General features: G+C 74.1%; 216 protein-coding genes, 1 tRNA gene, 1 pseudogene and 1 riboswitch (1 of these 219 only partly in view). Of the genes and pseudogenes, 115 read left to right on the top strand and 103 right to left on the bottom strand.

Translation table 11 applies throughout. The features are described from left to right. The 7 genes in view from ACIA5A_RS10975 to ACIA5A_RS10945 are tightly spaced (at most 28 nt apart) and all read left to right on the top strand, a layout consistent with a single transcriptional unit that may run on beyond the window. Positions 1-3,505: the 3' portion of an amino acid adenylation domain-containing protein gene (locus ACIA5A_RS10975; protein ID WP_396759407.1), read on the top strand. It extends 1,523 nt beyond the left edge of the window; 3,505 of the gene's 5,028 nt are visible here — the last part of the coding sequence; its start codon lies beyond the left edge, outside the window; the stop codon is at positions 3,503-3,505. A gap of 1 nt (position 3,506) precedes the next feature. Further along, positions 3,507-4,610 carry a saccharopine dehydrogenase NADP-binding domain-containing protein gene (locus tag ACIA5A_RS10970; protein WP_396759404.1) on the top strand — a complete coding sequence of 368 codons (1,104 nt, stop codon included), beginning with the start codon at positions 3,507-3,509 and terminating at the stop codon, positions 4,608-4,610. Next, positions 4,607-5,770, top strand: coding sequence for a Gfo/Idh/MocA family oxidoreductase (locus ACIA5A_RS10965; protein WP_396759401.1), 1,164 nt, complete (start codon positions 4,607-4,609; stop codon positions 5,768-5,770). Before ACIA5A_RS10970 ends, ACIA5A_RS10965 begins: the two co-directional genes overlap by 4 nt. After that, positions 5,767-6,540: a thioesterase II family protein gene (locus ACIA5A_RS10960; RefSeq protein WP_396759398.1), complete on the top strand. Its 774-nt coding sequence runs from the start codon at positions 5,767-5,769 to the stop codon at positions 6,538-6,540. Before ACIA5A_RS10965 ends, ACIA5A_RS10960 begins: the two co-directional genes overlap by 4 nt. Beyond that, on the top strand, positions 6,537-7,358 hold the full coding sequence (locus tag ACIA5A_RS10955; protein ID WP_396759396.1) for an FAD binding domain-containing protein: 822 nt from the start codon (positions 6,537-6,539) through the stop codon (positions 7,356-7,358). The genes ACIA5A_RS10960 and ACIA5A_RS10955 overlap by 4 nt, the downstream gene beginning before the upstream one ends. Beyond that, positions 7,355-7,858 carry a (2Fe-2S)-binding protein gene (locus tag ACIA5A_RS10950; RefSeq protein WP_396759393.1) on the top strand — a complete coding sequence of 168 codons (504 nt, stop codon included), beginning with the start codon at positions 7,355-7,357 and terminating at the stop codon, positions 7,856-7,858. The genes ACIA5A_RS10955 and ACIA5A_RS10950 overlap by 4 nt, the downstream gene beginning before the upstream one ends. 28 nt (positions 7,859-7,886) lie before the next feature. After that, on the top strand, positions 7,887-9,575 hold the full coding sequence (locus tag ACIA5A_RS10945; protein ID WP_396759390.1) for a carbamoyltransferase: 1,689 nt from the start codon (positions 7,887-7,889) through the stop codon (positions 9,573-9,575). 34 nt (positions 9,576-9,609) lie between these two features. Here ACIA5A_RS10945 and ACIA5A_RS10940 read toward each other — a convergent pair whose 3' ends face one another. Together ACIA5A_RS10940 and ACIA5A_RS10935 are read right to left on the bottom strand one after the other, a co-directional pair. Next, positions 9,610-10,086: a VOC family protein gene (locus tag ACIA5A_RS10940; RefSeq protein ID WP_396759388.1), complete on the bottom strand. Its 477-nt coding sequence runs from the start codon at positions 10,084-10,086 to the stop codon at positions 9,610-9,612. Between the two features lie 10 nt (positions 10,087-10,096). Further along, entirely contained in the window at positions 10,097-11,167 is a 1,071-nt protein-coding gene (locus tag ACIA5A_RS10935) for a methyltransferase (protein WP_396759385.1), read from the bottom strand. 59 nt (positions 11,168-11,226) lie between these two features. On the opposite strand from ACIA5A_RS10935, the gene ACIA5A_RS10930 reads away from it, so the two are divergent. After that, a complete protein-coding gene (locus ACIA5A_RS10930; protein ID WP_396759382.1) occupies positions 11,227-12,600 on the top strand; it encodes an LLM class flavin-dependent oxidoreductase in 1,374 nt (457 codons plus the stop codon). 5 nt (positions 12,601-12,605) lie between these two features. Here the strand turns inward: ACIA5A_RS10930 and ACIA5A_RS10925 are convergent, their stop codons facing one another. Further along, entirely contained in the window at positions 12,606-13,757 is a 1,152-nt protein-coding gene (locus ACIA5A_RS10925; RefSeq protein ID WP_396759379.1) for an acyl-CoA dehydrogenase family protein, read from the bottom strand. A 92-nt stretch (positions 13,758-13,849) separates the two neighbouring features. Between ACIA5A_RS10925 and ACIA5A_RS10920 the strand changes: the two genes are divergently transcribed. Genes ACIA5A_RS10920 through ACIA5A_RS10910 form a run of 3 tightly spaced genes read left to right on the top strand, consistent with a single transcriptional unit; the run spans position 13,850 to position 17,031 of the window. After that, the gene (locus ACIA5A_RS10920; RefSeq protein WP_396759376.1) at positions 13,850-15,571 is read left to right on the top strand and encodes an AMP-binding protein; all 1,722 of its coding nucleotides are present in this window, start codon (positions 13,850-13,852) and stop codon (positions 15,569-15,571) included. 24 nt (positions 15,572-15,595) lie between these two features. Continuing rightward, positions 15,596-15,901: an acyl carrier protein gene (locus ACIA5A_RS10915; RefSeq protein WP_396759373.1), complete on the top strand. Its 306-nt coding sequence runs from the start codon at positions 15,596-15,598 to the stop codon at positions 15,899-15,901. Beyond that, a complete protein-coding gene (locus ACIA5A_RS10910) occupies positions 15,898-17,031 on the top strand; it encodes a class I SAM-dependent methyltransferase (RefSeq protein ID WP_396759371.1) in 1,134 nt (377 codons plus the stop codon). Before ACIA5A_RS10915 ends, ACIA5A_RS10910 begins: the two co-directional genes overlap by 4 nt. A gap of 34 nt (positions 17,032-17,065) precedes the next feature. On the opposite strand, the gene ACIA5A_RS10905 is transcribed toward ACIA5A_RS10910, so the two are convergent. After that, a complete protein-coding gene (locus tag ACIA5A_RS10905; protein ID WP_396759368.1) occupies positions 17,066-18,658 on the bottom strand; it encodes a (2,3-dihydroxybenzoyl)adenylate synthase in 1,593 nt (530 codons plus the stop codon). A 92-nt stretch (positions 18,659-18,750) separates the two neighbouring features. On the opposite strand from ACIA5A_RS10905, the gene ACIA5A_RS10900 reads away from it, so the two are divergent. Genes ACIA5A_RS10900 through ACIA5A_RS10890 form a run of 3 tightly spaced genes read left to right on the top strand, consistent with a single transcriptional unit; the run spans position 18,751 to position 21,022 of the window. After that, positions 18,751-19,788: a methyltransferase gene (locus tag ACIA5A_RS10900; RefSeq protein WP_396759366.1), complete on the top strand. Its 1,038-nt coding sequence runs from the start codon at positions 18,751-18,753 to the stop codon at positions 19,786-19,788. A 10-nt stretch (positions 19,789-19,798) separates the two neighbouring features. After that, on the top strand, positions 19,799-20,824 hold the full coding sequence (locus tag ACIA5A_RS10895) for a methyltransferase (protein ID WP_396759364.1): 1,026 nt from the start codon (positions 19,799-19,801) through the stop codon (positions 20,822-20,824). A gap of 3 nt (positions 20,825-20,827) precedes the next feature. Continuing rightward, positions 20,828-21,022 carry a ferredoxin gene (locus tag ACIA5A_RS10890; protein ID WP_278105707.1) on the top strand — a complete coding sequence of 65 codons (195 nt, stop codon included), beginning with the start codon at positions 20,828-20,830 and terminating at the stop codon, positions 21,020-21,022. A 48-nt stretch (positions 21,023-21,070) separates the two neighbouring features. Here ACIA5A_RS10890 and ACIA5A_RS10885 read toward each other — a convergent pair whose 3' ends face one another. The 3 genes from ACIA5A_RS10885 to ACIA5A_RS10875 are packed head-to-tail and all read right to left on the bottom strand — an operon-like array spanning position 21,071 to position 25,755. Then, positions 21,071-23,314, bottom strand: a complete 2,244-nt coding sequence (locus ACIA5A_RS10885; protein ID WP_396759362.1) for a xanthine dehydrogenase family protein molybdopterin-binding subunit — start codon at positions 23,312-23,314, stop codon at positions 21,071-21,073. A 24-nt stretch (positions 23,315-23,338) separates the two neighbouring features. Next, complete coding sequence (locus tag ACIA5A_RS10880; protein ID WP_396759360.1) at positions 23,339-24,547, bottom strand: cytochrome P450; 1,209 nt, start codon at positions 24,545-24,547, stop codon at positions 23,339-23,341. After that, the gene (locus ACIA5A_RS10875) at positions 24,544-25,755 is read right to left on the bottom strand and encodes a cytochrome P450 (protein ID WP_396759357.1); all 1,212 of its coding nucleotides are present in this window, start codon (positions 25,753-25,755) and stop codon (positions 24,544-24,546) included. Before ACIA5A_RS10875 ends, ACIA5A_RS10880 begins: the two co-directional genes overlap by 4 nt. A gap of 78 nt (positions 25,756-25,833) precedes the next feature. On the opposite strand from ACIA5A_RS10875, the gene ACIA5A_RS10870 reads away from it, so the two are divergent. The 18 genes from ACIA5A_RS10870 to ACIA5A_RS10785 are packed head-to-tail and all read left to right on the top strand — an operon-like array spanning position 25,834 to position 43,533. Next, a complete protein-coding gene (locus tag ACIA5A_RS10870) occupies positions 25,834-27,108 on the top strand; it encodes a cytochrome P450 (RefSeq protein ID WP_396759354.1) in 1,275 nt (424 codons plus the stop codon). Between the two features lie 45 nt (positions 27,109-27,153). Next, entirely contained in the window at positions 27,154-28,293 is a 1,140-nt protein-coding gene (locus ACIA5A_RS10865; protein ID WP_396759351.1) for a steroid 3-ketoacyl-CoA thiolase, read from the top strand. 6 nt (positions 28,294-28,299) lie between these two features. Continuing rightward, positions 28,300-29,547 (top strand): CaiB/BaiF CoA transferase family protein, encoded by a 1,248-nt coding sequence (locus ACIA5A_RS10860; protein WP_396759348.1) that lies wholly within the window; start codon positions 28,300-28,302, stop codon positions 29,545-29,547. 11 nt (positions 29,548-29,558) lie between these two features. Beyond that, complete coding sequence (fabG, locus tag ACIA5A_RS10855; protein WP_396759345.1) at positions 29,559-30,311, top strand: 3-oxoacyl-[acyl-carrier-protein] reductase; 753 nt, start codon at positions 29,559-29,561, stop codon at positions 30,309-30,311. Next, on the top strand, positions 30,308-30,781 hold the full coding sequence (locus tag ACIA5A_RS10850; RefSeq protein ID WP_396759342.1) for a hypothetical protein: 474 nt from the start codon (positions 30,308-30,310) through the stop codon (positions 30,779-30,781). Before fabG ends, ACIA5A_RS10850 begins: the two co-directional genes overlap by 4 nt. Continuing rightward, complete coding sequence (locus tag ACIA5A_RS10845) at positions 30,778-31,251, top strand: 3-hydroxyacyl-ACP dehydratase FabZ family protein (RefSeq protein ID WP_396759339.1); 474 nt, start codon at positions 30,778-30,780, stop codon at positions 31,249-31,251. Before ACIA5A_RS10850 ends, ACIA5A_RS10845 begins: the two co-directional genes overlap by 4 nt. A gap of 15 nt (positions 31,252-31,266) precedes the next feature. Beyond that, the gene (locus ACIA5A_RS10840) at positions 31,267-31,521 is read left to right on the top strand and encodes an acyl carrier protein (RefSeq protein ID WP_091057089.1); all 255 of its coding nucleotides are present in this window, start codon (positions 31,267-31,269) and stop codon (positions 31,519-31,521) included. Between the two features lie 3 nt (positions 31,522-31,524). Beyond that, positions 31,525-32,730 (top strand): beta-ketoacyl-[acyl-carrier-protein] synthase family protein, encoded by a 1,206-nt coding sequence (locus ACIA5A_RS10835; RefSeq protein WP_396759335.1) that lies wholly within the window; start codon positions 31,525-31,527, stop codon positions 32,728-32,730. Then, positions 32,727-33,764, top strand: a complete 1,038-nt coding sequence (locus ACIA5A_RS10830; protein WP_396759332.1) for a beta-ketoacyl synthase N-terminal-like domain-containing protein — start codon at positions 32,727-32,729, stop codon at positions 33,762-33,764. The genes ACIA5A_RS10835 and ACIA5A_RS10830 overlap by 4 nt, the downstream gene beginning before the upstream one ends. After that, a complete protein-coding gene (locus ACIA5A_RS10825; RefSeq protein ID WP_396759329.1) occupies positions 33,742-34,854 on the top strand; it encodes a beta-ketoacyl synthase N-terminal-like domain-containing protein in 1,113 nt (370 codons plus the stop codon). Before ACIA5A_RS10830 ends, ACIA5A_RS10825 begins: the two co-directional genes overlap by 23 nt. Then, complete coding sequence (locus ACIA5A_RS10820) at positions 34,851-35,888, top strand: beta-ketoacyl synthase N-terminal-like domain-containing protein (RefSeq protein WP_396759326.1); 1,038 nt, start codon at positions 34,851-34,853, stop codon at positions 35,886-35,888. Before ACIA5A_RS10825 ends, ACIA5A_RS10820 begins: the two co-directional genes overlap by 4 nt. Beyond that, positions 35,885-36,694, top strand: coding sequence for an alpha/beta fold hydrolase (locus ACIA5A_RS10815; RefSeq protein WP_396759323.1), 810 nt, complete (start codon positions 35,885-35,887; stop codon positions 36,692-36,694). The genes ACIA5A_RS10820 and ACIA5A_RS10815 overlap by 4 nt, the downstream gene beginning before the upstream one ends. Continuing rightward, positions 36,691-37,611 carry a thioesterase family protein gene (locus ACIA5A_RS10810; protein WP_396759320.1) on the top strand — a complete coding sequence of 307 codons (921 nt, stop codon included), beginning with the start codon at positions 36,691-36,693 and terminating at the stop codon, positions 37,609-37,611. Before ACIA5A_RS10815 ends, ACIA5A_RS10810 begins: the two co-directional genes overlap by 4 nt. Next, positions 37,611-38,306 carry a 2-hydroxychromene-2-carboxylate isomerase gene (locus ACIA5A_RS10805; protein WP_396759317.1) on the top strand — a complete coding sequence of 232 codons (696 nt, stop codon included), beginning with the start codon at positions 37,611-37,613 and terminating at the stop codon, positions 38,304-38,306. Before ACIA5A_RS10810 ends, ACIA5A_RS10805 begins: the two co-directional genes overlap by 1 nt. Further along, positions 38,299-39,036 carry a class II aldolase/adducin family protein gene (locus tag ACIA5A_RS10800; RefSeq protein ID WP_396759315.1) on the top strand — a complete coding sequence of 246 codons (738 nt, stop codon included), beginning with the start codon at positions 38,299-38,301 and terminating at the stop codon, positions 39,034-39,036. The genes ACIA5A_RS10805 and ACIA5A_RS10800 overlap by 8 nt, the downstream gene beginning before the upstream one ends. 24 nt (positions 39,037-39,060) lie before the next feature. Then, the gene (locus ACIA5A_RS10795; RefSeq protein WP_396759312.1) at positions 39,061-41,841 is read left to right on the top strand and encodes a cytochrome P450; all 2,781 of its coding nucleotides are present in this window, start codon (positions 39,061-39,063) and stop codon (positions 41,839-41,841) included. 4 nt (positions 41,842-41,845) lie between these two features. Further along, complete coding sequence (locus ACIA5A_RS10790; RefSeq protein WP_396759310.1) at positions 41,846-42,973, top strand: LLM class flavin-dependent oxidoreductase; 1,128 nt, start codon at positions 41,846-41,848, stop codon at positions 42,971-42,973. Further along, entirely contained in the window at positions 42,973-43,533 is a 561-nt protein-coding gene (locus tag ACIA5A_RS10785; RefSeq protein WP_396759308.1) for an NADPH-dependent FMN reductase, read from the top strand. The genes ACIA5A_RS10790 and ACIA5A_RS10785 overlap by 1 nt, the downstream gene beginning before the upstream one ends. 8 nt (positions 43,534-43,541) lie before the next feature. On the opposite strand, the gene ACIA5A_RS10780 is transcribed toward ACIA5A_RS10785, so the two are convergent. Continuing rightward, positions 43,542-44,087 (bottom strand): hypothetical protein, encoded by a 546-nt coding sequence (locus ACIA5A_RS10780; RefSeq protein ID WP_396759305.1) that lies wholly within the window; start codon positions 44,085-44,087, stop codon positions 43,542-43,544. A gap of 180 nt (positions 44,088-44,267) precedes the next feature. After that, positions 44,268-47,024 (bottom strand): LuxR C-terminal-related transcriptional regulator, encoded by a 2,757-nt coding sequence (locus tag ACIA5A_RS10775; RefSeq protein ID WP_396759302.1) that lies wholly within the window; start codon positions 47,022-47,024, stop codon positions 44,268-44,270. 389 nt (positions 47,025-47,413) lie between these two features. On the opposite strand from ACIA5A_RS10775, the gene ACIA5A_RS10770 reads away from it, so the two are divergent. Next, positions 47,414-48,211 (top strand): hypothetical protein, encoded by a 798-nt coding sequence (locus ACIA5A_RS10770; RefSeq protein ID WP_396759299.1) that lies wholly within the window; start codon positions 47,414-47,416, stop codon positions 48,209-48,211. A 9-nt stretch (positions 48,212-48,220) separates the two neighbouring features. On the opposite strand, the gene ACIA5A_RS10765 is transcribed toward ACIA5A_RS10770, so the two are convergent. Continuing rightward, positions 48,221-49,039: a TIGR04222 domain-containing membrane protein gene (locus ACIA5A_RS10765; RefSeq protein WP_396759296.1), complete on the bottom strand. Its 819-nt coding sequence runs from the start codon at positions 49,037-49,039 to the stop codon at positions 48,221-48,223. Between the two features lie 35 nt (positions 49,040-49,074). After that, positions 49,075-50,616: a glycosyltransferase family 39 protein gene (locus ACIA5A_RS10760; RefSeq protein ID WP_396759293.1), complete on the bottom strand. Its 1,542-nt coding sequence runs from the start codon at positions 50,614-50,616 to the stop codon at positions 49,075-49,077. Between the two features lie 85 nt (positions 50,617-50,701). Between ACIA5A_RS10760 and ACIA5A_RS10755 the strand changes: the two genes are divergently transcribed. From ACIA5A_RS10755 to ACIA5A_RS10730, 6 genes are all read left to right on the top strand, one after another. After that, a complete protein-coding gene (locus ACIA5A_RS10755) occupies positions 50,702-51,190 on the top strand; it encodes a GNAT family N-acetyltransferase (RefSeq protein ID WP_396759290.1) in 489 nt (162 codons plus the stop codon). A gap of 27 nt (positions 51,191-51,217) precedes the next feature. Then, positions 51,218-51,613 (top strand): cupin domain-containing protein, encoded by a 396-nt coding sequence (locus ACIA5A_RS10750; RefSeq protein WP_396759287.1) that lies wholly within the window; start codon positions 51,218-51,220, stop codon positions 51,611-51,613. Between the two features lie 67 nt (positions 51,614-51,680). Further along, positions 51,681-52,247, top strand: a complete 567-nt coding sequence (locus tag ACIA5A_RS10745) for an isochorismatase family protein (RefSeq protein ID WP_396759284.1) — start codon at positions 51,681-51,683, stop codon at positions 52,245-52,247. A gap of 68 nt (positions 52,248-52,315) precedes the next feature. Beyond that, the gene (locus ACIA5A_RS10740) at positions 52,316-52,843 is read left to right on the top strand and encodes a DUF2087 domain-containing protein (RefSeq protein ID WP_396759281.1); all 528 of its coding nucleotides are present in this window, start codon (positions 52,316-52,318) and stop codon (positions 52,841-52,843) included. Beyond that, entirely contained in the window at positions 52,840-53,349 is a 510-nt protein-coding gene (locus ACIA5A_RS10735; RefSeq protein ID WP_396759278.1) for a GNAT family N-acetyltransferase, read from the top strand. Before ACIA5A_RS10740 ends, ACIA5A_RS10735 begins: the two co-directional genes overlap by 4 nt. 75 nt (positions 53,350-53,424) lie before the next feature. After that, entirely contained in the window at positions 53,425-53,856 is a 432-nt protein-coding gene (locus tag ACIA5A_RS10730) for an Hsp20/alpha crystallin family protein (RefSeq protein WP_396759275.1), read from the top strand. Positions 53,857-53,863: 7 nt separating this feature from the next. On the opposite strand, the gene ACIA5A_RS10725 is transcribed toward ACIA5A_RS10730, so the two are convergent. Next, the gene (locus ACIA5A_RS10725; protein ID WP_396759272.1) at positions 53,864-54,886 is read right to left on the bottom strand and encodes a helix-turn-helix transcriptional regulator; all 1,023 of its coding nucleotides are present in this window, start codon (positions 54,884-54,886) and stop codon (positions 53,864-53,866) included. A gap of 82 nt (positions 54,887-54,968) precedes the next feature. On the opposite strand from ACIA5A_RS10725, the gene ACIA5A_RS10720 reads away from it, so the two are divergent. Together ACIA5A_RS10720 and ACIA5A_RS10715 are read left to right on the top strand one after the other, a co-directional pair. Then, on the top strand, positions 54,969-55,955 hold the full coding sequence (locus tag ACIA5A_RS10720; protein WP_396759269.1) for a tyrosine-type recombinase/integrase: 987 nt from the start codon (positions 54,969-54,971) through the stop codon (positions 55,953-55,955). A 30-nt stretch (positions 55,956-55,985) separates the two neighbouring features. After that, a complete protein-coding gene (locus tag ACIA5A_RS10715; protein WP_396759267.1) occupies positions 55,986-56,831 on the top strand; it encodes an LLM class flavin-dependent oxidoreductase in 846 nt (281 codons plus the stop codon). A gap of 1 nt (position 56,832) precedes the next feature. On the opposite strand, the gene ACIA5A_RS10710 is transcribed toward ACIA5A_RS10715, so the two are convergent. Both ACIA5A_RS10710 and ACIA5A_RS10705 read right to left on the bottom strand, forming a co-directional pair. Continuing rightward, on the bottom strand, positions 56,833-57,204 hold the full coding sequence (locus tag ACIA5A_RS10710; RefSeq protein ID WP_396759264.1) for a VOC family protein: 372 nt from the start codon (positions 57,202-57,204) through the stop codon (positions 56,833-56,835). 36 nt (positions 57,205-57,240) lie between these two features. After that, positions 57,241-58,368: a PQQ-binding-like beta-propeller repeat protein gene (locus ACIA5A_RS10705; RefSeq protein ID WP_396759261.1), complete on the bottom strand. Its 1,128-nt coding sequence runs from the start codon at positions 58,366-58,368 to the stop codon at positions 57,241-57,243. 108 nt (positions 58,369-58,476) lie between these two features. On the opposite strand from ACIA5A_RS10705, the gene ACIA5A_RS10700 reads away from it, so the two are divergent. Continuing rightward, positions 58,477-58,935 (top strand): hypothetical protein, encoded by a 459-nt coding sequence (locus ACIA5A_RS10700; protein WP_396759258.1) that lies wholly within the window; start codon positions 58,477-58,479, stop codon positions 58,933-58,935. A 3-nt stretch (positions 58,936-58,938) separates the two neighbouring features. Here the strand turns inward: ACIA5A_RS10700 and ACIA5A_RS10695 are convergent, their stop codons facing one another. From ACIA5A_RS10695 to ACIA5A_RS10685, 3 genes are all read right to left on the bottom strand, one after another. After that, entirely contained in the window at positions 58,939-59,658 is a 720-nt protein-coding gene (locus ACIA5A_RS10695; RefSeq protein ID WP_396759256.1) for a thymidine kinase, read from the bottom strand. 62 nt (positions 59,659-59,720) lie between these two features. Beyond that, positions 59,721-61,112: an MFS transporter gene (locus tag ACIA5A_RS10690; protein ID WP_396759254.1), complete on the bottom strand. Its 1,392-nt coding sequence runs from the start codon at positions 61,110-61,112 to the stop codon at positions 59,721-59,723. Positions 61,113-61,131: 19 nt separating this feature from the next. Beyond that, on the bottom strand, positions 61,132-61,899 hold the full coding sequence (locus ACIA5A_RS10685; protein ID WP_396759251.1) for a glycerophosphodiester phosphodiesterase: 768 nt from the start codon (positions 61,897-61,899) through the stop codon (positions 61,132-61,134). Between the two features lie 88 nt (positions 61,900-61,987). Between ACIA5A_RS10685 and ACIA5A_RS10680 the strand changes: the two genes are divergently transcribed. Both ACIA5A_RS10680 and ACIA5A_RS10675 read left to right on the top strand, forming a co-directional pair. Further along, positions 61,988-62,434: a helix-turn-helix domain-containing protein gene (locus ACIA5A_RS10680; protein ID WP_396759248.1), complete on the top strand. Its 447-nt coding sequence runs from the start codon at positions 61,988-61,990 to the stop codon at positions 62,432-62,434. Further along, entirely contained in the window at positions 62,427-62,795 is a 369-nt protein-coding gene (locus ACIA5A_RS10675; RefSeq protein ID WP_396759245.1) for a DUF4180 domain-containing protein, read from the top strand. Before ACIA5A_RS10680 ends, ACIA5A_RS10675 begins: the two co-directional genes overlap by 8 nt. A gap of 90 nt (positions 62,796-62,885) precedes the next feature. On the opposite strand, the gene ACIA5A_RS10670 is transcribed toward ACIA5A_RS10675, so the two are convergent. Together ACIA5A_RS10670 and ACIA5A_RS10665 are read right to left on the bottom strand one after the other, a co-directional pair. After that, positions 62,886-63,728: an SDR family NAD(P)-dependent oxidoreductase gene (locus tag ACIA5A_RS10670; protein ID WP_396759243.1), complete on the bottom strand. Its 843-nt coding sequence runs from the start codon at positions 63,726-63,728 to the stop codon at positions 62,886-62,888. 41 nt (positions 63,729-63,769) lie between these two features. Next, positions 63,770-64,540, bottom strand: a complete 771-nt coding sequence (locus tag ACIA5A_RS10665) for a lysophospholipid acyltransferase family protein (protein WP_396759240.1) — start codon at positions 64,538-64,540, stop codon at positions 63,770-63,772. A gap of 174 nt (positions 64,541-64,714) precedes the next feature. Between ACIA5A_RS10665 and ACIA5A_RS10660 the strand changes: the two genes are divergently transcribed. Continuing rightward, on the top strand, positions 64,715-66,127 hold the full coding sequence (locus tag ACIA5A_RS10660) for a cytochrome ubiquinol oxidase subunit I (protein ID WP_396759237.1): 1,413 nt from the start codon (positions 64,715-64,717) through the stop codon (positions 66,125-66,127). 13 nt (positions 66,128-66,140) lie between these two features. Beyond that, a complete protein-coding gene (gene cydB, locus ACIA5A_RS10655; protein WP_396759234.1) occupies positions 66,141-67,139 on the top strand; it encodes a cytochrome d ubiquinol oxidase subunit II in 999 nt (332 codons plus the stop codon). A gap of 76 nt (positions 67,140-67,215) precedes the next feature. On the opposite strand, the gene ACIA5A_RS10650 is transcribed toward cydB, so the two are convergent. From ACIA5A_RS10650 to ACIA5A_RS10640, 3 genes are all read right to left on the bottom strand, one after another. Beyond that, a complete protein-coding gene (locus tag ACIA5A_RS10650; RefSeq protein WP_396759231.1) occupies positions 67,216-67,908 on the bottom strand; it encodes a hypothetical protein in 693 nt (230 codons plus the stop codon). A 72-nt stretch (positions 67,909-67,980) separates the two neighbouring features. Then, positions 67,981-68,439 (bottom strand): peroxiredoxin, encoded by a 459-nt coding sequence (locus tag ACIA5A_RS10645; protein WP_396759228.1) that lies wholly within the window; start codon positions 68,437-68,439, stop codon positions 67,981-67,983. 45 nt (positions 68,440-68,484) lie between these two features. After that, entirely contained in the window at positions 68,485-69,318 is an 834-nt protein-coding gene (locus ACIA5A_RS10640; protein ID WP_396759226.1) for a patatin-like phospholipase family protein, read from the bottom strand. 75 nt (positions 69,319-69,393) lie between these two features. On the opposite strand from ACIA5A_RS10640, the gene ACIA5A_RS10635 reads away from it, so the two are divergent. Beyond that, positions 69,394-70,122 (top strand): SDR family oxidoreductase, encoded by a 729-nt coding sequence (locus tag ACIA5A_RS10635; protein WP_396759223.1) that lies wholly within the window; start codon positions 69,394-69,396, stop codon positions 70,120-70,122. 50 nt (positions 70,123-70,172) lie between these two features. Here the strand turns inward: ACIA5A_RS10635 and ACIA5A_RS10630 are convergent, their stop codons facing one another. Beyond that, positions 70,173-70,298, bottom strand: coding sequence for a hypothetical protein (locus ACIA5A_RS10630; protein WP_396759220.1), 126 nt, complete (start codon positions 70,296-70,298; stop codon positions 70,173-70,175). Further along, on the bottom strand, positions 70,295-71,713 hold the full coding sequence (locus ACIA5A_RS10625; protein WP_396759217.1) for an OFA family MFS transporter: 1,419 nt from the start codon (positions 71,711-71,713) through the stop codon (positions 70,295-70,297). Before ACIA5A_RS10625 ends, ACIA5A_RS10630 begins: the two co-directional genes overlap by 4 nt. 178 nt (positions 71,714-71,891) lie before the next feature. Here ACIA5A_RS10625 and pdxY point away from each other — a divergent pair, with 178 nt between their 5' ends. The 4 genes from pdxY (at position 71,892) to ACIA5A_RS10605 (ending at position 76,158) form a co-directional block, all read left to right on the top strand. After that, a complete protein-coding gene (gene pdxY, locus ACIA5A_RS10620; RefSeq protein ID WP_396759214.1) occupies positions 71,892-72,743 on the top strand; it encodes a pyridoxal kinase PdxY in 852 nt (283 codons plus the stop codon). A gap of 99 nt (positions 72,744-72,842) precedes the next feature. Further along, the gene (locus tag ACIA5A_RS10615; RefSeq protein ID WP_396759211.1) at positions 72,843-73,295 is read left to right on the top strand and encodes a helix-turn-helix transcriptional regulator; all 453 of its coding nucleotides are present in this window, start codon (positions 72,843-72,845) and stop codon (positions 73,293-73,295) included. A 5-nt stretch (positions 73,296-73,300) separates the two neighbouring features. Next, complete coding sequence (locus ACIA5A_RS10610; RefSeq protein ID WP_396759208.1) at positions 73,301-73,714, top strand: VOC family protein; 414 nt, start codon at positions 73,301-73,303, stop codon at positions 73,712-73,714. 83 nt (positions 73,715-73,797) lie between these two features. Next, positions 73,798-76,158 (top strand): excinuclease ABC subunit UvrA, encoded by a 2,361-nt coding sequence (locus ACIA5A_RS10605; protein WP_396759205.1) that lies wholly within the window; start codon positions 73,798-73,800, stop codon positions 76,156-76,158. Between the two features lie 97 nt (positions 76,159-76,255). On the opposite strand, the gene ACIA5A_RS10600 is transcribed toward ACIA5A_RS10605, so the two are convergent. Then, complete coding sequence (locus ACIA5A_RS10600) at positions 76,256-76,519, bottom strand: phosphotransferase (protein WP_396759202.1); 264 nt, start codon at positions 76,517-76,519, stop codon at positions 76,256-76,258. After that, complete coding sequence (locus ACIA5A_RS10595; RefSeq protein ID WP_396759200.1) at positions 76,492-77,118, bottom strand: phosphotransferase; 627 nt, start codon at positions 77,116-77,118, stop codon at positions 76,492-76,494. Before ACIA5A_RS10595 ends, ACIA5A_RS10600 begins: the two co-directional genes overlap by 28 nt. Positions 77,119-77,216: 98 nt before the next feature. Between ACIA5A_RS10595 and ACIA5A_RS10590 the strand changes: the two genes are divergently transcribed. After that, on the top strand, positions 77,217-78,209 hold the full coding sequence (locus ACIA5A_RS10590) for a tyrosine-type recombinase/integrase (RefSeq protein WP_396759197.1): 993 nt from the start codon (positions 77,217-77,219) through the stop codon (positions 78,207-78,209). On the opposite strand, the gene ACIA5A_RS10585 is transcribed toward ACIA5A_RS10590, so the two are convergent. Together ACIA5A_RS10585 and ACIA5A_RS10580 are read right to left on the bottom strand one after the other, a co-directional pair. Next, positions 78,206-79,006, bottom strand: coding sequence for an SDR family NAD(P)-dependent oxidoreductase (locus tag ACIA5A_RS10585; protein ID WP_396759194.1), 801 nt, complete (start codon positions 79,004-79,006; stop codon positions 78,206-78,208). The genes ACIA5A_RS10590 and ACIA5A_RS10585 overlap by 4 nt on opposite strands. Positions 79,007-79,067: 61 nt before the next feature. Next, positions 79,068-79,436, bottom strand: coding sequence for a nuclear transport factor 2 family protein (locus tag ACIA5A_RS10580; protein ID WP_396759192.1), 369 nt, complete (start codon positions 79,434-79,436; stop codon positions 79,068-79,070). A gap of 79 nt (positions 79,437-79,515) precedes the next feature. On the opposite strand from ACIA5A_RS10580, the gene ACIA5A_RS10575 reads away from it, so the two are divergent. From ACIA5A_RS10575 to ACIA5A_RS10560, 4 genes are all read left to right on the top strand, one after another. Further along, complete coding sequence (locus ACIA5A_RS10575) at positions 79,516-80,328, top strand: MerR family transcriptional regulator (protein WP_396759189.1); 813 nt, start codon at positions 79,516-79,518, stop codon at positions 80,326-80,328. A 29-nt stretch (positions 80,329-80,357) separates the two neighbouring features. Further along, on the top strand, positions 80,358-80,606 hold the full coding sequence (locus ACIA5A_RS10570) for a hypothetical protein (protein WP_396759186.1): 249 nt from the start codon (positions 80,358-80,360) through the stop codon (positions 80,604-80,606). Further along, entirely contained in the window at positions 80,599-81,384 is a 786-nt protein-coding gene (locus tag ACIA5A_RS10565; RefSeq protein ID WP_396759183.1) for a hypothetical protein, read from the top strand. The genes ACIA5A_RS10570 and ACIA5A_RS10565 overlap by 8 nt, the downstream gene beginning before the upstream one ends. Positions 81,385-81,476: 92 nt before the next feature. Continuing rightward, positions 81,477-82,373 (top strand): bifunctional 5,10-methylenetetrahydrofolate dehydrogenase/5,10-methenyltetrahydrofolate cyclohydrolase, encoded by an 897-nt coding sequence (locus tag ACIA5A_RS10560; protein ID WP_396759514.1) that lies wholly within the window; start codon positions 81,477-81,479, stop codon positions 82,371-82,373. A 6-nt stretch (positions 82,374-82,379) separates the two neighbouring features. Here ACIA5A_RS10560 and ACIA5A_RS10555 read toward each other — a convergent pair whose 3' ends face one another. Continuing rightward, positions 82,380-83,159, bottom strand: coding sequence for an endonuclease/exonuclease/phosphatase family protein (locus tag ACIA5A_RS10555; protein ID WP_396759180.1), 780 nt, complete (start codon positions 83,157-83,159; stop codon positions 82,380-82,382). 166 nt (positions 83,160-83,325) lie between these two features. Here ACIA5A_RS10555 and ACIA5A_RS10550 point away from each other — a divergent pair, with 166 nt between their 5' ends. Further along, the gene (locus ACIA5A_RS10550; RefSeq protein WP_396759178.1) at positions 83,326-84,108 is read left to right on the top strand and encodes a sulfite exporter TauE/SafE family protein; all 783 of its coding nucleotides are present in this window, start codon (positions 83,326-83,328) and stop codon (positions 84,106-84,108) included. 1 nt (position 84,109) lies between these two features. Further along, a complete protein-coding gene (locus ACIA5A_RS10545; protein WP_396759175.1) occupies positions 84,110-84,904 on the top strand; it encodes a GNAT family N-acetyltransferase in 795 nt (264 codons plus the stop codon). Here ACIA5A_RS10545 and def read toward each other — a convergent pair. Together def and ACIA5A_RS10535 are read right to left on the bottom strand one after the other, a co-directional pair. Further along, entirely contained in the window at positions 84,884-85,393 is a 510-nt protein-coding gene (def, locus tag ACIA5A_RS10540; RefSeq protein ID WP_396759172.1) for a peptide deformylase, read from the bottom strand. The two genes, ACIA5A_RS10545 and def, sit on opposite strands and share 21 nt — an antisense overlap. A 21-nt stretch (positions 85,394-85,414) precedes the next feature. Then, positions 85,415-85,900: a MarR family winged helix-turn-helix transcriptional regulator gene (locus ACIA5A_RS10535; RefSeq protein WP_396759169.1), complete on the bottom strand. Its 486-nt coding sequence runs from the start codon at positions 85,898-85,900 to the stop codon at positions 85,415-85,417. Positions 85,901-85,950: 50 nt separating this feature from the next. Here ACIA5A_RS10535 and pip point away from each other — a divergent pair, with 50 nt between their 5' ends. Further along, positions 85,951-86,901 (top strand): prolyl aminopeptidase, encoded by a 951-nt coding sequence (gene pip / locus ACIA5A_RS10530; RefSeq protein WP_396759167.1) that lies wholly within the window; start codon positions 85,951-85,953, stop codon positions 86,899-86,901. Between the two features lie 35 nt (positions 86,902-86,936). Here the strand turns inward: pip and ACIA5A_RS10525 are convergent, their stop codons facing one another. Next, positions 86,937-88,127: a chorismate-binding protein gene (locus tag ACIA5A_RS10525; protein WP_396759164.1), complete on the bottom strand. Its 1,191-nt coding sequence runs from the start codon at positions 88,125-88,127 to the stop codon at positions 86,937-86,939. Positions 88,128-88,250: 123 nt separating this feature from the next. Between ACIA5A_RS10525 and ACIA5A_RS10520 the strand changes: the two genes are divergently transcribed. Continuing rightward, complete coding sequence (locus tag ACIA5A_RS10520) at positions 88,251-88,451, top strand: DUF5999 family protein (RefSeq protein ID WP_013286363.1); 201 nt, start codon at positions 88,251-88,253, stop codon at positions 88,449-88,451. Between the two features lie 94 nt (positions 88,452-88,545). Here ACIA5A_RS10520 and gcvP read toward each other — a convergent pair whose 3' ends face one another. Continuing rightward, complete coding sequence (gene gcvP / locus ACIA5A_RS10515) at positions 88,546-91,368, bottom strand: aminomethyl-transferring glycine dehydrogenase (RefSeq protein ID WP_396759160.1); 2,823 nt, start codon at positions 91,366-91,368, stop codon at positions 88,546-88,548. A gap of 73 nt (positions 91,369-91,441) precedes the next feature. After that, a riboswitch (glycine riboswitch) is annotated at positions 91,442-91,532 on the bottom strand. A gap of 57 nt (positions 91,533-91,589) precedes the next feature. Next, positions 91,590-92,432: an NAD-dependent protein deacetylase gene (locus ACIA5A_RS10510; RefSeq protein ID WP_396759157.1), complete on the bottom strand. Its 843-nt coding sequence runs from the start codon at positions 92,430-92,432 to the stop codon at positions 91,590-91,592. Between the two features lie 98 nt (positions 92,433-92,530). Between ACIA5A_RS10510 and ACIA5A_RS10505 the strand changes: the two genes are divergently transcribed. Continuing rightward, positions 92,531-93,181 (top strand): SDR family oxidoreductase, encoded by a 651-nt coding sequence (locus ACIA5A_RS10505; protein WP_396759154.1) that lies wholly within the window; start codon positions 92,531-92,533, stop codon positions 93,179-93,181. 52 nt (positions 93,182-93,233) lie between these two features. On the opposite strand, the gene ACIA5A_RS10500 is transcribed toward ACIA5A_RS10505, so the two are convergent. From ACIA5A_RS10500 to ACIA5A_RS10430, 15 genes are all read right to left on the bottom strand, one after another. Further along, entirely contained in the window at positions 93,234-93,911 is a 678-nt protein-coding gene (locus tag ACIA5A_RS10500; RefSeq protein ID WP_396759151.1) for a DivIVA domain-containing protein, read from the bottom strand. Next, positions 93,911-95,068: a globin domain-containing protein gene (locus ACIA5A_RS10495; RefSeq protein WP_396759148.1), complete on the bottom strand. Its 1,158-nt coding sequence runs from the start codon at positions 95,066-95,068 to the stop codon at positions 93,911-93,913. Before ACIA5A_RS10495 ends, ACIA5A_RS10500 begins: the two co-directional genes overlap by 1 nt. A gap of 2 nt (positions 95,069-95,070) precedes the next feature. Continuing rightward, complete coding sequence (locus tag ACIA5A_RS10490; RefSeq protein ID WP_396759146.1) at positions 95,071-95,460, bottom strand: group 1 truncated hemoglobin; 390 nt, start codon at positions 95,458-95,460, stop codon at positions 95,071-95,073. Between the two features lie 425 nt (positions 95,461-95,885). Next, positions 95,886-96,452 (bottom strand): MerR family transcriptional regulator, encoded by a 567-nt coding sequence (locus ACIA5A_RS10485; RefSeq protein ID WP_396759143.1) that lies wholly within the window; start codon positions 96,450-96,452, stop codon positions 95,886-95,888. Between the two features lie 204 nt (positions 96,453-96,656). Continuing rightward, entirely contained in the window at positions 96,657-97,121 is a 465-nt protein-coding gene (locus ACIA5A_RS10480) for a bifunctional nuclease family protein (protein WP_091056860.1), read from the bottom strand. Between the two features lie 211 nt (positions 97,122-97,332). Beyond that, positions 97,333-98,034 carry a MerR family transcriptional regulator gene (locus ACIA5A_RS10475; RefSeq protein WP_396759140.1) on the bottom strand — a complete coding sequence of 234 codons (702 nt, stop codon included), beginning with the start codon at positions 98,032-98,034 and terminating at the stop codon, positions 97,333-97,335. Positions 98,035-98,084: 50 nt separating this feature from the next. After that, a complete protein-coding gene (locus ACIA5A_RS10470; RefSeq protein ID WP_007071101.1) occupies positions 98,085-98,537 on the bottom strand; it encodes an FHA domain-containing protein in 453 nt (150 codons plus the stop codon). Between the two features lie 217 nt (positions 98,538-98,754). Next, positions 98,755-99,135 carry a glycine cleavage system protein GcvH gene (gene gcvH, locus ACIA5A_RS10465; protein WP_181572820.1) on the bottom strand — a complete coding sequence of 127 codons (381 nt, stop codon included), beginning with the start codon at positions 99,133-99,135 and terminating at the stop codon, positions 98,755-98,757. 55 nt (positions 99,136-99,190) lie between these two features. Then, complete coding sequence (locus tag ACIA5A_RS10460) at positions 99,191-100,129, bottom strand: DUF881 domain-containing protein (RefSeq protein ID WP_396759137.1); 939 nt, start codon at positions 100,127-100,129, stop codon at positions 99,191-99,193. A gap of 10 nt (positions 100,130-100,139) precedes the next feature. Beyond that, complete coding sequence (locus ACIA5A_RS10455) at positions 100,140-100,472, bottom strand: small basic family protein (protein WP_007071104.1); 333 nt, start codon at positions 100,470-100,472, stop codon at positions 100,140-100,142. Then, positions 100,469-101,437, bottom strand: coding sequence for a DUF881 domain-containing protein (locus tag ACIA5A_RS10450; RefSeq protein WP_396759132.1), 969 nt, complete (start codon positions 101,435-101,437; stop codon positions 100,469-100,471). Before ACIA5A_RS10450 ends, ACIA5A_RS10455 begins: the two co-directional genes overlap by 4 nt. After that, positions 101,434-102,069: a CDP-alcohol phosphatidyltransferase family protein gene (locus ACIA5A_RS10445; protein ID WP_396759130.1), complete on the bottom strand. Its 636-nt coding sequence runs from the start codon at positions 102,067-102,069 to the stop codon at positions 101,434-101,436. Before ACIA5A_RS10445 ends, ACIA5A_RS10450 begins: the two co-directional genes overlap by 4 nt. Positions 102,070-102,373: 304 nt before the next feature. Beyond that, entirely contained in the window at positions 102,374-102,844 is a 471-nt protein-coding gene (locus tag ACIA5A_RS10440; RefSeq protein ID WP_396759127.1) for a MarR family transcriptional regulator, read from the bottom strand. A 48-nt stretch (positions 102,845-102,892) separates the two neighbouring features. Further along, positions 102,893-104,077: a PP2C family protein-serine/threonine phosphatase gene (locus tag ACIA5A_RS10435; RefSeq protein WP_396759124.1), complete on the bottom strand. Its 1,185-nt coding sequence runs from the start codon at positions 104,075-104,077 to the stop codon at positions 102,893-102,895. Positions 104,078-104,158: 81 nt separating this feature from the next. Next, positions 104,159-104,905, bottom strand: a complete 747-nt coding sequence (locus ACIA5A_RS10430; protein WP_396759120.1) for an SAM-dependent methyltransferase — start codon at positions 104,903-104,905, stop codon at positions 104,159-104,161. A 128-nt stretch (positions 104,906-105,033) separates the two neighbouring features. Here ACIA5A_RS10430 and ACIA5A_RS10425 point away from each other — a divergent pair, with 128 nt between their 5' ends. From ACIA5A_RS10425 to ACIA5A_RS10415, 3 genes are all read left to right on the top strand, one after another. Then, entirely contained in the window at positions 105,034-105,915 is an 882-nt protein-coding gene (locus ACIA5A_RS10425) for a universal stress protein (protein ID WP_396759117.1), read from the top strand. 64 nt (positions 105,916-105,979) lie between these two features. Beyond that, complete coding sequence (locus ACIA5A_RS10420) at positions 105,980-106,189, top strand: phosphatidylethanolamine-binding protein (protein ID WP_107157833.1); 210 nt, start codon at positions 105,980-105,982, stop codon at positions 106,187-106,189. After that, positions 106,186-106,650, top strand: coding sequence for a hypothetical protein (locus ACIA5A_RS10415; protein ID WP_396759114.1), 465 nt, complete (start codon positions 106,186-106,188; stop codon positions 106,648-106,650). Before ACIA5A_RS10420 ends, ACIA5A_RS10415 begins: the two co-directional genes overlap by 4 nt. 5 nt (positions 106,651-106,655) lie before the next feature. On the opposite strand, the gene ACIA5A_RS10410 is transcribed toward ACIA5A_RS10415, so the two are convergent. Continuing rightward, the gene (locus ACIA5A_RS10410) at positions 106,656-106,862 is read right to left on the bottom strand and encodes a hypothetical protein (RefSeq protein ID WP_396759111.1); all 207 of its coding nucleotides are present in this window, start codon (positions 106,860-106,862) and stop codon (positions 106,656-106,658) included. Positions 106,863-106,989: 127 nt separating this feature from the next. Between ACIA5A_RS10410 and ACIA5A_RS10405 the strand changes: the two genes are divergently transcribed. After that, positions 106,990-107,646, top strand: coding sequence for a hypothetical protein (locus ACIA5A_RS10405; protein ID WP_396759108.1), 657 nt, complete (start codon positions 106,990-106,992; stop codon positions 107,644-107,646). Between the two features lie 10 nt (positions 107,647-107,656). Here the strand turns inward: ACIA5A_RS10405 and ACIA5A_RS10400 are convergent, their stop codons facing one another. The 9 genes from ACIA5A_RS10400 to fdh form a co-directional block, all read right to left on the bottom strand. Then, complete coding sequence (locus ACIA5A_RS10400) at positions 107,657-107,842, bottom strand: hypothetical protein (protein WP_396759105.1); 186 nt, start codon at positions 107,840-107,842, stop codon at positions 107,657-107,659. 67 nt (positions 107,843-107,909) lie between these two features. Next, a complete protein-coding gene (locus ACIA5A_RS10395; RefSeq protein ID WP_091574389.1) occupies positions 107,910-108,107 on the bottom strand; it encodes a hypothetical protein in 198 nt (65 codons plus the stop codon). Between the two features lie 45 nt (positions 108,108-108,152). Further along, a complete protein-coding gene (locus ACIA5A_RS10390; protein ID WP_396759102.1) occupies positions 108,153-108,956 on the bottom strand; it encodes a hypothetical protein in 804 nt (267 codons plus the stop codon). Between the two features lie 30 nt (positions 108,957-108,986). Next, complete coding sequence (gene selB / locus ACIA5A_RS10385; protein WP_396759099.1) at positions 108,987-110,750, bottom strand: selenocysteine-specific translation elongation factor; 1,764 nt, start codon at positions 110,748-110,750, stop codon at positions 108,987-108,989. A 5-nt stretch (positions 110,751-110,755) separates the two neighbouring features. Continuing rightward, entirely contained in the window at positions 110,756-112,048 is a 1,293-nt protein-coding gene (gene selA, locus ACIA5A_RS10380) for an L-seryl-tRNA(Sec) selenium transferase (RefSeq protein WP_396759096.1), read from the bottom strand. A 20-nt stretch (positions 112,049-112,068) separates the two neighbouring features. Continuing rightward, positions 112,069-112,164, bottom strand: a tRNA-Sec gene (locus ACIA5A_RS10375). A gap of 45 nt (positions 112,165-112,209) precedes the next feature. Continuing rightward, positions 112,210-113,361: an NrfD/PsrC family molybdoenzyme membrane anchor subunit gene (nrfD, locus tag ACIA5A_RS10370; protein WP_396759093.1), complete on the bottom strand. Its 1,152-nt coding sequence runs from the start codon at positions 113,359-113,361 to the stop codon at positions 112,210-112,212. After that, entirely contained in the window at positions 113,358-114,404 is a 1,047-nt protein-coding gene (locus ACIA5A_RS10365; RefSeq protein ID WP_396759090.1) for a 4Fe-4S dicluster domain-containing protein, read from the bottom strand. The genes nrfD and ACIA5A_RS10365 overlap by 4 nt, the downstream gene beginning before the upstream one ends. Continuing rightward, positions 114,397-117,723, bottom strand: a complete 3,327-nt coding sequence (gene fdh / locus ACIA5A_RS10360) for a formate dehydrogenase (RefSeq protein ID WP_396759088.1) — start codon at positions 117,721-117,723, stop codon at positions 114,397-114,399. Before fdh ends, ACIA5A_RS10365 begins: the two co-directional genes overlap by 8 nt. Before the next feature lie 331 nt (positions 117,724-118,054). Between fdh and ACIA5A_RS10355 the strand changes: the two genes are divergently transcribed. From ACIA5A_RS10355 to ACIA5A_RS10345, 3 genes are all read left to right on the top strand, one after another. Then, positions 118,055-118,381 (top strand): hypothetical protein, encoded by a 327-nt coding sequence (locus ACIA5A_RS10355; protein ID WP_181568485.1) that lies wholly within the window; start codon positions 118,055-118,057, stop codon positions 118,379-118,381. Beyond that, on the top strand, positions 118,378-119,028 hold the full coding sequence (locus tag ACIA5A_RS10350; protein ID WP_396759085.1) for a nucleotidyl transferase AbiEii/AbiGii toxin family protein: 651 nt from the start codon (positions 118,378-118,380) through the stop codon (positions 119,026-119,028). Before ACIA5A_RS10355 ends, ACIA5A_RS10350 begins: the two co-directional genes overlap by 4 nt. A 189-nt stretch (positions 119,029-119,217) precedes the next feature. Then, a complete protein-coding gene (locus tag ACIA5A_RS10345) occupies positions 119,218-121,008 on the top strand; it encodes a bifunctional metallophosphatase/5'-nucleotidase (protein WP_396759082.1) in 1,791 nt (596 codons plus the stop codon). A gap of 48 nt (positions 121,009-121,056) precedes the next feature. Here the strand turns inward: ACIA5A_RS10345 and ACIA5A_RS10340 are convergent, their stop codons facing one another. After that, a complete protein-coding gene (locus ACIA5A_RS10340) occupies positions 121,057-121,242 on the bottom strand; it encodes a hypothetical protein (RefSeq protein ID WP_396759080.1) in 186 nt (61 codons plus the stop codon). A gap of 97 nt (positions 121,243-121,339) precedes the next feature. On the opposite strand from ACIA5A_RS10340, the gene ACIA5A_RS10335 reads away from it, so the two are divergent. Next, a complete protein-coding gene (locus ACIA5A_RS10335) occupies positions 121,340-122,374 on the top strand; it encodes an NAD(P)-dependent alcohol dehydrogenase (protein ID WP_396759077.1) in 1,035 nt (344 codons plus the stop codon). On the opposite strand, the gene ACIA5A_RS10330 is transcribed toward ACIA5A_RS10335, so the two are convergent. Beyond that, positions 122,361-123,497, bottom strand: coding sequence for a geranylgeranyl reductase family protein (locus ACIA5A_RS10330; protein WP_396759074.1), 1,137 nt, complete (start codon positions 123,495-123,497; stop codon positions 122,361-122,363). The genes ACIA5A_RS10335 and ACIA5A_RS10330 overlap by 14 nt on opposite strands. 134 nt (positions 123,498-123,631) lie before the next feature. On the opposite strand from ACIA5A_RS10330, the gene ACIA5A_RS10325 reads away from it, so the two are divergent. Together ACIA5A_RS10325 and ACIA5A_RS10320 are read left to right on the top strand one after the other, a co-directional pair. Next, the gene (locus tag ACIA5A_RS10325) at positions 123,632-123,868 is read left to right on the top strand and encodes a hypothetical protein (protein ID WP_396759071.1); all 237 of its coding nucleotides are present in this window, start codon (positions 123,632-123,634) and stop codon (positions 123,866-123,868) included. Between the two features lie 71 nt (positions 123,869-123,939). Continuing rightward, the gene (locus ACIA5A_RS10320; protein WP_396759068.1) at positions 123,940-125,424 is read left to right on the top strand and encodes an MFS transporter; all 1,485 of its coding nucleotides are present in this window, start codon (positions 123,940-123,942) and stop codon (positions 125,422-125,424) included. Positions 125,425-125,478: 54 nt separating this feature from the next. Here ACIA5A_RS10320 and ACIA5A_RS10315 read toward each other — a convergent pair whose 3' ends face one another. Further along, the gene (locus tag ACIA5A_RS10315; protein ID WP_396759065.1) at positions 125,479-126,075 is read right to left on the bottom strand and encodes a hypothetical protein; all 597 of its coding nucleotides are present in this window, start codon (positions 126,073-126,075) and stop codon (positions 125,479-125,481) included. Between the two features lie 881 nt (positions 126,076-126,956). Here ACIA5A_RS10315 and ACIA5A_RS10310 point away from each other — a divergent pair. Next, entirely contained in the window at positions 126,957-127,919 is a 963-nt protein-coding gene (locus ACIA5A_RS10310; RefSeq protein WP_396759062.1) for an alpha/beta fold hydrolase, read from the top strand. On the opposite strand, the gene ACIA5A_RS10305 is transcribed toward ACIA5A_RS10310, so the two are convergent. The 4 genes from ACIA5A_RS10305 to ACIA5A_RS10290 all read right to left on the bottom strand — a co-directional run bounded on the left by ACIA5A_RS10305 (position 127,916) and on the right by ACIA5A_RS10290 (position 132,913). After that, entirely contained in the window at positions 127,916-129,589 is a 1,674-nt protein-coding gene (locus ACIA5A_RS10305) for a CDP-glycerol glycerophosphotransferase family protein (protein WP_396759059.1), read from the bottom strand. The two genes, ACIA5A_RS10310 and ACIA5A_RS10305, sit on opposite strands and share 4 nt — an antisense overlap. Positions 129,590-129,606: 17 nt before the next feature. Then, complete coding sequence (locus tag ACIA5A_RS10300) at positions 129,607-131,115, bottom strand: D-ribitol-5-phosphate cytidylyltransferase (RefSeq protein WP_396759056.1); 1,509 nt, start codon at positions 131,113-131,115, stop codon at positions 129,607-129,609. 102 nt (positions 131,116-131,217) lie between these two features. Next, positions 131,218-132,018, bottom strand: coding sequence for an ABC transporter ATP-binding protein (locus ACIA5A_RS10295; RefSeq protein WP_396759053.1), 801 nt, complete (start codon positions 132,016-132,018; stop codon positions 131,218-131,220). Further along, the gene (locus tag ACIA5A_RS10290) at positions 132,011-132,913 is read right to left on the bottom strand and encodes an ABC transporter permease (RefSeq protein WP_396759050.1); all 903 of its coding nucleotides are present in this window, start codon (positions 132,911-132,913) and stop codon (positions 132,011-132,013) included. The genes ACIA5A_RS10295 and ACIA5A_RS10290 overlap by 8 nt, the downstream gene beginning before the upstream one ends. 154 nt (positions 132,914-133,067) lie before the next feature. Between ACIA5A_RS10290 and ACIA5A_RS10285 the strand changes: the two genes are divergently transcribed. The 3 genes from ACIA5A_RS10285 to ACIA5A_RS10275 all read left to right on the top strand — a co-directional run bounded on the left by ACIA5A_RS10285 (position 133,068) and on the right by ACIA5A_RS10275 (position 136,021). Beyond that, positions 133,068-133,700, top strand: a complete 633-nt coding sequence (locus ACIA5A_RS10285) for a TetR/AcrR family transcriptional regulator (RefSeq protein ID WP_396759047.1) — start codon at positions 133,068-133,070, stop codon at positions 133,698-133,700. A gap of 150 nt (positions 133,701-133,850) precedes the next feature. Then, on the top strand, positions 133,851-134,960 hold the full coding sequence (locus ACIA5A_RS10280) for a DegT/DnrJ/EryC1/StrS family aminotransferase (protein WP_396759044.1): 1,110 nt from the start codon (positions 133,851-133,853) through the stop codon (positions 134,958-134,960). A gap of 47 nt (positions 134,961-135,007) precedes the next feature. Continuing rightward, a complete protein-coding gene (locus ACIA5A_RS10275) occupies positions 135,008-136,021 on the top strand; it encodes a Gfo/Idh/MocA family protein (RefSeq protein WP_396759042.1) in 1,014 nt (337 codons plus the stop codon). A gap of 50 nt (positions 136,022-136,071) precedes the next feature. Here the strand turns inward: ACIA5A_RS10275 and ACIA5A_RS10270 are convergent, their stop codons facing one another. Beyond that, positions 136,072-137,718 carry a glycosyltransferase gene (locus ACIA5A_RS10270; RefSeq protein WP_396759039.1) on the bottom strand — a complete coding sequence of 549 codons (1,647 nt, stop codon included), beginning with the start codon at positions 137,716-137,718 and terminating at the stop codon, positions 136,072-136,074. A 124-nt stretch (positions 137,719-137,842) separates the two neighbouring features. Here ACIA5A_RS10270 and ACIA5A_RS10265 point away from each other — a divergent pair, with 124 nt between their 5' ends. From ACIA5A_RS10265 to ACIA5A_RS10250, 4 genes are read left to right on the top strand one after another with little or no spacing between them, the layout of a single operon-like run. Beyond that, complete coding sequence (locus ACIA5A_RS10265; protein WP_396759036.1) at positions 137,843-139,057, top strand: glycosyltransferase; 1,215 nt, start codon at positions 137,843-137,845, stop codon at positions 139,055-139,057. A gap of 29 nt (positions 139,058-139,086) precedes the next feature. Further along, positions 139,087-139,656, top strand: coding sequence for a hypothetical protein (locus ACIA5A_RS10260; RefSeq protein ID WP_396759033.1), 570 nt, complete (start codon positions 139,087-139,089; stop codon positions 139,654-139,656). Beyond that, positions 139,653-141,035: a glycosyltransferase gene (locus tag ACIA5A_RS10255; protein ID WP_396759030.1), complete on the top strand. Its 1,383-nt coding sequence runs from the start codon at positions 139,653-139,655 to the stop codon at positions 141,033-141,035. The genes ACIA5A_RS10260 and ACIA5A_RS10255 overlap by 4 nt, the downstream gene beginning before the upstream one ends. Further along, complete coding sequence (locus ACIA5A_RS10250; RefSeq protein ID WP_396759517.1) at positions 141,032-141,634, top strand: hypothetical protein; 603 nt, start codon at positions 141,032-141,034, stop codon at positions 141,632-141,634. The genes ACIA5A_RS10255 and ACIA5A_RS10250 overlap by 4 nt, the downstream gene beginning before the upstream one ends. Before the next feature lie 54 nt (positions 141,635-141,688). On the opposite strand, the gene wecB (ACIA5A_RS10245) is transcribed toward ACIA5A_RS10250, so the two are convergent. Beyond that, complete coding sequence (gene wecB / locus ACIA5A_RS10245) at positions 141,689-142,777, bottom strand: non-hydrolyzing UDP-N-acetylglucosamine 2-epimerase (RefSeq protein WP_396759027.1); 1,089 nt, start codon at positions 142,775-142,777, stop codon at positions 141,689-141,691. 177 nt (positions 142,778-142,954) lie between these two features. Between wecB (ACIA5A_RS10245) and ACIA5A_RS10240 the strand changes: the two genes are divergently transcribed. Beyond that, positions 142,955-144,430 carry a hypothetical protein gene (locus ACIA5A_RS10240; protein ID WP_396759024.1) on the top strand — a complete coding sequence of 492 codons (1,476 nt, stop codon included), beginning with the start codon at positions 142,955-142,957 and terminating at the stop codon, positions 144,428-144,430. After that, positions 144,427-146,322, top strand: a complete 1,896-nt coding sequence (locus ACIA5A_RS10235; protein WP_396759021.1) for a hypothetical protein — start codon at positions 144,427-144,429, stop codon at positions 146,320-146,322. The genes ACIA5A_RS10240 and ACIA5A_RS10235 overlap by 4 nt, the downstream gene beginning before the upstream one ends. A 12-nt stretch (positions 146,323-146,334) precedes the next feature. Here the strand turns inward: ACIA5A_RS10235 and ACIA5A_RS10230 are convergent, their stop codons facing one another. Next, a complete protein-coding gene (locus ACIA5A_RS10230) occupies positions 146,335-147,510 on the bottom strand; it encodes a hypothetical protein (protein ID WP_396759018.1) in 1,176 nt (391 codons plus the stop codon). Positions 147,511-147,769: 259 nt separating this feature from the next. On the opposite strand from ACIA5A_RS10230, the gene ACIA5A_RS10225 reads away from it, so the two are divergent. The 3 genes from ACIA5A_RS10225 (at position 147,770) to ACIA5A_RS10215 (ending at position 152,554) form a co-directional block, all read left to right on the top strand. Beyond that, complete coding sequence (locus tag ACIA5A_RS10225; protein WP_396759015.1) at positions 147,770-149,332, top strand: glycosyltransferase; 1,563 nt, start codon at positions 147,770-147,772, stop codon at positions 149,330-149,332. Between the two features lie 4 nt (positions 149,333-149,336). Continuing rightward, positions 149,337-150,620 (top strand): nucleotide sugar dehydrogenase, encoded by a 1,284-nt coding sequence (locus ACIA5A_RS10220; protein ID WP_396759013.1) that lies wholly within the window; start codon positions 149,337-149,339, stop codon positions 150,618-150,620. 185 nt (positions 150,621-150,805) lie between these two features. Further along, entirely contained in the window at positions 150,806-152,554 is a 1,749-nt protein-coding gene (locus tag ACIA5A_RS10215; RefSeq protein WP_396759010.1) for a CDP-glycerol glycerophosphotransferase family protein, read from the top strand. Positions 152,555-152,611: 57 nt separating this feature from the next. On the opposite strand, the gene ACIA5A_RS10210 is transcribed toward ACIA5A_RS10215, so the two are convergent. Continuing rightward, positions 152,612-153,154, bottom strand: coding sequence for an acyltransferase (locus tag ACIA5A_RS10210; protein WP_396759007.1), 543 nt, complete (start codon positions 153,152-153,154; stop codon positions 152,612-152,614). Between the two features lie 68 nt (positions 153,155-153,222). After that, positions 153,223-153,561 (bottom strand): DUF952 domain-containing protein, encoded by a 339-nt coding sequence (locus tag ACIA5A_RS10205; protein WP_396759004.1) that lies wholly within the window; start codon positions 153,559-153,561, stop codon positions 153,223-153,225. An 84-nt stretch (positions 153,562-153,645) separates the two neighbouring features. Between ACIA5A_RS10205 and ACIA5A_RS10200 the strand changes: the two genes are divergently transcribed. Together ACIA5A_RS10200 and ACIA5A_RS10195 are read left to right on the top strand one after the other, a co-directional pair. Continuing rightward, positions 153,646-154,302 carry a response regulator transcription factor gene (locus tag ACIA5A_RS10200; protein WP_181567589.1) on the top strand — a complete coding sequence of 219 codons (657 nt, stop codon included), beginning with the start codon at positions 153,646-153,648 and terminating at the stop codon, positions 154,300-154,302. Between the two features lie 10 nt (positions 154,303-154,312). Next, complete coding sequence (locus ACIA5A_RS10195) at positions 154,313-155,737, top strand: sensor histidine kinase (protein WP_396759000.1); 1,425 nt, start codon at positions 154,313-154,315, stop codon at positions 155,735-155,737. A 6-nt stretch (positions 155,738-155,743) separates the two neighbouring features. On the opposite strand, the gene ACIA5A_RS10190 is transcribed toward ACIA5A_RS10195, so the two are convergent. The 4 genes from ACIA5A_RS10190 to ACIA5A_RS10175 all read right to left on the bottom strand — a co-directional run bounded on the left by ACIA5A_RS10190 (position 155,744) and on the right by ACIA5A_RS10175 (position 159,946). Continuing rightward, complete coding sequence (locus ACIA5A_RS10190) at positions 155,744-156,685, bottom strand: TAXI family TRAP transporter solute-binding subunit (RefSeq protein WP_396758997.1); 942 nt, start codon at positions 156,683-156,685, stop codon at positions 155,744-155,746. A 58-nt stretch (positions 156,686-156,743) separates the two neighbouring features. Beyond that, positions 156,744-157,397 carry a hypothetical protein gene (locus ACIA5A_RS10185; RefSeq protein ID WP_396758994.1) on the bottom strand — a complete coding sequence of 218 codons (654 nt, stop codon included), beginning with the start codon at positions 157,395-157,397 and terminating at the stop codon, positions 156,744-156,746. A 97-nt stretch (positions 157,398-157,494) separates the two neighbouring features. Continuing rightward, positions 157,495-158,298: a peroxide stress protein YaaA gene (yaaA, locus tag ACIA5A_RS10180; RefSeq protein WP_396758991.1), complete on the bottom strand. Its 804-nt coding sequence runs from the start codon at positions 158,296-158,298 to the stop codon at positions 157,495-157,497. Positions 158,299-158,314: 16 nt separating this feature from the next. Then, positions 158,315-159,946, bottom strand: coding sequence for a hypothetical protein (locus tag ACIA5A_RS10175; RefSeq protein WP_396758989.1), 1,632 nt, complete (start codon positions 159,944-159,946; stop codon positions 158,315-158,317). On the opposite strand from ACIA5A_RS10175, the gene ACIA5A_RS10170 reads away from it, so the two are divergent. After that, on the top strand, positions 159,945-161,063 hold the full coding sequence (locus tag ACIA5A_RS10170; protein WP_396758986.1) for an App1 family protein: 1,119 nt from the start codon (positions 159,945-159,947) through the stop codon (positions 161,061-161,063). The genes ACIA5A_RS10175 and ACIA5A_RS10170 overlap by 2 nt on opposite strands. A 122-nt stretch (positions 161,064-161,185) precedes the next feature. Here the strand turns inward: ACIA5A_RS10170 and ACIA5A_RS10165 are convergent, their stop codons facing one another. The 5 genes from ACIA5A_RS10165 to glgA form a co-directional block, all read right to left on the bottom strand. Continuing rightward, entirely contained in the window at positions 161,186-162,340 is a 1,155-nt protein-coding gene (locus ACIA5A_RS10165) for a hypothetical protein (protein WP_396758983.1), read from the bottom strand. A gap of 253 nt (positions 162,341-162,593) precedes the next feature. Further along, positions 162,594-164,696 carry a 1,4-alpha-glucan branching protein GlgB gene (glgB, locus tag ACIA5A_RS10160; RefSeq protein WP_396758980.1) on the bottom strand — a complete coding sequence of 701 codons (2,103 nt, stop codon included), beginning with the start codon at positions 164,694-164,696 and terminating at the stop codon, positions 162,594-162,596. Further along, positions 164,684-166,780 carry a maltotransferase domain-containing protein gene (locus ACIA5A_RS10155; RefSeq protein ID WP_396758977.1) on the bottom strand — a complete coding sequence of 699 codons (2,097 nt, stop codon included), beginning with the start codon at positions 166,778-166,780 and terminating at the stop codon, positions 164,684-164,686. The genes glgB and ACIA5A_RS10155 overlap by 13 nt, the downstream gene beginning before the upstream one ends. Positions 166,781-167,009: 229 nt before the next feature. Beyond that, the gene (locus ACIA5A_RS10150; protein WP_396758974.1) at positions 167,010-167,774 is read right to left on the bottom strand and encodes a class I SAM-dependent methyltransferase; all 765 of its coding nucleotides are present in this window, start codon (positions 167,772-167,774) and stop codon (positions 167,010-167,012) included. Positions 167,775-167,844: 70 nt separating this feature from the next. After that, complete coding sequence (gene glgA / locus ACIA5A_RS10145; protein WP_396758971.1) at positions 167,845-169,050, bottom strand: glycogen synthase; 1,206 nt, start codon at positions 169,048-169,050, stop codon at positions 167,845-167,847. Between the two features lie 93 nt (positions 169,051-169,143). Between glgA and glgC the strand changes: the two genes are divergently transcribed. Next, a complete protein-coding gene (gene glgC / locus ACIA5A_RS10140; RefSeq protein ID WP_181567599.1) occupies positions 169,144-170,376 on the top strand; it encodes a glucose-1-phosphate adenylyltransferase in 1,233 nt (410 codons plus the stop codon). 33 nt (positions 170,377-170,409) lie between these two features. Beyond that, a complete protein-coding gene (pgm, locus tag ACIA5A_RS10135) occupies positions 170,410-172,050 on the top strand; it encodes a phosphoglucomutase (alpha-D-glucose-1,6-bisphosphate-dependent) (RefSeq protein ID WP_396758967.1) in 1,641 nt (546 codons plus the stop codon). A gap of 4 nt (positions 172,051-172,054) precedes the next feature. Here the strand turns inward: pgm and ACIA5A_RS10130 are convergent, their stop codons facing one another. After that, a complete protein-coding gene (locus tag ACIA5A_RS10130) occupies positions 172,055-172,984 on the bottom strand; it encodes an NAD(+)/NADH kinase (RefSeq protein WP_396758964.1) in 930 nt (309 codons plus the stop codon). Between the two features lie 170 nt (positions 172,985-173,154). Between ACIA5A_RS10130 and wecB (ACIA5A_RS10125) the strand changes: the two genes are divergently transcribed. From wecB (ACIA5A_RS10125) to ACIA5A_RS10090, 8 genes are all read left to right on the top strand, one after another. After that, the gene (gene wecB, locus ACIA5A_RS10125; RefSeq protein WP_396758961.1) at positions 173,155-174,291 is read left to right on the top strand and encodes a non-hydrolyzing UDP-N-acetylglucosamine 2-epimerase; all 1,137 of its coding nucleotides are present in this window, start codon (positions 173,155-173,157) and stop codon (positions 174,289-174,291) included. 148 nt (positions 174,292-174,439) lie between these two features. Next, positions 174,440-176,428: an acyltransferase family protein gene (locus ACIA5A_RS10120; protein WP_396758958.1), complete on the top strand. Its 1,989-nt coding sequence runs from the start codon at positions 174,440-174,442 to the stop codon at positions 176,426-176,428. A gap of 106 nt (positions 176,429-176,534) precedes the next feature. After that, positions 176,535-177,953: an O-antigen polymerase gene (locus ACIA5A_RS10115; protein ID WP_396758955.1), complete on the top strand. Its 1,419-nt coding sequence runs from the start codon at positions 176,535-176,537 to the stop codon at positions 177,951-177,953. A gap of 40 nt (positions 177,954-177,993) precedes the next feature. After that, positions 177,994-179,325, top strand: a complete 1,332-nt coding sequence (locus ACIA5A_RS10110) for a lipopolysaccharide biosynthesis protein (protein ID WP_396758952.1) — start codon at positions 177,994-177,996, stop codon at positions 179,323-179,325. Positions 179,326-179,354: 29 nt separating this feature from the next. Next, positions 179,355-180,248, top strand: a complete 894-nt coding sequence (locus tag ACIA5A_RS10105) for a glycosyltransferase family 2 protein (RefSeq protein ID WP_396758949.1) — start codon at positions 179,355-179,357, stop codon at positions 180,246-180,248. Between the two features lie 119 nt (positions 180,249-180,367). Next, positions 180,368-181,405 (top strand): polysaccharide biosynthesis protein, encoded by a 1,038-nt coding sequence (locus tag ACIA5A_RS10100; RefSeq protein WP_396758946.1) that lies wholly within the window; start codon positions 180,368-180,370, stop codon positions 181,403-181,405. After that, positions 181,402-182,526, top strand: a complete 1,125-nt coding sequence (locus ACIA5A_RS10095; RefSeq protein WP_396758943.1) for an NAD-dependent epimerase/dehydratase family protein — start codon at positions 181,402-181,404, stop codon at positions 182,524-182,526. The genes ACIA5A_RS10100 and ACIA5A_RS10095 overlap by 4 nt, the downstream gene beginning before the upstream one ends. Next, complete coding sequence (locus ACIA5A_RS10090; RefSeq protein WP_396758940.1) at positions 182,523-183,752, top strand: glycosyltransferase family 4 protein; 1,230 nt, start codon at positions 182,523-182,525, stop codon at positions 183,750-183,752. Before ACIA5A_RS10095 ends, ACIA5A_RS10090 begins: the two co-directional genes overlap by 4 nt. A 4-nt stretch (positions 183,753-183,756) precedes the next feature. Here ACIA5A_RS10090 and ACIA5A_RS10085 read toward each other — a convergent pair whose 3' ends face one another. Together ACIA5A_RS10085 and ACIA5A_RS10080 are read right to left on the bottom strand one after the other, a co-directional pair. Then, positions 183,757-184,887, bottom strand: a complete 1,131-nt coding sequence (locus ACIA5A_RS10085) for a DegT/DnrJ/EryC1/StrS family aminotransferase (RefSeq protein WP_396758937.1) — start codon at positions 184,885-184,887, stop codon at positions 183,757-183,759. A gap of 43 nt (positions 184,888-184,930) precedes the next feature. Beyond that, complete coding sequence (locus ACIA5A_RS10080; protein WP_396758934.1) at positions 184,931-185,614, bottom strand: sugar transferase; 684 nt, start codon at positions 185,612-185,614, stop codon at positions 184,931-184,933. A gap of 198 nt (positions 185,615-185,812) precedes the next feature. Here ACIA5A_RS10080 and ACIA5A_RS10075 point away from each other — a divergent pair, with 198 nt between their 5' ends. Further along, positions 185,813-186,823 carry a DUF389 domain-containing protein gene (locus ACIA5A_RS10075; protein WP_396758931.1) on the top strand — a complete coding sequence of 337 codons (1,011 nt, stop codon included), beginning with the start codon at positions 185,813-185,815 and terminating at the stop codon, positions 186,821-186,823. Here ACIA5A_RS10075 and ACIA5A_RS10070 read toward each other — a convergent pair. The 3 genes from ACIA5A_RS10070 to ACIA5A_RS10060 form a co-directional block, all read right to left on the bottom strand. Continuing rightward, the gene (locus ACIA5A_RS10070; RefSeq protein ID WP_396758928.1) at positions 186,786-187,220 is read right to left on the bottom strand and encodes a hypothetical protein; all 435 of its coding nucleotides are present in this window, start codon (positions 187,218-187,220) and stop codon (positions 186,786-186,788) included. The genes ACIA5A_RS10075 and ACIA5A_RS10070 overlap by 38 nt on opposite strands. Before the next feature lie 42 nt (positions 187,221-187,262). Next, complete coding sequence (locus tag ACIA5A_RS10065; protein ID WP_396758925.1) at positions 187,263-187,946, bottom strand: acetyltransferase; 684 nt, start codon at positions 187,944-187,946, stop codon at positions 187,263-187,265. Positions 187,947-188,089: 143 nt separating this feature from the next. Further along, complete coding sequence (locus tag ACIA5A_RS10060; protein ID WP_396758922.1) at positions 188,090-190,576, bottom strand: Tex family protein; 2,487 nt, start codon at positions 190,574-190,576, stop codon at positions 188,090-188,092. Between the two features lie 62 nt (positions 190,577-190,638). Between ACIA5A_RS10060 and ACIA5A_RS10055 the strand changes: the two genes are divergently transcribed. Continuing rightward, positions 190,639-192,150, top strand: a complete 1,512-nt coding sequence (locus ACIA5A_RS10055) for a deoxyguanosinetriphosphate triphosphohydrolase family protein (RefSeq protein WP_396758919.1) — start codon at positions 190,639-190,641, stop codon at positions 192,148-192,150. A 24-nt stretch (positions 192,151-192,174) separates the two neighbouring features. Here ACIA5A_RS10055 and ACIA5A_RS10050 read toward each other — a convergent pair whose 3' ends face one another. The 6 genes from ACIA5A_RS10050 to ACIA5A_RS10025 form a co-directional block, all read right to left on the bottom strand. Then, positions 192,175-193,320 carry an MBL fold metallo-hydrolase gene (locus tag ACIA5A_RS10050; protein ID WP_396758916.1) on the bottom strand — a complete coding sequence of 382 codons (1,146 nt, stop codon included), beginning with the start codon at positions 193,318-193,320 and terminating at the stop codon, positions 192,175-192,177. 111 nt (positions 193,321-193,431) lie between these two features. Then, positions 193,432-194,397 (bottom strand): SDR family NAD(P)-dependent oxidoreductase, encoded by a 966-nt coding sequence (locus tag ACIA5A_RS10045; RefSeq protein ID WP_396758913.1) that lies wholly within the window; start codon positions 194,395-194,397, stop codon positions 193,432-193,434. Continuing rightward, positions 194,394-195,578, bottom strand: coding sequence for a zinc-dependent alcohol dehydrogenase (locus tag ACIA5A_RS10040; RefSeq protein WP_396758910.1), 1,185 nt, complete (start codon positions 195,576-195,578; stop codon positions 194,394-194,396). Before ACIA5A_RS10040 ends, ACIA5A_RS10045 begins: the two co-directional genes overlap by 4 nt. Before the next feature lie 622 nt (positions 195,579-196,200). Beyond that, complete coding sequence (locus tag ACIA5A_RS10035; RefSeq protein ID WP_396758907.1) at positions 196,201-196,962, bottom strand: succinate dehydrogenase/fumarate reductase iron-sulfur subunit; 762 nt, start codon at positions 196,960-196,962, stop codon at positions 196,201-196,203. Further along, positions 196,959-198,896: a fumarate reductase/succinate dehydrogenase flavoprotein subunit gene (locus tag ACIA5A_RS10030; RefSeq protein WP_396758904.1), complete on the bottom strand. Its 1,938-nt coding sequence runs from the start codon at positions 198,894-198,896 to the stop codon at positions 196,959-196,961. Before ACIA5A_RS10030 ends, ACIA5A_RS10035 begins: the two co-directional genes overlap by 4 nt. Before the next feature lies 1 nt (position 198,897). Continuing rightward, the gene (locus ACIA5A_RS10025) at positions 198,898-199,629 is read right to left on the bottom strand and encodes a succinate dehydrogenase cytochrome b subunit (RefSeq protein WP_396758901.1); all 732 of its coding nucleotides are present in this window, start codon (positions 199,627-199,629) and stop codon (positions 198,898-198,900) included. Between the two features lie 29 nt (positions 199,630-199,658). Between ACIA5A_RS10025 and ACIA5A_RS10020 the strand changes: the two genes are divergently transcribed. Continuing rightward, the gene (locus ACIA5A_RS10020; protein ID WP_396759510.1) at positions 199,659-200,597 is read left to right on the top strand and encodes a LysR family transcriptional regulator; all 939 of its coding nucleotides are present in this window, start codon (positions 199,659-199,661) and stop codon (positions 200,595-200,597) included. Here ACIA5A_RS10020 and ACIA5A_RS10015 read toward each other — a convergent pair. Next, positions 200,594-201,172, bottom strand: coding sequence for a TetR/AcrR family transcriptional regulator (locus tag ACIA5A_RS10015; protein WP_396758898.1), 579 nt, complete (start codon positions 201,170-201,172; stop codon positions 200,594-200,596). The genes ACIA5A_RS10020 and ACIA5A_RS10015 overlap by 4 nt on opposite strands. A 66-nt stretch (positions 201,173-201,238) precedes the next feature. Here ACIA5A_RS10015 and ACIA5A_RS10010 point away from each other — a divergent pair, with 66 nt between their 5' ends. Next, positions 201,239-201,730 (top strand): FBP domain-containing protein, encoded by a 492-nt coding sequence (locus ACIA5A_RS10010; RefSeq protein WP_396758895.1) that lies wholly within the window; start codon positions 201,239-201,241, stop codon positions 201,728-201,730. Between the two features lie 16 nt (positions 201,731-201,746). On the opposite strand, the gene hrpA is transcribed toward ACIA5A_RS10010, so the two are convergent. Next, positions 201,747-205,742 carry an ATP-dependent RNA helicase HrpA gene (gene hrpA / locus ACIA5A_RS10005; protein ID WP_396758892.1) on the bottom strand — a complete coding sequence of 1,332 codons (3,996 nt, stop codon included), beginning with the start codon at positions 205,740-205,742 and terminating at the stop codon, positions 201,747-201,749. Positions 205,743-205,875: 133 nt separating this feature from the next. Between hrpA and ACIA5A_RS10000 the strand changes: the two genes are divergently transcribed. Both ACIA5A_RS10000 and ACIA5A_RS09995 read left to right on the top strand, forming a co-directional pair. Then, entirely contained in the window at positions 205,876-206,343 is a 468-nt protein-coding gene (locus ACIA5A_RS10000; protein ID WP_396758889.1) for a cytidine deaminase family protein, read from the top strand. 64 nt (positions 206,344-206,407) lie between these two features. Further along, positions 206,408-207,241: a phytanoyl-CoA dioxygenase family protein gene (locus tag ACIA5A_RS09995; RefSeq protein WP_396758886.1), complete on the top strand. Its 834-nt coding sequence runs from the start codon at positions 206,408-206,410 to the stop codon at positions 207,239-207,241. A gap of 9 nt (positions 207,242-207,250) precedes the next feature. Here ACIA5A_RS09995 and ACIA5A_RS09990 read toward each other — a convergent pair whose 3' ends face one another. Together ACIA5A_RS09990 and ACIA5A_RS09985 are read right to left on the bottom strand one after the other, a co-directional pair. Then, the gene (locus tag ACIA5A_RS09990; RefSeq protein WP_396758883.1) at positions 207,251-207,661 is read right to left on the bottom strand and encodes a hypothetical protein; all 411 of its coding nucleotides are present in this window, start codon (positions 207,659-207,661) and stop codon (positions 207,251-207,253) included. Between the two features lie 83 nt (positions 207,662-207,744). Continuing rightward, positions 207,745-208,017: a MerR family DNA-binding transcriptional regulator gene (locus tag ACIA5A_RS09985; protein ID WP_396758880.1), complete on the bottom strand. Its 273-nt coding sequence runs from the start codon at positions 208,015-208,017 to the stop codon at positions 207,745-207,747. A 119-nt stretch (positions 208,018-208,136) separates the two neighbouring features. Here ACIA5A_RS09985 and ACIA5A_RS09980 point away from each other — a divergent pair, with 119 nt between their 5' ends. The 4 genes from ACIA5A_RS09980 (at position 208,137) to ACIA5A_RS09965 (ending at position 212,147) form a co-directional block, all read left to right on the top strand. Beyond that, positions 208,137-209,183 carry a FecCD family ABC transporter permease gene (locus tag ACIA5A_RS09980; protein ID WP_396758877.1) on the top strand — a complete coding sequence of 349 codons (1,047 nt, stop codon included), beginning with the start codon at positions 208,137-208,139 and terminating at the stop codon, positions 209,181-209,183. 86 nt (positions 209,184-209,269) lie between these two features. Then, positions 209,270-210,325 carry a FecCD family ABC transporter permease gene (locus ACIA5A_RS09975; RefSeq protein ID WP_396758874.1) on the top strand — a complete coding sequence of 352 codons (1,056 nt, stop codon included), beginning with the start codon at positions 209,270-209,272 and terminating at the stop codon, positions 210,323-210,325. Continuing rightward, the gene (locus ACIA5A_RS09970) at positions 210,322-211,164 is read left to right on the top strand and encodes an ABC transporter ATP-binding protein (protein ID WP_396758871.1); all 843 of its coding nucleotides are present in this window, start codon (positions 210,322-210,324) and stop codon (positions 211,162-211,164) included. The genes ACIA5A_RS09975 and ACIA5A_RS09970 overlap by 4 nt, the downstream gene beginning before the upstream one ends. A gap of 38 nt (positions 211,165-211,202) precedes the next feature. Next, entirely contained in the window at positions 211,203-212,147 is a 945-nt protein-coding gene (locus ACIA5A_RS09965; RefSeq protein WP_396758869.1) for an ABC transporter substrate-binding protein, read from the top strand. A gap of 58 nt (positions 212,148-212,205) precedes the next feature. On the opposite strand, the gene ACIA5A_RS09960 is transcribed toward ACIA5A_RS09965, so the two are convergent. The 3 genes from ACIA5A_RS09960 to ACIA5A_RS09950 all read right to left on the bottom strand — a co-directional run bounded on the left by ACIA5A_RS09960 (position 212,206) and on the right by ACIA5A_RS09950 (position 214,433). Continuing rightward, complete coding sequence (locus ACIA5A_RS09960; protein ID WP_396758866.1) at positions 212,206-213,459, bottom strand: Nramp family divalent metal transporter; 1,254 nt, start codon at positions 213,457-213,459, stop codon at positions 212,206-212,208. Between the two features lie 22 nt (positions 213,460-213,481). Further along, positions 213,482-213,670 carry a hypothetical protein gene (locus ACIA5A_RS09955; protein ID WP_396758863.1) on the bottom strand — a complete coding sequence of 63 codons (189 nt, stop codon included), beginning with the start codon at positions 213,668-213,670 and terminating at the stop codon, positions 213,482-213,484. Positions 213,671-213,785: 115 nt separating this feature from the next. Then, positions 213,786-214,433 (bottom strand): hypothetical protein, encoded by a 648-nt coding sequence (locus ACIA5A_RS09950; RefSeq protein WP_396758860.1) that lies wholly within the window; start codon positions 214,431-214,433, stop codon positions 213,786-213,788. A 208-nt stretch (positions 214,434-214,641) separates the two neighbouring features. Here ACIA5A_RS09950 and ACIA5A_RS09945 point away from each other — a divergent pair, with 208 nt between their 5' ends. The 4 genes from ACIA5A_RS09945 (at position 214,642) to ACIA5A_RS09930 (ending at position 218,411) form a co-directional block, all read left to right on the top strand. Continuing rightward, complete coding sequence (locus ACIA5A_RS09945) at positions 214,642-214,884, top strand: ABC transporter permease (protein ID WP_396758857.1); 243 nt, start codon at positions 214,642-214,644, stop codon at positions 214,882-214,884. A 7-nt stretch (positions 214,885-214,891) separates the two neighbouring features. Next, positions 214,892-215,500, top strand: a complete 609-nt coding sequence (locus ACIA5A_RS09940) for an FG-GAP repeat domain-containing protein (RefSeq protein ID WP_396758854.1) — start codon at positions 214,892-214,894, stop codon at positions 215,498-215,500. 583 nt (positions 215,501-216,083) lie between these two features. Further along, a complete protein-coding gene (locus ACIA5A_RS09935) occupies positions 216,084-216,653 on the top strand; it encodes a hypothetical protein (RefSeq protein ID WP_396758851.1) in 570 nt (189 codons plus the stop codon). A 123-nt stretch (positions 216,654-216,776) separates the two neighbouring features. Then, the gene (locus ACIA5A_RS09930; protein WP_396758848.1) at positions 216,777-218,411 is read left to right on the top strand and encodes a peptidase; all 1,635 of its coding nucleotides are present in this window, start codon (positions 216,777-216,779) and stop codon (positions 218,409-218,411) included. Positions 218,412-218,478: 67 nt separating this feature from the next. Here the strand turns inward: ACIA5A_RS09930 and ACIA5A_RS09925 are convergent, their stop codons facing one another. Together ACIA5A_RS09925 and trmB are read right to left on the bottom strand one after the other, a co-directional pair. Further along, positions 218,479-220,983: a DEAD/DEAH box helicase gene (locus ACIA5A_RS09925; RefSeq protein ID WP_396758845.1), complete on the bottom strand. Its 2,505-nt coding sequence runs from the start codon at positions 220,981-220,983 to the stop codon at positions 218,479-218,481. Positions 220,984-221,030: 47 nt separating this feature from the next. After that, a complete protein-coding gene (trmB, locus tag ACIA5A_RS09920) occupies positions 221,031-221,717 on the bottom strand; it encodes a tRNA (guanosine(46)-N7)-methyltransferase TrmB (protein ID WP_396758842.1) in 687 nt (228 codons plus the stop codon). A gap of 89 nt (positions 221,718-221,806) precedes the next feature. On the opposite strand from trmB, the gene ACIA5A_RS09915 reads away from it, so the two are divergent. From ACIA5A_RS09915 to ACIA5A_RS09905, 3 genes are all read left to right on the top strand, one after another. Next, a complete protein-coding gene (locus ACIA5A_RS09915) occupies positions 221,807-222,373 on the top strand; it encodes a hypothetical protein (RefSeq protein WP_396758839.1) in 567 nt (188 codons plus the stop codon). Positions 222,374-222,828: 455 nt separating this feature from the next. After that, entirely contained in the window at positions 222,829-223,431 is a 603-nt protein-coding gene (locus tag ACIA5A_RS09910) for a class F sortase (protein WP_396758836.1), read from the top strand. A 407-nt stretch (positions 223,432-223,838) separates the two neighbouring features. After that, entirely contained in the window at positions 223,839-224,093 is a 255-nt protein-coding gene (locus ACIA5A_RS09905) for a hypothetical protein (RefSeq protein ID WP_396758833.1), read from the top strand. Positions 224,094-224,123: 30 nt separating this feature from the next. On the opposite strand, the gene ACIA5A_RS09900 is transcribed toward ACIA5A_RS09905, so the two are convergent. Next, complete coding sequence (locus ACIA5A_RS09900) at positions 224,124-224,699, bottom strand: hypothetical protein (RefSeq protein ID WP_396758831.1); 576 nt, start codon at positions 224,697-224,699, stop codon at positions 224,124-224,126. A gap of 131 nt (positions 224,700-224,830) precedes the next feature. Next, the gene (locus ACIA5A_RS09895; protein ID WP_396759507.1) at positions 224,831-225,163 is read right to left on the bottom strand and encodes a hypothetical protein; all 333 of its coding nucleotides are present in this window, start codon (positions 225,161-225,163) and stop codon (positions 224,831-224,833) included. Positions 225,164-225,568: 405 nt separating this feature from the next. Between ACIA5A_RS09895 and ACIA5A_RS09890 the strand changes: the two are divergent. Beyond that, positions 225,569-225,796 (top strand): annotated as a pseudogene (locus ACIA5A_RS09890) (helix-turn-helix domain-containing protein); the annotation flags it as partial. Positions 225,797-225,888 lie beyond the last annotated feature (92 nt).

Raw genomic sequence — 225,888 nt, 5'->3', positions numbered from 1 at the left:
CGACACCGCCGCGCCGCTGCCCGACGGGCTGCTGCACGAGGGCGTGCTCGCGCAGGCGTTGCGCACCCCGGACCGGGTCGCCGTGGTGGCGCCGGACGCCGTCCTCACCTACCGGCAGCTCACCGGGCGGGCGGGCGCGGTGGCCGCCCGGCTCGCCGAGGCCGGCTGCCGCCCCGGCGACCTGGTCGCGGTGGTCGCCGACAAGGGCTGGCGGCAGGTCGTCGCGGTGTTCGGCGCGCTGCTCGCCGGCGCCGCGTACGTGCCCGTCGACACCAACCAGCCGCCGGCCCGGCGGGACCTGATCCTCACCGGGGCGGGCGTGCGGCACGTGCTCACCGAGGCGAGCCGCGTGGACGGCGACTGGCCGGCGCCGGTCGAGGTGATCGCCGTGGACGACTGCGACGGACCCGCGCCGGCCGCACTGCCGGCGCGCCTGGCCGGCCCCGACGACCTCGCGTACGTCATCCACACGTCCGGGTCCACCGGCACCCCGAAGGGCGTGATGGTCACGCACCGGGCGGCGCTGAACACGGTGGCCGACATCAACACCCGCTTCGACGTGACCGCCGACGACCGGATCCTCGGCCTGGCCGGCCTCGGGTTCGACCTGTCCGTCTACGACCTGTTCGGCCCGCCCGCCGTGGGCGCCGCCCTGGTGCTGCCCGCGCCCGAGCGGCGCGGCGACCCGACCCACTGGGCGGACCTGGTCACCGGCCACGAGGTGACGCTCTGGAACTCGGTGCCGGCGCAGATGCAGATGCTCGCCGACTATCTCTCCGCCGCGCCGACGGTGCGCACGCCGTCGCTGCGGCTGGCGCTGCTCAGCGGCGACTGGATCCCGGTCACCCTGCCGGACGAGATCCGCGCCCTGGTGCCCGGCCTGGCCGTGGTCAGCCTGGGCGGCGCGACCGAGGCGGCGATCTGGTCGATCATCCACCCGGTCGGCGCGGTCGAGGAGTCCTGGCGCAGCATCCCGTACGGCGTGCCGCTGGCCAACCAGAACTGGCACGTGCGCGACGCGGGCCTGCGGGACCGCCCGGACTGGGTGACCGGCGAGCTGTACATCGGCGGCGCCGGGCTGGCGTCGGGCTACCTCGGCGACCCGGAGCGCACCGCCGAACGGTTCGTCACCGACCCGGCCACCGGACAGCGGCTGTACCGCACCGGCGACCTGGGCCGCTACCGGCCCGACGGGGTGATCGAGTTCCTCGGCCGGGAGGACCACCAGGTCAAGGTGCGCGGGCACCGCATCGAACTGGCCGAGGTGGAGGCCGCGCTGCTCGCCCACCCGGCGGTCGGCGCGGCGGTCGCCGTGGTGGACGGGGACCGCCCGTTGGAGCGCAGGCTGGCGGCCGTGGTCCAGCCCGCCGCGGTCGAGCCCGGTCCGGCCACCACAGTCCACCCGGCCGGTCCCACCGCCGCCGGCGCCGCCGTGGTCGCCGGCACCGACCTGGACGGGTACGCGGGCTACCTGCACGACCTGGACCGCCTCGGCCTGGCCGCCATGCTGGACACGCTGCGCGCGGCCGGCCTGTTCCTGGACGACCGCCCGCACCCGCTGACCGAGGTGTACACGGCGACAGGCGTCGCGCCCCGGCACCGCCGGCTGTTGCGGCGCTGGCTGCGGGCGCTCACCGACGCCGGCGTGCTGCGGCGCGACGACGACGCGTACCGGCTGGTGGAGACGCTGTCCCCGGCGGCGCGGGCGTGGGACGCGGCGGCCCGGCGGGCGGCGGAGGTGGGGGAGGCGCCGGAGCTGGTGCGCTACTTCCAGGGCAGCGCGGCGGCGCTGCCGGCGCTGCTGCGCGACGACGAGGACCCGCTGGCGCTGCTGTTCCCTGCCGGTGAGCTGGCCGTGTCGGACAACCTCTACGCCGGCGCCCTGTTCAACAGGTGGGCCAACGCGGTGGCCGCGTCGGCGGTGCGGGCGCTCGCCGAGCGGCTGCCCGGGCCGGTGCGGATCGTGGAGGTCGGCGCCGGTTCGGGCGGCACCACGGCGGCCGTCCTCGACGCGCTCGACGGGCTGGACGTCGACTACCTCTACACCGACCTGTCCGGGTTCTTCGTCGAGGCCGGCCGGCAGCGTTTCGGCGACCGGCCCGGCCTGCGCTTCGCCACGCTGGACCTGGACGTCGACCCGGCCGGGCAGGGCCTCGCCCCGAACAGCGTCGACCTGGTCATCGCCGGGGACGTGCTGCACGCCACCCGGGACGTGCCGGCCACGCTGGACCGGCTGCGCGGCGTCCTCGCCCCGGGCGGGCACCTGGTGCTGCTGGAGATGACCCGGGAGCACTACCAGATCATGACGTCGCTGGAGCTGCTGGTGCGCCTCGACGACGAGCTGGGGGACTTCGCCGACCTGCGGCGCGGCACCGACCGCACGTTCCTCGACGCGGACGAGTGGCGGGGCCTGCTCGCCGGGGCGGGCGCCACGCCCGTGCTCGACCTGCCCGCGCCCGAGGACCCGATGGCCGGGCTCGGGATGCGGATCGTCGCGGCCCGGGTGAAGGCGGACCGGCGGCGGGTGGTGCCCGACGAGGTGCGGGCGCACCTGGCCGACCGGCTGCCCGACTACATGACCCCGAGCGTGTTGCAGGTGGTCGACGAACTGCCCCGCACCGCCAACGGCAAGCTGGACCGCGCCGAGGTGCGCCGGTTGGTGGCGGCCACCACGGCCGGCCCGGAGACCGGCGGCGCCGCGCCGAGCGCCGGGCTGGAGGAGGAGATCGCCGCCGTCTGGGCGGACGTGCTGCGGGTCGAGCGGGTCGGCCGCGACGCCGACTTCTTCGCCCTCGGTGGGGACTCGCTGCTCGCCGCGAAGCTCGCCGGCCAGCTCGCCGAGCGGGTGCCGGCCGCGTCCGGGGTCTTCTTCGACGAGCTGCTGCGCACCATCCTGGAACACCCCACCGTCGGCGCGCTCGCCGAACGGCTCGCCGCCACGGCCGGACCCGCCGTACCGAACGACGAGCCGGACGCCGGCGCGGTGGAGGTGACCCCGCTCGCCGGCGACGGCCCTCCCCGCTACCTGCTGGTGCACGACGGCACCGGCCGACTCGACGAGTACGCCGCCCTGCCGGCCGGGCTGGCCGTTGGCGGCGCGGTGTGGGGGGTGGCCGACGGCGCGCTGCACCGCTACACCGGCCTGGACCCGGCGCCGCTGGTGCAGCGGCTCGCCGCCGACTACGCCGCCGAGCTGGCCGGGCACCTGTCCGAGGCGCCGCTGACGGTGGTGGGCCGGGGCGAGGCCGGGGTGCTGGCGTTGGAGCTGGCCCGGCAGCTCACCGAGTCCGGGGTGGACGTCACCGGGCTGGCGGTCGCCGACCCGATCCCCGGCGACGCGTACGCCAGCTCGCCGTACGCCGGGGACGTGACGCTGCTCTGCCCGGGCGAGCCGGACCCGGACGGCGTGGCTTGGTGGGGCGAGGTGTGCCTCGGCGAGTTGACAGTGACCCGGGTACCCGACGACCCGGCCGGCTGGGCCGACGCGATCGCCGGGCGGGGCTGACGTGCCCGGCACGATCGCGCTGGTGGGCGCGGGCGGCGGGGTGGGCCGGCACGCGCTGGCGCACCTGCTGGCGTGGACCGTGGACACCGTCCGCGCGGGCGGTCGCGACCCGGCGCGGCTGCCGACCGGCGACGCGCGGGTCGAGGCGTACCCGGTGGACCTGACCGACGCCGACGGCCTGGACGCGTTCTGCGCGGGCTGCCACACGGTGGTCAACTGCGCCGGTCCGGCCGTGACGGTCGGCGACACGGTGGCCCGCGCGGCGGCCCGCGCCGGGGCGGCCTACGTGGACGCCGCCGGCGACGACGCGCTGCACCGGGCCGTCGCCGCGCTGCCCGGCGCCACCGACCGGGTCACGGTGATCTCCGCCGGGATGATGCCGGGCCTGTCCGGGCTGCTCCCCGCCTACCTGGCCACGCACCTGCCGGACGCCCGCCGGATGTCCGGCTGGGTGGGCGGGCGCGACGGGTTCACCCCGGGCGCGGCACGGGACTTCCTCGCCGTCGGCGACGGCGGCTACGGCGAGCCGTCGGCCGCCTGGCGCGACGGGACCCGGCGCGCTCGGGCGCTTGCCGCGCGGGCCGGCGCGGTGGTGCCGTTCTTCGACGAACCGGTGCTGCTGCAGCCGTACCTGAGCACCGAGACCGAACGGCTGGCCGCCCGGCTGGGCCTGGCCGACGTGGACTGGTGGTCGGCGTTCACCGGCGGTCGGGTGCCGGCCGCGCTGGCCGACGGCGCGCGTCGCGCGACAGGCGACCCGGCGGAGCTGGCCGAGGCGGCGGACGCGCTGTGCCGGGCGGCCGAGTTGGACGCGTTCGGCCGGCCCCGCTACCAGGTGCTGCTCGTGGAGCTGTCCGGGCCGACCGGCGGTCGGGTGCTGGTCTGCCGGGGCGTCCGCGCGAACGCGCTGACCGGCGCGGCGGTGGCGCTCGGCGCGGTGGCCGCCGCCGCCGGTGACCTGCCGCCCGGCGTGCACCACCTCGCCGAGGTGGTCGACCCGGTGTGGGCGGTGGACCGGCTGCGGACCAGCCCGGCGGTGACCGCGCTGCGCGTCGAGGACGGCCCGCTGACCCGCTACGAGACGATCGAGGAGGGGGTGGCGTGAGACCGAGGGTGCTCGTCGCCGGTACCAAGTTCGGCCAGGTCTACCTGCAGGCGTTCCGGCAGCCCGACTTCCCGTTCGAGCTGGCCGGGATCCTGGCCGGCGGCAGCGCCCGCTCGGTGGCCTGCGCCCGGCACTACGGGGTCCCGCTGTTCACCGACGTGGCGCAGGTGCCCGGCGACGTGACGCTGGCCTGCGTGGTGATCCGCGGCGGCCTGCTCGGCGGGCCCGGCGGCGAGGTCGCCAGCGCGTTGATGGAACGCGGCCTGCACGTGTTGCAGGAGCATCCGCTGCACCACGACGAGCTTGTCGAGTGCCTGCGCACCGCCGGGCGGGCCGGCGTGGTCTACCACCTCAACTCGTTCTACGTGCACACCGCGCCGGTACGCCGGTTCGTCGCCGCGGCGCGCGCCCTGCTGGCCCGCCGGCCGGCCCGCTACGTCGACGCGGCGTGCGGCTTCCAGGTCGCGTACGCGCTGCTGGACATCCTCGGCCAGGCGCTCGGCGGGGTCCGCCCGTGGGGGCTGGCGGCCCCGGCGGAACTGCCCGAGCAGGTGCGCCGGCTGTCCCCGCTGGACGTGCCGTTCCGCAGCGTCGACGGGGTGCTCGCCGGGGTGCCGCTGACGCTGCGCGTGCAGAACCAGATGGACCCGGCCGACCCGGACAACTACGCGCACCTGCTGCACCGGGTCACCATCGGCACCGAGGCCGGCAACCTGACCCTGCTCGGCACGCACGGTCCGACCGTCTGGAGCCCCCGGCCGGACTTCCCGCAGCAGGTGCAGGACCGGGGGGTGGGCCGCCCGCACTTCGCCGGCTCCGGCGGGGACGAGCCGGACCACCTGGACGTGCCGAGCGCGCAGCCGCTGAACGAGCCGACCGCGCCCAGCTACCGCGAGGTGTTCGAGCGGGTCTGGCCGGCCGGCGTGGGACACGCGCTGGGCGAGCTGCACCGCGCGGCCCGGGCCGGCGAGAAGCCGGTCCGCCACGGCCAGTACCACCTGACCCTGTGCCGGCTGTGGCAGGACGTCACCGCCCGGCTCGGCCCACCCGAGCTGCTGCACTCCACACCACCGCGGATGCTGCTGCCCGCCGACGTGGCCGAGCTGGCCGACGCCGCCGCGCGCGCGGTCGCGCCGGAGCCGATCGGGGCGCCGCGGTGACCGCCGCCCGGACCTGGCTGCGCTGCCCCCGGCCGCTGCGCTGGCCGGCGCTGCGGCTGGTCTGCTTTCCGCACGCCGGCGGCAACGCGGCGTTCTACCGGCCCTGGGCGGCGCACCTGCCCGACGACGTCGAGCTGCACGCCGTGCAGTATCCGGGCCGGATGGACCGCACCGGGGAGCCGTTCGCCGCCGACCTGCCGAGCCTGGCCGCCGGCGTCGCGTCCGCGCTGCGCGCGCTACCCGGCGACATCCCGCTGGTCCTGTTCGGGCACAGCCTCGGCGCGTCGGTGGCGTACGAGACGGCCCGCCGGCTGGACGGGCCGGGCGGCGGGTTGCGGGCGCTCGTGGTCTCCGGCCGGCCGGCGCCGGACCGGCTGCGCGACACCCGCGTGCACCTGGCCGACGACGACACGCTCTGGGCCGAGACCGGCCGCCTCGGCGGGACCGGCCGGGAGACGCTGGAGCACGACGGAGTGAAGGCGGTGGCCCTGCCGGTGCTGCGCGCCGACTACCGGATCGCCGAGACGTGGCGGCCGGAGCCGCCGGTGCCGTTGCGCGCGCCGATGCTGGCCTGCATCGGCGCGGACGATCCCGAGGTGACCGCGGACGAGGCGAACGCGTGGGCCGCCCGGACCCGGGGCCGGTTCACGCTGCACACCTTCCCGGGCGGGCACTTCTATCTGCTCGCCCACCGCCACCGGCTCGTCGAGACGATCCTGCGCGCCACGCACCGCAGCCCGGTGCCCACCTGGTCGGCGGCCGGGCCGTGATCCCGGCGCACCTGCGCTACCACCGCGCCGGCGACCTCACCGAGGCGCTGCGGCTGCGGCGCGAGCACGGTGACCTGCTGCGACCGCTTGCCGGCGGGCAGTCCCTGCTGCCGGCGCTGAAGCTGCGCCGCGACGCCGTCGACACGCTGCTGGACCTGGGCCGGCTCACCGAGCTGTCGTACGTGGCGGCGCGCGGCGACCACCTCGCGATCGGCGCGCTGACCCGCTACCACCTGCTGCTCACCGACCCGCTCGTCGAGCGGCACGTGCCGATCCTGGCGGCGGCCGCCGCGTCGGTCGGCGACCCGCAGGTGCGCCACGCCGGCACGGTCGGCGGCGCGCTGGCCCAGGCCGACCCGGCCGCGGACCTGCCGACCGTCCTGGTCGCGCTCGCCGCGACCGCGGTGCTGACAAGCGTGGACGGCGTCCGGCTGGTGCCCGTCGACGCGCTGGCCGTCGCGCCGGGCGTCACCGTGTGCCGGCCCGACGAGCTGCTCACCGAGGTGCGGGTGCCGCTGCCCGGCCCGCGCCGGTGGAGCTACCGCACGTTCGCCCGACCGGCGCTGGAGTGGTCGCTCGTCGCCGTCGCGGTGGCCGACGACCGGGTGGCGCTCGCCGGGATGGGCGACACGATCCGGCGCGCCAGCGCGGTGGAGGCGGCGCTCGCCGAGGGGGCCGCACCGGCCGACGTGGCCGCGTACGCGGACCAGGGGTGCGCGCCGCCCGACGACGTGCGCGGCTCCGCCGACTACCGCCGGCACCTGAGCCGGGTGCTGGTGGCCCGGGCGCTTGCCGACCGCGACCAGGAGCGACGATGACCATCGACACCCGACCCGGCGCCGCGACCGTCACCGTCGCGGTCACCGTCAACGGCCAGGCCCACCGTCGGGAGGTGCCGGCCCGCACCCTCCTGGTGCACCTGATCCGGGAGGAGCTGGCGCTGACCGCGGCCACCGTCGGCTGCGACACCTCGTCCTGCGGCGCCTGCACCGTGCTGCTCGACGGCCGTTCGGTCAAGTCGTGCACGCTGCTCGCCGCGCAGGCCGACGGCGCCGACATCGGCACCGTGGAGGGGCTCGCCGACGGCGACCGGCTGCACCCGGTGCAGGAGTCGTTCCGGGAGCACCACGCGTCGCAGTGCGGCTTCTGCACCCCCGGCATGGTGCTCGCGGCCGTGAGCCTGCTGGCCGAGCACCCCGGACCGCTCACCGAGCGGGAGGTGCGGCACGGGCTGAAGGGCAACCTGTGCCGCTGCACCGGCTACCACAACATCGTCCGTGCCGTGCTCGCCGTCGACGCGGCCCGCCACGCCGGGTGAACGCCAGAAACCGGAAGGGAGGCCGACGATGTCGGCACGCTACGTACTCGGGGTGAACATCGGCTTCCACGACTCCAGCGCGGCGTTGCTGCGCGACGGCGCGCTGTGTGCGCTCGTCGAGCAGGAGCGGGTCAGCAGGCGCAAGCACGCGGTGGGGCAGCCGCCCGCGGAGGCGGTCGCCGCCTGCCTGGCGATGGCCGGCATCGGGCCGGCGGACGTGGACACGGTGGCGATCGGCTGGGACTTCCGGCAGATCCCGCTGGGCCGCAACCGCCGGTTCACCACCGACGGGCTGCGCGCGATGCTCTTCCCCGACCAGGAGGACCTCATCATGCCGGCGGTGCGCTGGGTGCCGCACCACGTCGCGCACGCGGCCAGCGCCGCGTTCAGCTGCGACGCCGACGAGGCCGCGGTGCTGGTGGTCGACGGGGCCGGCGAGACCCAGTCGACGTCGATCGGCCGCTTCGCCGACGGTGAGGTGGAGATCCTGCGGGAGTGGCCGGTGGAGGAGTCGCTGGGCTTCTACTACAACGCCGCCGCCGAGTGGGCCGGGCTGGGCTACTGGGGCACCGGCAAGCTGATGGGCCTCGCCGCGTACGGGCGGCCGGCGCCGGGCGCGCCGGTGCGGGCCGTGCCGGGCGGGTACGAGCTGGTCCGGGCGCCCGCCGCGCAGGTGCCGGCGCGGCGGATCGCGTCGCTCGGCCCGCTGATGGCGTACTACCCGGCGGTGGCCGAGTCGCTGCGGCCGGGCTTCGGCGCGTTCTTCCCGTACGCGCCGCGCGAGGCCGAGGAGCCGATCGCGTACGCGGACTTCGCCGCCACCGTCCAGCAGGGGCTGGAGGAGGCGGTGCTGTCGCTGGCCACCGAGCTGCGCCGGCGGGTGGACACGCCGGTGCTGGCGCTGGCCGGGGGCGTGGCGATGAACTGCACCATGGTCGGGGTGCTGGTGCGCAGCGGGTTGTTCGACCGGGTCTACGTGCCGCCGGTGCCCACCGACGCCGGGGTGTCGTTGGGCGCCGCGCTGGTCTCCGCGCGCGAGTGCGGGCCGTTCACGCCGACCCGCGTCGACCACGCGTACTGGGGTCGGCCGGTGACCACGGAGGCGGGGGAGGCGGCCGCCGCCCGGGCCGGCCTGGCGCACCGCCGCCTCGGCGACGACGCGCTGGCCCGGTTCGTGGCGGGGGAGATCGCCCGGGGCCGGATCGTCGGGTGGGCCCGGGGTCGCGGGGAGATCGGGCAGCGCGCGTTGGGCGCCCGCAGCCTGCTCGCCGACCCGCGCGACCGGCGCAGCCTGGAACGGCTCAACGTGGTCAAGGGGCGGGAGATGTGGCGGCCGGTGGCGCCGAGCATGCTCGCCGAGCACGCGCACGAGCTGATCGAGGGCCGGCTCGACGACCCGTCCCGGTTCATGCTGGCCGCCGCGTCGGTGCGCCCGGACGCGCGGCGGCGGATCCCGGCGGTGACGCACGTGGACGGCTCGGCGCGCCCGCAGACGGTGCACCGCGACACCAACCCCGGATACTGGGCGCTGATCGAGCAGTTCCGGCAGCTCACCGGCGTGCCAGCGGTGGTCAACACGTCGTTCAACCTGGCCGGCGATCCGATCGTGGACTCGGCGACGGACGCGGTGGACACGTTCACCCGGGCCAAGGAGATCGACCTGCTGGTGCTCGGCGACACGGTGGTGACCCGCGGCGAGGACGAGCTGCCGGCGTGACCGGGTGGGGCGGGCCGGGAGACCCGGCCCGCCCTCAGGCCGCGCCGCGCCGCCGTTCTCGCCACACCTGCCGCAGCCGGTCCACGAAGAAGTCGCGGTTGACCCAGTAGAACTCCAGCCAGATGTGGTCCGGGTCGCGCAGCCAGATCTGCGAGCCCGCCTCGTGCTTCGAGGTGGTGACGCCGGAGTGGGTGACGCCGAGCCCGTCGAGGTGGGTGACCCAGTCGTCCAGGTCGGCCCGTTCCGGCACGTGGTAGGCGAGGTGGTGCAGGCCGGGGCGGCGCTCGTCGAAGCGGTCCGGCACGGTCGGGTCGCCGGGCGGTTCGGCCCGGCCGAGGACCACCGAGGCGAACGAGCCGGGGTGCACCAGGGTGCGGAACCGGAACCCGGACTCGGGCGGGGTGACGTCGTTGACCACCACCATCTCGAAGACCGACCGGTAGAACTCGGTGCTGCGGTCGAGGTCCACCACGGTGAGGTTGATGTGGTTGCGGCCGTCCAGGCGGGGCATCGCGGCCTCCTCAGCGTGCCCGGCCGGCCGACGCGGCGGCGGCCGGGGCGTCGTCGGTGGGCGAATCCGCCGGCACCGCCTCCAGCACGGACATCGACGAGGTCGGGGTGATGCGGGAGAGGCGGAACCCGGCGTCGGCGAGCAGCGCGCGGAACTCGTCCTCGGTGCGGGTGTGCCCGCCGAACAGCGCGAGCGCCTTGACGTCCATCACCTTGCCGGTGTCGTCGTGGTTGCCGTACCTGCTGACCGACTCGACGATGACCACCCGGCTGTCCGGGCGGGCGGCGGCGCGTACCGACCGCAGGATCGCCGCGGCCTGCGCGTCGGGCCAGTCGTGGATGATCGTCTTGAGCAGGTAGACGTCGGCGCCGGCGGGCAGCGGGTCGAAGAAGCTGCCGCCGCGGATCTCGCACCGTTCGGCGACGCCGGCGCGGGCCAGCACGGCCGGCGCCTCGGCCACCACGTGCGGCAGGTCGACCAGGACCGCGTGCAACTCCCGGTGCCGGGCGAGCAGGCCGGCGGTGAAGGTGCCGTGCCCGCTGCCCACGTCCACCAGCGTCGCGGCGTCGCCGAGGTCGAGCACGGGCAGCACGGTGCGCAGCACGAACGGGTTGACACTCTCCGCCGAGCGCTCGAACCGGACGCACTCGTACGGGTGGTCGGCCATGTGGTCGTAGTAGCGGGCGCCGTCGTGGACGTGGCCGAACGCGGTCTCGCCGGTGCGAATGCTGTGGGTCAGCCGCGCCCACGAGTAGATGTCCGCCGGCATCAGCGGGAAACACTCGCGTACCGAGAACGGGTGGTCGCTGCGCAGCGGCTCGGCCAGCGGGGTGAGCCCGAAGACCTCGGGTTCGGTCTCGGTGAAGATGCCGCGCCCGGCCAGGGCGCGCAGGCCCCGGGTCAGCGCGCCGGGGTCCGCGCCGACGCGCGCGGCCAGCTCGGCGACCGGCAGCGGGCCGTCGGTGAGCTGGTCGGCGACGGCGAGGTCGCAGACGACCCGGATGGTGAACGGGACGATGTAGTCGGCCAGCTCGGTGAGCCGGGTGACCGAGGCGAGGTCGATGCGGGGCGTCACGGGCATGACGACACGGTATCCGCTCGGCCGTTGCCATACCAGATACGATGCGAGATGCTTGATACGTGCATCTGAATCTGTTCACCCAGTGCTCGCCGTCCCCGCAGTTCAAGGGCTTCTGGCGGCATCCCGCCGACCGCAGCGCCACCGGCTACCGCGACCTCGGCTACTGGGTGGACCTGGGCCGCAGGCTGGAGGCCGCCTGCCTGGACGCGCTCTTCTTCGCCGACGTGCACGGCGTCTACGACGTCTACCAGGGCAGTTGGCGCGCGGCGGTGCGGCACGCGGTGCAGATCCCCTCGATCGACCCGCTGCTGGTGCTGCCGGCCGTCGCGGCCACCACCTCCCACCTCGGTCTCGCGGTCACCTACTCGACCACCTACCACGCCCCGTACGAGTGCGCGCGGGTGTTCAGCTCGCTGGACCACCTCACCGGCGGCCGGGTCGCCTGGAACATCGTCACCTCGTATCTCCGCTCGGCCTCGGCGAACGGGCTGGGCGAGCACCTGGACCACGACGAGCGCTACGACCGCGCCGACGAGTACGTCGAGGTCGCCCGCCGGTTGTGGGAGGAGAGCTGGGACGACGGCGCGGTGGTGCGCGACGCCGAGGCGAACGTGTTCACCGACCCGGACCGGGTGCGCCAGATCGACCACCGGGGACCGTGGTTCGACGTGCGCGGTCCGCACCAGTGCGAGCCGTCGCCGCAGCGTACGCCGGTGCTCTACCAGGCCGGGGCGTCCGGGCGGGGGCTGACGTTCGCGGCCCGGCACGCCGAGGTGGTGTTCCTGACCATGGCCGAGCCGACCGACGGCGCGCCGCAGGTGGCGAGGCTGCGGTCGCTGGTCGCCGCGCACGGGCGCGACCCGCGCTCGGTCAAGGCGTTGCAGGGCAGCATGGTGATGGTCGCGCCGACCCGCGAGGAGGCCCGCCGCCGCGCCGAGGAGTACGTGGCGCTGTGGAGCGGGGAGGGCCAGTTGGCCAAGTGGTGCGGTTGGATGGACGTCGACCTCGGCGCGTACCCGGACGAGACGCCGGTGGGCGAGATCGCCGGGCAGGGCAGTCACAGCTTCCTGGGCTTCCTGCGCCGGCTCGGACCCGACCGCGCCTGGACCGTCGGCGACGTGCGCTACCTGGTGGCGACCGCGCGCCGGCCGCGCACCAACGCGCCGGTCACCCTCTTCGGCACCGTGGAGCAGGTCGCCGACCGGATGGAGCAGTGGATGGAGGTCGCCGACGTGGACGGCTTCAACCTGATCCCGTGCCCGACCACCCAGGGCATCGCCGACATCTGCGACCTGCTGGTGCCGGAGCTGCAACGGCGCGGGCTGTTCCGCACCGCGTACGACCCGGCGGAGCGGACGCTGCGGGAGCGCTACTTCGGCGCCGGCGCCCCGGTGCCGCCCCGGGTGCCCGCGCCGGCGCCCGCGCCGGTCTGAGGCGCTCAGAACATCGTGGTGTCGACAGGCGCGCCGGCCAGCAGCGCGCCGACCGTGCCGTAGCTGTCCCGGCCGTTGACGAAGTGCTGGGTGGCGGTGTTGATGTCGCGCAGCCGCCGTTGCAGCGGCGAGCCGTCGAACACCGTGGACGCGCCGGCAAGCGCGTACGCCGCCTGCACGGCCTGGTGCGCGACGGCGGTGACCTGCGCGGCGGTGGCCCGCAGGCAGGCGCGCTCCAGCGGGCTGAGCACCTCGCCCCGGCGGGCGGTCTCCCAGGCGGTCTCGGCCTCGGCGTGCAGCAGCGCGCGGGCGGCGCGCAGCGCCACGTGCGCCTCGCCGAGGCGGTCGTGGAAGACCGGGGAGTCGGCCAGCGAGCGGGTGCTGAACGTGCGCCGGCGGCCGGCGGCGGCCTGGTCGGCGGCGTCGCGCACCGCGCCCTGGGCGATGCCGAGGTCGACCGCGGCGATGAGCAGCCCGGCCTGGGCGATCCGGAACACCGTGCGGTGTACCTCGTCGCCGCCGCCGACCAGGCTGAAGCCGCGGTGCTCCGGGCAGGTCCGGGCGGCCGCCCGCACGTCCAGGCTGGCGGTGCCGCGCAGGCCGAGCACCTGCCAGGTGTCGATCAGGTCCAGCTCGGCGGCGGGGAAGAGCACCATCCGGGTCAGCGGGGCGCCGTTGGTCAGCGTGCGCGGGGTGCGCCCGTCGAGCACGATGCAGTTCAGGTAGATCCAGCTCGCCTGCGGCGCGCCGGTGACGAACGGCCACCGGCCGTTGACCTGCCACCCGCCCGCGCCGTCGGGCGCGGCCCGGCCCTTGGGCGCGACCGCGCCGGCGCCGAGCACGTCCGGGCCGGCGGCGTAGATCTCCCGCCGGGCGGCCTCGGGGAAGCAGGCGAACAGCAGGTGCGCCAGCCCGACCTGACCGACCAGCCAGCCGGTGGACGAGTCGGCGACGGAGAGCTGCTCGACCACCCGTAGCGCCTCGACCAGCGGCAGGTCGGCGCCGCCGTGCGCGGCGGGCACCAGCATGCGCAGGCAGCCGGCCGCGGCGAGGCCGGCGATGACGTCGTCCGGGATGCGGCCGGTGCGGTCGATCTCCGGCGCCCGTTCCGCCAGGTCGGGGAGCAGGCTGTCGACCCGGGGCAGCGTACTGGTCACGAACCCACTCTATCCGCTCACTCGTATCTTGGTTAGCCTTGTATCTGCTATCAATCTCGGATACATGTACTGGGGGAGGAGGTGACGGGTCGATGAGCGCAGACGCCACGTCGGGTTCGCCGTTGCTGAGCTGGCTGGACCGGCCCCGCGCGGACCGGGGGGTGCACGTCGCCGCCGCCGGCGACGAGTGGGAGTTCCACTCCTACGCCGAACTCGCCGACCGCACCCGGGCCGTCCTCGCCGGCCTGACCGCCTGCGGGGTCGGCCCCGGCGACGTGGTCTCCGTGGTGGAGCCGGCCGGGCCGGACTTCGTGGCCACGCTGTTCGCCGCGATGGCCGCCGGGGCGGCGCCCTCGCCGATCGCCCCGCCGCTGACCTTCCAGGACCGCGACGTCTACCGCGAGCACGTGCTCGGCCTGCTGCGCGCCGCCGCGCCCCGGGTGCTGGTCTGCGCGCCACGGCTCACCGCGACGATCGGGCCGCTGGCCGCGGCCGCCGGCGTGACCCGGGTGCTCAGCGCCGATGACCTGGTCGCCGCCGGCGGCGGCGCGCGGGGCACGGTCGCCGAGCCCGGCCCGCTGGCCCTGCTCCAGTTCACCTCTGGCTCCAGCGGCCGGGCCCGTGGCGTCCGCGTGCCGCACGCCGCGCTCGCCGCCAACGTCGCGTCGATCCGGCGGTGGCTGGCCATGACGCCCGACGACCCCACCGCCTCGTGGCTGCCGGTGCACCACGACATGGGCCTGATCGGCTGCCTGGTGACACCCGTGGTGAACACCAGCGACCTGTGGCTGATGCCGTCCGAGGAGTTCGTCCGCGACCCGGCCCGCTACCTGCGCTGCTTCGGCCGGCGCGGGGCGCGGCTGACCTCGATGCCCAACTTCGGGTTGGAGTACGTCGCCCGGCGGGTGCGCCCGGCCGCGCTGGACGGGATGGACTTCTCCGCCTGGCGGGCGGTGATCGTCGGCGCCGAACGCGTCGACGTCGACGCGCTGCGCCGCTTCTGCGACCTGCTCGAACCGCACGGCTTCGACAGGCGGGCGCTGCTGCCCGCGTACGGGCTGGCCGAGGCGACGCTGGCGGTGACCGGGCTCCCGCTGGAGGAGACGTACGCCGCCGTCGACCTGCGGCCGGACCGGCTGCGCGAGGGCGCGCGGGTGGTGGCCGGACCGGACGAGCCGGCCGACGACGGGCCGACCCAGCCGGTGGTGGGCTGCGGCCGTCCGCTGGCCGGGGTCGAGGTGCGGATCCTGGACGCCGACGGCGCGCCGGTGCCCGACGGCGTGGTCGGCGAGATCGAGGTGCGGGGCCCGTCGGTCGCCCAGGGCTACGTCACCGACGGCGACTCGGCGTCGCAGACCGCGCTGGCCGACGGCGTGCTGCGCACCGCCGACGCCGGCTTCCTGCACGAGGGCCAACTGCACGTGCTCGGCCGCCTCGGCGACAGCATGAAGGTGCGCGGCCGGGCGGTCTTCGCCGAGGACCTCGAATGGGCGGTCTGCCGCCCCGGGGTGCCGGCGCAGCGGATGGCCGCCCTGCTGGGGCACCGGGGCGGCGCGGCGACCGTGGTCGCGGTCTTCGAGCAGGCCCGCCCGGAGTGGCTGGCGCAGGCGTCGCAGGAGCTGCGCCGGCGGGCCGAGGGCGCGCGGGTGGTCATCGTGGACGCACCGCGCGGCACCATCGCCCGCACCTCCAGCGGCAAGCCCCGGCGACGCCAGATGTGGCAGGCGTTCGTCGACGACCGGTTGCCCGGCACCGTGGTCACCCCGACCGCCGGGCAGCGGCAGCAGACCACCGAACACACGACGGCGTCCTGAGGGATGTCCGGACAGGAGGCGGCAATGACCGAGGCGACCAGGTCGACCCCGACCGAGGTACGGACCGAGGAGGACGTGCGCGAGTCGGTGACGGCGATCGTCACCGAGCTGGCGCCCAACCCGGAGCAGATCGAGGGGGCCGGCGACTCACGGCTGGTCGAGGACCTCGGCTTCCACTCGCTGGCGCTGCTGGAGCTGGCGTTCACGCTCGAGGACGAGTTCGAGCTGCCGCCGATCGACGAGACGACCGCGCGCAAGATCGTCACGATCGACGCGGTGGTCGAGCACGTCAGCGGCATCCTGCGCGAGCGCGGCGAGCTGGCCAGTTGACCACCCGCACCGGGCCCGCCCCCGGGCCGGCGGCGCCCGGTGCGCCGGCCGACGCGGCGCAGCGCCGCGCCCGGGCGCTGTCGCTGCGGCTGTTCCTCGCCATGCTGCACACCCAGGAGCTGCTCGCCGGCTACCTGGGCACCAAGCTGGGCCTGTACGAGGCGCTGGACCGGGGCCCGGCCGATCCCGCCGAGCTGGGCGCGCGCGCCGGGATCGCCCCCCGGTACGCGCGGGAGTGGCTGGAACAGCAGGCGGTGGCCGGCTTCCTCGACGTCGACGACGTCACCGCGCCGCCCGAGCGGCGGGTCTACCGGCTGCCGGAGGGGCACGCCGAGGTGCTGCTCGCCTCGGACAGCCCGCTGTCGCTGGTGTCGCTGACCATGCTGCCGCTGGGCGGGGTGGCCGGCGCGCTGCCGGCGCTGCTGGAGGCGTACCGCACCGGGGCGGGGGTGCCGGACGAGCTGTTCGGCGACGACTGGCGCCACGGGCACTCCGGCGCCAACCGGGCGCTGTTCACGCACGCGCTGCCCGGGTGGCTCGCCACCCACCTGCCGGCGGTCCACGACCGGCTCACCGCAGGCCCGAGCCGGATCGCCGACGTCGGCTGCGGGGCCGGTTGGGCGGGCGTCGCGCTGGCCCGCGCGTACCCGCAGACCGAGGTCGACGGCTTCGACCTGGACGCGCCGACGCTTGCCGCGGCCGCGGAGCACGCCGCGGCGGCCGGCGTGGCCGACCGGGTGCGCTTCCACCGGCGCGACGCGGCCGAGGCGGAGGCGGCCGGCGGCTACGACCTGGTCTGCGTCTTCGACGCGCTGCACGAGATGAGCCGGCCGGTGCCGGTGCTGCGGGCCTGCCGCCGGCTGCGCGGGCCCGACGGCGCGGTGCTGGTGCTCGACGCCAAGGTGGCGCACCGGTTCGTCGCGCCCGGCGACGAGGTGGAACGGTTCCAGTACGCCACCAGCGTGCTGCACTGCCTGCCGGCGGGCCTGGCCGGACCGGACTCGTCGGCGACCGGGACCGCGCTGCGCCCGGCCCAGGTGCGGCGCTTCGCCACCGACGCCGGGTTCGCCGACGTGCAGATCGTGCCGGTGGACGACCGCTTCCACCGGCTCTACCAGCTCACCGGCTGACCGCCGTGGGGACCGCCGACCGGCGGTCCCCACGTCAGGCCGTCAGCTCCGCGCCGAGCGCCCGCTTGTCCACCTTGCCCACCCCGGTGTACGGCAGCTCCGCGCGCACCTGGAGCCGGTCCGGCAGCTTGTAGCCGGCCAGTCCCCGTCCGGTGAGGAACTCCCGCAGCTCGCCCAGCGTCGGCGCGGTGCCGTGCGGCACCACCACGGCGCAGGTCTTCTCGCCGAGCACCCGGTCGGGCACCGGGAGCACCGCCACCTCGCGCACGCCCGGGTGGGCGAGCAGGTGCTCCTCCACCTCGCCGGCCGGCACCTTCTCGCCGCCGCGGTTCACCACCTCCTTGATCCGGCCGACCACGACCAGCTCACCGGTCGGGGTCCACCGCACCAGGTCACCGGTGCGCAGCAGGCCGTCCGGGGTGAACGCGCGCGCGTTGTGGTCGGCGGCCCGGTAGTAGCCGCGCAGCGTGGTCGGCCCGCCGACCACCAGCTCGCCCACCTCGCCGTCGGCCACCGGCGCACCGGTGTCGTCCACCACCCGGAACTCGTCGGCGGCCGACAGCGGCCGGCCCTGGGTGTGCGCGGCGCGCTCCGGCGGGTCGTCGGGCCGGGTGCAGGCGATCGGGCCCTCCGCCATTCCGAAGAAGTGCGTCAGCTGGATGCCCAGCTCGTCCACCGCCCGCGCGGCCACCTCGGGGCTCAGGTTGGCGCCGCCCACCTCCACCACCAGGCCGGACAGGTCGGCGCGCAGCAGCGGCGCGAGGTCGGTCCAGAGCGGCAGGAACGCCGGCATCAGCGTGGTCAGCGTGACCTTCTCCCGCGCGACCAGCCGGAACGCCTCGTCCGGGCTGGGGCTGCCGGCGAGCACCGCGGTGCCGCCGGCGCGCAGCGCGCCGAGCACGCCCGGGCAGCCGAGCGCCGCGTTGTGCGCGGCAGGCAGCGCCGCCAGGTAGACGCCGTCCGCGTCGAAGCCCATCGCCGCCGCGGTCGCCCGCAACTGGTACGCGTAGTCGTCGTGGGTGCGCGGGATCAGCTTCGGCACGCCCGTCGACCCGCCGGAGAGCAGGAAGAACGCCACCTCGGCCGGGTCCGGTCGGGGCAGCGCCACCGGGTCGGCGTCCACCTGCGCCAGGGCGGTGAACTCGCCGGGGTCGCCGACGACGAACACCTCCCGCAGCGACGGCGTCTCGGCGCGGACGTCGGCGGCGAGCTTGCGCAGGTCGAAGCCCTGGCTCTGGTCGACGGTCAGGTAGGCGACCGCCTCGGTGTGCGTGCACAGGTGGCCGATCTCGGCGCGCCGGTGCGCGGGCAACGCCAGCACCGGCAGCGCGCCGAGGCGGAACAGCGCCAGGCACACCACCACGAACTCCACCGAGTTCGGCAACTGCACGACGACCCGGTCGTACCTGCCGATGCCGCGCTCGCGCAGCCCGGCGGCGAGCCGGTCGGCGCGGCGGTCCAGCTCGCCGTAGCCGATCCGTTGCTCGCCGGCGACCAGCGCGGTGCGCTGCGGATCGGTGCGGGCCAGCTCCCGGCCCAGGTCGCCGAGCACCTCGCCGCGCCAGTAGCCCTCGGCGCGGTAGCGCGCGGCGAGGTGCTCCGGCCAGCCCACACAACCGTCGAGCATCGAAGCCTCCCGGGACGACGGTGACAGCGATCCCCACACAAGCTAGTGTGCACATACACGAGATACAAGACACGCGATAGGGGAGGCGGTTGATGGTGCTGGCCCGGCCCCGCGCCGATCTCGGGGCCCTCACCCGGCTCACCGAACTGGCCGACTACATCGTGCCGTTCACCGTGCGCGTCGTCGCCGACCTCGGCGTCGCCGACCGGCTCGCCGACGGCCCCCGCCCGCTGACCGAGCTGGCCGAGGCCACCGGCGCGCACGCCCCCGCGCTGCTGCGGGCGCTGCGCGCGCTGGCCGGTCGGGGCATCTTCACCGAGACCGAGCCGGAGGTGTTCGGCCTCACCCCGCTCGCCGAACCGCTGCGCGCCGACCACCCGCTGTCGCTGCGCGACGCCTACCCGCTGCTCGCCGCCGACGTGCGCGCCTGGGCCGGGCTGGACCGCTGCCTGCGCACCGGCGAGGCCGCGTTCCCGCGCGTGCACGGCGCCGACTACTGGTCCTACCTGGAGCGGCACCCCGCCGACAGCCTGGCCGTCGACAGGTGGATGTCCAGCCTGACGAAGCTGCACCTGCGCACCGTGCTGCCGGCTTGGCCGTGGGCGCAGGCACGCGAGGTGGTCGACGTGGGCGGCGGCGACGGCGCGTTCCTCGCCGGCCTGCTGACCCGCTACCGGCACCTGCGCGGCGTCCTGCTCGACCTGCCGCACGTGGTCGCCGCCGCGCCGGCGCTGCTCGACCGCGCGGCGGTGACCGACCGCTGCCGGGTCGTGCACGGCAGCTTCTTCGACCCGCTCCCGCCCGGCGCCGACCTCTACGTGCTCAAGACGATCCTGCCCGGCTGGGACGACGACCGGGCCACCACCATCCTGCGCCGCGTCGCCGAGGCGATGCGACCGGAGAGCCGGCTGCTGCTGCTGGAGGCGATCGTCCCGACCGGCGACGCGTTCGACGTGGCGAAGCTCGTCGACGTGCACACCCTGGTCCTCACCGCCGGCCGGCACCGCACCCACGCGGACCTTCTCGGCCTGCTCTCCGACGCCGGCCTGCGGCTCGACCGCGTCGTCGGCACCCCCACGCTCACCGTGATCGCCGCCGGTCCCGCCGGGGCGCGGCCGACCACCCCCTAGGAGGTTTCCGATGGCCCCGAGCCGACCCCGGATCGACATCGAGTCGGTGTTCCGACTGACCGAACTGGCCGACTACATCGTGCCGTTCACCGTGCGCGCCGTCGCCGACCTCGGCGTCGCCGACCAGCTCGCCGACGGCCCCCGCCCGGTGACCGAGCTGGCCGAGGCCACCGGCGCACACGCGCCGTCGCTGCTACGGGCGCTGCGCGCGCTGGCCGGCAAGGGCATCTTCACCGAGACCGAGCCCGAGGTGTTCGGCCTCACCCCGCTCGCCGAACCGCTGCGCACCGACCACCCGCTGTCGCTGCGCGACGCCTACCCGCTGCTCGCCCCGGACATCGAGGCGTGGGCGCACTTCGACCACAGCATCCGCACCGGCAAGGCCGCCTTCGACCAGGTGCACCCCGAGGGCTACTGGTCCTACATGGCCGCGCACCCGCGCGACAGCGCCCGCTTCGACGCGTCGCAGCAGGCGGCCACCCGACTGGAGCTGCGCGCCGCGCTGCCCGCGTACCCCTGGGGCGACCTGGCCACGATGGTCGACGTCGGCGGCGGCAACGGCGCCTTCCTCGGCGGCATCATGGCCCGCTTCCCGAACCTGCGCGGCACCCTGTTCGACCTGCCGCACGTGGTCGCCGAGGCCGAGCCGGTGCTGCAGAAGCTCGACGTGGCGCAGCGGTGCACGATCACCGGCGGCAGTTTCTTCGAGACGGTCCCGGCCGGCGCGGACGCCTACATGCTCAAGCGCATCCTCTACGGCTGGGACGACGACGGCGCGGTCCGGCTGCTGCGCGCGGTACGCGCGGCGATGCGCCCGGACAGCCGGCTGCTGGTGCTGGAGCCGGTGGTCGAGCCCGGTGACCGGTTCGACGTCGGCCGCCTCTACGACCTGCTGCTGCTGGCCATGGTCGGCGGTGGCGCCCGCTCCCGCGAGCACATCGAACGGCTGCTGGACGTCGCCGACCTGAAGCTGGCCCGCAGCCTGCCCACCATGATGTTCCCCATCCTCGAGATCGTGCCGAAGACGGAGGCCTGAGCGATGCGACTGGTCGTGGACTACTCCCGCTGCGAGAGCAACGCCGTGTGCGTGGGCCAGGCGCCGGAGGTGTTCGACGTCGGCGAGGACGACCTGCTGCACGTCACCGAGCAGCCGCTGGAGGGGGCGCTGGGCCGGCGGGTGCGCGAGGCCGCCCGCCGCTGCCCGAAGCAGGCCCTCTCCGTCGTCGACGACTGAGTTCCCGCGGGCGTGTCCGGGCCGCGGTGGCCCGGGCACGCCCGCCGGTCAGGCGCTCGCCGCCCGGATCGCCGACCAGACCCGCTCCGCGGTCAGCGGCATGTCGACGTGCCGCACACCCAGGTGGCGGACCGCGTCGAGCACCGCGTTCTGCACCGCCGGAGGCAGCCCCACCGCGCCGGACTCGCCGAGGCCCTTGGCGCCCAACGCGTTCACCGGCGTCGGCGTCTGCATCGCCACCGTGTCGAACGACGGCAGCTCCGCGGCGCCGACCATCGCGTAGCGGTGCAGGTCGCCGTGCAGCGGCGTGCCGTCGGCGGCGAAGCGGACCTCCTCCACCAGCGCCTGCCCGGCGCCCTGGGCCAGCCCGCCGTGCACCTGCCCCTCGGCCAGCAGCGGGTTCAGCAGCACACCCGCGTCGTCCACGGCCACCACCCGCAGCAGCGTCACCCGGCCGGTCTCCACGTCCACCTCGACCACCGCCAGGTGCGCCCCGTACGGACAGGTGGCGGCCGACGGCTGGAACGTCGCCTCGGCGTACAGGCCGCCGCCGTCGGCCAGGTCGACCCAGCCGAGGTCGCCCCCGGACGCGGCACGGAACCGGCCGCCGGTGAACTCGACCGCCTCGGCGGGCACGCCCAGCCGGCCGGCGGCCGCCTCCCGGGCCCGCTCGACGAGCGCCAGTGCCGCCTCGCGGACCGCCATCCCGCCGGTCTGCAACGACCGGGACCCGCCGGTGCCGCCGCCGGCCGGTACCGCGCCGGTGTCGGAGAACACCACGTCGACCCGCTCCACCGGCACGCCGAGCACGTCCGCGGCGAGCATCGCCCAGGCGGTGCCGTGGCCCTGCCCGTGCGGGCAGGTGCCGGAGCGGACCTCCACCCGGCCGTCCGGGCCGACCCGCGCCGAGGCGTATTCGCTGCGGGTGTCCGCGCCGGTCAGCTCGACGAACGTGGACAGTCCGACGCCGAGCTGGCACACGTCGCCGCGGGCCCGGCGGGCCGACTGCTCGGCCCGCAACGCCGGGTAGTCGGCCTCGGCGAGCACCCGTTCCAGCGCGGCCGGGTAGTCGCCGTTGTCGTAGCGGGCGCGGGTGACGGTGGTGACCGGGAAGCTCTCCGGCGGCAGCAGGTTGCGCCGGCGCACCTCGGCCGGGTCCAGGCCGATCTCGGCCGCGTACAGGTCGACCATGCGCTCCAGCGCGGCCACCGCCTCGGGCTGCCCGGCGCCCCGGTAGGAGACCACGGGCGTGGTGGTCGTGGTGACGCTGGCCGAGGAGAACCGGGCCCGGTCGATCCGGTACGGGCCGGTCAGCATGGTCCGGGTCCAGAACGGCAGGATCGACCCGATGCGCGGGTACGCGCCGGCGTCCTGCACCACGTCCAGCGCGTAGGACACGATCCGCCCGTCGCGGGTGCCGCCCAGCTCGACGCTCTGCCGCTGCGCCCGCCCGTGCCCGGCGGCGACCATGCTCTCGCTGCGGGTCTCCGCCCAGCGCACCGGCCGGTCCAGCCGCCGGGCCGCCCAGGCCAGCAGCACGTCCTCGCGGCTGGCGAACGCCTTGGAGCCGAACGCGCCGCCGACATCGCCGTTGACCACCCGCACCCGGTCCTCCGGCTCGCCCAGCGCCGCCGCGAGCTGCGCCCGCCACAGGTGCACGGCCTGGCTGCCGGCCCGGTAGCGCAGCCCGTCCGGCCCCCACTCGGCCAACCCGGCGCGCGCCTCCAGCGAGCACGGCGCGACCCGCTGGTTGGTCATCCGCTGCCGGACCACCACCTCGGCGCCCTCGTGCAGCTCGGCCCGCCCGGCCGGGCGGCGGAAACCGAGCTTGAGCACCATGTTCGTGCCGGCGTCGGGGTGCAGCACCAGCGCGTCGGTGAGCGCCTCGTCCGGGTCGACGAGCGGCGGCAACGGATCGACGTCGACCTCGACCAGCGCGGCGGCGTCGACCGCCTCGGCCCGACCGGTGGCCACCACCGCGGCGACCGGCTCGCCGACGAACCGGACCACGCCGTCGGCCAGCACCGGCGTGGTCATCTTCTGGTTGAGCACGCCGGCCTCGGGAGGCAGCGGCGGCAGGTCGACGTCGGCGGCGGTGAACACCGCGACCACCCCGGACGCCCGGCGCGCGGCCGCCACGTCGACGCCGCGCAGCCGGCCGTGCGCCACCGTGGACCGGACGAAGACCAGCTCCAGGGCGCCGGGCACGACGACGTCGTCCACGTACGTCCCGCCGGTGGTGAGCAGGACACGGTCCTCGGTACGCCGGACCGGACGGCCGATCAGGGACATGCGGCGACTCCTCGCGATGCCGGCTCAGGCCGGGGTGACGGCGAGCGGGATCGACGCGTAGGACCGGAACAGGGCACTGGGCTCCCGCTCCGGCGGCGCGGCCAGCTCCACCCCGGCGAGCCGCCGGGCGAGCCGGTCGAAGATCACCGCTCCTTCGATGCGGGCCAGCGCCGCGCCGAGACAACCCCGGACGCCGCCGCCGAACCCGACGTGCGGGTTGGGCCGCCGACCGACGTCGACGCGGCCCGGGTCGGCGAACACCTCCTCGTCGTGGTTGGCGCAGCCGAGCAGCAGGAACACCGAGCGGCCGGGGCGGATCACCCGGTCGCCGACCGGGATCGGCTCCAGCGCCAGCCGCGCGGTGTACTGGATCGGCGCGTCGAACCGGACGAACTCCTCGGCGGCGGTGCCGGCCAGCGACGGGTCGGCGCGCAGCCGCCGCCACTCGTCCGGCTGTCGCGCCAACGCCACCGAGCCGGTGCAGACCATGTTCATGGTGGTCTCGTAGCCGGTGAAGCAGAGGAAGACGATGTTGTCGACGACCTCCTCGACGCCCTCGGCGGGGTCGGCCACGGCGAGCATCCGGTCGAGCAGGTCGCCGTCGGGGTCCGGGCGCCGCTCGGCGAGCACGTCGCGCACGTAGCCGCGCAGCCAGCTCAGCGCGGCGTCGGCGGCGGGCCGGTCGGCGGCGGGCAGGAACGGGGTGAACGCCCGGCCGAGCGCCGCCGCGCGCGGCCACACCTCCGCCCGGGTGCGCGCCACGGGCAGGCCGATCAGCTCGCAGACCACGCTCGCGGCCACCGGGAACGCCAGGTCGGCCACCGCGTCCAGGCGGCCGGTGTCGCACGCGGGCGCGAGCAGCTCGTCCACCATCGTGCCGATGCGCTCCGCGCTGCGCCGCGCGACGCCGGGGCTGAACGCGCGCACCATCTGCTGGTGCAGCCGGCTGTGGTCGTCCGGGTCGCGGGTCGGAATGATCCGCCGGAACACGTCGCGGGACAGGTCCGGCGCCATCCGGAACTGCGGGTCCTCCTCCGGGAAGGTGTTGCTCAGCCGGCGGTCGCGCAGCAGGGCGACCACGTCGCGGTGGCGGGTGACGCCCCAGCTCGCCGGCCCGAAGCGGCACAGCGGGCCGGCGGCGCGCATCCGCGCGTACGTGGGGTAGGGGTCGGCGACGACCTCGGGGGAGAGCGGGTCCATCCGCGCCGGCAGGACCCGGCCGGCGCGGGTCACCGGCCGACCGCCACCGGCACGCTGGCGTACGAGCGCAGCGTCCCGTCGGTCTGCCGGCGCGCCGGCCCGTCGGCGGTGAGCGTCGGGAAGCGGCGCAGCAACGTCTCGAACGCCACCTGCGCCTCGACGCGGGCCAGGTGGCCGCCGAGGCAGTGGTGGATGCCGCCGCCGAAGGACAGGTGCGGGTTCTCCTCGCGGGTGACGTCCAGCCGGTCCGGGTCGGGGAACCGCTCCGGGTCGCGGTTGGCGCTGCCCAGCAGCAGGATCAGCACCCGCCCGGCCCGGATGGTGCGGTCACCGACCACGACGTCCTCGCGGGCCAGCCGGGCGACGCCCTGGATCGGGCCGTCGTAGCGGAGGAACTCCTCCACCGCCCGGGGGACCAGCGCCGGGTCGGCCCGCAGCAGGGCCTGCTGGTCGGGGTGCTCCAGCAGCGCGGCGACGCCGGTGGCGAGCAGGTTGGTGGTGGTCTCGAAGCCGGCGAAGAACGCGAACACGGCGTTGTCCACGATCTCGTCGGCGGCGAGCACCGCGCCGTCGTCGTCGGTGGCCGCGAGCATGCGGGACAGCAGGTCGTCGCCGGGTTCGGCGCGGCGCCGGTCGAGGATCTCGCCGAGGTAGCCGCGCAGCCACTCGACCGCCCGGTCGGCGGCGGGACGGTCGGAGTCGGGCACGATCGCGGCGAACGCCTTGCTCAGGTCGAGCGCGTACGGCCGGATCTTCTCGTGGTCGGCCGGTGGGATGCCCATCAGCGCGCACACCACCATCACAGGCAGCGGAAAGGCGAGATCCGAGACCGCGTCGAACCGGCCGGCGCGTTCCGCCGGGTCGAGCAGCTCGGTGACCATGGCCGCGATCCGGGGCCGCAGCCGGCGCACCAGAGCGGGGGTGAACGCCCGGGCCATGAGCCGGCGCAGCCGGCCGTGCTCCGGCGGGTCGCGGTAGAGGATGATGCTGCCGAAGAACGACCCGGCGGGGCCGTCGCCCGCCGACATCCGGTGGTAGTCGGGCGGGAACTCGCTGCCCAGGCGGGGGTCGCGGACCAGCCGGGCGACGTCGGCGTAGCGGGTGACGCCCCAGCTTCCCGGTCCCATCCGGCACAGCGGTCCGGCCGCGCGCAGCGCGGCGTAGGTGGGGTAGGGGTCGGCGACCACGGCCGGGTCGCGCGCGTCGAATCTCGGCGGCATGCGGGTTCGGGCCGACGTCATGCCCGCCAGTATGCGCAACCAAAGATACGAGAAACAAGTGCTTCCGAGATACGGGAAACGCGATTAGGCTTCGGTGTCATGACCGAGACCGTGGCGAGCGCTGATCCCCGGATCATCGCGATGGAGTTGCTGATGAAGGCCCCGGCCACCGTCAGCAGCCCCTACCCGCACTACCACGCGCTGCGTGCCGCGGCGTCGAAGTACCGGATGGAGCAGCCCGGCCAGGGCATCGGCTGGGTGCTCACCGGATACGACGAGTGCCGCGCCCAACTACGCAACCCGGCGCTGGACAAGTCGGCGCAACGCCCCCGAATGGGCGACTCCCGTGGCCGGGAGGGCGCCCGCACCCTGCTCTTCCTCGACGGGCCGGAACACACCCGGCTGCGCGGGCTGGTCAGCCGGGTGTTCACCCCCCGACGGGTGGAGACGCTGCGCCCCCGCCTCGCCGGCTTCGTCGACGGGCTGCTCGACGACGTCGCCCGCCAGGTCGGCCCGGCCGGCGGCGAGGTCGACATCGTCGGCTCGTTCGGCTTCCCGCTTCCGGTGATGGTGATCGGCGAGCTGGTCGGCGTGCCGCCGGAGGACTGGCCGCTGCTGCGCCGGCTCACCCGCGCCGCCTCCGCCGGCCTGGAGATCTTCGCCCCCGAGGAGGTGCTCAAGGCCTCCGACCAGGCGCTCGGCGAGATGGAGGAATACTTCACCGACCTGGTCCGCAAGCGCCGCGAGAACCCCCGCGACGACCTCGCGTCCGCGCTGGGACAGGTCGAGATCGACGGCGACCGGCTCGGCCTCGACGAGCTGATCCAGGTCATCGTGCTGCTGTTCGGCGCCGGATTCCAGACCATGACCGACCTGATCGGCCTCGGCACCCACGCCCTGTGCCGCAACCCCGACCAGCTCGACCGCCTGCGCGCCGAGCCGGACCTGACCCGCTCGGCGATCGAGGAGCTGCTGCGCTACGACTCCCCGGTGCACGTGCTGGGCCGGGCCGCAGTCGAGGACACCGCGTTCCTCGACGGCACCCCGCTGCGCGCCGGCGAACACGTGATCACGCTGATCGGCGCGGCCAACCGGGACCCGGCCCGCTACGCCGACCCGGACACCCTCGACATCGCCCGCTTCGCCGGCGCCGAACCGCCCGAGACGCCGCTGTCGTTCGCCTGGGGCCCGCACCACTGCCTCGGCGCCCAACTCGCCCGCGCCGAGGGCCAGATCGCGTTCCGCCGCCTGGTGGACCGGTTCGCGGTGGTCGAGCTGGCCGACCCGGACATCGACGAGATCGACCTGGAGTGGCGACACAGCAGCACCTTCCGCGGCCTGGAGGAGCTGCGGGTGCGGCTCGTGCCCGCCTGAGACAGCCACCACCACACGCCGACAGCCGAGAAGGGGGGACGACCGATGCCGGAGGCGGTGATCGTCGAGGCGGTCCGCACCCCGATCGGCAGGCGCGACGGGGCGCTGTCCGGCCTGAAGGCCGTGGAACTGCTGCGGCACGTGCAGGTCGAGGTGCTGCGCCGCGCCGCTGTGGAACCCGGCGACGTCGACCAGATCATCGGCGGCTGCGTCACCCAGGTCGGCGAGCAGAGCCTGAACGTCACCCGCAACGCGTGGCTCAACAGCGGCCTCGACCACGAGGTCGCGGCGAGCACCGTGGACACCTCGTGCGGCTCCGCGCAGCAGGCCAACCACCTGATCGCCGCGCTGGTCACCGCCGGCGCGATCGACGTCGGCATCGCCTGCGGCGTGGAGTCGATGAGCCGGGTCCCGGTCGGCACCAACCTCTACCAGGGGCCCGGCCACTACAAGACGCCCGACTACCCGTACGACGATCCGCCGCGGGCGCAGTTCGGCGGCGCCGAACGCATCGCCGCCCGGCAGGGGCTGACCCGCGCGGACCTGGACGCCTACGGCCTGCGCTCGCAGCGCCTCGCCGCCCGGGCCCGCGACGAGGGCCGCTTCGACCGGGAGACCAGCCCGGTGCCGCTGCCCGACGGCACGCTGGTCACCACCGACGAGGGCATCCGCGACAGCACCGCCGAGGGACTGGCCGCGCTGCGGCCGGTGGTCCCCGACGGCCGGCACACCGCCGCCACCATCTCGCAGATCTCCGACGGCGCATCGGCGATCCTGTGGATGTCGCGGGAGCGGGCCACCGCCCTCGGGCTGCGGCCCCGCGCCCGCCTGGCCCACCAGGTGGTCACCGGCGCGGACCCCTACTACCTGCTCGACGGGCCGGTCGTCGCCACCCGCAAGCTGCTCAAACGCGCCGGGATGAGCCTCGCCGACATCGACCTGGTCGAGGTCAACGAGGCGTTCGCGTCGGTCGTGCTGTCCTGGGCCGCGCACCACGACGCCGACCTGGACCGGGTCAACGTCAACGGCGGCGCCATCTCGCTCGGTCACCCGCTGGGCAGCAGCGGCACCCGGCTGCTGGTCACCGCGCTGCACGAGCTGGAACGCCGCGACCGGCACAGCGCGCTCGTCACCATGTGCTGCGGCGGCTCGCTGGGCACCGCGTCGCTGCTGGTGCGGGAGTAGGCGGCCGTGGACACCGACACGAGCACCCCCACCGACGCCACCGCGTTCTACGCCGACGCGCGCGCCGACCTGCCCGGACCGCTGCACGGCGTCCGGGTGCTCGACGTGACGAAGGTCTGGTCCGGGCCGGTCGCCAGTTGCGTGCTGGCCGACCTCGGCGCCGACGTGCTGCGGGTGGAGATGCCCGGCAACCGGGAAGGGCTGATGCCGCCGCACATCCCCGGCACCGGGCTGTCCTGGTTCCGGCAGAGCGTGCACCGCAACAAGCGCAGCATCGGGCTGGACCTGCGCCGTCCCGGCGCCGCCGAGGTGTTCCTGCGGCTCGTCGCCACCGCCGACGTCGTGGTGGAGAACTACAAGCCCGGCACGCTCGACGCCTGGGGCGTCGGCTACCGGGCCTGCCGCCAGGTGCGCCCCGACGTGGTGCTGGTCTCGATCTCCGGCTACGGCCAGTACGGCCCGGACGCCGCCCGACCCGGCTACGACCCGACCACCCAGGCCGCCGCCGGCTGGATGTCGCTCAACGGCGAACCCGACGGCGCCCCGCTCAAGGCGCCCACGTTCCTCGCCGACGACATCGCCGGCCTGCACGCGGTGATCGGCGCGCTGGCCGCGCTACGCCACCGCGACCGCACCGGCGAGGGCCAGCACGTCGACGTGAGCATGCTGGACGCGTTGCTGTTCTCCAGCAACGGCTACCTCACCCTCGGCGCGACAGGGGTGCCGCTGCGCCGCTGGGGCGACCAGGCCGACTTCGTGGTGCCGGCCGGCTGCTTCCGCTGCGCCGACGGGCATGTCTACGTCGCCGTCGCGCTGGACCGGTCCTGGCGGCGCCTCGCCGAGGTGGTCGGCCGGCCCGAGCTGGCGCGGGCGCCCGGGTACGCCACCAACGAGGAGCGCCGGGACAACCGCGCCGAGGTCAACGCCGTGCTCGCCGGCTGGTGCGCCGAACGGACCTGCGCCGACGTGGTCGCCGCGCTCGACGACGCCGGGATCACCGCCGAGCGGGTCCGCACGTTCGCCGACGCGGCCGCGGACCCGCAGGTGCGGGCCCGGGCGATGGTGCAGCAGACCGTGCTGGCCAACGGCAGCACCGCGCCGCTGACCGGGCCGGCGGTCAAGTTCTCCCGCACGCCGACGGCGGTGCGCGCCGGCGCCCCCGAACCGGGCGCGGACACCGAGCAGATCCTCGACGAGCTGAAGGTGGACGCGGCCACCCGGGCGCGGCTGCGGGCGGAACGGGCGATCGGATGACCGGAGGTGGCATGGACACGGCGGGCGAGACGCCGCGCTGCGCGCTGGTGACCGGCGCGTCGCGGGGCATCGGGCGGGCGGTCGCGCTGCGGCTGGCCGCCGAGGGCTACGCGGTCGCGGGGTGCTTCAGCACCGCCGGCGAGGCCGCCGAGAAGACCCGCGCGGAGGTCGAGGCGTACGGGGTGCCGAGCTGGTTCGCCCCCTGCGACGTCACCGACCGGACGGCGGTCGACGACTTCGTGGCCACCGCCGAGAAACGCCTCGGCCCGCTCACCGCACTGGTCAACAACGCCGGAATCACCCGGGACCGGCCGATGGTGCTGATGGGCCCGGACGACTGGCACGACGTCGTCGACACCAACCTCACCGGCACCTGGAACACCTGCCGCGCGGTCGCGTTCCGCTTCCTCAAGCGCCGCCGGGGCGCCGTGGTCAACCTCTCCTCGGTCGCCGGGGTCACCGGCAACGCCGGGCAGACCAACTACGCGGCCAGCAAGGCCGGCGTCATCGGACTCAGCCGCTCGCTGGCCAAGGAGGTCGCCGGGCACGGCATCCGGGTCAACGTGGTGGCGCCCGGCTTCGTGGAGACCGACATGACCGCCGCGCTGTCGGAGAAGCAGCGCGCGCAGGCGTTGACGCAGATCCCGCTGCGCCGCTTCGGCACCCCGGAGGACGTGGCCGAGCTTGTCGAGTTCCTGCTGTCGGACCGGGCCGCCTACGTCACCGGCCAGGTCGTGCGGGTGGACGGGGGGATCGTGCTGTGACCGCCGTCGTACCCGCCTTCGCCCCGGACCGCACCCCCGCCCAGACGTACGCCGAGGCGGCCGCGCCGCTGCCGGCGGTCACGTCGGTCCAGGTCGCCGCCGGCCCACGCGGCGGGATCACCCTGCGCGCCGAGACGACAGTCGACCCGGACGACCTCTACCTGACCGGGCACTTCCCCGAGCTGACCGTCTATCCGGGGGTGTTCACCCTGGAGACCCTGCGGCAGGCGGTCAGCGCCGCGGTCGGCCACTGCGCCGGCCGTCCACCCGAGCTGCACCGGCTGCGCTCGGCCCGGTTCCTCGCCCCGCTGCTGGCCGGCGACACCCTGACCGTGGAGGCGTCCGTCGGCCCGGTCGAGCACGACCAGTCCTTCGAGGTCACCGCCCGGTGCGTACGCGGCGACGGGGTGCGGACCGCGACCGTGCGCGCCGCGTTCCGGTGGCCCGCCGAGGGGGACGACGGGCGATGAGACTGGACCACGCCGCGCTGCGCGCCCTGCTGCCGCACCGGTACCCGATGCTGCTGCTCGACCGGGTCGAGGCCGTCGCGCCGGGCGAGAGCCTCACCGGCGTCAAGGCGGTGAGCGGCTGCGAGCCCTGCTACCGGGGCATCGCCGAGGACCAGCCCGCCGACCGGTACGCCTACCCGGCGTCGCTGCTGATCGAGTCGTTCGGGCAGGGCGCGGCGGTGCTCTGGCTGCTGTCCCGGCGACCCGGCACGGCGGGGCTGCCGATGTTCACCGCGGCTCGCGACGTGGTGCTGCTGCGCCCGGTGCACCCGGGCGACGTGATCCACCACCGGGTCCGGCTGGACCAGGTCGTCGACGGCGCCGCGTTCGCCTCCGGATCCAGCTGGGTCGGGGAGCGCCGGGTGGCCGAGTTCGACTCCATGATGGCCGTCGTCCGACCGGTCGACGCCGTCGCCGAGGCGCGAGACTGAGAGAGAGGAACCGCGATGAGTGAACGCGACAAGCACCTGGAGCAACTGCGGGAGATCGTCGCCGAGGTGCTCGAGATGGAGCCCGAGGAGGTCGCCGACACGGCCGACTTCGTCGAGGAGTACGAGGCGGACTCACTGCGGGCGATCGAGATCCTGGCCCGGATCGAGAAGACCTACAAGGTGGAGATCCCGCAGGCCGAGCTGAACGAGATGCGCAGCCTCAAGGCCGTGCACGAGGTGGTGGCGCGGTACGCCGGCTGGCAGGACTGAGGCGTGCACCGGGTCGTCGTCACCGGGCTCGGCCCGGTGTCGGGCATCGGCATCGGCGTCGACGAGTTCACCGACGGACTGCGCCGGGGCCGCTCCGCCGCCGCGCCCATCACCAGCTTCGACGCGTCAGGCTTTCCGCACCGGTACGCCGGCGAGGTGCCCGCGTTCCGGCCGGCGGACGTGCTGCGCCGGGTCCGCGTACCGGAGTGGGGCCGTTCGGCGCTGCTCGCCGCGGCCGCCGCCCGGCTGGCCGCGACCGACGCGGACCTGCCGCTGCCGCTGGCCGACCCGGGACGCGCGGGCGCGGTCATCGGCACCACCAGCGGCGAGTCGACGGTGGTGGAGCAGCTCGTCGCGGACCTCGTCGCCGGCGGCTACCCGAGCATGTCGGTGGGCTCGCTGCGCCAGGCGCCCGCCGAGCGGCTGGCCTACGCGGTGAGCGCCGAGCTGGGACTGGCCGGCGAGTCGGTCACCCTTACCACCGCCTGTTCGGCGAGCAACTACGCCATCGGCTACGCCTACGACCTGCTGCACACCGGCGAGGCGGACGTGATGGTGGCCGGCGGCGCGGACTCGGTGTGCCGGTGGGCGCACGCCGGCTTCTTCCGCCTGGGCGCGCTGACCGAGCGGCAGTGCCGCCCGTTCGACCGGGACCGCTCCGGCATCCTCACCGGCGAGGGCGGCGCGGCGCTGGTGCTGGAGACGCTGGAGCACGCCGAGTCGCGGGGCGCGCGGATCTACGCCGAGGTGCTCGGCCACGGCCTCAACTGCGACGCCCACCACATGGTCGCGCCGAACGAGGACAGCGTCGCCGCCTGCATGCGGCTGGCCCTGGACAACGCCGGGATCAAGCCGGTGGACGTCGACTACGTCAGCACCCACGGCACCGGGACTCCGGCGAACGACCTGTGCGAGGCGCGGGCCATCCGGGCGGTCTTCGGCGACCGGGTGCCGCCGGTCAGCTCGATCAAGTCGATGCTCGGGCACACCATGGGCGCGGCCAGCGGCTTCGGCGCGATCGCCACCACCCTCGCCATCCGGCACGGGTTCCTGCCCCCGACGATCAACTGGGCGAATCCGGACCCGGAGCTGCCGTGGATCGACCCGGTGCCCAACGCCGCCCGGCCGGCGACCGTCCGGGTGGCGCAGAACAACGGGTTCGCCTTCGGCGGCAACAACGCCATCACGATCTTCGGGGCGATCCGGTGAGCGGGGTGGTGACCGGCTGCGGGGTGGTCTCCGCCGCCGGGGACTCCGTCGCCGACGTGCTCACCGCGATCCGCGCCGGCACGGCGGTCCGCGCCGACGTGCGGGACCGGTTCGCCGAGCCGCTGCCGGAGACCGAGGCGCCGGCGATCGCCGACTTCGACGTACGCGCCCTGCTCGGGCGCAAGGGCACGAGCTTCCTGGACCGGGCCACCGCGCTGGCGATGGTGGCCTGCGGGCGGGCGCTCGCCGACGGGGGCCTGACCCTCGACGACGACAACCGGCACCGCGTCGGGGTGGTGCTGGGCACCACCACCGGCAGCCTGAAGTCCACCATGGACTTCTCCCGGGAGACGCTGGTGCAGGACAAGCCGTACCTGGTCAACCCGGTGCTGTTCCCCAACACGGTGATGAACTGCGCCGCCGGTCAGGCGGCCATCCGCTACGGCCTGCGTGGCGTCAACGCCACCGTGGCCGGCGGCCCGCTGGCCTTCCTGTACGCGCTGCGCTACGCGCTCAACGCCATCCGTCGCGGCTACGCCGACGCGCTGCTTGTCGGCGGCGTGGAGGAGTACACCCCGAACACGGCGTGGGCGGCGCGGCTGACCGACGCCGGACCGGCCGGCGAGGCGGCGGCCGTCTACCTGCTGCGCCGGCGCGGCGCCGAGGCGGTCGGCGCCCGCGCCGAGGTGCTCTCGGTGGCCACCGGCTTCGCGCCCGACGACGCCGACGCCGGGCTGGCCGGCTGCGCCCGCCGGGCCCTGGCGGTCGCAGACGTCCGGGCGGCCGACGTCTGGGCGCTCGCCGGCGACGACGGCGACTGCCCGCCGGGGGTGGAACGACTGCCGGTGCGTCAGGCGTTGGGCGACTGCCAGGCCGCGGCCGGCGCGCTGGCTTTCGGCGCGCTGCTGGCCCGCTACGCCGAGGAGCCGGCCGCGGCCGGACGCCCGGCGCTGGTCACCGCCCGCTCCCGCGACGGCGGGGTGGCCGCGGCCGTGGTGAGGGGGTGGGCCGGTGGCGGCGACGATCACCGCTAGCGCGGTCCGCACCTGCTTCGGCGACGGGCCGGCCACCTGGGACGCGCTGCTGCGCGGCGACTGCGGCGTCGCGCCGCTGCGACGGGTGGACCCGCGACGCGTCGGGGTGGAGCACGGCTACCCGATCGCCGACGACGGGCCGTTCGGGCCCGGCCGCTGGCTCGCCGACTGCGCCGCCGAGGCGCTGGCCGCCGCCGGCGTCGACCCGCGCGACCGCCGGGTGGTCAGCCTGGTCGGCACCGGGCTGCGCGAGTCGGCCGAGGTGGAACGCGCCGCGCTGGGCGGCACCGTCGACTTCCCCGCCGAACGCCTGCACTTCGGCCCGGCCGTCACCGACGCCGCGCCCGGCGTGGGTCGGGTGGTCACGCTCGCCAACGCGTGCAGCGCCGGCGGGCACGCCCTCGCGCTGGCCCAGGACCTGGTGGAGACCGGCGAGGCGGACGCGGTGCTGGTCGGCGGCACCGACGCCACCACCGCCTCGATGCTGGCCATGATCGGCCGGGTGGCGGCCCGGCCGACCGAGCGGGTGCGGCCGTTCGACGCCTACCGCTCCGGGGTGCTGCTCGGCGACGGCGCGGTGGTGCTGGTCGTCGAGGCGGACCGGCCGGGCGCGGGCCTGGCCCGGCTGCTGGGCACCGGGCTGTCCTGCGACGCCGGGCACGAGACGGCGCCCGACCGCGACGGCATCCTCCGGGCGGTACGCGACGCCCACCGCCGCGCCGGCCGCCGGCCCGAGCAGGTCGACCTGGTGTTGGCGCACGGCACCGGCACCGCGCTCAACGACGCGACCGAGGCCGGGGTGCTCGCCGAGGTCTTCGCCGGCTGCGCGCCCGGACCGCTGGTGACCGCACTCAAGGGCGCGGTGGGCCACACCTCCGGCGGGTCGGCGCTGCTCAGCGTCGCCGTCGCGATCGAGGCGCTGCGCACCGGCCGGGTCCCCCCGGTGGTCGGGCTGGACCGGCTCACGCCCGAGGCGGCCGGGCTGCGGCTCGTACGGGACCGGGCGGTGACGGCGCGACCGCGCGTCGCCCAGGTCGACGCGTTCGGCTTCGGCGGCCTCAACGCGGTCACCCTCCTGGAGGCGTCGTGACGACCGTCCATCCCGTGCCCAACTCGGCGACGACCGACTTCCGGCCGGTGGCCGCGGTGCTGAGCGCCGCGCTCAACGTGCCGGGGCTCGACGTGCCGACCCTGCTGGCCGGCGCCGGCCGGCCCGCACCGGATCTCGGCACGCGGGGCGCGCACCCCGCTCCCGGCGGAGTCGACGCGCCGGACGGCGCCGACGGGCCGGGCTGGCCGCCGGAGCGGGCCGCCGAGCTGCTCGGCCGCAAGGGCCTGCTGGCCAAGGAGCCGGCCACCCGGCTCGCGCTGTGCGCCGTGCACCGGGCGCTGGGCCTGCCGCCCAAGGCGCCCCGCCGGACCGGGCCGGCGGATCCGCGTACCGCCGTGGTGGTCAGCTCCAACCTGGGCAACGTCGCCACGGTGGGCGACATCGCCGGGCGGCTGCGCGACGGCGGACCCCGGGAGGTCGGCCCGCTGGAGGCCCCGAACGCCTCCAGCAACGTCATCGCCGGGGCGATCGCGATCTGGTTCCGGTTCGGCGGCCCCAACCTCACCGTCTGCTCCGGCGCCACCGCCGGGCTGGACGCGATCTGGCTCGCCGGCCTGCTGTTGCGCGCCGGCCGCGCCGACCGCGTCGTGGTGGTCGGCACCGAACCGGACGACCCGCTTGCCCGTGCGCTGCACGCGGCCCGGTGCGGCGCCACGCCCGGACGGCCGCTGCGCGCGGGCGCCGCCTGCCTGCTGCTCGGCCCCGCCGAGCCGGCGGACCGACCGGCCCCGCTCGGCCCGGCCCTTCCGGCGGACCGACCGCCGGTGCCGCCCGGCCCGACCCTTCCGGCGGACCGGCCGCCGGTCCTGCTCGGGCCGGTGCGCGACGGCGCGTCCGGCGGCGAGCCGCTCGTCGACGAGGCCCGGCTGGGCGGCGACCACTACGGCGCCGCCGGGGTCGTGCACACCGCGCTCGCCGTCCGGCTGGTCGCCGCCGCGCCGGCCGTCACCGTGCGCTGCGGCGACCCGGCCGACGGGGTACGCGAACTGACCGTGCGGGCGGTGCCCCGGTGACCCGGACCGCGCCCGCCGCCCCGGTGCACCAGATCGCGGGCCCGGACTCCGGCGCGCCGACCGTCCTGCTGGTGCACGGCATGTCCGACACCTGGCAGAGCTGGCGGCACCTGGTGGCGCGGCTGCCGGCCACCTGGCGGCTGTTCGCGGCCGAACTGCCGTGGAAGGCCGGCACCGACCACCACTGGCGGCGGCGGGGCACCCCCGGCGGCTGGCTCGCCGCGACCGTCGAGGCCATGGACACACCGCCGGACATCGTGGTCGGCCACTCGCTCGGCGCCAACGCGGTGCTGGAGATGCTGGCCGCCGACACGGCGCCGGCGCCGCGCGGCGCGATGCTCATCGCGCCCTTCTACTGCCCGCCCGACCTGCCGATCACCTGGGCCGTGCACGAACGGGCGCAGGCCAACTTCGTCCAGATCATCGACGAGGGACTGCGCAACCGGCTCGGCCCCCGCCTGGCCCGCCTGGACGCCGCCACGCTGGCGTCGATGCGCGACATCATGGTCGACCGGATCGGCCCGGTCGGGTTCACCGCGCTGTTCGACCACTTCACCGCCACGGCCGGGCTGCCGCTGCACGCGGTGACCGTGCCGACGAAGGTGCTGACCGGCGGACGGGACCCCAGCCTGGACGGCCCGTGCGCGGGCGCCCTGCGCGCCCAGTTGCCCGCCGCCGACATCGTCGTCGAGCCGGACTTCCACCACTTCTGCCACCTGGACCGCGCCGCCGAGGTGGCCCGGCACATCACGGTCTTCGTCGAGCAGGTCTGCCCCGATCCCGCGATCCGAGGAGGTACGCCGTGACCACGGCGGTCCAGCACGAACCCGTGACCCTGTCCGCCCGGCCCGGGTTCGAGGGCGCCAACATCCGCACCTGGATCGGGTTCAAGCACTTCGCGTACCTGGTCGAGCGGGGCGTCCTGCAGTGGTTCCGGGAGCGCGGGCACGGCCCGGGCCGGCTCTACTTGGAACACGGCGTGGGTCTGTCGGTGCGGGACTGCTCGCTGCTGCTGCCCGCCGTGCTGGAGGTCGACGACGAGGTGAGCGTGACCGCGAACCCGGGCGCCGGTGGCCGGTTCGCGGTGCGGATCACCCGCCCGGGCGGCCCGGCCCCGGCCGAACCGGTCACCGCCTGCCGGGCCCGGGTCCGGGTCGCGCTGGTGCGCGCGTCGGACGCGCCGGCCGCCGCGCCGCTGCCGGCGGAGCTGGCCGGACTGCTGGAGGAGCCGGGCGTCGGCGAGCCCGGCCCGGCCGCCGGCGCCGACCCGGCCGCCACCCTGCGCGCCGGCGGCGCCGGTTTCGTGTGGGCCTGGCGGGTGCCCTACTTCTACTGCCAGTACTCCGAGCGCATGCAGCACGCCGGCTACGTCCGGCTCCTGGAGGAGGTGGTGGACCGCTACCTCGCCGACCGGGGCGTGTCGGTGGGGCGGATGCTGCGCGAGCGGGGCTGGATCCCGGTGGTGTCCCGGGCCCGCGTCGAGGTGTGCGGCGACGCGCGCGTCGAGGAGCCGATGTGGATCACCTTCACGGTCACCGACGTGCTCAAGGACGTCACCTACGACGCCCGGATGACCTGTCACGTGGTGCGCGACGGCCGGCTGGTGCAGGTCGCGACCGCCACCATCCTGCACGGCTACGCGGCCAGCCGGGGACCGGACGCGGGCAGCCTGGCCACCCTCGACCCGCAGACCGTGGCCGCCCTCACCGGCGGAGGGCGATGATGGCGCCCCGACCGCCCCGGCTGTACTTCTCGTTCCGCAGCCCGTACAGCTGGCTGGCGGTGGAGCGGCTGACCCGGGCGCTGCACCGCCCGCAGGAGGCGCTGGAGTTCATCCCCTACTGGGACCCGGACCCGCGTACCGAGTCGGCGCTCACCGCCGCCGGCGGCGCCTTCCACTACGTGCAGATGAGCAAGCCGAAGCACCTCTACCTGTTGCAGGACGCCAAGCGGCTGGCCCGGCGGCTGGAGGTGCCGATGCGCTGGCCGATCGACGTCGACCCGTGGTGGGAGCTGCCGCACCTGGGTTTCCTCGCGGCCCGGGAGCGGGGTGCGGGCGAGGCGTTCTACCGGGAGGTGATCGCGGCGCGGTGGCACCGCGGCGAGGACGTGTGCACGCCGGAGGTCCTCGCCGGGGTCGCCGAGCGGGCCGGCGTCGACCCGCAGGTGGTCCTCGGCGCGGTCGACGACGACGCGGTCCGCGCGGCCGGGGTGGACTGCCTGATGCGCGCCTACGACGACGACATCTTCGGCATTCCCTACCTGCGGATCGGGCCGCACCGGTTCTGGGGGTTCGACCGGGTCGACGACTTCCTCGCCGCCTACGCCGACCGTGCCGGCGCGCCCGTCCGCGCGGCCGAACCCGTGCCGGCCGGCGCCGGCGGGTACGACACCGACACCGGAGGTGGCTGTGGCTGAGCGACGCACCCCCGAGCAGGAGCGGGCGTACCGGCGGCGGCACCTGGTGCTGACCGTGCGCGCCTTCGCGCTGGCCGGCTTCGACGAGGGCGCCGGCGGTCACGTCACCGCGCGGGACCCGATCGAGCCGGACACCTTCTGGATCAACCCGTTCGGCCGGCACTTCGGCCACGTCCGCGACGACGACCTGCTGCGCGTCGACCACGCGGGCCGGGTGGTCGAGGGCTCCGGCCGGATCAACCCGGCCGGTTACGCCATCCACTCGGCGATCCACAAGGCCCGGCCGGACGTGGTGGGCGCCGCGCACACCCATTCGGTGCACGGCCGGGCGTTCTCCGCGCTGGGCCGGCCGCTCGCGCCGATCACCCAGGACGCCTGCGCCTTCTTCGAGGACCACGAGGTCCACGACGAGTACGGCGGGGTGGTGCTCGACGGGGCGGAGGGCGACCGGATCGCCGCCACGCTGGGCACCGGCAAGGCGGTCGTGCTGCGCAACCACGGACTGCTCACGGTCGGCGGCTCGGTGGCCGAGGCGGCCTGGTGGTTCCTCGCCATGGACCGCTGCTGCCAGGTGCAACTGCTCGCCCAGGCGGCCGGCGAGCTGGTCCTGATCCCCGCCGAGGCGGCCCGGGCGGCGCGCGCGGACATCGGCGCCGCCGGAATCGCCCGGCTCAACTTCCGGCCGGTGGCCGAGCACGTCCTGGCCGTCAGCCCGGACCTGACGGCCTGAACCACGCACAGACAGGAGGGTCGAGTGGCCGAGCTGCTGGAGAACATGGTGCGCGAGCGCGGCGGCGACGTCGCGCTCGTCGACGAGGACGGCTCCCGCACCTGGGTGGAGCTGGACCGCGCGGTCGACAGGTGGATCGGGGCGCTGCGCGGCGCCGGCCTCACCGTCGGCGACCGGGTGGCGTTCGTGCTCGGCAACCGGCACGAGACCTTCGAGGCGCTGCTCGCCTGCGTGCACTCCGGCTTGGTGGCGGTGCCGGTGAACTGGCACCTGACCGCGCCGGAGATCGCCCACATCCTGACCGACTCCGGCGCCCGCGCGGTGCTCACCGAGGCCGCGTACGCGCCCGGCGTACGCGCCGCCGTGGACCGGGTGCCGGACGCCCCCGAGGTGCTGGTAACGGTGGACTCCGGCGACGGCTTCACCGCGTTCGCCGAGCTGCCCGCCGGCCCGCCGCCGCCGGCCGTCTCCGGCGGTGTCCTGCTCTACACCTCGGGCACCAGCGGTCGTCCCAAGGGCGTGGTCAACCCGCTGCTCAGCGTCGGCGCGCCGATCGAGCGGGTGGCCGGGACCACGGCCGCGCTCGGCGGCGGGCTCGGCATCCCGACGAGCGGGCGGGCCCTGCTGGTGGGTCCCTGGTACCACTCGGCGCAGTTGTTCTTCGCCCAGTTCCCGCTGCTGCGCGGCTGTGCCCTGGTGATGCGCCGCCGGTTCGACCCGGCCGAGGTGCTGCGGGTGATCGACGAGGAGAAGATCACCATCAGCCATCTGGTGCCGACGCAGTTCATCCGCCTGCTGCGGGTCGACGACGCCACCCGCGCCGGGTTCTCCGGCGCCGGCCTCGCCCGCATCTGGCACGGCGGCGGCCCGTGCCCACCGGAGACCAAACGCGCCATGATCGACTGGTGGGGTCCGGTGTTCGTGGAGTACTACGCCGCCACCGAGGCGGGCATCGTCACCCTCGCCGACTCGGACACCTGGCTGGCCCGGCCCGGCACGGTGGGCAGGCCGGCGCCGCCGACCGAGGTGCTGGTGGTCGACGACGAGGGCCGCCCGGTGCCGACCGGGCGGGAGGGCCGGGTCGCCGTCCGGCGGCCCCCGGGGCGCGGCTTCCACTACCACAACGCCCCGGAGCAGACCGAGAACGCGCACGTCGCCCCGCACACCTTCACCCTCGGCGACCTCGGCCGTCTCGACGACGACGGCTACCTCTACCTGACCGGACGGTCGGCGGAGCTGATCGTCTCCGGTGGCGTCAACGTCTACCCGGCCGAGGTGGAGGCGGTGCTGCTGACCCACCCCGCGGTGGCCGACGGGGTGGTCGTCGGGGTGCCGGACGCCGAGTTCGGCGAGCAGGTCCGCGCGCTGGTGCAGCTCGACCCGGCGTGGCCTGCCGACGGCGTCGAGGCGGTCCTCGACGCGCACTGCCGGGCCGGGCTCGCCGGGTTCAAGGTGCCGCGCTCCTACGAGCTGGTCGGCCGGATCCCCCGCGAGCCCACCGGCAAGGTGCCGCGCGCGGCGCTGCGTGACCGTCACCGCCACGCGCCGGCCCCGCCGGGGCTGCTCGCCGACCCGCGCACGTACGTCACCGCGGTGCCGCACGCCGAGTTCGCCAGGCGGCGCCGGGAGGCCCCGGTCGCCTGGGTCGACGAGGTCGCGTTGACCCGCACCGACCGCGACGGCGAGACGACGTCGCGGGGCCGGGGTTTCTGGGCGGTCACCCGGTACGCCGCCGTGTCGGCGGTCTCGCGTGACCCCGCGCTGTTCTCCTCGGCCACCGGCGGCGCGTTCCTCGCCGACCCGCGCTCCCCGGCCGACCTGGACCGCAACCGGCAACTTCTGATCAACATGGACGCCCCCGAACACACCTGGGTACGCCGCCTGGTGGCCGGCGCGTTCACCCCGCGCGCGGTGGGACGCCTGCGCGAGCTGGTCACCCGGCACGCCGAGGAGGTGGTCGCCCGGGCGGTGACCGCCGGCGAGATCGACGTGGTGACCGACCTGGCCGCCGAGCTTCCGCTGCTGGTCCTCACCGACCTGCTGGGCATGCCGGCCACCGACCGCAAGCTGCTGTTCGAGTGGAGCAACAACCTGGTCGGCTTCGACGACCCGGAGCACGGCGGCGGCAGCGTGACGCGCTACCGGGACACCTTCGCGGCCGCCTTCGCCTACGTCCGGCAGCTCGCCGCGCAGCGGCGGGCCCGGCCCGGCGAGGACCTGATGAGCCTGCTGGTGCACGCCGAGTCCGACGGGCGGGGGCTGACCGACGCGCAGCTCTGCCAGTTGTGGCTGCTGCTGGTCATCGCCGGTAACGAGACCACCCGGCACCTCATCTCCGGCGGCGTGCGGGCGCTGCTGGAGCACCCGGCGCAACGTGACCGCCTGATCGCCGAGCCAGACCTGACCGGGCCGGCGGTGGAGGAACTGCTGCGCTGGGTCACCCCGATCATGCAGTTCCGGCGGACCGCCACCCGCGACACCATGCTCGACGGCACCCGGATCGCCGCCGGCGACAAGGTGGTCGTCTTCTACAGCTCGGCCAACCGGGACCCGGAGGCGTTCACCGACCCGGACCGGCTGGACCTGGGCCGCGACCCGAACCCGCACCTGGCGTTCGGCATCGGCCCGCACTTCTGTCTCGGCGCCCACCTGGCCCGGCTGGAGATGGCGGCCTTCCTCACCGCGGTCCGCCCGCACCTGGCCGGGCTGCGGCTGACCGGGCCGGTCCGCCGGATGCGGACCAACTTCATGAACGCCGTCACCGCGATGCCCGCGCGCTTCGACACCGCGCCGAGGGGGGACTGACCCGATGCCACTGGAACTGCACTGGTTCCTGCCCTCGCACGGCGACGGCCGGGACCTGGCCGAGCCGTCCCGGGGCGGGACCCGCCCGACGCGCATCACCCGCCGCCCGCCGGACGTCGGCTATCTCGCCCAGGTGGCGCAGGCCGCCGACCGGCTCGGCTTCGCCGGCGTGCTCACCCCGGCGGGGCTGTTCTGCGAGGACCCGTGGATCGTGGCGTCCGCGCTGGCCGCGCAGACCGAACGGCTCAAGTTCATGATCGCGCTGCGTCCGGGGCTGGTCTCGCCCACCCTGGTCGCCCAGATGGCCGCCACCCTGCACCGGGTCACCGGCGGGCGGGTGCTGCTCAACATCGTCGCCGGCAGCGACCCGGACGAGCAGCACCGCTACGGCGACTGGCTCGACCACGACGCCCGCTACGCCCGCGCCGAGGAGTTCCTGGCCATCCTCAACCGGCTCTGGTCCGGCCGCCCGGTGGACCACGACGGCGAGCACTACCGGGTACGCGGCGCGCTGCTCGCCCGGCCGCCGGACACCGCGCCGACGGTGTTCCTCGGCGGCTCGTCGCCCGCCGCCCAGCGGACGGCGGCCCACCACGCCGACGTCTACCTCGCCTGGGGCGAGACCCCCGCCCTCCTCGGTGAGCTGCTGACGCAGGCCCGCGAGCGGGCGGCGGAGGCAGGGCGGACGCTGCGCACCGGCAGCCGGCTGCACGTGATCACCCGGGACACCGCGCGGGAGGCCTGGGCCGAGGCGGAACGGCTGCTCGCGGGCGTCGACCAGACCCGCATCGACGCGGCGCGCAAGCGGTTCTCCCGGACCGAGTCGGAGGGGCAGCGGCGGGCCGCGGCGCTGCACGCCGGCGGGAACGCCCGGATGGAGGTCCACCCGAACGTCTGGGCCGGCTACTCGCTGGTCCGCCCCGGCGCCGGGGCGGCGCTGGTGGGCAGCCACGAGGAGGTCGCCGAACGGATCGCCGAGTACCACGCCGCCGGCGTCGACCACCTGATCCTCTCCGGACAGCCGCACCTGGAGGAGGCGTACTGGGTCGGCGAGGGGGTGCTGCCGCTGCTGCGGCACGAGGGCCTGCTCGCCCCGGACACCGACCGTACGCCCGAGATGGCGGCCCGGTGATGGCGGCGCCCGCGCGGCACCTGCCGCTGACCGTGCTGATCGGCAACCCGAAACCGCACTCCCGGACCCGGACCGTCGCGCTGAGCACGGCGGCGGCGCTGCACCGGCGCCTCGCCGACGGTCCCACCCCGGTCGGGCCGCCCGGCGTGATCGACCTGTCCGAGCTGACCGCGGAGCTGGTCGGTCAGGGCAGCCGCCCGGACGCGCTGGACGAGGTGCTGGAATCGGTCCGCCGCCCGGGGCTGCTGCTGGTGGCCAGCCCCACGTTCAAGGCGGCGTACAGCGGGTTGCTGAAGCTCTTCGTGGACGTGCTGCCCCGGGGCGCGCTGGCCGGTGTGGTGGCGGTGCCGTTGATGACCGCGGCCCGGGGCGGGCACCGCCGCGTCGTCGACACCCACCTGGGCGCGTTGCTGGCCGAGGTGGGCGCCTGCGTGCCGGCGCCCGGGCTGTGCGTGCTGGAGCGCGAGTTCGACACGGCCGAGGTGGGCATCGGTCGGTGGCTCGACGGCGCCGCCCCGGCGGTCGTCGAGGCGCTGACCGGGGTGGCCCCGCCGGCCTGAGCCGGTGCTCAGCCCGCGCTGACCTCGGCGTCGTGCTTGCGCCGCAGCCGGCTGATCCAGCCCTGCGCGGTGTGCACCGGCACGTCGAAGTGCTCGGCCACCCGGCTGATGGTGCCGACCTGCTCGTAGACCGCCTCCAGGTCGGCCGGGTCGGGCGCCCGCCGGTAGGCGCGCCCGCTCTTGAGCCGGCTGAGGCGCTCCGGCTCGGCCGCGCGTCGGGCGGGTCGCGGCGGCGGCGGTCCCGACGCGACCGCGGTGGTGACGGGGACCGCCGCGGGCACCGGCCCGACGCCCGGTCCGGGGCGGTCGCCGGAGCCGGCGTCCCGGCCACGCTCGCGGTCCTGCGGCGGGACGAAGGCACGCAGCAGGGCGTCGAAGTCGACGTACGGCAGCTCGCCGGTCAGGCCGGCGCTCTGCGGGGCACGGACGGTCAGCTCCCGGACGACCGGGTGTCCGTCGCCGGTGTCCAGACGCACGACGGTCTGGGCCACCGGACCGGTGATCTCCTCGCCGTCGTCCTCCACCGGGACGATGGTGATGATGTATTGGCTCACGGCGATGCCTTCCTGCGCATGTCCGGGTGGGCAGCGAGGCCGTCCGATCTGCTGGAACGGGGGGTGCTGATGGTGGGAGACAAGATATCGGATCTCAGTATGACAGGAGCCTAGATGTCCGACACCATCCTGCGGTCGCCTATCCTTCATCTCTCTTCGGCCACCCGAGAGACCGGGCCGTCAGGCGGGCCCCCGATAGTTGACCGCGCCGGTGGCCAGCAGCGCCGCCAACGCGGCCCGCGACGACACCCCGGTCTTGCGGAAGATCCGGGTCAGGTGTGCCTCCACCGTCTTCACCGTCACGTACACCTGCTCCGCGGCCTCGGCGTTGCTCGCCCCCGCCGCGACCAGGCGGGCGATGTCCCACTCCCGCCGGGTCAACGTCAGCTCGCCCCGGGCCGCGCCGTCGGGCCGACGCCCCGCCGCGCCGGCCGCCCGGCTCTGCACGGCGGCCACCGCCCGCCGCAACGGCGGTGAGGCCACCAGATCGGAGATCCGCCGTGCCTCGGCCAGCTCCACCTCGGCCGCCGTCCACTCCCGCACGTCGCACAGCGCCCGCGCCCGCACCAACCGCGCCGACGCCTCGTCCAACCGCCAACCCATGTCGGCGAAGCTGTCGGCGGCGGCGCCGGCCAGGTCCGCCGCGCCGCGCGGATCGGTGTCGAGGGTCAGCCGGGCCCGGCTGATCCGCACCATCGCGCTCTGCCCGCGCAGCCGCGCCCGCTGCGCGTGCCGCCCGGCCACCGCCAGCCAGTGCAGCGCCTCGTCCCGCCGGCCGCCGCGGTGGGTCATCTCGGCCAGCGACGAGGCCCAGCAGGCCCGGCCGGTCACCTCCACCTGGCCCAGGTCGGCGCCGCCGCAGGCCCGCAGCAGGGCCGGCGCCGCGCCGACCCGGTCGCCGGCCAGGAACCGCAGCCGCACGGCCACCCGCTGACTCACCCCGTCGTACCAGTTGGGGCGCCGGGTGGCCGCGTCCAGGACGGCGGTCTCGGCGAGCTGGCGGGCGGCGGCGGGACCGCGACGCCAGGCCACCGCGATGGCGCGGTGCGCCCGGGCCAGCCCGACCATCGGCTCGACACCCATCGCCACCGCCACCTCCTCGGCGTCCTCGCCCTCGCTCAACGCCCGGTCGAGGCTGCCCAGCCGGCACGTCACCGCGCACCGGCCGATCAGCAGCCACGGGGTCAGCGCGACCAGGCCGGCGCGGCAGCAGATCTCCAACGCCCGGTCGAGGTGGTGCAACGCGGAGCGGTCCCGCTCCAACAGGTGCTCGGCCCAGGCCAGCAACGCCAGCAGGTCCGGGTGCCGGGCGAGTTCGTCGTCGGCCAGCGCGTCCACCTCGGACGACGCGCGGCCCAACACCTCCTCGACCGGCAGGCCGCAGTCGACGTGCGCGGCGACGAAACAACCGACCACCGCCGCGATGGTCCGGCAGCCGGGCTCGTCGAGCTGGTCGGCGAGCCGGCCCAGGTCGTCCGCGTGCTGCCCGGCTCCGGCAGCGCCGCAGAGCGCGCCCGAGACGGCGGCCTCCACGGTCAGGTCGAACCGGGGGCGCGGCCCGGCCGGCGCGTCGAGTCGCGGCAGCAGCAGCGCGTACGCGTCGAACGGCCGCCCCAGCAGGCGCTCGACGCGGGCGCGCGCGACGAGCGCCCGTACCCGCTGGTCGTCGTCCGGCAGCGGACGGCGGCTGAGGTCCTGCAACAGCGTCCGGGCCGGACGCAGCCGTCCCGCGCCGACCAGGGCGTCGGCGGTGGCGAAGTCCAGGCGGACCCGGCGCCTGTCGACCGGCCCGGCGTCGGGCACCAGCCGGCGGACACCGGTCAGCCACCGGATGGCGTCCAGCCGTGGGGTCTGCGGGTTTTCCGCCGCCTCGATCAGCGCGTCGGCCGTGGCCGGGTCGGCGCACTGCCCCCCGGCCCACAGGTGCTCGGCGTAGCGCGTCACCGGGTGCCCGAGGTCGCGCAGCAGGCCGGCGGCGAGGGCGTGCAGGTGACGACGCCGGCCGGGGGACAGCGAGCGGTAGACCACGGTCCGGTCGACCTCGTGCCGGAAGCGCAGCGTCGGCGCCAGCGCCGGGTCGGTGCGCAGCAGGTCGGCCGCGACCAGCCCGTCCAGCAGGTCGTTGGTAGTGGCCGGGTCACGGCAGGCCAGCGCGCTCGCGAGGGCCGGCTCGAACCCCTCCGCGCACACCGAGACCGCCTCCAGCATCCGCCGCTGGTCCACCTCGAGGGCGTCCACGTCGAGCTGGACCGCGGCGGTGACCTCGAACGGCAGCTCCGCCGGCAGGCCGCGCAACGCGGCCACCGCGCCGTCCAGCGCCTCGGGCCGGTAGGCGAGCACGTAGCGGGGGACCCCGCCGGAGAGCCGGTGCACGCGCTGCCCGGCCCGGCCGTCGGGCAGCCCGAGCAGCGCGGCCACGCCGGCCGGGTCCAGCGGGGCCAGGGTGAACGTGCGCCGGTTGAGTTGGACCACGCTGCCCAGCGCGGCCGTCGCCCAGCCGGGCATCTGCCGCGGTCGGTACGCGACGACGAGCAACAGCCCGGCCGGGGGCGCCTGCGCGAGCCGCGCCAGCAGCGTCGTCACCGCCGGTGGCGCGAGGTGCAGGTCGTCCAGGAGCAGCACCGACGCGCCCGCGCCCGGCTCGGGCCGGCGCGCCACCGTGGTGGCCGGCTCCACCAGCGCGGCGAGCGAGCGCCGGACCCGGTCGCCGTCGTGGCCGGCCGCGGTGAGCACCGGTACGCCGGTCCGTCCGGCCCGCACGGCCAGCTCGCGCAGCAGTCGGGTCTTGCCGCAGCCCGGGTCGGCGGCGAACTCCAGCATCGACGACTGCCCGACCCGGGCCGCGCACAGCGCCTTGTCGAAGGTGTCGAGCGCGCAGTTGCGGCCGATCAGCGGTTCCAGGGGGCCGCCGGGCGCCACCGGCTCGACGCCGCTCACCGGCGCACCACCGCCCGGTCCGCGCGACCGGGTCGGGCGGCGCCCGGTGACACGCTCAGGTCCCGCATCAGCCGTCCCCCAGTTCCGCCCATTGTGGACCGTGCGGTGTGCCGACCCGGCCGGAACGGTCGCCGGTGTCGGGGCGAGCACCCGGTGTCACTCTACGATCGCGAAACAACTGTGACGATCGCGAGAGTGGTCGGATCTGACCGTCTTGGAAGTGGAATCGACAGTGGTCAACCGAGTGTGCCGGTCCTGTCCGGCCACGCAGCGCGCCGCCGCGCTCGCGTTCAGTTCACCCCACTGTCGGGTTTTCCCTACTGTCGCTTCGGTGGGCTTGGCCTACCGTCGACTGCGGCGGTGCGACGCCTACGTTGGGGGAACGGTTCATGACGATGCATGGTCGATCCTGTCTGGACAGTCCGCCGGAGATCAGCGCCGAGGAGACGGCCGATCGCTGGCACGTGTTCCGGTGCCTGCTGCCACCGCGCGCCGCGGTGGCCGACGCGTTCGTGACGCGGGGGGTCGGCCCGCTCCTGCGCGAGTTGCAGGCCGTGGGGGAGTTGTCCGGGTGGTCGTTCACCCGCCAGTCGCCGCGGATGGTCGACATCCACCTGCTCGGTGGCGCGCCGGGGCTGCTCGCGGCGCGGCTGGCGGGTCTCTGCGCGGCGGTCGGGGCGCACGGCCCGACGCGGCTGCCGCAGCTCGCCGGGCCGCCGACGCCCGACCTCCGGCTGGTCGACGTGGCGGTGGAGCTGATCGGGATGACGCCGGACCGGCCGGCCCGGCTGGGCGCCGCGGTGGACCTGACCATGGTGGCGGCGGTCCGCACCTGTCCGGCGCTGCGGGTCGCCGACGCTCCGGTCGTGACCGGCGCGCGGGACGTCGCGGTGGTGCCGCCGGCGCGGTGGCGGCGGATCGCGGCCGCGCTGGCCACCGAGCAGCACCCGCTGACCTGTTGGTCGCGGCTGCTGGAGCGGCACCGGCACACCCCCGGCGACGACGGCGCGGCGGCGTTCGGCATGGTGCACCTGCTGCACAACCAGCTCGGGCTGACCGCACGCGACGAGCAGCGGGTGCACGCCGGGTTGATCCGGTCACTGTCCCGGCGCTCCGGCGGCCCGCGCCGCTCGCCGCGGTGGCACCAGGGCGTCGTACCCCCCGGGGCGGTCGGCCGGCGCGGCTGAGGGCCGGGCTCAGCGGCGGGCGGGCCGGCGCTCGGGTCGGGGACGGCCGCGTTCCGGGTCGACGCCGACCTGCACCGCGAAGGCCGGGTCGACGGCGAGCAACGGTCGGGGCCCGAACAGCGCCATGGCGGTCAGCAACGCGTCGGTGTCGCGTCCCTGCCAGACCGGGCGGCGTTCGGGGTCCAGGTCGGCGTGTTCGCGGCGCAGCCGACGCAGCAACCGGCGGGCGGCCGCGCCGGTCTCCGGCACCTCGGTCAGCCACCAGCCGCCCAGCGCGGTGGCCAGGCAGCACAGCAGCAGACCGGCGACGGACGCCGGGCCGCCGGCGGGGCGTCCCTCGACCGCGCCGTCCACGAGCCGGGTCACGCCGACGGCGGCGACCGCGAAGAGGGGCAGGGTGCCCAGGGCGACGCGTCGTCGCTGCGCGGGGGTGAGCAGCCAGCCGTCCCGGGCCAGCCGGGCGACGCACCTGCGCAGCGCCCGACCGACGTCCGGGTCGGCGAGGACCGCGGCCCAGGTCTGCGGGCGGCGCAGCGCGGTGTGCAGGGCGCGGACCAACGCCGGCGAGCGGGGCGGCGGCGGCCCCTCGGCCTGCAGGGTGGCGAGTTCGCCGACGGTCACCCCGCCGGCGCGGCGCAGCGCGGCCACGCCGACCTGGCAGGCCAGCAGCGCCCGGTCGGTGAGGTACGCCAGTTCGACCCGGTCCGGGGTCGCGCCGCGGGCGCGGCGCCCGGTCAACTCCCGCACGGCCAGCGCGACCGCGACGGCCACGGCCACCGCGCCCAGGTAGTCGAGGAGGAAGAGCGGTCCGCTGACACCCCAGAGCATGGCGACAAGTATGGCCCGGCCGCCCGGCCCGGTGATCAGGAGGCGTGCCGGACCTCACCGTCCCAGATGTCGGCCCAGGGGCGGCGCAGTCCCCGGCCGACGAAGATCGGCTCGCCGTTCTCCTCGTTGTCGACGTCGACCCGCTGGTCGACCCGGCCGGCCTCGGTGACCTCGGTGAACCAGCGGCGGAGCTGGTCGGGGCGGGACCAGCCGACGGCGATCACCACGTCGGCGCCGGCCGGCGGCCGGCCGAACGCGGCCATGCTGTTGTGCCCGGAGTAGGCCCGGGGCAGGCCGCGTGCCGGACCGTAGCGGGCCAGCGCGCCGGCCTCGCCGTAGTTGCCGGTCAGCACGACCGCCCGGTCGCGTTCGGCCACGGGCAGGCCGCGGTGCACGGCGGCGACCGAGTCGGCGAACGCCGGCCAGCCGATCGTCTCGCCGGCGTCGTAGTTCACCGCGACCACGAAGCCGGGCAGCCGGTCGGCCGGCAGCACGGGCAGCAGCAGCACCGCGCCGCCGGCCACCATCAGCACGGCGGCGACGGCGAGCAGCGCCTGCCGGGCGCGGGCCGCGCCGCGCCGGGCCCACGCGACGGTCGGCGCCGCGCCGGCCGCGGTGAGCACCAGCAGCAGCGGCGCGTCGTAGTAGCCCTTGCCGCCGGCCAGCACCACGATCGCGACCACCACCAGCCATGCCCAGGCGAGCGCCCGGTAGGCCGCCCAGGACGGTCGGCGCAGCAGGGCGACCAGCCCGGCCACCCACACCGGCACCGCGAACGGGCTGACGATCTCCAGTTGCAGCACGACCGCTTCGAGGCGACCGCTGTAGGAGCTGTCGCCGTCGGCGATGGCGGACGCGACGGACAGCTGCGGGAAGCCGTGCGCCGCCTGCCACGTCAGGTAGGGCGCGGCGAGCAGCACGGCCACCGCCGCGCCGGCGAGCACCCACCTGTCGCGCAGCAACCGCCGCGGCCCGGCGATCAGCACGCCGGTGACCAGGCCGACGCCGAGCAGGGCGGGCAGCGGCTTGTTGATCATCCCCACGCCGAGGGCCAGCCCGGCGCCGAGCACCCAACGGGTGTCGCCGGTGCGCAGCGTCCGGGTCACGCAGAGCACCGCGACCAGCCACACCAGCAGGTCGACGGTGGTGGTGCTGAGCAGGTGCCCGCCGGCCAGGACGACGCCGGAGGCCGCGGCGAGCACGGCCGCGACCGCCTGGGCGCCACGGCCGGCGCCCAGCTCGCGGGCGATCGCGGCGACCAGCACCACCGCCGCGCCCCCGATCAGCGCCGACGGGGTCCGCAGCAGCACCAGGTTGCCCGGCGCGATCGTGTCGGCGACGCGGGCCAGGGCGGGCACGAGCGGGCCCTGGTCGACGAAGCCCCAGTCGAGGTGCCGCCCGCAGAGCAGGAAGTAGAGCTCGTCGCGGTGGTAGCCGTAGCGGCCGGCGAGCAGCAGCAGCGCCGCGGTGACGGCCGCGCCGACCAGCCAGGGCGCCGCCGTGCGCGGCCCGACGGCAGGCGGGCCGTCGGGTGTGGCGGCGTCGCGGCGATCGACGTCGGTGACGGATTCGGCCACCTGCCCATCATGGCCCGACGGAGGTGCTCGGCGCTGCCCCGCAATGCGGTGGCGCGGCGTCCCGGTGGCCGCTAGCGTGCCGGCGATGCGTATCCGTGACTGCACCGACGCCGACTGGCGGCAGGTCTGGCCAATCGTCGAGGACGTCCTGACCGCCGGCGACACGTTCGTCTACGACCCGACCTGGCCGGCCGAGGTGGCGCGCGAGGTGTGGCTGGAACGCCCGCCGGGGCGTACCTCGGTGGCGGTGGACGACGACGGCGTGGTGCTCGGCACCGCGAAGATGGGCGCCAACAAGCCCGGGCCGGGGTCGCACGTGGCGACGGCGAGCTTCATGGTCGCCGCCGGCGCCCGCGGCCGGGGCGTCGGTCGGGCGCTGTGCGAGGACGCGCTGGACTGGGCGCGCCGGCAGGGGTTCGCCGCGATGCAGTTCAACGCCGTGGTGGAGACGAACGTCGCGGCGGTGGAGCTGTACCGGCGGCTCGGTTTCACCGTGGTGGGCACCGTGCCGCAGGCGTTCGCGCATCCACGCGAGGGTCGGGTGGGCCTGCACGTCATGCACCGGTTCCTCTGACCGCCGCGGGTGCGCGAGGATGGCCGGATGAGCGCCGAACCGATCGAGCTGGCCGCCGCCCTGGCGCGCTTCGACCAGCTCTGGAGTCCGCGGATCGTCACCACCGTCAACGACTACGACGTGCGGATCGCGAAGGTGGCCGGTGAGCACGTCTGGCACAGCCACGACCACACCGACGAGTTCTTCCTGGTGCTCGACGGGGAGTTGCGCATCGCGCTGCGCGACGGCGTCGACGGCGGGCAGCGCGAGGTCACGCTGCCGCGCGGCGCGGTGTTCGTGGTGCCGCGCGGGGTGGAACACCGGCCGTACGCGCCGGACGGCGCGTCGATCCTGATGTTCGAGCCGTCCGGCACGTCGAGCGTCGGCGACCGGCACGACACGGTGCCCGCGCACGTGGAAGCCACCACCGGGCACCGCCTCTGACCCGGTCGGAAGTGTCGGGGGCCGCGGTTAGGTTCGTCGCGACGACGGCCGCCGAAGGAGTCCCGCCATGAGCACGCTCACCGACCGCCCGCACACCGCCCTGCTCGTCGTCGACGTGCAGAACGGCGTGGTGGCCGAGGCCCACGACCGTGACCGGGTGGTCGCCACCATCGCCGTCCTGGTCGAGCGCGCCCGGGCCGCCGGCGTCCCGGTCGTCTGGGTGCAGCACCGCGCCGACGACCTGCCCGCCGGCAGCGAGCCGTGGCAGATCGTGCCGGAGCTGACGCGCCGCGACGACGAGCCGCTGGTGCACAAGACCTACGGCGACTCGTTCGAGGACACCGACCTGGAGCGGGTGCTCGCGGACGCCCGGGTGGGCCGGCTCGTCGTGACCGGCGCGCAGACCGACGCGTGCATCCGCTCGACGTTGCACGGCGGGTTCACCCGCGGCTACGACGCCGTGCTGGTCGCCGACGCGCACACCACCGAGGACCTGTCCGCCTACGGGGCGCCCCCGCCTGCGCAGGTCATCGCGCACACCAATCTCTACTGGGGGTTCCAGAGCGCGCCGGGCCGCACCGCCGGCACTGTCGACGCCGCCGACGTGGACTTCGCCACCACCGGCACGGCCTGACCGCCCCGCCCCGCGCCGGCCGCGAAAACGCCTGGCCGCTGCCGGTGCGGGCTGGCAGGCTGCCGGCCATGACCGCACAAGCTCTGGCGGGGGCGCTCGCCGACGAGCGTCGCCGTGTCGTGTTCGCCGCGATCGTGCTCGGCGCCCGGGACGTGCCGGCGGTGGTGGCCCGCACCGGCCTGCCCGCCCGCGACGCCGCCACCGCCGTGCGGCGGCTCACCGACGCGGGTGTGCTGGCCGACGACGAGGCCGGTCTGCGGATCGACGGCGAGCGGCTGCGCGAGTTCGCCCGGACCGCGTCGGCGGCCCCGGCGACGCCGTCCGCCGACCCGCGCGAGACGATCCTGCGCACGTTCCTGCGCGACGGCGCGCTGATCCGACTGCCCGCGCAGCGCGGCCGGCGGCGGGTGCTGCTGGAGCACATCACCGAGCGCACCTTCGAGCCCGGCGTGCGCTACCCGGAGCGGGCGGTGGACGACGCGCTGCGCCAGTGGTGCGAGGGCGGCGAGGCCGACCACGTCACGCTGCGCCGCTATCTGATCGACGACCTGCTGCTCACCCGCGAGCACGGCGTCTACTGGCGGACCGGCCCGTGACCGGCTGGACGACCGGTCCCGCCCGTCCGGCCGACCCGGACGCGGCAGTGCTGCTGCGCGAGTACATGGCGGAGATGGTCCGCCGCTGGCTCGGCCGCCCGGAGCGCCCCGGCGAGGTGGACGCCGCGTTGGCCGAGATGCCCGGCGACGACCTGGCCCCGCCGACCGGGCTGCTGGTGCTGGCCCGCCACGGCGGCGAGCTCGCCGGGTGCGCCGGGTTGCGCTGGCGACCGGGCTGGGCGGAGCTGACCCGGGTCTACGTGCGACCGGCGCACCGTCGCGCCGGCGGCGGGGCGGCCCTGCTCGCCGCCGTCGAGGCGTACGCGGGCGACGCCGGCGCGGACCGGATCCGGCTGGACACCCGCTCCGACCTGGTCGAGGCGCGCGCGCTCTACGCCCGGCACGGCTACCGGGAGATCCCCGCGTTCAACGCCGGCCCGTACGCGCAGCACTGGTTCGAGAAGTCACTGCCGGCGCGAGTTGACGACGCCGCCGCGCCGCGCTAAAACAGAAACCGAGAAGTTGAGTCGCCTCGACTCAACAAGAGACCTTGGGCCAGGAGAACCGAGGAGGCAACGGCCATGTTGATGCGTACCGACCCGTTCCGCGAGATCGACCGGATCGCCGAGCAGTTCTTCGGCACCACCGCCCGGCCGGCGGTGATGCACCTGGACGCCTACCGCGACGGCGACCACTTCTACGCCGCGTTCGACCTGCCCGGCGTCGACCCGGACAGCATCGACTGCACGGTCGAGCGCAACGTGCTGACCGTGCGCGCCGAGCGCCGCCGGCCCACCGGCGAGCAGGTCGAACTGGTCGCCGCCGAGCGACCGATGGGCACGTTCACCCGGCAGCTCTTCCTGGGCGACACGCTGGACACCGACCGGCTGGAGGCCGGCTACGACAACGGCGTGCTGACCCTGCGCATCCCGATCGCCGAGCGCGCCAAGCCGCGCCGGATCACCGTCACCGCGACGGAGGGCAACGGCCACCGGCAGCTCACCACCGCCTGAGCGCGCCTCACGCCGACGCGGGGGAGGCCGGTGCGCCGGCCGACCCCGCGTCGCCGTCGTCGGGATAGAGCCGGGTCAGCGCGTGCGCGGTGGCGGTGAACCGGGCGCGCAGTTCCGCGGGCGCCAGCACCTCCACCTCGGCGCCGAGCTTGAGCAGCTCGCCGTGGGCGTGGCGGACCGACTCGATCGGCACGGTGGTCTCCAGCCAGCCGTCCGGGCCGGGTTCGCCTGCCGCCGCCCGGGCCGCGCGGCTCATCTCGGGCGGGAAGACGTACGGCATGAACTCCAGCGCGGCGGCGGTGAGCCGGATCCGCGCCTGGTCCCGGTAGACGTCGCGCTCGTAGCGGGCGGTCCACTCCCGCCAGTAGCCGGCCAGGTCGAACCCGTCGGGCCGGTCGAAGCGCTCGTCGGTGACGGTCGCGTCGAGCACCGCGCCGACCCGGTAGGTGCGCAGCTCGTCGTCGCAGCGGGCGACGAGATACCAGCGGCCGGCCTTGAGCACCACGCCCAGCGGGGCGACCAGCCGGGTGACCTCGCGCGGCGCGCGCCAACGCCGGTAGCGCAGCTCCACCAGCCGGTCCTCCCACACCGCCCCGGCCAGCGTCTCCAGGTGCGGCACCGGTTCCGGGTGGCGGAACCAGCCGGGCGCGTCCAGGTGGAACCGTTGCCGGATGCGCCCGCTGCGGTCGGCCAGTTCGTCGGGAAGCGCGGCGCGCACCTTCAGCTCGGCGGCGGCCACCGCGGACGCCAGGCCCAGCTCGGCGGCCGGGCCGGGCAGGCCGGCGAGGAACAGCGCGTCGGCCTCCGGCCCGGTCAGGCCGGTGAGCCGGGTGCGCCAGCCCGCCAGCAGCCGGTAGCCGCCGGCCGGGCCGCGGTCGGCGTACACCGGGACGCCCGCGGCGCCGAGCGACTCGACGTCGCGGTAGACGGTGCGCACCGACACCTCCAGGGCCTCGGCGAGTTCCCCGGCGGTCATCCGCCCCCGGGTCTGCAGAAGCAGCAGCAGGGAGACCAGTCGGCTGGCGCGCATCCGCCGACGGTAGCCCGCGCCGGAAATCCTTCTCGGGCGCGCCTCGTCGCGAAACGCGCCACCGACTGAGAGCCTTTCTCACATGTTGCGTCCCGAGGTGCTGCCCCGCGCGCGTCCCGCCCTGTCCGGCGGCCCGGCCGACTTCACCGAGGCGTGGCTGCGCAACCGGCGGCTGTCCGAGCACACCCGCGACGCCTACCGGCGCGACGTCACCGGCTGGCTGCGCTGGTGCGCCGAGCGCGGCGTGGAGCCACTGCGGGTCACCTTCCTCGACGTCAACGCGTACGGCCGGGACCTGGAGTCCACCCCGCGCGCACGCGACGGGCGCCCGCTCACCCCGGCCACCGTGGCCCGCCGGCTGTCCGCGCTGTCGAGCTGGTACGACTTCCTGGTCAAGCTCGGCGCGGTGCCGGCCAACCCGGTCGCCGCGGCGGACCGACCCCGGGTCGACCGGGACCACTCGGCCACCGTCGGCCTGAGCCCGGAGGAGGTCGACGCCCTGCTCGCCGCCGCCGAGGCCGACACCGGCCCGACCGCCGCGCGCAACCGGGCCGCGCTGGCGCTCCTGGCCGACCTGGGGCTGCGCGTCGGCGAGCTGGTCTCGCTGGACCTGTCCGACCTGGGGGCGGAGCGCGGTCATCGCAGCGTCCGCTTCGTCGGCAAGGGCGGCAAGGAACGCCGCCGCGCGCTCACCCCGGGCACCGCGTACGCGCTCGACGCCTACCTGGCCGACCGGGCCGCCGCCCGGGGCGTGACGGTGCCGGAGCTGACCGGGCCGCTGCTGGTCACCGCGACCGGCGGGCGGCTGGACCGGCACGCGGTGTTCCGGCTGGTGCGCCGCCTCGCGCAGAGCGCCGGGATCGCCGCCTGGGCGCGGCTGTCGCCGCACTCGCTGCGGCACGCGTTCGCCACCACGGCCCGCTCGGAGGGGGTGCCGCTGGAGGACGTGCAGGACGCGATGGGGCACGCCGATCCGCGCACCACCCGCCGCTACGACCGGGACCGGCACAACCTGGACCGCGACCCGGCGTACACGATCTGGGCCGCCCGCGCCCGCCGGCGCGGCTGAGCGTCGCACCCCGACCGTAGGGTGCCGGGCATGCGACACGGGTTGGAGATCTCCTGCGGGGGCGCGGCGGTGACGGTGGCCGACCTGGTCGCGCTCGGCGAGCTGGCCGAGCGGGCCGGCTGGGACGGGGTGTTCCTGGAGGACTACCTCGTCCACCACGCCGGGGACGACCCGCCGACCTGGGATCCGTGGCTGGTGCTGGCGGCGGTGGCCGGGCGCACCGAGCGGGTGCGGCTGGGCACCACGGTGACCGCGCTGCCCCGGCGTCGCCCGGCGAAGCTGGCCCGGGAGGTGCTCACCCTCGACCATCTCTCCGGCGGCCGGGCGGGCGTCGCGGTCGGCCTCGGCGATCCGGCCGACCGGGGGCTGGCCGCGTTCGGCGAGCCGACCGACGTGAAGACCCGCGCGGCGATGCTCGACGAGGGCCTCGACCTGCTTGTCGCGCTGCTCGGCGGCGAGCGGGTCAACCACCGGGGCGTGCACTACCGCGCCGAGGACGTGGCGCTGCGCCCGCCGCCGGTGCAGTCGCCCCGGGTGCCGGTCTGGGTCGGCGGCAGCACCCAGGCCAAGGCGGTGCTGCGGCGGGCGGCCCGGGCCGACGGCATCGTGCCCTACAAGCTGACCGACACCGACGGCTGGTCCGACTTCACCGCCGAGGAGGTGGCCGCCCTGGTCGCCGCGCTGCCGGCCACCCGCGCCGACGGCGAGCCGTTCGACGTGGCCGTCGGCGGGCGGCGGCGGCGCGCCGACGAGCGGGCCGAGCGGGCCTACCTGGCCGAGCTGGCGGCGGCGGGCGCCACCTGGTGGCTGGAGTACGTGCCGGCCGGCGATCCGGCCGCGATGCGGGCCGCGGTCGCCCGCGGCCCGCTGCGCTGAGTCAGTCCTTGCGGCGGGGGCACAGGCAGAACGGCTGCCCGGCCGGGTCGAGCAGCACCGTCCAACCCTCGCCGCCGGGCTGGAACTCGGGGCGGGTCGCGCCGGCGGCCAGCAGGTCCTTCTCCGCGAGCGCCACATCGTGGACGACCAGGTCGAGGTGGTAGCGCTTGGCGCCGGTCTCGTCCGGCCAGGCCGGCGGCGCGTACCCGGGCACCAGCCCGAAGCCGATCGACGTGCCTCCGGAGACGATCATGGCGTACTCGGCCTGGCTGTGGGTGATCTCCCAGCCGAGGGCGTGGGCGTAGAACGCGGCGTGGGCGGCCGGGTCGGGGCTGTCCAGGTTGACCATCGCGAGGTCGGCGTGTGTCGTCATGCCGGGCAGTCTGCCGGCGGTACCTGCCACCTGCTGTCAGGTACGCCCGGCGGGTCGCACGGTCAGTCTCCCGTCGGCGCTCCGGCAGGCCAGCGCGCCGGCGACCAGGTGACAGTCGCGGGTGCCGGCGGGCAGCGGGCCGCCCGGGCGGGGGCCGGCTGGTCCGACGTCGACGACCAGGGTGCGGCCGTCGCGGCCGGGGCGCAGCAGCACCTGCCGCGCCGCGTCGGGGTCGCCGGGCACCGGCTGCCAGCCGGCCCCGCCCGGCCACCGCCACACCTGCCCGCCGGTGCCCGGGTCGAGCGCGCGCCGGTCGGCCACCCCGCTCAGGCAGAGCAGCCGGGGGCAGCCGGGCGCGGGTGCCTCCCCGACCGGCAGCAGCCGCTGCCAGCGCGGGGTGAGCGACGGCAGGTCGTATCCGCTGAGCGTGGTGCCGCCGGGCGCGGGGTGCCGCAGCACCAGGTGGTCACCGACGACGATCGGGTTGTCCGGCGCGTACCCGGCCGGTGGCAGGCGGGTCTCGGCGACCGGCGCGCCGTAACGGGTGTCGTGCACGCGGGCCAGTCCGGTGTCGTGCACCACCACGATCCGGCCCGGTGACGTCGCGAGCACGGCGGTCGAGGGCACCGGCGTCGACCAGCGGTCCGCGCCGGTGGCCAGGTCGACGCCGCGCACCGCGCCCTGGATCCGCTGGCCCGGGTCGGCGACGCTGCGTACCTCGGTGACGGCGACCGCGGCGGCGCCGGCCGGCTGGACCCGGTCGGGGCGGCGCCAGCGCAGGTGCCCGGTGCCGGCCGCGTACGCCGAGGTGCCGGTCACCTGTCGGGCGGTGTCGCGCGTGGTGACCAGCACCAGGTCCCCGACGGACGCCGCGGACCAGGCGCCGGCGGGCGCCGGCACGCGCCAGGTCATCCGGCCGGTCGGGGTGTAGGCGGTCAGCGCGCCCGGGTCGGCGACCAGCAGCAGCCCGCCGGCGGCCAGCAGGGTGGCCCGGGCCGGCAGCGGCGGCCCGGTGACCGTCGGCGGGGCCGGCGCGGTGGAGGCGCCGAGCAGCAGGCAGGCGGCGAGCGCCGGCGCGAGCCGCCACCGCCGGGGCGACGCCGGCCCGCGCGCCGGCGCGGGGGCCGGCCGGTCCAGTTCGATCACGGGACGGTCGGGTGTCATCCGGGCTCCTCGCGACGGGTGGCCCGACGGTAGACGATGCGCGGTCGCGGGGGCGACTGCGGCACAACCGGCTGCGGGCCGGTCGCCGGTTGCCTACCGTCGGTGGTGATGGGCAGGCAGCAGGGGTGGCACCGACCGGCCCGGCGTCGCCGGCCGATGCGCGCGGGTGTGCTGGTCGCCGTCCTGGGGCTGGGCACCTGCCTGATCGGGGTGGCCGGGTTGGCGGTGTGGAACGCCCAGGTGGTGTTGCAGGCCGGCGGGCCGGTGCGGGAGGCCACCGACGGGTTCTTCCGGGACGTGGCCGCCGGCGACACCGACCGGGCGTACGGGCGGCTGTGCCGCGAGGCGCGCGGGCGGTGGAGCCAGGCCGGGTTCGGCAGTTGGGTGCGCACGCCGCCGCTGGTCAGCGGCTACGAGATCGTCGACGTGTCGGTCAAGACCCGGGCCGGCCGTCCGCGCGCCACGGTGCTGGTGCGGCTGAACCGCGACGGCGGCGGCAGCGAGGAACGCGAGCTGCCGGTGGTGTCGGAGGACGGGAGTTGGCGGGTGTGCGGGGATCCGTTCTGACGCTCAGGCCCGCGGGCCGAGGTCGCCGGAGCGGTAGTGTCGCCGGCACAGCACCTGGTAGCGCACGTCGGCGGTGTCGACGGTGTCGCCGATGACCACCTGCGCGCCCTCGCGGACCACCCGGCCGTCGACCACCCGGGCGTTGAGCAGCCCCTCGCGGCCGCACCAGCACAGCACCTCGACCTGGATGCGGGCCACCTCGTCGGCGAGTTCGAACAGCCGTTGCGCGGCCGGGAAGAGGCAGGAGCGGAAGTCGGTGGCCAGGCCGAAGGCGTAGACGTCGACGTCGAACTTGTCGACCAGCTCGGCCATCTGCTCGACGTGCTCCAGGTCGTAGAAGGACGCCTCGTCGCAGATCAGGTAGTCCACGCGTACCCCCTCGGCCCACGCGGAGCGGACCAGGTCGCGCAGGTCGAGGCCGTCGGTGACCTCGATCGCCTCGTGGGCCAGGCCGATGCGGGTGGTGACCTGCGGGCCCAGCGAGCGGTCGATGCGGGTGGTGACCAGGCCGCGGCGGCCCTGCCGGGCGTGGTTGTAGTTCATCTGCAACGCCATCGTGGACTTGCCGCAGTCCATCGGGCCCCAGAAGAACTTCAGCGCGGCGGCGTGCAGGGGCCGGCCGTCGACGCCGCGGGCGGCGGCGCAGCCACCGGCGCGGTCGTCGCCGGGCCCCGGCAGGGGGCGGGCCAGGCAGGTCGGGGCGGCAGCGGCGTCGTCGGTCACGTCGGGGCAGCCTAGCCGATCGACGCCGCCGCATACCGGCCGCGATGATCGACCGGGTGGGCTCAGAGCACGCGGGGCGGGGTGTTGCCGGCGGCGAGGATGGCCCGGCGCATCGGCACGGCGGCCAGCAGCGCGAAGCCGACCACGAAGAAGATCAGCAGGGAGACCAGGCCGACCCGGTAGGAGGAGGTGAGCTGGAAGACCAGGCCGAAGGCGAGCGGGCCGAGCCAGCTCGTGCCCTTGTCGCTGATCTCGTAGAAGCCGTAGTACTCGCCCTCCTTGCCGGCGGGGATGAGCTGGCTGAACAGCGACCGGCTCAGCGCCTGGCTGCCGCCGAGGACCAGGCCGATGCAGCCGCCGAGGATCATGAACGGCACCGGCGCCTCGGCGGGCAGCCGGAACGCCGCGATGATCACGCCGGTCCAGAGCACCAGCGACAGCAGCACGGTCTTCCAGGCGCCGATGCGCCTGGCGAGCGCGCCCAGGGCGAGCGCGCCGCCGAACGCGAGGAACTGCACCAGCAGGATGGTCACGATCAGCGTGCTCTGCTCCAGCCGCAGCTCCTCGGTGCCGTACTGGCTGGCGAGGGTGATGACGGTCTGGATGCCGTCGTTGAAGACCAGGAAGGCGAGCAGGAAGAACAGCGTCAGCGGGTACGCCTTGACCTCGCGCAGGGTGCGGCCGAGCTGCCGGAAGCCGTCGGTGAGCACGTTGCCGCCGCCGTGCAGCGCGGCGGCGGTGGGGTGTTCGCGCAGCCAGCGCAGCGGCAGCAGGGTGAACGCGGCCCACCACACGCCGGCCGAGACGATCGACCACCGGGCCAGGTCGAGGGTGCGCTGCGCGTTGCCCTCCTCGCTGAGCATCGTGACCGCGACCAGGTTGAGCGCGAGCAGCAGCCCGCCGCCGAGGTAGCCGATGGCCCAGCCGCGGCTGGAGATGCCGTCGCGGTCGTCCGGGCCGCCGAGCTGCGGCAGGAACGAGTTGTAGACCACCACGGCGGCGCCGAAGGCGATGTTCGCGACCAGGAACAGCGCGCCGCCGAGCAGGTAGCGCTCGCCGGTGACGAACGCGAACGCGATGGTCGCCCCGGCGCCGGTGAACGCGGCGGCGGCGAGCAGCCGCTTCTTGTGCGCCGACCGGTCGGCGATCGCGCCGACCACGGGCAGCACGAACACGGTGAGGAAGACCGACAGCGAGATCAGGTACGGATAGTAGGAGCCGGCGGCGACCCGGATGCCCAGCGGGTGCACCACGCCGTCGCAGGTGTCGGCGCCCAGCTCGCAGCCGGCGGCCAGCTCGGTGACGGTGGTCAGGAACGGCCCGAGGAAGACCGTGATGACAGTGGTCTGGAACGCGGAGTTCGCCCAGTCGTAGAAGTACCAGCCGGTGCGCTCGCGGCGGGTGCTGCCCGGTCGGGCGGGCTCGGCGACGGCGGGGGTGACCGTATCGGCCATCGGGCGGTCCTCGGGTGGGTCAGGCGGCCCAGAGGCCGCGGCTGCGGTAGACGTCGCGGAGCACGCCGACGTGATCGGTCATGATGCCATCCACCCCAAGATCAAGTAAGTGGTGCATCTGGGCAGGTTCGTCGATCGTCCAGACGTGCACCTGCAACCCGATCCGGTGGCAGTAGGCGATCAACCGCCGGTCCACCACCGGGATCCGCCCGTAGGAGACCGGCACCTGCGCGGCGACCACCGACGGCGGCAGCCGCAACGACCGCCCGTGCAGCGAGGCCATCCGCAGCCGGGCCACGCCGCGCATACCGAGGCTGGTGGCGACCTTCGGCCCGGCCAGGGCCCGCAGCCGGGTCAGCCGGGCGTCGGAGAAGGAGGCGAGCAGCACCCGGTCGGCGGCGCCGGCGCTCTCGATCGCGGCGACGGTGGGCGCGGCCGCACCGTCGGCCTTGACGTCGACGTTGAACCGGATCTCCGGCCAGGCGGCGAGCACGTCGTCGAGGCGGGGCACCACGGCGGCCCCGCCGACGCGCACCGAGGCGAGGTCGGCCCAGCGCAGGTCGGCGATGCGCCCCGGTTCGCCGGTGACGCGGCGCAGCGTCGGGTCGTGGAAGACCACCGGCACGCCGTCGGCGGTGGCGTGCACGTCGGTCTCCACGTACCGGTAGCCCAGCGCGACGGCACGGGCGAACGCGGCGGCGGTGTTCTCGTCGCCGTCGGCCGCGCCGCCGCGGTGGGCGAAGGCCAGCGGCGCGGGCGCGTCGAGGTAGCCGTGTCGGGGCTGCACGCCGGCAGTATGCCGGGCGGAGGCGACGCTCGGGTGGCCGGCAGCCGAATTTCCTTATCCTTCCCTGTGAGGGCTACCCTAGGGTGCGATGAGTAACGACATGTACTCGGTGGAGCAGGTGGCAGCGCGGCTCGGGCTGCACGTGCGCACGGTCCGCGGCTACATCCGCGCCGGCCGGCTGCCCGCGACGCGGATCGGCAAGCAGTACCGGATCGCCCGCGCCGACCTCGACGCGTTCACCGGCCGGCCCGCGCGACCGGCCGCCCCGGCGGCGGAGGTGTCCGGCATCGTGGCGCTCGACGGCGTCGACCGGGCCGCCGCCGACCGGCTCGCCACGCTGGTGCTGGCCGGCGCCAACACCCACCCCGACCCGGGCCGTCCGCTGCGCGTGCAGACGGTCCACGACGAGGAGCGGCACCATATGAAGATCATCGTCCTCGGCGACCTGGGCGCCACCGCCGAGCTGCTGCGCCTGCTCGACGCGGTGCTCGACGGCGACAACGGCCTGCTCTCCGGGGAGACCCACGGTGGCTGACGAGCTGCACGAGCGGGCCGGCGTCACGGTGCTGGTCTGCGACCCGGCCGGCCCGCCGATCGCCACCGAGGCCGACGCGCTGGACCTGATCGGCGCGGCGTTCGCCGGCGCCACAGTGGTGGCGGTGCCCGCCGAGCGACTCGACCCGAGCTTCTTCGCGTTGGGCACCCGCTTCGCCGGGGAGGTCATGCAGAAGTTCGTCAACTACCGGCTGCGCCTGGTGGTGGTCGGCGACATCTCCGCGCACCTGGCCGCCAGTGGCGCGCTGCGCGCGCTGGTCGCCGAGTCCAACCGCCACGACCAGGTCTGGTTCGTCCCCGACCTGCCCACCCTCGACGCCCGCCTGCGCGCCGCCTCGTAACCCCCGCCGATCTTGCACTTTCGGCCCCCGTTCGGGGACGGTTTGCCCGATACATCCGGGCAGCAAGTGCAAGATCGGCGGGGGAGGGGCTCAGCGCAGCCAGCCGGCGGTCAGGGCGGTCACTCCCAGGCCGTCGGTGTCGGCCAGCTTCACCGCGACGAACTGGCGGGCGGCGGCCGAGGTCTGCACCCGGGGCGCGGGCTCCGGATCGGTGAGCGTCGCCACCACCGCCGCGGCGGCATCGGCGGGGGACTGCGCGGCCGCGAACGCGCCGGCGCTGCGCTCGAGGTACGCGCGCAGCGCCGGCCCGTACGGCCCGGCGGCGGTGACGGCGGTGTCCGGGTCGACGCCGACGTTGGCGACGAACTCGCTGGCCACCGCGCCGGGCTCGACCACGCAGACGCTGACGCCCACGGTGGCCATGACCGGGGCCAGCGACTCCATGAACCCCTCGACGGCGAACTTCGCCGCGCAGTACGCCTCGTTGAACGGCTGCCCGACGACCCCGCCGACGCTGGTCACGGTGATCAGCCGGCCGTTCGCGGCGCGCAGGTGCGGCAGGGCGGCGCGGCTGACGTGCAGGACGCCGAAGAAGTTGACCTCCATGACCGCCCGCACGTCGTCGACGCTCTCGCGTTCGAGCGTGCCGACGTGTCCGGCGCCGGCGTTGTTGACCACCGCGTCGAGCCGGCCGTGGTGGGCCACCACGTCGGCGACGCAGGCGGTGACCGAGGCCTGGTCGACGACGTCGAGCCGGCGTACCTCCAGCAGGTCGCCGACCCCGGCGGCGTCGGCGGCGGCGCGCAGCGGGCCGGCGCGGTCCGGGTCGCGCAGCGTGGCGACGGTGCGCCAGCCGGCGCGGGCGGCGCCCACGGCGGTGGCCAGGCCGATGCCGGTGGAGGTGCCGGTGATCAACACGACGGGTGCGTCCACGCCTGTCACGGTCTCACCCCGGCGGCGCGGGCGCGCCGGGTTCAGCCGGTTCGGTGCCGCCGGTGCGCGCGGCTGAGGTCGACCGGGCGGCCGGGGTCCACGTGGCGCGGCCGGTCCGGCTCGTGCGGGCGCAGCGGGGCCAGGGTGTCGGTGATCGCGTCGATGATCCGGTCGGTGGCGTGCCGGGCCGCGCCGGGCACGCCGGGGCGCAGGTCGCGCAGGGCCACCGGGGCGCCGAAGTGCACCCGGATCACCGGGCGGCGGCGCAGCGCCCGGGCCAGGGCGCGCAGCATCCCCTTGGGGGCGCGGTAGGGCAGCACCTCGTGCGAGCCCCACTGGGCGACCGGGACGACGGCGGCGCCGCTGGCGAAGGCGAGCCGGGCCGCGCCGGTCTTACCCCGCTCCGGCCACATGCCGGGGTCCAGGCCGATGCGGCCCTCGGGGTAGACCAGCACCACCGACCCGCCGGCCACCGCCTCGGCGGCGATCTCCAGCGACCGGTGCACGGCGGTGGTGCCCCGATCGACGCGGATGTGCCCGGCGCGGCGCATCAGCGCGCCGAGCACCGGAGTGCGGAACAGCCCGCCGGTGGCCATGATCCGGGGGGCGACCCGGCGGGCCCGGCAGGCGGCGGCGAGCACCACCGGGTCGAACGGGCTGATGTGGTTGGCCGCCAGGATCAGCGGCCCGCGCCGCAGGTCGGCCGGCACGTCGCCGGTGACCTCGAGCCGGCCGATCAGCGCCACGACGGCGTGGGCGAGGGTCTGCGCGCCGCGCCACAGCAGCGGCGCGCGCCAGGGGGAGGTGTCCATCAGTGGTGGATGGTCGCACGCCCCGGAGTGATCCCGGGGCCCGGGACGGGCCCTGCGACAAGGTGATCAGGGTCATTGGTCCCGGGTCGGTTCGGGACCTGCGACCCTGACGTTTTCACTACGACGCCGAGTAGTATCTACTACGTCTCGTAGTACGAAGGCTGGGGGTTCCAGGTGGACGCGTTGGACGTCGCCCGCTGGCAGTTCGGTGTCACCACCGTCTACCACTTCTTGTTCGTGCCGTTGACCATCGGCCTGTCCGTGCTGGTCGCGATCCTGCAGACGATGTGGCACCGCACCGGCAACGAGCGCTACCTGAAACTCACCAAGTTCTACGGCAAGCTCTTCCTCATCAACTTCGCGATGGGCGTGGTCACCGGCATCGTGCAGGAGTTCCAGTTCGGCATGAACTGGAGCGACTACTCCCGCTTCGTCGGCGACATCTTCGGCGCGCCGCTGGCCATCGAGGCGCTCGTCGCGTTCTTCCTGGAGTCCACGTTCATCGGCCTGTGGATCTTCGGCTGGGACCGGCTGCCCAAGCGGCTGCACCTGGCCGCGATCTGGGCCGCGGCCATCGGCACCAACCTGTCGGCCTACTTCATCCTCGCCGCCAACTCGTTCATGCAGAACCCGGTCGGCTTCCGGATCAACCCGGACAGCGGCCGCGCCGAGCTGACCGACTTCGTCGCCGTGCTCACCAACAAGGTCGCCCTGGTCACCTTCCCGCACACCCTCGCCGGGTCGTTCCTCGTCGCCGGGTCCCTGGTGGTCACCGTCGGACTGTGGCACGTGATGCGCAACCGCGGCAGCGCCGACAACGGCGCCTACCGCTTCGCCACGACGTTCGGCTCCTGGGTGGTGCTGGTCTCCTCGGCGCTGGTGGTGCTCACCGGCGACATCCAAGGCAAGATCATGACCGAGGTGCAGCCGATGAAGATGGCCGCCGCCGAGGGCCTCTACACCACCGAGAGCCCCGCCTCGTTCTCCGTGCTCACCGTCGGCAGCCTCGACGGCAGCCGCGAGGTCTTCGCCCTCAAGATCCCCTACCTGCTGTCGTTCCTCGGCACCGGCGACCCCCACGGCACCGTGCAGGGCATCAACGACCTGCAGGCCCAGTACGCCAGCCAGTACGGCCCCGGCAACTACGCCCCGATCATCCCGGTCACCTACTGGAGCTTCCGCTTCATGATCGGCTTCGGGTTGGCCGCCGCCGCGATCGCCCTGCTGGTGCTCTGGAGCCAGCGCAAGGGCCGCACCCCCACCAGCCGCTGGCTGCTGCGCGCCGGCCTGGTCATGCCGGTGCTGCCACTGCTGGCCAACTCCTTCGGCTGGATCTTCACCGAGATGGGCCGCCAGCCCTGGATCGTCTTCGGCGAGATGCTCACCCGCAACGGCGTGTCCCGCAGCGTCTCGCTGACCGAGGTGCTCACCTCGTTCACCGCCTTCACCCTCATCTACGCCACCCTCGCGGTGATCGAGTTCAAGCTGCTGGTCCGCTACGCCCGCGCCGGCGTACCCGACGTCAGCGACGAACCCGCCGACGACGACACCGACGACGCCGAGCGCCCGCTCGCGTTCGCCTACTGACCCGGAGCCCACCGTGGAACTGACGACCGTCTGGTTTCTCCTCGTCGCCGTGCTCTTCACCGGCTACTTCATCCTCGAAGGCTTCGACTTCGGCGTCGGCATGCTGCTGCCCGTGCTCGGCCGCGACGACAGGCAACGCCGCGTCCTGATCAACACCATCGGCCCGGTGTGGGACGGCAACGAGGTGTGGCTGATCACCGCCGGCGGCGCCATGTTCGCCGCGTTCCCCGAGTGGTACGCCACCCTGTTCTCCGGCTTCTACCTGCCGCTGCTGCTCATCCTGCTCGCCCTGATCGCCCGCGGCGTCGCCTTCGAATACCGGCACAAGCGCCCCGAGGCGTCCTGGAAACGCCGCTGGGACCAGGCGATCTTCTGGGGTTCGGCGGTGCCGGCCGTGCTGTGGGGCGTGGCGTTCGCCAACATCTTCCGGGGCGTGCCGCTGGACGCCGACCACGAGTACGTCGGCGGCCTGCTCGACCTGCTGCACCCGTACGCGCTGCTCGGCGGCCTGACCACACTGGGCCTGTTCCTCACCCACGGCGCGGTGTTCCTCGCGCTCAAGACCACCGGCGACATCCGCGAACGCGCCGGCGCCCTCGCCGTCAAGCTCGGCGCCGGCACCGCCGTGGCCGCGGTGGCGTTCCTCGGCTGGTCGCTGACCATCCGCTCCAGCGCCGCCGCCGTCGTGCTCGCCGCCGGCGCCGCGCTCGCCCTGCTCGGCGGCCTCGCCGCGGCCCGGGTACGCCGCGAGGGCTGGGCGTTCACCGGCACCGCCGTGGCCATCGCGCTGGCCGTGGCCACCCTGTTCGCCGCGCTGTTCCCGAACGTGCTGCCGTCCACCGGCGACCCGGCCGGCACGCTCACCGCCGTCAACGCCGCGTCCACCCCGTACACCCTGAAGATCATGACCTGGGTGGCGGTGGTGTTCACCCCGATCGTGCTCGCCTATCAAGGTTGGACCTACTGGGTGTTCCGCCGCCGAATCGGGGTACAGAACATTCCGCAACACTGATGGACCTGTGGGCGCAGGGGTACGCGGGGCCGGGGCGAGGGGGTCGCACCGGCCCCGCGGGGCGTCCGGACCCCGCTCAGCGCGCCTCGCGCAACTCGGCCAGCCGCGCCTCGATCTCGGCCAGCTCGGCGCGCAGCTTCTCCGCCTGCTGCTCCGCCTCGGCCCGCTCGGCGGCCAGGATCTGCTCCACCGCCTCCTGCACCCCGGGCACGTCCACCAGCGCCACCATCCGCAGCGCCTCCGCCGGCTTCACCACGTACGGCCGAGCGAGGGCCTTCGTGCCCTGCTGCGCGGCGACCGTCCACTCGCCCTCGGCGTAGGCGAGCGTCACGGTCAACCCGGCCGGGCTCTTCGGCTTCGCCGCCTTCACCGCCCGCTTCGCCGGCTTCGCCTCCACCTGCTGCTGCTCCACCTTCGGCTCCTCCCGCCGCGGCGCCGGCACCCGCGGCGTGTCCAGCACGAACTCCGGCTCCGGAACCGCCGGCACGCTCGGCGGCGCCGGCTCCGGCTTCGCCTCGACGGCCGGCTTACGCCCGGCGCCCCGCGGCGCGACCGCCACGTCGGCGGGGGAGAAGGGCAACTCGTCGCGGCCGAAACGCACCACCACGAACTCCTCCGACGCCGCCGGGTCGGTCAACTCCACCACCTGCCCGAGCTGCCCGGCCATCTGCCCGGCCGCCTCGGTGAACACCACCCGCGGCTTCCGGCCCGCCGCCAACGACTCACGGATCTGCTGGACCTCGTCAGTGGACAAACCCTGGACCGCCATCACGCCACGCCCTCTTCCGTACACCTGTCTGATTGCCGCCCTTGATACCAGGCCGGGCCGACAGCGCGGCGATCAGCCCCCGAGCGCGCGCAACGCCGCGTCGGCGTGCTCGTTCATGCTCAGCTCGCTGTGCACCACGGCCAGCACCCGCCGGTCCGCGCCGATCACGAACGTCATCCGCCGGGTGCTCAACGCGCCAAGCGGCAGGCGCCGCCGCACCCCGAACGCGCCGGCCACCGCGCCGTCGACGTCCGACAGCAGCGGATAGTCGAAGTCGTGCCGCCGGGCGAACTCCGCCTGCCGCTGCACCGGGTCGCGGCTGATCCCCACCCGCGTCGCGCCCAGCGCCGCGAACTCCGCCGCCAGGTCCCGGAAGTGGCAGCTCTCCGCCGTGCACCCGCGGGTCATCGCCGCCGGGTAGAAGAACAGCACCACCGGACCGGCGGCCAGGAACTCCGACAGCCGCCGCGGCGCGCCCGTCTGGTCCGGCAGCGTGAAGTCCTCGACCAGGTCACCGACACCGACACCCACCACGAACCTCCCGCGCCCGACGACCGATGCGGTGAGCCTAGGCGATCACCCCCACGCCGCCACCACCTCGTCGGCCACGGCCGCGGCCTGCGCGAACCCGGCACGCGCCGACGCCGCCCGCCGCGTCGGGTCCAGCACGTTGCGCCCGATCGCCGCGCGCGCCGCCCGGTCCGGCGCCACCACCGCCACCCGCGCCCCCGCCGACCGCAACGCCGCCACCTGCACCGACAACCGCGGCATCGGCCCGACCGCGGCGCTCGTCGGCGCCAACACCACCACCCGTTCGGCGCCGGCGGCCAGATCCGCGTTCACCGGCGAACGCACCCCGCCGTCGACGAAGCGCCGCCCACCCACCGTCACCGGCGGCCACACCCCGGGCACCGCGCAACTCGCCCCCACCGCGTCCACCAACGGCACCCCGCTGCCGGCGTCGAACACCACGAACTCACCCGACGCCGCGTCGACCGCGGTGACCAGCAGCCGCCGCGCCGGCCACACCGTCGCCGGCAACCGCGCCGCGATCACCGCCCGCCGCGACTCCTCCGACGGGGTACGCGCCGACAACGCCAACGCGCCCACCCGCGCCCGGGCCCGCGCCGCGTCCCGACCCCGCGCACCGGCCCACGCCCACCGGGCCAGCACGCCCAGCCCCAACCGCGCCGGCACCTCGTCGCGCGGCGGGCGCAACTGCGCCGCGTACAGCTGCGCGAGCGGCGTCCCCGAGCACACCTGCGCCCCCACCACCGACCCGGCGGACGTGCCCACCACCAGGTCCGCCTCGTCGCACGCCACACCCCGCTCGGCCAGCCCGGCCAGCAGCCCCAGCTCCCAGGCCACCCCGGTCACCCCACCACCGCCCAGCACCAACGCCCGCCCCATGTGACAGTCCTCTCCGTCCCCGGTGGTCCCGCACACGGTAACGTCGCCTCCACCAGCGGGGCAGGGGAGAACGCATTGACCTGGATCACCATCGTCACCGGCGGTGGACGCGGCATCGGCGCGGCCACGGCCCGACGGCTCGCCGCCGACGGGCACGACCTGGTCCTCGGCTACCGCGCCGACCACGACGCCGCCGCGGCCGTGGCCGCCGACGTGCGCGCCGCCGGCCGCCGCGCCGTCACCGTCGCCGCCGACACGACCGACCCCGCGCAGGTGGCGCGGCTCTTCGCCGCCGCCGACCGGCTCGGTCCGCTCACCGGCCTGGTCAACAACGCCGGCGTCACCAGCCCCATCGGCGCGTTCACCGACCTGCGCGCCGAGGACCTGCGCGAGGTCGTCGACGTCAACCTCGTCGGCTACGTGCTCTGCGCCCAGCAGGCCGCCCGCCGGATGGGCGCCGGCGGCGCGATCGTCAACGTGTCCTCAGCCGCCGCGACACTCGGCAGCCCCGGCGAGTACATCCACTACGCCGCCGTCAAGGCCGCCACCGACACCCTCACCGTCGGCCTGGCCAAGGAACTCGCGCCGCGCGGCATCCGGGTCAACGCCGTCGCCCCCGGCATCATCCGCACCGACATCCACGCCCGCTCCGGCGTGCCCGACCGCCCCGACCGCGCCGCCGGGCGCATCCCGCTGGGCCGCGCCGGCGAACCCGACGAGGTCGCCGGCGCGATCGCGCACCTGCTCGGCCCGGACGCCTCCTACACCACGGGCGCGGTGCTGCGCGTCGCCGGCGGCCTCTGACGACGGCGGCGGCCCGGGGGAGACACCCCGAGCCGCCGCCCGCCCGCCGATCAGTGCGTGAACAGCTTCGCCGCCGTGATCACCGTCTGCACCACGCCGTAGCCCAGCAGCACGGCCGCCACCAGCCACGACACCACCAGGTGGACCTGCTGCCCGCCACCGCTGCGCTCGTTCACGACCCGCTCCGCTCCGCCGTCACCGGCTGCCCGTCCGTCATCTCGTCCCGGCCCGACGCCGGCTCGTGGAACCGCTGCGGCACCGGCCGGATCAGCAGGTTCGCCACCAACCCCACCGCCAGCACCCCGACCATGGTGAACAGCGCCGGCCGGTACGCCGACGCGGTCAACGACCCCGGCTCGCCCTGCGCGTCGAGGAACGCGTTGACGATCAGCGGCCCGGCCACCCCCGCCGCCGACCACGCGGTCAACAGCCGGCCGTGGATCGCGCCCACCTCGAACGTGCCGAACAGGTCCCGCAGGTAGGCCGGCGCGGTCGCGAACCCACCGCCGTAGAACGACAGGATCACGCACGCCAGCAGCACGAACAGCGCCGTCGCACTCTGCCCCACCAACGCCAGCAGCAGGTACAGCACCAACCCGACACCCAGGTACACCACGTAGATCGGCTTACGGCCGATCACGTCCGACGTCGAGGACCACACGAACCGGCCGGCCATGTTGAACAGCGACAGCAGCCCGACGAACCCGCCGGCCGCCGCCACCGACACCGCCGAGGTGCCGTTGTCCCGGAAGAAGTCCTGGATCATCGGGCTGGCCTGCTCCAGGATGCCGATCCCGGCGGTCACGTTGCAGAACAGCACCACCCACAGCAGCCAGAACGACCGGGTCTTCACCGCGTTCGCCGCCGACACGTTCGCGGTGGTCACCATCGGCTTCGCCGCCACCGTGGCCGGGTCGAACCCGGCCGGGCGCCAGTCCGGCGCCGGCACCCGCACGTTGAACACCCCGAACATCATGATCACGAAGTAGCCGACACCGAGCGTCACGAACAACCACACCAGTGCCGAACCCGACGCCGTCGACCCGCTGTTCGACGGGTCGTACCCGGGGTCGAAGAACGACAGCAACTGCCGCGACAGGGGAGAGGCCACCATCGCCCCGCCACCGAACCCCATGATCGCCAACCCGGTGGCCAGACCCGGCCGGTCCGGGAACCACTTGATCAACGTGGAGACGGGGGAGATGTAGCCGATCCCCAGCCCGATGCCGCCCAGCACCCCGTACCCCAGGTACAGCAGCCACAACTGCGACGTCGCGATGCCCAGCGCGCCCACCAGGAAACCGGCCGCCCAGAAACACGCCGAGACGAACATCGCCTTGCGCGGCCCGTTCGCCTCCACCCACGTGCCGGCCACCGCGGCCGACAACCCCAGCATCACGATGGCGATGCTGAAGATCACGCCGATCGCCGTCTGCCCGGTGTCGAAGTGCGCGATCAGGGAGTTCTTGTACACGCTCGTCGCGTAGACCTGCCCGATGCAGAGATGGATCGCCAGCGCCGCCGGCGGGATCAGCCACCGGCTGTACCCCGGCGGCGCGACGGTGTGCCGACGATCGAGTGCGGAAAGCATCAGTGCTTCCTCCGTCCAGATGGCGAGAACCCCTCGCTTCATGCCCCCACCGCACGCTGCGCCCAAACCCACCCCGCGCCCGACGGTCGAAACCCTGAGCCGAGCGGTCGACGCCACCCCCGCCCGTCGCCCGACGACCACCCAGCGTGACCGCCGGTCGGGATGCGACGATGAGCCGGTGAAGATCCTGTCCATCCAGTCCTCGGTCGCCTACGGCCACGTCGGCAACTCCGCCGCCGTGTTCCCGCTGCAACGCCTCCGGCACGAGGTGTGGCCGGTGCTGACCGTGCACTTCTCCAACCACACCGGCTACGGCGCCTGGCGCGGCCCGCTGCTCGCCCCCACCGACGTCGCCGACGTCATCGCCGGCATCGCCGACCGCGGCGTGCTCGGCACCGCCGACGCCGTGCTCTCCGGCTACCAGGGCGACCCCGCCGTCGGCGCCGTCATCCTCGACACCGTCGCCCAGGTCAAAGCCGCCAACCCCGCCGCGCTCTACTGCTGCGACCCGGTGATGGGCGACGTCGGACGCGGCATGTTCGTCCGCCCCGGCATCCCCGAATACCTCCGCGACACCGTCGTGCCCCGCGCCGACATCGTCACCCCCAACCAGTTCGAGCTGGAGTTCCTCGCCGACCGCCGCACCGACACCCTCGACGACCTGCTCGCCGCCGTCGACACCGTCCGCGCCACCGGCCCCGACCACGTCCTGGTCACCAGCGTCCTGCACGGCGACCTGCCCGCCGACCACCTCGACGTCGTCGCCGTCTCCACCGCCGGCGCCTGGGCCGTCACCACCCCACTGCTACCGATCAGCCCCAACGGCGGCGGCGACGTCACCGCCGCCCTCTACCTGGCGCACCTCGCCACCACCGGCTCACCCGAGACCGCCCTCGAACACACCACCAACTCGATCTTCGCGGTCCTCGAGGCCACCCTCGCCGCCGGCACCCGCGAACTGCAACTCGTCGCCGCCCAGGACGCCATCGCCGACCCGCCCACCCGGTTCACCGCCCGCCGGCTGCGCTGACCCCCGCCGCGCGGGGCAGCCCACCCGGGTCCGCCCCGCGCGGCGAAACACCCACCCAGAAGGTGGCCGACACCCCGACCCGCCAGCGAAGATGCACCCGTGCGACCCGACGACCCCGCGTTCGCCCAACGCCTACGCGACCTCACCCGGCTACGCCGCGTCCGCGACCGCATCGACCGCGAGTACGCCCGCCCCCTCGACGTCGAAGCCCTCGCCCGCGGCGAACACATGTCCGCCGGACACCTCAGCCGCCAGTTCCGCCAGACCTACGGCGAATCCCCGTACGCCTACCTCATGACCCGCCGCATCGAACGCGCCATGGCCCTGCTGCGCCGCGGCGACCTCAGCGTCACCGACGTCTGCTTCGCCGTCGGCTGCCAGTCCCTGGGCACCTTCAGCACCCGCTTCACCGAACTCGTCGGCGAACCACCCAGCGCCTACCGCGCCCGACACGCCCCCGACACCCCCGAACCCCCCACCTGCCTCACCAAACAGGCCGCCCGACCGATCAGGAATCGAGAAGCCCGCACCGAGCCACCCCCGCTAGCGTGACCACCATGACGATCACCATCCACTACGCCTTCCTGCCCCACACCGACGCCGACGCCGCCATCGCCTTCTACCGCGACACCCTCGGCTTCGACCTGCGCAACGACGTCGGCCAGGGCGACACCATGCGCTGGCTCACCGTCGGCCCACCCGAGCAACCCGAGACCGGCATCGTCCTGCACCCACCGGCCGTCGACCCCGGCATCACCGACGACGAACGCCGCACCATCCACGAACTCATCGCCAAGGGCAGCTACGGCGCCCTCACCCTCGCCACCGACGACCTCGACGGCCTGTTCGACCGCCTGACGGCCAGCGGCGCCGACGTCGTCCAGGAACCGACCGACCAGCCCTACGGCGTCCGCGACTGCGCCTTCCGCGACCCCACCGGCAACCTCATCCGCATCAACCAGCGACGCTGACCGGAAGGCGTACCGTACCCTGTACGGTACGCCTTCCGGCCCGCCGCGCCGGCCCCGACACCGCACCAACCGGACGGAGACCCATGCCCAAGGCCCACGCCGACAGCCACGACGTCATCCGCGTCCACGGCGCCCGCGAGAACAACCTGCGCAACGTCGACGTCGAACTGCCCAAACGCCGCCTCACCGTCTTCACCGGCGTCTCCGGCTCCGGCAAGAGCTCCCTGGTCTTCGCCACCATCGCCGCCGAGTCCCAACGCCTCATCAACGAGACCTACAGCGCCTTCCTCCAGGGCTTCATGCCCACCCTGTCCCGACCCGAGGTCGACATCCTCGAAGGCCTCACCACCGCCATCATCGTCGACCAGGAACGCATGGGCGCCGACCCCCGCTCCACCGTCGGCACCGCCACCGACGCCAACGCCATGCTCCGCATCCTCTTCAGCCGCCTCGGCGACCCCCACATCGGCCCACCCAACGCCTACTCCTTCAACGTCCCCTCCGTCCGCGCCGCCGGCGCCATCACCGTCGACCGCGGCCCCGGCAAGACCCAGACCAAGAAGGGCACCTTCACCCGCCTCGGCGGCATGTGCCCCCGCTGCGAGGGCCGCGGCGCCGTCACCGACTTCGACCTCACCGTCCTCTACGACGCCGACCGCACCCTCAACGAGGGCGCCATCACCATCCCCGGCTACAGCATGGACGGCTGGTACGGCCGCATCTTCCGCGCCAGCGGCATGTTCGACCCCGACAAGCCCATCCGCGACTACACCGACCGGGAACTGCACGACCTCCTGCACAAGGAGCCCACCAAGGTCAAGGTCGAGGGCATCAACGTCACCTACACCGGCCTCATCCCGGCCATTCAGAAGTCCATGCTGGCCAAGGACGTCGACGCCATGCAGCCCCACATCCGCGCCTTCGTCGAACGCGCCGTCACATTCACCACCTGCCCCGACTGCGACGGCACCCGCCTGGCCCCCGAAGCCCGCTCCTCGACGATCAACGGCATCAACATCGCCGACGCCTGCGCCATGCAGATCAGCGACCTCGCCACCTGGGTACGCGCCCTGCACGACCCCTCCGTCGCCCCGCTGATCGCCGCGCTGGGGGACACCCTCGACTCCTTCGTCGAGATCGGCCTCGGCTACCTCAGCCTCGACCGCCCCGCCGGCACCCTCTCCGGCGGAGAGGCCCAACGCACCAAGATGATCCGCCACCTCGGCTCGTCGCTCACCGACGTCACCTACGTCTTCGACGAACCCACCATCGGCCTGCACCCGCACGACATCACCCGGATGAACAACCTCCTGCTGCGCCTGCGCGACAAGGGCAACACCGTCCTGGTCGTCGAACACAAACCGGAGACCATCGCCATCGCCGACCACGTCGTCGACCTCGGTCCCGGGGCCGGCACCGACGGCGGCACCATCTGCTACGAGGGCACCGTCACCGGCCTGCGCGCCAGCCACACCGTCACCGGCCGCCACCTCGACGACCGCGCCACCCTCAAGGACACCGTCCGCACCCCGACCGGCACCCTGCCCATCCGCGGCGCCGCCACCCACAACCTGCGCGACGTCGACGTCGACATCCCACTCGGCGTCCTGGTCGTCGTCACCGGCGTCGCCGGCTCCGGCAAGAGCAGCCTCGTGCACGGCTCACTCGGCCGACGCGACGACGTCGTCAGCATCGACCAGACCGCCATCCGCGGCTCCCGCCGCAGCAACCCGGCCACCTACACCGGCCTGCTCGACCCCATCCGCAAGGCCTTCGCCAAGGCCAACGGCGTCAAGCCCGCCCTGTTCAGCGCCAACTCCGAAGGCGCCTGTCCCACCTGCAACGGCGCCGGCGTCATCTACACCGACCTCGGCATGATGGCCGGCGTCGCCAGCACCTGCGAGGACTGCGAGGGCAAGCGCTTCCAGGCCGCCGTCCTCGACTACCACCTCGGCGGCCGCGACATCAGCGAGGTCCTCGCCATGCCGGTCGGCGAGGCCGAGAAGTTCTTCGGCGCCGGCGACGCGCGCATCCCGGCCGCCCACGCCATCCTCGACCGGCTCGCCGACGTCGGTCTCGGCTACCTCACCCTCGGTCAACCCCTGACCACGCTGTCCGGAGGGGAGCGGCAGCGGCTCAAGCTCGCCACCCGGATGGGGGACCGGGGTGGCGTCTACGTCCTCGACGAGCCGACCACCGGCCTGCACCTGGCCGACGTCGCCCAACTGCTCGGCCTGCTCGACCGGTTGGTCGAATCCGGCAAGTCGGTCATCGTCATCGAGCACCACCAGGCGGTCATGGCGCACGCCGACTGGATCGTCGACCTCGGTCCGGGCGCCGGGCACGACGGCGGCCGGATCGTCTTCGAGGGCACCCCGGCCGACCTGGTCGCGGCCCGGTCCACGCTGACCGGCGAACACCTCGCCGCCTACGTCGGCGCCTGACCCCGTCGGGGCGGCGATGCCGGACATCGCCGCCCCGCACGATAGGTTCGATAATCTACATTATGTCAAGTAAGCCGGATCGGGGCCTCCCCGCGCCTCACTCCACCACCGGATCCGCCAGCACCGCGACCAACGCCCGCGCCTGCTCCTCGTCCGGGCCCCGCGCGAGCGTCACGAGCGCCTTCCACAACGCCCAGCCGCGCGCCCGCCGCCACGCGTCGGCCGGCAACCCGACCGCGTCGGCGAACACCGCGCGCTCCGCGCCCACGCACCACGTCCACGCCGGCACCAGATCGCAGGCCGGGTCGCCGACCCCGCACTGCCCGAAGTCGATCACCGCGGCGAGACGCCCGTCCGCCACGAGCAGGTTCCCGGCGGAGACGTCGCCGGGCACCACACCGGCGCCTGCGGCCAGGCCGACGTCACCGCCCGCGCCCACACCGCCCGGCAGGCCGCGGCGTCCACCCGGGCACCGAGCACCGCCAACGCCTGCTCGACCTCGTCGCCGTAGACGCTCGGGTGGCAGCCCCGGAACGCGGAATGCCGCCCGGCGACCGGCCCGCCCGCGGTCGGGACCCGCCGCAGCGCCGCCAGCAGGGCGCCGAGGTCGCGGGCCACGGCGACGCGGTCGAGGTCGTGGGCGGCCGCCAGGGTGTCGCCGGGCAGCCACCGTCGCACCGACCAGGGGTACGGGTAGTCGGCGCCTGGTGCGCCGGTGGCGACCGGTTCGGGCACCGGCAGCGGCAGGTGGCGGGCCAGGATCGGCAGGCACCGGTCCTCCTTGGCGATGCCGGCGGCGTAGCCCTCGGCGCTGGGCAGTCGGACCGCCAGCTCGTCGCCGAGGCGGAAGGTCCGGTTGTCCCACCCCTGCCGGGTCACGGCGGCGACCGGCAGGTGCGCCCATCGCGGGAACTGCGCGGCGACGAGGGTGCGGACGAGGTCGTCGTCGATCTCCACCATGCGGCCCAGTCTGCGGGTCGTGGCAATCGCTTTACCCGCCCCGCTCTCCCCCGGGTGGCGGCCTGGCGCGAACACGAAAATCATGCATAATATCCCTTATGCATGACAAACCGGACGAAGCAGTCGGGGTGTTGATCGAGGAGTTCCTGACCGCCCGGACCACCCGCAAGCCCTCCCCCCACACCCTGGCGGCGTACCGGCGGGACCTGTACGCGGTGGCGGCGCTGGCGACCGGCGACGACGCCACTCCCCTCCCCCCGGGCCGGCTGCCGGTCACCGCCCTCTCCCCCCGGGTGATGCGCGCGGCGTTCGCCCGGTTCGCCGCTCCCCGCGCCGCCGCCTCCGTGCACCGCGCCTGGTCCACCTGGAACAGCTTCTTCACGTTCCTGGTGGCCGAGGGCGTCGTACCCGGGAATCCGATGCCGGCGGTGGGGCGCCCGCGCACGCCGCTCCCCCGGCCCAAGCCGCTGCGCGGCGAGGACACCCCGGAGGAGTTGCTGGCGGCGGTGGCGCGGGCCGAGGGCCGCCAGCGCGACCCGTGGCCGGAACGGGACCTGGCGGTGCTGGCGCTGGCGCTGTGCGCGGGCCTTCGCCTGTCGGAGCTGCTGGCGTTGCGGGTGTCGTCGGTGGTCGGGCGGGACGGCGAGCGGCGCGTCGAGGTGGCGGGCAAGGGTGGCCGGCCCCGGACGGTGCCGATCGAGGCCGGTGTGGACCGGGTGCTGAGCGGCTATCTGGAGAGCCGGCGGGCGCGGTTCGGGGGGCGCAGTGTGCGGCCGGACGGGCCGTTCCTGGTGGACCGGCGGGGTGAGCCGTTGCGTCGGGGTGGCCTGCAGTATCTGGTGGAGTCGTGTTACCGGCGGGCGGGCATCGGTGACCGGGTGCCGCGCGGGGCGCGGTTGCACGCGTTGCGGCACACGTTCGCGACGCGGTTGGCGGAGGACGGGGCGGGCGCGGCGGAGATCATGCGGTTGCTGGGGCACGCGTCGTTGGCGTCGTCGCAGACGTACATCGAGGTGACGGCGGGCCAGCAGCGGGCGGCGGTGGCGGCGAACCGGACGAACCGCGCGTTGTCCGGGTTGTCGGGTCCCTAGCGGGGTGTGGTCGGGTAGTCGGCGTCGCGGGAGAGGCTCTCGTTGGCCCGGATGTCGGCGGCCTTGTCGTCGAGGGCGGCGGTGACCGTGTCGAACGCGGCGCTGCCGAGGACGAGGCGTCGCGGTGGCGGGTCCTGGTCCATCGCGGCGAGGACGGCGCGGGCGCCGCGCCGGGGGTCGCCGGGTTGGGTGCCGTGTTGGTCGATCATCGCGGTGCGGACCTGGTGGAGCATCGGCTGGTAGTCGGGGACGGTCTCGCGGATCGGCTGGTCGGCGAATCCGGCGTAGGCCTGGGTGCGGAAGGCGCCGGGTTCGACGGTGAGCACGCGGATGCCGAGGGGGGCGACCTCGTCGCGCAGCACGTCGGTCAGTCCTTCGATGGCGTGTTTGGCGGCGCTGTAGTAGCCGAACCCGGTGACCGGGCGCAGGCCGGCGGCGGAGGACATGGTGACGATCCAGCCGGTGCCGCGGGCGCGCATGCCGGGCAGGACGGCGCGGGTGACGGTCAGGACGGCGAAGAAGTTCAGTTCGAACAGGTGTCGCACGTCGGGGTCGGGGGTGCCCTCGACGGACCCGTACCAGCCGCGGCCGGCGTTGTTGACCAGCACGTCGATGCCGCCGAATCGGGACTCGGCGGTGGTGACGGCTTTGCGTACCTGGGCGGGGTCGGTCACGTCCAGGGGTAGGACGAGGGTGCGGTCCGGCTGGGTGGCCGCCCAGTCGCGTAGCGGTTCGGTGCGTCGGGCGGTGAGGACCACCCGGTCGCCGGCGTCGAGGGCGGCTTCGGCGTAGGCCATGCCGAAGCCGCCGGGACGCCGCCGGTGATGAACCAGGTTCTCGCGGCCCGGGTCGGGGTGGTCACGGTTCGATCACCAGGCGGGTGATCAGCCCGTCGTGGAGGGTGAAGCGGAAGTGCAGGTCGGCGGTGCCGCCGGGGAAGTCGCCTTCGAGGTGGTGCACGGCGTCGTAGTGCCGGTCGTCGACCTTGGCGGCGGTGGTGAGTTGGGTGGTGTAGGTGTATTCGCCTGTCGAGCGGGACAGCCAGTCGCGGATCTGCTCGGGTCCCTGGTGGTTGCGGCCTTCGTCGGTGACTGACGCGTCGGGGGTGAGGAGCGCGACGGCGGTGTCGAGGTCGCGTGCCTGGTGTGCGGTGAGGTATCGGGTGATCGTCTCGGGCAGTTCGTCGGGTGCGATGACGTCGGCTCGGGTCCAGTCGGTCGTGTCCATGTGCCCACCGTGAGGTCTCTCGTCGGGAGAGGGTCAAGTCGTCGGGTGTCCCGCGTGGGGAGGGTGCAGAGTGGGTGGTGTGCGGAGGGGGCTGACGATCGGTGAGTTCGCGACGGTGACCCAGTTGAGTGTGCGGACGTTGCGTCGCTATCACGAGGCCGGGCTGTTGGAGCCGGAGCGCGTTGATCCGTTCACCGGTTACCGCTACTACGGTACGGAGCAGATTCCGACGGCGCAGGTGATCCACCGACTGCGTGAGTTGGACGTGCCGTTGGCCGAGGTGCGGGCGATCCTGGCGACCGACGACCCGGATCGGCGTGCGGCGGTGGTCGCGGGGCACCTGCGTCGGCTGGAGGAGGCGTTGGAGCGTACCCGTGGGTCGGTGGTGGCGTTGCGGCGGTTGTTGGGTCCGCGGGACGGTGGGTTGTCGGTGGAGGTGCGGTCGGTGCCCGGGTGCGTGGTCGCCGGGGTTCGGGGTCGGGTCGAGTTGGCGGGGGCGGGCGCCTGGTACGACGGGGCGATGGCCGAGTTGGACGCGGTGTGGCCGGTGGGTGAGCGGGTCGGACCGCCGGGTGGGCAGTACGCCAACGAGTTGTTCACCGCTGGGGTGGGTGACGTGGTGGTGTACCGGCCGGTGCGTGATCCGCGCCCGTCGGGGCGGGTGGAGGTGGTCGAGTTGCCGGCGGCGGAGTTCGCGGTGGCGGTGCACGTCGGGCCGCACGACGACATCGACGTGACGTACGGGCGGCTCGGCGGGTGGGTGGTGGGGCACGCGTTGGCGGTGGACGGGCCGGTCCGGGAGACGTATCTGGTGGGGCCGCGCGACACGGGGGTGGCGGCGCAGTGGCGTACGGAGATCGGTTGGCCGGTGTTCCGGCTGTCGTCCGGATGAGTGGACGTGACGGGGCGGGGAGGTCGCCGATGCGGGTGGGTGCGGCGCGGGCGGTGGCGGTGGACTGGGTGCGGGAGCGGATGCTCGTCGATCCGTCGGTGGAGGGGGCGTTGTTCAGCGGGTCGACGGTGGGGTTGCCGGACGACGCGGTGTTGCCGGCGTCGTCGGACGTGGACGTGCTGCTGGTGCGGGACTCCCCCGGCGTGAAGGTGGGCAAGTTCGTGCGTCGGGGGGGTGTTGCTGGAGGTCAGTTCGGTGACGTGGGGGCAGGTGGGTGATCCGGAGGACGTGCTGGGGTCGTGGGTGTTCGCGCCGTTGTTCCGTGTGGACGGGGTGATCGCGGATCCGTCGGGGCGGTTGGCGGCGGTGCGTCGGCGGGTGGCGGCGGGGTTCGCGGATCCGGTGTGGGTGCGGCGGCGGTGCGCGGGGGTGCGGCGGCGGGTGGAGGACGGGTTGCGGGCGTGGGATGCGGGGGCGTCGTTGGCGGATCAGGTGTTGGGGTGGGTGTTCCCGACGTCGTTGGTGGCGGTGTGGCCGGCGGTGGCGGGGTTGGTGGATCCGACGGTGCGGCGGCGGTACGTGCGGGCGGCGGAGGTGTTGGGGGCGCACGGTTTCGGGGGGTGCTATCCGGAGTTGCTGGCGACGTTGGACGGCGGTGGGGTGGGCGCGGGGCGGGTGCGGGAGCATCTGGCCGGGTTGGCGGGGGTGTTCGAGGAGGTGTCGGGTCTGCCGCGGGACGGGTTCGCGTTCGGGGCGGATCTGGGTGCGGCGGGGCGGCCGGTGGTGTTCGACGGCGGCGCGGAGTTGGTGGCGGCGGGCCGGCACCGGGAGGCGATGTTCTGGGTGGTGGTGACGTACGCGCGGTGTCTGGCGGTGTTGGCGGCGGTGGCGCCGGAGCGGGAGCGGGTGTGGCGGCCGGGGTTGGCGGCGGCGTTGGCGGATCTGGGGGTGGGGTCGGTGGTGGATCGGCGGCGGCGGGTGGATGCGGTGTTGGCGTCGTTGCCGGCGTGGCAGTCGGTGGTGGATGCGGTGGCGCGGCGGGCTGTGGCAGGCTGAGGGGGACGCGACTGGCGGCACGGGGATGGGTGAACCATCGGGGAGCTCGTCGTGGGGGTCGACCGCCTGGGCCCCTGCGGGCGAGGTGTCGCATGTCTTCTTCTTCGGTTTCGGTGACGTCCGGTGCGACGGCGCGGTTGTTGCCGGGTGGGCCGGTGGCGGATCAGGTGTTGGCCGGGGTGGCCGCGTCGGTGGCGGAGCTTCGGGCGGCGGGGGTGACGCCGGCGTTGGCGACGGTGCTGGTGGGTGACGACGACGCGAGCGCGGGTTACATCCGGATCAAACAGCGGCAGGCGGCGGAGTTGGGGTTCGCGTCGCCGCACGTGCGTCTGCCGGCGTCGGCGTCACAGGCGGATCTGGGTGCGGTGTTGGCGGATTTCAACGCCGACTCGGGTGTGCACGGGGTGTTGGTGCAGCATCCGGTGCCGGGGCATCTGGACTACGACCGGGCGTTGGCCGGGCTGGATCCGGACAAGGACGTCGACGGGATGCATCCGGTGAACATGGGCCGGTTGGCGTTGGGGTTGCCGGGTCCGTTGCCGTGTACGCCGGCGGGGATCGAGGCGTTGTTGGCGTTTCACCGGGTGCCGGTGTCGGGTCGTGAGGTAGTGATCCTGGGTCGAGGTGCGACGTTGGGTCGGCCGTTGGCGATGTTGTTGGCGCAGAAGCGGCCGACGGCGAACGCGGCGGTGACTGTGGTGCACACGGGGGTGGCGGACTGGCCGCGGTTCACGCGGCGGGCGGAGATCCTGGTGGCGGCGGCGGGGGTGCCGGGGATCGTGCGGCCGGAGCATGTGCGCCCGGGTGCGGTGGTGGTCGGTGGTGGGGTGCGCTACGAGGGGCGGCGGTTGTTGCCGGACGTGGACGAGTCGTGTGCGGAGGTGGCGGGGGCGATCACGCCGCGGGTCGGTGGGGTGGGTCCGACGACGGTGGCGATGTTGTTCCGCAACGCGGTGGAGGCGGCGCGGCGGCTGTCCGGGGTGGGGTGAGTCGGCTCAGCCGAGGTCGACGACGAGGGGCCGGTGGTCGGAGATGGTCGACGGCGGGGTGGTGGCGGCGGTGACGGGTGGGAGCCGGTCGAGGTGGTGGGGGTCGGCGAGGATGTGGTCGAGTTGGACGCGGGGTTGCCCGGCCGGGTAGGTGGCGAGGCGGGCGAGGGGCCGCCAGCGGCTGAGGGTGGCGGCGGCGCCGGCGGGGAGGTTGAGGTCGCCGAGCAGGATCCGGGGGGCGGGTAGCGCGCGCAGGGCGCGGACGACGCGGCGGAGTTGCCAGGCGTTCCAGCCGGGGACGAAGGACAGGTGGGTGGCGGCGACGGTGAGGGGGCCGTGGGGGGTGTCGAGGACGGCGGCGAGCACGACGCGGGGTTCGTCGCGGAGCAGGAGGAGGCCGCCGCCGGGGCCGGGGACGTAGATGGGTGAGCGGACGGGTGCGGCGCGCAGCCGGGTGACGTGCCAGGAGCGGACGGGGTGGCGGCTGATCAGGCCGACGCCGTAGAGGGGTTCGCCGTGTCCGTCGTCGTCGTGGGTGAGGGGGCGGAACTGTTCGCCGGGGGTGCCGACGACGGCGGCGGCGAAGCGGTGGTGCGCGGCGTGCAGGGCGCGGGCGGCGTGGGCGGTGATGTCGAGGTTGCCGCTGCGGGTCTGGTCGCGGTCGACTTCCTGCAGGGCGAGGACGTCGGCGTCGAGGGCGGTGACGGCGGCGGTGAGCCGGTCGGGGTCGACGAGCCCGTCGGTGAGGGAGCGGCCGTGCAGCAGGTTGAAGGTGGCCAGGCGCACCTGCACACCCTACGTCGCCGTGGCAGGCTGGCCGGGTGCTGAAGCTGTTGTGCTGTTCGATGGTGGTGTTCGTGGCGGTGGCGTGCGTGGGGTTGTGGGTGCGGCGGCGTCGGGGCCGGTGAGGCTGGCCACAGGTGTTCTCCCCGGTGGTGGCGGGGTGGGCAGAATGCGCGGCGTGGATGCGTGGGCGTTGACGACGTTGCTGTGTGTGGCCGCCCTGGCGGGGTGGGTGGACGCGGTGGTCGGTGGTGGTGGGTTGGTGTTGTTGCCGGCGTTGTTGGTGGCGGCGCCGGGGGTGCCGGTGGCGACGGCGTTGGGGACGAACAAGTTGGCGGCGATCTTCGGGACGTCGACGGCGGCGGTGACGTATGCGCGGCGGACGAAGCTGGACTGGGCGGTGGCGGGTCCGGCGGCGGGGTTGGCGGTGGTGACCGCGGGGGTGGGTGCGGCGTTGGCGGGTGCGGTGCCGGCGGGGGCGTACCGGCCGGTGGTGTTGGCGGTGTTGGTGGCGGTGGCGGTGTTCGTGGTGACCCGGCCGCGGTTGGGCACGGTGGCGGTGCCGTCGCGGCGGACCCGGTGGCGGGTGGTGGCGGCGGTGGTGGTGGCCGGGTTGGTCGTCGCGTTGTACGACGGGTTGATCGGGCCGGGGACGGGGACGTTTCTGGTGGTGGCGTTCACCGCGTTGGTGGGCGCGGATTTCGTGCACGCGTCGGCGATGGCGAAGGTGGTGAACGCGGGGACGAATCTGGGCGCGTTGGTGGTGTTCGGGGTGGGCGGGCACGTGTGGTGGTGGTTGGGGGCGGCGATGGCGGTGTGCAACGTGGCGGGCGCGGCGGTGGGCGCGCGGATGGCGTTGCGGCGGGGCGCCGGGTTGGTGCGGGTGGTGTTGCTGCTGGTGGTGGTGGCGTTGGTGGCGCGGTTGGCCTACGACCAGTGGATGGTGGGTTGAGGTGGCGGTGCGGGCGGAGCACGACCGGGCGGTGTTGGCTGCCCTGTTGGGTCGGGATCCGGTGTTGCACGCCTACCAGTTGGGTGATCTGGACGATTTCTTCTGGCCGTACACGTCGTGGTTCCGCTCCGGCGACGAGGTGGTGTTGCTGTATCACGGGGTGGAGTTGCCGACGTTGTTGGCGTTCGCGGCGCCGGAGCGGGTGGCGGCGTTGTCGGGGTTGTTGGCGCGGGCGGCGCCGGTGTTGCCGGCCCGGTTGTGGGCGCACCTGTCCCCCGGTCTGGAGGCGACGGTGGCGCGGTGGTTCACGGTGTCGGAGTCGGCGCCGCACGATCGGATGGCGTTGACGGATCCGGGGCGGTTGGCGGCGGTGGCGCCGCGGGGTGAGCCGCTGGGTGTGGCGGATCTGGCGGAGTTGCGGGAGTTGTACGCGGTGGCGTATCCGGGGAACTGGTTCGATCCGCGGATGGTGGAGACGGGTCAGTACGTGGGGGTGCGGGAGCGGGGTCGCCTGGTGGCGGTGGCGGGGGTGCACGTGTTCTCGCCGCGGTGGCGGGTGGCGGCGGTGGGCAACGTGACGACGCGGCCGGACGCGCGGGGGCGCGGGTTGGCGGCGGGGGCGGTGGCGGCGTTGTGCGCCCGGCTGTCGGCGTCGGTGGATCACATCACGTTGAACGTGCGGTCGGACAATGTGGCGGCGGTGCGGTTGTACGGGCGGTTGGGGTTCACCCGGGTGGCCGGGTTCACCGAGTGCGCGTTGACGCGGCGGGTGCCGTCAGCGGCTGCGGCTGGGTGAGTCGAAGCGCCCGGCGCGGATCTCGCGCAGCGCGCGGCGGCGGGTGTCGCCGCGCAGGGTGTCGACGTAGAGCCGTCCGCGCAGGTGGTCGGTCTCGTGTTGCAGGGCGCGGGCGAGGAAGCCGCTGCCGGTGATGGTGAGCGGTTCGCCGTGCTGGTCGTAGCCGTGGGCGGTGGCGTGCAGGGCGCGGGGGGTCGGGAAGTAGAGCCCGGGGATGGACAGGCAGCCCTCCTCGTCGTCCTGGAGCTCGTCGGACAGTTCCAGGGTGGGGTTGACGAGGTGACCGCGGTGCCCGTCGGCGTGGTAGACGAACACCTGGGTGTTGACGCCGATCTGGGGTGCGGCGACGCCGGCGCGTCCGGGCGCGCCGAGCAGGGTGTCCATCAGGTCCTGCACGAGGGCGCGGAGTTCGGCGTCGAAGGTGGTGACCGGTTCGCTGGGGGTGCGCAGGACGGGGTCGCCGATGATCCGGATCGGGCGCATAGTCATGCCCGGAAGGTTATCCGTTGCTTACGCGCCCGGGGGCGGGAGCAGGCCGGTGTCGGCGATGCGCTCGCGCAGGGGGCGGCGGCGCAGCGCGTCGAGGACGGCGTACAGCTCGTCGGCCAGGGGCACGGGCAGTTCGGTGTCGAGGCGGCGTACTGCGGCGGTGGTGGCGGCCCATTCGGCTTCGACGGCGGGCAGCAGGGCGCGGGCGCGGTCGGTGAGGGTGACGATGCGGTGGCGGGCGTCGGCGCCGGGGGCGAGGGTGACCAGGCCGGCGTGGCGCATGCCGGCGACGGTCTGGCTGGCGGCGGAGTGGGTGACGCCGACGCGGGCGGCGAGGTCGCGGATGGGTAGCGGCCCGTCGGCGACGAGGACGCGCAGCACGGGTGAGTAGCGGGGCCGGTAGTCGGTGAGGCCGAGGCGGTGGTGCACGGCGGCGACGTCGGCGTCGAGGGTGTCCAGGACGTGGCGGAGCAGGGTGCCGAGGGCGTCGCGGTGGGGGGCGGTCACGTCCGCTAATGTAACAGCGCTGTTGCATCTTGCCGGGGAGGGCCGCGCGCATGTATCCACCGATCGAGCCGTACGCGTCGGGGCGCCTGGACGTCGGCGACGGCCAACTCGTGCACTGGGAGACCTGCGGCAACCCGGACGGGCGGCCGGCGCTCGTGGTGCACGGCGGCCCCGGCTCCGGCGCGGGCGCGTCGTGGCGGCGGCTGTTCGACCCGGCCGCCTACCGGGTCGTGCTGTTCGACCAGCGCGGCTGCGGGCGCAGCACCCCGTCGGCCGCCGACCCGCACACCGACCTGTCGGTCAACACCACCGGGCACCTGGTGGCCGACATGGAGGCGCTGCGCGCGCACCTGGGCGTGGAGCGGTGGCTGCTGTGCGGCGCGTCGTGGGGTTCGGCGTTGTCGCTGGCGTACGCGCAGGCCCACCCGGGGCGGGTGAGCGCGCTGGTGTTGTTCAGCGTGGTGGCCAACACCCGCCGGGAGATCGAGTGGGTGACCCGGGACATGGGCCGGGTGTTCCCGCGGGAGTGGGCGCGTTTCCGCGACGGGGTGCCCGCCGCCGAGCGCGGCGGCGACCTGGCCGCCGCGTACGCCCGGCTGCTTAACGACCCGGACCCGGCGGTGCGCGAGCACGCGGCGCGCGACTGGTGCGACTGGGAGGACGTGCACGTCTCGCTCGCCGGCGGGTACGCGCCCAGCGCCCGCTACGCCGACCCGGTGTTCCGCTACGGCTTCGCCCGGCTGGTCACCCACCACTTCGCGAACCTGGGTTTCCTGCCCGACGGTCAACTGCTGCGCGACGCCGGGCGCCTCGCCGGCATCCCCGGGGTGCTGGTGCAGGGCCGCCTGGACGTCAGCGGCCCGCCAGACGTCGCGTGGCGGCTGACCCGGGACTGGCCGGACGCCCGGATGGAGATCGTCGAGTCCGGCGGGCACGGCAGCGGGCACGGCGTCGGCGAGCGGGTGGTCGCCGCCCTGGACGCGTTCGCCGCGGCCTCCTGAGCGGCAGGCGGTCCCGCCGGGCGGCGGGCGGGGGCTCAGCCGGCGGCGAGCAGCGCCCGCACCGGGGCGGCCTTGGCGGCGGCCTCGGCGACCTCGGCGGCCGGGTCGCTGCCCCAGGTGATGCCCCCGCCGGCCCACAGGTGCAGCCGGTCGGCGTCGGCCACCGCGGTGCGGATGGTCAGCCCCAGGTCGAGCCGGTCGGCCCCGACCCAGCCGAGGGCGCCCATCCCGGCGCCCCGGCCGACCGGCTCGCGCGCGGCGACCTCGGCCAGCGCGGCGTGCTTGGGCGCGCCGGTGACCGACCCGCCGGGGCACACCGCGCGCAGCAGGTCGGCCAGGCCGAGGCCGTCGGCGGGCGCCGCCGACACCGTCGACTCGGCCTGCCACAGGTCGCACCAGCGGCGCACGGCGAACAGCTCGTCGACGCGCACCGAGCCGGTGCGGGCCACCCGGGCCAGGTCGTTGCGTTCCAGGTCGACGATCATCACGTGTTCGGCGCGTTCCTTGGCCGAGGCGAGCAGCTCGCGGCGACCGGCGGCGGTGGCCGGGCGGGTGCCCTTGATCGGGCGGGTGACCAGCCGGCCGCCCTGCACGGCGATCAGCGTCTCCGGTGACGCGCAGCCCAGCGTCCAGCCGGGCCCGGACAGGGTGCCGCCGTAGCGGGCACCGGGCAGCGCGGCGAGGCGGGCCAGCGCGGCCCGCGGGTCGCCGGCGTACCCGGCGGCGGCGTGCCCGACGAGGTTGACCTGGTAGACGTCGCCGCGGGCGATGGCGGCGCGGACCGCCTCGACGGCGTCGGCGTGCGCGGCGGGGGTCCAGCTGTCGTGCCAGGCGCCCAGCCACCAGCCGCCCGCAGCGGGCGGGTGCGGTGGCGGGGTGTCGGCGTGTCGGTAGACGACCACGACCAGGTCGGGCAGCGCCGGGGCGGGGGTGGGCGCGCCGGTCGGCGCGCCGATGGCGTCCGCGCCGGCGGCGGCGGACAGGAACAGCGCCGCCCCGCACACCCCGTGCCGGTCGTGCCGGCCGGGCCGGGTCAGGTCGTCGACGGGTACGCCGTGTGCGGCGAGGAAGCGCTGCGCCAGGTCGGTGGGGTCGCCGTCGTCGCCGACGCGCCACTGCAGCCGGGCGGTCTCGACCAGCCGGGCCCGGCAGGACGGCGGCGCGCCGGGCACGTCGACAGGCACGTATGGGAGCGCTTCCACGACGTCTGGACGGTTCCGGCTCATCCGTTCAGCCGATTCTGGGTGAACAAGCCGCAACCTTGCTCGATGCCGCGCAGTTTCGCTTGGTACTGTGCGTCACTGGTCATGTGAACCATGACACAGTGCCCCCACAGTCCGGAGAACCCGATGTGTCAGCACCAGCCCACCTGCCCCTCCGCCGACGCGACCGACCGCGAAGCCGCCCGCGTTCTCGCCTGCTTCCCTGAGCAGGGCTGGAGCCTGCTCTGCAACGGCGTCATCGTCTTCGAGGACACCGGTGAGCTGCTCCCCGACGGGCGGACCATCGCCCCGCACCGGGGACCGGCCCGCCACGCCCTCGTCGCCTGAGCGTTCACGCAGCGTCAGTGAGCGTACGCGCCGACGGTGACCGTCGGCGCGCCGGCCGGGGCGGCGAGCGCCCACCGCCCCGGCGTGCACACCCTCACTCCTCGAACGCCTCCGGCGCGGGGCACGAGCAGACCAGGTTCCGGTCGCCGTACGCGCCGTCGACCCGCCGCACCGGCGGCCAGTACTTCCCCGCCCGGTCCACCCCACCCGGGTAGGCGCCCACCGACCGCGGGTACGGGTGCGGCCACTCGTCACCGGACACCATCGCCGCCGTGTGCGGCGCGTTGGACAGCGGGTTGTCCCCGGCCGGCCACTCTCCCGAGCCGACCTTGTCGATCTCCGCGCGGATGGCGATCATCGCGTCGCAGAACCGGTCCAGCTCGGCCAGGTCCTCGCTCTCGGTCGGCTCCACCATCAGCGTGCCGGCCACCGGGAACGACATCGTCGGGGCGTGGAAGCCGTAGTCGATCAGCCGCTTCGCCACGTCGTCGACGCTGACGCCGGTGGCCTTCGTCAACGGCCGCAGGTCCAGGATGCACTCGTGCGCCACCAGGCCCTTGTTGCCGGCGTACAGGACCGGGAAGTGCTGGCGCAGCCGCACCGCCACGTAGTTCGCCGCGAGGACCGCCACGCCGGTGGCCCGGGCCAGCCCGGCCGCGCCCATCATCCGCAGGTACGCCCACGGGATCGGCAGGATCCCCGCCGACCCGTAGCGGGCCGCCGAGATCGCCGGCCGCCCGTCGACGTGCCCGCCGACCGGGTCGCCGGGCAGGAACGGCGCCAGGTGCGCGCGCACCGCCACCGGCCCGACACCCGGGCCGCCGCCGCCGTGCGGAATGCAGAACGTCTTGTGCAGGTTCAGGTGCGACACGTCCGCCCCGAACCTGCCCGGCTTGGCGAACCCGACAAGCGCGTTGAGGTTCGCCCCGTCGACGTACACCTGGCCGCCGGCGTCGTGGACCTTCGCGCACAACTGCGCGATGCCCGTCTCGTACACCCCGTGCGTCGACGGGTAGGTCACCATGATCGCCGCCAGGGCGTCCCGATGCTTGTCGATCTTCGCGTCGAGGTCGACCAGGTCGATGTTGCCGTCGGCGTCGCAGCCGACCACCACCACCCGCATCCCGGCCATCACCGCCGACGCGGCGTTGGTGCCGTGCGCCGACGACGGGATCAGGCACACGTCGCGGTGCCCCTGACCCCGGTCGCGGTGGTAGGCGCGGATCGCCAGCAGGCCGGCCAGCTCGCCCTGCGACCCGGCGTTGGGCTGCACGCTCACCGCGTCGTAGCCGGTCACCTCCGCCAGCCAGCCCTCCAACTGGGCGATCAGCCGCCGGTAACCGGCGGTCTGCGCGTCGGGCGCGAACGGGTGCAGGTGCGCGAACTCCGGCCACGTCACCGGTTCCATCTCGGTGGTGGCGTTGAGCTTCATCGTGCACGACCCCAGCGGGATCATGCCCCGGTCCAGCGCGTAGTCGAAGTCGGCCAGCCGGCGCAGGTAGCGCAGCATCGCCGTCTCCGAGTGGTGGGCGCCGAACACCGGGTGGGTGAGGAAGTCCGAGGTGCGGGCCAGCCCGGCCGGCAACGCCGCGTCCACGTCGCCGTCGACGCCGTCGACGCCGAACGCCGCCCACACCGCCGCGACGTGCGCGGCCGTGGTCGTCTCGTCGCAGGACACGCCGACCCGGTCGGCGTCGACCAGCCGCAGGTTCACGGTGCGCGCGGCCGCGGCGGCCACCACCTCGCCGGCGCGTCCGGGCACCGTCGCGGTGACCGTGTCGAAGAACGGCCCGTCGGCCACCTCGACACCGCCGGCGCGCAGCCCGGCCGCCAGCCGCGCCGCCGCCGCGTGGGTGCGCCGGGCGATCGCCCGCAACCCGTCCGGGCCGTGGTAGACCGCGTACATGCCGGCCATCACCGCCAGCAGCACCTGCGCGGTGCAGATGTTGCTCGTCGCCTTCTCCCGCCGGATGTGCTGCTCGCGGGTCTGCAACGCCAGCCGGTACGCCGGGTTGCCGTCGGCGTCACGCGACACCCCGACCAGACGGCCGGGCAGCATCCGCTCCAGGCCGGCGCGCACCGCCAGGTAGCCGGCGTGCGGGCCACCGAAACCCATGGGTACGCCGAACCGCTGGGTGGTGCCCGCGGCGATGTCCACGCCGATCTCCCCCGGCGGGCGCAGCAGCGTCAACGCCAACAGGTCCGCCGCGACGGTCACCAGCGCGCCGGCGGCGTGCGCGGCGTCGACGAGCGGGGCGTGGTCGCGCACCGCGCCGGACGCCCCCGGGTACTGCAGGTGCAGGCCGAAGAACTCCGCCGGCAGCTCCTCGACGTCCAGGTCGAGCACCCGCACCTCGATGCCCAGCGGTTCGGCGCGCCCGGCGATCACCGCGATGGTCTGCGGCAGCGCGTCGGCGTCCACCACGTACACCGGGCTCTTGACCTTGCTCGCGCGGCGGGCGAGGGTCATCGCCTCGGCCGCGGCGGTGCCCTCGTCGAGCATCGACGCGTTCGCCGTCGCCAGGCCGGTCAGGTCGGTGACCATGGTCTGGAAGTTCAGCAACGCCTCCAACCGGCCCTGGCTGATCTCCGGCTGGTACGGCGTGTACGCGGTGTACCAGGCCGGGTTCTCCAGCACGTTGCGGCGGATCACCGCCGGGGTGTGCGTGCCGTGGTAACCCAGCCCGATCATCGACACGGCGACGGTGTTGTCAGCGGCCAGGGCGCGCAGCTCGGCGATCGCCTCCCGCTCGCCGGCCGGCGCCGGCAGGTCCAGGGCGCCGTGCCAGCGGATCACCTCGGGGATCGCCGCGTCCATCAGCTCGTCGACGGAGCTGTGGCCGACGGCCTCCAGCATCCGGCGCTCGTCGTCCGGCCCGGGGCCGATGTGCCGGTCGGCGAACTGCTCTGCGGTCATGCGCTGCGCTCCTTGTGGGGGCGAGGTCGACGGGTCGGCCTCCCCCTGAGTCGCGCTGACGCGCTCCACAGCGCCTGCCCACGTGGTCCTTTTGCCTGAGAGGTTCCGGGGAGAATCTGCCCCTTCGGCGCCGCCTGATCGACGGTCTCTCCCACGTGGGTGGTACCGGCGACCCCCACGCTACCAGCGGCCGTGTCACCGGCTCATGTCCCGGGGGTTGATCACACCGGGGCGGGCGCCGCCGCCAGCCGGGCCGCCACCGCGCTCAGGGTGGCGCCCAGCGGCGCGTCCACGCGCAGCGTCGCGTAGCCGTCGCCGCGCGTCGCCCCCTGGTTGACGATGCCCACCGGGATGCCGTGCTTCGCCGCGCGCAACACGAACCGTCGACCCGACATGACCGTCAACGACGAACCCAGCACCAGCAGCGCCCGGGCCCCCTCGACCAGGGCGAAACAGTCCGCGACCCGGGCCGCGGGCACCGTCTCGCCGAAGAACACCACGTCCGGTTTCAGCATGCCCGTGCCGCACACCGCGCAGTCGACGGTGCGGAACCCGGCCGCCGCCTCGTCCGGCAGGTCCACGTCGCCGTCGGGGTTGACGTGCGCCACCGCCGCGTCGAAGCCGGGATTGGCCTCGCTCAACCGCCTGTGCAGCTCGTCGCGGCCGGTGGCGTTGCCGCAGTCCAGGCACGTCACCTCGTCGAGGCGCCCGTGCAACTCGATCACCTCGGTGGCGCCGGCGGCGGTGTGCAGCCCGTCGACGTTCTGGGTGATGATCCCGCCGAACAGCCCGGCCTGCTGCAACCGGGCCACCGCCCGGTGCCCGTCGTTGGGCGCCGCCCGGGCGATCGTGCGCCACCCCAGGTGGCTGCGCGCCCAGTAGCGCCGCCGCGCGTCCGGCTCCCGGGTGAACGCCTGGAAGGTCATCGGGGTGTGCCGCCGCGCCGCGCCGCTGGGCCCCCGATAGTCCGGGATGCCCGACTCGGTGGACAGCCCGGCGCCGCTGAGCACCACCACACCCCCGCCGGCCACCAGCGACGTCAACGCCTCCACCGCATCACTCACCCGTCCATGCTGCCTCGCCCACCCCGCGCCCCGCCAACCCCGTGATCGAACCCGTCGGACGCCCGGCGCGACGGACCGCGCCGCGCTACGTTGACCGCATGCGCGTCGTCATCGCCGGAGGCCACGGAAAGATCGCCAAACTGCTGGAGCGGGACCTCGCCGGGCGCGGCGACACCGCCGTCGGGCTGATCCGCAACCCCGCGCACGCCGCCGCGCTGCGCGCCGCCGGCGCCGAACCGGTCGTCTGCGACCTGGAACACACCGACGTCGACACGCTCGCCGCGCACCTCACCGGCGCCGACGCGGTGATCTTCGCCGCCGGCGCCGGCCCCGGCAGCGGCGCCGACCGCAAGGACACCGTCGACCGGGGCGCCGCCGTGCTGCTCGCCGACGCCGCCACCCGCGCCGGCGTCCGCCGCTACCTGCTGGTCTCCTCGATGGGCGTGGACCAGCCGCCCACCCCCGGCACCGACGACGTGTGGGCGGCCTACCTGCGGGCCAAGAAAGCCGCCGAGGACAACGTCACCGGCCGCGACCTCGACGTCACCGTGCTGCGCCCCGGCCGGCTCACCGACGACGAACCCGCCGGCCGGATCACCCTCGCCCGACCCGTCCCACCCGGCGCGATCAGCCGCGCCGACGTCGCCCGGGTGCTCCTGGCCCTGCTCGACACCCCCGCCACCGCCGGGCACACCGTCGAACTCGTCGCCGGCGACGCCCCCATCGCCGACGCCGTCGCCCGCATGTAAGGAAGGGCCCCCTCTTAACGCCTGGCGTCGAGAAGGGGCCCCCTCTCACACCTCAGCGCTGGTGACGCGGCAACGCCGGCTGCGGAGCGCCGCCGGCCGCCGGCGGCACCTCCCGGGCGATGCGCTCCATCGTGCGCGCCAACTGCTCACTGCCGTCGTCGAGATGCCGCGCCGCCGCCCGCATGTGCGACATCATCATCTCCCCGAAGATCCGCAACGCCTCCCGGGTGGCCACCGCGTCGTCGACGTTCTGACCCGCCGAGGCGCGATATTCCACCACCGCCCGCTCCGCCTCCGACCGCGCCTCCTCCGCCGCAGCCCGCAGATAACTCTCGTACTGCGTGCGGGCGTACTCGGCGACCCGCCGGGCGTAGTCGTGGGCCTGCGCGATGATCTGCTCGGCCTCCCGCTGCGCCGCCGACAGCAGGTTGACCTCCTTCGCCGCCGGCATCGCCGGCTTGTCCGCGCTCGGGATCACCCCGTGCCGGTGCAACTCCAGATGGTCGTTGAGCCGCTCGTTCTCCGCCCGCAGATTCGCCACCTGCGCGGCCAGGAGATCCAACTCGTCGGCCACCTGCATCCGGAACCGGTCCACGTCGGCCTGCTCGTAGCCACGGCGGGTGAACGCCGCCGACCCGAACTCCCACCGCCGCACCCGGTCCGAGGTCAACCGCACCTGCACCGGCCCGGACACCTGCTGCGCGTCGTAACCGCTGATCGGAGCCGACATCAGATACCTCCGTCAGGGGTGGTCGCGGTACGCCACGTCGGCCCGTACCAGTGCTTGCCGAAACCCTCGTGGTGCAGCTGACCCGGCTGGTAACCGGCCCCCGTCAACGCCGCCACCGACTGACCCACCATCTCGTCCGAACCACACACGTACACGTGCCGCGACCGCCAGTCCCCGTCGGCGAGCACCCGGTCCACGACCCGCGCCACCTCACCCGGGCGTTGCGGATCCGACCCCGCCACGTACGACACCCGCAGCCACGGATGCGACGCGGCCACCTTGTCGATCGCCTCGCTGTCGTAGAACTCGGTACGCGAACGGGCCCCCACGTACAGGTCCACCCGCCGCCCCGAACCCTCCGCCGCGACCTGCTCCACCAACGCCTTCACCGGCGCCCAGCCGGTGCCGGCGGCCAGCAGCAGCAGATCCGACGACCCGGCCGGCCACAACGTCAACCGGTCCCCCACCGGCGCCGCCAGGTGCACCTGATCCCCCGCCGCGCACCCGTACACCAGCCGCGACGACACCGCGCCGCCCGGCGCGGCCCGCACGTGCAACTCCACCGTGCCGTCCGGACGCGGCGCGTTCGCCGGCGAGTAGTACCGCCACGACCGCACCGCCGGATGCGACACCCCGATCGACTGACCCGGGGTGAACGGCAACAGATACTGCGGCCGCACCGTCAACACCGCCACGTCGAACGTGCGCCGCTCGTGCGCCAGCACCTCCGCCACCCACCACGGCGGGGAGTGCGCCTCCGCCGCCTGCGCCGCCTCCGTCATCACCTGCGCGACCAACCCGTACGCCGCGGCCCAGTCCGCGGCCAACTCGTCGGTCCACGCCGAGCCGCTGAAGTGCCGCAGCGTCTCCAGCAACGCCTCACCCACCGCCGGGTAGTGCTCGGCGCGCACCGCGAACTTACGGTGGTCGGCGCCCAACTGCTGCAGGAACCCGACCAGCCGGTCCACCTGGTCCACGTGCGACACGATGTGCCCCAACGCCGACACCAGCCGATCCCGCTGCCCGGCCATGTTGGTGCCGAACATCTGCCGGGTGTCCGGATGCGCCAGGAACAACGTCGAATAGAAGTAGAGCGGCACCTGGTCGCCGTGCCCGGCCACCAGCGACCAGCTCTGCTTGAGCCGTGCCGCGTCCACGCTCAGGCGTTCCCCGCCGACACGACCTGCTCGCGCACCTGACCGAGCACGACCTGCACATCGGCGATCACATCCGCCGGCACACCCAACTCCACGAGCGTCGCCGTCAGGTGCTCACCCACCTTCGCGTAGTGCGCCCCCGGAATGTCCAGCGGCTGGTGCGCCTCCGCCAGCCCCCGCCCCGCGTACTCGTTCGGGCCGCCCAGCACCACCGCCAACATCAACGCCAGGTGCCGCCGCTGCTCGGCCATGTCCACCCCGGCGAAGTAGCCGGCCAGGTCGCCGTCCGCCAACACCTTGTCGTAGAACAACTCCACCGCCGCCTTCACCGCCGCCGCGCCGCCGATGCGGTCGTAGTGGGAGATCGGGGTGGTCTCGCTCGTCACCGTCATGGCCGGTCCTTCCGCCAGGGAGAGCCGCGACAGCGCCGCGGCCGGGCATCGCCAGCCGACGCGGCGTCACACACCGTGACGTCGACACGCCGACGACCGAGACGGACCATAGCGCGCCCGCCGCCACACTTCACGCAGGGCCTATCGGTATCCCGACAACCGTCAACCACGGACAGTCAACGACACCACCCCGACCGGTCACCCACACGCACCCACCCGAACACACAAGGTCAACACCGGCGGCGTACCGTCTCTTTCGGACACTGCGCGGCCACCCACCGCCACCTGCGCACACCCGCCCCCACCCGGACACCTGCCGCCGACCGGCCACCGGCACCCCGCCGCACTCACCGTCCGTCACCGAAACGACGAATCGCGCCGGGCGAAACGCCACGACGCGATCCCGTACACGAGACGCCGATGGATCAGCCGGCCCGACGCCGCGCCCGACGCGCCGCCAACTCGTCACCCACCGACTCCACCTCGGACTCCACCGCCGGAACATCCGGCTCCGACCCACCCACCGGCTCCGCCGGCAGATGCGACAACGAACCCTGGATCTCCTTGAACGCGCCACCGATCGCGATGCCGAACACCCCCTGGCCACCCTGCAACAGGTCGACCACCTCCTCCGGCGACCGGCACTCGTACACCGTCGTCCCGTCGGAGATCAACGTGATGCCCGCCAGATCGTCCACCCCACGCGACCGCAACGCGTCGATCGCCTTCCGGATGTTCTGCAACGACACCCCGGCGTCCAACAACCGCTTCACGACCTTCAACACCACCAGGTCGCGGAACGAATACAACCGGGACGTCCCCGAGCCCGACGCGTCCCGCACACTCGGCACCACCAACGACGTCCGCGCCCAGTAGTCCAACTGCCGGTAACTGATGCCCACCGCCGAACACGCGGTCACACCCCGGTAGCCCACCTCACCGTCGGCGAACTGCTGCTCCGAACTCGGACCAGGATCTCGCGGCTCGTGCATCCGGACCAACCTCCCCGCCCGTGCGGCGCCACGTCCGCTTCCCCGTACGCGCACCCCTCGACACGGCAACCCTAACGCCGACGAGCGGACTACACCGGCAGGAGACACCCGACACGCCGCGCCACCGACAGCACACACGGCGGCCAGCCGCCACCACCGTGACCGCCGCCGCCGCGCACCCCGACCCACCGGGCCGGGCACCACTCAACCCGCGAAGTCCTCCGGACGCACCTGATCCAGGAACTCCCGGAACTTCTCCACCTCGTCCTCCTGCTCGTCCGGGATCACGATCCCCGCCTCGCTGAGGACCTGCTCCGCACAACGAATCGGCGCACCAACCCGCAACGCCAACGCGATCGAGTCACTCGGCCGTGCCGACACCCGCACCCCGTCACCCAGCAGCAGATCCGCGTAGAAGACGTTCTCCTTCAACTCGGTGATCTCCACCGCCCGCAACGGCGCCTGCACCGCCGCCAACACGTCCCGCAGAAGATCATGCGTCAACGGCCGAGCCGGCTTGACGCCCTGCTGCTCGTAGGCGATCGCCGTCGCCTCGACCGCACCGATCCAGATCGGCAGATAGCGGTCCCCCTCGACCTCCCGCAGCAGGACGATCGGCTGGTTGCTGGGCAACTCCACCCGAACTCCGACCACGCTCAGCTCGCGCACCGCCGCCTCCGTGTCGTCGTCACCTTCGCACCGCGCCTTCCCTGCACCGTACACGGACCGGAACGCGCAAGTCCCACGCGCTACGAGCACCACGCCCCGACAGACAGGCTTACCCCGGCAAGCCTACGACACGCCCATCACCGACGAACCGCACGCGCCCACTCACGACGAAGGGCCGGACACCCCACGGCGCCCGGCCCCCCACCACACCTCACCGACCCAACGTCGACCGCAGCCCCACCCGCACCAACGCCGCGTGCAACTGCTGCGACAACGCCATCAACTCCCGCGCCGTCTCCGCCGCCCGACCCCGCGCCGCCGGATCACTCTGCCGCGCCAACGGCGCCACCAACTGCGCGAACAGGCCGACCTCCCGATCCGCCGCCGACCGGTACGCCCGCAGATGCCGCGGCTGGAACCCGTACGCCGCCAACCCCGCCACCGCACTCGCGATGATCAACGCATCCCCGTCGTACCACCCCGGCGGATCCGACACCAGCACACCGAGCCGCTCCAACTCGACCAACGTCGACTCGTCGACGCCACTGCGCGACAACAACTCCGAGCGACCCAACCGCACCTCGGGCGACCCGACCGAATCCGCCGACTCCCGACCCGGCACCTCACCACCCGGACCGACCGCCACCAGATTCGGCCGCGACCGCCCCGACGGCGCATCCGACGAATCCCACTCCGCCAACTGCTCCCGGATCACCCGCAACGGCAGATACTGATCCCGCTGCGCGGTCAACACGAACCGCAGCCGCGCCACGTCGTCCCAGCCGTACTTCCGGTAACCCGCCGGCGTCCGCTGCGGCTCCACCAGGCCCTCGGCCTCCAGGAACCGCAACTTCGAGATCGTCACGTCCGGAAACTCCGCCCGCAACTGCGCCAACACCTCGCCGATGCTCATCAGCCCAGGCGAGCGCCCCGCACCGGACGGCGTCGAAGCCGCAGGCTCGTTCACCCCCGGCCGGCCTCCTCCTCCGGGCGCGGACCGGCGATGAACACCACCCGGAACTTGCCGATCTGCACCTCGTCACCGTTGCTCAACGTGGCCGCCTCGACCCGCTCCCGGTTCACGTACGTGCCGTTCAGGCTGCCCACGTCCCGCACCGTGAACGTGCCACCGTCCCGGTGGAACTCCGCGTGCCGCCGCGACACCGTCACGTCGTCGAGGAAGATGTCACTGTCCGGGTGCCGCCCACTCGTCGTCACGTCGTGGTCCAACAGGAACCGGGCACCCGCATTCGGGCCCCGGCGAACCACCAGCAACGCCATTCCCGGCGGCAACGAACCGGACATGCGGCTCGGCACCACATCGGTGTCCGGCCCCTCCAGCACTTCGTCGAGCGAACCGAGATTGAGCGTCGAAGTGACGTCGAGCGGGGGGAACTCGTCGTCTGGGCGCGTCATGGGACCACCTCACGGATCTGTTCGGTCGGCGTCGGGGAATGGCGGGTCTGGCCGCCGGGCAAACCCACACCCGGCGGCTGGCTCCCCGTGCCCGGGAAGGCGCACTCCGCAACGCTCAAACTATTGGTTCTCGGTCGACTGGGCGAGCCTAGCCAGCGCCGAAATGCAGGGCAACCGGACGCGCGGAACCAACTCCGCCGCCCGGAACGACACGAACTCAGCTCTCGGTGAGCTCGCGATAAGCGCCGGCGGTCAACAACCCCTCGACCGCCGCCGGATCCTCCGGAGTGATCTCCACCAACCAACCCGCACCGTACGGATCAGTGTTGATCACCTCCGGCGTGTCGGCCAACGCCTCGTTGCGCGCCGACACCGTGCCACTCAACGGCGCGTAGATCTCCGAGACGCTCTTCGTCGACTCGATCTCCCCCAGCGACTCACCGGCCGCCACCACCGCACCAGGGTCCGGCAGCTGCACGAACACGATGTCACCCAGGGCGTCCTGCGCGAAGTGCGTAATACCGACGCGGACGACACCACCGTCACCACCGACCACCCACTCGTGCTCGGCGGTGTACCGCAGATCCTCAGGAATCACCAACTGCGTCCTTCGTCATCGGCGCACCGGGAGAAACCGGCGCGGCCGCGACCGGTCAGGAAACCGGCCGGGCGTGGTCCAGCCTGATCGGCGCGTGAAGCTGCGAAACCTCCACAACCTCACGATCCTCGGACGTCACGTTACCGCCGTTGTCCCGCACCGATGAGACCACCCCGCCCGGAATGTTCAAGGCCGTACGCATCGTCGCCGGATCACCGATCACCAGGATCGTGTACGGACCACTCAACCGACGCCCGTCCACCACCAGACCACCACCCGAGCCGTCCACGAAATACGTCGACGCGATGATCCGCACCGCGGTGCCGTCCACACCCTGGATCTGCATCGCCTCCGCGCCCGCGCCCCGCAACTCCTGCACCGCGTCCAGGATCCGCGTCGACGACATCGCCTTGTCCGACCCCGAGAACCGCACCTCCAGGCCCGGCCCCACCGCCGGCAGCGACCCCGCCAGGATGCCCAGCTCGTCCGCCCGCCGCGTCGCCTCCTGCAACGCCGCCTGCCGACCCTGCTCACCCGAGCGCAACTGCCGCTGGCTCTCCTCCAGGGCCTCGATGTCCTGGCGCAGCCGCCGCTCCCGCGAGTCCAGATCCGACGAGATCCGCACCAGGTCCTCCTCCCGCGTCGCCGCGAGCGTCGGATCCGTCGACGTCGTCTTCAACTGCACCACGAGCGTGAACCCCAACAACGCCAGCAACACGCCGATCATCGCGCCCGCCGACGTGAACCGCCGCGCCACCGGCACCCGCTCACGTGCCGCCGCCCCCGGCTCCTCCGCCGGCGCCGGCACGTCCTCCCGCTCCACCGGCGCGTCCGGCTCCACGGGCGCCACGGGCTCGACCGGCGCCAACGGGCTCAACTCGTCCGGATCCGGCGCGTCCGGACGCGGATCCGGCTCACCCGCCGGACCCGACGGCCGCCCCGGCATCGCCGGCTGCGGCCACCCCGTGCCCGTATCCCGCTGCTCCTCGCTCATCGCCACCAACCTACGCCCGGAACAGGTGCCGGCGGATCGCCGCCACGTTCCCGAAGATGCGCACACCGAGCACGACCACCACACCGGTGGACAACTGACCGCCCACACCCAACTGGTCACCCAGATACACGATCAGACCCGCCACCAGCACGTTCGAGATGAACGACACCACGAACTGCTTGTCGTCGAAGATCCGGTCCAGCTTCGCCCGCACCCCACCGAACACCGCGTCCAACGCGGCCACCACCGCGATCGGCAGATACGGCTGCAACGCCGCCGGCACCGTGGGATCCAGATACACCCCCAGCACCACACCGGCGAGCAACGCCAGCACCGCGATCATCGGCCACCTCCGGAGGGACGGGGAGAAACTCCCGAGCCGGACGGCTCGGGACTGGACGAACCCCCGACGGGCGAACCCGACGGACTCGGACTCGGACTCGGACTCGGACTCGCCGGAGGCTCGGCGTAGCGTAGCCGTGGCTCCGGCGCGGCCGGGAGGGCGAGGTCGTCGACCTCCTTCACCCCGAACGACAAGCCCGTCGTACGAGCCACCTCCCGCATCAACGCCGCCGCCCGGCCGTCGTCGAACGTGTCCCGCATCGAACCCGGCCCGATCGCCTGCACCTCGTACGGACTCGTCACCGGCCGGTAGTCCACCAGGATCGCCTCACCGGCCTGCCGGATCGTCGTCGTCGCCGTCAACCGCTGCCCGTTGATCGACACAGCCTCCGCGCCCGCCGCCCACAGACCGTTCGCCACCTTCTGCAGATCCGAGTACAGCACCTGCGACGGCCCCGCCTCGGCGCCCGTCACCGCGTCCTTGTCCCGCGGCGCGTCGGCCAACCGCACCACCACGCCGTCGCCGCGCACCCGACCCAGGCCGGTACCCGCCTCCAGGGTGCGCAGCCGGGACGCCTGCGAGCCGCTCAACGCCGCGTCCCGCTGCCGGCCGACCTCCTCGCGCAACTGCTCCGCCCGCGCGGTCAACCGGTCCGTCTCCGTCTCCCGCTGCTTGATCTCGGCGATCAACCCGGCCCGCGCCGTCGCCCGGCTCGGCTCCTCGGCCATCGTCTCCCGGTAGGCCACCGCGAACAGGAACCCGATCACCGCCAGCACCACCAGGCTCACCGGCCGACCCAGCACCTGCCGCAGCCGCGACACCGGACCCACGGACGCGCGCCGCGCCGCCGCGTCCGCGTAACCCGGATCCAACGGGTTGCGGAACAGCTCGGTCAGGAAGTCCGGCGCGTACACCCGTGCCGACGGGTCACGCTCCCCGTCACGCGGCGGCCGCGTCGTGGTCATGCCGTCGCCCCCGCGCGCCGCGCGCGCATCTGCCGCACCAGCCGGCGGGCCTGCACCACGTACATCGCGCCGGCGACCCAGTAGAGCACCAGGCCCCACCAGGCCAGCCCCCACCCGATCGCCGCGGCGGCGGTGGCCACCCCCGGCGCGGCGTCGGCCAGCAGCAGGATCGGGAACGCCGCCAGCAGCAGGAAGGTGGCGGTCTTGCCCACGTAGTGCACCGGCGGCGGGCCGTAGCCGTGGCGGCGCAGCACGCCCAGCGAGCCGAGCAGCAGCAGCTCCCGGGCCAGCAGCGCGGCGGTGAACTGCCAGGGCACCACCTCGCGGGCGGTGAAGGCGAGCAGGGTGGCCAGGATGTAGAGCCGGTCGGCGAGCGGGTCGAGCAGCTCACCCAGCCGGCTCACCTGCCGCATCCGGCGGGCGATCCAGCCGTCCACCCAGTCGCTGGTGCCGCCGACGGCCAGCACCACGACGGCGACCACGTCGGCCCGGACCACGAGGAAGAGCCAGAGGAACAGCGGCACACCCAGCAGTCGGACGAAGCTGATCAGGTTGGGCAGGGTGAGGACGCGATCGGCGGCGATCGTCGACGGGTCCCCCGAATGCTCCGCCGGAGCCGGCCCACGCGACACCCTAACCCCCCCTTCGCAGCACGGTCCGGCAGCCGTACGAGCGGCCGCCGGAGGAACGTGCGCGTTACCGGCCGGTCAGATGCCGGCGCCCTCTGCGATCCCGGGCTGGGACCTCCCCGATGCGGCCCGGGATCGAGTCGATCACGGGCCGGCCAGTTGCGCTGCCACTATATCGGGCTTCCCCGTCCGCCCCGGGCGCCGTGCTGCGCCGCTGCTCAGTGTCGTGACGGTGTCGACTGTCACAACCTGCAGGGCGTCCTAGGATACTAGCTGAATGGGCGACCGGCGGCGGGTCCTGGGGCGGTCAGGCGGAGCGGGCGGTCGAGTCGGTGCCGGGCTGCGGCGCCGTCATGGTGGCCGCCTGCCCGAACGCGAGCAACGCCAGCAGCAGCTCGTGCTGCACCCGGTTGGGCATCCGGTCGAGCACCGCCTGCACCGCCCGGTGCCGCCGCTCCTGCAGCTCACGCAGGAGCGACTCGGCCGCGTTCGTGGGCAGCAGGCGCACCTCGCGACGGTCCCGCGGGTCGGCCACCCGGCGCAGCAGGCCCACCGCCTCCAGCCGGTCGCAGAGCCGGCTCGCCGACGACGGCACCACGTCCAGCAGCTCGGCCAGCCGGTTCACGTTGGTGTCCGGGTGGGACATGATCAACGACAGCACCCGCAACTGGGTGGGCGAGACGCTGACGGTGTGCCGCGAGGTGGCGGAGTCGAGCACACCGATGAGCGCCTCGGCGGCCGCCTCGACGGCCGCGGCAAGATTCGGAGGTCGCTCCACTCGCTGTCCCCTGCGATCGTCCCGCTCGTGTTCGCTCCGCCGCTCCGGTCACTGCCCGACGTCGTCCGGCCGGCTGGAACCGCGCCAGTCCAGGCAGACGACGACCGCGTCGTCGCGAAGATCCGCGTCGGCATGGTACGCGTGCAGTTCGCGCATCACCGTACCAACTGCCTCGGTCGCCGGCTGCAACCGAGTGGACCGCATCGCCCGGGCCATCGCCCGATTCCCGTACGGCTCCTGCTCGTCCGGCTCTGCCGCGTACACCCCGTCGCTGACCACGAACAGCCGGTCCCCCGGCTCCAGGCCGAACTCCTGCACCGCGTAGCGGGTCTCGGCGAACATGCCCAGCGGCAGTTGCTGCTCCAGCGTGACCCGGGTGACCCGGCCGCCGCGCAGCCGCAGCACGTGCGGGGAGCCGGCGTCCACCGCCCGCACCACGCCCCGCCGGTCGTCCAGCTCCAGCAGCAACGTGGCGACGTGCCGCTCCCCCCGGTGCTGGTAGAAGATCGTGTCGGAGGCCAGCTCGGCCTGCTCGACCAGGCTGCCGCCGGAGCGGCGCGCATTGCGCATGGCGTTGACGGTGACCGCGGTCAACAACGAGGCGGACAGCCCGTTGCCGGCGCCGTTGAGCACCGTGACGGTGAGCCGGTCGCCGTCGACCGACCAGTCGAAGTGGTCGCCGCCCACCGTGTAGGCCGGTTCGAGCTGCCCGGCCAGCAACACGTCACCGTGCCGCACGCTGCGCCCGGGCAGCAGGTCCCACTGCATCTCCGCGGCCATGCTGAGCCGCTCCCGGCGACGTGCCCGGCGGTAGCGGTCGGTCTCCCGGTCGGCCGCGCGCATCGCCACCGCCAGGTCGCCGGCGGCGTCCTGGGCGGCGGCGACGGTGGCCGGGCCCGGAGCGCCCGGCAGCTCGACCATCAGCACGCCGAGCCGTTCCCCCCACACCGACAGCGGCAGGTAGGTGCGGCAGCGGCCCTCGTCCACGGTGTCCAGCACCGCTTGCTGGCTGCTGAAACAGCGCTGGGCCACGCCGTGGGCGCGGAGCGGGCCACCGTCGGGACGGTCCGGGTCCAGCACCGGCCAGAGGCCACTGAACCGGTAGTCCGCGACGAACACCTCCGCCCGCACGGCGCCGAGCGTCTGCCGGAGGACCGCCTCCGCGGCCTCCGCCAGCTGGTCGGGTGGCGCCGTGCGCAGGGCACGCGACACCGGTCCGGACGCCTCCGGCATGTGCTCATCCTCCGATGACGACTATTGCTACAGGGCAAACATCATACGGAGGACCACCGACAGCGGACGGGGGGTGGCCGGTCAGCCGGCCGGACGCCGCGCCAGCGCGCCGTGGAACGCGTCCGGCACCGGCTCCGGCTCGCCCACCGGCCGCCATCGGGCCACCGGCACGACACCCTCGGCCGTCGGCCGCCACCGGCCCAGCAGCGGCGCGAACCGCTCGGGCGCGCGCATCCGGAACGCCGGTCCCATCATGGCCAACGCCTCGGGGTGCCCGGCCAGTTCCTCGCTGTCGAAGTCGATCGCCAGCCAACTGCCCGGCGCGGCCGCCTCGTACAGGTCGTCGAGCGTGCGGGCGAGCGTGTCGTCGTCCAGGAACGCGGCCAGCCCGAGGAAGACCACCCCGACCGGGCGTCGCCCCCACCCCGGCACGAAGCGGCGCAGCAGCGCCGGGTCGAGCGTACCGATGTCGGTGACGTCGCCCGGGCCGTAGCCGGCGCGGTCGCTGCCGGCCAGCAGGCGTCGACCGAGCCGGACCGTCTCCGGGTCGACGTCGGTGTAGAGGACCGTCGCGCCCGGCGCCACCTCGTGCACGTTGCCGCAGGTGCGCACGCCGGCGCCGAAGACCAGGAACCCGTCGACGCCCTCGGCGGCGATCGCCCGCACCGTCCGGCCGAGGAACGCCCGCAACGAGCGGAAGATCGCCGCGCACGGCCCGTACGCCGCCTCGAACGCCGCCGCCGCGGCCACGTCCACCGGGCGGTGGTCCCGGCCGCCGAGCCAGTGGTCGATCATGCGGGCGGTGCTCGGTGCGTCCGGCGCGGCCATCGACGAGGCTCCCTCCCCTGGGCGCTGACCGCCAGCGTACCGAGCGGTCGGGTCGGGCGGTATCAGCCCGCCGGGGTCCCGCCGGCCGTGATACTGGCGCCAGGGCGGCCGGCGACGGGAGGTACGGGGTGAACTCGGCGAACGGCGCGGCCGTGGTGGTGGGCGTGGACGGTTCGGAGCCGGCGGCCCGGGCGGTGCGCCTGGCGGCCCGGGAGGCGGTCCGCCGCAACCGCCCGTTGCGGGTGGTGCACGCATTCATCTGGCCCCTGCTGCGGGTGCCGGTCTCCGCGCCCACGGACGCCCCACCCGGCGCCGGCCTGCGCCACCAGGCCGAGCAGGTGGTCGGCGACGCGGTCGCGGTGGCCGAGGCGGAGTGCCCCGGTCTCCGCATCACCGGCGAGATCATCGACGGGGAGGCGTCCGCCGTGCTGCTCGGCGAGTCCCCCACCGCGGCGCTGGTGGTGCTCGGCGACCGGGGTCTCGGCGGCTTCGCCGCGCTGGTGGTCGGCTCCGTCGCGATCCAGGTCGCCTCGCACGCCGACTGCCCGGTGCTGATCGCCCGCGGCACGGCCCACGACGCCGGCCCGGTGGTGGTCGGCGTGGACGGCTCGCCGCTGTCACGCGACGCGGTCGAGTTCGCCGCCGGCGCCGCGTCGTCGCGCGGCGCCCGCCTGCACGCGGTGCACGCCTGGACCCACCCGGCCTCGCAGGGCCCCGGCGACATGCAGCCCCTGGTGTACGAGGAGGGGCAGGTGCGCGACGAGGAGGACCGGGTGCTGGCCGAGTCGTTGACCGGGGTCGAGGAGCGCTGGCCGGACGTGCCGGTGACCCACGAGGTGACGCACGCCCGGCCGGTGGCGGCGCTCACCGCGGCCTCCCGCGACGCCCAACTGCTCGTGGTCGGCCGGCGGGGTCGCGGCGAGCTGACCGGGCTGCTGCTCGGCTCGGTGAGCCAGGCGCTGCTGCACCGCGCCGACTGCCCGGTCGCGGTGGTGCGCGCCGACGACTGAACGGTTGCCCGGGCCCCGGACGGGTAGACGGTGCCGACAGCCACAGCGACCGGAGGAGGCAGCGATGCCAGGACCACGGCCGGGCAGCAACGCGTACGACAAGCAGCGGGCGCGCCTGCGTGACCGCGTCGAGCAGTCCGGGCGGGCCGCCGACCAGGAGGCGAACCGGGTGGCCAACCGGATCCTGCAGGACGACCGGGGTCAGCGTGGCGTCGTCCGGGGCGAACGGACCTACGGGCCCAAGGGCGAGCGCGAACCGGGCGACCCGAAGTGAGGGCGGCACGCCTTGTCGACGGCGCCATCGCGGGCGCCGTCGGCAGTGCCGTGCTCAACGTGGTCAGCTATCTGGACATGGCGGTACGGGCCCGACCGGCCAGCACCACCCCGGAGACGACCGCCGGGCGCCTGGCCGACGTCGCCCACGTCGACCTGGGCCCGGTCGAGGAGGCGGCGAACCGGCGGGCCGGCCTCGGGCCAGTGCTCGGCTACCTCACCGGCATCGGGGCCGGAGCCGCGTTCGGTCTGCTCGCCGGCCACCGGCGGGTGCCGCTGCCGGTGGCCGTCACGCTGCTCGGCGGCGGGGTGATGGCCACCTCGGACAGCTCGATGACGCTGCTCGGGGTGACCGACCCGCGCACCTGGCGCCGGGTCGACTGGCTCTCCGACCTGGTGCCGCACCTGGCGTACGGGCTGACGGCCGCAGCCACCTGGCGGAGGCTGCGGCCGTCGTCGTGACCCGGTCAGCGGTCGCCGGCGTCGTCGGCCACCGGTTTCCCGGCCGGGCCGTACGGCGACACCTGCCCCTTCGGCACCGGCCGCCCCGCGTCGGCGTTCGACGTGCCCCCGCCGCGCGAGCGGTCGCCGCCACCGGCGGCGGACTTCCGGCTGTCCTGGCTGGTCGCGCCGAGGTCGTTACGGCGGAGTTCCTCCTGCTGCGGCTTGACCACAGGTCTCTCCTTCCGGTGGGAGCGCACGGCGCTCGACCGCACGCCCGGCCCGGGTACCCGGTGCCGCCCGGCGCATTCCGGCGCGACGACGGGGTCTGGGCCGGCTCCCGGTGGGTAACCGGGACGAATGCCGGACGATCGGAACGTGGCGCGGGCCCTGCTGGATCGACAGTCCCGCACGTACGCGGAGGAGGCCGGGATCACGCTCGCCGACCGGCCCGGGCCGCTCTACCAGTTGCTGGTGCTGACCACGCTGCTGAGCACCCGGATCCGGGCGAGCGTGGCGGTGGCCGCGGCGCGGGAGCTGTTCGCCGCCGGGTGGCGCACCCCGCAGGCGATGGAGGCGGCGAGCTGGCAGGAGCGGGTGGACGCGTTGGGCCGGGGCCACTACCGGCGCTACGACGAGCGGACCGCCACCATGCTCGGCACCGGCGCCCGGCTCTGCCTGGACCGGTGGCACGGGGACCTGCGCCGGCTGCACCGGGAGGCGGGCGCGGACCGGGCGGTGCTGCGCCGGCGGCTCACCGAGTTCCCCGGCATCGGCCCGACCGGCGCGGACATCTTCCTGCGTGAGGCGCAGGCGGTCTGGCCGGACGTGCGCCCGTACGCGGACCGGCGGACCCTGGCCGGGGCCCGACGCCTGGGCCTGCCGGCGAACCCGGGCAGCCTGGTCGGGCTGGTCGGGGAGGCCGACTTCGGGCGGTTGGCGTCGGCGCTGGTGCGGGTGGCGCTCGGCGAGGAGTCGGCCGGCGAGGTGAGCCGCACCGCCGCCGCGGCCGGCTGAGCCGCTCCGGCTACTTGGCCGGGCCGGGCCGGGTCAGGTGCCAGGCCAGCAGCGAGGCGAGCAGCGCGAGCAGCACCACGCCGCCGGAGATGCCGCCGCCCTCGCCGCCGCCGGCGCGGTGCCCGGTGGCGCCGAAGTAGATCACCGCCAGTCCGGCGAGCACGGTGACGAACGTCCGTAGTCCTCGGTCCTTCACGCCCCGGACGGTACGGCCACGGCCGGCCCGCTGGCCCGGTTCGGGCCGGTTGTCCCCCGTCCGGGTGTCAGTCGGTCTCCAGGTCGTCGAGCGAGATGGCGTGCGTCATCAGCCAGCGGGCCAGCGCGGCCATCCCGAACAGCCACAGCGGCGCCGACTCTGTGGTGCCGTTCGTGGCGAAGATGGCGAACCGCAGGTCCGGTGCCCGGTACGCCTCGATCCGCCACCTGTGGTTCTTGTCCCGCCAGACCGCGGAAGGGTCCATGGCGTCACGGTAGGTGACCGGGCCGGCCCGCCGTCGCCGGTTGGCTCACCAGTTCGGCACGAGCTGGTCGCCGAGCACCGCGCTGAGTCCCGCCAGGACCAGCGACACCCCGATGCCGCCGACGAGCCACCAACCAAGGCCGCTCCAGCCGGAGCGGCGCGTGCCGGTGGTGGGCACGTCGGCGCGCCAGCACTCCCGGTACGCCCAGGCGAGTACGCCGACGCCGAGCGGCAGCAGCCCGATCCAGAACCAGTACCAGCGGGTGCCGCGCACCGGCGGCGGCCCGGCGAGCAGCGTGAGCAGCCAGGCGGCGCCGAGCACCAGCGCGATCGTGGCGGCGGCGTCGGCGAGCGCGTCGGCCCGGGTGTCGCCGAAGTGGGTGGTGGCCTCGAGGGCGCGGGGGTCGGCCAGCGGGTCGGTCCACGGGTCCCGGAACCGGCCGCCGTCCGGGTCCGGCGACGCGCCGGTCGCCGCCGGGGACGGGGAGCCGGTGCCCTGCTCCGGACCCGGGTCGGCGCCGTCCCCGTCCTCGACCCCGTCGGACACCGGCGCGGGCGCGTACGCGTAGTGGAACCGGCCGTCGGGGCGGGCCCAGACCACCGTCGAGCCGCCCTGCGCGTGCCGGGGCTCCGGGCGGCGGGCCCAGGGGCCGGAGTCGTCCCACCCCTCGGCCCGGGTGATCGTCAGCACCCGGCCGGCGGCGAGGTCACGCCGCAGGCCTTCCTCGTCGTCGGCGCGCGGCGCGGTCCACCAGGCCAGCGCCGCCCAGACCAGCCAGCAGGCCAGCAGCGCCGCCGGCAGCGCGCGGCGGCGCAGCCACGCCCGGTCGACCCGACGCACGTCGATCATGCCGACACTCTGGCACCCGGGCGCAACCGCTCAGCCGGGCGGGCGGACCACCTCACGGGCGTCGTCGGGCAGCCGCCGGGTGACACCACGCCGGTCCAGCAGCTCCAGCAGCGGCACCGCCACCCGCCGCGTGGTGCCCAGCGCCCGCCGCGCGGCGCTGAGCGTGAACGGCTGCGGCAGGCCGGCCAGGACCCGCACCGCGTCGTCGGGCGCGCCGGGCAGCAGCACCACGTTCTCCGCCAGCCGCAGCAGCGCCCCGGCGCGCACCGCGGCGCCGATCTCCTTCGGGCCCAGGCCCAGGCCGGCGAGGTGGTGCGTCTCCGGGGCCTGGAACGGCCGGTCGCCGTACTCGGCGCGGACCCGCTCCACCGCCCGGGCCACCGGGTCGGGCAGCGTCGGCGCGGAGGCGGCGGTGACCAGGCCGTCGCGCAGCCGCAGCGGCGGGCGCAGCAGCGCGGTCACCAGCGCCCGGTCGGGCAGGCCGAGGCGGTGGCGCAGCACGTCGACGGGCACGCCGGCGGCGAGCGGATGCGCGGCGGCGTGCCGGGCCACCTCCTCGGTGAGCCGGCGGCCCACGTCCCGCCAGTGCTCCGGGTCGGCCAGCCAGTCCCCGGCCACCGGCGTGGCGGTCGGGGCCACCCCCATCCGGGTGAGCTGCCCGGCCCGCACCAGTCGCCGCCGGCGCAGCTCGCCGGCCAGGTCGGGCCGCCCGTCCAGGCCGGCCAGCACGTCGGCGCGGGCGGCTGCCGCGCCCCGGCGGCGCAACGGCGGCGGGTCCACGTCCAGCACGGTCACCCCGCCGGCCACGTGCCGCCGGCCGCTGTCGCGCAGCAGCGCCCGGTCGCCGATCACCAGCGGCAACGGCCGGGCCAGGCGCAGCCGGACGGTGTCCGCGCCGAGCGGCCGGACCCGGACCGGCACCGCCGCGGAGCCGACGTGCAGCATGAGGGCGGCCGGCAGGTCGGCGGCCGGGTCCCCGTGCAGGCGCACGTCGAGCAGGTCGGTGCGGCCGAACCGGTCGGGGCGCAGCAGCGCGTCACCGCGCCCGATCCGGTCCCGCGACAGGCCGCGCAGGTTCACCGCCACCCGGGCCACCGCGGCCACCTCGGCCCGTGCCTCGCCCAGCGAGTGCAGGCCACGGACCCGCACCGGCTCGCCGGTGGCGGCCAGTTCGAGTTCGTCGCCGACGCGCAGCCGGCCGCCGCCGAGGGTGCCGGTGACCACGGTCCCGCTGCCGCGCACGGTGAACGCCCGGTCCACCCAGAGCCGCACCGGTGCGTCGAGGGTCGGGTCGGGCAGCCGGGCGACCAGGCGGTCCAGGGCGGCTCGCAGCTCGGGCAGGCCGGCACCGGTGAGCGCGGACACCGCCACCGCCTCCACCTCGCCGAGCGACGTCGCGGCGATCTCCTGTCGGGCCCGGGCCGTGGCCGGCGCCGGGTCGGCCAGGTCCGCGCGGGTCACCGCCAGCAGCCCGTACGACACCCCGAGCGCGTCCAGCGCGGCCAGGTGCTCGGCGGACTGCGGCATCCAGCCCTCGTCGGCGCCGACCACGACCAGCGCGGCCGGGACCGGGCCGACACCGGCCAGCATGTTCGGCACGAACCGCTCGTGCCCGGGCACGTCGACGAACGCCAGGGTGCCGCCGGAGGGCAGCGTGGTCCAGGCGAACCCGAGGTCGATGGTCATGCCCCGGCGGCGTTCCTCCGCCCACCGGTCCGGTTCCATCCCGGTCAGCGCCCGCACGAGTGTCGACTTGCCGTGGTCGACGTGCCCGGCGGTGGCCACCACCCACACGGGGATCAGCCCGCCACGCGCAGGATCGCCGCGCGTACGCGGTCGTCGTCGGTCTCCGGCACGGCGCGCAGGTCCAGCAGGAGCCGACCGTGCAGCACCCGGCCGAGGACGGCCGGGTCGCCGGTGCGCAGCGGCGCGGCCCAGCGCTCGGGCAGGCTCAACGCCCACGAGTCCAGCTCCACGCCGGGCGCGCCGCCGCCCCCGACGACGGCCGCCGCCGGCACCACCTCGGCCTTGCAGCCGTCGACGCCGAGCCTGTCGCGCAGCCGTTCGGTGCGCTCGCGCAGCCGGGCCGGGTCGGCGTGCAGCGCGTCGCCGGTCGGGGTGGCCGGCGCGTGCAACGTGGCGGCGAGCGCGGCGAGGGTGAGCTTGTCGACCCGCAGCGCCCGCGCGAGCGGGTGCCGGCGCAGCCGCTCGACCAGCACGGCGTCGCCGAGCAGCAGGCCGGCCTGCGGCCCGCCGAGCAGCTTGTCGCCGCTCGCGGTGACCAGGTGCGCCCCGGAACGCAGTGTGCTCGCCGCGTCCGGCTCGTCGGGCAGCAGCGGGTCCGGCGCGAGCAGGCCGGAGCCGATGTCGGCGACCACCGGCACGCCGAGCGTGGCCAGTTCGTCGACCGGCACGGCCGAGGTGAAGCCGGTGACCACGAAGTTCGACGGGTGCACCTTGAGCAGGAAGCCGGTGTCCGGGCCGATCGCGGCGGCGTAGTCGGCCCGGGTGGTGCGGTTGGTGGTGCCCACCTCGCGCAGCCGGGCGCCGGTGCTGGCCAGCAGGTCGGGTAGGCGGAAACCGTCGCCGATCTCGACCAGCTCGCCCCGGCTGACCACGATCTCCCGGCCGGCGGCGAGCGCGGTGGCGGCCAGCACCAGCGCGGCGGCGCCGTTGTTGACCACGTGCACGGCGGCCGCGTCGGACACGGCGGTGGCGAGCGCGTCGAGGGCCTCCCGGCCGCGCCGGGCCCGCCGGCCGGTGGCCAGGTCGAGTTCCACGTCGGTGTGCCCTGCGGCGGCGACGAGCGCGTCCACCGCGGCCGGCGCGAGCGGGGCCCGGCCGAGGTTGGTGTGCAGCACGACGCCGGTGGCGTTGAGCACCGGCCGGGGCGTGCGCCCGGCCAGCGCGGCGAGCGCCGCGTCGCGTACCGCTTCGGGGGTTATCTCGCCCGCGCGGGCGCGGCGTTGGGCGGCCACGATCGCGGCCTTCACCCGGTCGCGGCCGAGCGTGCCGGCGGCGGCCGCCAGCGCCGGGTCGGCGAGCAGCGCGTCGGTTCGCGGCACCCGCCGCCGCGGGTCCACCTCGCGCATCGACGCTCCCCCGGACGGTTTGGCGGAGACGGACGGGAATCGAACCCGCCTGGCCCGGGTCCCGGACCACACCGGTTTTGAAGACCGGGAGGGGCACCAGCCGCCTGAACGCCTCCACCCGGCAGTCAACCACAGCGGCCCGGTGACCGCCCGGCGAGGTGTCAGGCCCGCCGGTCGGCGCGTTCGCGCTGCGGGACGACGGTGTATCTGGGGTCGCGCGCCGAGGCGACGCCGCCGTGGAAGATGCCGAAGCGGGTGCAGACCGAGGCGGCGACCAACGCGCCGCCGGACGCCGCGGAGACCAGCCGGTTGCGGCGGCCCAGCCACGCGCCGACCACCCCGGCGGCGGTGAGCGCCCGGCCGGCGCGCAGCAGCTTCCCGGGGGTGCCGTCGGCGTAGGGCTCGCTGAGCAGGCCGAGCCGGTTCTCCACCCGGTGCGCGCCCCACAGCTCCAGCGCCGCGCCGGCGACCGCGAGCCGTCGCGCCGGCCCGGCCTCGCCGGGCGGCGCGGCCACCAGCCCGACGCCGGCGCCGCTGGCCAGCGCGCTGCCCGCGAAGATCACCGGCAGTTCCGGGTACGCCTCGTGCCACGACGGCACCGCCGTGTCGGCCAGCAGCACCCCGGTGTACGTGGCCAGCGCCGGCGCGGTGACGGCGGCGGCCAGCCCGGCGGCGTGCCCGGCCGGGGGCAGCAGCCGCCGGCCCAGCCCGAGCACGCCGCGCTCGGGCAACCGGGGCGCGATCTCGGCGACCGCGGCCAGGCCGGCGGCCGGGCCGAACGCGCTGAGGATCCAGGTGCCGACGGACATCGGCGAGGTCACCTTCGCCACCCGCAGCATGTGGTGGAAGCGGCTCGGCCGGCCCAGGTCGTTGATCAGGAAGTAGGCGCTGGCGCTCACCGCCGCCAGGGAGGTGACCCGGCCGGCGCGGCGCAGTGCCGGCCGCCCGGTGAGCTGCCCGCCGGCGGCCAGCAACGAGGAGCCGGCGGCGAGCCCGCCGGTGAACAGGTAGGCGGCGATGTCCCACTTCCACACCGGCGGCTTGAGCACCGGCCGGCCGTAGTAGGAGGTGAACTCCGCCGGGGGGACGTTCAGTTGCTCACCGCCGCCCTTGCCGCCGCGGCGGCGGCGGCCGGTGGTGGGCGCGGTGTCGCGGGGCGGGTGCGGGGCCAGCCCGGCCTCGCGGGCGGCGGTGTCGGCGCGGCCGGGGCCGACACCTGTGGCCCGGCTGCCGCTCTCGGCCGGTACGCCGTCGGCGGCGAGCCGGTCCCGGAAGCGACGGAACAGGGCACCCACCGGACGGTCCGGGTTCACGACGATCCTCCGACGAACGCGGCGACGGTGGCCGCCGCCATGGCCAACGCGGCCAGGCCGGCCCGCTTCCACATCTTCGGCAGGTCCCGGGTGGTGACCACCGGGTCCGGCGGCAGCCCGTACACCTCCGGCTGGTCCAGCAGCAGGAAGAACGCGCCGTCACCACCGACGCCGTCGGTCGGGTCGTGGCCGTAGAGCCGGGCCTCCGGCACGCCCCGCTCGTGCAGCGTGGCCACCCGCTGGGCGGCGCGGTCCCGCAGCTCGTCGAGCGGGCCGTACTGGATCGACTCGGTCGGGCAGGCCTGCGCGCAGGCCGGCGTCATGCCGGCGCCCAGCCGGTCGTAGCAGAGCGTGCACTTCCATGCCCGGCCGTCGTCCTTGCGCTGGTCGATCACGCCGTACGGGCAGGCGGAGATGCAGTAGCCGCAGCCGTTGCAGATGTCCTCCTGCACCACGACCGTGCCGAACTCGGTGCGGAACAGCGAACCGGTCGGGCAGACGTCCAGGCAGGCGGCGTGCGTGCAGTGCTTGCAGACGTCGGACATCATCAGCCAGCGGAAGTCGGTACGGCTCTCCGCGCCGGTCCCCCGGCCGGGCGGCTGCGCGCCGGGCATGCCGAGGAACTCCGGCCCGGCCGCCATCCGGGCCGCCGCCTCGCCCCGCCCCGGCGGCAGACCCGGGTCGGTGCCGGTGTCGGGGGCGGTGGCCGCGCCGGCCGCCGCCGACGTCGGGCTGCTGGTCGCCGCGCCGGTCGGGTCACCGGCGAACGGCGGCGTCCGGTGTCCCGCCGGGCGGGGCTGCTCGACGAACGCGACGTGCCGCCACGAGTTCGCGGTCAGCGCGCCGGTGTTGTCGTAGGACATGCCGAGCAGGTCGAACCCGGAGTCCGGGACGCCGTTCCACTCCTTGCAGGCCACCTCGCACGCCTTGCAGCCGATGCAGACGCTGGTGTCGGTGAAGAAGCCCATCCGGGGCGGGGCGGCCTCCCAGCCGGCGTCGGGGGCCGGGTCGAGCGGTCCGTACAGGCTGTTGGCGTCAGGCATCGTCTTCTCCGTCGCGCGCCGCGGCCTCGGGCGTCTGCTCGTCGGTGCTACCAACCGCGTTCTCCCCGCCCAGCACGTCGGTGGTCACGATCGGCACCCGCCGGTCCGGCGGCATCCCGGCGCGGCGCTGGTAGTCGCCGACGAGGTCGAGCAGGGCCGGCCCGGTCGGCCGGCGGCCGGGCCGGACGTCACAGGTGCCGACCTTGCTCTCCTGGATCAGCACGTTCGGGTCCAGGGTGATGCCGAACAGGTCGTTCGCCGAGTCGCCGGTGACCAGGCCCTCGCTGCCGAAGTGGTAGGGCAGCCAGAGCTGGTGGATGACCCGGCCGTCCACCCGCAGCGGGGTGAGCCGGTCGGTGACCAGCACCCGGGCCTCGATCACCGCCCGCCCGCTGACCAGGTGCGCCCAGCCGAGGTGCGCCAGCCCGGCCTCGGCGGCCAGTTCCGGGGACACCTCGACGAACATCTCCGGTTGCAGCTCGGCCAGCCGGGGCACGGTACGGCTCATCCCGCCGGCCGTGTGGTGCTCGGTGAGCCGGCTGACCGTGAACACGTACGGGAAGACCTCGCTGTGCGGCTCCGGCGGGCTCGGGTTGATCCGGTTGATCGGATGCTCGTAGACCTTGCGGGTCGGGTTGGCCTGCTGCCCGTAGAGCGGGTTGCGCATCGGCGACTCGGCCGGCTCGTAGTGCGTCGGCAGTGGGCCGTCGAGCACGCCGCTGGGCGCGTACAGCCAGGCCTTGCCGTCGCCCTGCATGACGAACGGGTCGTCGCCGGCCAGCGCCGCCGGCCCGGAGGCGTCCTCCGGCGGCCGGTACGACGGCGGTTTCGTCTTCTCGAAGTCCGGCACGTCGTAGCCGGTCCACTCACCGGCGTCCGGGTCCCACCAGACGTACTTCTTGCGCTCGCTCCACGGCCGGCCCTCCGGGTCGGCGGAGGCACGGTTGTAGAGCGTGCGCCGGTTCGCCGGCCAGGCCCAGCCCCACTCGGCGGCCACCCAGTCCTGCTCGTGCCGCGACTTGCGGCGGGCCGCCTGGTTGACCCCGTCGGCGTAGACGCCGGTGTAGATCCAGCAGCCGATCGCGGTGGAACCGTCGTCCTTCGCCTCGGCGAACGCGTTCAGGGGGCGGCCGGTGGCCACCTCGAAGCCGTTGATCTCCTTGAGCACCGCCTCGGCGCTCGGCTCGGCGTGCGCGCCGTGCGTCGGGTAGTCCCAGGCCAGGTCCAGCAGCGCCCGGTCGCGGGGTTTGGTGGAGGCGGCCAGCTTCTCCCGCAGCACCCGACCCAGGTGGTAGAAGAACCACAGCTCGGAGCGGGCGTCGCCGGGCGGGTTGACCGCCTTCTCCCGCCACTGCAGCATCCGCTGGGTCTGGGTGAAGGTGCCCTCCTTCTCCACGTGCGACGCGGCCGGCAGGAAGAACACCTCGGTGCGGCACTCCTCCGGCACGATCTCCCCGGTGGCGATCTCCGGGCTGTTCTTCCAGAACGTGGCGCTCTCGATCAGGAACAGGTCGCGCACCACCAGCCAGTCCAGGTTGGCCATGCCCAGGCGCTGGGCCCGGCCGTGCGCCGAGCCGACGGCCGGGTTCTGCCCGAGCAGGAAGTAGCCCTTCATGTGGCCGTCGATCATGTTCAGGACCTGCTGGTAGGTCCCGTGGTCGCCGGTCATCCGAGGCAGGTAGCCGTAGCAGAAGTCGTTCTCCGGCGTCGCCGCGTCACCCCAGTACGCCTTGAGCAGGCTCGCCGCGAACGCCCCCGAGTTGCCCCAGAAGCCCTTCTGGCCGGGGTGGCGGATGCTGTCCACCCACTTGTCGAACGTCGGGTGGTCGGCGTGGTGCGGCATCGGCAGGTAGCCGGGCAGCAGGTTGAACAGCGTCGGGATGTCGGTGGAGCCCTGGATGCTGGCGTGCCCGCGCAGCGCCAGGATGCCTCCTCCGGGGCGGCCCATGTTGCCCAGCAGCGTCTGGATGATCGAGCCGGTGCGGATGTACTGCACGCCGACGCTGTGCTGCGTCCAGCCGACCGAGTAGACGAGCGCGCCGGTGCGCTCCCGGCCGGAGTTCTCCGTCCAGGCGCGGGCCAGCTCCAGGAACTTCTCCTCCGGAATGCCGCAGACCCGGGCCACCATCTCCGGGGTGTAGCGGGAGAAGTGCCGCTTGAGGATCTGGTAGACGCAGCGCGGGTGCCGCAACGTCTCGTCCCGCCGGGTCTGCGCCGGCACCGGCTCGCCGTGCGACTCGTGCTCCAGCCCGGAGGCCGAGTCCCGTTCCTTGCCGGTGCCCCGGATCGTGGTGTTGCCCTCCTGGCCCTCGTACTGCCAGGAGGCGTGGTCGTAGGAGCCGGTCTCCGGGTTGTATCCGGAGAAGAGGCCGTCCAGGTCCTCGGTGTCGGCGAACGTCTCGCTGACGATCGTGGCCGCGTTGGTGTACGCCAGCACGTACTCCCGGAAGTCCAGCTCGTTGTCCAGGATGTAGCGCACCACGCCGCCGAGCAGCGCGATGTCCGTGCCCGCCCGGATCGGCAGGTAGGTGTCGGCGAGCGCGCTGGTGCGGGTGAACCGCGGGTCGACGTGGAAGACCTTCGCGCCGCGCTTCTTCGCCTCCATCACCCACTGGAAGCCCACCGGGTGGGCCTCGGCCATGTTCGAGCCCTGGATGACGATGACGTCAGCGTTGGCGAGGTCCTGCTGGAAGTCCGTCGCGCCGCCGCGACCGAAGCTGGTCCCCAGACCGGGGACGGTGGCGGAGTGTCAAATCCGGGCCTGGTTCTCGATCTGGAGCGCCCCCATCGCCGTGAACAGCTTCTTGATGAGGTAGTTCTCCTCGTTGTCCAGCGTCGCGCCACCGAGGCTGGAGATGCCGAGCGTCCGGTTGAGCGGTCGGCCCTCGTCGTCGACGTCCTCCCAGGTCTCGTCGCGGGCGGCGAGGATCCGGTCGGCGATCATGTCGAGCGCGACGTCGAGGTCCAGGTCCTCCCACTCGGTCGCGTACGGCCGGCGGTAGCGGACCTTGGTCTGGCGCAGCGGGCTGGTCACCAGGCTCTTGCTGGCCGAGCCCTTCGGACAGAGCCGGCCGCGGGAGATCGGGCTGTCCGGGTCGCCCTCGATCTGGGTGACCTGCCCGTCCTTGTGGAAGACGCGTTGCCCGCAGCCGACCGCGCAGTAGGGGCAGACCGAGCGGGCCACGCCGTCGGCGGTCTCGGTGCGGGAGGTCAGCTCGGCCGAGCGCGCCGACCGGGCGGCCGCGCCACGGCCCAGCGGGTCGGTGCCGGTGAGCTGCCGGTAGACCGGCCACCCCTGGATGAACGTCTTCAGACCCACCCGGGCACCCCCTCCACGCGAAGATCGGCTGACCCTTTGCACACTAGGCCAGCCGAACGACGCCCGCGAGTCGAGCGCGAAACAGCGCCGCCCCGACCGGAACGGCCGGGGCGGCGCTGGGCGTCGGTGTGCAGGTCGCCTCTCGGCGAGTGGCGCGACGCGGCTCCAGCCGAACGGTATTCCGCGAAGGCAATTTAGGTGAGGCCCGGGGACACTGGTCACACCGACGCTCTGCACAACGGTACCGGGAGGCGGGTTCTTCCGCCGGGCGTCGTGACCCCGGTCACCCACCGTGCAGACCTGGACGCCGGGCAGGGGTTACCCTGATGCCATGTCGGCCACCGCCAGCGCGTACCTCGCCCGGCCCGGGCGCCCCGCGGTGGTCGCGCGCACCCTGGCCGAGCTGACCGGCCCCACCGCCGGCATCGTCGAGCTGCCGGTGCGCCTGATGTGGAGCAGCGAACGCGCGTTCGACCTGGCCGACCCGGACGAACTGCTCTGGATGTACGAGAACGTGCTGCGCGAGACCAGCCGGGTGGACGACCTGCGGGAGCTGATCCACGCGGGCACGCTGCGCCGGGTGTGGCCGCTGCTCAACCTGCCCCGGGGCGTGCGCCTGGCCTGGGAGGGCCGGCACCGGAGCCTGCGCGCCGCGTGACGCACCCGCACGACTTCTACCGGGAGGTGGCCCGGGTGGCGCTGGCCGCCGCCGGCCCGCACCGCTTCGTGCTCGGCGGCGGGGTGGCCTGGGCGGCGCACGGCCTGGTCACCCGCCCCACCGAGGACGTCGACCTGTTCGCCGACGTGGAGGGCGCCGCCGCGGCGGCGGCCGACGACGTGCGGGACGCGCTGCGCCGGGCCGGCTACCGGGTGGACGAGTCCGACCCCGGCGGGCTCGGCGAGGTGTTCGACGGCTTCGACCGCGACCTGCGGGACTTCGTGGTGGGCCGGGACGGTCGCGAGATCCGCCTCAGCCTGGCCCGCCTGGACCGGCACCGCAGCCCGGTGGTGATGGACTTCGGCCCGGTGATGGACGTGCGGGACCTGATCGCCAACAAGACCGCCGCGCTCGTCAACCGGCGGGAGGTACGCGACTACATCGACGTCTCCGCCGCGCTCGACAGGTACGCGGTGGACGAGCTGCTGGAGCTGGCCCGCCAGGTGGACCCGGCGCTCGACGACGCCGACGTGCGCGCCGCCGGGCGTTACCTCGACGGCCTGCCGGACCGCCGGTTCACCCGCTACGGCCTGGACGCGGCGCGGATCGCCGAGGTGCGCCGCCGGATGGCCGTCTGGCCCCGCTGACCCGGGCGGCCGTCCGGCGGGAGGTGTCACTTCGTCATGACTGGGCCCCTACCCCGACCGGTGGGCGGAAAACAGCAGCCGGTGACGACGGGGCGAACTTCTCGGGCCGGTGTGGCGCCCGTGACATCTGGTGGTTATGGTGCGCAACGGCGCCCACGAGGCGCGGACCCCCCTCCGAAAGGCACCGCATTGACCTCCTCCTCCGGCGCCTCGCGGCGTCAGGTGCTGGCCGTCGCCGCCGCCGCGGCGACCGCTCCCCTGCTCGCCGGCGCGCCCGCCGAGGCGAAGCCGAAGCAGCCGAAGACCTGGGATCTCACCGTCCTCGGCACGTCGGACACCCACGGCAACGTCTACAACTGGGACTACTACAAGGACGCCGAGTTCGACGACAGCAAGCACAACGACGTCGGCGTCGCCAAGCTGGCCACCCTGGTCAACCAGATCCGGGCCGAGCGCACGGGCAGGGCGACCCTGGTCCTGGACGCCGGCGACACCATCCAGGGCACGCCGCTGGCCACCTACTACGCCAAGCAGGAGCCGATCACCAGCACCGGTGAGACGCACCCGATGGCCAACGCGATGAACGTGTTGAAGTACGACGCCGTCACCCTCGGCAACCACGAGTTCAACTACGGCCTGCCGCTGCTGGCCACCTGGATCAAGCAGCTCGGCTTCCCGGCGCTCGCCGCGAACGCGATCAACGAGAAGACCGGCAAGCCGGCCTTCCTCCCGTACGTGATCAAGGAGGTCCGGCTCGGCGGGCACGGCGCGCCGAAGCTGCGCGTGGGCATCCTCGGCCTGACCAACCCGGGCGTGGCCATCTGGGACAAGGCGAACGTCGAGGGCCGCCTGGTCTTCGCCGACATGGTCGCCACCGCCGCCAAGTGGGTGCCGGTGATGCGCCGGCGCGGCGCCGACGTGGTCATCATCTCCGCACACGGCGGCGACAGCGGCACCTCCAGCTACGGCCCGGAGCTGCCGAACGAGAACCCGACCGCGCTGATCGCCGAGCAGGTGCCCGGCATCGACGCGATCCTCTTCGGTCACGCCCACAACGAGGTGCCGGAGAAGTTCGTCACCAACCTGAAGACCGGCAAGGCGGTGCTCACCTCCGAGCCGTCGAAGTGGGGCCAGCGGCTGACCCGGATGGACTTCACACTGACCCGGGAGAAGGGCTGCTGGAAGGTCGTCGACTCGTCGGCCACCACGCTGAACACGAACACCGTGGTCGAGGACCCGGCGGTGCTCGCGGCCGTGCGGGGCCAGCACACCAAGACCGTCGACTACGTCAACAAGGTCGTCGCGCAGTCGAGCGTGGAGCTGTCCGCCGCCGAGTCGCGCTACAAGGACACCCCGATCCTGGACTTCATCAACCACGTCCAGACCGAGGTGGTCACCGCGGCGCTGGCCGGCGGCGCGTACGCGGGCCTGCCGGTGCTGTCGATCGCCGCGCCGTTCAGCCGCACCGCCGTCTTCCCGCAGGGCGACGTGCGGATCCGCGACGTGGCCGGCCTCTACGTGTACGACAACACCCTGGAGGCGGTCGTGCTGACCGGCGCCGAGGTGAAGGCGTACCTGGAGTACTCGGCGAAGTACTTCGTCACCGTGCCGGTGGGCGCGCCGGTGAACCCGGAGACGATCAGCGACCCGGCCGTGCCGGACTACAACTACGACGTGTTCTCCGGCGTCGACTACGACATCGACATCTCCAAGCCGGTCGGGCAGCGCATCACCCGCCTGGTACTGGCCGGCACCGACACCCCGGTGGCGGCGGACGCGCAGTTCGTGGTGGCGGTGAACAACTACCGGCGCAGCGGCGGCGGCAACTTCCCCGGCATCGTGAAGACCCAGGTCTACAACGCGCAGCAGGAGATCCGCCAGCTGCTCATCGACTGGGCGCAGGCCAAGGGCGTCATCGACCCGGCCGACTTCTTCGTGCCCAACTGGAAGCTGGTCCGCGAGGGCGTACCGGTCTTCTGAGGCGTTCCGACGAGGGGCCCCGGCGTCGCGCCGGGGCCCCTCGTCGCGTCAGCCGCCGGCTCTCAGATGCCGTTCGGACTCGCCACCCAGTGGGTCCGGCCGGTCCGGGCGGGTGTCCGTCTCGGTGGACTCCGACCGTTCCTCGGGGCTCACCCGTGGCGGCAGCTCGCCGAAGCGGACATGCCGCAGGAACGCGTACTCGTCGTCGGTGAACGACTCGACCCGCTCGCTCATGCCCCACATTGTGCGCCCGCCGCACCCGCGCCGGTATCAACCGGGACGGCACGGGTATGCCGCCTCGACTGCCGCCGGCGACGAGGTGGAGGGCGACATGCGCGCGGTACGGATGACCGCTCCCGGGGTGCTGGAGCCGACCGAGGTGCCGACACCGCAGCCCGGCCCCGGCGACGTGCTGCTGCGCGTCGGCGCGGTCGGCGCCTGCCACTCGGACCTGCACATCCTCGATGCGGCGGCGGGAACGTTCCCCACCCCGATGACGCTCGGCCACGAGATCGCCGGCACGGTGGACGCCCCCGGCCCCGGCGTGGACGGCTGGTCGCCCGGGGACCGGGCGGCGGTCTACGGGATCATCGGCTGCGGCCGGTGCCGGGCCTGCCTCCGCGGGGAGGAGAACCGGTGCCGGGTCGTCCCGCTCGGCGGCGTCGGGCTCAGCCGCGACGGCGGGCTCGCCGACTACGTGGTGGTCCCGGCGTCCCGACTGCTGCACGTGGGTGACATGGACCTGGCCCAGGCCGCCCCGCTGACCGACGCCGGGTTGACCCCGTACCACGCGGTGGAGCTGGCCCGGCCCCGGCTGCGACCCGGCACCACCTGCGTGGTGATCGGCATCGGCGGGCTGGGGCACATGGCGCTGCAGATCCTGGTCGCCACCACCGCGGTGCGGATCGTCGCGGTGGACACCAGCGTCGCGGCGCTGGACCTGGCCGCCCGCCTGGGCGCGCACCACGTGGTGCCGGCCGGCCCGGACGCCGTGGAGAAGATCCGCGAGTTGGTCGGCCCGCCGCCGGACGGCGCGGACGTGGTGCTCGACTTCGTCGGCGCGCAACCCACCCTGGACACCGCCCGGCAGGTCGTCGCCACCGGGGGTCAGGTGCTGCTGGTCGGCCTGGCCGGCGGCACGCTGCCGGTCCGGCCGGTCGCCGACGAGCCGCCCCCGGTGCCGCTGGAGACGAGCGTGGTGGTGCCGTTCTGGGGCACCCGGGCGGAACTCCAGGAGGTGATCGCGCTGGGCCGCGACGGCCGGCTGCACGCCGACGTGCAGACGTTCCCGCTGGCCGAGGCGCCCTCGGCGTACGAGGCGTTGCGCCGGGGGGACATCCACGGGCGGGCGGTCATCGTCCCCTGACCGGGGGCAGCCGGTCGAGCAGGGCGAGCCCGGCCCGCACCGGCCGCCGGTCGAGCACGTCGGCGAAGGTGACCCGGCCCTGACAGAACCGGACGAACATCCGCCAGCCCGGCGGGCTGGCGAGCAGCGTGTGGAACACGTCGGGCCGTCGCTCGAACACGTCCAGCAGCCGGTGCCCGGCGCGCATCTCCGGCACGAGCCGCCGCCCGACCTCCCGCTCGTACGCGTCGAGGTCACCACCGGCGACCGCCTCGCCGGCGAGGCGCCCGGAGCGCAGCGCGAAGCTGATCCCCTCCCGGCTCCACGGCTCCAGCAGCCCGGCCGCGTCGCCGGCGACCAGCACCCGGCCGTGGCGCAGCGGCGCGTCGTCGGCGCGACAGCGGGTGAGGTGCCCCGAGTCGTACTCCGGGTCGATCCCGGCCAGGCCCAGCCGGGCGACGAAGTCCCGCAGGTAGGCCCGGGTCCGCTCGCCGTCGCCCCGGGCGGAGATGACACCGACGGTGAGCCGGTCGCCCTTCGGGAACACCCAGGCGTACGAGCCGGGCATCGGTCCCCAGTCGAGCAGCACGCGCCCGCGCCACCGTTCCCGCTCGACGTCGGGCACCGGCAGCTCCAGTTCCAGCCCCAGGTCGACCTGGCGGAAGCGCACCCCGACGTGGCGGGCGGTCACGCCGGAGGACCCGTCCGCGCCGACCACGGTCCGGGCGCGCACCACCTCGCCGTCGGCCAGCCGCAGGCGTACCCCGTCGGGGTCCTGCTCGACGGCGCGCACCGCGACGCCCTCGCGGACCTCGGCGCCGGCGGCGACCGCTGCGGCACGCAGCCGGTCGTCGAACTCCTCCCGGCGGATCATGGTGACCAGCGGCGCGGCGTGGCGGCGGGTGAACGCGCGCCGCCCGTCGCGGGTGAACGTGACCCGGTCGACGCGGTCGTGCGCGGGCACCTCCACCCGGCCGTCGACCTCGGCCAGGGAGACGCCGATCAGGCCGCCGCCGCAGGTCTTGTACCGGGGATGGGTGGCCCGCTCGACCACAAGCGTCCGCACGCCGGCCCGGGCCGCCGCGTGCGCGGCGGAGAGTCCGGCGGGCCCGCCACCGACCACGACGAGGTCCCAGATGATCACGGGTGCAGCCTAGGGCACCGCCGGAGCGGACCGCCCGGTACGACCCCCGAACGGGTGGGCATCATCGCCGGCCGCCCGGGTAAGCGCCGGTTGCCGCTGTCCGCGAGGCAGGCGGCTCATGCCGAGGAGGAACGATGCCTCAGGTCCAGCTGAACGCGATCGAGGAGCGGGTCTACCAGGCGGTGACCGCGCTGGAGGTGCGCGGACACGTGCCCTACCCCGACCTGATCGCCGAGGAGACCGGGTTGACCGAGGAGGAGGTGCACGAGCCGCTGCACTCGCTCACCCAACGCGGACTGCTGCACCGGGAGGACTCACCGATGTCGGGCCTGGACTTCGGGCCCCGCTGGTGCGCGCGCCAGACGACCTGATCGCGTCGTTTGCCCCACCGGGGGCCGGGTAGCGATCGGGGATGCGTGATCGACGGTCAGTGGGGAGCACGATGAGCGGGGACCGGTCGGCGTCGCCGGTGGCGGACACCGGCACCGACGACCGGCGTCGCTGGCGGGCGCTCGGCGTCGGCTTGGTCGCGGCGTTCATGACGCTGCTGGACGTCAGCATCGTCAACGTCGCCGTCCCGTCGATCGACCGGGCGCTGCACGCCAGCCCCAGCGACCTGCAGTGGGTGCTGTCCGGGTACGCCCTGACGTTCGGCCTGGTGCTGGTGCCGGCCGGGCGGTTCGGCGACGCGCGCGGGCGGCGCACCGCGTTCGTGGTCGGGGTGGGCCTGTTCACGCTGACCAGCGCGCTGGCCGGACTGGCCACCTCGGCGACCTGGCTGATCGTGGCCCGGCTCGTCCAGGGCGCCGCCGCCGGCGTGGTCAACCCGCAGGTCAGCGGCATGATCCAGCAGTTGTTCCGGGGCGCCGACCGGGGTCGCGCGTTCGGGCTGCTCGGTGCCACCATCGGCATCTCCACCGCGGTCGGGCCGCTGCTGGGCGGCCTGCTCATCCAGCTCGGCGGCGCCGAGCACGGCTGGCGGTGGGTGTTCTTCGTGAACATCCCGGTGGGCATCGTGGCGATGGTCCTCGGTTGGCGGCTGATGCCGGCCCAGCCGGAGGGCCGGCCGGGCCGGCACCGGCTCGACCCGGTGGGCGTGCTGCTGCTCGGCGCCGGCGTCACCGTCGTCCTGCTGCCGCTGGTGCAGCGCGAGCAGTGGCAGGGCCCGGCCAAGTGGCTGCTGATCCCGCTCGGCCTGGTGCTGCTGGCCGGCTTCGCGCTCTGGGAGCGCCGCTTCGCCCGGCACGCCACACCCCTGTTCGACCTGCGGCTGATCGGGCTGCGCTCGTACACCCTCGGTTCGCTGATCGGGCTGGTCTACTTCGCAGGCTTCACCGCGATCTTCTTCATCTTCACCCTCTACCTGCAGATCGGCCTGGGCTACAGCGCGCTGGTGGCCGGCCTGGCGATCACCCCGTTCGCGCTCGGCTCGGCGCTGGCCTCCGCGCTCGGCGGTCGGGTGGTCACCCGGTACGGCCGGCCGCTGGTCGCGATCGGACTGCTCGCCGTGGTGGTCGGCCTGGTCGCCACGGACCTGGTGTTGACCGGCGGCCCGCACGACAACGTGCCGCTGCGGACCGCGTTGCCGCTGCTCGTCGCCGGTCTGGGCAGCGGCCTGGTGATCGCGCCCAACCAGACGCTCACGCTCTCCGAGGTGCCGGTGCCGATGGCCGGCAGCGGTGCCGGCATGCTCCAGACCGGACAGCGGATCGGCTCGGCCGCCGGCATCGCGGCGGTGGGCGCGTTGTTCTTCTCCACGCTCGCCGACCACCGGGGCGACTGGTCGGTGGCGTTCCGGCACTCGCTGCTGCTGGCCGCCGGGATCATCGTGCTGGCGCTGGCCGCCGCCGTGGTGGACATTCTCGCCGGCCGACGTAAGGAGGGGCCCCCGGTTAACGCCTCCGGTAGAGGAAGGGGCCCCGCTTAACACCGCGAAGCCCGGCACCCCACGCTGCGGGGTGCCGGGCTTCGACGTGTGTGCTTACTTGGTCCAGTGCTGGTTGACGAGGTCGGTGGCCTGCTTCTCCCACTGGGCGTAGGCGTCCGGGTAGGCGGACACCTGGACGGTCTGGGCGGCCTTGGTGAGGGGCATGTCCTGCCAGCCGTCGACCTGCTTGAGGCCCTTGAGGAAGGCGAGGGTGGAGTGCTCGGGGTTGGTGATCTGCTCGGGGGTGCCCCAGCCGGAGGAGGGGCGCTGCTGGAACAGGCCCAGCGAGTCGTGGTCGTTGCGGTCGCCGAGGTGGCCGAGGTTTTCCAGCTTCGACTCCTGCAGGGCGGTGGCGATCGAGATGACCGCGGCCCGCTCGGGCAGTCCGGCCTTCTTCGTCGCGGCGATGATCGCCTTGACGTTGGCGGTCTGCTCGTCGTTCAGGCCGATGGTCGACTGCTCACCCTGCACGCTCGCCGTGGCCGTGGCCGTGGCCGTGGCCGTTGCCGTGGCCGTGGCCGTGGCCGTGGCCGGCTTGCCGGCGGCGTGGGCGGGGGTGTCGGCGTGGGCGGCGATCGGGCCGGCGAACATACCACCGGTGAAGGCCAGACCAGCGATGCCGAGGATGCTCTTACGCAGGATCGTGTTCATGGTGGGGGCTCCATTCGGGGGTCAACACACCCGCGGGGGCGGGGTGTGGGCACCGTCAGGCGCTCAAAGATCAGGGGGTTCCGGCTGCTCGCGGTGCGGCGCCGGGAGTGTGTGCAACGACCGGGCGGGCACCGTCATTCCCTCGCGGGGCGGGGCCGTGGGGGTTCGTCTTCCTCGGTCGTTCACCGGGTTACAACGCCCCGCCCCCGCCGACGATTCCGCCACCAGGGTGCCACCCACCACCCCCGAACCGGACACCCCACCCAGCGGGGCAGATAGCACCCTCGGCCCGGTGCGGGTGCCGGTCGCGCTCCGGCCGGCCGCCCACCGGTTCGCCCCCGGGCGCCGTTTGCGGCCACCCGTTGGAACGCCATGAGCGCGTCCCGGCCCCGGAGACACCCATGACGTTCCACCCACCAGCGCACCGAGGCGCGACCGGAACACCATGGGTCTCTCACGCCCTCCCAGACACCCACCGCGTTCCACCAGGCAGCCCACCGAAGCGTCACCGGAACACCATGGGTGCCTCAAGCCCTCCGAGACACCCATGACGTTCCACCCACCGACCCACCGAGGCACGACCGGAACACCATGGGTCTCACGCCCGCGCAGACACCCACCGCGTTCCACCCACCGGCGCAGCGTGGCGTGACTGGAACGCCATGGGTGTCTCACGCCTGCGCAGACACCCACCGCGTTCCACCCACCAGCGCACCGAGGCGTGACTGGAACAGCATGGGTGTCTCACGCCCCGGAGTTGGTGCCCGGGGCGTAACGGGCAGGAAGCGCCCGTACGAAGGGCCGCGAGTGCACGATCGATGTGGAGGGAGGAGCGGGACGGGTCTCGCGTGGCGTGTCCGTCCGGTGGCAGACTGCGGCGTATGGGCGATACGACGGCGACCCGCCATCTGGTGCTCCTGCACGGGATGGGTGCCACCGGCGAGGTGTGGCTGCCGTGGGCGCCGCTGCTGGAACGCCACTGGCCCGGCCGCTGGCTCGCCCCCGACCTGGCGGGGCACGGCTGGTCACCGCCGCTGCCCGCATACTCCTTCGAGGCGCTGGCGCAGCGGACGGCGGAGGGCCTCGGGCCGGTCCGGCTGGGGCCGAACGACCGGCTGGTGCTGCTCGGGCACTCGCTCGGTGGCGTGGTGGCGCTGGCGCTGGCCGCCCGGCAGCGGGGCCTGCCGGTCGACGCGGTGGTCGGGCTCGGCATCAAGGTCGCCTGGTCGCCGGCCGAGCTGGCGAAGGCGGCCGAGTTGGCCGCCCGACCGGTGACCTGGTTCACGACCCGGGACGAGGCGGCCCGGCGCTATCTGCGGGTCTCCGGGCTCGCCGGGCTGTTCGCCCCGGACCACCCGGTGGTCGACGCCGGGCTGCGCCGGGAGAACGGCCCCGGCCGACGGGGTGGCGACCAGCCCGGAGACGACCACCGGCCGCCCACGACGACGGTCGACCGACGTGCGGACAGCCGCCGGCCACCGGCCTCGACGGGCAACCAGCGCGGAGGCGGTCGCCGGCCGCCGGCCACGGCGGGCGACCGGCGGGGTGACGGTCGTTGGTCACTCGCCACGGACACAGCCACGACGGGGGACCAGCGGGGGGACGGTCGGTGGCGGCTGGCCATGGATCCGGCCGCGTTCGCGGTGGGGGCGCCCCGATTGCCGGCCCTGCTGTCCGCCGTCGACGTGCCGGTGCTGCTGGCCCGGGGCGAGCGGGATCCGATGGTGACCGACGCGCAGCTCAAGGAGTTGGGCGTGCCGGTGGCCACCCTGCCCGGGTTGGGCCACAACGCGCACGTCGAGGACCCGGCCGCGGTGCTCGCGCTGCTCGACGCGTACCTCTAGGGCGCGCGCGGCGTCGGGACGGCGAGGTCCGGTTCCAGCTCCCGGCGGGCCGCGGTGAGGAACGCCTCGGCGTAGCTGTCGGCGGGGAAGTCGCCCAGGTATCGGCTGCGCGCCGCCCACCGCTGGGCGACCTTCGGGTCGGTGTCGAGCAGCGCGGTGAGCACCTCGTCCACGTTGGACATGTCCCGGCGCAGCACGTAGCCGCTGGCCGCGAGCGGGAACCGCTCGACGAAGTGCGGCCCGTCCGCGCCGGTGTCGGTGACCGCGTACGGCTTGCCGGAGTAGAGCCAGTCGGAGATGACGCCGGAGACGTCGGAGACCAGCGCGTCGGCGCGGTTGACGCACTCGGTGAGCGTCAGGTCCCGGGCCGCCGCGGCGCCCCACAGGTGTCGCCGGCCGGTTTTCGCCCGGTCGGCGGCGAGCAGGTCGGTGAGTTGGGCGAGCTGCCGGGCCGACGCCGGGTTGCGGTCGGTGTAGGGGTGGGCGCGCAGGATCACCACCGCTTCCCGGTCGACCAGTCGGCGGATCAACGTCTCGGCCACCGGCAACGAGCAGTAGTTGGCGTCGGCGTGGTGCCCGGTCCAGGTCGGCGTGTAGAGCACGGTCGGGTGCGCCGACGCGGGCGCCGGCTCCCGGCGTACCTCGATGGCCTCGACCTGGGGCCGACCGACCACGACGAACTTGTCGGCGGGGATCTCCACGCCGGCCCGCGCGTAGCGGTCGATCGCCGCCGGTCCGGCCACGAAGATCTTGTCGAAGATGGCGGACACCGGGTTGGCGCTGGGCGCCTTGTCGCTGTCGCCGTGGTGCAACTGCACGTGGGTGAGCTGGTTGAACCGGATCACGTGGGCGTTCTTCGCGCCGTGGTTGACGTAGAAGGCGGCCCGCAGGGTGGGCACCAGGGCCTCGTCCAGGGCCGTCAACGTCGGGCAGAGGACCACCGGCGCGCGGGTCGCGGCGGCCACCGTGGACAGGAACTCCGGCTCGCGCAGCACCACCAGGAACGGCCGGCCGATCCGCTCCAGGTAGGGCAGCCACATCGTGACCTGGTACTCCGAGCCGGGCGGGGCGGAGAAGTGCAGCACGAACTCCGGCTGGTGCCGGCGCAGCGCGCGGCCGATCGGCCCGCCGCCGGCCGGTGGGCGGAACCGGCGTCGGGCCAGGTCGAACGCGACCGCGGCGCAGCCGGCGCCGACGAGCAGCGTGGCGACCAGCGGCAACCAGGCCGGCAGCGCCAGCGCGGCGGCGAGCGCCACCAGGGCGAGCAGCACCAGCACGGCGTCGCCGAGTCGGGCGGCGACCGGCGGTGCCCAGGACCGGACCGGCAGGTTGGCCGCCCGGATCTCCAGCGCGCCGGCCTGGCGCAGCGGGCCCACCAGAAGCACCAGACCGAGCAGGACCAGCGCGGTGGCGGCCAGCGCCGGGTCGAAGCCGTCGTCGGCGCGGCGGGCGTAGCCGACCAGGATCCCGGCGGCCACCAGCACCGTCTCGACGAGGCCGTCGGCGTTGGGCCGGACCCGGCGTTCCCACGCGGTGGCGGCCAGCGCGGCGACCGCCACGGCGAGGCCGGCGGCGGTGGCGCCGGTCAGCGCCACGACGAGGAAGGCCGACACCGCCAGCCCGCTCGCCAGCACCCGGGCGATCAGCTTCCGGACCAGGTCACCACGCATCTGGCTCGTCCCGTCGATCAGGCGTTGACGTCGGCGGGAAGCTGTTCCGAGGCGTCCGCGCCGGGCTGGGCGGGCACCGCGGCCACCGGCTCCCCGGGCGCGCGGCGGACGTCGACCACCTGACCGGTCAGCTCGGAGATGAGCACGTCCAGGGAGGCCTGGGCGACCGCCTCGGAGGCGAGCAGCGTGTGCTCCGGCTCCTCGCCGAACGCCTTGGTGCGCATCGGGGTGGCGGTGCGCTCCGGGTTGACGCAGTTGACCCGTACGCCGAACTCCGCCCACTCGTCGGCGAGCGCCTGGGTCAGGTTGACCAGCGCGGCCTTGGTGGCCGAGTAGAGCGCGTAGCGCGCCCGGCCCCGGGTGTAGGAGCTGGACGTGTAGAGCAGCAGTTGGCCCTTGGTCTGCTGGAGGTAGGGCAGCGACTGACGGGCGATGGTGACCGGGCCGACGAAGTTGACGTGCAGGAGCCGGTCCATCGTCTCGTCGTCCATCTCGGCGAGCGCGCCCTTCTCCAGGATCCCGGCGGTGACCACCACGTGGTCGATCCGGCCGGTCGCCTCGAACGCGGTCTTCAGCGCGGCGGCCACGTCCTCGGCGCGCTCCACGTGCGTGCCGGTGGTGGAGCGGCTGAACGGGAAGACCTGGGCGCCGTAGCGGCGGGCCAGCTCGGTGAGGTCGTGGCCGATGCCGTAGCTGCCGCCGAACACCACGATGGTCCGCCCGGTCAGCTCCTCGGCGTAGCCGCGGTGGGTCAGCCGGGGCGCCTGGGCGGCGGCGAGCTGGAACAGCTTGTCGGCCAGGTGCACGTCGACCGGGTGGGTGACCTTGATGTTCTCGTCCGAGCCGTCGATCACCTTGATCGGCGTGCCGGGCAGGTAGCGCAGCACCACGCCGCAGTCGTCGGTGGCGGCGAAGTCGCTGTCGCCCTCGGCCCGCCGGTAGGCCTCCCGGATGGTGCCGGAGCGGAACGCCTGCGGGGTCTGGCCGCGGCGCAGCCGGGACCGGACCGGGATGTCGGTGATGCAGTCGTCCGCGTCGACCTGGACGATCGTGTCGGCCGACGGGATGGCCACGTCGACCGCCGAGTAGCTCCAGAGCGCGTTCACGCACTCGCGCACGATCCGCGCGCTGACCAGCGGGCGGACCGCGTCGTGGAAGAGGATGTTGACGTCGCCGTCGCCGACCGCGTCGAGCGCGATGCGGGTGGTGTCGTTGCGCGTCTCGCCGCCCTCGATCACCTTGGTGACCTTGCGGAAGCCGGCGCCGGCGACGATCCGCTCGGCGTCCGGCACGTGGCCGGTGGCCATCAGCACGATGATCTCGTCGATCTCCGGCGCGGCCTCGAAGACGGCCAGCGTGTGCTCGATGATCGGCTTGCCGGCGATCTTCAGCAGTTGCTTCGGGATGCCCAGGCCCAGTCGGGTCCCGGTGCCTCCGGCGAGGATCACGGCCACCGTACGCGTGGGCCGCCAGGGTGCCGGGTTCGCCGGCGCGGCGTCCGGTGCGGTGGTGTGGTCCTGCGTCATTGCCGTACCTCACTCTGGGTGAAGGGGATGGGTCCGGAAACCTTAACGCGTACGGCGGAGCGCACCGCCCGGACGGATCCCGGGTCGGTGCGCTCCGGCCGGCTACTTCTGGTTCTCGTAGGCGTCGCAGACCTCCTGGGTGGGACCGTCCATCCGCAGGACGCCGCTCTCCAGCCAGATGGTCCGCTCGCAGGTGTCCCGGATCGAGCCGATCGAGTGGCTGACCAGGAACACGGTGCCGGCGCTGTCGCGCAGCTCCCGGACCCGCTGTTCGCTGCGGACCCGGAACTTCCGGTCGCCGGTGGCCAGCGCCTCGTCGATGAGCAGCACGTCGTGCTTCTTCGCCGACGAGATGGCGAAGCGCAGCCGGGCGCCCATGCCGGACGAGTAGGTGCGCATCGGCAGCGAGGCGAAGTCGCCGCGCTCGTTGATCCCGGAGAACTCGATGATCTCCGGGGCGATGCGCTTGACCTCCTCCGGCGTCATGCCCATGGCCAGGCAGCCGAGCACCACGTTCCGCTCGCCGGAGAGGTCGTTGAGCAGCGCGGCGTTCACGCCGAGCAGGGACGGCTGCCCCTGGGTGTAGACCGCGCCCCGGGCCGGCGGGAGCAGGCCGGCGATGGCCCGCAACAGGGTCGACTTGCCGGAGCCGTTGCTGCCGATCAGGCCGATGGCCTCACCCTCGTACGCGGTGAAGCTCACCCCCTTGACGGCGTGCACCTCGCGGATGTTCGGCGCCTTGGTGCGGGAGACGATCCGCTTGAGCGCGGAGACCGGGGTGGTGCCGCCGCTGGCACCCTTGTGGATCCGGTAGATGACGTGCACGTCGTCCACCACGACGGTGGGGACGCGACCCGAGTCGACCACCGGGCCGGCGTTCAGCGGCAGGGTCTGCTCAGCCACGGCCGTACTCCTTCTCTCCGCGCCAGAAGTAGACGAATCCGCCGATGCCCATCACGACGGCCCAGAACAGGGCGAGCGCCCAGAGCTGCGGCGGGCGGCTCACCAGGTTCGCCTGGTGCGAGTCGAGCAGCGCGTAGCGGGCCAGCTCGATGAAGACCAGCGGCGGGTTCCACTCCAGGATGTTCGCCGCCCAGTGCGGCAGGTGCTGGCGGAAGAGCGCCACCGGGTAGAGCACACCGGAGGCGTACATCCAGGTGCGCATGACGAACGGCATGATCTGCTTGAGGTCGGCGACCTTGGAGCCGATCCGCGCCATGATCATGGTCAGCCCGATGTTGAAGATGGTCTGGAGCAGCAGCGTCGGGGCGAGCAGCACCCAGCGCCAGGTGACCGGTTCGCCGGTGAACAGCACGATGGCGGCCAGCACCACCATCGACATCAGGAGCTGCTGGAGCTGCACCAGGGTGACCGTGATCGGCAGCGCCGCGCGCGGGAACTGGAGTGCCCGGATCAGGCCCAGGTTGGCGGTGATGGCGCTGGTGCCGTTGGACACCGCGGTCTGGGTGAACATGAAGATGAACACGCCGGTGCAGAGGTAGGCGATGAAGTTCGACACGTTCCGGTTCTGGGACAGGATCACGCCGAAGATCAGGAAGTAGACCGCCGCGTTGGTGAGCGGTGTCAACACCTGCCAGAGCTGGCCGAGCTGGGTGTTGCTGAGCGAGGAGGCGACCTTCGCCCGCGAGTAGGCGGTCATGAAGTGCCGGTACGCCCAGAGCCGGCGGGCGTACTCGCCCAGGGGCGGTCGTTCGCCGGCGACCCGCAGCCCGTACCGCCCGGCCAGTTGGGCCCGGGTCAGTCCGGATTCGGGGTCGGCCACCGCGGTGTTGGCCATGGTGAGGCGCTCCGATCTTTCGTGCCGATGGGGAGCAGTGCGGTGAAGACATCCAGCGTGGCCGGGCGGGGAGGAGCCGCCTCGCTGCTGGGTGAAAGGTAGTCCACCGAACGTCGGGACGCAACCGTACCGTCGTTGCGCTACATTGTTCCACGTGACGACCGAGAAGAGGCGTGCCCCGGCCGGTGCGGCGGTGCTGCGGGGAGAGATCACCAGCGCCATCCGCGCCGCCGTGCTGCAGGAGTTGGCCGACGTCGGCTACGGACGCCTGTCGATCGAGGCGGTCGCCAGGCGGGCCGGAGTCAGCAAGACCGCCATCTACCGTCGATGGCGTTCCAAACTCGATCTGGTCCTGGACATGGTCTCCGCGGTGGCCGGGCGCAACCTGCCCCTGCTGGACACCGGGAGCCTGCTCGGGGACGTGGAGATCCTGCTGCACGTGATGGCGCGTGCGCTGCGTCACCGACTCGCCGCGCAGATCATTCCGGACCTGCTGGCCGAGGCGGCCCGTAACCCGCAGATCGGGGAGAAGCTCCAGGCCGCCCTGGACGACTACCAGCAGGCCGTCAGCCGGATCCTGATCACCCGCGCCGTGGAGCGGGGTGAACTTTCGCCGCACACCGACCGGCGCGTCGCGGTCGATCTGATCGTCGGGCCGGTCTACTGGCGGATGGCCATCGCCCGAGCCCCGCTGAAGACCGCGGAGGTGCCCAGGATGGCCGCCGCGATCGTCGCGGCCCTGCGGGTAGCATCCGTGGAGCCGGTTCGCGACGAGGTGGAAGTCTGAGCCCCGGGCCCGCCCCCGGCGGGCCGCCGTCGATCATGAACAACAGGTCACAACCGGTCGGACAATCACCGCGACCGCCGCGTTTTCGTCACAAACCGCTACCATCCCCAAACGTCCCCCGTGCATCACGCGTCGACAGGAGGAAGCCCCATGGTCGGGCCGCATCCAGAGTTCATTCCCCCAGCACGACCGATCATCGGCGAGGCCGAGATCGAGGCGGCTGTCCGGGTGCTGCGGAGCGGCCGGGTCGTGCAGGGCCCGGAGGTCGCGGCGTTCGAGGAGGAGTTCGGCGACCTGGTCGCCGGGCGGCACTGCATCGCCGTCAACTCCGGCACCTCGGCGCTCCAGCTCACCCTGATGGCGCTCGGCTTCGGCCCCGGTGACGAGGTCATCGTCCCGTCGTTCTCGTTCGCCGCCAGCGGCAACGCGGTCCGGCTGGTCGGCGCCGAGCCGGTCTTCGTGGACATCGAGCCGGGCAGCTTCTGCGTCGACCCGGAGGCGGTCGCCGCCGCGATCACGCCGAAGACCGTCGGCATCATGCCGGTCCACCTCTACGGCCACCCCGCCGCGATGGACCGGATCATGGAGATCGCGCAGCGGCACGGCCTGGCCGTCGTCGAGGACGCCGCCCAGGCGCACGGCGCCGAGCTGAACGGCACCCCGGTCGGCGCCTTCGGCACCGCCGGCTGCTTCAGCTTCTACCCGACCAAGAACATGCACTCGCTCGAGGGCGGCATGATCACCACCGCCGACGCCGGGCTCGCCCGCACCCTGCGGCTGCTGCGCAACCAGGGCATGGAGCAGCGGTACGCCAACGAGATCGTCGGCGCCAACATGCGGATGACCGACGTGGCCGCCGCGATCGGCCGGGTGCAGCTCACCCAGCTCGCCGACTGGACCGAGCAGCGCCGCGCCAACGCCAAGTTCCTCGACTCCGCCATCACCGGCATGGTCACCCCGCCGGTCGCCGACGGCGCGAAGCACGTCTACCACCAGTACACGGTGCGCGTGCGGGGCAACCGGGACGCCGCCCAGGCCCGCCTCACCGAGCTGGGCATCGGCAACGCGGTCTACTACCCGACCCCGATCCACAAGCTGAAGCCCTACCTCACGCAGGACGGCACGCCGGGCCCCTGGGACCTGCCGGAGACCGACCGGGCCGCCGCCGAGGTCGTGTCGCTGCCGGTGCACCCGTCGCTGACCCAGGCCGAGCTGGAGCGGATCGCCGAGGGCGCGAACCTGGCCGGAGGTGCCAAGTGAGTCAGCCGGTTCTGCGAACCCCGCAGCCGCGAACGAAGGAGAGCGCCGTGAGCGCGGGACGCAAGCTGCGCGCGGGCCTCATCGGCCTCGGCGCGATGGGGCGCAACCACGCACGCGTGCTGTCGAACCTGGACGGTGTCGAGCTGGTCGGCGTGGTCGACCCGGCCGGCGACACGACCGGCACGCTGCGCGCGCCGGTCGTGCCCGAGCTGAGTGACCTGCTGGCCCTGGGCATCGACTACGCGGTGGTGGCCTGCCCGACCGCGCTGCACGAGCGGATCGGCCTGGAACTGGCCGCCAACGGTGTCTGCGCGCTGATCGAGAAGCCGCTCGCGCAGTCCGTCGAGGCCGCCACCACGCTCGTCGAGGCGTTCGAGGCGGCCGGCCTGGTGGCCGGCGTCGGCCACATCGAGCGCTACAACCCGGCGCTGCAGAGCCTGCGTACCCGGCTGGAGGCCGGTGAGCTGGGCGAGGTCTTCCAGGTCGTCACCCGCCGCCAGGGCCCGTTCCCGCACCGGATCGCCGACGTCGGCGTGGTGATGGACCTGGCCACCCACGACATCGACCTGACCGCCTGGGTGACCGGCCGGGAATACACCTCGGTCTCCGCCCGCACGGTCTCCCGCAGCGGCCGGCTGCACGAGGACATGGTGGCCGTCGTCGGCCAGCTCTCCGACGGCACGATGGTCAACCACCTGGTCAACTGGCTGAGCCCGCTCAAGGAGCGGTCCACGGTGGTCACCGGCGACAAGGGCTGCTTCGTCGCCGACACGCTCACCGCCGACCTCACCTTCTATGCCAACGCCGCCATCGACACCGAGTGGGAGGCGCTGCGCGCGTTCCGCGGTGTGGCCGAGGGTGACATGGTGCGCTTCGCCATCCCGAAGCGGGAGCCGCTGCTGGTCGAGCACGAGCGGTTCCGTGACGCGGTGGACGGCAAGCAGAGCGACATCGTGACGCTGCGCCAGGGTCTGCGTACCGTGCAGGTCGCCGCCGGTGTGCTGGAGTCCGCCGCCGACGGGCGCACGGTGGTCGTCAGCGCGGCCGACGCCGCCGTCTGATCCGTCCGCCGGCCGGGCGTCCTCCGACGCCCGGCCGGGCGTCGGAGGACTCACGCCGCGCCGATCCCCAGCATCCGGTCGAAGTGCGGCGCGGTGACCGACCAGTCCCAGGTCGCCAGCGCGTGCGCCGCCGCCGTCGCGCCGGCGGCGCGCCACACCTGCTCGTCGGCCGTGACCGCGCGAATCCGGGCGGCGGCCGCCGCCGGGGTGTCGACCACCCAGTCGGCCGGGAAGACGGTAAACGCGCCGTGCGCGCCGCCGGCGAAGAACGGCCAGTCCCGGACCACCGGCACCGCGCCGCTCGCCGCGCCCTCCACGACCGCGCAGTGGAAGCTCTCCCGCACCGAACTGCTGAGCACCACGCCGATCCCGGCCAGCACGCCGGGCACGTCGTCGGTGTGCCCGACGCGCGTCACCGCGCCGGTGGCTTCCAGCTCGGCCAGGTCCTTCTCCAGGGCCGCCGCGTAGTCCCGCGCCGCCCGGCTGAGCCCGGTGTCGAGACCGCCGCCGACGAGGAGCAGCCGGTATCGCTCGTCGGAGGCCCGCAGCAGACGCAACACCTCGATCGCCCACCGCGGGTCCTTCGCCACCGCGCTGGTGCCCACCAGGCCGAGGGTGAACCGGGCCGACGGCTCCTTCGCGCGCCGGAACGGCGTCAGCTCCACCGCGTTGCACAGCACGTGCGTGCGGGGGGCTTGGGCCCCGACCAGTCCGGGCGTCACGCGCAGCGCGAAGTCGCGGAGGTGGTCGGAGACGAAGACCACGTCGTCGACCCGGCTGAAGTCGATCAGACTCGGCCACCGGCCGAAGGCCTCGTAGCTGTGCAGCCGCACGACGATCCGGGTGTCGCCCGGGTCGACCAGGGTGGTCATCGCGGCGGTCGCCACCGCCCAGTCGACGAAGACGGTGTCCGCCCAGTCCAGGTGCGGGCGGATCCAGCGCTCGACCTGCTCGCCGTACTCGGTGCCGCCGAGCAGCGCCTCGGCCACCATGCGCCGGCTCTGCCGGGTCAGCGGCCCGGCCACCGGGTCGTCGTCCAGGCGCAGGTAACGCAGTTCCACCCCCGGGTGGTCGCCGTAGCGCTCACGCACCGCCTGGAGGAAGTGCGCGCTGCCGTTGAGCAGCAGGAGCAGGCGCAACGGCCGGTCCGTCGGCGCGGGGGCGGGCGGCTTCACCCGGCCCCGGGGCGCGAGCAGCGCACGGCCCACGGCGCTGCCGTGCAGCGGCGCGAGGAACGCGGCCGGATCCTCGACCAGCGGCGAGCTGAGCTGGTCGAAGTGCAGGACCCGGTGGAACTGGGTGCGCAGGACGCGATACAGCCTCCGGGCCGCCGCCGCGCCGTCGCCGCGGGCGTACGCCCGGTCCGCCTCGGCCAGTTCGGCCCGGACGGCGTCCATCAGGTGCGCCGGGGTGCGCCCCTCGGCGAGCTCGTCGGTGGCCTCCTCGATGAGCAGGTCGGCACGGGCCGCCGGGTCCACCGCGCCCGCCACGGCGACCAGCGCGGCCCGGGAGTCGCCGGCCGGCCAGCCGGCCCGGACCATGCCGGAGCGCAGCCGGCGGGCCAGGGACGCCCGTGCGCCGGCCGGCAGCAGCGGCGCCGCCGCGAGACCGTGGATCAGGCGGGCCGCCGCGCGGTGGCGCACCACCCGGGGAGCGGTGACGCGCCGGAGCACGCCGGCTGCGAGCTTGCTGCCCATCTGGGCGGTGTCCTTTCGACGGCTGGGCGCGACGACCGGTGGCGACGGGGCGCGGGTCGGCGAGGCGCGCGACAGCGTGCATGTTAACGTGGCGCGGTCCCTACGTGCGGCGAGGAAGGTTCGGGTGCCGACAACTTCTGAACGGGACGTCGTCGTGATCACGCCCTGGTATCCGACCCGCGAACTTCCCTTCCGCGGCTCGTTCGTGCAGGCGATGGTCGACGCCACCGCATCGGTCACCGACCGGATGACCGTCTACCACTGCGACGCCTGGGTGGCCGCGCTCGACGACGCGGCCGAGCGCCGGGTCCGGGACGCGCACCACGCGCTCCTCGCCCGTGCCCGTCACCGTAACCGGACCGTCGGCGGCGCCGAGCTGATCTATCTGCCGGTTCCCGTGCCGCGTGGGCTCGGTCACGCCGAGATCGCCGAGCGGCACGACGTCGCGCTCCGGGCCGCCCTCGACGGCCGTCCGCTCACCGCGCCGGTGGTGCACGCCCACGTGGGCCTGCCCAGCGGTTGGGCCGCGATCCGCAACGCCGGTCCGGACACCCGGGTCTTCGTCACCGAGCACGCCAGCTTCCTGGACAAGGTGCTCGAGACGCCGCGTGGGCGGGAGATGTACGACGAGGTGCTCCACCGGTGCGCCGGCTTCCTCGCCGTCGGCGACGGCGTCCGGCGCCCGCTGGTCGAGGCGTTCCCGCACCACGCCGACAAGATCGGTGCGATCGCCAACCCGATCTCCTTCGACCGGCCCCGGTCGACGGCGGTCACCGCGCTGCGGCGGTGGCTCTTCGTCGGTGCGCTCTCCGAGCTCAAGGGCGTGCCGCTGCTGCTGGAGGCGTTCGCGCGGTGCCGGCAGGACGATCCGGAGCTGAGCCTGACCCTGGTGGGGGAGGGCGCGCTGCTGGCCGGCCTGACCGCCCGGGCGGCCGAGCTCGGGGTGGCCGACGCGGTCACCTTCACCGGCGCGGTGCCGCCGGAGGAGGCGCTCCGGCTGATGCGGGAGCACGACCTGCTTGTCCACCCGAGCCGCCGGGAGACGTTCGGCGTCGCCATCATCGAGGGGATCGCGGCCGGCCTGCCGGTCCTGGTCACCCGGTGCGGCGGCCCGGAGCGGACGCTGGCCGGCATCGAGACGGCGGCCGGCGAGATGATCGACGTGACCGACGACCCGGAGACGATCGTGGCGGGCTACCGACGGCTGTGTGACCGCTTCCCGGACGGCCTCGAACCGGCCCTGGCCCGCAAGTCGCTCGCCGCTCGGTACGGCTACGCCGCGGTCGCCGACACGCACCGTCGCCTGTGGTTTTCCGACGAGGCGGACCCGGCGCGCTGACGCCGGAGCGCCAGATCTGATGGAGTGAGATGCACGTCCTTTTCCTGTCCGTCGGGGATGTCCGGCGGCGCGCGGTCGTGGAGGAGTCCCGCCAGGCCGTGGCCGACGGGGGCGCCGCCACCGTGGTGGTCGACCGGATGGCGCCGTGGAGCCGGGAGGCGTTCGCGTCCGGTGTGCGAGTCGTCGACCTCGCCGCCCTGCGGCGAGGACTGCCGGCTGACCGGATCGAGCAGGCGGCGCTCTACAAGGCCCCGCGGAAGCTGCTGCGGACCGTCGGCCGGGGCCCGCTGCGCCGGTTCTCCAAGCGGGCCGAGCGCGCCTACCAGCGGCGTCTCGCCGACCCCGCGCACCGGGCGTTCCTGCGGATGCGCGGGGACCAGCGCGCCAAGCTGATCGCGCGGCTCTGCGCCCGGACGCCGGTGGATGTGGTCGTCGTCACCGATCCGATCGCCATGCCGTACGCGGCTGACCTGCTCGGGCGGCGGCCCGGTCGCGCGCACCCGAGAGTCTGCTTCAGTTACGACTACTCTGGGATGGCGACCGATGGCCAGCACCTGACCGACCACCCGGAATCCGCCCAGGGGGACGACACTCCATGACGCGCACGCCGCGCCGACCGCGCATCCTCTACCTGTCCTTCTACTTCCCGCCGTCGCGGGCCAGCGGTGTCTACCGGGCGCGGGCGACCGCCAACTACCTCGCCGAGCACGGTTGGGAGGTGACGGCGTTCGCGTCACCGCTGTCCTTCCTGCACAAGGTGATCGGCTCGGTGGACGAGCAGTTGGCCGAGACCGTCGACCCGTCGATCCGGGTGGAGCGGCCGCACATCAGCCACTTCGCGTGGGAACGTGACCTGCGGGAGTACGGCCGGTTCCGGGGCATGTCGCCGATCATGGCCCGCAACCTCTACAACTTCGGGTTGAAGCGGATCTTCCCGGAGCACTACCTGTCCTGGGCTGTCGCGTCGGTGCGCAAGGCGCTGCGGATGCACGCCCGGCGGCGCTTCGACGTGGTGCTCGCCACCGGCAACCCGTTCTCCTCGTTCGCCGCCGCCTGGCTGATCCACAAGGCCACCGGCGTGCCGTTCGCGGTCGACTACCGCGACGCCTGGACGCTCAACATGTTCACCGAGGAGGACGGTTACGAGCCCGGCCACCCGGCCTGGCGCTGGGAGAAGCGGATCCTGCGCGACGCGTCCGCGTCCGTCTTCGTCAACCAGCCGCTGCTGTCCTGGTACGCCGACCGCTACCCGAACGCCGCGGACCGGATGATGGTGGTGCCCAACGGCTGGGACCCGGACCTGCTCACCCAGCTCGACCACGCCGCGCCGGCGGCCGCGACCGACCGCAGCCAGCCGCTGCGGTTCACGTTCCTCGGCACCATGAACAGCACCCAACCGGTGGAGCAACTGGCGGAGGCGTTCCAGCTCGCCCGCCGTCATCCCGACCTGGCCGACGCCGAGCTCAACATCCACGGCCACCTCGGCTACTTCGCGCAGGGCAAGGCCCCGCTCATCGAGCGGCTCGGCCTGACCGAGAGCGAGCACGGGCACTCACTGCCCGACAACGGCATCCACTATCGGGGTCCGGTCTCCAAGACCGAGGTGGGCCAGGTCTACCAGAACAGCGACGTCCTGGTCTTCCTCGCCGGCGGCGCGCGGTACGTCACCTCCGGGAAGATCTTCGAGTACATGGCCAGCGGGAGCCCGATCGTCTCGGTGCACGCGCCGGGCATCGCCGCGCAGGACGTGCTGGCGGGCTACCCCCTCTGGTTCAACCCGGAGAGCCTCGACGTGCACGACATCGCCGAGTCGATGATCGCCGCCGGCAAGGCGGCCCGGGACATGTCGGCCAAGCAGCGGGCCGAGGCCCGTGCCCACGCGAACACGTTCACCCGGCAGGCGGTCACCGCGCCGCTGGAGGCCAGACTGCGTTCGATGGTGCGGCGGAAGATCGAGACGGGAAGGGTCGGATCGTGACGTTCGGCGACGGAGACGGGGCAGTGCCCCCGACGGCGACCGCGCCCCGGCAGCACCGGGCGTTGCTGCTGGCCTTCAACCACAAGCCGCACGACCGGGTGGTTGCCCTGGCCGAGCGGCTCCTCGACGAGGGCGCCCGGCTGGACGTCGTGGTGCTCAGCGACACCAACTGGGCCGAGCTGGCCGAGCGGCCCGGCGTGCGCCTGTTCACGCTCGGCGCGGCCGAGAAGCGGCACCCGCTGCTGCGCGCCGAGCGCCTCGTGGTGACCAGTGGGCCGCGGAAGGTGGCCGGCGGCATCGGCCGGATCGCCGGGGGCGCGGCGAACGGACTCCGCCGGCGGCAGGAACGCCTGAGCCGGGCGTTCCACAAGCGGGTGTTCATGAAGGCGTACGCGAACGTGCGTCCGATGGTGCTGTCCAAGCTGGCCACCAAGCGGCTGTCCGAACTCGACCTGGACCGCGATCCGGTGGACCTGATCGTGGCCTCCGACGCGTTGTCGATCACGCTCGGCTGGCGGCTGGCCCGCCGCTACCCGCAGGTGGTCGCCACCACCTCGCTCGACCCGCCGCCGTTGGCGGAGATCACGTCCCGGGCCTGACCGGCGGTTGTCCCGGGTGACCGCCGGTCGGCGGTCACCCGGTTCCGGTTCAGCTCAGCGGGCGTGCTCGGCGAGGACCCGCACCACGTTCTCCGCCGCCCGTCCCTCGCCGTACGGGGTGCCCCGACCGGCGGCCGGCCGGCCGCGGGTGGCCGTCTCTACCCAGCCTTCGCGGCCCAGCGCGTCGGGCTCCGGCACCAGCCGGTTCCAGTCGCCGGCCAGCGTCTCCACCCACTCGGTCTCCGGGCGCAACGTGGTGCAGGGCCGGTCCAGCAGGTAGGCCTCTTTCTGCAGGCCGCCCGAGTCGGTCACCACGCCCACGGAGCCGAGCACCGCGGCCACCATGCCGGCGTAGGGCAGCGGCCGGCCGACGTGCAGCGCGCCGCCGCCGAGCGTGATGCCGTGCTGCTCGGCCCGGGCCAGCAGGCGCGGGTGCGCCAACAGCGCGACCGGCACCGGCAGCTCGGCGAGCGCGGAGACCAGCGCGGCCAGCCGGCGCGGGTCGTCGGTGTTCTCGGCCCGGTGCAGCGTGGCCAGCAGGTACGGGGCGTCCGGGTCGATGCCGTCGGGCAGCGCCGGGCGGGGCTGGTCACCGCCGAGCACGAGGTCGCGTACCCGGAGGCAGACGTCGACCATCACGTCGCCGACCAGCACCGCCCGCTTCGCCAGCCCTTCCGCCGACAGGTGGCGTACCGCCTCCTCGGTCGGCGCCAGCAGCAGGTCGGCGCAGTGGTCGGTGAGCACCCGGTTGTGCTCCTCGGGCATCCGCCTGTTGAACGAGCGCAGCCCGGCCTCCAGGTGCGCCACCGGCAGGTGCATCTTCACCGCGGACAGCGCCCCGGCGAGGGTGGAGTTGGTGTCGCCGTAGACCAGCACCCAGTCCGGCCGCTCGGCGGCCAGCACCGGGTCGAGCGCGGAGAGCGTCTTGCCGGTCTGCACGCCGTGGCTGCCGGACCCGATGCCCAGGTGAACGTCCGGGTCCGGGATGCCCAAACCGGAGAAGAAGACGTCGGAGAGGTCCGCGTCGTAGTGCTGCCCGGTGTGCACGATGACGTGCTCGTGGTCGGTGGCGGCGAACGCCGCGGCGATCGGCGCGAGTTTGACCAACTGGGGCCGGGCGCCAACGATGCTGACGACCTTCATGTGGGTGATCCCTCCGATTGACTGTCCGCTGAGCGGGGCGGCATGTGGTGGCCGCCCGGAGGGCCGGCCACGCGCCGGTCGACGACCGGGCACCGCCACGCGGGCGAACTAGGTTAACATCGTGGCATCCCGCTTCAGGATGCCGACGAGGCCGGCGCGAGCGCGAGGAATTCCGTGGTGGTCGACCCTTCCGTCGTCGAGCGACGCCGTCCTGAGCCGGTGGACCGGTCCCGTCCCGGTCGGTTCCGGTGGTGGCTCCGTTCCGACCGGCTGCTGCTGGCCGGGCTGCTGTTCGCCTTCCTGGCCATGCGGTTGAGCGTCGCCGCGCGGGTCGACGCGTTCCGCACGTTCGACAGCCGGTCGTACGCCGGCCTGCTCCTCGCGCCGAACCCGACCGCGACGCTGTCGTTCACCGGGCACGCGCCACGCCTGTGGGGCACGCCGTTGCTCTACTCGCTCGCCGGTGCCGACCCGGCCCGGGCGTGGGCGCAGGCGCTGATCGGCACGGTCGCGTGGATGGTGCTGGCGCTCGCGTTGTGGGCCGCCCTGCGCACCACGGCCGCCCGGGCCGGCGCGGTGACCGCCCTGTTCGTCCTGGCGTTGACTCCGCCGGTCTACGTGTGGGACCACACCCTGACCGCGGAGTCGCTCTCGATCAACCTGGGGCTGCTCGCCTTCGGGTCGCTGGCGCTCTGGGCCCGCCGGCGGTGGTGGCCGCTGTTGGCCGCGACGACGGTGGTCACCCTCTGGTGGATGTTCGTTCGGCAGGACATGTTGCTGTTCATCGCGCTGGTGCCGGCGGTGCTGGTGGTGCTGGCGTGGCGCGGCCGCTCCCGGCGGTGGCCGGCGCTGGTGGCGCTCGGCGTGCTCCTGGGCGGGCTGGGCTGGAACGCGGCGCTGCTCGGCCCCACCGACCACACGTTCGCCAGGTGGAGCGCCTCCGGCCGGTCGCAGACCGACGAGACGTTCCTCTACCGGCTCATGGTCGAGGTACAGCGTGATCCCGAGATGCACCGGGCCTACCACGACGAGCTCGGCATGCCGCGCTGCGAGGCGTTGGAGGATCCCGGCCTGGTGCGCGGGTGGAACGTGCGGCGGTTCTCCCGGGCGTACGACAGGTGCCCCGAGGTGCAGGCGTGGGCCGAGCGCCACGAGCTGGGGGTCGGCTTCCGGTACGCGCTTGCCGAACCGGAGCACTACGGCACGATCATGACGCACCGGATCCTGCCGCAGGCGCTGGGCAGCACGGAGCTGCATACGTACGGCCGGCCGGTGCCGATGCTGCCGGAGGCGGTCGAGGCGGTCTGGTACCCACGCCGGAACCTGGTCCTGCCGCTGCTCGGCGCCGCCGTCGCCGGGGCGGTGCTGGCCTGTGTGGCCACCGGTGCGGTCCGTCGGCGGCGGTGGCTGTGCGTGGTCGGCGCGACAGGCGTGCTGGTGAGCCTGGCGAGCGTGCTGGCCAGCCTGATGCTGTCCGCCGGCGAATACACCAGGTTCGGCATCCAGGAGGCGATCTACCTGCGGATCAGCCTGGTGGTGCTGGCGGCGGCGGCGCTCGACGCGGGCCTGACCCGCAGGTGGGAACGCGTCGGTGTGCCGTCGCGGGGGGAGTCGGGTGGGGCCGCGCCGCGGCCGTACACTCCTGCCTCATGACCGCACCGGACACCCGTCGTACCGAGCCCGCTGCGACCGGGCCCGCCACGCCCGGCGACCGCGAGCCGGACGTCGCGTCCGCCGACCCGGCGCGGCCGGAGCCCGCCGGGGCGGAACTCGTCGACCGGCCGGCCGGTGGCCACCCGGCCGCCACCCCGGACGGCGGCCGGGCGGCGAACCGCCGGTGGAGCCGGTGGGACGCGTTGGTGGGCGCGGTCTACCTGCTCGGCGCGTTGGTGGTGACCGCGCGCGGGTGGCGCGACGTCGACGGCCGCCTGCTCGGCAGCCGCCCCGACGACCAGGGCTTCAACGAGTGGATGCTGGCGTACGCCGCGCACGCGGTCCGGCACCTGGAGAACCCGTTCTTCACCACGGCGCAGAACGCCCCCGACGGGGTGAACCTGATGACCAACGTCGGCATGCAACTGCCCGGGATCCTGCTGTCGCCGGTGACCCTGCTGCTCGGCGCCCCCTTCGCCTACCTGCTGCTCATCACGCTGAACCTGGCCGGCACCGGCTACGCCTGGTACCACGTCCTGTCCCGGCACGTGGTGGACTCCCGGGCCGCCGCCTTCGTCGGCGGTCTGTTCTGCGCCTTCGCGCCGGCGCTGGTGTCGCACAGCAACGGTCACCCGCACATCACCGCGCAGTGGCTGGTGCCGTTCATCGGCTGGCGGGTGCTCGTGCTGGCCCGCGACGGCCGGGTGGTGCGCGACGGGCTGGTGCTCGGCGCGCTGATCGCGGCCCAGTTCTTCGTCAGCGTGGAGATCCTCTTCCTGCTCGCGCTCGGCTGCCTGATGGTGGTGCTCGCCCACCTCGCGGTGGCGCCCCGGGTGGCGTGGCGACGCGCGCCGCGCCTCGTCGGCGGCCTGGCCGTGGCCGGCGCGCTCGTCGCGGTGGTGACCGCCTATCCGCTGTGGATGCAGTTCGCCGGGCCGCAGCACCGGTTGGGCCATCCCGGTGGCCCCGACGTGTACGCGCTCAAGCTCGGCTCCTACGTGCGCTACGCGACCGAGTCGATCGCCGGCAGCCCGACCAGCGCCGGCGGCTGGGGGCCGAACACCACCGAGCAGGCCAGCTTCTACGGGTGGTCGCTGGTGGTGCTGGCGGCGGCCGCCGCGTGGTGGCTGCGGCGTTCGGTCACGGTTCGGGTGCTGAGCCTGGTCGCGGTGCTCTGCGCGCTGCTGTCCATCGGCACCACCTGGACCTGGGGCACCGACCGGACCACCGTGCCGGCGCCCTTCGCGCTCGTGCAGCACCTGCCGGTCTTCGACTCGGTGGTGGTGGCCCGGTTCGGCCTGATCACCACCGTCGCCGTCGGCGTGCTGCTGGCGCTCGCGGGCGACCGCGTGCTGCGGACGCGGGCGGAGAACCCGGTGCTGGTCCGCCTCGCCGCCGTCGCCGCGCTGGCCGCCCTGGTGCCGATCCTGCCCACCCCGCTGCCGGCGCAGAAGCGCCCGCCGGTGCCGCACTTCGTGACCGCCGGCGAGTGGCGGGGCCACGTGGCCCCCGGCCGCACCCTGGTGCCGGTGCCGGTGGTCAACATGACGTCGGTCTACTGGGGCTCGGCGGCGCTCGCCGAGTTCGCGGTGCCGCAGGGCTATTTCCTCGCCCCGGTGTCGCCGACCGATCCGACCGGTCGCTGGGGGGTCGAGCCGCAGCCGACCGCGGAGCTGCTCACCGAGGTGGCGGCGGGGAAGCGGGGGGCGGAGGTCACGCCGGCCGAGGTGGCGCAGGCCCGCGCCGACGCCCGGTACTGGCGGGCGGACGCGGTGGCGCTGCCCAAGCACCGGCGGCAGGAGCAGTTGCGCGCCGTGCTCGACGCCTGCTACGGCCCCGGCCGGCAGGTGGACGACGTCTGGCTCTGGGACGTGCGGCCGTTCAGCTCGTGAGCCGGCCGCGCGTCAGGGCGAGCGGTTCCAGATCATCAGCACGTATCCGCCGAAGTAGGCGGAGAGGATGGCCAGCGGGGCCAGCACGGTGACCGCACGCGCCCATCCGGCCCGCGCCAGCGCGACCGCGACCGGCAGCAGGAGCGGGAACGCGGGCAGCAGGAAGCGCGCCTTGGCGTGGTAGTAGCCGGCGGCGCCCAGCGTGGTGAGCAGGATCAGGGCACTGTAGAGCAGGAGTTGCCAGGGCTGCCGGTCGAGGACGGCGAGCACGAACAGCGCCACCGCCACCAGCACCACCAGGGTCACCACGTACATCGCCAACGCCGACGGGTGCGCGAGCACGCGCCGGGCCACCCGGACCGTGTCGACCCCGAGGTCGAAGGTGGTGCCCCAGCCGGCGTCCTGGATGTGGAACCAGCCGTCCGGCCGGCCGGTGCGCCAACCGACCCAGGCCAGGTAGCCGAGCCAGCCGGCGGGGGCCAGCAGCAGCGCCGCCGCCGGACGCCACCCGTCCCGGCGGCGGACCAGCGCGATCACCGCGGCGAGGCAGACCACGGCGAGCAGCGCCGAGCCGGTCGGGCGGGTCAGGCCGGCGCACAGGCTGAGCAGCCCGGCGACGAGCCAGTGGCCGCGCAGCAGCGCCCAGAGGCACCAGGCGGCGAACGCGGTGAAGATGCCCTCGCTGTAGCTCATGTTCTGCACGATGCTGTGCGGCAGCACCCCCCAGAGCACGGCGAGCAGGATGCCGACCCGCCGGTCGTACAGCGTCTCGCCGACGGCGTACAGGCCCCACGCGGCGGCGAACGCGGCGAGGCCGGCGACGGCGAGGGCGGTGGCGCGCGCGCCGAGCGGGGTCAGCGGTTCCAGCGCTCCGACCAGGTGCGGGTAGAGCGGGAAGAAGGCCATGTCACTCTGGGCGCGTTCGTACCCGTCGTAGCCGTGCTGGGCGATCCGCAAGTACCACTCACCGTCGGACTCGGTCAGCAGGGCGGCGGGTCGGGCGCCCACCGCGCGGGCCCAAAGCCAGAGCGTGACCAGGCCCACCGTCCGGACGGCGAGGTAGCCGACCAGGGCGGGCAGGGCGGAGCGGAACGCGCCGACCAGCTTGTCGCCCGGCGCGACCCGGTCGGGCCGGTCCGCCGTGTCCGGTTCCGAGGGCGGCTGTTCGCGGCGGGTCGGCGCGGTCATCTCTGGGTCCTGTCCGAGTGGGTCGGCCGGCTCGTCAGCCCGACGCCGGCGGCTGGTTCCGAGGGGGCCGGGAGCGCTGCCGCAGCCCGAGCCGGGTGCAGGGTAGCAACGGCGGCATCGCTTTCGGCGTCGCAGTGGCAGCCGTCTCCGGCACGGCGCTTGTCGTACACTCGCTCCGGTCGCGGGTGCGACGGTGGTTCACACGGAGACGGACGGGCATGGGTTCTGACGGCATCTCGTTGCGGACGGCGGTCGCCCGGTGAGGCAACCGGACGTCACGGTCGTCGTCGCGGTCTACAACACCATGCCGGACCTGACCACCTGTCTGGATTCCCTGGTGAATCAGACGATCGGGCAGGATCGGCTGGAGATCGTCGCGGTCGACGACGGCTCGACCGACGGCAGCGGCGCCGAGCTGGACCGCTTCGCGGCCGCCTACCCCTCCGTGCTCACCGTGCTGCATCAGGCCAACTCGGGTGGCCCGGCCGGGCCGAGCAACCTGGCTCTCGACGTGGCGACCGGCCGGTACGTCTTCTTCATCGGCGCGGACGACCACCTCGGCCGGGAGGCGCTGGAGCGGCTGGTGGCGGCCGCCGACAGGTGGGGCTCGGACGTGGTGCTCGGCCGGATGGTCGGCGTGAACAAGCGGTACGTGCACCAGGAGATCTTCGACCGCACCCGATCCGACATCGACCTGTACGACTCGCCGCTGCCCTTCTCGCTCTCCAACACCAAGCTCTTCCGACGTGACCTGATCGAGCGGCACCACCTGCGGTTCCCGGAGGACATGGCGGTCGGCAGCGACCAGCCGTTCACGGTGGAGGCCTGCGTCCGCGCGAACCGCATCTCGGTGCTGGCCGACTACGACTACTACTTCGCGGTCAAGCGGCTCAACTCCACGAACATCACCTATCGCAGCGACCACCTGGCCCGTCTGGAGTGTGTGGAACGCATCGTCCGGTTCGTCGCCGGACTGGTCGAGCCGGGCGAGCGGCGGGACGCCGTCCTGCGGCGCCACTTCGCGTGGGAGATCGCGAAGCTGTTCCGCCCGGACTTCCTCGCCCTCGACGCCGAGACCCGCGAGCAGGTGCGCAGCCGGGTCGGCAAGCTGGTCCGGGAATATCTCACCGACCGTATCCGGGACCAGCTCGAAACGGATACCCGGGTGCTGATCGGCACGGCCGCCTACGGCCGGCCGGCGGACCTGCTCACGATCATCCGGCAGACCGCCACCGACGGGCTGCCCCCGACCGTCGTGCGAGGTCAGCGGTGGTTCGCGGCGTTCCCGGGCTTCGGTGAGGCGGATGCCGGGCTGAGCGACGAGTGGTACGAGCTGAAACCGACGGCGAGTCGCTGGCTGGCCGCATTGAATGGGGTGTCGGTACGCTGGGTGATGGGAGCGGAGGGTGACCGGCGGGTGCGGATCTTCGCCCGTAGTCCCCGCTCCGACCTCGCCGAACTGGTGGGGGGCGACCTGTCCGTGCGGGTGGGCGAGGTGGAGGCGGTGGTGCGCCTGTCGCCGGCCGACCCGATGGGCACGACGGTGGAGGCCACTTTCCGGCTCTCGGACCTGGCGGCCGAACTGGCCGCGAGCGGAACGACGCGGGCGGTCCGGGTCCGGGTCGCCGGGAGCGCGGCGGTGCCCGTGCGCGGGCTCCGGTCACCGATGATGCACCGGGCGGTGCATCGGGACGGGAGCCGCCTGTATCTCGTCACAATCAACAACAACCACAAAGGTCAACTGGCGTTCACCGTCTGGCCGGTGACGCTTCGCCGGGTCGCTGCCCGCCTACGGCGTCGGCTTCCCCGAGGAGGAAAGTAGTCACATGAACATCTGCGTCGTCGCGCTCGGAAAGATCGGTCTGCCGCTCGCCGTGCAGTTCGCCTCGAAGGGGCACCGGGTGTTCGGTGCCGACGTCTCCGAGCGGGTCGTCCAGCTGGTCAACGAGGGTGTCGTACCCTTCCCGGGCGAGGCCGATCTGGACGTCAAGATGAAGGAGGCGGTGTCCGCCGGGCTGCTGACGGCCACCACGGACACCGCCGCCGCCGTCGCCGAGTCGGAGGCGGTCGTGGTGGTCGTGCCGTTGTTCGTAGACGCCGAGGGCGTGCCGGACTTCGGCTGGATGGACGACGCCACCCGGGCCATCGCCCGTGGCCTGAAGCCGGGCACCCTGGTCAGCTACGAGACCACGCTGCCCGTCGGCACCACCCGCAGCCGCTGGGCGCCGATGCTCGAGGAGGGCTCCGGCCTCACCGCCGGCACCGACTTCCACCTGGTGTTCAGCCCGGAGCGGGTGCTCACCGGCCGGGTCTTCGCCGACCTGCGCCGCTACCCGAAGCTGGTGGGCGGCATCGACGAGGCCTCCGCGCTGAGCGGCGTGCGGTTCTACGAGGCGGTGCTCGACTTCGACGACCGGGCCGACCTGGACCGGAGCAACGGCGTGTGGGACCTCGGCTCGGCCGAGGCGTCCGAGCTGGCCAAGCTCGCCGAGACGACCTACCGGGACGTCAACATCGGCCTGGCGAACCAGTTCGCCCGCTTCGCCGACACGGTGGGCGTCGACGTCACCAAGGTCATCGAGGCGTGCAACACGCAGCCGTACAGCCACATCCACTCGCCGGGCATCGCGGTCGGCGGCCACTGCATCCCGATCTACCCGCGGATGTACCTGTGGAACGACCCGGCGGCCACCGTGGTCCGCTCGGCGCGTGAGGCCAACGCCGCGATGCCGGACTACGCGGTCGACCTGCTCGCCGCCGCGTACGGGGACCTGACCGGGGTGGGCGTGCTGGTGCTGGGCGCCGCCTACCGGGGCGGGGTCAAGGAGACCGCCTTCTCGGGCGTCTTCCCGACCGTGGAGGCGCTGCGCCGGCGGGGGGCCACGCCCTACGTCTCCGACCCGATGTACTCCAACGAGGAACTGGTCGCGCACGGCCTGCCCGGCTACGACGGCGAGCCGATCGGCGCCGCGGTGATCCAGGCCGACCACGGCGAGTACCGCACCCTCACCCCGGCCGACCTGCCGGGCGTGACGGTGCTGGTGGACGGCCGGCGGGTCACCGACCCGGCCCGCTGGACCGGCGTCCGCCGGGTGGTCATCGGCGGTTGATCCCGTTTCTCGGTGGGCCCCGGCCGTCTCGGCCGGGGCCCACCGCGTTGTCCGGACCGAATGCCGCCTCGATTTGTTCACCCACCGGACACTCCGGTAATACTTGCGTGACTTGACCCGTTTAGGGTCGCTAGCCGTCCGGATCGGGCCCCTCCGACGCCGGCGGGCAGACAGGGAGCGTGTCGTTGTTCAGCAGAGTACGCAGCCAGCAGGGCCTCGTCGCGGTCGGCGCGACGTTCCTCGGGTACGGCGTCATGATCCTCGCCGGGGCACTCGGCCTGGTGATTCCGTACGCGATCGCCGCGGTGGTCGTCCTCGGCGGTGAGCTGGCGCTGGCCACCCGGTACGCCGAGACGGCGCAGCTCGTCGCCAAGGCCGGCGTCGGGCTGCCGTTCCGGCGACTGGTCCGGGACCTGTCGGTGGCGCTGCTGGTGATCGCCGCGGTCCGTCCCGGGGTGGCCGGCACGATCGCGGTGCTGCTGCTGCCGGCCGCGCTCTGGGCGGTGGCGGTCGGCACCACCGCGGTCACCAAGTCGATCGAGGGACGGGTCGACCCGCCGGCGTACACCCGCAACATCGACCTCGGCGCGCTGCGCCGGGTGCCGGCCCCGCCGACGTGGGCGCGGCGGCTGGCCGGGCTGCGGCTGCCGCTGCTCAACGTGCTGCTGGTGCCGGCGGCCGTGGTCGCCGCCGCGGTGGACCGGGTCTCCCCGGTGGTGGTCACCGGCCTGGTGACGCTGGCCGCCGGCCTGGTCACCGCCGCGGTGCTGGCGCTCGCCGCGTTGCGCGGCCGGGGGGTGACCCCGGGCGTGCTGCCCGCCGTGCACGACTGGCTGGCCCGGGAGAAGCCGGAGGTGGCGCTCTACTTCGCCGGCCCGGCCAAGGACGTCTACCAGGCCAACATGTGGCTCGCGCCGATGGAGGCGACCGGCCGGCGGGCGGTGGTGCTGCTGCGGGCCGCGGACGCGTTCCACCAGCTCGCCGACACCCGGCTGCCGGTGGTCTGCGTGCCGGCCGGCGTCGACTTCATGAACCTCGACCTCGGCGCGCTCCGGGTCGCGCTCTACGCGGCGAACGTCGGCGCCAACATCCACCTGCTGCGCGAGCCGGGCGTGAAGCACGTCTTCGTCGGGCACGGCGACAGCGACAAGGCGGCGAGCGTCAACCCCTACAGCAAGGTGTACGACGAGGTGTGGGTGGCCGGGCCGGCCGGCCGGGAGCGGTACGCCCGGGCCGGGGTCGGCGTGCTGGACCGCGACATCGTCGAGGTGGGCCGCCCGCAGCTCGCCGGCGTGCACACGTTCGGCTCGGGCGCCCCCGACCACCTGTTCACCGTGCTCTACGCCCCCACCTGGGAGGGCTGGCTGGACGACGATCCCTACCACACCTCGCTGGTGCTGATGGGGGAGCGGATCGTGTCCGGGCTGCTGGCCGCCGGGAACCTGCGGGTGATCTACAAGCCGCACCCGCTGACCGGCACCCGGTCGCCGAAGGCGAAGGCGGTGCACGAGCGCGTCGTGGCCCGGATCCGCGCCGCCGGCGGGGAGACCGATCCGTCGTCGCTCGACGGTGCCGCGCACCTGGTGGTCACCGGCCGCACGCCGTCGCTGTTCGACTGCTTCAACGTCACCGACCTGCTGGTCAGCGATGTCTCCAGTGTGGTCTCCGACTTCGTGCAGAGCGAGCGGCCGTACGTGGTGGCCAACCCGGCCGGCCTGCCCGAGGACGAGTTCCGCAGGCAGTTCCCGACCGCCCGGGCGGCGTACCTGCTCTCCGCGGACGGCGGCGAGCTGGCCAAGATCCTGGCGGTGACCCGGGGCGGCGACGACCCGATGGCCGAGGCCCGGCGGGAGCTGAAGGAATACCTGCTCGGCCCGGCCGGGTCCAACCCGATGGACCGGTTCCGCGACGAGATCGGCCGGCTCTGCGGCTGACCCGCACACCGATCCGCGGGGGCGACGACCGGACCGGTCGTCGCCCCCGTCGCGTGCTCAGCCCTGGTGCGGCGGGTTGTCCACGTCCCGCGAGACGACCTCGCCCTTGGCGTCCACCCAGCCCTTCGGCCGGGCCGGGTTGCCGGCCACGAGCTGGTACGGCTTGACGTCCCTGGTCACCACCGAGCCGGCGGCGACCATCGCGTACTCGCCGACCTCGATGCCGCACACCAGCGTGGCGTTGGCGCCGATCGAGGCGCCCCGACGCACCAGCGTGGGGGTGATCGTCCAGTCCGGATTCTGCGCGCGCGGCCGGAAGTCGTTGGTGAACACCGCGCACGGGCCGACGAAGACCTCGTCCTCGATGGTCACGCCCTGGTAGACCGAGACGTTGTTCTGGATCTTCACGCGGTCGCCGACGGTGACACCCGCGTCGACGTAGACGTTGCGGCCGATCACGCAGCCGGCGCCGACCTGGGCGCTGGACCGGACGTGCGCCAGGTGCCAGACCTTGGTGCCGTCGCCGACCCGGGCGCCGTCCTCCACGTCGGCCGTCGGGTGGACGAAGACGGAAGCGGACCAGTCGTTGCTGTCAGTCATCTCAACTCGCATCGTGGCGGGGCGCGTGCGCGCCGTCGGGCTGGGCTCGACGCAGCATAACGAGCACCTCAGGTGAGCAGTTCGGCCACCGCGTCGGCGGCCGGCCGGTCCGCCGGCAACGGGTGCGCCGCGACCACCGCGTCCACCGGCAGCGCGGCGTACAGGTGCGGGAAGATCGCGCCGCCCCGGGACGCCTCCCAGCGCAGCGCGTCGCCGAGGCGCGCCTCGTCCACGGCGAGCAGGGTCAGCCCGGTGACCCCGGCGAAGTGTCGGCGCGCGGTCTCCACCACCTGGTCGGCGGCGGAGAGGTGGAGGAAGCCGTCCTGCCGGTCCAGCGCGGTGCCGGCGAACCGCCCCTGCGCCCGCGCCCGAGTCCACTCGTCGTCGGCGAGAATCTTGTAGATCACCACCGCAGCCTAGAGTGGCCTCGCGTCCGGGCGTCGGGTCTGCCACCATTCCCGGGGCATCACCGCGAGCGGACGGAGGCACGGGTGCGGATCCTCCTGGTCGAGGACGACCGTCGGGTCGCCGCGGCGCTGTCGTCCGCGCTGACCCGCCGCGGCTACCAGGTGGAGCACGCCGCCACCGTCGCCGCCGCGCTCTCCGCCGCCCCCTGCGACCTGGTGCTGCTCGACCTGACCCTGCCCGACGGCGACGGCACCGACCTGTGCCGGGAGCTGCGTCGGCGCAGCAGCCAACTGGGCATCATCGCGGTGACCGCCCGGGGGGAGGAACGCGACCGGGTCCTGGGCCTGCGGCTGGGCGCCGACGACTACGTGGTCAAGCCGTTCTCGATGGTGGAGTTGCAGGCGCGGATCGAGGCGGTGCTGCGCCGGGCGTCGCACACCGTCCCGGAACGCCATCTGATCGAGGCCGGCCCGGTCCGCATCGACGTGGGCGGCCGGACGGTGAGCGTGGCCGGGCGGGCGGTCACCCTGACCCGCAAGGAGTTCGACATCCTGCTCTCGCTGGCCCGCCAGCCCGGCGTGGCGGTGCCGCGGGACCGGATCCTGCTCGACGTCTGGGGCACCGTCTGGGCCGACCGGCACACCGTCGAGGTGCACGTCGGGTCGCTGCGCGGAAAGCTGGGCGACCCGACGCTCGTGGAGACCGTGCGCGGGGTCGGCTACCGACTCCGCGCCGCGTGAGGAGGCCCCGGTGCGCCGCCGGCTGGTGATCAGCTACCTGCTGCTGATGGTGCTGGTGCTGTTCGCGCTGGAGACCCCGCTGGCGGTCACGCTCGCCTCGCGGGAGACCGACCGGGTCCGCGCCGACCGACTCGCCGACGCCACCCGCTTCGCCTCGCTGGCCGGTCCGGCGCTGCGCGGCGGCAGCCCCGGCCCGCTGGGCGGGGAGCTGACCGCCTACGACGACCTCTACCGCATCGGCGCGGCGGTGGTGGACCGCGACCGCCGCACCGTGGCCGCCTCGGCCCGCTGGGATCCCGGCGGTGGCACCGGGCCGGCGGTCGACACCGCGCTGTCCGGGCAGCAGTTCAGCGGCCCGGAGTCGGTGTGGCCCTGGGAGGCCGGGCCACTGGTGACGGCGGTGCCGATCAACGACGGCGGTGAGGTGCTCGGCGCGGTGGTCACCACGACCCCGACCGGCCCGGTGCGCCGCACCGTCACGGTGTGGTGGCTGCTGCTGGCCGGCCTGGGCCTGCTCGCGGTGCTGGCCTGCGTCTCCACCGCGTTCGGGCTGGCCGGCTGGGTGCTGCGCCCGGTCACCGAACTCGACGCGGCGACCCACGAGATCGCCGAGGGACGCCGCACCGCCCGGGTCCGGCCCCGGCTCGGCCCGCCCGAGCTGCGGCGGCTGGCGACCAGCTTCAACGACATGGTCGACGCGGTCTCCGACGTGATGGACCGGCAGCGGGCCTTCGTCGCGCACGCCAGCCACCAGTTGCGCAACCCGCTGACCGCGCTCCGGCTGCGGGTGGAGGAGCTGGGGCCGAGCCTCACCGACCCGGACGGCCGGTCCGAGCACCGGCTGGCGCTCGAGGAGACCGACCGGCTGGCCACCGTGCTCGACGCGCTGCTCACCCTCGCCCGGGCCGAGCGGGAGGAGAACCAGCGGGTCACCGTGGACGCCGCCGCGGCGGCCGAGTCCCGGGTCGCGGCCTGGCTGCCGCTGGCCCGGCACCGGGCGGTCGCCCTCCGGCTCGACGCGGACGGGACGCCGGCGTACGCGCGGACCGTGCCGACCGCCATCGACCAGGCGCTCGACGCGCTCATCGACAACGCGGTCAAGTTCAGCGGCGCCGGGGGAGAGGTGACGGTGACCGTACGCGGCGTCGACGGCGGGACGGAGCTGGCCGTGCGCGACACCGGCCCCGGCATGACGACCAGCCAGCTCGACCAGGCCACCGAGCGGTTCTGGCGGGCCCCGGACGCGCAGAACGTGGACGGCGCGGGGTTGGGGCTGACCATCGCCGCGGTGCTCGTCGACGCGTCCGACGGTCGACTCACCATGCGCCAGGGCGAACCACGGGGACTGGTCGCCGAGCTGTGGTTCCCGGCCCCGGCCGACCCCGACGACCGCGCGGTCGGGCCGGATCGCCCCGGCGAGGCGGTCGGCCGCTGACCGACGTCAGGGCTTGGTGTCGCGATACCACTGCGCCGCACCGGGGTGCAGCGGCAGCGGGGTGGTCACGATCGCCGACCGGGGGCTCATCCGGCCGGCCGCCGGATGCGCCGCGGCCAGCTCCTCCCGGCGGTCCATCAACAGCCGGGTCACGTCGCGCACCAGCGACGTGGGCAGGCGCGCGTTGACGATCAGGTAGTTCGGGTTGGCGACCGTGCTGACCGGATCCGCCCGGTAGACCGAGCGGGGAATGTCGCGGGTCACGTAGACCTGCCCGTACGCGCGCCGCAACGGCTCGGTCCAGTCGCCCAGGTCGACCATCCGCAGCGAGGTCCGCTGGGCCAGGTCGGCGACGCCGCGCACCGGCAGCCCGCCGGAGAAGAAGAACGCGTCGATCCGGCCCTCGCGCAGCGCGGTCACCGAGTCGTCCAACCCCAGGTGCTCCTGGCCGACCCGGTCGCCGCCGAGCTGCGCCACGGAGAGCAGCCGGGTGGCGGTGACCTCGGTGCCGGACCCGTCGGCGCCCACCGAGACCCGCCGGCCGCGCAGGTCGGCGAGCGTGCGCACCGGCCCGCCGGCGGTGGTGACCAGGTGCAGCAGGTCGTCGTAGACGCGGGCCACGGCGAGCACCGCCGGGTGCTCCGGCTCCCGGGGCGGCAGCACGTCGGCCTGGGTGAACCCCAGCTCCGCGTCGCCCGCGCCGACCAGCCGGACGTTCTGCGCGGAGGCGGCGGTGACCAGCACCTCGGCCCGCACCCCGGGCAGCTCGCGGTTGAGCAGGGCGGCCAACGACTGACCGAAGGCGTGGTAGACGGCGGTCGGGCTGCCGGTCGCGATCCGGATCCGCACCGGCTCGGCGGGCTCGTCCCGGCAGCCGGCGACGCCGGTGACGAGCAGCAGCAGCACCGCCAGCGGGACCGCGCCCCGGGCAGACCAGAGTCGGCTCACGGGCTGCACTCTGCGCCGTGCACCCGCCGCCGCGCAAGCCCGCCCCGCCAGGTTGCGGTCAGCCCAGCGTGGCGCTCTCGGTGATCCGGGCCCGGTGCTCGCCGTTGGGCACGCTGACCAGGAAACAGCCCGACCCGGGCCGCAGCACCGCCGGCACCTCCAGAAGCGCCGCGCCACGCACCAGCACCGCCGCCAGGTCCCGGTCGGCCAGCCGGATGCCGAGACAGTGCCGGCGTACGTGCCGGCCGCCGGCGAGCAGCGCCGCCCGCCAGGCCGAGGCCGCGAGCCGGGGCCGCCAGAGCCGGCGCGCCGTCGAGGCGCCGGGCACCGGCCCGCCGAGCAACTCCCGGCGGCCCTGCCGCCAGCCGGCCGCCAGCAGGTTCGCGTACGCCGCGCGGTGCTCCCGGGCGACCGACAGCCGGTGCAGTTCGTAGCGGCGGCGCAGGCCGCCCGTGGTCAGCTCGTGCTCCACCGGCACGTCGAGCCGGCGCAGCAACTGCCGCATTCGGCGCGCCGCGTCCTCCCGGTTGAACTCGGCGACCCCGCCCCGGTCCGGGCCGACGTCGAGCCGGCGGACGCCGGCGGCCGGCGGCGGCATGCAGCGCACCAGGCAGGCCACCTCGAACGCGTCGGCCAGGGTCAGCCAGTCCAGCGGTGGGGCCGGCGACGACGGGCGGGGCCGGTCGAGCAGCGTGGTGGGCTCGGAGAGCATCGGCACAGCTCCTTGGTCGGCGAGGTGGTGCCTCTACCGTGGCCTGCCACGCCGGGCCGGGGAACCGCTGCGCCCGAGCCTTGAGCAAAACTTGCGCTCAGAGGTCGGTGACGACCAGGTCGACCTGCCGGGGCCGACCGGCCGACCGGGGCGCCTCCTCGACCGTGTACTTCAGGTCGCGCAGGGCCCCCACCAGCGCCCCGGCGGTGCGGGGGCGGGCACCGGCGAGGAGCAGGTCCCGCACCAGCCGGCCCTTGGTCGCCTTGTTGAAGTGGCTCACCACCGACCGCACCGGCGCCCCGTCGACGGTCCGCTCGTGCAGCACCCGCACGGTCACCGTGCGCTCGGCGACCGCACCGCGCGGCGCCCAGGTGGCCGCGTACGCCCCGGAGCGCAGGTCCAGCACGGGACCGCTGCCCGCCGCCGCGGTCACCGCCGGTTCCAGCGCCGCGCGCCAGTACGCCGACAGCGCCCCGACGCCTGGCAGCCGCGCCCCGATCGGGCAGCGGTACGGGGGCACCCGGTCGGTGAGGCGGACCGCGCCCCACAGCCCGGAGCTGATCAGCACCGACCGCCGGGCGGCCCGTTCCGCCGCCGGGGGGAGTGTGGCCAGGTCGAGCGCCTCGTAGAGCACCCCGGTGTAGAGCCGCCCGGCCGGCGCGGTGGCCGCCACCCGCAGCCGCGCGTTGCGACGCAGCTCGCCGCGCTGCCCCTCGCTCAGACCCAGCGCGTCGCGGGCCGCCGACTCGTCCGGGCCGGCGCAGAGGTCGACGAGCGCGGCCAGCGCCGCCTCCCGGGCCGGGGTCAACTCCGGCAGCGACAGCTTCGACAGGTCCAGCCGGCGGCCGGTGCCGGCCTCGGCCTTGCCCTCGGACGGGGGGAGCAGGATGAGCACCGGCACAGCGTACGGGCCGGGGTCAGCGCCACGGCCGCACGGCGTGTTCCGGGTGGTACACGCGACTCCCGCCGACCTCGGCGACCACCGCCGCGTCGGCCCGGTCGCCCAGCAGCCGCCGCAGCCCGCGTTCCGCAGGCGAGCCGACCGCCACCACGTACCCGGGTCGAACCGCCTGCGCGACCCGCCGCCAGTACGCCGGATAGCGGTTCTGCCCCGGTGTCAGGTTGCCGTCCAGCACCCCGCAGGCCACCGCCTCGCCGGTGTTGAAGATCAGCCGGTTGCAGGTCCAGTAGTCCCCGTACACCTCGTGCAGGCCGGCCCCCAGCACCGCGTCGGCGAGCCGGCGGGCGGACCGTTCCTCGGCCCGCACCCCCGGCACGCCGGCCAGGAACGCCGCCGTGCCGGCCAGCGTGGCGGCGGTCAGCCCGGCCAGCACGGCGGACGCGGCGACGCCCCGCAGCCGGGCCGCGCGGGACGCGGTGGCCCGCGTCGCGTGGACGGCGGCCAGCCACAGCGGCCACAGCACCGCCGGCAGCGAGATCTGCAACACCGACAGGTAGCGGGCGTTGCCCAGCGGGTCGGTCGCGGCGAGCGGGCTGCGCACGTACGCCAGCAGCGTCCCCGCCGCGCCGGCGACCAGGGCGAGGATCGCCACGGCCCGGACCCGCGTGGCCGGGTCCACGGCCCGGCGGTACGCGACCACGCCGAGCCCGGCGGCGACCACCAGCAGCACCGGGTAGAGCACGCCGAACCAGCGGGCCCAGCCGGCGCAGCCGTCCATCGGGCACAGCCCGGAGGCCAGCGGCGGCCCCTCCAGCAGCCCGCCGTGCAGCCGCTCGGCCACCGACGGGGCCACCCCCTCCTTCGTGCTGATCTCCCGGAACACCGACAGCGAGTCCTGCCCGGGCGGCGCGACGACGTTGTCCTTCACCACCGGCGCGATCCCGACCAGGAAACCGGCCACCAGCAGCACGCCCGGCCAGCCGACCAGGTCCCGCGGGGCGGCCAGCACCAGCGCCACCACGGCCACCAGCAGGTAGGGCGCGATCAGCCAGTCCGACCAGAGCGCCAGGCCGGCGAGCAGCCCGAACGCGCCGGTGGCGACCCAACGGTGGCGGACCCGCCGCTCGCCGAGCGCCACCGCGATCAGCAGCATTGCCAGCACCGCGGGCTTGACCTCGGGTCGGCCGCCGACCACGGTGAGCTGGTCGCGGACCACCCGCTCCGACCCGAGTGCCAGCAGGCCCACCACGACCACGGCCAGCCATCCGGAGAAGAGCCGGCGGGTCAACCGGTACGCCAGCCACAGGAAGACCGCGTACAGCGCCAGTAGCGGCAGCCGCAGCAGCGGCCAGCTCGCCCCGCCGACGCCCACCAGCGGCGCGGCCAGATAGGACTCCAGCACGCCCATGTAGCGCTGCCCGTAAAGGAAGACCGGCCGCTCGTGGCCGCCGGCGATGTGCAGCGCGGCCAGGCCGAACGTCGCCTCGTCGCTGTTCGAGGCGGGCACCGTGAGCAGCGTCAGCACCAGCCGGTAACCGACCCCTGCCGCGCCGAGCAGCAACGCCGCCACCGCCGGGCGGTCCGGGTTGCGCCACGCTGTCGCCACGACCCCACGCCCCCGTCGTCGCCTGCGAACGCAGTGTGACATGCCGGTCACCGGGCTCCGGGGCGGATCGGTCCAGATCACTCGCGTGGCCGGGCCCCGTCGGTTGTGGCAGGGTTGCTACGTGCCACCGACACCACCGGACCAGCTCGCCGTGCCCCAACTGCACCGGGCCGCGCGCATCGAGGACGCGCTGCACGGCCTGGTGGAACGCCGGCTGCGGCGCACCGGGTGGCAGCCCAACATCATCGCGTACGCGGGCTACGGCGCGCCCGGCTGGGCGCGGGTGCTCTGCCGGGTGCTGCTCGGCCGCCCCGACACCCGACGCGGCCGGCTGGAGAAGGTACGCGGCTGGCGCAGCTTCGCCACCCTGCCGGCCAAGCACGCCCGGGTCACCATCGAGGTCAACGGCGACCGCCAGGAGGTCACCGCGGACCGCAGCGGCTTCGTGGACACCGTCGTCGAGGGTGACTTCACCCCCGGCTGGGGCTGCGTACGCCTGGCCGTGGCCGACGCCGAGCCGGTCGAGGCGCTGATCCGCATCCTCGACCCGACCGTGCGGTTCGGCGTCCTCTCCGACATCGACGACACGGTCATGGTGACCGCGCTGCCCCGGCCGATGCTCGCCGCGTGGAACACGTTCGTCCTGGACGAGCACGCCCGCAACGCCGTGCCCGGCATGGCGGTGCTCTACGAGCGCCTGGCCACCGCCCACCCGGGCGCGCCGGTCTTCTACCTCTCCACCGGCGCGTGGAACGTCGCGCCGACGCTGACCCGGTTCCTGTCCCGGCACCTCTACCCGGCCGGGCCGCTGCTGCTCACCGACTGGGGGCCGACCGCCGACCGCTGGTTCCGCAGCGGGCGCGAGCACAAGCGCGCCACCCTGGCCCGGCTGGCCCGGGAGTTCCCCGAGGTGCGCTGGCTGCTCATCGGCGACGACGGGCAGCACGACCAGGAGATCTACCGGGAGTTCGCCGCCGCCCACCCGGACAACGTGGCCGGCGTGGCGATCCGGCGCCTGTCACCGACCCAGTCGGTGCTCGCCGGCAGCCTGCCCGCCCCGGCGGGCCGCTCCTCGTCCGGCCCCGTCGGCCAGAAGTGGCTGAGCGCCCCCGACGGCGCCGGCCTGTGGAAGCTCCTCCGCGAAGCCGACCTGGTCTGACCCCCCAACCCCCCCGCCCCCACCCCCCGCCCGGATCGATCATGAAGTTGACGGCGTTGTTGATCTCCTGTGACGCCGTCAACTTCATGATCGACGCCGGGGGCGGGGTGGGTGCGGTTGCGTCAGCGGGGGACGGGGGCGCAGCCGGGAATCCGGGGGTCGGCCACCTGGTACACCTGGGCCTGGGTGGATCGGGTCGCGCGCCGGGTTGGTCCGGTGCCCTGGTCCTGGCCCGTCATTTCGCTGTTGCCGGCACCCGGTTGTCCGGCCGGCACGGTCTGGTCCTGGCCGTCGGCTCGCTCCGCCGGGTCGGTCTGGTCCCGGCCGTCGGCCTGATCGCGGGTGGCTTGCCGGGCGGCGCGGATCTGTTGGATGAGCGCGCGTAGCTGCTGGATCCGGGCCCTGATCTGCCGAATGCGCTGCGCTACCCGGTTCCCGGCGTCACCGGCCTGCTCGCCGGCAGCCGCTTCGCCCGGCTGATCGCCCGTTCCGGCCTGGTCGTTCGCGCCGTTCTGGTTGCCCGTGCCGGCCTGGGGATCCGCGTTCTGCTGGCCGGCCTCGCCCGGCGGGACGTCCTGGCCGGGGTCGGTCTGTTGGCCGCCCGGCTGCTTCGCCTGCCGGGCGGCGCGGGCGGCCTGCACGATCCCGGCGATCTGCCCGATCAGGCCGCCAACGGCGTTGATGATGCCCACGGCCCGGCCGGCACCGCCGGCGGCTGGGGCCTCTGCTCCGGTAACTCCCGCGTTCCCCGTGCCGGGGGCGCCGGCCTGGGCGCGTTGGGCGCCCTGGGCGATCCCCCGGATGCCGCCGACGATGGCGCTCAGCCGTTGCACGCGGGTCTCGGTCGACCGGGGGTCGGTCAACCGGCCGGAGCGCTCGCCGGCCATCTGCTCGGTGACCGCCCACGCCCGGTCCAACTCGACCGCCATCGCCTGGTCCCACGGCACGGCCGGGCAGGCGGCGCCGGCCACCTCGACCGTGCCGGCGCATCCGGCCGCGGAGCGGTGCCGCCGGATCTGGTCGACGACCGCCGTCCGGTCGGCGATCCGGTCGGCCGACCCGGCACCCGGGTTGCGGCGCTGGTCCGCGAGCACGGTCAGGTTGGTCCGTAGCGCGTTGTCCAGGCCGGCGCAGTTCTCCGCCGCCTGGCCGGTGCCGGTGGCCACCGCGAACGCCGCACCGGCGGTGACCGCCAGCGCCACCCCGCCGGCGATCTTCCGGTTCCGGGAGTGGGCCGGCGCCCCGCGTCTACCGGTTGTGTTCCTGCGTCTCGTCATCGAAGCTCCTCCGCCTCGTCGTCACACGGCCACCACCCGGCATCCGTCCAGGAGTACGGCGAGCCGGCCGCCGTGGGTTCACGGGGACGGCCGGTGTCGCCGGAGGGTGAGCGAGAACCGCGAGTTGCGTCACGCAGAGTGACATGGGAGAAGAAGAGGCTCGACATGAGCGGTATACCTCTGAGGCATAATTATGCCTCAGAGGTATACCGGCCAAAAGTGATGTGCCGTCGAGCCGAGATGACGGAGCGTGTCAGTCCTGGCGGAGCCAGAGCACGCCCAGCGGCGGCACCCGCAGCGCCACGGACGCCGGCATGCCGTGCCACGGCACGTTCTCCGCGTGCACCGCGCCGAGGTTGCCCACCCCGGACCCGCCGTAGTGGTGGGCGTCGGTGTTCAGCGCCTCGGTCCACGTCCCGCCGGCCGGCAGGCCGATCCGGTAGTCCTCCAGCGGCCCGGCGGAGAAGTTCGCCACGCACACGAGCGTCCGGCCGTCGGGGGCGATCCGGATGAACGACACCGTGTTGTTGGCGACGTCGTCGCCGGCGATCCAGCGGAAGCCCGCCGGGTCGGTGTCCTGCGCCCAGAGCGCCGGGGTGGCCCGGTAGGCGCGGTTCAGGTCGGCGACCAGCCGCTGCACGCCGGCGCGGGCCGGGTCGTGGGTCAGGTACCAGTCGAGGCCGCGTTCCTCGCTCCACTCCCGGTCGTCGGCCAGCTCGCAGCCCATGAAGAGCAACTGCTTGCCGGGGTGCGCCCACATGTACGCCAGCAGCGCCCGCACCGTCGCCAGCCGCTGCCAGGTGTCGCCGGGCATCTTGCCGGCGAGGGAGCCCTTGCCGTGCACCACCTCGTCGTGGCTGATCGGCAGCACGTAGTTCTCGCTCCAGGCGTACGCCAGGGAGAACGTGAGCTGGTGGTGGTGGTGCTGGCGGTAGATCGGGTCCTTCGAGGTGTAGAGCAGGGTGTCGTGCATCCAGCCCATGTTCCACTTGAACCCGAAGCCGAGCCCGCCGTCGGAGGTCGGCCGGGTGACACCCGGCCAGGCGGTGGACTCCTCGGCGACCATGAGCACGCCCGGGTGGTGCCGGTAGACGGTGGCGTTGACCTCCTGGAGCAGCGCGATGGCCTCCAGGTTCTCCCGGCCGCCGTGCACGTTCGGGGCCCACTGCCCGTCGTCGCGGGAGTAGTCGAGGTAGAGCATCGAGGCGACCGCGTCGACCCGCAGCCCGTCGACGTGGAACTCGTCGAGCCAGTAGAGCGCGTTGGCGACCAGGAAGTTGCGCACCTCGTTGCGGCCGAAGTCGAAGACGTACGTGCCCCAGTCGGGGTGCTCGCCGCGACGCGGGTCTGGGTGCTCGTAGAGCGGGGTGCCGTCGAAGCGGGCCAGCGCCCACTCGTCCTTGGGGAAGTGCGCCGGCACCCAGTCGAGGATCACTCCGATGCCGGCGGCGTGCAGCCGGTCGACCAGGTGGCGGAAGTCGTCCGGATCCCCGAACCGCGCGGTGGGCGCGTAGTAGCCGGTGACCTGGTAGCCCCACGAGCCGCCGTACGGGTGCTCCATCACCGGCAGGAGCTCCACGTGGGTGAAGCCCATCTCGGTGACGTACGCGGTCAACTGCTCGGCCAGCTCGCGATAGCCGAGGCCGGGGCGCCACGAACCCAGGTGCACCTCGTAGACGCTCATCGGCTCCTCGTGCGGCCGCCGCGTCGCCCGGCGCTCCAGCCAGCCCGCGTCGCCCCACTCGTACCGGGAGTCGTGCACCACCGACGCGGTGGCCGGCGGCACCTCGGTGCGGGTGGCCATCGGGTCGGCCTTGTCCCGCCACCCCCCGTCGGCGCCGAGGATGCGGTACTTGTAGCGGCTGCCGGCCGGCGCGCCGGGCACGAAGATCTCCCACACCCCGCTGGAGCCGAGCGAGCGCATCGGCCAGCCGTCGTCCGGCCCCCAGCCGGTGGCGTCGCCGACCAGCCGCACGGCGCGCGCGTTGGGCGCCCACACGGTGAACGCCACGCCCTCGTCGAAGACCCGCGCGCCGAGCGCGGCCCAGAGCCGCTCGTGCCGGCCCTCGCCGATCAGGTGCAGGTCCAGCTCGCCGAGCGTGGGCGGATAACGGTACGGGTCGTCGAGCGTCGCGCCGTCCACCTCGACCCGGTAGTCGGTCACCTCGCCGGGGAGCACCGCCTCGAACACGCCGGCGTCGTGCACCCGCTTCATCGGGTGCCGCTCGCCGTCGACCAGCAGCGTCACCTCGCCGGCGCCCCGGCGCAGCGTGCGGATCGTGGTGCTCCCGCCGGCCGGGTGCGCGCCGAGCACGGCGTGCGGGTCGTACGCCTCACCGGCGATCAACTGGTCCATCGTGCGTCGTCCTTCTCGGCCGGTGCGGTCGGTGCGGTGCCGCCGGACAGCTCGGCGGGTACGTCCTCGACGGTCAGGTCGGGCGCGGCCGGGTGGGCCGGCTCGTCGGCGGCGGGCGGCGCCGGTCGGCGCACCGTGAGCACGTGCGCCGGTTGCAGGTACGGGTCGAGGCGCACCGCGTTGCGCTGCCCCCAGTCGTACTCCGTGCCGGTCAGCTCGTCGCGCACGGTGAACCGCTCGTGCCAGTCGAAGCCGAGCGCCGGCATGTCCAGCGTGGTGTTGCCCCACTGGACGGTGCGGGAGTCGAACGAGCAAACCACGATCACCGTGTTGCCGGTCTGCGGGTCGTGCTTCGACCAGCACAGCAGCGCCGGGTTGTCGATGTCGTGGAAGCGCAGGTTGCGCAACTGGTGCAGGGCCGGGTTGTCGTGGCGGACCCGGTTGAGCGTGGTGACGAACGGCGCCAGCGACCGCCCGCGCGCCAGCGCGGCGTCCCAGTCGCGGGGGCGCAGCTCGTACTTCTCGTTGTCCAGGTACTCCTCGGCGCCGGGGCGGGCGACGTGCTCGAACAGCTCGAAGCCCGCGTACATGCCCCAGGAGGGGGAGAGCAGCGCGGCCAGCACCGCCCGGATCTTGAACATCGGCGGCCCGCCGTGCTGCAACGACGAGTGCAGGATGTCCGGCGTGTTGGGCCAGAAGTTCGGGCGCATCCAGTCGGCGGAGGCGACCAGCTCCTCGCAGTACTCCCGCATCTCGGCCGCCGTCGTGCGCCAGGTGAAATAGGTGTACGACTGGGTGAAGCCGATCTTGCCGAGCCCGTGCATGATCGCCGGGCGGGTGAACGCCTCGGCGAGGAACAGCACGTCCGGATCGACGCTCTTCACCTCGGCGATCAGCCAGTGCCAGAAGTCGAACGGCTTGGTGTGCGGGTTGTCGACCCGGAAGATCTTCACGCCCTCGCCGACCCAGTGCAGGACCACCCGCAGCACCTCGGCGCGGATGCCCTCCGGGTCGTTGTCGAAGTTCAGCGGATAGATGTCCTGGTATTTCTTCGGCGGGTTCTCCGCGTACGCGATGCTGCCGTCGGCCCGGGTGGTGAACCACTCCGGGTGCTCGGTCACCCATGGGTGGTCCGGCGCGCACTGCAACGCCAGGTCCATCGCCACCTCCAGGCCCTGCTCGGCGGCGGCGGCGACGAAGTCGCGGAAGTCCGCCGGCGTACCCAGGTCGGGGTGGATGGCGTCGTGGCCGCCCTCGTCCGCGCCGATCGCCCACGGCGAGCCGACGTCGTCCGGCCCGGCGGTGAGCGAGTTGTTGCGGCCCTTGCGGTTCACCCGGCCGATCGGGTGGATCGGCGGCAGGTAGAGCACGTCGAAGCCCATCGCGGCGACGCCGGGCAGGCGGTCCAGCGCGGTGACGAACGTGCCGGAGCGGGCCGGCGCGTCGACGGTGGCCGGGATCGCGCCCTCGGAGCGGGGGAAGAACTCGTACCAGGCGGAGAAGAGCGCGCGGGGCCGGTCCACCCACAGGACGCGCTCGTCGCCGGTGGTGACCAGCTCACGCACCGGGTGCTCCCAGAGCAGGTCAGCCAGGTCGAGCGCCGCGCTGACCCGACGCGGCAGGCTCTCGGCGTCGTCGGTCAGCGCGCGCGCGGCCTCGCGTACCCGATCGCGGTCGGCCTTCGGCACCAGGTCGAGCGCGGCGGTCAGCACCCGCGCGCCCTCGGCCAGGTCGTTGGCCAGCTCGGCCGGGCCCTGGCCCGCGGCGAGCTTTTTGGTCACCGCGTTCTGCCAGGTGAGGTAGGGGTCCTGGAACGCCTCGACGGTGAACCGCCACTCGCCTACCACGTCCGGGGTGATGGTGGCGTGCCAGCGGTCCTGCCCCGGCTCGCCGGGGCGCATCCGGGTGAACGGGCGGGCCGCGCCGTCCGGGCCGAGCCAGACCACGTTGCAGCCGAGCGCGTCGTGGCCCTCGCGGTAGGCCCGGGCCGACACCGGTACGACCTCGCCGACCACCGCCTTGGCCGGGTAGCGACCGCAGGCGACGACGGGGGAGACGTCTTCGATCGGGAACCGTCCAGTCACCCGCCCAACCTACTGCGCGAGATCCTCTCGCGCTCGGCAGCGCCCTGCGATGCACCGGATCGCGCCCACGCGCCAGCCCCTGCTCGTCCCCGCCAAGATCCGCCGGCCGCCCCACGAGAGTCGTGACGGGTGGAACGCTGTGGGTGTCACACGGCGGCCGAGGCACCTATGGCGTTCCACCGAGCGGTGCGTTCGCGCGGTGCTGCTCGCAGCGCTCCGACCTCCGCGCCTAGCTCGTCCGCTGCGCGACGAACACGAACTCCCGGCCGGGGCGGTCGGGCGCCTGCCGTACGTCGAGCACCCGGTAGCCGTTCGCGGTCAGGCTCGACTCGACCTCGTCGCGCTCGCGGAACCGCAGCGTCGAGTCCGACGTGACCACCGCCCCGTCGGCGAGGAACCGGTAGGTGAAGCGGAAGGAGACCAGTGGCAGGTCGATCGCGGTGACCCGGGACCGCCGCTCCACTCGTCCGACGCCCGGCACGTCCCGGGTGACCGGGCCGGTGTCCGCCGCCCACTCCTCCCAGGCGCGGTGTTCGGGGCGTCGGGTCTCGAAGACGAGGTGGCCGCCCGGGCGGAGCGCGGCGCGGATGCCCTGGAGCGTCCGGGCCCAGTCGGTGTCGGTCAGGAAGACCTGCGCGACGTTCCCGGTCATGGTGGCCAGGTCGGCGTCGAGCGCCGGGAGCGTCGTGGCGTCGCCGTGGAGCCAGTGGACCTCGACGGCCCCGTCCGCGGCCGTTGCCGCCTCCTTGGCCCGCGCCGCGTGCTTGGCCCGCGCGACGTCGAGGGACGCCTCGGCCGGGTCGACGCCGACGACGGTGTGACCGTGCCGGGCGAGCAGGACCGCCAGCGATCCGGTCCCGCAGCCCACGTCGAGCACCGTGCGCGCGCCCAGCTCGCCGGCGATCGCGAGGTAGGCGGCCAGGTCGTCGCGGTCGTCGTCGAAGGTGTCGTAGACCGGCGCGAGGCGCGGATGGGCGAAGATCGCATCGGGCATCCGGGGACCCTATCCACCGCGCTGGGCGGGCGACACCTGTTAAAAGGGGGCCCCGCCTCTACCGGAGGCGTTAAGCGGGGGCCCCGCCTTTCACCGAGTCGTAGACGGCGAGCGTCTGGTCGGCGATGGCGGTCCAGGAGAAGTGCTCCACCGCGCGCCGGCGGCCGGCCGCGCCGAACGCGGCGATCCGCGCCGGGTCGGCCAGCAGCTCGTTCATCCGGGCGGCCAGGTCGGCCACGAAACGCTCCGGGTCCAGCGGCGTGCCGGAGCCGTCGCCGGCCTGCTCGATCGGCACCAGCAGCCCGGTCTCGCCGTCGGCGACCACCTCGGGGATGCCGCCGGTGGCGGTGGCCACCACCGCGGTCTCGCAGGCCATCGCCTCCAGGTTGACGATGCCCATCGGCTCGTAGACGGAGGGGCAGACGAAGATCGTGGCGTGGGTGAGCACCTGGATCACCTCGTGCTTGGGCAGCATCGCCGCCACCCAGACCACGCCGGAGCGCGTCGCCCGCAGCTCCGCGGCCAACTCCTCGACCTCCGCGCCGATCTCCGGGGTGTCCGGCGCGCCGGCCAGCAGCACCAGCTGGGTGTCGGCGGGCAGCTCCCGGGCCGCCCGCAGCAGGTAGGGCAGGCCCTTCTGCCGGGTGATCCGCCCGACGTAGACCACGCTGGGGCGGGCCGGGTCGATGCCGAGCCGGTCGAGCACGTCGGTGCCCGGGTCCGGGGCGTACTGCGCGGTGTCGATGCCGTTGTAGACCACCCGGACCCGGTCCGGGTTCACCTGCGGGTAGGCGGTGAGCACGTCGCGGCGCATGCCCGCGCTCACCGCGATGATCGCGTCGGCGGCCTCGAACGCGGTCCGCTCGCACCAGGAGGAGAGCGCGTAGCCGCCGCCGAGCTGCTCGGCCTTCCACGGGCGCAGCGGCTCCAGGCTGTGCGCGCTCACCACGTGCGGCACCCCGTGCAGCAGCTTCGCGGTGTGCCCGGCCAGGTTCGCGTACCAGGTGTGGCTGTGCACCACGTCGGTGCCGGCGGTGCCGGCGGCCATCTCCAGGTCGACGCCCATCACCCGCAGCGCGGGGTTCGCGCCGGCCAGCCCGGCCGGTTCGGGGTACGCGGTGACGCCCGGGGAGTCGCGCGGCGCGCCGAAGCAGTGCACCCGCACCTCGGCGAGCCGGCGCAGCTCCCGGGCCAGGTATTCCACGTGCACCCCGGCGCCGCCGTAGACCTCCGGCGGGTATTCACGGGTGAGCAGGTCGACGCGCAACGGTGCCATGCCCGCACCCTAGTGCAGAGCGCCGGATCGCACCGGGCGCGCAAGTGTGCCGTCCGAGTGGTGAAGTCGCGTCGGGGTGGATAGCGTCTGACCATGGCTGCCAAGGTGCTCGCGATCGTCCTGGCCGGCGGGGAGGGCAAGCGCCTCATGCCCCTGACCACCGACCGGGCGAAGCCGGCCGTCCCCTTCGGCGGGATGTACCGCATGGTCGACTTCGTCCTCTCCAACCTGGCGAACGCCGGCTTTCTCAAGATCGTCGTGCTGACCCAGTACAAGTCCCACTCGCTGGACCGTCACATCACCAAGACCTGGCGGATGTCGACGCTGCTCGGCAACTACGTCACGCCGGTGCCGGCGCAGCAGCGTCGCGGCCCGTGGTGGTTCGCCGGCTCGGCCGACGCGATCTACCAGAGCTTCAACCTGATCAACGACGAGCAGCCGGACCACGTGATCGTCTTCGGCGCGGACCACATCTACCGGATGGACCCCCGGCAGATGGTGGAGGACCACATCGCCTCCGGCGCGGGGGTGACCGTGGCCGGCATCCGCCAGCCGCTGTCGATGGCCGACCAGTTCGGCGTGATCGAGGTCGGCGAGGACGGCAAGCGGATCCGCGCGTTCCGGGAGAAGCCCACCGACGCGGTGGGTCTGCCCGACTCGCCCGGCGAGATCTACGCCTCGATGGGCAACTACGTGTTCAGCACCCGGGCGCTCTGCGAGGCGGTCGAGCGCGACGCGGAGGACAAGACCAGCAAGCACGACATGGGCGGCAGCATCATCCCGATGCTGGTCGAGCGCGGCGAGGCGAACGTCTACGACTTCAAGGACAACGACGTGCCGGGCAGCACCGACCGCGACCGCGGCTACTGGCGCGACGTGGGGACGCTCGACTCGTTCTACGACGCGCACATGGATCTGATCAACGTGCACCCGGTGTTCAACCTCTACAACTTCGACTGGCCGATCTACACCGACCAGCCGCCGTACCCGCCGGCCAAGTTCGTCCACCAGTGGGGCGAGCGGGTGGGACGGGCGGTCGGCTCGATGGTCTCGCCCGGGGCGGTGATCTCCGGCTCGCTGGTGGAGAACTCGATCGTCTCGCCCAAGGTCAAGGTGCACTCCTGGGCGCACGTCGACGGCGCGGTGCTGATGGAGGGTGTCGAGATCGGCCGGCACGCGGTCGTCCGGCGGGCCATCCTGGACAAGAACGTCTACGTTCCGGAGGGCGCCGAGATCGGCGTCGACCTGGAGAAGGACCGCCAGCGCTACACCGTGTCCGACAACGGCATCGTCGTCATCGGCAAGGGTCAGCGCGTCGAGCCCTGACCGGCCCACCCCACTTCCGAGGAGGATCCCGCAGTGGCCCACCCCCGTGCCGGGCAGCCCGCCGAGCCCGCCGACCTGGTCGACGTGCCCCGGCTGGTCACCGCCTACTACGCCGAGCACCCGGACCCGAGCGACCCGGCGCAGCAGGTCTCCTTCGGCACCTCCGGGCACCGCGGGTCGAGCCTGCGCAACGCGTTCAACTCCGACCACATCCTCGCGGTGACCCAGGCGCTCTGCGACTACCGGCGGGAGCGGGGGGTGGACGGGCCGCTGTTCCTGGCCCGGGACACCCACGCGCTCTCCGCGCCGGCCGAGGCCGACGCGCTGGAGGTGCTCGCCGCCAACGGCGTCACCGTGCTGCGCGACAGCCGCGACGGCTACACCCCCACCCCGGCGGCCTCGCACGCCATCCTCACCCACAACCGGGGCCGCACCTCCGGGCTCGCCGACGGCGTCGTGATCACCCCGTCGCACAACCCGCCGTCGGACGGCGGGTTCAAGTACAACCCCACCAACGGCGGGCCCGCCGACACCGACGTCACGAAGTGGATCCAGGACCGCGCGAACGCCATCCTCGCTGCCGGGCTCAAGGAGGTGAAGCGCATACCGTACGCGCGGGCGCGCGCCGCGGACACCACCGGGGAGTACGACTTCCTCGCCCGCTACGTCGACGACCTGCCCGCCGCGCTGGACATCGACGCGATCCGGGACGCCGGGGTGCGCATCGGCGCCGACCCGATGGGCGGGGCGAGCGTGGCGTACTGGGGGGAGATCGCCGAGCGGCACCGCCTCGACCTCACGGTGATCAACCCGGAGGTGGACCCGACCTGGCGGTTCATGACCCTCGACGGCGACGGCAAGATCCGGATGGACTGCTCCTCGCCGAACGCGATGGCCTCGCTGATCGCCGCCCGCGACAGGTTCCAGGTCTCCACCGGCAACGACGCCGACGCCGACCGGCACGGCATCGTCACCCCCGACGGCGGGCTGATGAACCCCAACCACTACCTGGCGGTGGCGATCGGCCACCTGTTCCGTACCCGGGACCGGTGGAGCCCGGCCGCGGCGGTGGGCAAGACGCTCGTCTCCTCCTCGATGATCGACCGCGTCGCGGCCGACCTGGGCCGGACCCTGCTGGAGGTGCCGGTGGGGTTCAAGTGGTTCGTGCCCGGCCTGCTCGACGGCTCGGTGGGCTTCGGCGGCGAGGAGAGCGCCGGCGCGTCCTTCCTGCGCCGCGACGGCAGCACCTGGACCACCGACAAGGACGGCATCCTGCTCTGCCTGCTCGCCGCCGAGATCATCGCCACCACCGGGCGGACGCCGAGCGAGCACTGGGCCGAGCTGGCCGAGAAGTTCGGCGCGCCCGCCTACGCGCGGATCGACGCGCCGGCCGGGCGGGAGGAGAAGGCGGTGCTGGCGAAGCTGTCGCCGGAGCAGGTGAGCGCGACCGAGTTGGCCGGCGAGCCGATCACCGCGGTGCTGACCAGCGCGCCGGGCAACGGCGCCGCGATCGGCGGGCTGAAGGTGACCACCGAGTCGGGCTGGTTCGCCGCCCGCCCGTCCGGCACCGAGGACGTCTACAAGATCTACGCCGAGTCGTTCCAGGGTCCGGAGCACCTGGCCCGGATCCAGGAGGAGGCCAAGTCGCTGGTCGACGGCGTGCTCGGCGGCTGACGCGTCACCGGGGCGGGGGCAGCTCACGGCGGTTGAGCTGCTCCCGCAACCCGTCCGGCAGCAGCTCGCGGAGCTGGTCGGGCAGCAGCGGCAGGTCCAGCAGGCTCAGCTTGAGCTGGTTGCGTTCCTGGTAGCGGCGCGGGTCGAGGCGGACCACCTGGCCGGCGTCGCGGACGTAGCGCACGTGCACCGAACCACCTGTCGCCGCCTCCCGGATCAACAGCCCGTCCATCTCCACCGCCACCGGCGCCGAGTCCGGGCGCAGCTCCAGGTGCACGCTCTCGTGCGGGGAGAGCAGCACCGAGCGGGAGATCCCGGCCATCGGGGCCGACGGCGTCACCACGAGCGCCTCCGTCGCCGGCGAGATCAGCGGGCCGCCGGCGGCGTAGCTGTACGCGGTGGAGCCGGTCGGCGTGCTCACCACCAGCGCGTCGCACCGGTAGTAGCCGTACTGCTGGCCGTCCACGGCCAGGGTGGCGGTGACGAAGCCGGCCCCGGGTTGGCGGACCAGCGCGATGTCGTTGAACGCCACCACGTCGTCGCCGCACACGTCGCAGGCCAGACAGGCGTGCGACTCGACGGTGAAGTCGTGCGCCACCAGCCGCTCCAACGCCCGGGGCAGGTCCGGCGGCTGCACCTCGACCAGGAAGCCCACCCGGCCCAGGTGCACCCCGAGCACGGGTTTCGGGTCCCGCACCGCCATCCGCAGCGCGCCGAGCATGGTGCCGTCCCCGCCGATGCTGATCAGCGCGTCGCAGCGGGCGGCCAGCTCGCCGCCCGGCACCGCCTCCACCGAGGCCGGCACCCGGTGCCGGTCCTCCTCGCGTACGGCGAGGGTCTTGCCGTGCCGGCCGGCCCAGTCCGCGATGATCCCGACCACCTCGGCCACGTCCCGGGTGGGGTGCAGCACCAGCCCGAACACGTAACCCGCCACGGGTACAGCTCACCACATCGCCGGCCCGCCCGCGCGTCGAGTGCCGGATGGGCGTGCCGGCACAACCTCCCGTAAGGCCGTCTCGTTGCTCCTGGGGAGATCCCGTGGCGCGTTCGGGCGCGGCGGCGCGCCGGCGTCCCGACGCCGGCGGAGATGCGAGAGGACGGGCCATGACCCGCGTCATGACGGTGGTCGGCACCCGGCCGGAGATCATCCGGTTGTCCCGGGTGATGGACCGGCTGGACCGGACCGTGGACCACGTGCTGGTGCACACCGGGCAGAACTGGGACCCGGCCCTGTCCGACGTCTTCTTCGACGAGCTGCGGCTGCGCCAGCCGGACCGGTTCCTCGGCGTCGACACCGCCTCGCTGGGCCGGGTGCTCGGTGGCGTCCTGGTCGGGGTGGAGGAGGCGATCACGGCGTACCGGCCGGACGCGCTGCTGGTGCTCGGCGACACCAACAGCTGCATCGCCGCGTTGATGGCCCGGCGGATGCGGGTGCCGGTCTACCACCTGGAGGCGGGCAACCGCTGCTTCGACCTGAACGTGCCGGAGGAGACCAACCGGCGGCTGGTGGACCACGTGGCCGACTTCAACCTGGTCTACACCGAGCACGCCCGGCGCAACCTGCTGGCCGAGGGGCTGCACGCGCGGCGGATCCTGCACATCGGCTCGCCGATGCGGGAGGTGCTGGAGCACTACCGGGCCGACATCGCCCGCTCCACCGTGCTCGACCAGTTGGAGCTGTCCCCGGGCGGCTATTTCGTGGTGAGCGCCCACCGCGAGGAGAACGTGGACCGGCCGGAACGGCTGCACCGCCTGCTCGACTGCCTGCGCGCGGTCCGGGACGAGTGGGGCCTGCCGCTGCTGGTGTCCACCCACCCCCGCACCCGCAAGGCCCTGGAGGCGCTCACCGTCGCCGACTCCGCGTTGGAGGGCATCGCCTTCCACGAGCCGTTCGGCCTGTTCGACTACGTACGCCTGCAGACCGCCGCCCGGTGCACGCTGTCGGACAGCGGCACGATCAGCGAGGAGGCGGCGATCCTCGGCTTCCCGGCCGTCACGCTGCGCGAGTCGATCGAGCGTCCGGAGGCGTTGGACGCCGGCGGCATCATCATGACCGGCCTCGACCCGCGAGGCGTGGTGGAGGCGGTCCGGGTGGCGGTCGACCAGGTGGGTGAGGCGGGGGTGCCGTGTCCCGCCGACTACCGGGTGCCGGACACCTCCCGCCGGGTGGTCGACTTCGTCCTCTCCACGGTCCGCCGCCACCACGCCTGGGCCGGCATCCGGCGTCCCGGCGAGGCGTAGTCACCGGAGAAAATTACCAATCGCGGGACGAACGTCTCGAACTAGCTCTAACCTCATGCCCGAAGTGGGCGGTCCACGCGCCCGTCAGGAGGTCGACGTGCAGGTGAGGCAGCCCCGATCGGGCTCTTTCCGGCCCGACATCGAAGGCATGCGCGGCCTCGCGGTCACCATGGTGGTGCTCTACCACGTCGGCATGCCGGGTTTCGCCGGCGGCTTCGTCGGGGTCGACGTCTTCTTCGTGATCTCCGGCTACCTCATCACCGGGTTGCTCACCCGGGAGCTGGTCCAGACCGGTCGGATCTCGCTCGCCACCTTCTACGCCCGCCGGATCCGGCGCCTGCTGCCGGCCGCGGCGCTGGTCGCGGTCGCGACCTTCGCGCTGGCCCGCCTCGTCCTGCCGCCGCTGTCCCTGCTCGACCTGCGCCGGGACGTGCTGGCCACGCTCTCCTACCTGTCCAACTACTGGTTCGCGGTCCGCAACACCGACTACCTCCAGGGCCACCTGGCGGCGTCGCCCTACCAGCAGTACTGGTCGTTGGCCGTGGAGGAGCAGTTCTACTTGGTCTGGCCCGCGCTCCTGATCGGCGCCACGCTGCTGCTGCGGCGGCTCACCGACGCCCGCACGGCCGGCCGGATCGCCGTCGGCGCGGTGGCGGTCGGGTCGTTCGCGCTCTGCGTCGTGGTGACCGTCGACGCCCAGCCGTGGGCGTTCTTCGGGCTGCCCACCCGGGCCTGGGAACTCGCGGCCGGCGGGCTGGTCGCCCTCACCCTCGGCGGCGGCGCCCGGGCCGCCGGCCGCCCGGCCGGCCAGGTGGTCGGGCTGCTCGGCCTGGCCGTCGTCCTGGTGACGCCCTCGCTGCTCGCCGGGCGCCTCGACTTCCCCGGCTGGGCCGCCGCCGTGCCGGTCGGCGGCGCGGTGGCGCTGATCGCGTCGGGCTGCGTCGGCCGGGGCCCGTTGCAGGCGGTGCTGGGCTGGCGCGGGCTCACCCTGCTGGGCGCGCTGTCCTACTCGATCTACCTGTGGCACTGGCCGTTCCTGGTGCTGGCCGAGGCCGCGCACGACGGTCCCCTGTCCTGGGCCGCCCGGCTGGGCGTGCTCGCGGCGACCGTGCTGGCCGCCTGGCTCACCTACCTCTTCGTCGAACAGCCGCTGCGCCACCAGGCGTGGCTGTCCCGCCGGCCCCGCCGTACCGTCGGTTTCGGTGCGGCGGCGACCGTCGGCGCGGCCGGCCTGGCGTTGCTGCTCGCGGTGCCGCCCGCGCTGCACCTGGACCGCCCCGCGCAGACCGTCGCCCTGGCCGGCGCGCAGACGGGCGCCGAGCCGGACCGCTGGACCACGTACGTGCCGGACAACCTGCGCCCGCCGCTGCGCCGGGCGGGCGACGACTTCCCGGTGGTCTTCCGCGACGGCTGCCACAGCGGCTTCCGGGACGTGGAGGTGCACGACTGCGTCTACGGCAAGCCGGACGCGGCGCAGACCGTCGTGCTGTTCGGCGACTCGCACGCGGCCCAGTGGTTCCCGCCGCTGCGAGCCATCGCGGAGGCGCGCGGCCTGCGGCTGGTGTCGCTGACCAAGTCCGGGTGCCCGACCGCCGAGGTCACCAAGTACACCTCGTTCTTCCTGCGCGACTACTGGGAGTGCACGCAGTGGCGGCACCGGGCGATCGCGCGGATCGTGGCCGAGAAGCCGGCGCTGGTGCTGGTGGCCAACGGCACCAACGCCACCGGCCGCGACCGGGTGCCGGACGACAAGTGGTGGGCCGGGATGAACGTGATGTTCGACCGGCTCGGCCCGGTGCGCAACGTGACGGTGCTTGCCGACACCCCGTACGCCGACGGGGACGTGCCGGTCTGCCTGTCCGCGCACCTGTCCGACGCGACCGCCTGCGCGGTCCAGCGCTCCACCGGGATCAACCTGCCGTTCACCCGGGCCGAGGCGGCGCTGGTCCAGCGCCGGGGCGGCCGGTACCTGGACCTGAACGACCACATCTGCGGTCCGCGGATCTGCCCGGCGATCATCGGCGACATCCTGGTCTACATCGACAGGCATCATCTCAGCCCGGAGGTCACCACCTGGCTCCGGGAGCCCCTGGACCAGTACGTCGCCGCGCACGTCCGGCCCGCGGGCGCGCTGTGAACGCCGCGACCGGGCGCCTCACCGCGTCGCCGTCCCCACGACCTCGTCGGACCGCGCCTCGCCCCCCGGGGCGCCGCGCTCGGCTGAAGAAACGGACCGCACCCGAATGATGTGGATAACCATTCCCGCGCTGCTCATGGCCGTGGTGCACTACCTGGTCGCGGTCCGGCACTACGGCCTGCTGACCCCGGACGGGCTGTTCGTCTGCACCCAGCTCCTGATGGTGTTCGGCACCGCGAAGCTGGTCGACGCCAGCTCTCCGGTGGACGTCACCTACCTGCAACTGATCACCGCCGCGGTGATGGTCTACATGGTGGCCAGCGGCGTCACCTACCTCGCGCTGCGCACCCAGGGCGGGCAGCCGCGCGCGGACCGGCCGGCGCGGCGGGCGTACCGGGTGGAGGTGCTCCGCCCGACCTGGCGGATCGTGCTGCCCGCCGTGGTCGCGCTGGCCCTGGTGCTGCTCTACTTCCAGGCGGTCGGCTACAGCGCGTTCCTGGAGGGCCTGCGGGGTCAACTGGCCGGCGACCCCAAGGACATGGCGACGCTGCGACTCGACTCGTACGCCGGCGACACCTATCTCTTCCCGGGCTACGCCAACCAGTTCAAGAACGTCATCTTCCCCGGCCTGGTCGTCGTGATCCTCACCTGGGTGTTCACCCGCTCCGGGCTGCGCGCCCGACTGGCCGGCGTGGCGCTCGCCGGGGTCGCGGTCTTCGGCCTGCTCGGCAACGGCCAGCGCGGGGCCTTCTTCCTCTTCCTGATCACGCTGGCGGTCTACGTCCTGCTGGTCAACCGGCGCCGGATGTCCCGCTGGGCGCTGCTGCTGCCGGCCATGGGGATCCCGTTCGCGCTGCTGGCCACGTACGCGCTGGGTCGCGGCACCCGCGGCTCGGACAGTCAGCTGGCCGCCGTCACCGGCGACCTGTACCGGCGGTTCTTCAACGACAACCAGCTCTCCGGCCTGGCCGGCTTCCGCTACACCCACCCGCTGCCGGTGCAGAACGGCGCGGACTGGCTGCAGAGCCTGCTGGGGGTCCTGCCCGGCAACCGGGGGAGCACGCTGGCGAACGAGATCTTCGCGACGCTCTACGTCTCGACGATGGGCACCTCGCCGCCGTCGCTGTGGGGGTCGGTGCACTACAACTTCGGCACCCTCGGGGTGCTGGCGTTCGCCGCGGCCCTCGGCTTCGGGCTCCAGATGCTGACGTTCCAGGCGTTGCGGCGGCCCAGCTACAACACGCTCGAACTCCTCGGGTACGCGGGCGTCACCGCCACCGTCGGGACCTGGGCGGTGGCCGGGCCGGACGCGCTGCTGAACCTGGGCCTGGTCGCCTATCTCGGGCTCTGGTGGTGGGGCGCCCGGTGGAACCGGGTCCGGGCGCGGGCGGCGGCGCCGGTCGTCGAGGCCCGGCCCCGGTCCACGCCCGTGGTGTTCAGCCCGCCCGACGCCCGGCACGGCCAGGTCCCCGCCCGGCCGGTCGGGGCGGCGGTCGGCGCCTCGGCGGCCGGGACCGGGAGGTGACCGGGCGGCCGGCGGCGGTACGGACGATCGGGGAGGCGACGTGCTGCCCAGCGCGCTGCGGGCCCGGCTGACGGTCAGCAGCCGGGGGTTGCTGAGCATCGTCTTCGGCACGTTCTGCGGGCAGGTGCTGGCGTTGGCGGCGGCCCCGCTGCTGTCCCGGCTCTACGACCCGGCCGCGTTCGGCATGTTCACCATCGTCTCCACGTTGGCGGCGACGGTGAGCACGGTGGCGGCGCTGCGCTTCGAGTTGGCGGTGCCGCTGCCGCGCGCCGAGTCCGACGCGTACTCGTTGGTCTTCCTCGGCCTGCTCGCCGCCGCGGGCACGGCGGTGCTGGGCACCGCGGTGGTGGCCCTGTCCGGCGGGTGGATCGCGGAGTCGTTCCACGAGCCGGGCCTGCGGCCCTGGCTGTGGGCGGTGCCCTGGATCGCCGCGCTGGGCGCCGCCGTGGTGGTGTTCAGCCAGTTCGCCGCGCGCAACCGGCGGTACGCGTCGATCGGCCGGCGGAACCTCTACCAGGCGTCGGCGATGGTGACGGTCCAGGTGGCCGCCGGGGCGGCCGGCGCCACGTCGGGCGGCATGATCATGGGCTACGGCGCGGGACAGGCGGTGGCGGCGGTCAGCCTGGCCCGCACGTTGGGGTTGGGCGGGGCCGACGGCCGCGCCGGCCTGGCGCCGGCCCGGCTGCGGCGGTGCGCGGTGGCCTACCGGCGGTTCCCGCTGCTGCTGGCCCCGTCCGGGCTGCTGAACATCCTCGGCGGCCAGTTGCCGGTGCTGCTGATCGCCTACTGGTACGGGACCGAGGTGGCCGGCTGGCTGGGGCTGACCCAGCGGGTGCTCGCGGTGCCCGCGGCGCTGATCGGGGCGGCCGTGGCGCAGGTGTACCTGGCCGAGTTCTCGCGCTCGGCCCGCGACGACCCGGAGCGGGCGCGGCGGATTTTCCGACGCGGCAGCCGCAGCCTGGGCCTGGCCGCCGTGCTCGGTGGCCTCGCGGTGCTGCTCACCGGGCCGCAGGCGTTCGCGCTGGTCTTCGGTGAGCGGTGGGGCACCAGCGGCAGCTACGCCCAGGCGTTGGCGCTGAGCATGGCCACCCAGTTCGTCGCCGCGCCGCTGTCGCAGACGCTCATCGTCCTGGAGCGCCAGGGGATGCAGTTCGCCTGGGACGCCGGGCGCGTCGTGGTGGTCTCCGCCGCGGTGGCGGTGGCCGCCCTGACGGGCTGCTCGGACCGGACGGCGGTGTGGGCGTTCGGGCTCTCCTCGGCGCTCTGCTACCTGATCTGCTGGCTCGCCGCGCGCTACGCGGTGACCGCCCGTACCCGTGGCGCGGGCACGGCCGTGGCGCGGCCGGCCGGCGTGCCCACGGGCGTCGGCTGAGCGCCGGCGCGTCACTTTCGGAGGATGACATGAAGATCTCGGTTCTCTCGCCGGTCCACAACGAGGAACGGCACATCGAGGAGATGATCGACAGCGTTCGCGCGCAGTCCCACCGGGACTGGGAACTGCTGTTCGTAGACGACGGCTCAATTGACCGGACGCGGGAGCTGGTGTGCGCCGCGACCGAGGCCGACCCGCGGATCCGGCTGGTGGGGCACGGCGACCACGGTGGCACCGTCCGGGCCCTGAACCGCGCCTACGCCGCCGCGACCGGGCAGGTGGTGGTGCTGCTCGCCGGCGACGACGTGGTGCCGGTCGACTCGCTGCGGCACCGGGTGGAGGCGTTCGTCGGGGTGCCGGAGACCGAGCCGGCGGTGGCCTTCTTCAAGCTGCGCACGTTCTCGGCAAACCCGCGGTGGGACGGCATGCTGCTGCCGCGCGGCGGCGCGGCAAGCCGGTCCGGGGGAAGCATCACCATGACGCGTCCGCTCGCCGACCTGGTGTTCCCCATCGACGAGAGCCTGGCCAAGGAGGACATCTGGCTGGGGCACGCGGCCGAGGCGCTCGCCAGCCGGGTCGTCGAGCTGCCGCACGTGGTGCTGCACTACCGGTTGCACGAGGGCAACTCGCACCAGCGGGCCGAGCCGTTCGCGAAGATGAACGAGTCGACCCGGCGGCGGCACCAGGCGTACCGGGCGCTGCTGGAGAGTTCCCGGCTGGACCTGCCGGCGACCAGTCGCCGGCTGCTGGAGCAGCTCTGGCGCGCCGAGGAGTCCCGCTACGCGGGCCGTACCGTCCGGTTGCTGCTCGGTCCGGACCTGCCCCTGGTGGACCGGTTGGCGCTGGCGTCGATGTCCGACCCGCTGCTGTACCGGATCCGGTCGCGCTACTTCAAGGTCTTCTCCGGCCGCCGGGGACGGTGACGGCCACGCCCACCGGAGGTGACGCGTTTCCACCCATTATTCGAATCGTTGTCCGTATTGTTCCCGGAGGGCCGGTGGCCGTCGAGCACCGCCCGATCGAGCTACCACAAGGAGTATCCGTGAGCGTTCTCCCTGCCGGGCGCCGTGTGCTGATCACCGGTGGCACCGGTTCCTTCGGCCAGACCATGGTCCGTCGCCTGCTCGACCGGGAGGTCGGCGAGATCCGGGTCTTCAGCCGGGACGAGGCGAAGCAGGAGGCGATGCGGCAGGCCATCGGCGACGAGCGGGTCCGCTACCACCTCGGCGACGTGCGGGACCTGGCCTCGCTGATGCGGGCCTGCCGGGACGTCGACTACGTGTTCCACGCCGCCGCCCTGAAGCAGGTGCCCTCCTGCGAGTTCTTCCCGCTGGAGGCGGTGCGGACCAACGTGCTCGGCAGCGCCAACGTGGTCGAGGCCGCGGAGCGCAACGGGGTACGGACGGTGGTGCTGCTCAGCACGGACAAGGCCGTCTACCCGGTCAACGCGATGGGGATGAGCAAGGCCCTGATGGAGAAGGTGGCCCAGGGACACGCCCGCAACCACCCGTCCAGCGCCACCACCATCAGCTGCGTGCGCTACGGCAACGTGATGTACTCGCGCGGCTCGGTGATCCCGCTCTTCATCGAGCAGATCAAGGCCGGCCGCGCGCCCACCGTCACCGACCCGCGGATGACCCGCTTCCTGATGTCCCTGGACGAGTCGGTGGACCTCGTCGAGCACGCCTTCGAGCACGCCCGGGCCGGCGACATCTTCATCCGCAAGGCCGCCGCGTGCACGATCGGCGACCTGGCCGAGGCGGTCTGCCACCTCTTCGACGCGCCGGTGAAGCTCGACCTGATCGGGCTGCGGCACGGCGAGAAGCCGGACGAGACGCTGGCCACCCGCGAGGAACTGCTCCTGGCCGACGACTTCGGCGACTTCTTCCGGGTGCCACTGGACGCCCGCGACCTCAACTACGAGCTGTACGTCTCCGAGGGGGAGCCGCGCGGCGTGGCCACCCAGGACTTCAACTCGGCGAACGCGCCCCGCCTCGACGTACCGCAGATCATCGAGGCGCTCCGCTCACTGCCCGAGGTGCGGGCGGAACTCGCGCTGCGCGAGTCGGTGCTGGCATGAGGCTGGCGCTCACCGGCGGCGACGGCTTCCTCGGCTGGCACGTCCGGGTTCTGGCCCGCGCCCTGGGCTGGCCGGCGCCGGTCCGGCTGACCCGCGCCGACCTGGCCGACCCGGACGCCGCCGCCGCGCGGCTGGCCGGCGCCGACCGGCTGCTGCACCTCGCCGGCGTCAACCGGGGCGACCCGGCGGACGTCGCGGCCGGCAATGTGGAACTGGCCGCGGCGCTGGTGCGGGCGATCCGCCGGTGCGCGGCGCCGCCGGCCACCGTGGTCTACGCCAACTCGGTGCAGGCGGGCAACGGCACGCCGTACGGCGACTCGAAGGCGATGGCCGCCGTGACGCTGGCCGCCGCGCGCCCGGACCTGGTGGACCTGCGGCTGCCCAACCTGTACGGCGAGCACGGCCGGCCGCACTACAACTCGGTCGTGGCGACGTTCTGCCGGCAGCTCGCCGACGACGCCCCGCTCGAGGTCCGGCAGGACCGGGAACTCGACCTGGTGCACGTCACCGACGCCGCCGCCGCGCTCGTCGACGCGCCGCCCGGCAGCCCGTGGGACGGCACGATGCCGCCGCTGCGGATCGGCGTCCGGGACCTCGCCGAGCGGCTGACCGCGTACGCGTCGACGTACCGGCGGGGCGAGATCCCCCCGCTCACCGACCGGCACGGGGTGCGGCTGTTCAACACCTACCGCTCGCACCGCTTCCCGGCCGACCACCCGATCCGGCTGCCCCGGCGCGCCGACCACCGCGGCGAACTGGTGGAGGCCGTCAAGGCGCACGGCGGCGGGGGCCAGACGTTCTGCTCCACCACCCGCCCAGGCGTGACCCGGGGGGAGCACTTCCACCTGGCCAAGGTGGAGCGCTTCTGCGTGCTGCGCGGCTCGGCCGAGATCGGCCTGCGGCGGGTCGGGCACGACGAGGTCGTCCGGTTCGCGGTGACCGGCGACGACCCGGTGGCGGTGGACATGCCGACCATGTGGGCGCACGACATCGTCAACACCGGCTCGGACGAGCTGCTGACGCTCTTCTGGACCAACGAGGTCTTCGACCCCGACGCGCCGGACACCTGGCCGGAGCCGGTGGGTCGGCCGGCGCTGCTCGCCGGCGTGGGGGCGCCGTGAGGATCGGCATCGTCTCGCAGTGGTATCCGCCCGAGCCCGCGTTCATCCCCGGCGAGCTGGCCGACGAGCTGGCCGGGCGGGGGCACCGGGTCCGGGTGCTCACCGCGCACCCGAACTATCCCGGCGGCCGGATCTACCCGGGCTACCGGCAGCGCTGGAACACCCGGGAGACACACGGCGCGGTGGCCGTCCGCCGGGTGCCGGTCCATCCGAGTCACGACACCTCGGCGGTGGGCCGGGTCGCCAGCTACCTCTCCTTCGCGGCCACCAGCTCGCTGGCGGCGACGCGCTGGCTGGCCGGGATGGACGCGGTCTACGTCTACCACCCGCCACCCACGGCGGTCGCCGCCACGCTGCTGCCGCGGCTGTCCGGCCGGGCCCCGGTGCTGCTGCACGTGCAGGACATCTGGCCGGAGTCGGTGACCGCCTCCGAGATGGCCCCCACCGGCCGGCGCGGCCGGCTGCTGGAGCGGGCGTTGACCGCCGCCATGCGCCGGACGTACCGCGCGGCGGACGGGATCGCCGTGCTCTCGCCGTCGATGGCCCAGCTCGTGATCGAGCGCGGCGCCGACCCGGCGCGGGTACGGACGGTGCTGAACTGGACCGACGAGCGGCTGTTCCGGCCGGTGCCCGTCGATCCGGCGGCCCGGGCGGCGCTCGGGCACCGGGGCCGCTGCACCGTCATGTTCGCCGGCAACATGGGACCGTTCCAGCGGGTGGAGACCGCGGTACGGGCCGCGGCGGCGCTGCCGGACACCGTCGACCTGGTCCTGGTCGGTTCCGGCACCGAGGAGGAGCCGGCCCGGAGGCTGGCGGCCGAGCTGGGCGCGGAGAACGTCCGGTTCCTCGGCCGGCGGGCTCCCGAGGAGATGGCGGCCCTCTACGCCGCCGCCGACTTCCAACTGGTGACGCTGCGGGACCTGCCCGCGTTGCGCGGCACCGTCCCGTCGAAGGTGCAGGCCGCCCTGGCCTGCGGCCGACCGGTGGTGGTCTCCGCGCCGGGTGACGTGGTCGGCCTCGTCGACGCGGCCCGGGTGGGCCTGACCTGCCCGCCGGAGGACTGGCGGGCGCTCGTCGAGCGGTTCGCCGAGGCGGCGCGGATGCCCGCGGCCGAGCGGGCGGAGGCCGGCGCCCGCGCGCGTCGGCTCTACCAGGAGCGGATGTCGCGCCGGGTGGGTGTCGACGCGATCGAGGACATGCTGACGAAGCTGCCGCGCCGGCGCTGAGCGCTCAGTGCCGGTCCAGGAACTGCTCGACGACCCGGATCAGCCGGTCGATCTGGGGGTCGGTCAGCGCGGAGCCGCTGGGCAGCACCAGCCCGTGCGCGAAGAGGCGCTCGGCGGTGCCGTCGATCGTGCCCCGGGCCGCGGCGAAGACCGGCTGCAGGTGCATCGGCTTCCAGACCGGCCGGGTCTCGATGTCACGCCGGGCCAGGTGGTCGCCGAGCATGGCCGCGGTCCACCCGGCCTGCTCCGGCTCGACGACGACGGCGGTCAGCCAGCAGTTGCTGCCGGCGTCGCCGTCGCCGAGGATGCGCACCCCGGGCACGGTGGCGAAGAGTTTCGCGTACCTGTCGCGCAGCAGCCGCCGCCGCGCGATCATGCCGGTCAGCCGGCGCATCTGGGCGTTGCCGACGGCGGCCAGCAGGTTGCTCAACCGGTAGTTGTAACCGATCTCGGTGTGCTCGTAGTGCGCCACCGGCTGGCGGGCCTGGGTGGACAGGTAGCGGCAGCGGTCGGCCAGGTCCGCGTCGTCCGTGACGATCATGCCCCCACCCGACGTGGTGATGATCTTGTTGCCGTTGAACGAGAAGACCGCAGCCCGCCCGAACGACCCGGCCGGGCGACCCCGGTGCGCGGCGCCGAGCGCCTCCGCCGCGTCCTCCACCACCGGCACGCCTGCCGCGTCGCAGAGCGCGGACAGCGCGGTGTGGTCGGCGCAGCTGCCGAACAGGTCCACCGGCAGCACGGCGGCCACCCGCTCGCCGTCGCGCCGCAGCCGGTCCAGCGTCTCGGCCAGCAGCGCCGGGTCCAGGTTGCCGGTCTCCGGCTCCGAGTCCACGAAAACCGGCTCGGCGCCGGTGTAGACGACCGCGTTGGCGGTGGCCACGAACGTGAGCGTGGGCACCACGACCACGGTCCGCGGGCCGGCGCCGGCGGCGAGCAGCGCCAGGTGCAGGCCGGCGGTGCCGGAGCCGACCGCTACCGCGTGGCTGCGGCCGGCCCGCTCCGCCACCGCGCGTTCGAACGCGTCGACCTGAGGGCCCGTCGGCGCCACCCAACCCGACCGCAGCGCCTGGATCAGGTACGACTCCTCCAGCGGCCCCACGTCGGGCGGGGACAAGAGGATGCGGTCGGCCATGGTTACCTCCGGACGGCGGGCGGTGGGTGGGTCGGCGGGGGAGTCACGCCAAGGTCTGCTGCTCGGCCCGCCAGCTCTGGCTGCCCAGGAATTCCGGCGCGGTCGCCGCGCCCTCGGCCGTGATGCCCTCGCGCCGGAGCACCGTCCGCACGGTCTCCGCCAGGATCGTCACGTCCAGCCGCGGGCCGCGGTGGTCGACGTACCAGACGTCGTGCTCGAACTTCTCCTCCCAGCCGAGCCCGTTGCGTCCGCGCACCTGGGCGAGCCCGGTGACGCCCGGCCGCACCTCGTGCCGGCGGAACTGGGTGGGCGTGTACCGCCCCAGGTATTCGCAGAGCAGTGGCCGGGGACCGACCAGGCTCATGTCGCCCCGCAGCACGTTCCACAGCGTGGGCAGCTCGTCCAGGCTGGTGGCCCGCAACCAGCGGCCGAGCCGCGTCAGCCGGGCGCCGTCCTCGGTCCGGCCCCGGCGCGGGTCGGGCGGGTGCATGGTGCGGAACTTCACCAGCTCGAACGGCCGGCCGTACCGCCCGGCCCGCAGTTGACGGAACAACACCGGCCGGCCCAGCCCGCCGGCCACCAGCGCGGCGACCAGCAGGAGCAGCGGCGCGGCCAGGACCAGCAGGACGGCGGCGCCCACCACGTCGACGACCCGCTTCAGCCCGTCGTACGGGTGCGGGCGGCGCGCCGGCGCGGGATGGACCGGATCCAGCAGGTCGGACGACACGGTAGGACCTCCACCGGAGGATGCAGGGAACAAGACCGTTGTATCTGGAACAAAGCTCGCACGTCTCGCAAATGCCGACATTAATGAGCTTCTTCCGTCTCAACCGCCGCCGGGGCGGCGGGGACACGGGTGCCGGCGGGTGTTCCGGCATGGCAGTAGAGTGCTCGCGACCTACCGGCGGCTCACTGGGGGAAGACCGTGCTGCACCTGCGGATCATCGCGCCGAGCGACCGCTCGGCGGCGGTGGTGGACCTGCTCACCGCCGACCCCGGCGTGGCCCACCTGGCCGTCGTCCCGGGCGCGGCCCGCCGCCCCCCGGGCGACCTCGTCCTCTGCGACGTGGTGCGGGAGAGCGCGGACGAGGTCCTGCGCCGTCTCCAGGAGCTGGGCGTCGACGCGCGGGGCGCGATCTCCGCCGAGGACGTCGAGCTGACCCTCTCCGAGGCGGCCGACCGGGCCGCCGACGAGGCGCCCGGGCACGGTGACGACGCCGTGGTCTGGGACGAGATCGCCGCGAAGACCGGCGAACAGACGGTGCTCACCGGCACGTTCCTCGCCCTGATCGTGGTGGCCACCATGATCGCCGGGATCGGCGTGCTGCTCGACCAGCCCATCCTGATCGTCGGCGCGATGGTGGTCGGCCCCGAGTTCGGCCCGCTCGCCGCGCTCAGCGTGGCGCTGCTCCGCCGCCAGCCGCGCGTCGTCGGCCGCTCACTGCACGCCCTGGCGGTCGGCTTCCTCGCGGCCACGGTGGCCACCGTGCTGAGCACCTGGGCGCTCACCGCGGCCGGCCTCGTCGGTCGGGACATGCTGCTGGACGAGCGTCCGCTCACCGACTTCATCTGGCGCCCGGACGCGCTCTCCTGGGTGGTCGGGCTGCTCGCCGGGGTCGCCGGCATGCTCTCGCTGACGTCGAAGAAGTCCGGCTCACTGGTGGGCGTGCTGATCTCGGTGACCACCGTGCCGGCGGCCGCCAACGTGGCGGTGGCCGGCGCCTACGGCGTCTGGCACGAGGCCGCCGGTTCCGCCCTGCAACTGGTGATCAACCTGGCCGCCATCGTGCTGGCCGGACTGCTCACCCTGGTGGCGCAGCGGCTCTGGTGGCGGCGGGTGGCGCGGCGGGCCGGACCCGGCGTGCCCCGGCAGCGGGCCGACCGGGCCCCGGCGCCGCTCACCGCCAGTCGTCGCCCGCCTCGAGACGCCGGTTGAGCAGCACGGCCAGCGGAACGGACTCGCCGTCGCGGCCCCCGCGCCCGACCACCAGGGGCGGCGCGCTGGGCGGCGGGTCGGCCCCGAGCAGCCGCGACCGCAGGCCCGGCGGCACGGTCAGCAGATAGAAGCGGCCGTCGGCGTCCACCGCCCGGCTGCGGGCCCGATCCACGTACCAGCCGGTGATCCGGGTCCGGTAGCGCCCGCGCCCGTCGTGGCCGGTCGCGGTCAACCGGTCGGCGCGCAGTCCGCGCCGCGCCGCCTCGGCGGCGAACCGGGCCACCAGCTCGGCGGCCTCCGCCTGCTCCGCGGCGCGCTCCCGGGCGTCGGCCGCCGCGTGCGCCCGCACCGCCCGGCGTTGCCGCTCGCGCCACTGCGCGCCGTCGTCCGCACCCACGAGCCGAGGGTACGCCGACCCGCCCGGCCGCCCCGTCGCCGGTCAGCGCGCGGGCACGCCCTTGACCACCACGCCGTCCGGCACGTCGCGCACCACGCAGGCGCCCGCGCCGACGGTGCCGTCCCGCCCGACCCGCCGCCCCTGGAGCACCGCCGCCGTGGTGCCCACCAGCACGCCCTCGCCGAGCCGGCAGTCGCCGGAGACAGCGGCCAACGGGTTGACCGAGACGAAGTCGGCGAACACGCAGTCGTGGCCCACCGTGGCGTTCTGGTTGAGGTGCACGTGCCGGCCCAGGACGACGTTCGTCGTCACCCGGGCCCCGGGGAAGGCGACGAAACCGGGGCCGTACCGGGTGTCCGGGCCGATGGTGGCGTCCGGGTGCACGAGACTCGCCGCCGGCCGACCGTAGCCGTCGACCCGGGCGGCGACCGCGCGGCGGACCCGGGGATCGCCGATCCCGATCACGTAGCGGGTCTCCGGCGGCGCGTCCCGCAGCCAGGCGACGCCACCCAGGTAGGGCACGTCGAGGCGGTGCACCCGCTTCAGGTTCTCCTCGGCCGGCCGGTCGTCGACGAACCCGGCGAGGTGCCACCGCGGCCCACCGGCCTCGGCTACCGCCCGGGCGATGGTCAGCACCTCCCGGCCGTGCCCACCGCAGCCCACCACCACCAGCGACGTCACCGGCGCCGCCCCGGGCGCGAACCCGTCGAAGCCGGTCACCGACACGCCGCCCCCTCCGCCGCCGGCCGCGACCGCCGGGGCGGTCCTGTCGTGGGACTCAACGCCGGCCGGCGGCGGGGGGACACGGGCGCGTCGCCGAGCCGGCGCCCGGGGTGAGCCGGTCACCCCGGGAGCCGCGCCCGGTGGGATCAGGTCAGCCCGGCGCGGCGCAGCGCGTCCGCCATCGCGCTGTTCTCCGGCTGCGGAGCGGGACGCCGCCCCGGCCGGGGCTGGCCGCCGGAACCGCGCCCGCCCTGGTCGCCGCGCGCGCTCTGGCCGCCGGAACCGCGTCCGCCCTGGTCGCCGCGCCCGCCACGGCCGCCCTGGTCGCCACGGCCGCCCGGCGCGCCGGATCCGCCGCGGCCCCGCTGGTCGCCGGCGTCGCGCTGGCCCGGACGGCCCCGGCCCGCCTCGGCGTCGTCGTCCAGGCGCAGCGTCAACGAGATCCGCTTGCGCGGCACGTCCACGTCGAGCACCCGCACCTTCACCACGTCGCCGGACTTCACCACGTCACGCGGGTCCTTGACGAACGTGTGCGACATCGCCGAGACGTGCACCAGGCCGTCCTGGTGCACGCCGACGTCGACGAACGCGCCGAACGCCGCCACGTTGGTGACCACGCCCTCCAGCACCATCCCCGGCGTCAGGTCGCCGATCTTCTCCACGCCCTCGACGAACGTCGCGGTGCGGAACTCCGGTCGCGGGTCGCGGCCGGGCTTCTCCAGCTCGGCCAGGATGTCGGTGACCGTGGGCAGGCCGAACGTGTCGTCCACGAAGTCGGTGGCGCGCAGGCCGCGCAGGATCGCCGACCTGCCGATCAGCGCGCGCAGGTCCTGCCCGGTGGAGGCGAGGATGCGGCGCACCACCGGGTACGCCTCGGGGTGCACGCTGGACGAGTCGAGCGGGTCGTCGCCGCCGGGGATGCGCAGGAAGCCGGCGCACTGCTCGAACGCCTTCGGCCCGAGTCGCGCCACCTTCTTCAACTCCGACCGGCTACGGAACGGCCCGTTGGCGTCGCGGTGCAGCACGATGTTCTCGGCCAGCCCGGCGCCGATGCCGGAGACCCGGGTGAGCAGCGGCGCGGAGGCGGTGTTGACGTCCACGCCGACGCCGTTGACGCAGTCCTCGACCACGGCGTCGAGGGAGCGGGACAGCTTCACCTCGGAGAGGTCGTGCTGGTACTGCCCGACGCCGATCGAGCGCGGGTCGATCTTCACCAGCTCGGCGAGCGGGTCCTGGAGGCGGCGGGCGATCGAGACCGCGCCGCGCAGCGACACGTCGAGGCCGGGCAGCTCCTGCGAGGCGTACGCGGACGCGGAGTAGACCGACGCGCCGGCCTCGGAGACGACCACCTTCGTCAGTCTCAGCTCCGGGTGCTGCTTGATCAGGTCACCGGCCAGCCTGTCGGTCTCCCGGCTGGCGGTGCCGTTGCCGATCGCGACCAGCTCGACGCCGTGCGCGGCGGCCAGCGTGGCGAGCGTGTGCAGCGACGCGTCCCACTGCCGGCGCGGCTCGTGCGGATAGATGGTGTCGGTGGCGACCACCTTGCCGGTGGCGTCGACCACGGCCACCTTCACGCCGGTCCGCAGGCCCGGGTCGAGGCCCATGGTCGGGCGCGCGCCGGCCGGCGCGGCGAGCAGCAGGTCGCGCAGGTTCGTGGCGAAGACCCGCACCGCCTCCTCCTCGGCCGCCTGCCACAGCCGCATCCGCAGGTCCGCGCCGAGGTGGATGAGGATCCGGGTACGCCAGGCCCAGCGCACCGTGTCGGCCAGCCACCTGTCGGCGGGCCGCCCCCGGTCGGTGATGCCGAACCGGCCGGCGGCGGCCGCCTCGTAGCGGCTGGGCCCGGTGGCCGCGTCGGCGTCGCCCTCGGCCTCCGGGTCCATGGTCAGCTCCAGCACGCCTTCCTTCTCGCCCCGGAACATCGCCAGGATCCGGTGCGAGGGCAGCTTCGGGTAGGGCTCCGCGAAGTCGAAGTAGTCGGCGAACTTGGCGCCGGCGGACTCCTGGCCCTCGCGTACCCGGGAGACCAGCCGGCCCCGCGACCACATCTGCTCGCGCAGCGTGCCGATCAGGTCGGCGTCCTCGGCGAAGCGCTCGATCAGGACGGCCCGCGCCCCGTCCAGCGCGGCGGCCGCGTCGGCGACGCCCCGGTCGGCGTCCACGAAGCCGGCGGCGACCGTCCTCGGGTCCTGCGCCGGGTCGGCGAGCAGCGTCTCGGCCAGCGGCTCCAGCCCGGCCTCGCGGGCGATCTGCGCGCGGGTCCGGCGCTTCGGCTTGTAGGGCAGGTAGATGTCCTCCAGGCGGGACTTCGAGTCGGCGGCGAGGATCTGCGCCTCCAGCGCCTCGTCCAGCTTGCCCTGGCCGCGGATCGACTCCAGCACCGCGGCGCGCCGCTCGTCCAGCTCCCGCAGGTAGCGCAGCCGCTCCTCCAGCGTGCGGAGCTGCGCGTCGTCGAGGGTGCCGGTGGCCTCCTTGCGGTAGCGGGCGATGAACGGCACGGTGGCGCCGCCGTCGAGCAGCTCCACGGCCGCCCGGACCTGACGCTCGGCGACCCCGAGCTCCTCGGCGATCCGCTGGTGCACAGACTGAGTCACGATCTTGATCCGCCTTCTCCGGTGGGTTCCGCCCTGCATTGTGCCGCTCGCGTCCGACCGGCTGTGCCCGGCCCGCCGCCGGCTGCGCTAGCGTGGCGATCATGGAGGCACCTGCGGATCCGCGGGCCCGGCGGCTCTTCGGAGGCAGCGCCCGGGCGCTCGGCGACCTGGCCGCCGGCCCGTTCCGGGCCGACCGGGACCGGATCGTCTCGTCGCCGTTCTTCGCCAGGCTCAACGGCGTCACCCAGGTGATCAGTCCGGGCGGCTCGGGGCTGCTGGTGCACAACCGGCTCACCCACAGCCTCAAGGTGGCGCAGGTGGCCCGCGCGATCGCCGAGCGGCTGACCGCCGACCCGGCGCACCGGGACCTGCTGGAGAAGCTGGGCGGCTGCGACCCGGACGTGGTGGAGGCCGCCGCGCTCGCCCACGACCTCGGGCACCCGCCGTTCGGGCACCTGGGGGAGCGGGTCCTCGACCGGCTGGCCCGGCAGCGGCTCGGGCTGCCCGACGGCTTCGAGGGCAACGCCCAGTCGTACCGGATCGTCACCAGCACCGAGATCCGTGGCGCGGCGACCACCGGCCTGGACCTGACCGCCGCGGTCCGGGCGGCGATGCTGAAGTATCCGTGGACCCGGCTGGACCACCCCGACCCGCACCCGCGGCACCTCGACCCGGCCCCGCGGGGCGCGGCCGGGCCGCCGGACGACCCGGAGAGCGGGTCGGTGAAGTTCGGCGCCTACCGGACCGAGGTGGACGACCTGCGGCAGGCCCGGGAGCCGTTCGCCGGCCGGATCCCGGACTGGCAGCAGACGCCTGAGGCGTCCGTGATGGACACTGCCGACGACATCGCGTACGCCATCCACGACGTGGAGGACTTCTATCGCGTCGGGGTGCTCCAGCAGGGCGCCGTGGCCGCCGAGCTGATGGCCTGGCAGCGGGAGAGCGGGCACCTGCGCTCGATCACCGCCTCGGCGTTGGACACGGCGGGCCGCCGCCCCGGCGCGGCGATCGAGCGGCTGCGCCGCCAGTTGCACCGCAAGGACGGCTGGATCGCCGACGACGACGCGTTCGCCGCCGCCGTCGAGCACGTCCGCGAGGAGCTGGTGGAGGGGCTGCTGGCGCTGCCGTTCGACGGCTCGATCGAGGCGGAGCAGTACGTCGCCCGGTTCTCGGCCCGCTGGTCCACCCGCTTCGTGGACGCCATCACGGTGACCCCGGAGCCGGACGTGCGCTCCGGGTACGTGCTGCTCGGCAAGGCGCAGTGGCACGAGGTGCAGGTGCTGAAGTTCGTCCACCACCGGTTCGTGCTGGCCCGCCCCGACCTGGCGCTGCACCAGCGCGGGCAGGCCCGGCTGCTGGACACGCTCGTCGAGGCGCTCTGGGAGTGGCTGCTCGACCCGGAGGAGGAGTCCCGGCTGCCCCGCCGGCTGCACGACCTGGTCGAGCTGGCCGAGGCGGAGCTGCACCCACGGACCCCGGACCGGATCGGCCGGGCCCGGGGGCGGGCCATCGTCGACTTCGTCGCGCAGCTCACCGACGGTCAGGCGGTGGCGATGCTCGACGCGCTGTCCGGGCGCTCGGGCGCGCTGTGGACGGACGCGTTCGTACTCTGAGCGGGCCCCGGGCGACCACGCCGCTCAGGCGACCGCCTGCCACCAGCCGTCCACCGCCGGCGGCTCGTCGACGACCACCCGCTCGCCGGGGCGGGGCACGGCGAGCCGGACGTCCCGGGCCTTGGCCTCGGCCCAGAGCCGGTCGACCGGCTCGGACCAGTCGTGCAGGGCCAGGTTGAACGTGCCCCAGTGCACCGGCACCAGCAGCTCGCCGCGCACGTCGAGGTGGGCGGCGACCGCCTCCTCCGGGAACATGTGGATGTTCGGCCAGGCCCGGTCGTACGCGCCGATCTGCATCAGCGTGACGTCGAACGGGCCGTGCTCGGCGCCGATGCCGGCGTAGCCGTCGAAGTAGCCGGAGTCGCCTGTGTAGAAGACCTTCCGCGTCGCGCCGGCGACCACCCAGGAGCTCCACAGCGTGCCGTCGCGGCGCAGACCGCGCCCGGAGAAGTGCTGCGCGGCGGTGGCGGTGAGGGTCAGCCCGCCGACCCGGTGGCTCTCCGACCAGTCCAGCTCCACGACGCGGTCCGCCGGCACGCCCCACCGGTCGAGGTGGGCGCCGACGCCGAGCGGCACCACGAACGGCGCCGACTGGTGCGTGAGCAGCCCGCGGACCGTGGCCATGTCCAGGTGGTCGTAGTGGTCGTGCGAGATGAGGATGGCGTCCAGCCGGGGCAGCTCGTCCAGGCGGACCGGCGGCTCGTGCAGGCGTCGCGGGCCGACCAGCGCCGACGGCGAGCACCTGTCGCTCCACACCGGGTCGAGCAGCACCCGGTGCCCCTCGATCTCCACAAGCGTGGAGGCGTGGCCGTACCAGATCACGGTCAGCTCGCGGGCCGGGTCGGCAGGCGCGGCGTCGGCCGGGCGCAGCAGCGGCACCGCGCTGCCCGGCCGCCGCTTCTGCTTGCCGAAGATCAGCTCCCGGACCAGGTTGCGGCCCGGGTCGGCGACCATGGTGGCGCCGGTGCCGGTCGGGTTGTGGAACGTGCCGTCGCGGAACCGGGGCGAGCGGGCGGCCCGTTCCGCCCGCGCGCCGGTCAGTCGCCCGCCGAGCTGGGCCGGCACGTCCCGCGCCGCCCACGCCAGCCCGGCGACGGCGGCCAGACCGGCGATCCGCCACCCCCGACCGCCGCCCGCCCGTTCGACGTCCCGCTCCACCGGTTCCCGCATCGCTTCCGCCCTCCGCCGTGTCCCGCGCTCTACACGGTAGCCACGCATTCCACCGCCCGCCCACGCGAATCCCGCCGTCGCCGCTGGTCGGGGATCGCGTGGGCGGGAAGGTCAATCCCCGGCCGGCCCGGGTCGGGCCGCCGGGAGCGATCGTCGTAGCCCGCGTCGCAGGGTCGAGCCCGCCGAGTCGCCGATCGACCGGGCCAGCCCGACCAGGTCGGGCAGCCACCCGCCCCGCACCGCCTCGCCGGCCGGGTTCGGCTCGAACACGACCCCCGGGTTTGGCGGCGTCGGCCGATTCGTCAACCCGCCGGCCCGCATCAGCGGCCCCACCAGCACGTCGTAGACCGCCGGCAGCGCGGTGAAGCCGACCCGCATGAGCAGGTTGACCCGACCCACCGAGATCTCCCGGCGGGGCCTGTCGGCGCAGTCCGCGATGGCCCGGGCCACCCGCTCCGGGGTGGTGATCGGCAGCGGCGGCCGACCGATCCGCCCGAGGTAGTTCGCCGCCTGCTGGTAGACCGGCGTGTCCACGCTGCCCGGGGTGACCAGGCAGACGTGCACCCCGGCCAGGTCCCGCGACTCCTGCTGCAACGCCCGCACCAGGCCGTGCAGCCCCCACTTGCTTGTCACGTAGCCGCTCATGTAGGGCGCGGTGATGTGGCCCAGCACCGAGCCGGTGAGGATCAGCGTGCCGCCGCCGGCGGCCCGGAACCGCCGCAACGCCACCCGCGCCACCCCGGCTCCGGCCAGCAGGTCGGTGCGGACCACCTGCTCGAAGACGTCCGCCGGGATCTCCTCGAAGCGCCCGTACGCCATCACCGCCGCGGTGTGCACCCACACGTCGATCCGGTCGACCTCGGCAGCCAGGGCGTCGAGCGCGCCGGGCTCGGTGACGTCGGTGGGCACGGTGCGGACCTCGGCCGCGCCGGCGTCGGCGCACTCCCGGCGCACCTCGGCCAGCGTCTCGGGGGAGCGGGCCGCGAGGACCAGCCGGTCCCCGCGGCCCGCGAACTCCCGGGCCGCCGCCCGGCCGATCCCGCTCGTCGCGCCGGTGACGACCACCGTCCGGGTCACGGTGCGAGCACGACCTTGACGCAGCCGTCCTCCTTCTTCTGGAACATCTCGTACGCCTGCGGCGCCTGCGCCAGCGGCAGCCGGTGGGTGCGCAGGTCCTCGACGCCCAGCGGGTCGTCGTCACCCTCCAGCAGCGGGATGATCTCGTCCACCCAGCGCCGCACGTGGCACTGCCCCATCCGTAGCTGGATGCCCCGGTCGAACATCTCCATCAGCGGCATCGGGTCCTGCTCGCCGCCGTACACCCCGGAGATGGAGACGGTGCCGCCGCGCCGGACCGCCTTGAGCGCGGCGTGCAGCACCACGAGCCGGTCCACGCCGGCCGCGTCGATCATCGGCTGGGCCAGCTTGTCCGGAAGCAGCCCGGCGGCCGCCTGCGCGATCTTGCCGACCGGCGCGCCGTGCGCCTCCATGCCGACCGCGTCGATCACCGCGTCCGGGCCGCGCCCGTCGACCAGGTCGATGAGCGCGCCGGGCACGTCGTCGAGCTGGCTCACGTCGAGCACCTCGATGCCGTGCCGGCGGGCCATCTCCAGCCGCTCCGGCACCAGATCCAGCCCGATCACCCGGTCGGCGCCGAGGTGCCGGCCGATCCGGGCGCAGAACTGCCCGACCGGGCCGAGCCCGAACACGGCGAGCGTGCCGCCGCGCGGGGTGTCCGCGTACTTCACCGCCTGCCAGGCGGTGGGCAGGATGTCGGAGAGGTAGAGCCAGCGCTCGTCCGGCCCGGTCTGCGGGATCGTGATCGGGCCGAACTGGGCCTGCGGCACGCGCAGGTACTCGGCCTGCCCGCCCGGGACCGAGCCGTAGAGCGAGGTGTAGCCGAACAGCGAGGCGCCCTTGCCCTCGGCGGTGACCTGCGTGGTCTCGCACTGCGCGTAGAGCTGCCGCTCGCACATCCAGCAGTGCCCGCAGGAGATGTTGAACGGGATGACCACCCGGTCGCCCTTCTTGAGCCGGGTCACCCCCGACCCGACCTCCTCGACGATGCCCATCGGCTCGTGCCCGAGCACGTCGCCGGGCTTGAGGTACGGCCCGAGCACCTCGTACAGGTGCAGGTCGGAACCGCAGATGGCGGTCGAGGTGATCCGGATGATCGCGTCGGTCGGCTCCTCGATCCGGGGGTCCGGGACGTCCTCCACTCGGACGTCACGCTTGCCGTGCCAGGTCAGTGCCTTCATGCCTGAATGTCCCTCCTCGGTGCCGTCCATGGGACTGCTACCCCCGGGGAGTGACTTGAACCGGCGTTCCCGCCGCCGCTTGGCACCGCCGCCGCGCAGCCGTTCCGCTCGGCCCCCGGCATGCTGGTGTGGCCGGCCCGCGGGCACCTTGAGAGTGCCTAGGAACTTGATGACGCATGTGATTCAGCCCGCCGGCCCACTCGCGCGCCAGGCGGGCTGGCGAGTCGCTTCGTGATGCGCAGGCGGTGTCCCGTCGCGCTGCCGCCGCCGTTCCGCCACTGCCGCCGGCGCGGTGGAACCGTCCGCGCCGTGTTGCGTCGGCGGCGCAACCGGTCCGAGGGCCTGATCCGTTCTCGTCATCAAGTTTGTAGCGGTCGAGAATGGCTCCCCCGACCTCGGTACGAGATCGATCTTCCGCATCTTGGAAAGAGCGGAGATCTTGGTACGAAACGGCCCCTCCAGGGGTCAGTCCGTACCAAGATTCCGGGGAGCCGGGAGCCGGGAGCCGGGAGCCGGGAGCCGGGAGCCGGGAGCCGGGAGGGCCACGTACCCCGGAGACGGGCCGACCGCCGCGTCCCTGGCGGCGGGGCGCGGCGGTCGGGTGGTTCCGATCGGCGAAGGCTCAGGAGCCGGGGGTGCCGGCGCGCTTCGTCGTCGCCTTGAGGTAGTCCCGGTTGAGTCGGCCGATGGTGTTCAGCGGGATGCCCTTCGGGCAGGCCGACGAGCACTCGCCGATGTTGGTGCAGCCGCCGAAGCCGGCCTCGTCGTGCGCGTCCACCATGCCGATCACCCGGGTGTAGCGCTCGGGCTGGCCCTGCGGGAGCAGCGAGAGCTGGGTGACCTTGGCGGCGGTGAACAGCATGCCGGAGCCGTTCGGGCAGGCCGCCACGCAGGCGCCGCAGCCGATGCAGGCGGCCGCGGAGAAGGCGGCGTCCGCGTCCTCCTTGGCCACCGGGGTGGAGTGCGCCTCGGGGGCGCTGCCGGTCGGCGCGGTGACGTAGCCGCCGGCAGCAATGATCTTGTCGAAGGCGTTCCGGTTCACCACCAGGTCCTTGACGACCGGGAAGGCGCGGGTCCGCCAGGGCTCGATGTCGATCGTCTCGCCGTCGGAGAACTGCCGCATGTGCAGCTGGCAGGCGGTGGTGCCGCGCTGCGGACCGTGCGCCTCGCCGTTGATCATGAGGCTGCACGTGCCGCAGATGCCCTCGCGGCAGTCGTGGTCGAAGGCGACCGGCTCCTCGCCGTCGAGGATCAGCCGCTCGTTGAGGACGTCGAGCATCTCCAGGAAGGACATGTCCGGGGACACGTCCGGCACCGGGTAGGTCACCATCCGACCCTTGTCCTCGGGGCCGGTCTGGCGCCAGATGCGCAGGGTCAGGTTCACTTGTAGCTCCGCTGCGAGGGGTGGACGTATTCGAAGGTCAGGTCTTCCTTGTGCAGCACCGGCTGGCCGTCGCCGGCGTACTCCCAGGCGGCCACGTAGGCGAACCGGTCGTCGTCGCGCTGCGCCTCGCCGTCCGGGGTCTGGTACTCGGCCCGGAAGTGGCCGCCGCAGGACTCCTCGCGGTGCAGGGCGTCGACGCACATCAGCTCGGCCAGCTCGAAGAAGTCGGCCACTCGGCCGGCCTTCTCCAGCGACTGGTTGAGACCCTCGCCGTCACCCGGCACGCGCACCCGCTGCCAGAACTGCTCGCGCAGCGCCCGGATCTCGTCGATCGCCTTGCGCAGCCCGGCGTCGGAGCGCTCCATGCCGCAGTGCTCCCACATGATCTGGCCCAGCTCGCGGTGGAACGAGTCCACCGTGCGGTCGCCGTTGATCGCCAGCAGCTTCCGCAGCCGCTCCTCGACCTCGGTGCGGGCCGCGACCGCCTCCGGGTGGCTGGCGTCGACCTTGTCCAGCGGGCCGGACGAGGCCAGGTAGTTGGCGAGCGTGCTGGGCAGCACGAAGTAACCGTCGGCCAGACCCTGCATCAGCGCCGAGGCGCCCAGCCGGTTCGCGCCGTGGTCGGAGAAGTTGGCCTCACCGATCACGAACAGGCCGGGGATTGTCGACTGGAGGTCGTAGTCGACCCAGAGCCCGCCCATCGTGTAGTGCACGGCAGGGTAGATCCGCATCGGCACCTGGTACGGGTCCTCGCCGGTGATCCGCTCGTACATCTCGAAGAGGTTGCCGTACTTGGCCTCGATGGCCTTGCGGCCGAGCCGCCCGATCGCGTCGGCGAAGTCCAGGTAGACGCCGAGGCCGGTCGGGCCGACGCCGCGTCCCTCGTCGCAGACGTTCTTCGCGGCGCGGGAGGCGATGTCGCGCGGGACCAGGTTGCCGAAGGAGGGGTAGATCCGTTCCAGGTAGTAGTCCCGCTCGTCCTCGGGGATGTCCCGCGGGCCGCGGTCGTCGCCCTTGGCCTTCGGCACCCACACCCGGCCGTCGTTGCGCAGCGACTCGCTCATCAGGGTCAACTTCGACTGGTGGTCGCCGGAGACCGGGATGCAGGTCGGGTGGATCTGGGTGTAGCAGGGGTTGGCGAAGTACGCGCCCTTGCGGTGCGCCCGCCAGGAGGCGGTGACGTTGCAACCCTTGGCGTTGGTGGAGAGGTAGAAGACGTTTCCGTAGCCGCCGGAGGCGAGCACGACCGCGTCCGCCATCTCGGTGCTGATCTCGCCGGTGACCATGTCGCGCACCACGATGCCGCGGGCCCGGCCGTCGATCGTCACCAGTTCGAGCATCTCGTGGCGGGCGTTCATCTCCACGTTGCCCAGGCCGATCTGCCGCTCCAACGCCTGGTACGCGCCGAGCAGGAGCTGCTGGCCCGTCTGGCCCCGGGCGTAGAAGGTGCGCTGCACCTGCGCGCCGCCGAAGGAGCGGGTGTCGAGCAGGCCGCCGTACTCGCGGGCGAACGGGACGCCCTGGGCGACGCACTGGTCGATGATGTTGACCGACACCTCGGCCAGCCGGTGCACGTTCGACTCGCGGGAGCGGAAGTCGCCGCCCTTGACCGTGTCGTAGAAGAGGCGGTGCACCGAGTCGCCGTCGTTGCGGTAGTTCTTGGCGGCGTTGATGCCGCCCTGGGCGGCGATCGAGTGGGCCCGGCGCGGGCTGTCCTGGTAGCAGTAGGACTTCACGTGGTAGCCCTGCTCGGCCAGGGTCGCGGCGGCGGAGCCGCCGGCCAGGCCGGTGCCGACCACGATCACGGTGAGCTTGCGGCGGTTGGCCGGGTTGACCAGCTTCATCTCGAAGCGGTGCCGGTCCCACCGGGTCTCGACCGGGCCGTCCGGGGCCCGGGTGTCGGCGATCGGGTCGCCCTCGGTGTAGAGATCCATGTCAGGCCACCAATCCGGTGAGTACGGCGAACGGGACCACCAGGTAGCCGGCGCAGAGCACCACGGCGAAGACGAGCGCGGCGGCACGGGCCCGTCGCTCGCCCTTCGGCGTCTGCTGGCCGAGGCTGCGGAACGCGCTGAACGCGCCGTGCCGCAGGTGGAAGCCGAGGGTCACGATGGCGAGCGTGTAGAAGAGGGTGACGTACCAGCGCTCCGGGGCGAAGTCGGCGACCACGTTGCCGTAGGGGTTGGCCGAGTCGCCCTGCGGGTTCAGGTGACCGGTGGTCAGGTCCAGGATGTGGTAGATCACGAAGAGCAGGATGATCACACCACCCCAGCGCATGGTGCGGGCCGCGTAGTTCACGTGGATCTTGCGGCGGTGCGCGTACGCCACCGGGCGGGCGGCGCGGGCGCGCGTGGCGAGCACGACGGCCGCGCCGATGTGGGCCAGCACCGCCACGGTGAGCACGGCGCGCTGGATCCACAGGTACCAGGTGGTCGGCAGCAGCGGCGTGCCGAGGTCCCGCAGCCAGTGCGCGTAGTGGTCGAACGACGTCTCGCCCGTGAAGATCTTCAGGTTCCCGAGCATGTGCACGATCAGGAACAGCACCAGGAGGATGCCCGTCACCGCCATGACGGCCTTCAGGCCGACGTTCGAGCGGATGGGCGACCGAGTTTTCGTGATTACCACATGACCGACGCTAGGAGCAGTTCGATCAGGCGTCCAATGCATCGAAATCACAGTCTTGATAGCCGTAGGCTATAGAGATGCAGCTCCATCAGCTCCGGTACTTCGTCGCGGTCGCAGAAGTACGACATTTCACCCAGGCGGCCGATGTCGTCGGCATAACCCAGCCGTCGTTGAGTAAGCAAATTCACGCGCTGGAGGCCGACCTCGGGGCACCGCTGTTCGAGCGGGTAAGGGGCAACATCGCGCTCACCGCGGCCGGCGAGGTGCTGCTGCCGCTGGCCAAGCGGATCCTCGCCGACGTGGACACCGCCACCCGCGAGGTGCAGGAGCTTGTCGGGCTGCGCCGCGGCCGGGTCCGGCTCGGCGCCACGCCCAGCCTGGCCACCTCGCTGGCGCCCCCGGTGCTGCGCCGCTTCCGCGACGCCCACCCCACCGTCGACCTGCGGGTCGAGGAGGGCGGCTCCCAGGACCTGGTCCGCGACCTGCTCCGCGGCGACCTGGACCTGGCGCTGGTGATCATGCCGTCCGGCGGCGCCGACCCGGGGCTGCGCGTCGACCCGATCCTCGCCGAGAGCCTGGTGGTCGCCTCGGTGGACCCGCTTCCGGGCGTCTCGCCCGAAGGCGAGATGCGCATCACCGACCTGCGCGACCAGCCGCTGGTGATGTTCCGCGAGGGCTACGACCTGCGCGACGCCACGCTCCAGGCGTGCCGGGCGGCCGGCTTCGAGCCGACGTTGTCGGTCGACGGCGGAGAGATGGACGCCGTGCTCAGCTTCGTCGAGGCGGGACTCGGCGTCGCCCTGGTGCCCGGCATCGTGGTGGCCCGCCGGGCCGGCATCCGGGTCACCCGCCTGGTCCCGCCGGGCGTACGCCGGACCATCGCGGTGGCCCGCCGCCGCGACGTGGTGCCCACCCACGCCGGCCGCGAGCTGCGCCGCATCCTCCTGGAGTACGTCCACGACGCCACCGCCGCCGACCGGCTCCCGGCCGGCGTGGAGCCGCTGGCCTAGCCGGCGTCGGCCGCCGGCCAGTTGCGCAACAGGGCGTCGACGGCGTCCAGGACCCGCTCCCAGCTCTCCGGCGGGGCGGGCGGGCTGTGGTCGAAGCCGCCTCCCAGCTCCAGGCCGACGAAACCCTGGAAGACGCTGCCGAGCAGCCGGACGGCGTGCGTCTCGTCCGGCTCGGGCAGGTGGTAGCCGCGCAGGATCGCCCGCATCATCGTCGAGTGCCGGAAGCCGGCGCTGCCGGCGGCGGTCTGCGGGTCGAGCCGCGACTGGGCCGCGGCCCAGCGGCCCGGGTGCCGGTGGGCGTAGTCGCGGTAGACGTTCGCGAACGCGGTGAGCGCCTCCTTGCCGGCCCGCCCCGCGAGCGCGTCGGCGGCCCGGTCGGCGAGTTCGCCGAGCGCGAGCAGCGCGATCCCGGTCCGCAGGTCCTGGGAGTTGCGCACGTGGGAGTAGAGGCTGGCGACCGTGACGCCGAACCGCCTGGCCAGCGCGGAGACGGTCACCTGGTCGAACCCGGCCTCGTCGGCCAGCTCCGCCCCGGCCTGGATCAGGCGCTCCCGGTTGAGTCCCGCACGAGCCATGAGTCTCCTCTCACCAATCCTATTATGCCTTTGCCTAAACCCTTTAGGAAAATTACCCTCGGGTGTATGACCCCGTTGACCGAACCCCAGATCCGTGCCGCCTTCGTGAACTGCACCAAGGGCGAGGCGAAGCGGCTGCACGTCCCACGCGACCTGGGTGCCCGCCCCTGGGACGACCTCGACTTCCTCGGCTGGCGAGATCCGCAGGCGCTCGACCGCGCCTACCTCGTCACCGTCCTGGACGGCCGCCCGACCGGCCTGGCCCTGCGCCGCCCCAGCCCGGGACCCGGGCTGCGTCGCCGCAACATGTGCTCGGTGTGCCTGACCAACCCGGCCGGCGGCGTCAGCCTGATGGTCGCGCGCAAGGCGGGCAAGGCCGGGCAGCAGGGCAACTCGGTGGGCATCTACCTCTGCGACGACCTCGCCTGCTCCCTCTACGTGCGGGGTCGCAAGGACGCCGGCCCCGGCGCCCGCCTCCCCGAGTCCCTGACCCTGGACGAGAAGATCGCCCGCACCACGGAGCACCTCACCGCCTTCATCACCCGCGTGACGACCTGACGCCCCTGGCGGTGGGTCACCGGGATTCGGCGTCGTCCATGGCGCGGTAGATGCGCTGCTCGGAGACCGGATAGGGGGTGCCGAGGGCCTGGGCGAAGACGTTCACCCGCAGCTCCTCGATCATCCAGCGGATCTGCCGGGCCGCCGGGGTCGCGCGCCGGGCCGGGGGCAGCGCGGCCAGCATGTCCCGGTATTCCTTCTGCACCACCGCGATGCGGTCCTGCTGCTGCTTGTCGCGTTGCGGGTTGCCGGGCAGCCGGTCCAGCCGGCGCTCGATCGCGGTCAGGTAGCGCAGCAGGTCGGGCAGGCGGGCATAGCCGGCCTCGGTGACGAAGCCGGCGTGCACCAGGCCGCCGAGCTGGGCGCGCACGTCGGCCAGCGCGGCCACCACGGCCAGGTTCCGGGTCGCGCCGAGCCGCTGCTCCACCGCGTACCCGGCGGCCAGCACCTGCCGGACCCGGTTCATCACCTCGACCACGGTGTCGACCAGGTCGGCGCGGACCCGCTCGCGCAGCGCCGCGAACCCGTCGGCGTCCCAGGCCGGGCCGCCCGCGTCCATGATCAGCTTGTCGATGGCGGCGCCGGTGGCGTCCTCGATCAGCGCCGGCACCCCGCCGTGCGGGTTGCGCGACAGGGCCAGCTTCGCCTCGTTGCTGAGCCGGCCCTGGAGGAACTTCGCCGGCGACGGCAGGGTCAGGCGGAGCAGCCGGCGGGTGCCCGCCCAGTGCGCGGCCTCCTGCTCGGCGGCCGAGTCGAACACCTTCACCCCGACGGTCGTGCCCTCGTCCACGAGCGCCGGGTACGCGGTCACCGCGAACCCGGCGCGGACCTGCTCGATGGTGCGCGGCACGGTGCCGATCGACCACGCGGTCAGCCCGCTGCGGGCGACGTCCGGCGCGGCGGCGGCGACGACCTGGCGTACCTCCTGGCGCAGTTCGCGTTGCAGCGCCGGCAGGTCCTTGCCCTCGGCGACCGGCTTGTCGTCGTCGCCGAGCACCCGGAAGGTGACCCGCAGGTGCGGTGGCAGCCTGGCCGGCTCCCAGGCGTCCGGGGGCACGGTCACGCCTGTCATCCGGCGTAGCTGCCGGGTCAGCGCGGCGAGCAGCGGCTCCTCGCCCGGCGTGATCGCGGCCAGCGCGGCGCGGGCGTAGTCCGGCACCGGGACGAAGTTGCGCCGGAGGGGTTTGGGCAGCGAGCGGATCAGCGCGATCACCAGCTCCTCGCGCAGTCCCGGCACCTGCCAGTCGAAGCTCTCCGCCGGCACCTGGTTGAGCAGCGGCAGCGGGATGTCCACGGTGACGCCGTCGGTGGGCGCGGTCGGGTCGAACGTGTAGGTCAGCGGCAGCGTGACGCCGTCGGCCTGCCACTCGTCCGGGTAGTCCTCCTCGTCCACCCCGCCCCGGCCGGCGTTGACCAGCAGCTCCCGGGTGAAGGTGAGCAGGTCGGGCCGGTCCCGCCGGGTCTTCTTCCACCACGTGTCGAAGTGCCGGCCGGACACCACGTCGGCGGGGATCCGCTCGTCGTAGAAGGCGAAGATGGTCTCGTCGTCGACCAGGATGTCGCGCCGGCGGGCCCGGTTCTCCAGCTCCTCGACCTCGGTCAGCAGCTTCTGGTTGTCCCGCCAGAACTGGTGGTGGGTCTGCCAGTCGCCCTCGACCAGGGCGTGCCGGATGAACAGCTCCCGGCTCAGCGTCGGGTCGATCCGCCCGAAGTTCACCTTGCGGGAGGTGACGAGCGGGATGCCGTAGAGCGTGACCTTCTCGTAGGCCATCACCGCGGCCTGCTTCTTCTCCCAGTGCGGCTCGCTGTAGCTGCGCTTGACCAGGTGCTGGGCCAGCGGCTCCACCCACTCCGGCTCGACCCGCCCGGCGACCCGGCCGAACAGGCGCGACGTCTCCACCAGCTCGGCGGCCATCACCCAGCGCGGCGGCTTCCGGAACAGCGCCGAGCCGGGGAAGATCACGAACTTCGCACCGCGCGCGCCCAGGTATTCGTGCTTCTGCGCGTCCTTGAGCCCCAGGTGCGACAGCAGGCCGGGCAGCAGCGACTGGTGCACCTTCGGGGTGTCGATCTCCTCGGGCAGGTCGGCGCCGGCGCCGCGCCGGCCGTCGCCCTTGTCGGCGGTACGCAACACCTGGCGCACCTGGCTGACGATGTCCTGCCACTCGCGTACCCGAAGGTAGTTGAGGTGTTCGGCCTTGCACATCCGGCGGAACGCGCTGGAGGACAGCTCGCGCTGCTTCTCCCGCAGGTGCCGCCAGAGGTTGAGGAACGCGACGAAGTCCGACTCCTTGTCGGCGAACCGGGCGTGCGCCTGGTCGGCCTGCGCCTGGCGGTCGGCCGGGCGCTCGCGCGGGTCCTGGATGGAGAGCGCGGCGGCGATCACCACCACCTCGGTGGCGCAGCCGTTGCGTTCGCCCTCGATCACCATCCGAGCCAGCCGCGGGTCGACCGGGAGCTGGGCCAGCCGCCGGCCCAGCGGGGTGAGCCGCTTCGCCGGATCGGTCTCGGTCGGGTCGAGCGCGCCCAGCTCGTGCAGCAGGTTGACGCCGTCGGTGACGTTGCGCCGGTCCGGCGGGTCGATGAACGGGAACGCCGCGACGTCGCCCAGCCCGATCGCGGTCATCTGGAGGATGACCGAGGCCAGGTTGGTGCGCAGGATCTCCGGGTCGGTGAACTCCGGCCGCGAGTCGAAGTCCGCCTCGTCGTAGAGGCGGACGCAGATGCCGTCCGAGGTGCGCCCGCAGCGGCCCTTGCGCTGGTTGGCGCTGGCCTGGGAGACCGGTTCGATAGGCAGCCGCTGCACCTTGAGCCGGCTGGAGTAGCGGGAGATCCGGGCGGTGCCCGGGTCCACCACGTACTTGATGCCCGGCACGGTCAGCGACGTCTCCGCGACGTTCGTGGCGAGCACCACCCGGCGGTTGCTGTGTGCGGCGAAGACCCGGTGCTGCTCGGCGCTGGAGAGCCGGGCGTAGAGCGGCAGGATCTCGGTGCCGAGCAGGGACCGCTTGGACTGCACCAGCTTGCCCAGCGCGTCGGCGGTGTCCCGGATCTCCCGCTCGCCGCTGAGGAAGACCAGGATGTCGCCGGGTCCCTCGGCGGCCAGCTCCTCGACCGCGTCGCCGATGGCCTGGATCTGGTCGCGGACGTTCTCCTCGTCGGCCTCGTCCTCCTCCTCGGCCTCGGTGACCTCGACCAGCGGCCGGTAGCGGACCTCGACCGGGTAGGTGCGCCCGGAGACCTCGACCACCGGCGCCGGGTTGCCCTCGGCGTCGGCGAAGTGCCTGGCGAACCGGTCGGTCTCGATGGTCGCCGAGGTGATGACCACCTTGAGGTCGGGCCGGCGGGGCAGGAGCTGCCGCAGGTAGCCGAGGATGAAGTCGATGTTGAGGCTGCGCTCGTGCGCCTCGTCGATGATCAGCGTGTCGTACTGCCGGAGCATCCGGTCGGTCTGCAGCTCGGCCAGCAGGATGCCGTCGGTCATCAGCTTGACCAGGCTGGTGTCGCCGACCTGGTCGGCGAAGCGCACCTTGTAGCCGACCACGTCGCCCAGCTCGGTGCCGAGTTCCTCGGCGATCCGGTCGGCGACGGTGCGGGCGGCCAGCCGGCGGGGCTGGGTGTGCCCGATCAGGCCGGTGACGCCGCGCCCCAGCTCCAGGCAGATCTTGGGAAGCTGGGTGGTCTTGCCGGAGCCGGTCTCGCCGGCCACGATCACCACCTGGTGGTCGCGGATCGCGGCGGCGATGTCGTCCTTGCGCTCGCTGACCGGGAGCTGCGCCGGGTAGGTGACCGCCGGCACCGCGGCCCGCCGGGCGGCCAGCCGCGCCTCGGCGCGGGTGATCTCGGTCGCGATCTCGGCGAGCGCCGACTCCCGCCGCTGCGGGTCCCGCAGCTTCCGTACGCCGTCGAGCCGCCGCTGGAGGCGGCGCTGGTCGCGGAACATCAGGGCGGCGAGGCGGCGGTGCAGGTCGCGGGCGGTGGCGGCAGCGGCGGGTACGGCTGGATTCTGCATGTCGTCGCCAAGGATAGGCAGCCGCGCGGCGGACCGCCCCCGGGTTACCGCCCGCTGGCGTGCCGTCCGGGGCCGGGGCGTCCGGCGCGGATAAAGTTGCCGCCGACGAGGTCGACGAGGGACGGGGATGATCATGCGGGACACCGACCGGGCGCTCGTGCAGGCCGCGACCGCCGTCGCCAAGCTCCGCTGCCGCAGCGACAACCACACCGTCGCCGCGGCCGTGCGCAGCACCGACGGGCGGGTGTTCAGCGGGGTGAACGTCTACCACTTCACCGGCGGCCCGTGTGCCGAGGTGGTGGCGCTCGGCGCGGCCGCCACCCAGGGCGCGGGGGAGCTGGAGGCGATCGTCGCGGTGGGGGACCGGGGCCGGGGGGTCATCCCGCCGTGCGGGCGCTGCCGGCAGGTGCTGCTGGACTACTTCCCGTCGATCCGGGTGATCGTCGGGCCGCCGGACGGGTTGCGCGCGGTGCCGGTGTCCGACCTGCTCCCGGAGACCTACGTCTGGTCGGACCACCAGGTGGAGGTGCCGGCCGGCCCGCGTACCGGGGTGTGGCCGCAGCCGGTGGTGCCGGGCAGCCGTCTGTCGGCGGAGGACTGACGTCGCCGGCCTTGCGGCCGCTTTCCAACGTTGTAATACTCGGGTCCCGTCCTCAGGAGGCCCGATGACTCCCTATGCCATGCCGGACGACGACATCCCGGTCGAGGCGCTCGGCGACCTCTACCGCGACGGCATCACCGCCTGCCGCGGCGCCTTCGACCCGGACTGGGTCGCCCGCGTCGGCGAGGACGTCGACGCCGCCTTCGCCGAGGCCCGGTCCCGCCCCGACGGCGCGGTCGGCCGGGGCCCCGAGCGGTGGTACGTCGAGATCCACCCGGAGCAGTTGCGCGGCTTCGTCGACCTGGTCACCCACCCGTGGGTGGTGTCGGTGTGCCGGGCCGTGCTCGGCCCGGACTACGAGATCGTCGAACTGGGCTTCGACATCCCGTTCCCCGGCGCGGCCATGCAGCCCTGGCACCGCGACTTCCCGATGCCCGAGGAGACCCGGCTGCGGCGCCGGCTCACCTCGCTGGCGTTCAACCTCACCACGGTCGACACGGTCGAGGAGATGGGCCCGTTCGAGATCGCCCCGGGCACCCAGTGGGACGACGGGCGCGACTTCGACCACGAGATGTTCCCGCCGAAGGGCCGTTACCCGCGCTACCAGGACCGCGCGGTGCGCAAGTACCCGAAGCGCGGCGACATCTCGGCCCGCTCGGCGCTGACCGTGCACCGGGGCACCCCCAACGTCGGCGACCAGGCCCGACCGGTGCTGGTGCTCGGCGTGGACGCGCCCGGCGCGGGCAACGCCGCCCACCACGACCTGGCGGTCACCCGGCCCTATCGGGACGCGCTGCCGGAGCTGGTCCGCGACCACCTGCGATGCCCGGTGGTGGACACGCTCGTCCCGATCCGGCAGAAGCACACCATCGAGGGACTGGTGATGGGCGCGGAGTGAACCGCCGCGTCACCCGCCGGCCGGTCGGGCGCGCAACGCCCGGATCGCCCAGTCCAGCACCGGCGCGAGGCTCTCGGCCGGTGGCCACCCGTTCACCACGCCGAGCAGGTGCTCGTACCGCTCCCGGCGGGGGTCGTGCGCGGCCTCCAGCCGGTCGAGCAGGCGCCGCCGCAGTCCGGCGTCGTCCGGGCGGCCGCACAGCCCGGCGTAGCGGGCCGTGGCCCGGGCCAGGACCGGATCGGCGTGGGGCGAGACCGGGTCCACGCCGGCGGCCAGCGCCGGGGCCACCTCCGCCCGGACCACGGCGACCGCGTCCCGGCGTACGCCCGCGACGCCCGCCCGGTCGGCCTCGTGCTGCTCGGCGAGCCGGCGCAGGCCGGCTCGGAAACCCGGGTCCAGGGACAGCTCGGCCAGCTCCACCCATGCCTCGACCTGCCTGTCGTCGGCGTCGTCGGGCAGGTCCGGGGTGAGCGACCGGCGGATGCCGGCGAACCCGCCGTCGGTCAGGCCGGTGAAGGCCGCGTCGAGGAACTCGTCGACCAGCCGCCGGCGCTCCCGCTTGGCCAGCCCGGCCAGCCGGCGCAGCAGCCCAGCTCGCGCAGCGTGCGCACCAGGTCGACCCGGGCCACCGCCGCCGGGGCCCAGCGGCGGTGGCCGCTCGGGCCCCGGTCGGTGGGCGGCACGATCCCCCGGTCGGCCCAGAACCGGATGGTCTTCACCGACACGCCGGTCCGCCGGGCCAACTCGCCGATCTCGTAACGCTCGCCACCGTCCATGCCGCCCACCCTCGCGCCTCCCCCCGGTGGAGGCGCAAGCCCATCGACACTTCCGAGTTAGGCGTGCCTTACCTGGTCAGTTAAGGTAAGGCGAACCTAATCGGAAGGCGAACACCCCCGTGACCACCGTCGCCGTCCGGCCCGCCCGGGCCGACGCCCCCGCCCGCCGCGGCGCCCCCCGCCGCGTGGCGGTCACCTTGGCGGCGGCGCTCCTGCTCGTGCTCGCGCTGCTGGCCAGCCTGGCGCTCGGCAGCCGCCACCTCCCGGTCGACGAGGTCTGGCGCGCCCTGGTGGCCCCGGACGCCGGCGACGCCACCACGGTGGTCCGCGAGCTGCGGGTGCCGCGTACCGCCCTCGGGCTGGTCGTCGGTCTCGCGCTGGCGCTGGCCGGGGTGCTGTTCCAGGCGGTCACCCGCAACCCGCTGGCCGAGCCGCGCATCCTCGGCGTCAGCGCCGGCGCGTCCTTCGGCGTGGTGCTGGCCATCGCCGTGTTCGGCGTCAGCACGCTCGCCGGGTACGTCTGGTTCGGCATCGCCGGGGCGCTCTTCGCCGGGCTGGTGGCGTTCGCGGTGGCCAACCGCACCCGCGAGGGCGCCAGCCCGGTCACCCTCGCGCTGGTCGGCGCCGCCCTCGACGCCGGTCTCGGCGCGATCGTGTACGCGCTGCTCAGCATCGACGCCCGCACCTTCGAGGAGTACCGCTTCTGGGTGGTCGGCGGCCTCACCGGCCGGGACGTCGGCGTGGCCGGGCAGGTGCTCCCGTTCGTGCTGGCCGGGGTGCTGCTGGCCGCGCTCGCCGCCCGGGGCCTGGACGCGCTCGCCCTCGGCGACGACGTGGCCCGCGGGTTGGGGCACCGGGTCGCCCTGGTCCGGCTGGCCGCCGGTGGCGGGGGCGTGCTGCTCACCGGCGCCGCGGTGGCCGCCGCCGGCCCGATCGCGTTCGTGGGGTTGGCCGTGCCGCACCTGGCCCGGGCGCTCGTCGGCGCGGACCACAGGTGGACGCTGCTGGTCGCCGCGCTGCTCGGTCCCGCGCTGGTGCTCGCCGCCGACGTGGCCGGCCGCCTGGTCGCCCCGCCCGGCGAGATCCCCGCCGGCATCGTCACCGCCCTGCTGGGCGCCCCCCTGCTCGCCGTCCTGGTCCGCCGAGCCAAGGTCGTCACCGCATGACCACCCCCCGCCCCCGCCCCGCTTCCCGCGATCTTGCAGTTTCTGCCCCGGCAAAGCGGACAAGTGGCGCGTCGGAGGGGCCGCAAGTGCAAGATCGCGCAGGACGGGGCGGGGCGCTCGCCGGGAAGGCGCTGCTGCGGGTGGGGGCGGTGGCGGTGCCGTTTCGGTGGCGGGCGGTGGTGGTCGCCGTGGTGCTGCTGGTGCTTCTGCTCGCGGCGGTGGTGGTCAGCCTGTCGTTGGGGACGCCGTACGTGGCGCCGGGCGACGTGCTGCGGTCGCTCTCCGGGGCGGGCACGCCGTACGACCTCGTGGTGCGTGACCTGCGGCTGCCCCGCGCGGTGCTGGCGGCGCTGGCCGGCGCGGCCTTCGGCGTGGCCGGCACGCTGATCCAGAGCGTGGCCCGCAACCCCCTGGCCAGCCCCGACGTCATCGGCGTCACCCAGGGCGCCGGGCTGGCCGCCACCATCGCGCTGACCAGCGGCGCCGCCGCGGTGCTGGTGGCGCCGGCCGCGCTGCTCGGCGGCCTGGCCGCGGCCGTGCTGGTGTTCGCGCTCGGCGCCCGGCACCGCCTGGCCGCCCAGCGGTTCGTGCTGGCCGGCGTCGCGGTGGCGTTCGCGTTCCGGGCGCTGATCGAGGTGGTCATGCTGACCGCCGACCCGATCGACGGGCTGCGCGCCCAGCTCTGGCTGATCGGCACGCTCGCCGGCAAGGGGTGGACCGAGGCGGCCTGGATCGCCGGCACGCTCGCCGTGCTGCTGCCGGTGCTGCTCTGGGCCGGCTGGGCGCTGCGCGCCACCGCCCTGGACGACGACACCGCCCGGGGGATCGGGCTGCGGCCGGTGGCCCGCCGGATCGGGCTGGCCGGCACCGGCGTGCTCGCCGCCGCCGCGGTCACCGCCCAGGTCGGCGCCGTGGACTTCGTGGCGCTCGTCGCCCCGCAGGTGGCCCGCCGGCTGGTCCGCGCCGAGCGCCCGCCGATGCTCTGCGCCGCGCTGCTGGGCGCGCTGCTCCTGGTGCTCGCCGACCTGGCCGGCCGCCGGCTGTTCGCGCCCACCCAACTGCCGGCCGGGGTGCTGACCGCGGCCATCGGCGGCCCCTATCTGATCTTCGTGCTGCTGCGCACCCGAGGGAGGCGGTCGTGACCGCGCTGCTGTCCACCCGCGACCTGGTCGTCGGCTACGAGGGGCGGACCGTGCTGGACGGGTTGGAACTCGACCTGCCGGCCGACGCGTTCACCGTGATCGTCGGCCCCAACGCGTGCGGCAAGTCGACGCTGCTGCGCACCATGGCCCGGCTGCTCACCCCGCGCCGCGGCGCGGTGCTGCTCGACGGCGCGCAGATCCGCGACCTGCCCACCCGGGACGTGGCCCGGCGGCTGGGCGTACTGCCGCAGAGCCCGCTGGTGCCCGAGGGGATCACCGTGGCCGACCTGGTCGGACGCGGCCGGCAGCCCTACCAGAGGTGGTGGCGGCAGTGGTCGGCCGAGGACGGCCGGGCGGTCGACGAGGCGATGCGGCTGGCCGACGTGACCGGGCTCGCCGGCCGCGCGGTGGACACGCTCTCCGGCGGCCAGCGCCAGCGGGTGTGGATCGCCATGACCCTCGCCCAGGACACCGACGCGCTGCTGCTCGACGAGCCCACCACCTTTCTCGACCTGGCCCACCAGGTGGAGGTGCTGGACCTGCTGCACCGGCTGCGCGCCGAGCGGGGCCGGACCGTGGTGGCCGTGCTGCACGACCTCAACCAGGCCGCCCGGTACGCCGACCACCTGGTCGCCATGCGCGACGGTGCGGTGGTCGCGGCCGGCCCGCCCCGCGAGATCCTCACCGCAGACCTGGTCCGCGACGTCTTCGGGCTCGACTGCGTGGTCGTGCCCTGCCCGGTCACCGGGGCCCCGCTGGTGGTCCCCGCCCGCACCCAGACCTCGGCCGCTCCGGCCGGCACGCCGGCCCCGGTCGGCGCCCCCGTCGGCGACGCCTGAGCGCGCCGGCTGACACCCGCACCACGGAAAGGAACCTGATGCGTCGCCTCGCCGCCGTACTCACCACCGCCCTCGCCCTCGGCGTCGGGCTCACCGCCTGCGGGGAGAGCGACCCGGTCGCCGACGCCGGCGCCGGGCAGACCCGGGAGATCACCCACGCCATGGGCGCCACCAAGGTGCCCGCCGAGCCGAAGCGCGTGGTGGTGCTCGACACCGACAAGATCGACACCGCGTTGTCGCTGGGCGTCACCCCGGTCGGCGCGGCCACCGCCGGCGAGGCGAAGAGCTGGCCCACCTACTTCGGCGCGGACAAGCTCGCCGGCATCACGGAGGTCGGCGTGCTCACCGAGCCGGACCTGGAGGCGATCAACGCGCTCAAGCCGGACCTGATCCTCGGCAGCAAGTTCCGCCAGGAGAAGTTCTACGACGAGCTGTCCGCCATCGCGCCCACGGTGTTCACCGAGAAGGTCGGCGTCACCTGGAAGGAGAACTTCCTCCTCGACGGCGCGGCCCTCGGCAAGGAGCAGCAGGCCAAGGATCTGCTGGCCGCGTACGAGAAGCGGGCCAAGGACTTCGGCGCGAAGCTCGGCAACGCGGACGCCCGGAAGATCTCCATCGTGCGCTTCATCCCGGGCAACATCCGGGTGTACGGCCCGGACTCGTTCTCCGGCATCGTGGTCGGCGACACCGGGCTGGGCCGCCCGGAGCGGCAGCGCCTGGAGGGCAAGGAGGACAAGCGCTTCGACCTGGTCAGCGCCGAGCGGGTCAACGAGGTCGACGGCGACGTGGTGTTCGTGACCGCGTACGGCGAGAAGGCCGCCGGCGAACAGGCGAAGGTCACCGCCGGCAGCCTCTGGCAGGGCCTGTCCGCGGTCAAGGCGGGCAAGGCGCACGTGGTCTCCGACGAGGTGTGGATGACCGGCATCGGCGTCGGCGCCGCCAACAAGATCCTCGACGACCTGGCGAAGTACCTGGCCGCCTGAGCCGTCGCGCCGTCCCCGCGCCCGTCCGGTCCCCGCGACCGGGCGGGCGCGGCCGTGCTCAGCCGAGCAGTTGCCGGAGCAGGAACGCGTTGAGCGCCACCACGAGCCCGGTGACCGCCACCGCGGCGGCGGTGGTGGCCCGGCGGTTGACCAGGCCGCCCATCAGGTCCCGGCGGCGGGTGAAGGCGACCACCGGGACCAGCGCGAACGGGATGCCGAAGCTGAGCACCACCTGGGACAGCACCAGCGCCCGGGTCGGGTCGACGCCGACCGCGAGCACGGCCAGCGCCGGCAGCAGCGTGACCGTCCGGCGCACCACGAGCGGGATCCGGCGGCGCAGGAAGCCCTGCATGATGATCTCCCCGGCGTACGTGCCGACGCTCGTCGACGCGAGGCCGGACAGGAGCAGCGCGACGGCGAAGCCGACCGCCGCCACCGTGCCGAGCGTGCCGGCGAGCCCGGCGTGCACCCCCTCCAACGTGTCGGTGCCGGGGATCCCGCTGCCGTGGAAGCTGGACGCGGCCACCAGCAGCATGGCCAGGTTGACCGCCCCGGCGATGCCGAGCGCGATCAGCACGTCGACCCGCAACCCCTTCGCCACCACCCGCCGTTCCGCCTCTCCGCTGGTGGGCACGCGGTTCGGGGTGAGCGCCGAGTGCACGTAGATCACGTGCGGCATAACCGTCGCGCCGAGGATGCCGGCGGCGAGCAGCATGCTGTCGGCGCCCGCCGTCCGGGGGAGCAGCCCGCCGGCGGCGGCGGACAGGTCCGGGCGGGCGGTGAGCAGGTTGACCGCGAACGCCAGCACGATCACCCCGAGCAGCACCGTGATGGCGATCTCGAACGTCCGGAAGCCGCGGGCGCGCAGCGCCAGCACCGCGAACGCGGCGGCGCCCACGATCAGACCGCCGGGCAGCAGCGGTACGCCGAGCAGCAGGTGCAACGCGACCGCCCCGCCGATCACCTCGGCCAGGTCGGTGGCCATCGCGACCAGTTCGGCCTGCGCCCACATGAGGCGGTTGAGCGGTCGGGGCAGGTGCTCGCGGCACAGCTCGGGCAGGCTGCGCCCGGTGGCCAGGCCGAGCTTGGCGGTGAGGGTCTGCACCAGCATGGCGGCCAGGTTCGCGGCCACCACGACCCAGACCAGCAGGTAGCCGTAGCGCGCGCCGGCGGTCGAGTTGGTGGCGAAGTTGCCCGGGTCGACGTAGGCGACCGCGGCCACGAACGCCGGCCCGAGCAGGATGAGCCGACCGCGTACCGGGCCGCGGGCGGCGGGCAGCGCGGGCGCGACGGGCAGGTCGTTCGTGACCACTGGTGCTCCTCGGCGGACCTGGTCAGGCGGGCTCGTGCCGGCGCGCCGGTCGGACCGCGGGGGCCGGGTCACGGTCCAGCCCGTCGGCGAGCGGGATCAGCGCGGTGAGCGCCGCCAGCGCCAGGACCGCGGGCGGAGCCAGGCCGACGCTCCACGCGGCGACGGTGAGCAGGGCGAACGCGGTGAGCTTGGCGCGGTTGCGGGCGGACATGGCAGCGGTCTTCCCGACACCGGCTCACATACACCGCTCGAAAGGAGGAACCGGACGCCGGGTACGGCCGAACGGCCGCCCCCGGTATCGGGGACGGCCGTCCGGGTCGGGTCGGTCAGGCGGCGGTGGACCAGATGGCGCGGAACGCGGCGGCCTCGCCGGCCAGCCACTGCTCGATCTGCTCGGGCTTGGCGTCGGCGGGCATCCGGTGCGCCTCGCCGCGTCGGACGTCGACAAGCACCGGCTCGGCGTGCGGCAGCACGGCGTCCATGTGGCGGGCCATCAGGTGCAGCGTGGCCAGGGTGGCCTCCTCGCTCGGCGGCGCCTCGTCGAAGTGCAGCCGGATCGCCTCGGCCCGACCGTCGGCGTAGCGCACGCCGAACTGCGGGTTGATCTTCACGGGCAGGTCGCCCAGCATCGCCAGCGCGTCGCGGGCCTGCGCCAGGTCGACGCCGGCCGGCTCGCCGAGCGAGTGCAGCCAGCGGGTCGCGCCGGGCACCAGCGCCTCGTAGAGCGGGCGCCAGCGCGGCTTGACCACGTCGACCACCTGGGCCAGGTGGGTGCCACCGGTGTGGAACGCGACGTCGGCCTTGAGTGCCTTGACGAACTGACCGTGCGGGTTGAAGCCGTGCCGGCTCGCCCGCTGCCGGCGGAGGCCGCCGACGAACGTGGCCTTGGTCGGGCCGGTGCGGTCCACGTAGCGGGTGAAGCCGAGCAGGGTGGCGTAGGGGGTGACAGGGGCGGCGGAGGTGGGCGCAGTCACGAGCATCCTCCCAGGTCAACAGCTCGTTTAGTACATACATTCTAATCGACGGGTCTGACATCGCCCAGGGTCTCGGCAGACCCGGACGTGCGGATGGCGCACGTTCCCGACGCTGTCGTCCAGCCGACGGCACCGGGCCCGGCCCGCGCCTACGCTGAGCGCCGTCACCCCCGGTTGACCTGGCCGGACGACGTCGAGGAGCACCCCCATGAAGCCTCCGCACCGCAGGTTCCGGACCCGGTTCTGGGTCGAGGTCGTCACCGCGTCGTTCTCCGGCGCGCTGTTCCTGCTGACCCTGGTCTGGAAGGACTGGCTGGAGGCGTTCGGCATCGAGCCCGACAACCACGACGGCACGGTCGAGTGGCTGCTCGTCGCCGGCCTGCTGGTGCTCACCGCCGTCTGCGCCGTCTCCGCGCGGGTGGAGTGGCGCCGGACGGCGTCGGCGCGGTGAGGTCGACATGACCACGATCGACGACGTCAGCCCCACCCGCGCCAACACGCCGCAGCGCAAGTCGGGGCAGTTCACCACCGGCCGGATGCTTTCACTCGACAGCTCCGACGACGGCCGGCTGGTCTTCGCCGGGTCCTTCTCCGGCGACCTCTGGGCCTCAGAGGACGGTGGCGAGTCGTGGGCGCAGACCACGCGACCGCAGCCGGCCGCCGGGCAGTTCGGCGTGCCGGGCGCGATCGGCGGCTACTGCGTCACCTCGATCGCCGTCGCGCCGGACGTGGCGCGCTGGTCGGTCGCGCGCACCCCCCGCCTGCTCGGTCGGATCTCCGCGGCCCCCGGCGCCGGCATCGTCGGGTTCGGCGAGACCGGCGTGTGGACGGCGACGAGCGGATCCGACGGTACGTTCGCCGCGCCCCGGCTGCTCTCCGCCGACTTCGGGGCGCAGGCCGGTGGTTGGCGGGTGGACCGGCATCCCCGGTTCCTGGCGGACGTGACGGGTGACGGTCGGGCGGACATCGTCGGGTTCGGTGACGACGGGGTGTGGGTGGCGTTGAACAACGGTGACGGCACGTTCGCGCCGCCGCGGTTCGTGCTGGCGGATCTGGGCTACCACTAGGGCTGGCGGGTGGAGAAGCACCCCCGGTTCCTCGCCGACCTGACCGGCGACGGGAAGGCCGACATGGTGGCGTTCGGCGAGCCGGCGTCTACACCGCCCGCAGCCAGGGCGACGGCAGCTTCGCGTTCACCCCGGTCCCCGCGTTGACCGACTTCGGCCACGCTGCCGGGGACTGGCGGGTCGAGCGGCACCCGCGCCTGGTCGCGGACGTGACGAGCGCCGGGCACGCCGACCTGGTCGGCTTCGGCGAGGCCGGCGTCCTCGTCGCGGTCAACAAGGGCGACGGCACGTTCGCGCCCCGCCCGCTCTTCGTCATCCCCGGCTTCGGCGCCGGCCCGAGCGGCCCGTTCACCCAGCAGGGGCCGTTCCTGCCGGACCCGACCGTCGGCGTCGTGCAGGCCGCCGGCGGCACGACCGCACGGTGTTCCACGTCGGCGGCGACTCCGCCCTGCGGCTGTGGAAGTGGACCGAGGGGATGCCCACCTGGTAGCAGCTCGTCCCCGGCGGCGGCGCCGGGCAGGCCCGCCGGTTCTTCGTCGACCCCTATCGGCCGAGCCTGCTCTATCTGCTCGACCGCGACCACGTGCGGCGCTCCGACGACGGTGGCCTCACCTGGCAGGTCGACGTCGCGCTGGAGCAGATGCTCACCTGCGACGGCCGGATCGAGGTCGGCCGGGGCGAGGACGCCGACGGCCAGGGCGACCACTACGGCGGCATCCTCAACGACATGCAGTTCGATCCGACCGACCCGGGCCGGCGCTTCGCCGTCGGCCTGGCCGGCGCGTTCACGACCGCCGACGGTACGACGTGGACGCGCCTGCTCGACACCGGCGCGCTCCGGGGCCGGCCGGCGAACTGCTACCACGACCCGATCTCGAACCCGGCCGACCCGGCACTGTACGTGTCGTTCGCCGGCCGGAGCATCGTGCGGATCACCGGGTTCGCGCCGACCGGCGCCGGACCGACACCGGCCGTCCCGGCCCGGTTCTCCGACGCGCCGCCGGAGCCGCGCCGGACATGGGTGCGCACCGGGGACGGGCAGGCCGGCGTCGCGCAGGCCCGGCCGGACGGTCGCGCCTCGGTGACCTTCGACGACGGCCGGTCCGCCATCGTGGACGCCGACGACCTGGTTCCGCCCGACGGCACCGCGTGAGGACCCGCCGCCGGTGTCACCGAATTGACCGAACGGTGGAGGGATGGCCGGACCAGGAGGGACAACCGCATTTCTGATCTTGAATTAGAGTGCGATCTTCCAATCCTCTCCTCCGGAGCAACCATGAGATCCCTCACGGCCCGCTGGCCCCGCCTCGCCGCCGGCGCGGCACTGCTGGCGACGACCGCGCTCTTCGCCCCGTCGGCCCCGGCGCACGCCGCCGACGAGCTGCCCGACCTGTCCGTCTCCTTCGACCGCGATCCCGTCGCGGAGATCGACAACAGCGGCACCACGATCGGCATGTACGTGTACAACTACGGCCAGGCTGACGCGACGGGGGTGACCGTCACGCTCGACCTGAGCAAGCTCTCGTCCGACGTCGTCCCCTCGGTGTCCGACTGGGACGACGCCTGCAAGCTCGCCGGGAAGAAGGTCACCTGCACCGTCGGCCGGCTGGCCGCCGGCCAGGTCGACACCGTCTACCCCCTCTCGCTGGCCAGCCGCACGGGAGCCACCCCCGGTGACGCCGGTTCGGTAAGCGTGACCATCGCCGGTGCCCAGGACGACGCCAACCCCGGCGACGACACCACCACGTTCCCGGTCACGATCGTCGCGTCCGGCCCCGACCTGGTGGCCGCCGCCGACGACCTCAACGACAAGGCTCACCCGGTCGGCGAGGGAGACCGCGTCCCGTTGCGCAGCGGCGTCCTCAACGAGGGTGACAGCCCGGCGACCGACTTCACGGTCCGGATCGACCTGCCCACCGGCGCGACCTTCGTCGAGCGCTACAGCGACTGCACCTACGTCAACTACTACCCGAAGAACGTGGGGCTGCCCTACGTCTACGGCCCGAGCCAGGTGACCTGCACGGTGCCGCTGACCCTCAAGCCGGGCGAGGGCCTGCTGCTCTTCGACGAGGAAACCGGCACGTCGCTGTTCAACATCACCTTCGGCCGCAACCTGGCCGGCCCGGACGAGAACTGGGCGTCCTTCAGCACCGCCCTGGCCGGTGAGGCGCAGGTGGCGAAGAAGGCCACGTCGACCAAGGGCTCCGGCCCGTCGTTCGCCGCCGCCGCCGGGAAGCTGCACGCCAAGGCGGTTCGCGCGGGCCTGGCCAAGCGCGCCGTCGTGGAGCGCGAGCTCGACGAGTCGGACAACTACGCCGACTTCCACTTCTGGAGCAAGAAGAACACCCTCGACGTCGCCGTCACCGCGCCGCCCGTCAAGGGCGCCGTCGGGCAGACCGTCGAGCTCGGCTACGAGGTGGTCAACAACGGTCCCTCCGACGGTGGTGGGCCCGGCGTGATCATCACCGCGCCGAGCGGCACGGTGCTGCTGCCCAACGAGTGGTGCTACACCGAGGGCCAGCCCGGCACCACGCTGCCGGAGTCGGCGAAGCTGCGTTGCAACTTCGAGAGCGAGTTCCCGAGCGTCGCCTCGGGCTACGGCCGGATCAAGGCCAGCGTCCGAGTGAAGATCAAGTCGACGCCGGGGACCGACGGCACCATCGTGGTCAACGGCGCGACGTCCTCCACCGAGACGAAGCCGGAGAACAACACCGCCCGCATCGTCATCACCACCGATGACGGTGACGGTGGCGCAGGCGGCGGCGACGGCGGTTCCGGCGGTGGCCTGCCGGTCACCGGCGCGCCGGCCGCCGCCCTGGCCGGGGGCGGCGCGGCAGTGCTCGCGGTCGGCGCGGTGCTGTTCGTCGTGTTCCGGCGCCGTCGCGTGGCGTTCCAGGCCCCGCGCGACTGACCCGACCGCGTGACACCGCGGGGGCGGGACCGGACCGGTCCCGCCCCCGCGGCGTAGGCGGATCAGGTCAGAGCTGGCCGACGTCGGTGACCCGGACGACCGCCGCGCCCACCTCGTCCGACGCGGCCAGGTCCACCTCGGCGCTGATGCCCCAGTCGTGGTCGCCGTCCGGGTCGTCCAGGATCTGGCGTACGGTCCACCGCTCCCGCCCCTGCTCGATCATCAGCAGCGCCGGCCCGCGCGCGTCCGGCCCCACCCCGATCGAGTCGTACGCCTCGAAGTACGGCTCCAGCGCGTCCGCCCACGCGTCGGCGTTCCAGCCGTCACCGGAGTCCAGCTCGCCGAGCAGGTCCCAGCGGCGCAGCGCGGCCAGCTCGACCCGGCGGAACAGCGCGTTGCGCACCAGCACCCGGAACGCCCGCGCGTTGCGGGTGACCGCCGGCGGCCGGTCGTCGAGCGAGGCGGCGACCTCGGCCACGTCGGACGGGTTGCGCAGCCGCTCCCACTCGTCGATGAGGCTGGAGTCGACCTGGCGCACCAGCTCGCCCAGCCACTCGATGAGGTCGACCAGCTCCTCGGTCTTGGCGTCCTCCGGCACGGTCTGCCGCAGCGTCTTGTACGCGTCCGCGAGGTAGCGCAGCACCAGGCCCTCGGACCGGGACAGCCCGTAGAACTGCACGTACTCCGGGAACGTCATGGCCCGCTCGTACATGTCCCGGACCACGGACTTCGGGGCCAGCTCGTGGTCGGCGACCCACGGGTGGCCCTGCCGGTACATCTCGTACGCGCCGGTGAGCAGCTCGGCGAGCGGCTTCGGCCAGGTCACCTCGTCGAGCAGTTCCAGGCGCGCCTCGTACTCGATGCCCTCGGCCTTCATCGCGGCGACCGCCTCGCCACGGGCCTTGAACTGCTGCGCGGACAGGATCTGCCGGGGGTTGTCCAGGATCGCCTCGATCACGCTGAGCACGTCGAGCGCGTACGACGGTGACTCCCGGTCGAGCAGCTCGATGGTGGCCAGCGCGAGCGGCGACAGCGGCTGGTTGAGCGCGAAGTCGAGCTGGAGGTCGACGGTGAGGCGCACCCGGCGGCCGGTCTCGTCCGGCTCGGGCAGCTCCTCGACCACGCCGCCGGCGCGCAGCGCCCGGTAGATGGCGACGGCCCGGCGGATGTGCCGGCGCTGGGCGGCCGGGTCCTCGTGGTTGTCGGTGAGCAGGTGCCGCATCGAGACGAACGCGTCGCCGGGGCGGCCGATCACGTTGAGCAGCATCGAGTGGCTGACCTGGAAGCTGGACGTGAGCGGCTCCGGCTCCGCCTCGACCAGGCGTTGGAACGTCGGCTCGCCCCAGCCGATGGAGCCCTCCGGCGGCTTCTTCTTCACCACCTTGCGGCGCTTCTTCGGGTCGTCGCCGGCCTTGGCGAGCGCCTTCTCGTTCTCGATCACGTGCTCGGGGGCCTGCACGACGACCCGCCCGATGGTGTCGAAGCCGGCTCGACCGGCGCGGCCGGCGATCTGGTGGAACTCGCGGGCCTTGAGCAGCCGGGTCCGCACCCCGTCGTACTTCGAGAGGCCGGTGAAGAGCACGGTGCGGATCGGCACGTTGATGCCGACGCCGAGCGTGTCGGTGCCGCAGATGACCTTGAGCAGGCCGGCCTGGGCGAGCGTCTCCACCAGGCGGCGGTACTTCGGGAGCATGCCGGCGTGGTGCACGCCGATGCCGTGCCGGACCAGCCGGGACAGCGTCTTGCCGAAGCCGGACGTGAACCGGAAGTTGCCGATCGCCTGGGCGATCATGTGCTTCTCCGCGCGGGTGCACACGTTCACGCTCATCAGCGCCTGCGCCCGCTCCAGTGCGGCGGCCTGGGTGAAGTGCACCACGTAGACCGGGGCCTGCTTCGTCTCCAGCAGCTCTTCGAGCGTCTCGTGCAGCGGCGTGGTCGCGTACGAGAAGATCAGCGGGACCGGCCGCTCGGCCGAGCGGACGACGGCGGTCGGCCGCCCGGTGCGCCGGGTCAGGTCGTCGACGAAGCGGGTGGTGTCGCCGAGCGTGGCGGACATCAGCACGAACTGGGCCTGCGGCAGCTCGATGATCGGCACCTGCCAGGCCCAGCCGCGGTCCGGCTCGGCGTAGAAGTGGAACTCGTCCATGATCACCTGGCCGACGTCGGCCCGGCGGCCCTCCCGCAGCGCCAGGTTGGCCAGGATCTCGGCGGTGCAGCAGATGATCGGGGCGTCCGCGTTGACGCTGGCGTCACCGGTGAGCATGCCGACGTTCTCCGCGCCGAAGACCTCGCAGAGCGCGAAGAACTTCTCCGACACCAGCGCCTTGATCGGCGCGGTGTAGAAGCTGGTCCGGTCGTCGGCCAGCGCCGCGAAGTGGGCCGCGATCGCCACCAGGCTCTTGCCCGAGCCGGTCGGCGTATTCATGATCACGTTCGCGCCGGAGACGATCTCGATGACCGCCTCCTCCTGGTGCGGATAGAGGTCGAGACCGCGCTCGGACGCCCAGGAGGCGAACGCGTCGTAGAGGGTGTCGGGGTCGGCGGTCTTCGGCAGCGCGGCGGTGAGAGTCATGGCGGCTCCCATCGTGCCTGGATCACACCACGCCGCGCCAACCGGGTTCAGCGCCGCCGGTGGATCAGGTCGAAGACCTCCCGGCCCGCGGTGACCGCGCGCCGCTCGAACTTGGTCACCGGCCGGTGCGCCGGCCGCGGCGCGTAGCCGCCGTGCACGTCGACCAGCTCCGGGTCGGCGGTCAGCGTCACCCGCATCGACTCGGCGTACTCGGCCCAGTCGGTGGCGCAGTGCAGCGTGCCGCCGGGCGCCAGCCGGGAGCGCAGCAACGCCACGTGCGCCGGCTGGATGATCCGCCGCTTATGGTGCCGGGTCTTCGGCCAGGGGTCGGGGAAGTAGACGTGCACCGCGTCCAGGCAGCCCTCCGGCATGGCCCGGACCAGGTCCAGGGCGTCGCCCTCGGCGACCCGCACGTTGTCCAGCCGGTGCCGTTCCACCAGCTCCAGCAGGTTGGCGATTCCCGGCGTGTGCACCTCGACCGCCAGATAGTGTCGGCTCGGGTCGGCCGCCGCCATGGCGGCGGTGGCGTCGCCCATGCCGGAGCCGATCTCCAGCACCAGCGGCGCCCGCCGTCCGAACAGCGCCGCCGGATCGCACGGCCCGTCGAGGGCGGCGATCTCCAGGCCGTACGCGGGCCAGAGCCGGGTCAGCGCGTCGCGCTGCCGGTCGCTCATCCGCCCGCGACGCGGATGGAAGGTGCGGATGCGGGCGGCGGGAACGTCGGTGGTGGTCACAGCGACCCGAGCCTACGCGACAGCCGCGCCGATCGGATGTGAGGTGCGGCCGGGGGTGAGAGGATTCATCCCGTACGCCGGGAGGGGTCATGGGGTCAGTCAGGGGACGTGCGGCGCTGCTGGCCGCGGTGGCCGCGTGTGCCGCCCCGCTGCTCGGCGCGGCGGCCGTGCAGGCCGCGCCGCGCGCCGCCGAGCCGGTGCCCGGCCAGCCGCCCGCCGACGTGATCTTCGTGGAGGTCACCCCGAGCACGGTGGAGCCGGGCTATCTGGTCGGCATCCGGGCCAGTTGCCGCGACAACTCGGTGCCGGCGATCGTGGTCTCCGACGCCTTCGGCCGGATCCAGGTGCAGCCGCAACGGGGACTGCTCACCGCCTCGCCCATGGTCAACGAGCGCACCCGGCCCGGCAACTACCGGGTCAAGCTGGAATGCCCGAGCGGTGAGACCGCGTCCACCATGCTCCAGGTGGTCAAGCAGGGGCAGCACACCCGGCCGCCGAGCCACTTCCCGAGCCGGGGTCCGGCCACCGGCTTCGGCGGCACCGCCGGGCCCGGCCTCGGCGGCCTGCTGGTGCCGGTCGGGCTGGCGTTGACAGTGGTCGGCGCCGGGCTGGGCGTGGCCGCGTCCCGCCGCAACTCCGGCGCCGCCCGGCACTGAGGCACGCCATGGCCGACTACTCCGCCCCGCCGCCGGCCGGCTCCCGGCGCTCCGGCTGGCCCTTCCTCGCGCTGCCCCCGGCCGCCTCCCCACCCTCCAGATCTCGGCCGGCCGTCTCTCCGCCTTCCGGCGCGCCGCCGCCCGCCGGGTCCGGGACGTCCACCGGCTCCACGCCGGGGAATCCGTCGCCGGCCGGCCCACCGCTCGCCGACGAGCCGTCCGCCGGCTCGGCTCCGTGGCTCCCGCCTGCCGACTCGCGGTCGGCGCACGCCCCGCCGGCCGGCTCGCGGCCCTGGTTGCCGCCGCCGGCCGCGTCCCGTCCCTGGCAACCGTCACCGGCGGGTCCGCCGGCCGTCCGGGCCCGGCCCGCCGGCCCGCCGCCCGCCGGTCCACCGGGGCCGCCCCCGGCTGGGCCGCCGGTACGGGACCGGCGGCGGGGCCCCTGGTCGAAACCGATGGCCGTGGTGCTGGTGCTGCTCGGCGTGTTCGCCGTCGGGGCCGGACTCGGCCGTACCGCCGGGCCGTTCGACTTCGCCGACGCGTCGGCCGGGTCGAGCGCGGTGGCGCCCCCGCCGGCCTCGTCCGCCGCCTCGGCCCGGAAGCCGGCCAGCCCGCCGGTCCGCCTCTCGGTGCCGGCCATCAAGGTGGCCGCGCCGGTCACCCCGGTCGGTCAGGCACGGGACGGCTCGGTGGACGTGCCGCCGCTGACCGAGACCGACCAGACCGGCTGGTACAACCGGGGCGCGGTGCCGGGGGAGCCCGGCCGGGCGATCATCGTCGGTCACGTCGACACGAAGAGCGGTCCGGCCGTGTTCTACCGGCTGCGCGACCTCAAGCCGGGCGCGCGCATCCAGGTGACCCGGGCGGATCGCAGCGTGGTGACGTTCAAGGTCGACAGCGTCGAGTACTTCGACAAGGCGAACCTGCCCGCCGCCCGGGTCTACGGCGACTCCGGTCCGGCGGAGCTGCGGCTGATCACCTGCGGCGGCACGTGGCTGGGCGGCCGCACCGGCTACGAGGACAACGTCATCGTCTTCGCCTCCGTCACCACGCGCTGACTTCGGAGGCGGGGCCGGCCGAGGCGCCTACCACGCGCCGACCCTGCCCCTGGAGCCCGGTCGACCACACGAAGTTGACGGTGGACAAGGGAGGCGAACTGGCGGGGCTGGGTGCCGTCGGTGGCGTGTGCGGCGCGGGAGGAGCCCTGCGCCCACGCCTGGTACGCATCCTCCAACTCCCGCCAGCACCGTAGTGCAACGGCAACGGCCCTGAGCTGCGGTTGATGCGATAGGCCCTGCTCGACCATCTCTTGCATGGCCTTCAGCCGGACGCCCGAGGTGTTCAAGGCAAAAGAAGCCCGCTCCAGGTCGTCTCGCACGGGGGAAGGAGACGGGCCCAGGGCGGGCGGCTCAGGTGGCGCGAGTTGGTGTCGACGTGGCGCGGGGCCGGATGCCATGCTGGCGGTATGAGCGAGCTAAACCGGGACGAGCTGCTTGCCCTTCTGCGCGTTGTAATGCCGATTCAGGCTGAGGTAATGCTGAGCCGGCTCGGTGACAAGGCGGTGCGCAAGATGGCCGACGCCTTCGGGGACTTCGATGAGCTGGCCTCGGTCGAGCCGGAAGCCGCTCGTGTGATTCAGGGCCTTGAACGGCTCAACCACCGCTTGCGGCTGGCGCTGGGGGAGTCAGTGCTACCGGACGATGCCCGGCCACTGACGTGACCGAGCACCGAACCTTGCCGGATGTGCGGCTTACCGCTGGCGGAGTCCTCCGCCGCCGCCCGTCGCGGACAGGGTCAGGCAGTCGTAGTCCGAGGCGGTCACCTTCGCCGTGTTGCCGTTGGACGAGACGTAGTAGTACGCGAAGCCGATCGTGTCGACGCAGATCCGAACGGTGCTGGTGGCGGGCCAGCGCGCGGCGTACGTGGGACCGGTCCGCTCACAACTGCTGATCGCGCCCGTCGCGCCCGTGCACGAGTTGCTGCCGGTCTTGACGATCGTCCCGGAGCTGTTGCGGATCTTCCACTCCAAGTTGAGCTGCCGGTACGCCTGGTTGCTCGTGGCCCAACCGTTCATCAGGCCCTTGGTGTAGACGTTGGCGTCGCAGATCTTCACGCCGCTCTGGACTGCGCACGAGGGTGTGCCCTGGTAGATCGTGCCGTCCACGTTCCCGGCGGGGGGCGCGGGCCAGGTGGAGAACGGCGACGGCTTCACGGCGGCCGACGCGGAGCCGCCCATCAGTGACAGGGCCGCGACGCAGACGGCCATCCCGGTGACGGCGGCGCGCATCAGTCGCGCGAACGTGCGGGGTTTGCTTTGGGGGTGCATGGAAAGCCCTTCTGTGCTCTCGCTGCGTGTGAGGGAATCTTTGTGCGCGTTGCGTGCTGGTAGGGCCTGGGAGCCTGCGCGCGAGGCCGAGGCAGGCGGCCCGCGCTCCCTCGGCAAAATCGGCCGCGCCATCAGGGCCGGCCTACGATCGAACGCCCGAACGGGCCCCACCCCACAAAGCGCTCGAACATCTCGCTCGGGCTCTGACCGTCGTGCGGGTTCAGGTGGTAGAGGTCCCGCATCGCCTCATACATGAGGCCGGCGAGGTAGATCGTCAGACCGGGCATGTTGGTCTCGTAGTCGACCCGCAGCAGAAGCCGGGCGTGCGGGCACGGCCACGGCTGGCCGCAGGCACGGCAGGCCCACGATGGGCGCAACGGTGTGTGCGGCGGCTCCGTACTGGTGTGGTAGCCCGGGTGCTTGGCTTCAGGGCCCGGCGTCGGGAACGGCAGAATCGACGTGATCACCGATGGCCCCCGTTCGCGCGAAACGTCTGAGCCGGCGTGAGGTTGCCCGCACGGCCCGGGTTGATGGTCGGGAAAACATCGGTCGGGGCAGTGGCCCACGCCGGGCGCTGCGGTGCCGGACGCGGGCCGGGCTTCGGCGAATCGGGGTCACAGCGCCAGAACCGGAGTCGCACGGCTGGCCTCCTTCGGTCGGTGAGAAAGCGGAGCCGCCCCGCCCCTTCCCGAGACGGCTCCGCTCGGTTCCGCCCCCGGCTCGTGCTCCGCAAGCGGTTCCGTTAGTGACACTCTGGTGTGGAGGCCGTTACCCTCGGAAGGCCCTTCGTGCAGGTGGGCGGGGCCGGGCGGCCAAGTCGCCGACCTGTAGAGGCGTGAATAGTTGATCTCAAGGTTTGGGGACCGTTGATGGCTGACTTGCCGCACCCGCTCGCGCTGTTCATCGTCAGCGAGATCCGCCGTGCCCGAGGGGCCTCCGGGATGACGCAAGAGGCGTTCGGGCGGGTTGCAGGCTTCAGCGCATCGCACGTCAGCGCGATAGAGGGCAGCACACGGGCGCTCACCATGGGCTTCATCAAGGGGTCCGACAGGGCGCTCAGCACCGGCGGCATGTTTGAGCGCCTGGTGGAGAAGCTAGTGCCGCATCAGGCAACGTTCGCCCTGTCGACTACCTCGCGTAGGCGTTCGTCGGAGGCGTTCTTGTTCCGCCAGATGATGTAGCGGCGGAT

Origin of the sequence: Micromonospora sp. NPDC051300 (assembly GCF_044455315.1) — a bacterium.
Classification (GTDB): domain Bacteria; phylum Actinomycetota; class Actinomycetes; order Mycobacteriales; family Micromonosporaceae; genus Micromonospora; species Micromonospora robiginosa.
The sequence above is the reverse complement of the archived record's forward strand: the minus strand, read 5'-3'. Positions and strand labels throughout refer to the sequence as shown.

Excerpts from the sequence above, each read along its gene's own strand:
- ACIA5A_RS10950 (WP_396759393.1), top strand. The coding sequence starts at position 7,355 with ATGACCATCGACACCCGACCCGGCGCCGCGACCGTCACCGTCGCGGTC.
- ACIA5A_RS10945 (WP_396759390.1), top strand. The coding sequence starts at position 7,887 with ATGTCGGCACGCTACGTACTCGGGGTGAACATCGGCTTCCACGACTCC.
- ACIA5A_RS10940 (WP_396759388.1), bottom strand. The coding sequence starts at position 10,086 with ATGCCCCGCCTGGACGGCCGCAACCACATCAACCTCACCGTGGTGGAC.
- ACIA5A_RS10935 (WP_396759385.1), bottom strand. The coding sequence starts at position 11,167 with ATGCCCGTGACGCCCCGCATCGACCTCGCCTCGGTCACCCGGCTCACC.
- ACIA5A_RS10920 (WP_396759376.1), top strand. The coding sequence starts at position 13,850 with ATGAGCGCAGACGCCACGTCGGGTTCGCCGTTGCTGAGCTGGCTGGAC.
- ACIA5A_RS10915 (WP_396759373.1), top strand. The coding sequence starts at position 15,596 with ATGACCGAGGCGACCAGGTCGACCCCGACCGAGGTACGGACCGAGGAG.
- ACIA5A_RS10905 (WP_396759368.1), bottom strand. The coding sequence starts at position 18,658 with ATGCTCGACGGTTGTGTGGGCTGGCCGGAGCACCTCGCCGCGCGCTAC.
- ACIA5A_RS10900 (WP_396759366.1), top strand. The coding sequence starts at position 18,751 with ATGGTGCTGGCCCGGCCCCGCGCCGATCTCGGGGCCCTCACCCGGCTC.
- ACIA5A_RS10895 (WP_396759364.1), top strand. The coding sequence starts at position 19,799 with ATGGCCCCGAGCCGACCCCGGATCGACATCGAGTCGGTGTTCCGACTG.
- ACIA5A_RS10890 (WP_278105707.1), top strand. The coding sequence starts at position 20,828 with ATGCGACTGGTCGTGGACTACTCCCGCTGCGAGAGCAACGCCGTGTGC.
- ACIA5A_RS10885 (WP_396759362.1), bottom strand. The coding sequence starts at position 23,314 with ATGTCCCTGATCGGCCGTCCGGTCCGGCGTACCGAGGACCGTGTCCTG.
- ACIA5A_RS10875 (WP_396759357.1), bottom strand. The coding sequence starts at position 25,755 with ATGACGTCGGCCCGAACCCGCATGCCGCCGAGATTCGACGCGCGCGAC.
- ACIA5A_RS10870 (WP_396759354.1), top strand. The coding sequence starts at position 25,834 with ATGACCGAGACCGTGGCGAGCGCTGATCCCCGGATCATCGCGATGGAG.
- ACIA5A_RS10865 (WP_396759351.1), top strand. The coding sequence starts at position 27,154 with ATGCCGGAGGCGGTGATCGTCGAGGCGGTCCGCACCCCGATCGGCAGG.
- fabG (WP_396759345.1), top strand. The coding sequence starts at position 29,559 with ATGGACACGGCGGGCGAGACGCCGCGCTGCGCGCTGGTGACCGGCGCG.
- ACIA5A_RS10845 (WP_396759339.1), top strand. The coding sequence starts at position 30,778 with ATGAGACTGGACCACGCCGCGCTGCGCGCCCTGCTGCCGCACCGGTAC.
- ACIA5A_RS10840 (WP_091057089.1), top strand. The coding sequence starts at position 31,267 with ATGAGTGAACGCGACAAGCACCTGGAGCAACTGCGGGAGATCGTCGCC.
- ACIA5A_RS10805 (WP_396759317.1), top strand. The coding sequence starts at position 37,611 with ATGGCGCCCCGACCGCCCCGGCTGTACTTCTCGTTCCGCAGCCCGTAC.
- ACIA5A_RS10790 (WP_396759310.1), top strand. The coding sequence starts at position 41,846 with ATGCCACTGGAACTGCACTGGTTCCTGCCCTCGCACGGCGACGGCCGG.
- ACIA5A_RS10785 (WP_396759308.1), top strand. The coding sequence starts at position 42,973 with ATGGCGGCGCCCGCGCGGCACCTGCCGCTGACCGTGCTGATCGGCAAC.
- ACIA5A_RS10770 (WP_396759299.1), top strand. The coding sequence starts at position 47,414 with ATGACGATGCATGGTCGATCCTGTCTGGACAGTCCGCCGGAGATCAGC.
- ACIA5A_RS10765 (WP_396759296.1), bottom strand. The coding sequence starts at position 49,039 with ATGCTCTGGGGTGTCAGCGGACCGCTCTTCCTCCTCGACTACCTGGGC.
- ACIA5A_RS10755 (WP_396759290.1), top strand. The coding sequence starts at position 50,702 with ATGCGTATCCGTGACTGCACCGACGCCGACTGGCGGCAGGTCTGGCCA.
- ACIA5A_RS10750 (WP_396759287.1), top strand. The coding sequence starts at position 51,218 with ATGAGCGCCGAACCGATCGAGCTGGCCGCCGCCCTGGCGCGCTTCGAC.
- ACIA5A_RS10745 (WP_396759284.1), top strand. The coding sequence starts at position 51,681 with ATGAGCACGCTCACCGACCGCCCGCACACCGCCCTGCTCGTCGTCGAC.
- ACIA5A_RS10740 (WP_396759281.1), top strand. The coding sequence starts at position 52,316 with ATGACCGCACAAGCTCTGGCGGGGGCGCTCGCCGACGAGCGTCGCCGT.
- ACIA5A_RS10730 (WP_396759275.1), top strand. The coding sequence starts at position 53,425 with ATGTTGATGCGTACCGACCCGTTCCGCGAGATCGACCGGATCGCCGAG.
- ACIA5A_RS10725 (WP_396759272.1), bottom strand. The coding sequence starts at position 54,886 with ATGCGCGCCAGCCGACTGGTCTCCCTGCTGCTGCTTCTGCAGACCCGG.
- ACIA5A_RS10720 (WP_396759269.1), top strand. The coding sequence starts at position 54,969 with ATGTTGCGTCCCGAGGTGCTGCCCCGCGCGCGTCCCGCCCTGTCCGGC.
- ACIA5A_RS10715 (WP_396759267.1), top strand. The coding sequence starts at position 55,986 with ATGCGACACGGGTTGGAGATCTCCTGCGGGGGCGCGGCGGTGACGGTG.
- ACIA5A_RS10710 (WP_396759264.1), bottom strand. The coding sequence starts at position 57,204 with ATGACGACACACGCCGACCTCGCGATGGTCAACCTGGACAGCCCCGAC.
- ACIA5A_RS10705 (WP_396759261.1), bottom strand. The coding sequence starts at position 58,368 with ATGACACCCGACCGTCCCGTGATCGAACTGGACCGGCCGGCCCCCGCG.
- ACIA5A_RS10700 (WP_396759258.1), top strand. The coding sequence starts at position 58,477 with ATGGGCAGGCAGCAGGGGTGGCACCGACCGGCCCGGCGTCGCCGGCCG.
- ACIA5A_RS10690 (WP_396759254.1), bottom strand. The coding sequence starts at position 61,112 with ATGGCCGATACGGTCACCCCCGCCGTCGCCGAGCCCGCCCGACCGGGC.
- ACIA5A_RS10680 (WP_396759248.1), top strand. The coding sequence starts at position 61,988 with ATGAGTAACGACATGTACTCGGTGGAGCAGGTGGCAGCGCGGCTCGGG.
- ACIA5A_RS10665 (WP_396759240.1), bottom strand. The coding sequence starts at position 64,540 with ATGGACACCTCCCCCTGGCGCGCGCCGCTGCTGTGGCGCGGCGCGCAG.
- ACIA5A_RS10650 (WP_396759231.1), bottom strand. The coding sequence starts at position 67,908 with ATGGCGGTCCAGGGTTTGTCCACTGACGAGGTCCAGCAGATCCGTGAG.
- ACIA5A_RS10640 (WP_396759226.1), bottom strand. The coding sequence starts at position 69,318 with ATGGGGCGGGCGTTGGTGCTGGGCGGTGGTGGGGTGACCGGGGTGGCC.
- ACIA5A_RS10625 (WP_396759217.1), bottom strand. The coding sequence starts at position 71,713 with ATGCTTTCCGCACTCGATCGTCGGCACACCGTCGCGCCGCCGGGGTAC.
- ACIA5A_RS10610 (WP_396759208.1), top strand. The coding sequence starts at position 73,301 with ATGACGATCACCATCCACTACGCCTTCCTGCCCCACACCGACGCCGAC.
- ACIA5A_RS10605 (WP_396759205.1), top strand. The coding sequence starts at position 73,798 with ATGCCCAAGGCCCACGCCGACAGCCACGACGTCATCCGCGTCCACGGC.
- ACIA5A_RS10595 (WP_396759200.1), bottom strand. The coding sequence starts at position 77,118 with ATGGTGGAGATCGACGACGACCTCGTCCGCACCCTCGTCGCCGCGCAG.
- ACIA5A_RS10590 (WP_396759197.1), top strand. The coding sequence starts at position 77,217 with ATGCATGACAAACCGGACGAAGCAGTCGGGGTGTTGATCGAGGAGTTC.
- ACIA5A_RS10585 (WP_396759194.1), bottom strand. The coding sequence starts at position 79,006 with ATGGCCTACGCCGAAGCCGCCCTCGACGCCGGCGACCGGGTGGTCCTC.
- ACIA5A_RS10580 (WP_396759192.1), bottom strand. The coding sequence starts at position 79,436 with ATGGACACGACCGACTGGACCCGAGCCGACGTCATCGCACCCGACGAA.
- ACIA5A_RS10570 (WP_396759186.1), top strand. The coding sequence starts at position 80,358 with ATGCGGGTGGGTGCGGCGCGGGCGGTGGCGGTGGACTGGGTGCGGGAG.
- ACIA5A_RS10560 (WP_396759514.1), top strand. The coding sequence starts at position 81,477 with ATGTCTTCTTCTTCGGTTTCGGTGACGTCCGGTGCGACGGCGCGGTTG.
- ACIA5A_RS10550 (WP_396759178.1), top strand. The coding sequence starts at position 83,326 with ATGCGCGGCGTGGATGCGTGGGCGTTGACGACGTTGCTGTGTGTGGCC.
- def (WP_396759172.1), bottom strand. The coding sequence starts at position 85,393 with ATGACTATGCGCCCGATCCGGATCATCGGCGACCCCGTCCTGCGCACC.
- pip (WP_396759167.1), top strand. The coding sequence starts at position 85,951 with ATGTATCCACCGATCGAGCCGTACGCGTCGGGGCGCCTGGACGTCGGC.
- ACIA5A_RS10525 (WP_396759164.1), bottom strand. The coding sequence starts at position 88,127 with ATGAGCCGGAACCGTCCAGACGTCGTGGAAGCGCTCCCATACGTGCCT.
- ACIA5A_RS10520 (WP_013286363.1), top strand. The coding sequence starts at position 88,251 with ATGTGTCAGCACCAGCCCACCTGCCCCTCCGCCGACGCGACCGACCGC.
- gcvP (WP_396759160.1), bottom strand. The coding sequence starts at position 91,368 with ATGACCGCAGAGCAGTTCGCCGACCGGCACATCGGCCCCGGGCCGGAC.
- ACIA5A_RS10505 (WP_396759154.1), top strand. The coding sequence starts at position 92,531 with ATGCGCGTCGTCATCGCCGGAGGCCACGGAAAGATCGCCAAACTGCTG.
- ACIA5A_RS10500 (WP_396759151.1), bottom strand. The coding sequence starts at position 93,911 with ATGTCGGCTCCGATCAGCGGTTACGACGCGCAGCAGGTGTCCGGGCCG.
- ACIA5A_RS10490 (WP_396759146.1), bottom strand. The coding sequence starts at position 95,460 with ATGACGGTGACGAGCGAGACCACCCCGATCTCCCACTACGACCGCATC.
- ACIA5A_RS10485 (WP_396759143.1), bottom strand. The coding sequence starts at position 96,452 with ATGCACGAGCCGCGAGATCCTGGTCCGAGTTCGGAGCAGCAGTTCGCC.
- ACIA5A_RS10475 (WP_396759140.1), bottom strand. The coding sequence starts at position 98,034 with ATGAGCATCGGCGAGGTGTTGGCGCAGTTGCGGGCGGAGTTTCCGGAC.
- ACIA5A_RS10470 (WP_007071101.1), bottom strand. The coding sequence starts at position 98,537 with ATGACGCGCCCAGACGACGAGTTCCCCCCGCTCGACGTCACTTCGACG.
- ACIA5A_RS10460 (WP_396759137.1), bottom strand. The coding sequence starts at position 100,129 with ATGAGCGAGGAGCAGCGGGATACGGGCACGGGGTGGCCGCAGCCGGCG.
- ACIA5A_RS10455 (WP_007071104.1), bottom strand. The coding sequence starts at position 100,472 with ATGATCGCGGTGCTGGCGTTGCTCGCCGGTGTGGTGCTGGGGGTGTAT.
- ACIA5A_RS10450 (WP_396759132.1), bottom strand. The coding sequence starts at position 101,437 with ATGACCACGACGCGGCCGCCGCGTGACGGGGAGCGTGACCCGTCGGCA.
- ACIA5A_RS10435 (WP_396759124.1), bottom strand. The coding sequence starts at position 104,077 with ATGCCGGAGGCGTCCGGACCGGTGTCGCGTGCCCTGCGCACGGCGCCA.
- ACIA5A_RS10430 (WP_396759120.1), bottom strand. The coding sequence starts at position 104,905 with ATGGCCGCGCCGGACGCACCGAGCACCGCCCGCATGATCGACCACTGG.
- ACIA5A_RS10420 (WP_107157833.1), top strand. The coding sequence starts at position 105,980 with ATGCCAGGACCACGGCCGGGCAGCAACGCGTACGACAAGCAGCGGGCG.
- ACIA5A_RS10405 (WP_396759108.1), top strand. The coding sequence starts at position 106,990 with ATGCCGGACGATCGGAACGTGGCGCGGGCCCTGCTGGATCGACAGTCC.
- ACIA5A_RS10395 (WP_091574389.1), bottom strand. The coding sequence starts at position 108,107 with ATGGACCCTTCCGCGGTCTGGCGGGACAAGAACCACAGGTGGCGGATC.
- ACIA5A_RS10390 (WP_396759102.1), bottom strand. The coding sequence starts at position 108,956 with ATGATCGACGTGCGTCGGGTCGACCGGGCGTGGCTGCGCCGCCGCGCG.
- selA (WP_396759096.1), bottom strand. The coding sequence starts at position 112,048 with ATGCGCGAGGTGGACCCGCGGCGGCGGGTGCCGCGAACCGACGCGCTG.
- ACIA5A_RS10365 (WP_396759090.1), bottom strand. The coding sequence starts at position 114,404 with ATGCCTGACGCCAACAGCCTGTACGGACCGCTCGACCCGGCCCCCGAC.
- ACIA5A_RS10355 (WP_181568485.1), top strand. The coding sequence starts at position 118,055 with ATGTCGGCCACCGCCAGCGCGTACCTCGCCCGGCCCGGGCGCCCCGCG.
- ACIA5A_RS10340 (WP_396759080.1), bottom strand. The coding sequence starts at position 121,242 with ATGAGCGAGCGGGTCGAGTCGTTCACCGACGACGAGTACGCGTTCCTG.
- ACIA5A_RS10335 (WP_396759077.1), top strand. The coding sequence starts at position 121,340 with ATGCGCGCGGTACGGATGACCGCTCCCGGGGTGCTGGAGCCGACCGAG.
- ACIA5A_RS10325 (WP_396759071.1), top strand. The coding sequence starts at position 123,632 with ATGCCTCAGGTCCAGCTGAACGCGATCGAGGAGCGGGTCTACCAGGCG.
- ACIA5A_RS10320 (WP_396759068.1), top strand. The coding sequence starts at position 123,940 with ATGAGCGGGGACCGGTCGGCGTCGCCGGTGGCGGACACCGGCACCGAC.
- ACIA5A_RS10315 (WP_396759065.1), bottom strand. The coding sequence starts at position 126,075 with ATGAACACGATCCTGCGTAAGAGCATCCTCGGCATCGCTGGTCTGGCC.
- ACIA5A_RS10310 (WP_396759062.1), top strand. The coding sequence starts at position 126,957 with ATGGGCGATACGACGGCGACCCGCCATCTGGTGCTCCTGCACGGGATG.
- ACIA5A_RS10305 (WP_396759059.1), bottom strand. The coding sequence starts at position 129,589 with ATGCGTGGTGACCTGGTCCGGAAGCTGATCGCCCGGGTGCTGGCGAGC.
- ACIA5A_RS10300 (WP_396759056.1), bottom strand. The coding sequence starts at position 131,115 with ATGACGCAGGACCACACCACCGCACCGGACGCCGCGCCGGCGAACCCG.
- ACIA5A_RS10290 (WP_396759050.1), bottom strand. The coding sequence starts at position 132,913 with ATGGCCAACACCGCGGTGGCCGACCCCGAATCCGGACTGACCCGGGCC.
- ACIA5A_RS10280 (WP_396759044.1), top strand. The coding sequence starts at position 133,851 with ATGGTCGGGCCGCATCCAGAGTTCATTCCCCCAGCACGACCGATCATC.
- ACIA5A_RS10270 (WP_396759039.1), bottom strand. The coding sequence starts at position 137,718 with ATGGGCAGCAAGCTCGCAGCCGGCGTGCTCCGGCGCGTCACCGCTCCC.
- ACIA5A_RS10260 (WP_396759033.1), top strand. The coding sequence starts at position 139,087 with ATGCACGTCCTTTTCCTGTCCGTCGGGGATGTCCGGCGGCGCGCGGTC.
- ACIA5A_RS10255 (WP_396759030.1), top strand. The coding sequence starts at position 139,653 with ATGACGCGCACGCCGCGCCGACCGCGCATCCTCTACCTGTCCTTCTAC.
- wecB (WP_396759027.1), bottom strand. The coding sequence starts at position 142,777 with ATGAAGGTCGTCAGCATCGTTGGCGCCCGGCCCCAGTTGGTCAAACTC.
- ACIA5A_RS10235 (WP_396759021.1), top strand. The coding sequence starts at position 144,427 with ATGACCGCACCGGACACCCGTCGTACCGAGCCCGCTGCGACCGGGCCC.
- ACIA5A_RS10230 (WP_396759018.1), bottom strand. The coding sequence starts at position 147,510 with ATGACCGCGCCGACCCGCCGCGAACAGCCGCCCTCGGAACCGGACACG.
- ACIA5A_RS10220 (WP_396759013.1), top strand. The coding sequence starts at position 149,337 with ATGAACATCTGCGTCGTCGCGCTCGGAAAGATCGGTCTGCCGCTCGCC.
- ACIA5A_RS10210 (WP_396759007.1), bottom strand. The coding sequence starts at position 153,154 with ATGACTGACAGCAACGACTGGTCCGCTTCCGTCTTCGTCCACCCGACG.
- ACIA5A_RS10185 (WP_396758994.1), bottom strand. The coding sequence starts at position 157,397 with ATGCTCTCCGAGCCCACCACGCTGCTCGACCGGCCCCGCCCGTCGTCG.
- ACIA5A_RS10170 (WP_396758986.1), top strand. The coding sequence starts at position 159,945 with ATGCCGGTCACCGGGCTCCGGGGCGGATCGGTCCAGATCACTCGCGTG.
- ACIA5A_RS10175 (WP_396758989.1), bottom strand. The coding sequence starts at position 159,946 with ATGTCACACTGCGTTCGCAGGCGACGACGGGGGCGTGGGGTCGTGGCG.
- ACIA5A_RS10165 (WP_396758983.1), bottom strand. The coding sequence starts at position 162,340 with ATGACGAGACGCAGGAACACAACCGGTAGACGCGGGGCGCCGGCCCAC.
- glgB (WP_396758980.1), bottom strand. The coding sequence starts at position 164,696 with ATGGACCAGTTGATCGCCGGTGAGGCGTACGACCCGCACGCCGTGCTC.
- ACIA5A_RS10150 (WP_396758974.1), bottom strand. The coding sequence starts at position 167,774 with ATGCCCGATGCGATCTTCGCCCATCCGCGCCTCGCGCCGGTCTACGAC.
- glgA (WP_396758971.1), bottom strand. The coding sequence starts at position 169,050 with ATGGCACCGTTGCGCGTCGACCTGCTCACCCGTGAATACCCGCCGGAG.
- glgC (WP_181567599.1), top strand. The coding sequence starts at position 169,144 with ATGGCTGCCAAGGTGCTCGCGATCGTCCTGGCCGGCGGGGAGGGCAAG.
- wecB (WP_396758961.1), top strand. The coding sequence starts at position 173,155 with ATGACCCGCGTCATGACGGTGGTCGGCACCCGGCCGGAGATCATCCGG.
- ACIA5A_RS10120 (WP_396758958.1), top strand. The coding sequence starts at position 174,440 with ATGCGCGGCCTCGCGGTCACCATGGTGGTGCTCTACCACGTCGGCATG.
- ACIA5A_RS10115 (WP_396758955.1), top strand. The coding sequence starts at position 176,535 with ATGATGTGGATAACCATTCCCGCGCTGCTCATGGCCGTGGTGCACTAC.
- ACIA5A_RS10105 (WP_396758949.1), top strand. The coding sequence starts at position 179,355 with ATGAAGATCTCGGTTCTCTCGCCGGTCCACAACGAGGAACGGCACATC.
- ACIA5A_RS10095 (WP_396758943.1), top strand. The coding sequence starts at position 181,402 with ATGAGGCTGGCGCTCACCGGCGGCGACGGCTTCCTCGGCTGGCACGTC.
- ACIA5A_RS10085 (WP_396758937.1), bottom strand. The coding sequence starts at position 184,887 with ATGGCCGACCGCATCCTCTTGTCCCCGCCCGACGTGGGGCCGCTGGAG.
- ACIA5A_RS10060 (WP_396758922.1), bottom strand. The coding sequence starts at position 190,576 with ATGCAGGGCGGAACCCACCGGAGAAGGCGGATCAAGATCGTGACTCAG.
- ACIA5A_RS10055 (WP_396758919.1), top strand. The coding sequence starts at position 190,639 with ATGGAGGCACCTGCGGATCCGCGGGCCCGGCGGCTCTTCGGAGGCAGC.
- ACIA5A_RS10050 (WP_396758916.1), bottom strand. The coding sequence starts at position 193,320 with ATGCGGGAACCGGTGGAGCGGGACGTCGAACGGGCGGGCGGCGGTCGG.
- ACIA5A_RS10040 (WP_396758910.1), bottom strand. The coding sequence starts at position 195,578 with ATGAAGGCACTGACCTGGCACGGCAAGCGTGACGTCCGAGTGGAGGAC.
- ACIA5A_RS10030 (WP_396758904.1), bottom strand. The coding sequence starts at position 198,896 with ATGGATCTCTACACCGAGGGCGACCCGATCGCCGACACCCGGGCCCCG.
- ACIA5A_RS10025 (WP_396758901.1), bottom strand. The coding sequence starts at position 199,629 with ATGCATTGGACGCCTGATCGAACTGCTCCTAGCGTCGGTCATGTGGTA.
- ACIA5A_RS10015 (WP_396758898.1), bottom strand. The coding sequence starts at position 201,172 with ATGGCTCGTGCGGGACTCAACCGGGAGCGCCTGATCCAGGCCGGGGCG.
- ACIA5A_RS10010 (WP_396758895.1), top strand. The coding sequence starts at position 201,239 with ATGACCCCGTTGACCGAACCCCAGATCCGTGCCGCCTTCGTGAACTGC.
- hrpA (WP_396758892.1), bottom strand. The coding sequence starts at position 205,742 with ATGCAGAATCCAGCCGTACCCGCCGCTGCCGCCACCGCCCGCGACCTG.
- ACIA5A_RS10000 (WP_396758889.1), top strand. The coding sequence starts at position 205,876 with ATGCGGGACACCGACCGGGCGCTCGTGCAGGCCGCGACCGCCGTCGCC.
- ACIA5A_RS09995 (WP_396758886.1), top strand. The coding sequence starts at position 206,408 with ATGACTCCCTATGCCATGCCGGACGACGACATCCCGGTCGAGGCGCTC.
- ACIA5A_RS09985 (WP_396758880.1), bottom strand. The coding sequence starts at position 208,017 with ATGGACGGTGGCGAGCGTTACGAGATCGGCGAGTTGGCCCGGCGGACC.
- ACIA5A_RS09965 (WP_396758869.1), top strand. The coding sequence starts at position 211,203 with ATGCGTCGCCTCGCCGCCGTACTCACCACCGCCCTCGCCCTCGGCGTC.
- ACIA5A_RS09955 (WP_396758863.1), bottom strand. The coding sequence starts at position 213,670 with ATGTCCGCCCGCAACCGCGCCAAGCTCACCGCGTTCGCCCTGCTCACC.
- ACIA5A_RS09945 (WP_396758857.1), top strand. The coding sequence starts at position 214,642 with ATGAAGCCTCCGCACCGCAGGTTCCGGACCCGGTTCTGGGTCGAGGTC.
- ACIA5A_RS09940 (WP_396758854.1), top strand. The coding sequence starts at position 214,892 with ATGACCACGATCGACGACGTCAGCCCCACCCGCGCCAACACGCCGCAG.
- ACIA5A_RS09930 (WP_396758848.1), top strand. The coding sequence starts at position 216,777 with ATGAGATCCCTCACGGCCCGCTGGCCCCGCCTCGCCGCCGGCGCGGCA.
- ACIA5A_RS09925 (WP_396758845.1), bottom strand. The coding sequence starts at position 220,983 with ATGACTCTCACCGCCGCGCTGCCGAAGACCGCCGACCCCGACACCCTC.
- ACIA5A_RS09915 (WP_396758839.1), top strand. The coding sequence starts at position 221,807 with ATGGGGTCAGTCAGGGGACGTGCGGCGCTGCTGGCCGCGGTGGCCGCG.
- ACIA5A_RS09910 (WP_396758836.1), top strand. The coding sequence starts at position 222,829 with ATGGCCGTGGTGCTGGTGCTGCTCGGCGTGTTCGCCGTCGGGGCCGGA.
- ACIA5A_RS09905 (WP_396758833.1), top strand. The coding sequence starts at position 223,839 with ATGAGCGAGCTAAACCGGGACGAGCTGCTTGCCCTTCTGCGCGTTGTA.
- ACIA5A_RS09900 (WP_396758831.1), bottom strand. The coding sequence starts at position 224,699 with ATGCACCCCCAAAGCAAACCCCGCACGTTCGCGCGACTGATGCGCGCC.